Here is a 230,686-nt window from a genome sequence, read left to right as displayed (position 1 = left end):
CAACTTTATATGTTAAGATTACTTACTATAGTATTGTTTTTTAGCTGTTCCTTTTTTATAAACGGACAAAAGAAAAAAGTTGATTTTAATACTCAAATAGATAGCATTTTAGTAGCAAAACCTATTACTTATAAAAGCATTAATTCTTACCTAAGACCTTTTAGAAGAGATACTATTAAATTAAAAAAGTTGGTAGTATTATTTGAAGAAAAAAACTATTTAGATGGTAAAACTTATGTAGAAAATCTTTTAGGTATTCAATACAGAAACTACTCTTTATATCAAAAAGCAATTGCAACTCATAAAAATGCTTTAGAAACTGCAAAAAGAGCCAATAGCATAGAGTTTAGAGTATTTAGTTTAAATATGTTGGGTGTAGATTACAGGAAAATTGATGCCAATAGAACTGCTTTAGATTACAACCATGAAGCACTAACACTGGCAGAAACAGTAGAAAACCCAAGTTTAGGTTTGCGAAGAAGTATTGCTGTTTCTTTAAACAGTATGGGTAATATTTATTTGTTATTAAAACAGTATGATTTAGCTATAGAACGCTTTAAAGAATCTCAAGAAATAGAAAGAAGTATAAATAACGAATTAGGTTTAGCTATTAATTATCAAAATATTGGATATGCAAAAGAAGCTCAAGGTAAAAGAGATGAGGCTTTAAACTATTTTCAAAAATCTTTAGACATAAACAATAAAATTAATAATGTTTTTGGTAAAATTATATGCAATAGTAGTATTGCCAGTATTTATATAAAACAAGATAAACCTAAAAAAGCAATAGCGCTTATTAAAGTAAATATAGTCGCTGCTAAAAAACTAGGAAACAAAAAATATTTATCTAACGAGTATCTAAATTTAGGCTGGGCACAATCTAAATTAGGATTATTTACAGAAGCAGAAAAAAACTTAACCCAAGGATTTGAAATCGCAAAAAAATACAACCTTTCTTCATCATTATCTTATGCATATAGTCACTTATCAGAATTATATCAAAATAAAAAAGATTATAAAAAAGCTTTAGAATATTATAAACTTTCTGATGAGTTTGAAAGTAAAATTTCTAGCGAAAGAACCATACAATATGTTAATGATTTAATTATTAAATATGATAGCGAACGCCAAAACAACCAAATAAAAAGTTTGGCTAAACAAAATGAAATTGCACAATTACAATTAGTAGAAAGTAGAAATATTTGGATTATTGTTCTGGTTAGTTTAATGCTTTTGTTAGCAGTTTTATATTTTTTGTATAGACAACGTTTGCTAGAAAACCAAAAAAGAATTTTAACATTAGAACAAGATGTTTTAAGAACTCAAATGAATCCTCATTTTATTTTTAATGCACTAAATTCTATAAAACACTATATTATAAATAACGAGCAGAAAAACGCGGTTCATTACCTAAATAAATTTTCTAAACTGGTCCGTAAAATTTTAGAATCTTCTGCTGTAAAAGAAGTAACCTTAGCAGAAGAATTAGAAACGATGAATTTGTATATGAATATAGAAAATATTCGTTTTTCTAACGAAATTAATTACGAGTTTAAGGTTGATGATCTTTTGGATTTATCATCTATAAAAGTGCCTCCATTAGTATTGCAACCTTTTTTAGAAAACGCACTTTGGCATGGGTTATCCTCTAAAAAAGGAGATAAAAAAATTGTGGTTTCTGTGTTTAAACCTTCTAAAGATTTTATTCAAATAGATATTACAGATAATGGAATTGGTAGGAAAGCCTCCGCAAAAATAAAGTCTGGAAAACTAATTAATAGAAAATCTATTGGTATAGAATTAACCAAGGAACGACTACAAAACTTTATAAAAGACTTTAAAAATCCTTTTAGCCTTAATTTTAATGATTTAGAAGACGAAAACCAAAATTCTATAGGTACCAAAGTTGCCTTAAAAATACCTACAACTTAAAAACATGCAACTATTCTTTGAAGATTTTCCTACGCATTTACAAGGAATGCTTGCTATTTTAATAGTGTATCATTGTAGTGTTTATTTTTTTACAAAAGATAAAAGTTTTGCAATTTATGCTGGGTATTTATTTTTAGTCTTGGTTTACTTTATCCCCAAAACACCTAACGTATTTTCTAATTATTTAAGTAATCAATTTCAAGGTTTTTTTAATGCTGCAAATTGGATTATTCAGGTGTATTATTGGTTATTATATACGTGGTTTTCTATCTATTTTTTAAATTTAAAACAGAAAAGTAAACGTTTAGAAAAGAAGATAAAAAGCTACATACTTATAACTTTTATAGTTTGCACAATTATTTATTTTATTGATTTATTATTTTTTAAAGGGGCTTATTTTTCTTATTTCTTTATGTATGTTTACATGCCTGTTTCTTTGGTAGTGGTTAGCTTTTTCTTATACATCATATATAATTTTAAAGACAAGCTAAATACTTTTTTTGTCTTTGGCTTAATTTTCTTTTTAGGATTTTCTCTGATTTCTCTCTATTTTTCTGTTAAAGAAATTTATCTTTTTGGGTATTTAAGACCCATCAATAATTTTATGATGGGAGTTTGCTTAGAAGCGTTTGTAATTTCTATTGGTTTAGGATATAAATATCACATATACAGACAAGAAAGAGATGATTACAATAAACTGTTGATATCTGAATATCAAAAAAACGAAAAGTTAAAAGATCAACTAAATGAGCAACTCTCAGAAAAAGTAGAAGATTATAAACTTGCAGAAATTGAGGCGAAGTACGAAAATCAAATCAACGAATTAAAACTGACCAGTTTGTTAAGTCAAATGAATCCTCATTTTATTTTTAATGCCTTAAACTCAATTAAACTTTACATTATAAATAACGAACCCAAAAACGCTGCTCATTATTTAAACAAGTTTTCTAAATTAATTAGAAAAATTTTAGAAGCCTCTAACTCTAGAGAAGTAAGTTTACAAGAAGAATTGGAAACAATGGATTTGTATATGACCATAGAAAATATTCGTTTTTCTAATGAAATAGATTTTACTATAAAAGTTGATGAAAACATGAGTCTGAATGCCATAAAAGTGCCTCCATTAGTGTTGCAACCCTTTTTAGAAAATGCACTTTGGCATGGACTCTCTTCTAAGAAAAAAGACAAAAAAATACTTCTTTTTATACAGCAAAAAAACAAAAACTTTGTAGAAATTTCTATAGAAGATAATGGTATTGGTAGAGTAGCTTCTGCTAAAATAAAATCAGAAAAATCTATCAGCAGAAAATCTATTGGTATCAATTTAACCAAAGACAGGCTTTCTAATTTTGTAAAAAACCTAAAAAATGATTTTGAAATTATTTATGAAGATTTACAAAACGAAAAACAAAAGTCTTTAGGTACAAAAGTAATTTTAAAAATACCTTTGTTCTAAAAACCTCTGTTTTTTCATTTTTTTTTATTCAATCGTAAAACTCTCTCGAATTGACAGAAATTTTATCAAAATACACAGCAGTCTATTTTAGTTTACAATTAGTTTTTTCTGTACTATTTTATTATCAATTACTGCTTTTACAATATACATACCAGATGATAATTTAGAAATATCTATAGTGTTTTTGGTAGAATTCAATTTTTCCTCTACAACTTTTTTACCAATAGTATTGTAAATTTCTACAGATGAAATTGGCAAATTATTGGTAGCTATTTCTACAGATGTTGATGCTGGATTAGGATATAATTTTAAAATGCTACTTGTTGTTTCTACATTTTCTGCAGACAACACACTGGTTTCGCTTGCTGTTAAAGTAAATGTACCTGAAGCTGTGTTTGTAGTACTGTTTTTGTTAGAGGTAGCTTCCATCCAAACTTTTAAGTAATAAACAGTGCCTGGTGTTTGGTTTGTTAAGGAAAGGTTTAAACCACAACTAATTGCTGATGCACTTGTACAAGACTCGTAAATAGCAAATTTTAAAAGCCCTCCAAAACCAGAACCTTCTATACTAAATTCTCCTGTTTCTGGTACTGTTATAGAAAACCAAACATCTGCAATAATTGTACTTGCTACACAATCTGTTGCATTGGTAAAGTTACCACTATTAATGTCTCCAGGTGTTTCTTGCCCAATTACTAAAGGTATTGCAAAAGAACAATCATCGTTTGCTGGTGCACAATCTCCAGAAAAAGTGGCTGTTGCATCTTTTTCTGTCCAATTGGTTTCACTAAAACTTACATTATCTACTTCTATACACGTTAAATTTGGGTTACCTGTTGCACTAAATGTTATAAAGTTTGAATTGTTTGTGTTTTTAACAGTTAAACTTTTTAAATCATTGTCATCTACATCTAACCAGATTAAATTGGAGTTTGCTCTAATATCTACAATTTGCAATTGATTTTCATTTGCTACAAATGATTTTAATTTTTTGTTAGATAGCAAATTTATTGTTGATATCTGGTTTTTATAACATTGTAAAGATTCTAATTCTGTTAAAAAATAAACATCAATAGTATTAATTTGATTATTTCCAATATTTATGTTTTTTAGTTTAAAATTCTTTGAAAAATCGACATTTGATAACTTATTATTCTCTAAATTAATAGTTTCTAAAAGCACGTTTTTACTTATGTCTAATTGATTGATACTATTATTTTTTGCATTCAAATTTATTAATGCAGAAAAATCTTGAATTCCTGTAATGTCTGCAATATTTTTAGATGCTATATCTAAATCTGTAATGCTTTGTATTAGTTCTGTTAACACTAAACCATCTCCTACAACTCCATTTCCAACGTTTATAGACTCTAAATATGCCTCAAAATTTGCATCTGGTATTGCTGTGGTTGAGGGACAATTGGTATAAAATTTAGTTTGTGTATCTACAGTTACATTTGTTATGCCATTGGTAAAATGCGAAACATTATCAACTTCTACACAAGTTAAATTTGGATTTCCAGTAACACTAAATACTGTTACAATACTGTTATTGCCATTTTTTAAATTTACGGTAGATAAATTATTATCATCAATATCTAAAAATACTAATGCAGTATTTTTACTTAAATCTAGACTTGTTATTTTATTATTATAGCCATAAAGAGCATTTAACTTTGTATTGTTTTCTAAGTTTAAAGCTGTAATTTGGTTCTCATTAAATGTAAATCCTTCCAGTTCTGCTAAAGTACTTACATCTATAGTAGTAAACTGATTACCACTAATATTAATACTTTTTAGTTTTGTGTTGTTAGATAGGTTTATTGTGGTTAATTGATTGCCTTCTATAAACAATTCTTTTAATAAAAGGTTATTACTTAAATCTATTTGCGTAAGTGTATTGTTTCTTGCTAATAGTTTTTTAAGGTCTCTAAAAGCTTCAATTCCTGAAAGATTTGCAATGCTTTTGTTACTTACATCAATGGTTTCTATAGTTTCTACATCTGTAGTTAATACTTTTCCATCTAAAATTCCTTCAGAATCTATATTATTATCTATTAGATATTGTTCAAAATTTTGGTCTGGGATTGTTGTGTAAGGATTATTATTATCATTTGGAACAGGAAATTGTAACTTTTGAATATAATGTCTTCCATTTAAAGAATTTAAAATAGTTGAGCCTGATGTTGGATCCAAATCTGTGGTTTGCCCAGTAAATTCTCCTGCTGAATATACGCCACCATTAGTATCTATTGAAATAGACTCTCCAAAATCTCTTCCAAAATTACCTACTTGTGTTGCACTAAAAAAATTACCATTAACATCTAACTGTACTACAAAAATATCATCTCCTCCATTAGACGTTAATTCCTCTCCAGTTTGATTTGAGTCGAGATCTATAGTGCTATTAAAAAAACCTGTAAGATAAATACCTTGTTGATTTACTGCAATTCCATATGCTCTATCTCTTCCATTTCCTCCAATTTGATTGGCCCAAACAAAATTCCCATCAGAGTCATATTTATAAGTAACTACATCATCATCTCCTCTAGAAGTAATACTAGAAACCCCAGTATCACTAGTATCAAAATCAAATGAGCCTCCAAAATTATTTATAATATAGGTATTACCCTGCGCATCAGTTTTGGCATATTCATAATCTCCATTTTCTGTAAGTTCTAAATTTTTTGCCCAATCAAAATCTCCATTAGGCTTGTATTTCATAATATAAGCGTTTGTAATACTTGCTCTTAATAAAGTAGTATTTGAGCTATGATCAAAGTCTATATTTCCTTTAAAATTACCTAATACATATACGTTGTTATTTGCATCTGTATTTACTATATGTCCATCACAATTTTCGTTTGTTTTGCCTATGGTTCTTACCCATTGATAATTACCCAAATTATCTAATTTTACGATATACATATCTCTTCTATGTAATCCCCCTTTTGCAGTTATAAGTTCTTCTCCTGCTCCAGGATTAAAATCAACAACATCTTCAAAGTAACCTGTTAGCAACACATTACTATTACTATCAATTGCAAGAGAATTTGCTTCTACGTCTCTAGAAGATGTAATTGAACCTATTGATTTTGCCCAAACATAATCTCCATTAGCATTTAACTTTACTATAAAAGTATTATTCTTACCTGTAGGTGCAGGTAAATAGTTTTCATTTGCACTAGGATTTAAATCAACAGAACCACCTGAATAATAACCTGCTAAATATATATTTCCATCAGCATCAACATCAATGTCTTTTAAAGATAAATATCCATCTGTAGTATTATTTCTTACAAAATTTTTGAACCAAACAAGGTCTCCATTTGTGGCATATTTGGCTAAAAAAACTAAGTTATTAATTTTTGTAGCATAAAATGTATTTCCATTATTATCTGTTGCTAAATATGGTTGATTTGCATTATCTATTTGCTTAACCCAACCAAAAGTAGCATTTTGAGCACTTAAATTTGCTACAACAATAATAAAAGTAACTATTAAAAGTATTCTTGTTTTCATAATTTTTATTTTTTAAAATCCCATTTTTTTATACTCTGATGTATTAATGTTTACATTTTTATCAGATACTTTTTTTACTTGAATTACCCAATTCTGACCATCGTGTTTAGAGTTTAATTCTAAAACAAAACCTTGTAAATAAGGGTTGTTTAATTTCATACCCAATAAAGGCATTTCAATATTTTGTATTGGAAATTCTTTAGAAACCCAAAAACTTGCAGAGCCTTTTGCATTGGTGTAATTATAATCTACTTTGTATTCTTCGCAGTTATATCCTAAAATGGTTTTTGTTTTTCCTGTTTTTTTGTATTCAAAATCTGCTCCATCAAGTAATTTATCATTCATATTATATTGATTTCCCATTTGCTTTAAAGAAGTACTTCTCTTCACTTTCATACCTGCAACATCCATAAAAGCCGTTGATGATTTTGGTGTCATTACCATTGTAACATTTCCTTGACCTTGCATTTCTTTAGAAGCTACAGATATTCCATAAATATCTGGATAGTTACCTAGAAGAAATTCCATGGGGTATTTTTCTCCTCTGTTATCTGTAATTTCTACCTCAATACTTTTGTTAAAAGAAAAAGAACTTGGTATGTTTACGGTTGGTGATAATTTCTTTTTCAAGAAATTTTTATCACTTTCTGTTATAGCTGTATTGTTTTGAGATTTCTTTTTATCTCTTACAGTTTTAGTTATTAAAAACTCTGGTTCTATAGTTGTAAAATTTCCTAAAACCATTGTGTTTGCTTTGGTTTTGGTATAACTCCCATCTTGGTTTTCTACAACAGCTGTAACTATTTCTGCTTCTCCATTAAAACTAAAATCAACTTTTTTGTTTTTTTGAATGTTAATAGTTACCTCTCCTTTGGTTAGCGAATATGTTTGATAATCTTTAGTTACTGCTCTTACAAAACCATTTTTAGATTTTACTTTGTTAGGTAATAAAGGGTCATAACTTAGTTTTAAAGTAGCTTCAGAAGGAATTAAAAATGTTCCTTTTTTGTTAATTTCTTCTACACTTATTCCGTTTTTTAAAACCAATACGTATCCATCATGAATATCTGCACTGTGAGACCACCAAGAACCAGATATTTGAAAACTATTTCCTTCTTTACTAATTTTTGTTCTTCCTAATTCATCTATAGAAACACTACCAAATTTAGTGGTGTGAGAAATTGAAAAATCTCCATAATCCTTCTTTCTATCTACCTTTTTAGGTATGGATTTTTCTTTTTTCTTGCCATTTAAAGTGCTGTCAATTACTTTATCAGCTTCTTTGTCTATTTTATTTTCGCCTTTTTGTTGCACTTTTTTCTTTAGCTTTTTCCAAAATTGAGCATTAGAAGTATTCGTAAAACATATTGATAAAACAAGAAATGCTAAGAATGTTTTGTGGTTAGTTTTTAGAGACATCTTTAAAGTATTTTTTCTTTAATGATTCTAAAACCAAAAGGTTAACGTTTTTTTATTTATTTTTAATTTTTGTTAACCTTTTACTATTAAAAACATTAATGAGCGAACAACAACTTATCTTACTTTTAAAAAAATCTGATAGAGAAGCGCTTAAAATGGTTTACATAGAAAATAGAGATTCTTTTATCAACTTTGCTCGGAAGTTTAAAGTTTCAGAAAATGATATTGTTGATGCTTATCAAGATGCAATTATAGCTTTATCAGAAAAAGCTACGAAAGGAGAAATAGACTGCTTAAACTGTTCTGTTAAAACCTATTTGTTTGGCATTGGCAAATATATCTTGTTTGAAAAAGCAAGAAAAAACCATAAAAAAGTTGCAGATTTTCCCTTAGAAAAAGAAGATTATAATTACAAAAGTATTGCAGAAGGTTTTTTTGAAGAAAAGCCTAATAGGTTAGAGCTTTTGCTTCAAAAAGGTTTTGCTTCTCTTGGTAAAAAGTGTAAAGAAGTTTTAAGGCTATTTTACTACAGAGGTTTTACCATTGATGAAATTTCTGATAAATTAAATTACAAAGATAAAAATGTGGTAAAAAGTCAGAAATCGAGGTGTATTAAACAATTAAAAGAAAAGATTAACAACTAACTCATGGAAGATAAAGAGTTTGATAAACATCTAAAAAAGGCAATTACAGCTGAAGAAAGAAAGCATCAGAAAGCATATTTACGTGCTATAGAAAAGTCTTTGAATACTTCTAAAAAGAAATTTAATTGGCGAATTGCAGCTGCTATAATAACCATAATTGGTTTGTCTGGGTATTTTATTTTTGGCAACCAATCTCTTTCTAATGACGAGTTATACAGTAAATACTATGCTCCTTACGAAAATGTCATAGAACCTATTGTTAGAGATCAAATAAACTTAAGTAAAAAAGCAAAAGTTTTTAGTTTTTATGAGCAAGGAGCATATAAAAAAGCTATTGAAGGTTTTAATCAATTAACAGCTTTAGATACTATTGATGTTGAAACAATCACTTTTTACAAAGCAAATTCGTACTTACAATTAAAAGAGTTTAAAAAAGCAAAAACCTTATTTTCTCAAGTTACTAAAAACGAACAATGGCAAACAGAAAGCCTTTGGTATTTGGCTTTGATATCTATAAAATTAAATGATACTGATGCTGCATTAAAATACTTGCAGCAGCTTAAAAATAAAAGAACCTTTAAAAATTCAGCAGTTAATGAGCTAATCAAATCATTGAATTAGTCTTTTTTTCTTTGACGTAAATAAAAATGAAATGAACTTAAAATCAAAAATACTTTTCTGTTTTCTATTCATTCATTTAGTGTTCAATTCTATCTCATTGTCATTTGCTCAGTCAGAAAAATCAAATAACATCATTAAACAATTAGAAAATCTCTATCATTTAAAAAAAATAGATAGCGTTATTTCTTTATCTGAGAAAACATTAGAGTATTTACAAGCAAAAAACGCCAAAGATAGTTTGCTTTTTGCTAAACTATATCTATATAAATATAGAGCTTTACATAAAAAAAAGAAGAATATTAAAAATTTATCTTCATTAAATAAAGGAATAGCATACTGTCCAAATACACAAACTGGAGATAGTCTAAAAGCTGCACTATATAACACAAAAGCATATTTAGAAAGTGAACTAGGAGCTGTTATGAAAAGCTATAAAAGCATTTTAAAATCGCTTAAATTATTAGAAAAACTACCCAATCCAAACCCTGGTGGATTAATGGGAGCTTATCTTTTATTATCTACAGAAAACGCTTATTATGGTAATTTTGAAAAAGCCAGACATTATATACGTTTAGCAGAGGATGTTTACGCAAAAAATAAAATCGAAATCGATAAAAACACTTGGAAACTTAATGGAAATAACCACAGAATGGGGGTTATTTTAAAGTACAGAAAAATATACATGCTTTGGAATTTATCTAAAAAATCTAATGATAGTTTATCGATGATAAATACAATGAATGATTTAGAGAAAATGCATCAAAAACCAGATTTTCATAAAGAAGAACGTATTTATTATAGCACAGCATTAAATCATGTTGGAGATTGGTTTGTTTCTTACAAACACGATTCTTTAACAACAAAAAAAGACATACAATTAGGTTTAAAATATTTATTGAAATCTCATAATTTAGTCCAAAACAAAAAATACCCAGGTACACTTTGGGCTATTAAATACAACATTGCAAAAGCCTATACAAAAGGTAATTTATTAGAAAAAGCCGATAGCACTATGACCAATTTGTTTCATGGTATTTCTAAAACAGATGGTAGGCTCCCTTTTTTTTATGCCCAAAAAGCGTTGATAAAAGCAAAGAAAAACCAAAAGGATAGTGCTTTATTCTATTTTGATAAATCGATTCAAAAAATTCATCAAGGAAAAGATACTTTACATACCAATTATCGTAATTTTAAACCCAGCAAAAGCTACAACCATTCACAGTTGTTGCTAAGAATAAATGAAGAGCTGCATAATTATTATCCTAAAGATACTATTGTTCAAAAACAAATAGGTAAGCTTTATTATTTGGCATTACAGCAATTTGAAAATAGTTATCTAAACATCAATTTTAACAAAAAACAAAACCAACAACTTCGTAAAATTATTAAAGGCATTTTAAATTCGAGAAAAACGGGTTATATAGATCGTTCTTTTCCACAAAAAACAATTTTAAATAAGTTCGAAATTTTTAAAAATCAATTGGCTTGGAAAAAATTTTACGAAAGTCGTTATACCAATATATTACCAAAATTAGATTCTGTTAAAGCACGAAATATAACTTTGGCTGCTCTTTTAAGTAAAGCAAAAATTACAAACAACGTATCAAAAAAAGACTCTATTCAAAGACTTATTCAAATACACGAATCTTATAAGAAAAAACAATTTCCTCAATTAGAATTACTAAGTAATTTTGAATTTTCTATAGAAAAACTACAAAAAGAGTTGACTTATAAAGATGAAATTTTAAAGTACATTTTATTAGAAGATGAAATTGCTATTTATCAAATTTCTAAAACTAGTTTTAAAACTCATTTAATTCCATGGTCTTATAAAGAAAAACAAAAATTAAGTGAATTTATCTACAAAACAGAAAAAAGAAAAGCCAATTCTAATATAGGAACTGAATTAGGAAACCTTTTAATACCAGAATTAAATCCGAAAACAACACATTTAATTATAAATCCAGATGGAGTTTTATTTAAACTTCCTTTTGAAATTTTACAGGTCAAAGGAAAATTTGCCACAGAACTTTATGATTTTAGCTACACCTCTAATTTAGGATTTGTAAACTACAAACCTAATAAATATAAAGCGTCAGAAAATATTCATATTTATTCACCTCGTTATTCTAATATAATAAATGAGTCTAATGTAAGAAATAAACCATCTTTACTAAAAGGCGCAAGTAATGAGGCTAAAAGTATTAGCAAACTATTTCCTTCTAAGCTTTTTAATGACGAAAGTTTAACAAAATCAGAATTTATTAAAACTGCTACGAAAGGTAAAATTTTACATTTGGCAATGCACGCAGAAGTAAATAAAGATTACCCAGAACTGAGTCGCTTATTATTTAGCACTAACTTAGAAAACGAAGAAGATCATTTGTATTTAGAAGAATTATATGGGTTAAGTTTGCATGCAGAATTAGCTATTTTAAGTGCTTGTAATACTGGAACTGGTAAAGAAAAAAATGGTAGTTTAGAATCTTTTCAAAGAGCTTTTACGTTTGCTGGAGTTCCTGCAACAGTGGTTAGTTTGTGGCAAGTTCCAGATGCTTCTACAGAAGAAATTATGGTTCTTTTTTATAAAAACCTAAAAGCAGGACAAACAAAATCAGCAGCTTTAAAAAATGCTAAACTAACTTTTAGAAACAAAAATATTGATAATAAACTTTCTGCACCCTATTTCTGGGCTGGTTTTGTAGTTTATGGAAGTAATACACCAGTAGTTACTAGTAATACTTCTGTATATTTATATGTGTTAGCAGCTACAGTCTTTCTCATTTTTTTAGGTTGGTTTTTTAAAAGAAAAAAAGCCTAAAAAAATCAACCCAAGTGCTTTTCTGCCACTTTTTCTAGCTCTACATACCAATCTTCTCCAAACTTTCTAATTAACGCTTGTTTTACAAACTTGTAAATAGGTACTTGTAATTCTTTTCCAAGAGAACAAGCATCATCACAAATTTCCCATTTATGATAATTTACAGCAGCAAACTCTCTATAATCTTTTACTCTTACTGGATATAAATGACAAGAAACTGGTTTTTTCCAATCTATTGCTCCAGAATTATAAGCTTCTTCTATACCACAAAGAGCTGTGTTTTTTTCGTCAAAAATTACGTAAGCACAATCTTTTCCGTTAATTAAAGGTGTTTCCAATTCGTCCCACTCACTTGTTACCCAAGTGCCTTCTTTTTCTATAACTTCAATTCCTTCTTTGCGTAAAAAAGGTTTTACCTTCGGATAAATTTCTTCTAATATTTTTGTTTCTTCTTTGTCTAATGGTGCACCAGCCTCACCATCTACACAGCAAGCACCTTTACAAGCAGACAAATTGCAAACAAAATCTTTTTCGATTATATCTTCTGATACAATGGTTTTTCCTAGTTGAAACATATCGCAAAAATAAGCGAATATTTTTCATTTTTTTTCTGTTTTCATAAAATTAGTTAACTAATTTTGCAAAAAATTAAATGTACTATGAATTTTATTTTTAAAGAAATTTTTACTGCTTTTATGGTGTTATTTGCAGTAATAGATATTATTGGAAACATCCCTATTATTATAGATTTAAGAAAAAAAGCAGGTCATATACAATCTGGAAAAGCATCTATAATTGCTGGTTTTATTATGATTCTTTTTCTTTTTTTAGGACAAAGTTTGTTAAGTTTAATTGGTATAGATGTAAATTCTTTTGCTGTTGCTGGTTCTTTTATTTTGTTTTTTATTGCTTTAGAAATGATTCTTGGCATTACACTTTATAAAGACGATGGAGATATAAATGCAATTACTGCTTCTGTTTTTCCATTAGCTTTTCCTTTAATTGCAGGTCCTGGAAGTTTAACAACTTTACTTTCTTTACGAGCAGAGTTTCATATAGAAAATATTATAATAGCTGTTATTTTAAATGTAATTTTTCTTTACATTGTTTTAAAAACATCTTCTAAAATAGAACGTATTTTAGGACCTAATGGAATACAAATTATTAGAAAAGTTTTTGGTGTTATACTATTAGCAATTTCTGTAAAGTTATTTGCTACAAATATCAAAGAGCTATTTGTTTAATATGAATTTCGATTGTCTAATTATTGGTGGTGGCGTTTCTGGTATGCAGTGTGCCTTAGTTTTAGGTTCTGCTTTAATCAAACCTTTTGCCTCAAATAAAAAGGTTGGAGTAATTATGCATCAAAGAACCTCTCATTTACAAAATGCATTATTTAATAATGTATTGGGTTTATCGCCAAAAACACTTGGCAAAGATATTTTAACTGATGGAAAAAAACAGTTGACATCTTTATATCCTGAAGTACATCAAATAGAAAATGAAAAAGTACTTTCTGTAACTAATGGTACAAACGGTTTTAAAGTTGTTACCAATAAAAATGAATACTTTTCTAAAATTGTAATTCTAGCATTAAATTATTCGAAGCCTTTTACTATAAGAGGCTTGGAAGATTTTTTAGAGCCACATCAAAAAGCCAATCCTGATAAAGATAGAGTTCAGCTTAAAAATAACAATTATCTTATAAAAGAAGGGTTGTATTGTTGTGGAACCATTGCTGGTTTGCGAAGTCAATTTGCTATTGCTGCTGGCAGTGGAGCAAGTGTAGCAACAGATATACTAACACTTTGGAACAATAATAACCATACCAAAGTGCATGATAAAGTATGATGAAAATCATATTTTAATTCTCATTTACTTACTACTTTTATATCAAGAAATAAACTTGATGAGAGCCCTTATTTCTCTTCATTTTATTTTATGACTATCTATTGATAGCCAATTTTTATGAACTTAAAAGGGTTAGAAGATGGAAACTAAAAAATATCCGAGATTACAGTTAGAAAATTACAGTAAAATTTTTATGCAAATAGGGTTGGCACTCTCTTTGTTTGTTATATATATGTTAATAGAACATAAAACTTTTGAAAAAAATGATTTAAAAGGTTTAGGACAAGTTAATATGACAGATGATATGAAAGAAGATATTCCTATTATTCAAATTGAAGAAATAAAACCACCTCCACAAAAAACGCCTCCTCCTATTGTAGAAAAAATAAAGGTAGTAGAAGACGATTTAAAGGTTGAAGAAACATTAATAGAATCTACAGAAACCGATGAAAATGAAGGTGTAGTAGTAGATACTAATGATATTGTTGAAATTGAAGAGGTAGAAGAAGTCGTAGAAGATATTCCTTTTATTTTAATAGAAAACGTTCCTGTATATCCAGGATGTACAGGAGATAACAACAAATTAAAGGCATGTTTTACAAAAAAAGTTACCGAATTTTTTGGTAAAAAATTTGATATTGGCTTGGCTGAAAAGTTAGGTTTAAATCCTGGTAAAAAAAGATTATATGTTGTTTTTACTATTAATAATAAAGGAAAAGTGGTAAATGTTAAAACAAGAGGACCTCACCCAGTTTTAGAAAAAGAAGTAAGCAATATTATTAGTGCTTTGCCAAAAATGACACCTGGTAAACAAAGAGGAATGGCTGTTGGTGTAAGTTATAGCATACCTATTACTTTTGAGGTTAGATAACTATTAACAAAAAATCCCGCCAAAAGCGGGATTTTTTGTTATAAATATTTTTTTAAAATAGCTTCTTTTTGTTTTGGAATAGCTGTAATTTCTTTTTCTAAAACAGCAATTTTACTTTCTATTTTTTCTATTTCTGAAACTATTTTTTCTTGTTCTTTTATTGTTGGGAGTGATAATTTAATTCCTTGTATTTTACCAATTGAAGCTCTTTTAGTTCTCGAAAACTCTTGTTTAAAACCTTCTTTTCTTAAAAAATAAGTTATAAAACGTTCATTTACTTTGGTGTTATCTTTTATTCTTAAAACACCACAATGATCTGTTGGGTAAAAAGGTACATTTTCTTTTATATAATTTACCATCCAATCTCCATCAATACCCCAAAGAATTGATGGTTTAGAAAAATCTTTTATCAGATATTTATTTACATACCCAAAAGGTTCAAATACATTGGCACTAAAAACTTGTACTTCTCCTTCTTCTAAAATTTCTCTTTTTAACAATCTTTTTCCAATAGAAACTTCAAAAATATCTGAATTGCTTAATCTTAAAATCTCATTATTATCTGGTAAAGAGTTTTCAAACAAATAAATTATTTCACTTTTTAAAGTTTCAATTTTTTGAATACTAAAATTTTCTATTCCTTCTAAATCTTCTATTTCAGAAACTATTTTTTCTTGAATTTCTTTTGGTGGTAGTGGAATTTTTAAATTTCTTAAGATAGTTAAAGAAACAAACTTTCGATTACTTCCTTTGCTCTCATAATCGACTTGACTTTTAACGATATGAAATTTTAAAACTTCTTTTAAATATGTATTATTTAATCGACCTGTTTTATCAAACTTAAATAATGCAACATTCTTTATTGCAAATTTATCATCTGTTGTAACTATTGTAGGAAAGCCAATTGTCCCAATCATAGCATATAAAATGTCTCCTTTTTCAACAAGAGACCGTCTATTTATATCATCAAAATCTTTTTTAGAAATCTTATTTACATTAGAAAAATCAATAGATCCATTAATTAAATTCTTTGAAGTAATAAGAGGAAATCCTTCTGTAACATATTGTGGACTTTCATGTGTTCCATCACGTACATCACAAATATCCCCCAGTTTTAAAAGCTTCCATTTACTTTTGACTTTTTTTTTAACAGAAAGCGAAATACTTTTATCAAAATCTGCTCTATCGAAAGTTAATAAATCATTTAAGTTTTGATAAGAAATATTTTTTTGTAAGCTTTCTGGTATTTCTAAATTAAAGTTGTTTTCTGTAAATGCTTTTTTAATATAATAATTTGCTTTTTCTGGGTTGTCTTTATTTGCAAATAAACGTGTGCAATCGTCTATACTTTTACCTCTTTGTATGGGGTGCATGCCTTCAGAACCTCTTCTATTAGAAAACTCATAACCTAAAAATTGTTTTTCCTCTTTTTTATTGCCTGTTTTTACTAAAACTACTTTTTGGTTAAAACCTAGTATAAAATAAAAGCATTTTTCTTTTTCTAATTGTAAAATTTTATTGCTTTTATCGGTTTCGTTTTTACTTTTTATTTTCTTTTGGTATTCTTTATAAATAACGTGTTGTTTTATAGCCTCGTTTGGCTCATTTTTTAAAAGCGTTTTATAATCTTCAAAAGAAATATTTTCCCAAGTATGGTTTATATATTTTGTAATTGGAGTTTCTACACTGTTTACAGTAACATCTTTAGCATTTAAAAAAGCTGTATTTACTTTCTCTTTAATATCTGTAGCAAAAGAAGTTTTTCTTCGTTTTAAAAATAATACTACTGTATTTGTACCTGTTGCCATGAACGTACCAGAACCTAACTCTGTAATAGCTACAATATTAAAATCTTTTAAAATAATTTCTCTAGCTTTTGCATAAATACCTGAATTACTTAAAATAGAGCTTGGCAACACTAAACTTGCAAGACCTCCTTCTTTTAAAAGTTGTTTAGTACGTTCTATAAACAAACATTCTATTTCTGAGCTTCTATCAGTTAAGTATTTGTACAGTTCAAAATCATTCTCAGCATTGGTGTTTTTTAAATCTGCTTTAAAAGAAGACACAGAATAAGGTGGATTTGAAATTACAAAAGAAAATTTTCCATTATCTGGTTTATTTTCTTTTTGTTTTAATAAACCTCTGTAGTTTTTTGATGTTGCAAAATTGTCTAAACCATCTCCGTGAATTATTTGTGCTAAACCATCTCCATAAAAATAACAACCAACTTTGGCTACTTTTACCAATCTGTAATCTTTATCTACACCATAAACATATTTAGATGCCCAATTGTATTTGTCTTCAACCCAAGTTTTAACTTTTTTTACAACTTCTGGATAAAAATCTTTTGTTTCTAAACTATCTATAACTGTTTGATATTCTTCTAACATTTCTGTTATAAAATGCCCACTACCAACTGCGTAATCAATTACTGCTGGTAATTCTGCTATGGGATTGTCTAATGCTTTTTTTATTTCTTTTTCAACTGGTAAAGATTTTATAATAAACTTTGTAATGGGTGGAGGTGTAAAATATTGCCCAACTTCTTGTTTTAAACCTGTGGTTAACAAACGCTCAAAAAAATCGCTTAAATGTTGTTGTCTTCTTGGATATCTTATTTGATATTTATGTAAAAGCTCTACAACTTCTTTTAAAACTCTTTGATTATCATCAAAAGATTCATTGTCTATAACTTCTTTAATTGCAAAGACGTTGTTAAACATTAACCATTTTTTCTTTTGAGCTGCTATTTTTTCTGGTGGAAAAAACTGAAAATCATCATCATTAATTCCTGCAACTTCTTTTTCTAAAAAGGCTTTCATACCTTCTTTATAAAGGTTTATCAATCTAATCTGAAAATCAACAGCTGTATCGGTTTTTTCTCTCCATTGAAAATCTAATTCATCATTAGGTCTTTTCTTCTCATCATAAATTTTTGCTAAAAATAAATTGAAAATTTTATTAAACGCGTTCGGTTTATCAGAAACGGAATGTTTTCTTAGAATGGATAAAAATTCGTGAAAAATAAAACCACTGTCTTCTTGATTTAATGGTTTTAGTTCATTTTTTGTTAATAATTTATTTTGAAAGTGATAAGGTTCTACCCAGTTTTCAAAAATTCCATTTTGGTGGGTAACTTTATTCCACCTAACAAAAACATCTTCAACATTACCAGCAGTTCTATAATTATCTTCAATTTTTATAATCTCATTTTTAAAAATAATTTTAGCTTCTAATAAAGTTGATGTGTATAAAACTAAATATTCTGCATTTGTATCGTTTTGAAAATAAGCAAAAAGCTGTCCTCCTTTTTTATGAATATTTAGAAGTTCTTTCTTATACTCTTTGCCAAAGGTTTTACATTCAATCATTAAAAAAGCTTTTCTTTCTTTTTTAACTAAAATATCTAAACGTCCAGAATGTCCACGACCTGAAGGGTATACCTTTTCTAAAACAATATCTTTTGGTTTATACCCTTTTTCTAAAAGTCTATCTATACATTCTAAAACAACCCAGTCTTCTGGTTTAACAATATTTTGTATTGTTTTGTTAGAATCTCCAAAAGTTATTTTACCACCAAAATTAAATTGATTTTTCTCAAAATCTATTTCAATAGGATATTCATTATATTTTTTATAAAATATTTTCGAAGTATTTTCTTTGGGAAGAAAGCCTAATTTTTTTATAAAATTTTTGATATCCAAAACAAATTTTTTAATCCTCTAAATTACAAAAAAAGTAAACAAAAAAACGACTTTTTAATAGACTTATTAAGAAAAATACTAACAAAAAATCCCGCTTTTGGCGGGATTTTAATTTTATTCTTGAATATCTAATTTCAAGCTCAATTCTTTTAATTGTTCATCATCTATAAACGCTGGAGCATCAATCATAACATCTCTACCAGCATTGTTTTTTGGAAACGCAATAAAATCACGAATGGTTTCTTGACCTCCTAAAATGGCTACTAATCTATCCAAACCAAAAGCCAAACCTCCATGAGGTGGTGCTCCATACTCAAAAGCATCCATTAAGAAACCAAATTGTGCTTTGGCATCTTCTTCAGAAAAACCTAAATGCTTTAACATAGTTGCTTGCATTTGTTTATCATGAATTCTTATAGAACCTCCACCAATTTCATTTCCGTTTAAAACCAAATCATACGCATTTGCTTTTACAGCTCCTGGGTTGGTGTCTAACAATTCCATTTGCCCAGGTTTTGGTGATGTAAAAGGATGATGCATTGCATGATAATGCCCAGTTTCTTCATCTAATTCTAACAATGGAAAATCTATTACCCAAAGAGGTGCAAATTCATTTGGTTTACGTAAACCTAACTCTTCTGCTAAGTGCATACGTAAAGCAGACAATTGCGCTCTTACTTTATTTGTTTCTCCTGATAAAATACAAACTAAATCTCCAGGTTTTGCGCCTGTAACTTCTGCCCATTTTGCCAAATCTTCTTGGTCGTAAAATTTATCTACAGAAGATTTGAATGTTCCATCTTCGTTTACACGACAATAAATCATTCCTAAAGCACCTACTTGTGGCCTTTTTACCCATTTAATGATATTGTCTATCTCTTTTCTTGTGTATGAGTTTCCTCCAGGAACTGCAATTCCAACCACTAATTCTGCATTGTTAAAAACCCCAAAATCTTTGTGTTGTGTTACTTCATTTAATTCTGCAAATTCCATCCCAAAACGAATATCTGGTTTGTCATTTCCATACAAACGCATGGCATCATCATACAACATTCTTGGAAATTTCTCTACCTCAACATTATTTACTTCTTTTAGTAAATGACGTGTCAATCCTTCGAAAATATTTAAAATATCTTCCTGTTCTACAAACGCCATTTCACAGTCAATTTGCGTAAATTCTGGTTGTCTGTCTGCACGTAAATCTTCGTCTCTAAAACATTTTACAATCTGAAAATATTTGTCCATTCCACCAACCATCAACAATTGTTTGAATGTTTGTGGCGATTGTGGTAAGGCATAAAACTGACCTTCATTCATTCTACTTGGTACCACAAAATCTCTTGCGCCTTCTGGAGTAGATTTAATTAAATACGGAGTTTCAACTTCTATAAATTCTTGGTCAGACAAGTATTTTCTGACTTCCATCGAAACTTTATGACGAAAAATTAAACTGTCTTTTACAGGATTTCTACGAATGTCCAAGTATCTGTACTTCATTCTGATGTCTTCTCCACCATCAGTTTCATCTTCAATAGTAAAAGGTGGAGTAACAGAAGCATTCAAAATTTCTAATTTCGAAACCAAAACTTCTATATTTCCTGTTGGCATTTTACTGTTTTTCGACTCACGTTCAATGACAGTTCCTGTAACTTGTATCACAAATTCTCTACCTAAAGATTTTGCTTTTTCCATCATTTCTTTTGGTGTACGCTCTTCATCAAACATTAATTGCGTAATTCCATATCTGTCTCGCAAATCTACCCAAATCATAAATCCTTTATCACGCGATTTCTGAACCCAACCAGCTAAGGTTACTTCTGTATTGATGTGTGATGCTCTTAACTCACCACAAGAATGACTTCTGTACATATAAATTTTAAATTTATTATGCTGAACATGTTTCAGCATCTACTTTTAAAGTGCTGCAAAATTAATCAAATTAAAAGAATTATGAATAGTTTTATAAATTGAATTATAACTAGAATTTCTTCGTAAATTTGAGGTATGAGCGTAATTAATATTCAAGAAAAATTTGATTTGTTTCAAGACCATTGGTCACCTAAAAAAATTGGTGAGTTAAATGGACAACAAATTCTATTGGCAAAGATTAAAGGAGAATTTGTTTTTCATAAACACGATAATGAAGACGAACTTTTTATGGTTAAAAAAGGTGTTTTAGAAATGCATTTGCATGATGAAATCATTACCATAAATGAAGGTGAATTTTACATTGTACCAAAAGGAGTTGAGCACAAACCAGTTGCCAAAGAAGAAGTTCATATTTTGTTGTTTGAGCCACTTACTACAAAACATACAGGTGATGTAAAAGCAGATATTACTGTAGAAGAATATGAGTCTATTTAAAAAAGTAACGAAAACTTCTCACATTAAAAAATTATGAGCAAGCTATATTTAGTTCCAACTCCAATAGGTAATTTAGAAGACATGACTTTTAGAGCGATTAGAATTCTAAAAGAAGTCGATTTTATTTTAGCAGAAGACACACGTACCAGTGGAAAACTCTTAAAACATTTTGAAATTGCTACACAAATGCACAGTCATCACATGCATAATGAGCATAAGTCTGTTGAAGGAATTGTAAACAGAATTAAAAGTGGAGAAACGTGTGCTGTAATTTCTGATGCTGGAACTCCTGCAATTTCAGACCCTGGTTTTTTGCTCACAAGAGCTTGTGTAGAACATAATATAAAAGTAGATTGTTTACCAGGAGCAACTGCTTTTGTACCTGCTTTGGTAAATTCTGGTTTACCCAATGACAAATTTGTTTTTGAAGGGTTTCTTCCAGTTAAAAAAGGAAGACAAACTCGTTTTTTGTTGTTAGCAGAAGAAACAAGAACAATGATTTTTTACGAATCTCCTCATAAATTGGTAAAAACGTTAGGTCATTTTGTAGAATATTTTGGCGCAGAAAGAAGAGTTTCCGTTTCCAGAGAACTCACAAAAATGTTTGAAGAAACCATTAGAGGAACTGCCACAGAAGTATTGACTCACTACACTGCAAAACCACCAAAAGGAGAAATTGTTGTTATTGTTGAAGGGAAGAAATGATTAATGTAATAATTGATTAATTTTAAAATGTAACAATGTCTGTTCGAGCGCAGTCGAGAACTTTATAAAACCCTCCTGAACCTGAAAATAAATCGTAGCCATTTTACGTTTCATCAATTTTATTTTTCCAAAGGGTGAAAATTGAAAAGTTTGATTTAGATTTCCCTTCATATTTACCAATTGATTCTATTTTAGAATCATCTAATTTTTCAAGTTTTGAAATTCTCTTATTTTTTGCTATTACATCTATTATTTTATAAACAATTGTTACCACACCAAAAATTAAATATTTATATCTAGTCTCCATATTTTCTAATTTTATTTTGCTAAAGTATTTTCTTAAATTTTAGGACATGGGGAATTTTAAGCAATTATTATTATAACAAAGGTTCTAAATAACTTTGTTTTAAAATAGGATAGAAATAACAACTGCTTTTAGCTAAACTATTAAACGTTTATTTATTATTTAAAATTTATGGTAATATTTGGAAATGTTTTTTTAAAAAATCAAAATGTCATTTCGAAATGAGCTTTTTTGCGATTGAGAAATCTCGAAATCAAATTAGGATAATGTTTTAAGATTCCTCCTCATACTTCGTTCGGAATAACAAAAAGACTATTTTTGCGTTAATCAAGTTTCATCATTTATAAAAGGTTCATGATAATTCAAGAATTCAAAACCAAACTAAATTCAAACCCAACAACAATTACATTTGCAGAAACAATGCAAGTAATTGAAGACCTTTATAACTTTACACCAACTTCTTTTACAAACGGAAAACTTAAAAACAAAGCTGGAGAAAACTCAGGTTCTTGCAAACTATTTGCGTTTGCTAAACTGCTAAACTTAACAAAGTCAGCAACTTTATTTTGTTTTGGCGAACATTATACATCTGTTTTAGAAGATGAGAATGGAACTTCTCATCAAAATATAAGGAACTTTATGAAAACTGGTTTTGATGGTTTGGTTTTTGAAAGTGAACCTTTAAAATTGAAGTAACATTTACTTAATCTTTTAAATACTTGTCAAGCTTTTTTCTAATAATATCTGTAGAGGGTTTGCTAGTTCTTCTTTCTAAAATTCGTCCTTTTTTGTCTAGCAATATAAAAGTAGGAATGGTTGAAATTCCGAAAGATTTTATAAATTTTGAATCAAAAGAATTGTCTGCAAATAATTGAATTCCTTTTAACTCTTTTTCTTTTACCATTAACTGCCACTTTTTAAAATCTTTTTTTCTATCAACAGAAATACTCACAAAAACAACATCTTTATCTTTATAATCGTGCTCCAATTTTTTTAGAGCAGGAATTTGTGTAATACAAGGCCCACACCAAGTTGCCCAAACATCTATATATACCAATTTCCCTTTTAAATCTTTTAATTTTACCTCTTTTCCATTGCTATCTTTGTACTCAAAAGATGGAGATTTACTACCTTTTTTGGTTTTAGAAACAGCTTTAAATTGTTTTTTGGCTAAGTTTAAAAGTTTTGCATTGCTGGTGTTATTTCTAATTAAATCATAGTACAATTCTGCCTTTTCTTCATTTTTAGAAATACTGTATAAAAAACTAATAAAGACTTCATTTTGTAAACTTTGACTTTTAATTTTATAAAAAGTTGTGTTCATCTCTACATAAGAGTCAAGATTGTCTATATCTTTTTTCCATTTAGATTGCGCTAAATATCTGTAATATGGATATCTTTCATATAAATCTACATCATTAAAATCTATATTTCTAGTCATATTTAAAAAGGTATTAGAAGGTGATACTTCTCTTTCGAAATAAAAACTCTGAAAATGTTTAAAGTTATAAATTGATAGTAAAAAGCTGTAATCTAAATTTTTAGATTCGTCTTTTGTAAAAAACTCATCAAAATTTCCTTCAGATAAGTTAATTCGATGTTCTTTCATTAAATCTTGAACATTCTTTAAATAAACAGTTTCATTTTCATCATAAAAATTATCGATATTTTCCTTTCTTTTAATATTTAACCTTAATTTATTTATTAGAAAATTGTTTCTTTTAGCACCTTTTCCAGAGAATTTTAGTGTGTTTGTAAAATCATTTAAATTTGCAGTTACGACAATATTATCATCTGGAATTAAATAAATACTTGTGCTATTATTGCCTATGACTAATGTATAATAGCCTCTATTTAACTCTGTAGTTATAGAAAACTCTCCTGCATTAATTTTACTTGTAGCAGCAACTTTATTCTCAAAATTTTTAATATAAATATTCCTTGCATTGCAGTTTTCAAGATTTCCTTGAATAGTAATATTTTGTGAAAAAATACTGTTTGTAAAAAGTATAACAATAAAGACTAATTTTTTCATTTTTTTCTTTTTAACAAAGATAAAGTTATCTTGCAATATGCAAAATTTACTTTTAGAAATAAAAAAATGTACTGTATGCGAACCTCATTTAGATTTGGGAGCAAACCCAGTGGTTACAGGTCATAAAAATTCTAAAATTGTAATTATTGGACAAGCTCCAGGAACAAAAGTGCATGCATCTGGGATTCCTTGGGATGATGCCAGTGGAAAACAACTGAGAAAATGGTTAAATGTATCTAATGATGATTTTTATGATGTAAAAAAGTTTGCTATTATGCCTATGGGATTTTGTTATCCTGGAAAAGGGAAAAGTGGTGACAAACCACCAAGAAAAGAATGTGCTCCAAAATGGCACCAACAATTATTTGATAAAATGCCAAATTTAAAGTTGATTATCTTAATAGGAATGTATGCACAAAATTACTATTTAAAAGAAAAAGCAAAAAGAACATTAACAGAGACTGTAGATAATTATCCTGAGTATTTGCCTACCTATTTTACACTTCCACATCCATCACCAAGAAATCGTTTTTGGCTAACAAAAAATCCTTGGTTTGAGCAAAATGTGATTCCTGAATTGCAGATAAGGGTTGCAGAAATTATTAATAAAAATTAGCCTAGTTCTATTTGTTTTTTTAATAGATGAATTCTTTCATAAAGAGAATTAAAAAAAATTGTTCTTTCTATTTCTGCATTCCCAGATAATTGTTTAGAAAACTGTAATTGTTTTAAAAAATACTTTTCAATAGTTATACAAGTATCTTCATCAGAAATCTTAAAATAAGAAAGTGTTGTAAAAGGAATAAATAATTTTTTTTGATTTTCTGCTCTAAAAAAAACAGTGTTATTTAAGTTTAAAAGTTCGTTATTAAATAACTCATATTTTTTGTTTCCTTTTCCTCTTTTTTCAGTAACACATTGTTTTTCAACATTTTTAACTACTTTTTTTAAATCGTCACAGATTTCTAAAGCATTTGTTTTGTTTACTAATTTAATTTTAAAAAAATATAAAATCTGATTTATAGAACTGGTTAGTGTATTTTCGCTCCAAATTTCTGTTGTAGTTATACTTTCATACTCATTTTCTAATTTCTGAATTTTTTTAACTAAGATGTTTTCTTTATCAAAATATTTAAAAGGTAGTTTTTCGAACTTAAATTGATCTGCTAAAACATTTAAAAATGTATACATTTTAAATTTTCTAAACAAGCCAGAAGAATAATAAAAAGGTAAATCTTTAGCAGCAAAAATTAAATCTGAATTTTTAATTTTAGAAATTGCTTTCAATTCGTTTATAGCATAATCAAAATAATTTTTTAACTCTTCTATAGAATTTACTTGATCTGTTTTAGTTACACTTATAATTTCTTTGTTATTGTAGAATACATCAGAAATAACAAAGTTGTAATGACAAGTAAGTTTTAAGGCTTCTGATAAAGTTACTGGTGTTTTTCCTTTTACTCTTCTGTAGGCTGCATCATAACTAAGGTCAAGAACATCTGCTATTTCTTCTATAAAAGAAATATTTTTTGGAAGTTTTTGTTTGATATAATCAAATAATTTTTCTTCATTTTTTTTCATTAGTCTCCTTTTTTTCATACTTAAATTTCACAAAAACAAAAAAATAGTTTTGCAAATTTCGCAAGAGTAAAACTTATTAGTTTTACTACTTTTGATTATTAAATTTGAAAAGGTTGGGGGACCTTAAAAATTTTATTTTAAAGTCTTTTCAGTTTTCTGAAAAGACTTTTTTTATTTATCTTATAAAAATAGTCTATTATGTTTAAAAAAACTACTTATGTTTTCCAACTTCGAAACCATGTTTTCCTAGATACTGGTTTCCACTCTCAATTGCATCTTCTTCTAGGGTTGTTCCCATAGAATCGTTCCATCTGTTTAAATAACCAAAAAGAGAAATCACACCTAACATTTCTACAATTTCTCCTTCATCCCAATATTTATATAACTCTTCTTTAATTTTTTCATCTACTGCATTAGGTACCATAGAAGCAGCTAAAGAGAAGTCTAAAGCTGCTCTTTCTGCATCAGAAAAAGCCTTATGTGTTTTATATTCCCAGATATTATCTAATTGCTCTTGTTCTGCTCCATAACGTTCTGCTGCTCTAATTGCATGTGCTTGGCAATACCTACATCCTGTTGCATTACTAGAAACCCAGGCAATCATTCTTTTTAGGGCAGATGTTACTCTGCCTTCATTTGCCATAACTGCTTTGTTTAAGTTTATAAAAGCTTTTGATATTGCTGGTCTACGCTGCATTGTTAAAACAGAATTTGGACAAAACCCCAAGGTTTCATTAAAAAACTCTGCTAATTTTTTGGTTTCTAAATCGTGTTCTGCTTCTAAAGGTGTTACTAATGCCATATTTTTTTATTTTCTTATTAAACTAAAATTTCCTGTTTTTTCTATATTTCTGTTGTTTTTGTCTGTTAAAATAGCTTTAAACCAATAGGTATTGGAAGGTAAATTTTTTCCTTGAAATTTTCCATCCCAACCCATATCATTTGGTTTTACTTTATAAAGCATAATTCCAAATCTATTGTAAATATAAATATCTGAATTAATATAAGAATTACTATTAAAACCACTAATTTTCCAAAAGTCATTTTTTCCATCTCCATTTGGAGTAAAGTATTTTGGATAGGCTAAAATAGAAAATTCGTACTTTTCTATACCACAACCATTTTTATCTTTGATAAATAAAGTATGTACACCTACTGGAATTTTATCAAAAAAACCTTCCTCTTTATAAACACCAAACTCATTATCTAAAGCATATTCATATTTACCTATTCCAAGATTATTATTTATTACTCTAATTGAGTTATTAATAGAGTCATCAATAATTACAACATCATTATTTGTTAGAGTTGCTTTGCCAGATTCTAATACTACCACTGTTTTTTCTAAAGATTCACAACCTGCTAAAGAAAATGCTTTAACTGTATAAATGCCTTTTTTATCCGTTTTTAAAGAAGCTGTTTCATCTGTAAGATTCGCACCATCTTTTGTCCAAACATATCTGTAATTTCCTAAAGCATTTTTGGTTTTTAAAGTAACTGTTCCTAAATTATCGCAAAGAAAATAACTGTCAGATTCTAAATCAAATTCTGGTGTTGTATTGTCTACAATTGCTCTTATTTTTGTTCTCTCTTTAGATATGCAATTGGCATTATTTGCCTCAACATAATATTCTTTTGTACTATTTAAATTTTGAGTACGATATGCATCACCTATAAATAGAGGAGTTGTACTTGTTAAAGAATCATACCAATACACACTTCCTTGAGAGGCTGTTGCAGTTAAAATTGCACTTCCAGAACATATTAAATCTTCTGTAAAATTTGTTATTGTTGGTTTTTTTGTCACATTAACTTCTACAGCTATTCTTTTATTTGTTAAACAACCTCCAACAGAAACTGTTGCATAATATTTTGCATTGTTTGTTAAAACTGGAGTTGTAAAACTATTACCAGAAGCTAAAAGTTTACCACTTATTTGATCATCATACCATAAAATAGTTCCTTCATTTGAAGTCGCAGAAATAGTTGCAGTACCAGATTCACAAATTGTAGCAGCAGTTGTAGTTATTATTTGTGGTATGTAAATACTTGTACTTGCTGCAATATTTAATACTGGGTCTCCAGGAGCACCATATTCTACTATATATCCTTTTGGAACATATAAATTAGTACCCCCTTCATTGGGTAAATCATTCCAAGCTCCTTGCATACCAATTGAAGGGTCTGTAATATGGGCATAATCTTCTCCTACAGGATTATTTCCTTTAAAATCGTTGGGTTCTCCATTATTCCAAAAAGCAAAATTAGGTGTTGTACCACTAACTTGTCCTCTCCAAAAAACAGTCCCAGCTTCTGGTCCAGTAACCCATTTCCATTCTCCTTCTTTTTCTTGATCGCTGGCTCCAATCCAACCTGCACCAGTTGCTTGTTTTCCAGCAAAATCAGCTTCATCTTTGCTTATTAATGTGGCTAAATATCCTTTTCTACCATAAAAAGTTTTATTTTCTGCAGCAATTTTTGCAGCTGTCCAAGTAATTCTTGGTGCAGAAACAAACTCATAAAAATGATCTGTAGAGGGTAAATAATTTGTGTTATCTATAGTAAGCGAAAAGGTTTTTTCAGGTATTATATTTATGGTGTTTGTTTTAAAAACTACATCTTTTACAGCATTTTCTAAATCTGTTAAAAGCATTTCAGAACCAGTGATTGAAGAAGTTAATGTCAATTTTCCTTCAGAATTATTCCATTGAGAACGTATATTTGGGTGATTTCCTGTAAGCTCTAATACATCAAAATTTACTTGATAACCAGAAGAAATTTGGATAAAAAAAGAACCAATTGTAGTATCATTTATATCTGTAATTGAAAAATCTGTAACTATATTTATAGGTTTTTCAGGACAAAAAGCCTGTTTACCTGCTGCTGTAACTATTGGTGCAGTGTCTACTTGCGCACAAAAGCTATAATGAAACAAAATAAATGAAATTGAAAAAAAAATATTTTTAAGCAGAATAGATTTATTCATTTAAATAACTTACTTATTTGTGTTTTCTTATTTTTGTAATAGGGTACAAGTTAAGGTATCAATTTTAAAAAAAATATAAATTATGGTTAAAAATATAGTTACAACTACTTGGTCAGAAAAATCGCAGTTTGAAACCGACAATCCTAGTGGACATAAATTGATAATGTTTGATAAGTCTCAAGATAATGGAGACGTTGTTGGTTTTGCACCAAAAGCACTAATGCTATCTTCTTTGGCAGGTTGTTCTGGTTTAGATGTTGTTTCTCTTTTAGAAAAAATGCGTGCAGAAGTTGCCGATTTTAAAATTGAAGTAACTGCAGAACTAACAGATGAACACCCAAAATTTTACAATAAAGTAAAAGTAGATTATCATTTTACAGATAGCGAATTACAGCCAGAAAAAATTCAAAAAGCAGTGAATTTATCTGTGACTAAATATTGTGGAGTTATGGAAATGTTTAGACAATTTGCAGAAGTAGAAACAGAAATTTTCTTGCACGAATTATAAAATTCAAGCTGCTTTTTTGTACCTTCCTTAAAAATAAAAAAGCTATGAGATGGACTCTAAAACCTACACCAGAAAAAGTACATAAATTAGCCAAAGAACTTCAAGTAGATAAAACTATTGCACAAATTCTTTGTCAGCGAAATATAGAAACTTTTGAAGCTGCTAAAAAATACTTTCGTCCAAGTTTAAATGATATTCATAATCCTTTTTTAATGAAGGATATGGATCTTGCAGTAGAGAGAATTGAAAAAGCAATTGCTAATAACGAAAATATTTTAATTTTTGGCGATTATGATGTAGATGGTACAACTGCTGTATCTCTAGTTTCTTCTTATTTAAAAACAATTCATCCTAATATTGCTACTTATATTCCTGATAGATATCAAGAAGGTTATGGTGTTTCTTATCTAGGAATCAATTTTGCCCAAGACAACGATTTTTCTCTGATTATTGCTTTAGATTGTGGTATAAAAGCCATTGAAAAAGTAATGTATGCCAAAGAAAAAAATATCGATTTTATCATTTGTGATCATCATAAACCTGGTGATAAAATTCCAGATGCAGTTGCTGTTTTAAACCCTAAAAGAACCGATTGTAATTATCCTTTTGATGAACTTTGTGGTTGTGGAGTTGGATTTAAATTGATACAGGCTTTAGGAGTTTCCAGAAACCAAAACATAGAACATTTTATGCCTTATTTAGATTTAGTGGCCACTGCAATTGCTGCAGATATTGTTCCTATGAATGGCGAAAATAGAACTTTAGCTTATTTTGGTTTGCAAGTGATTAATGAAAAACCAAGAAACGGAATCAAAGCCATTATTCATCAAATAAAAAAAAAGGAACTTACCATTACTGATGTAGTTTTTATAATTTCACCTAGAATAAATGCTGCTGGACGAATGAAGCATGGAAATTACGCTGTAGAACTCTTAACAGAAATGGATTTTGAATCAGCAATAGATTTTGCAGCTGCTATCGAAATTTTTAATGCTGACAGAAAAGATTTAGACAAAAAAATAACCAACGAAGCTTTAATTCAAATTATTGATAATAAAGAAGAAGAACGTTTTACTTCTGTTGTTTTTCAAGAAAATTGGCATAAAGGAGTAATTGGTATTGTGGCTTCTAGATTGATAGAAAAATACTACAGGCCTACTTTAGTATTTACAAAAAGTGGTGATAAATTAGCTGCTTCTGCACGTTCTGTAAAAGGTTTTGATGTGTATAATGCGTTGTTAGCATGTGAGGAATTTATAGAGCAATTTGGTGGACATAAATATGCTGCTGGGCTAACATTGTTACCAGAAAATTACGAGAATTTTAAAAATAAGTTTGAAGAAGTGGTTGCTAAAACCATTGATAAAGAATTATTAACGCCAGAAATTTCGATTGATGCTGAGATTGATTTATCAGAAATTACACCTAAGTTTTTTAGAATCATTCAGCAAATGGCACCTTTTGGACCACAGAATATGAGGCCAGTTTTTAAAACTTCTTGTGTAAGAGATAATGGTTATGGGAAAAAAGTTGGAGCAGATAAAACGCATTTAAAACTTAGTGTTTTTCAAGGAGATAATAAAAAAACTTACAATGCCATTGGTTTTAATTTGGGTGATAAAATGGAATTTGTGCAAGATGAATTTGATATTGCCTATACTTTAGATGAAAACGAATGGAATGGTTATAAGTCTGTACAGTTGGTTTTAAAGGATTTGAAGTAATAGAGTTTTTATATAAAATTTCTAATTGAATATTATTCCTAACAAAGAATGAGGAGGAATCTATTTTATAGATTTCTCAATCGCTTAAAAAGCTCATTTCGAAATGACATTCTAGCTTTTGATATTCCTTTGTGGAAATTAATTACTTTTAAAAATGTTTAAAAATTATTTTGTATAGATAATTACTAATGAAAAGAAAACGGTCTTATATATTGGAGTAACCAACAACATCCAGAAAAGATTATCTCAACATTATTTTGATAGCCAGAATGCTAAAAAATCGTTTGCTGGAAAATATAATTGCTATCACCTATTGTATCATCAGAGTTTTGAAGACATCAATCAAGCAATTTTAAGAGAAAAAGAGTTAAAAGGTTGGAGAAGAGAAAAGAAAAACAAACTCATATCAGATTTTAATCCAAATTGGGACTTCTTAAATAATGATGTTTTATAAACGATTGTCATTCCGAAAAGAGTGAAGAATGAACGATGAGGAATCTAAATAAAACGAGAGATTTCTCAATCACTTAAAAAAGCTCATTTCGAAATGACAAATAGAACTTAAACATGCTGATCCAATAAAATCGTATTTCCATCTGGATCAAAAAACACAACACTTGCTGGCCCAGAAGTAGCTTCATCTGCTTCTCTTTCTAATTTCAGGTGATTTGCTTTTAAATGTTTTTGTATATCTCTCACATCATCAAATTCTTCTAATTTATTGGCAGATTCATCCCAGCCAGGATTAAAAGTAAGAATATTATTTTCAAACATTCCTTGAAATAAACCCACTAGCGCATTTCCGTTTTTTAGAATCAAATAATTCTTTTCTATTTGACCCGCAAAAACAGAAAAGCCCAAGGTTTCATAAAATGCTTTTGATTTATGAATGTCTTTTACAGCTAAACTAATGGACATGGCACCTAATTTCATATTCTTTGGTTTTGATTGATGTTTTAAAGTTATGAAATTATTTTATTTTCTAATAATATTTTTAAAAAATAAAAAAACCCACTCCTAAAATTAGAAGTGGGAAAATTGCTATGAAAAAGAAATGATAAGAAGTCTCTTATCATTTTTTATTAGACGTTTGTTTTTATAAATCTTACAAAAAATATAATTTAATTTTCCATAGAAAGCAAAACCATTCTTAACTCCATAAAAGTAAAACTTTTATCTACTTTTTCTTTGAGTTCTGTAAGGTTTTTAAACTCTGTTTCTTCTATAGCTTTAATGATTTTTTTGTATTTTTTAATATCAATCAATTCCAAAATATCTACATCTCCAGAAGGAATATAACTTGCTAAATGACTCTCAATTGTGCCAGAGGTTAAACTGCGTTCTTTAGCAATTTCTTTGATAGATAATCCCGATTTAAACAACTCGAATGTAATTTGTTTAGTTGGTTTTTTGTCTTCTTTTTTTTGCTCATTAAATTTATTAATCCCATTTTCTGTGCAATAGGTATTAATTACTTCGAGAATTTCATCACCATATTTAGAAACTCTTGTTTTTCCCATTCCTTTTACTTTTAACAGTTCTTGTGGGGTTCTTGGTAAGGCATCGCACATTGCATATAAAGTTTCTTGGGTAAAAATTTGAAAAGCAGGTATATTTTCTGCAATTCGAATTTCGTCTCGTAATTCTCTTAATTTTAAAGCCAATAAAGGATCTTTTCTAGTAGATAATTTTTTCTTCTTTTTAGATGCTGTTTTTTGTAAAACTGCATTTGCTCTTACTTTTAAATATTCTTGAACCTTAAAACCTTCTGTCATTTTTTTAAGCGCATATACTTTTTCTGACAATTTTTCTTGAAGATTATCAAACTGTTTAGAAAAGTCTTTTTTCACAGTTTTATTATCTGTAGAAAACTCAATTTTAGACAAAGGTTGCACAATTTTATTGATGGTTTCTGATAAAAAATAATCTACTCCTTTTGTAAAACGTTCTTGAATTTGTGAGCTATTTTCTGGCAAAACCATGTCTTGTGATAATGTATTTAACTGATTTTTAAATCCGTTTGAAACCTTCATCAAATTAACAACACCATCATTTTTTATGGTTTGTAAATACTCTATGACATCCCCTTTTATACTTGTTTGGTTTTTATAAAAAATGTCAATTAAACGAGTTGTTGGATATAAAAACGACTGATAATCAAACAATTCTGAAATTAAATTGAGTTGAAACTCTTTTTCAGATTCGTTTAAAACACGTTCATCTGGGTGATTTTCTTCTACACTTTCATTAAAAATACTAACTGTTTTATCGTTAATAATTGCACTGCTTGTAATTGGTGTTTTTAAAACCAAACCTTCTAAAGAAGTGCATCTACTCAAAGCTACATAGGTTTGTCCATGAGCAAAAGAGGCTTCTGCATCAATTATGGCTTTTTCAAAAGTTAAACCTTGACTTTTATGAATGGTAATTGCCCAAGCCAAACGCAAAGGAATTTGAGAAAAAGAGCCTACCAAATCTTCTTTAATTTCTTTTGTTTCCTCGTTAATTGAATAATTAATATTGTTCCATTCTTCTCTTTCTGTAACAATCTCATCAATTTCATGGGCACATTGTACAGTTACATTTTCTCTTGAAATGTCTGTAACAATTCCTATTTTGCCGTTAAAATATCTTTTTTCTGGAGAAGAATCATTTTTAATAAACATAACCTGAGCACCTACTTTTAATTCTAACTTTTCGTCATTTGGGAATGAGTTTTCATTGAATTTACCAGAAACTTCAGCTTCAAAAAAATAGCTTTTATTTTTGATTTTATTCAGTTCTGAATTGTTGATTAAATTGGCTCTCTTGTTATGTGTTGTTAAGGTGATATAGCCTTCTTCTTTACTTGGAGAAAATGTTGGATTGTAACGTTCGTTTAAAATTTTTGCAGATGCTTCTGATAAATTATCATTCCGTATTTCATTTAAAATGGTGATAAAATCTTCGTTTTTCTGACGATAAATATGTTTCAATTCTATAGAAACCATATTTGCTTCTTGAAACGCTTTAGAACTAAAAAAGTACATGGTTTCATAATAACTTCTAAGCAAACTCCATTCGTTAGGTTTTACAACTGGCGCTAATTGTTGTAAATCTCCAATCATTAAAACTTGTGTACCACCAAACACTTTATTTCTATTTTTATAACGTCTCATTACTTGGTCTATACCATCTAACAAATCTGCTCTAACCATAGAAATTTCATCAATAATTACTAAATCTAAAGATTTGATGATGTCTATTTTTGTCTTAGAAAATTTACGCTGTTGATTGGTATTTGCTATCTGATTAGGTAAAATAGGACCAAAAGGCATTTGAAAAAATGAATGAATGGTAACTCCTTTTGCATTAATGGCAGCAACACCAGTTGGAGCTACAATAACCATTCTTTTTAAAGATTTGTTTTTAATTTGATGTAAAAAAGTAGTTTTTCCTGTACCCGCTTTTCCAGTAATAAACAGATTTCTATCTGTTTTATTAATAAAATTAAAGGCAAGTTCTAGTTCAGGGTTATTGAGCATTTTAGCTTTTTTTGATGCAAGGTAAATAATTAAGTAATTTCAAAAACAAAAAACTATCTATTTTTCCAAATATTAGGATTTCTCTTTGTGTGTAATATTGCTAATATCTCGATAATATTATTGTTTTTAATTCTATAATGGATACCAAAAGGAAAATTTTTAATATATCTTACACGAGTATCTCTGTATTTTAATTGAAAAGATTTGGGTTTTATTTTTAGAAATTCTTAAAAAATGCAAGTTATCTAAAAATCTATCAGTTATAAGTTTTGATGTTTTAGTGTCATAATAATCAACTATTTCTTAAATATCATTATGAGCTAAAGCTCTTATTTGAAGTTGAAACATTACTTTCTTTTAATACTAGATTTTAAATCTTTTAAAGAAATATAATTTTCAGGATTTTCATTTGCTTCTAAAATACGTTTATCTAAAATTTCTTTGTGAGCATCATTCAAATTAGATTTTTGAAGTTTTTCAACAATGTACAACTGAAAATCTTCCAAGTTTTGAAATGACTTTTAGAAATATTAATAGGTTCATCAAAAGAAATTGTATTCATAACTTTTTGTTTTCTATCAAATATAAGAAATTTATTAAGTACGTAAAATCTTTTCCATTTTTCTACCTTTTGCTAATTCATCAATGAGTTTTTCCATTTGCCTGCATTGTTTATACACTACAAATTCATCAGCTATTTCTTCAATTCTGTATCCGCAAACAACTCCTTTAATCATGTGTGCATTTGGGTTTATATTTGCTTGCTCAAAAAAGGTTCTAAACGTTACTTTTTCTTTGATAAGAGTTTTTAATTTATCTTCATCAAAACCTGTAAACCATTCTAATACTTGATGATACTCTTCTTTTGTTCTACCATTTTTTTCCAATCTATTCCAATAAAGAGGGTAAATAGATGCAAAAATCATATTAGCGACTTTTTCATTTTTTTCGGCAGTAACTTTCATTTTATAGGTGTTTGTGTAGCAATTTACAAAATTCTTTTAAATAAAAAATCCCAAGCAAAAACTTGGGATTTTAATATTTCTTTTTTTCTAATTACTCTACTGTAACAGACTTTGCCAAATTTCTTGGTTGGTCTACATTCTTATCTAACATAACTGCAATATGATAAGATAATAGTTGAAAAGGGATTGTTGTTAAAAGAGGTGTTAAAGCTTCTTCTGTTTCTGGTATTTCAATTACATGATCTGCAATCTCTTTAACCTGAATATCTCCTTCTGTAACTATTGCTATAATTTTTCCTGCTCTAGATTTAATTTCTTGAATGTTACTAACCACTTTCTCATAATGTCCTTTATTTGTTGCAATTACAAAAATTGGCATGTTTTCATCAATCAAAGCAATAGGACCATGCTTCATTTCTGCTGCAGGATATCCTTCTGCATGGATATAAGAAATTTCTTTTAATTTTAAAGCTCCTTCTAAAGCTACAGGAAAATTAAAACCTCTACCTAAATATAGACAGTTTTTTGCATCTTTGTAAACAGCTGCAATTTCTTTAACTTTCTCATCTATTTTTAAAAGATCTTCTACTTTACTAGGTATTGATTGCATTTTCTGCAAGTACATTCTTAATGCAGACTTAGATAATGTTCCTTTTTTAGAAGCTAATTTTAAAGCAATTAAAGTTAAAACAGTTATTTGTGTTGTAAATGCTTTTGTAGATGCTACACCTATTTCTGGTCCTGCATGTGTATAAGCACCTGCATCTGTTTCTCTAGCTATAGATGAACCAACAACATTACAAATACCAAAAACAAAAGCCCCTTTAGATTTTGCTAATTTAATTGCTGCTAATGTATCTGCAGTTTCTCCAGATTGAGAAATTGCAATTACTATATCTTTTGGAGTAATAATTGGGTTTCTATACCTAAACTCTGATGCGTATTCTACTTCTACTGGTATTCGAACCATGTCTTCTATTAAATACTCTCCTACCAAACCTGCATGCCAAGAAGTACCACAGGCTACAATTATAATTCTTTCTGCATTCATGAACTTGTTCATGTGTTCATCTATACCAGACATTTTTATAATACCTTCATCTGCCAACATTCTACCTCTGTAAGTATCTATAATTGCCTTTGGTTGCTCGTGAATTTCTTTTAGCATAAAATGCTCATAACCTCCTTTTTCAATTTGGTCTAAGCTCATTTGTAGCTCTTGAATATTTGCATCTACTAATGCATCATCATTAATTCTTCTAACTTTTATACCTTTTCCTAATTTAATAATTGCCATTTCTTCATCTTCCAAATAAATAGCATCCTTTGTGTACTCGATAAATGGAGAGGCATCTGAGGCAATAAAAAACTCAGCATTATCTTTACCAACACCAATAGCAATAGGACTTCCTAAACGAGCTACTACAATTTCGTTTGGTTTTGTTTTATCAAATACTGATATTGCATAAGCACCAATCACATTATTTAACGCTAATTGTACAGCTTGTCCTAATTTACAGCCTTCTTGTTTTTTTACTTCTTCTATTAAATTTACTAATACCTCTGTATCTGTATCACTTTTAAAATCATAACCTCTAGAAATTAATTCTTTCTTTAACGTGTCATAATTTTCTATAATTCCATTGTGTACAATTACTAAGTTTCCAGATTTTGAAAAATGTGGATGAGAGTTGGTATCATTAGGAACTCCATGTGTAGCCCAACGTGTATGACCCATTCCAATAGTTCCATTTTTTCTTTCTTCTTCTTTATTTGTAATAACTTCTAAATCTGAAACTTTTCCTTTGGTTTTAGATAATTGTATTTCCTTACCATCATACATCATTATTCCTGCACTATCATAACCCCTATATTCTAATCTTTTAAGACCATTTATAACGATTGGGTAAGCGTCTCTATACCCTATGTAACCTGTAATACCACACATAACAAAAATTTTAGTTGATTATTTTTTTTCTGTATAAGAAATTTTTAGTTGAGCTTTTCGTGTTCCTTTAATTGTTCCATTAGAAGGAAATTGATTAAATATTGTTACTGCTCTTGGATTCCAATTATAAGTTTTAACAATAGTATCTAAAACATTATTAACAACTGGATTGTCTGTTTCATTATAAGCTTTTAAAACTAAATCACTGTTCTCTAGTGATTTTGGCCCTAAAACATCAGAGATATAATCTGTAATTTTAAAACTATAAAGATTATTCTTAATTCCGTCTTTTTGTAACGCCCCAGAAAAAACAGAAAACCCTTCTGAATGTGCGTCTTTAATCTGAATAGATTTTCCTTGTGCTTCTTTATACAAAAATAGTCTTTTTGGTATTGCAGTTGTATCTCTTGTTTGATCTATATAAAAGGTAACAGTAGCATCGTTAATAAGCCAATTTTTCTTTTTTAAGTCTTGAAGTTGAGATCCTTGTAATATTTTAACAGTTGCCATTTTACCAGCAGTTCCTTGTATAACAACTTGGTTACTGTTTACGCCAACAGATTCTGGTGTCATTTTGTAAGTTCTGTTTTGTATACCAGACAAGTTTACAGAAACCGTTTTTCTTAAAGTATCTGTAACTTTATTAGTAGCAATATCTTCTACAGTACCTGTGTAATTAATTTCTAAAGTAGGATTTAAAAAAGCTTGTTGTGGGTTTGAAAAACGAAAAGGAACTAACGCGTTTTCGTTACCTGTAGCTTCTATAATAAGACCTCTAAAATAATTGTTTAGTGCTTCTTGAGAAGTAAGTTCTGTATCATTTAATTTATCAAAAAAGAGCGACTGCAACTTTGCTTTGTCTAAAGGAATTACCAAAAAAGGATTTGCATTTGTTAATTTTAAAGTGTCTTTATAAGAAGAACCATCTTTTAAAAATCGATCATAAATATAAAGCGTGTCATTAGGATTAGGAATAAATTTAAAATTTGCATCTGCATTTAGTAAATCTCCTTTTTCATAAACGAAATCTGTATTATAAACGTTTGGTTTAGATGGATCTGCTAAGTTTAAAGAACTTAAAAATGTATTATTTTGATACACTTTTAAATCTACACCAGAAGTGCTTGATCCTAATACGTTGTCTAAAGTATAAGTTGGTACAGCAAATGTGCTGTCCTTACCATTAATTTTTATGGTAACTTTTTTATTCTTTCCTTTAGTGGCTAAGTAAGGAAATTTTAAAAAAGCATTATCAAAAGTGTTGGTTACTTTTGTAACATTAGCTTTTTCTCCATCTGTTAAAGTTACACTTTTAAAAGCGGCTAACTGACTTACAAGAGAAGCTTCTATTTTTTCGTATTGTTTTTTATCGTTTTGATAAACACCTAACCAATACTCTCCAATAGAACCTGTTGCAATATTATCGCCTCTAATTGCATCTATATCTCTTTGGGTTACTAAAACCTCTAAAATAATTTCCTTGGTATCAAACTTTGTGTTACTTACTATACTAGAACCAATATCTGTAAAGTCTTTTTCGCATGATATAACTCCTACTAATGTTAAGATTAAACAACCTATAACTATACTTCTTCTAAAAAAATTTCTCACTATATAACAATTATTTAGCCTCTAACAATTGGGCATAAAAATTTAAATAACTTTCCTTTAAGTTCTCTTCTTGATGTTCTAATACTGGCAACTCTTTTTCAATAATAAAAGCCTCTAACTCTTCAGAAATTGTTTCACTTCCGTGAATAATTGCATCAGAATTTTCGATGGCACTTTTTAATATGTTTGTATAGTTTGGTGTTTTAATTGTTGTTAATTTATCATCATTTCCTAAATCAAATTTTACTTTATCTACCAATTCAGAATTTAAATCACCTTCAAAACCACTGTTATAAAGAGAGGTAACTATTTTACTTTCCGTAAATAAAGGCTCTTCTTTATAAAATTCTTTAATATATAAAGGTAGTAAAGAGGCCATCCATCCATGAACATGAATTATATCTGGAGCCCAATTTAATTTTTTTACAGTTTCTACAACTCCTTTTGCAAAGAAAATGGCACGTTCGTCATTATCTTCAAATAAATTATCGTCTTCATCTGTAAAAACGGCTTTCCTTTTAAAATATTCTTCATTATCAATAAAATAAACCTGCATTCTTTCTTTTGGAATAGAGGCCACTTTTATAATTAATGGCATGTCCATATCGTTTACAACTAAGTTCATTCCAGATAAACGGATTACTTCATGTAATTGATGTCTACGTTCATTAATTACACCAAACCTTGGCATGAAAATTCTTGTTTGTACCCCTTTAGAATGTGCGTTTTTTGCAGCATTAAAGGCGGTTGATGATAATTCTGTTTCAGGTAAGTAAGGTACTACTTCCGATGAAACAAATAATATTCTCTTGTCCTTCATTAAATCAAACTCTTTTTATGAGAAGCGCAAAAATACAAATTATTATGCTAATATCGTGTTAAAATGGTAAGTTTGCAGACTTTACTTAATCTTTAAGGATGAAAATTTTTACAACTAAACAAGAATTAAAATCATATTTAGCCTCCCAAAAAGAGCTACATAAAACCATAGGTTTTGTCCCAACAATGGGTGCTTTGCATCAAGGGCATTTATCTCTTATTAAAAAGGCAAAGAAAAAAAATGATGTTGTCGTGGTTAGTATTTTTGTAAACCCAACTCAGTTTGATAAAAAAGAAGATTTAGTGAATTACCCTAAAACAATTGATAATGATACAAAACTGCTAAAAAGTGTTGCTTGTGACGTTTTGTTTTTACCATCAGTTGAAGAAATTTATGCTGATAATATTTCCTCAAAAAATTTCGATTTTGATGGTTTAGAACATCAAATGGAAGGGAAATTTAGACAGGGTCATTTTGATGGTGTGGGTACAATTGTAAAAACGCTTTTTGAAATTGTAGCACCAAACAAAGCATATTTTGGTCAAAAAGACTTTCAACAATTACAAATCATTAAAAAAATGGTGAGAAAGCATCGTTTGAATGTTAAAATAAAAGGCTGTCCCATTTTTAGAGAAAAAGATGGTTTGGCTATGAGCTCTAGAAATGCAAGATTAACAGCTAACCATAGAATAGCTGCACCTTTTATTTATAAAACATTAAAAAAAGTACGTAAAAAATTTGGCACAGAAAATGTAGATGTAGTAACAGAATGGGTAGAAAATCAATTTAAAAAACATCCTTTGTTAAAATTAGAATATTTTACAATTGCAGATGAAAAATCATTAGAAACCATAAAAGACAAAGAACCTAACAAAAAATATCGTGCTTTTATTGCAGTTTTTGCAGGGAATATTAGATTGATTGATAACATTCGTTTATAAAATAATTAACCAAAAAAAACCTATTTTTGCAGCATGTTAGTACAAGTAGTAAAATCTAAAATCCATCGTGTAAAAGTTACAGGTGCAGATTTAAATTATATAGGAAGCATTACCATTGATGAAGATTTAATGGATGCTGCCAACATTATAGAAGGCGAACGCGTTCAAATTGTAAATAATAATAATGGAGAGCGTTTAGAAACCTATGCCATTCCTGGACCACGTAAAAGTGGTGAAATTACTTTAAACGGAGCTGCTGCAAGAAGAGTTGCTGTTGGCGATGTTTTAATATTAATTGTTTACGGTTTTATGGACTTTGAAGAAGCTAAAAACTTTAAACCATCATTAGTCTTTCCTAACGAAAAAGACAATACACTTACTTAATTTTGAATATTAAAAAAACTTTAAAAATTATATTACCTCTCGTTTTGGGAGGTTTTTTAGTTTGGTATTCTATCTCTAAAATATCTGTTGCTATTTTAATCGAATATTTTAAAGAAGCAAATTACGGATGGATTTTTCTAGGACTTTTTTTTGGAATTCTAAGCCATTTATCAAGAGCCTATAGATGGAAGTTTATGTTAGAACCTTTAGGCTTTAAACCTAAATTTACAAATAGTGTTTTAGCAGTTTTAGTGGGGTATTTGGTAAACTTAGCTTTGCCAAGAGCAGGAGAAGTTTCTAGAGCATTAGTACTAACTAATTATGAAAATGTACCTTTTGAAAAAGGATTTGGAACTATTGTAGCAGAACGTATTGCAGATTTAATAATGATGTTAACCATCGTTTTAATTACACTTTTTGTTCAGTTTGATTTTATTTACGAGCTTTTAACCAAAAATTTCGACCCAACTAAAATAATTATAGGTTTAGTAGCCTTAATTATTGGCTTTTTTATTTTTACCTCTTTTGTTAAAAAAGCAACATCAGGTTTTTTATTAAAAATTAAAACCTTTGTTTCTGGTTTAATTGAAGGCGTAACCAGTATTTTTAAAATGAAAAATAAATGGGCTTTTATTTTTCATACTATTTTTATTTGGGTAATGTACGTGGCTATGTTCTGGGCTACAATTCCAGCAATTAGTGGTTTACAAGTTCCTTTTGGCGGAATTTTAATTGGATTTATAGCTGGCGGATTTGCAATTGCTGCCACAAATGGTGGTATTGGTTTGTATCCTGTTGCTGTTGCTGGTGCTTTAGCTTTATTTGGGGTTGCAGAAGAACCTGCTACTGCTTTTGGTTGGATTATGTGGACAGCACAAACAGCAATGATTGTCGTTTTTGGTGGTTTGGCTTTTTTGTTATTGCCTATCTATAATAAGAACAGATAACTTCGAGTAATTTTTTAAAAAAAATTGCATCAAGAAGTTGGGCGTTCCCTAAAGGTCGCGCTTTTCACTATATCTTTTTGCAAAAAAGCAAAAAGGATGTCGTTTCAATCGCTAACGCAATTACTTGCCAACTTTTGGCAAACCTTTAATTTTATGACTCTTAAAAAATCTGTATTTTTGATACAAATCATACATTTATGACTCTAGAAGAAAAAAGAAAAGCATTAGCAAAATGGATTTTAGAAACAGATGAAAATGTTCTAAATGAAGTAGAAGCTGTTTATAATATCTCTGCAAGTAATCTTTCTAACGAGCATAAAAAAATATTAGACAAAAGATTAGACAAAAGATTAGATAATCATATCAAAAATCCTAACGATGGCAAAAATTGGAATGAACTAAAAGCAGATTTATCAAAAAAGTATGCCATTTAAACTTATTATTAAACCCGAAGCTGAAAAAGAACTTATAGAGGCTTTAGATTGGTATGATTCAAAAAAAGATATAAAGCTTTTAGAATTTTATTTACCAAAAGGTTTCAATATGGAATACATTATACCATAGAAAATAATATAATTTTCGTTCACGCAATTCTACATACGAGACAGGAAATACCAAAATAAAAGTTATTTTTACTTTGTCCTTTACAACTTGAAAAACTTTGTAACTTTACTACTTTCAAACTTCGTAACTAATTTCAAATGGCAAAAACCAAAACAACCTTTTTCTGTCAAAACTGTGGCACACAACATGCAAAGTGGGTAGGACAATGTGTTGCTTGTAAAGAGTGGAATACTATTGTAGAAGAAGTAATCCAAAAAGAAGAAAAAAGAGTTTGGAAACAAAGCACAACAGCAAAACAAACTGTAAATAAACCTTTAAAAATTGCTGATATTCAGCTAAATCCAGAAGAAAGAGTTATTACCAATAACAACGAATTAGACACTGTTTTAGGTGGTGGTCTAGTAAAAGGTTCTGTAACATTGTTGGGTGGTGAACCTGGTATTGGAAAATCAACTTTATTATTACAAGTTGCTTTAAATATCAACCAGAAAGTGTTGTATGTATCTGGTGAGGAAAGTCAATCTCAAATAAAAATGAGAGCAGAACGTTTGGACGTAGAAAACTCTAATTGCTTAATTTTAACGGAAACCAATACACAACAAATCTTCAAAAATATCGAAGAAACTGAACCAGAAGTCTTGGTAATCGATTCTATACAAACTTTACACACAAACAATATAGAGGCTTCTCCAGGAAGCATTTCTCAAATAAGAGAAACCAGTGCAGAGTTGATAAAATTTGCCAAAGAAACTGCAACTCCTGTTTTGTTGATAGGTCATATTAACAAAGAAGGAAACATTGCTGGCCCTAAAATTTTAGAGCACATGGTAGATGTTGTTTTGCAATTTGAAGGAGATAGAAATCACACATACAGAATTTTACGAAGTCAGAAAAACAGATTTGGTTCTACTTCAGAATTGGGTATTTATGAAATGTTATCAAATGGTTTGCGAGAAATATCCAATCCTTCAGAAATTTTAATTTCTAAAAAAGATGCAGATTTAAGTGGAACTGCAATTGCATCAACCTTAGAAGGTATTCGTCCTTTAATGATAGAAATACAGGCACTCGTTTCTACAGCCGTTTACGGAACTCCACAACGTTCTACAACAGGTTACAATTTAAAAAGATTGAATATGTTATTGGCGGTTTTAGAAAAAAGAGCTGGGTTTAAGTTGGGCGCAAAAGATGTTTTTTTAAATATTACTGGAGGCATCAATGTAGATGATCCAGCCATAGATTTGGCAGTAGTTACAGCCATTTTATCTTCCAATCAAGATATTGCTATCAACCCAAATGTGTGTTTTGCTGCAGAAGTGGGTTTGGCAGGAGAAATTAGACCCGTTTCTAAAATTGATCAACGAATTTTAGAAGCAGAAAAATTGGGTTACAAAACTTTTGTGGCTTCTAAATACAATAAGATTTCTTCTAAAAATCATTCTATAAAATTGGTTTTAGTAGGTAAAATAGAAGAGGCTTTTGCTACTTTGTTTGCTTAAAATTATTTGCCACGAATTCACGAATATTAATATATTTATTGTTATTCTTGTGAAAATAAGAATCTATAATTGTATTATAAAAAATTATAGTTTTTTTAAAATGAGAATGTTTTATCTGACTATCTTTTTTATTTTTTTCTAAAGCTTTGTTTGGATTCCTGTTTTCACAGGAATGACAAAAAAACTGCTACAAAACAAAAAAACCAAGCATTTCTGCTCGGTTTTTATCAATTATATGGTTTACAAGATTTCTACTTCTTGTTGGCTATTTTAATATATTTATCTAAAGCCATTGTCATAGAAGGTGTTTCTGGAGTTGGTGCAGTAATATCGCATTTTAATCCAGCCTCTGTTGCAGCTTTTACAGTAGAATTACCAAAAACAGCTATTCTAGTGTTATTTTGTTTAAAATTAGGAAAATTCTTTAATAAAGATTCTATTCCAGATGGGCTAAAGAAAACCAATACATCATAAAACACATTTTCTAAATCAGACAAATCGCTAACTACTGTTCTATATAAATCTGCTCTTTTCCAGTTTACACCCAACTTATCTAATTCAGCTGGAATTAATGGTTTTAATTTATCTGAAGATGGTAATAAAAATTTTTCTGTTTTATGTTTCTTAATTAATTTAGTTAATTCTGGAAAAGTTCTATTACCCACATAAATTTTACGTTTTCTGTATACTACGTATTTTTGTAAGTAGTAAGCCACAGCTTCAGACTGACAGAAATACTTCATATCATCTGGCACTTTAAAACGCATTTCTTCTGCAATTCTAAAAAAGTGATCTACAGCGTTTCTACTCGTTAAAATAATTGCTGTAAAATTTTTTAAATCAATTTTCTGACCTCTAACTTCTTTTACAGAAATTCCTTCTACATGTATAAAGGGTCTAAAATCAATTTTTACCTTTTGCTTGTCAGATAAATCAAAATAAGGTGATGTCTCTGCCTTAGGTTCTGGCTGCGATACTAAAATCGTTTTCACTTTCATACGCTTATGTTTATTTATTTAAAACATCAATTTAAACAAGATTAATAGCGGTGCTATTTCAAGGGCGCAAAAATACAAAATAAAATAAAACAACTTACTAAAAATCAGCTTTTTGTTATTAAATATATGTATTAAGTATCTTATTGCGAATAACGCAATAGAAAAATAAACTAAAAATAACGGTTTTATCTTGGTATATTCTGCAATTACAAGTCCAAAATACAAGAAAAAACAAATTGCATATAAATAACTAAATTTAGATACTGTGTAAAAACGAATAGGTTTTTTTATTAAAAACAATAACGTTAATACATATTCTAGTAACCATTTTACAAGAAAAAATGTAATTACAGAAGCAAAAACTATAGAAAATGTATAAAAACCTTCATTAAAATTTTTACCATATAAAGAAAGAAAATTATAAAACAATAGAGACAAAACTACAGCCGAAAACAACGAAATTATAACCTGAAAAACACTAGAATAACTTGTATTTTCTGACACTTCATCTTCTATAAAACTTTTAGAAAATAAAGAAAAAGCATACCCTTTTAATTTTTTTGCATCTAAGGCTTTTAAAAAAAACACAGCAATTATTAAGCAAACCATAACAATGGTAATCCAATAGTTATTGTTGTAAACTCTTTCTAATGCTTGCACCTTTTATAATTTGAAAAATATTAACGCAAAATTAGTAATTTATTAGTGTATATTTGTGTCCTTACCACATAGAAATTTCTTTATGTCTGATACTTTAGTAATTATTCCAACTTATAACGAAAAAGAAAACATAGAAGCTATTATTAGGGCTGTTTTCAATCAAAAAAAAGAATTCAATATTTTAGTTGTTGATGATAACTCTCCTGATGGAACTGCAGAAATCGTAGAAAAATTAATACTTGAGTTTACAAACAAACTTTTTATTGAAAAAAGAGCTGGAAAAAATGGTTTAGGTACTGCATATATTCATGGCTTTAAATGGGCTTTAGCTAGGGAATATGAATATATTATAGAAATGGATGCAGATTTTTCTCACAACCCAGAAGATTTAATAAGGCTATACAATGCATGTGCAAAAAATGAAGGAGATGTTTCTGTAGGTTCTAGATATGTAAACAACCAAGTAAATGTTGTAAATTGGGATATTAAGCGATTATTGCTTTCTTATTTTGCCTCTAAATACGTACGTTTTGTAACTAGAATCCCTGTTTTTGATACTACTGCTGGTTTTGTGTGCTGGAAACGTAAAGTTTTAGAAACTATAAATTTAGATAAAATAAAATTTGTGGGATATGCTTTTCAAATTGAAATGAAATTTAAAACGTGGAAACATAAATTTAAAATTAAAGAAGTCTCTGTTGTTTTTACTGATAGAGATTTGGGCGCATCTAAAATGAGTGGAAACATTGTTTCTGAAGCGCTATTTGGAGTGATAAAAATGAGATTAAAAGGATTGCCAAAATAAAATAAATGAGCACTTATTTAATAAAAAACGCTACAATTGTTAATGAAAACAAAACTTTTAAAGGTGATGTTTTAATTGAAAATGAAATCATTAAAGAAATTTCTACAAAAATTAATCCTCCAGAAAATTCAAAAATAATTGATGCAAAAGGTAATTATTTAATTCCTGGTTTTATAGACGACCAAGTACATTTTAGAGAACCTGGTTTAACACACAAAGCAAATATTGCAACAGAAAGTAGAGCTGCTGTAGCTGGTGGAATTACAACATTTATAGAAATGCCAAACACTGTGCCACAAGCTACTACACAAAAATTACTAGAAGATAAATTTACAATTGCTGCTAACAATTCTTACGCAAATTATTCTTTTATGTTTGGAGGCACCAATGATAATTTGAGCGAACTTTTAAAAACAGATCCTAAAAAAGTAGCAGGTATCAAATTGTTCTTAGGCTCTTCTACAGGAAATATGTTGGTTGATGATGAAGCAGTTCTTGAAAAAATTTTCTCATCAACAAATATGATTATTTCTGTGCATTGTGAAGACGAGGCAACCATTAAAAAAAATACGCAAGAGTTTAAAGCAAAATATGGAGATGATATTCCTGTAAAATACCATCCAATTATTAGAAGCGAAGAAGCTTGTTATTTATCATCTTCAAAAGCAATTGAATTGGCAAAAAAAACGGGTGCTAGATTACATATTTTTCATTTATCAACAGAAAAAGAAACACACCTTTTTAGAAACGACATACCTTTAGAAGAAAAACAAATTACAGCAGAAGTTTGTATACATCATTTATGGTTTAATGATAAAGATTATGCAGAAAAAGGAACGCATATTAAATGGAATCCTGCTGTAAAAACAGAAAAAGACAGACAGGGTTTATGGAAGGCTTTACTGGATGATAGAATAGATGTTTTAGCAACAGACCATGCACCTCATACTTTGCAAGAAAAAAATAATGTGTACACAAAAGCACCAAGTGGAGGGCCTTTGGTACAACATGCAGTAACTGCTATTTTAGAAAAAGTAAAAGAAGGCGTAATTTCTATAGAAAAAGCGGTTGAAAAAATGAGTCATAATCCTGCAAAGTTATTTCAAATTGAAAAAAGAGGTTTTATAAAAGAAGGATATTATGCAGATTTGGTTGTAATAAATCCCAATAAACCACAAACCGTTTCTAAAGAAAATATTTTATACAAATGTGGTTGGTCTCCTTTTGAAGGCACTACATTCTCATCAACCATTACACAAACATTTGTAAATGGAAATTTAATATATGATAATGGTGTTTTTAATGATAAAATTAAAGGAAAACGTTTGACTTTTAATAGATAACATGAAAAAACTGTCTTACTTATTGGCTTTCATTTTATTGGGTTCTTGTACAAGTAACACCATTTTTGAAAAACCAAAAGACTTAATTCCAAAAGACACCATGAGTCTTTTAATACAAGAATTAATGATTGCACACTCTGCAAAGTATTTGAAAAACAAAAACTTAGAAACGCAATTAAACTATATGCCTTTGGTATATAACAAATTTAAAATAGACAGTGCTCGTTTTAAAAATAGTAATTTTTACTACGCTTCTAAAATTGATGTTTATAAAGAAATTGTAGAAGATGCTAAAAACAGTATAGAGCGTAAAAAAGCAATTGCTACTAAACAAAAAACAAAACTAGACTCTATTAGAAGAGACTCTATAAAAAAAGCTAAAATTAAAACAGAGGTGCTAGACACTATTCAAGATCCAGAAGCTAACTAAGGTATTCTTTACACGTTTTTGCAATTACAGTATCTATTTTTTCGAACTCAAAATGTATTTTTTGTTCTATTTTTTCTGATGAATATTTAGAAATAGAATGTGCACTTCTTGCAGAATGTTTTGAAATGAAAGGTTCTCTTCCTGTAATTTTTGATAAAAGCCAAGAAATTCTCCAAAATAGAGCTGTTTGCCAAGGCTTAATTTTTATTGATGGTCTTTTTTTTCCAAAAGCGTCAGCCATAGAAAAGAAAATTTCTTTGAACGGTTTATTTTCGGCAACTAAAATGAAACGTTCGTTTTTAACATCAGAATTCATTAATAAAATCATAGATTTTACAACATCCTTTACACCCACAAAACCTGTAATTCCCTCTGTATAATAGTTAAATCCGTTATAAATTTGACTAAATAATTTTCCAGAACCAGAATTCCAAAAACCACTTCCTAGAATTACTCCTGGGTTTACAATAATTACCTCAACTCCTTCTTGACTTGCGCGCCAAATTTCCATTTCTGCCCCAAATTTAGTAATTGAATAGCAGTTATTATCAGCTTCTTTATTCCATTCGTTTTCTTCTGTAATTAAATTTCCATTTAAGGAATCTCCTACAGAAGCAATAGAACTTACAAAACATAATTTTTTAATTTTTGCATCAATAGCAAGGTTTACCATAATTGCAGTTCCATGAATATTTACTTTTCGCATTTCTCTATAATCATTGGGATTAAAGGAAATGAGTGCAGCACAATGATATACTTTATCAACATCAAAAAAAGCAGGAATCATAGATGGCACATCAGTAATATCAGCCTTAAACCACTCTATTTTAGAAAACAAAGAAGCATCATCTGTATAAAAAGAAAATACTTTTTTTGTTTTTTCTATCTTTTCTTCAGAACGATAAATAGCACGTACTTTTTCATCATTTTTTATCAAATGATATAACAAATGTGCGCCAACTAAACCTGTTCCTCCTGTGACTAAAATCATACTGCTAATTTATGGTTTTTTGATTGATAAGTTTATCTTTGCGTCTTTAAAAAAGGATTAGAAAACCAAGTTTTTGGTTGTCATTTCGAGTGAAGTGAAACGTAATCGAGAAATCTCTTTTCAAAATGTTGAGATTTCTCCATAAAGTCGAAATGACATTGTGCTTTTTAAAATTTTAATACAAATAATAATGAAAAACTTTATTGAGGAATTAAAATGGAGAGGAATGTTGCATGACAGCATGCCAACAACAGAAGAACATTTGTTAGAAAGTATGCGAAGTGCTTATGTGGGTTTTGACCCAACTTCAGATTCTTTACATATTGGTAATTTGGTTCCTATTATGTTATTGGCTCATTTTCAAAGATGTGGACACAAACCCATTGCATTGGTTGGTGGTGCAACTGGTATGATTGGAGATCCTTCTGGTAAATCTGCAGAACGTAATTTATTGGATGAAAAAACATTACGTCACAATCAAGAAGCTATTAAAGCACAATTAAGTCACTTTTTAGATTTTACTTCTGATGCTGATAATGCTGCTGTTTTAGTGAATAATTACGATTGGATGAAAGATTTTTCGTTCTTAGAATTTATTAGAGATGTGGGTAAACACATCACTGTAAATTATATGATGGCAAAAGATTCTGTAAAAAACAGAATTGGTTCAGAATCTAAAGAAGGAATGTCTTTTACAGAGTTTACCTATCAATTGGTACAAGGTTATGATTTCTTGCATTTGTTTCAAAATAACAACGCTTCTATTCAAATGGGAGGTTCTGATCAATGGGGAAATATTACCACTGGAACAGAATTAATTAGAAGAATTGGTGGTGGAAAAGGATATGCAATTACTTGTCCTTTAATTACAAAATCTGATGGTTCTAAATTCGGGAAATCTGAAGGTGGAAATGTTTGGTTAGATGCCAAAAGAACATCGCCTTATAAATTTTACCAATATTGGTTAAATGCTTCTGATGAGGATGCAGAGAAATATATTAAAATCTTTACATTTTTAGACAAAGAAACCATTGATGCTTTAATTGCAGAACATTTAGAAACTCCTCATCTACGTTTGTTGCAAAAGAAAATTGGTGAAGAAGTTACTGTATTAGTTCATGGAGAGGAAGCTCTTGAAAACGCCATAAAAGCTTCTAATATTTTATTCGGGAAATCTACTGCTTCTGACTTAAAATCTTTAGACGAACAAACGTTTTTAGATGTTTTTGAAGGTGTACCACAAGCCTCTGTAACCTCTGCTGATATTGAAAAAGGTTTGGATATGATTGGTGCTTTGGCTGCCAAAACCAACTTTTTAAAATCGAATGGAGAAGCAAGAAGAGCGTTAAAAGAAAATGCAATTTCTGTTAATAAAGAAAAGGTAAAAGAAGATTTTACGATTTCTGCAGCAGATTTAATTGCTAATAAATACATATTATTACAAAGAGGTAAAAAGAATTACTTTTTATTGAATGTAACCGATTAAAAATGATAACACCAATAGAAGAATTAGATTTTAGCAACCTTTTTGCAGTTGTTGTTACCATTTTTCTATTGGCATTTTTTGTTTTTATTCGCTATTTAGTTTTTTCTGGAGTTTATCATTTTTTCTTTTTCAATCTCTTTAAAAAGAAATTTCAAAGACGCTTTTTAAGCAAAAAAAAACTAAAAAGGAAACAGTTACTCAAAGAAGTTTATTGGTCTACCATTAGCGGAGTTATTTTTGCTGTGTTCATGGTTTTGTGTTATTATCTTTGGACGATTAATGCTACATTAATTTATGCAGACATTACTACATACTCACTTTGGTATGTGCCTTTAAGTATTTTTCTTTTTCTATTCTTACAAGACACTTATTATTACTGGGCTCATAGATGGATGCATCACCCAAAAGTGTATAGATATGTGCATTTAGTGCATCATAAAAGTATTCATACTTCTGTTTGGACATCGTTTTCTTTTCATCCGTTAGAAACTATTTTACAGGCGCTTTTTTTACCAATTATTATTTGTGTTTTGCCAATGCATTTTTATGCTATTATTGCTGTTTTAACGATTATGACTATTTCTGCAACCATTAATCATGCTGGAGTAGAAATTTATCCTTCAGGTAAATTTGGCAAATGGTTTCAGCGTATTTTTATTGGAGCTACGCATCATGATAAGCATCATACTAAATTTAATTATAATTACGGGTTGTATTTTACGTTTTGGGATAATGTGATGAAAACTGAGTTTGAGGAGAAATAAAAACACATCATTTTCTTCTATTTTTTCTTCTCTTGTAAATTAGAAAAATAACAGTTACCAAAATTAAAATTGGCCAAACATTTATAACTATTATTAAAGTGTTAGAAATTATTTTACTTCCGTTTTTAAAACCTTCTTTTATCTTACTTAAAAAACTTTTATTATATGTTTTTGGTACTGGTTTGTAATTAACCTCTTCATATAATTCAATTTCAATAGAACTAAAAGAAATTCTATTTTTAAAAAAGTTTAATTTTCCTTTTGTAGCGTCTATTTCTTCTTGAATAATTCTTAATTTTTCTTCAGTATTTAAAATATCATCTACAGTTTTTGCTTTTTTTCTTAAAATTTCTTCATACCTTTTTTTTACTTCTTCTTTAGTTTTTAATCTTGACGAAGCATCAAAATAATCCTTGGTAACATCTTTAGTTACTATGTTTTCAAAATCTACAAACTCGGTATAGTTATGGATTGAATCTAAAAAAACATCAAAATAATCCTTTGGAATTTTTACAGTAAAGTTATTTTCAATCCGATATAAATTGTTCTGATATGAAAGATTAGAAATATATCCACCATATTTATTTGCTAACTTTTTTATATCACTAGTAGATTTTTTTACATCCTTAACTTTATATTTTGTTTTAGCACTTTTAATAATTTTTAAATTAATTCTACTACTTTTTGATGTTGAGTTTAATGTTTTAGGTTTTACATTATTATTAGAATTGTAGTTAGATTTTTCTTCTTGTAAAGGAGAATTCTGTTGGCAAGAAATGAATAAAATTGAACAAAAAATTAGGAATAGTTTTAATTGCATTTTAGATGTTACATAAAATTTCATGATTTTTATTTTTATGGTTTATGCAACAAACTTATCTTTATGTAAAAATTATGTGTTGTATAACCTTTGTAAAACTTTTGTAAACTATATACAGCAATAAAATCAATCTAAAAATTGAATCGTCAAGAAGAAAAATTATTCAACCATTTTAAAAAACAAATTATTGCAACTTACCTTAAAAGTAATAGTGGTAATAAGGATGTGAAAAAATGGTCTGGAGATGATATTGTTTCTTTTCAAGAAGATTTGTTTTCTAAAGTAAATACTCGAGTAAGTGAAAAGTGGTTTTACAATTATTTTAAAAATAGCCCAGAAAAACTACCAAGAATAGATATGCTAAATATTTTAAGCATTTATATTGGATATAAAAGCTGGAACGATTTTAAAAAAAAATATACCAAAAACAATAATCAAAAATACTTTTGGTTGTTATCAATTCTAATTCTTGTAGTTTTATTTTTCTTGTTTAGAAAAACTACAAATACTTTTCACTTTTGTTTTTATGATGAAGATAAAAGTGAAAAAATTACCATTCCAGTAGATATTAAAATCTTAAAAAATGATGAATCTCCTCTGTTTTTTAAATCTGATGATAATGGATGTTTTACATACCTTACAAAAGATAGTTTTATTGAATTTGTAATTTCTTCATCTTATTATAAAACAGATACTATAAGAAGGCAAATAAACAGTTCTGGACAGGTTATAAATCTTGCTACTGATGACTATGCTTTAATGCTAAACTATTACACAAATAATAAATTAAAAAACTGGGAAGAACGTAAAAAAGAACTCAATAAATTAATAGATAATAAAGCAATTATTTATCAATTATTTTCAAAAAATATTGGTGTTGAGATATATAATAAAGACGAGTTTGTCAATTTATTAACGATACCCACATCAAGCTTAAAAAAGATAAAAATTGTTTCTAAAGAATTTAAAAAAGGAAAAATTATTAAACTAAAATTTATTATAAAATGAGAAAAATATTGTTTTTAATTTCCTTTATTATTTTAGTTTCTTGTGCTAAAAATAGTCCTATTTCTAATGAAAAATCAGAGATTGAAGAGACTTTTTCCGTCAAAGAATATTCTACTTCTTCTATAGTAAAAGAAAAATTCATTGAATTTTATGATTTAAAAAAACTCTTAATTAATAAACCTGAATTTAAAGAAAGTATAGAAAAAAGATTAACCAATTTTAAGTTAGATTCAAATACTATTTTAAAATTAAAAAAGGATTCTAATATAAAAAATATTAATAGTACTAAACTTTCATATAATAAAGTAAAAATAGTATTTGAAGTAAAAGAGAAAAATAAAATAAAAAAAGATTCTATTTTAGGTATAATATTAAGGGATGAAATTATTATTAATGATGAAAAAACAACATCAACAAAAATAAAATTTTCTAGGTTTCTTAATTCTAAAGATTAAATTTTTACTTCTTTTTTTGGGTAATCTTTTCCCAATTTTTATCTGCTTTTTTCTTTAACTCATCTGCACCTTCCTTTTGCCAAAGTTTTAGTGTATTTGTGCCCCAAGAATTGTAAAATAAGTACAATTTACCATCTCTAATTTCAAACGTTTTTGGGTTTACAGATACTTTTTCTCCTTTTACACCAATTGCATAGGCACAATAACCACCATAAGCTGGAATGTATTTTTTAGGCGATTTTTTAAAAGTTTCTAAATTTTCTTTGGTTGAAAACTTGAACTTTACACCATCGTAAGTTGTTGTAATTTTTTTGTCTCCTTTAACAGCTTTGTTATTAAAATAGGCAACTACATCATAACCTTCTGCAACAAATCCTTTTTTTAAATTATAGTCTTGTGCAAAAAAAGTAGTAGAAATAGTAAGTAAAAATAGTGTGATAAATGTTCTCATCGATTTAAGTTTTTTTTATAGTCGATGAAAGGTTTGGAGAATTACAAGAGAAGCCTCTTAATTTTTCTCACCTAAAACCTTTTGTAAAAAAGCATTTTGTTTCTCTAGAAGTTCGTTGGTTTTATTCATTAACTCAATATTTTTGGGTGTAACCACTTTTCCATCTTTTGGATCTTCTGCTTTTTTCTTTAAAGAATTCATCAATTTTACCACAATAAACACTGTAAATGAAATCACTAAAAAATCGACACCAGCTTCTAGTAATTTTCCATATCCAATAGCAATTTCTTCTGTGTTGGTTTTACCATCCACTAAAATTGCCTCTCTTAAAATAATTTTTCTGTTTTCCCAATTTGCGCCATCTGTCATAAAAGATAATGGAGGCATTAAAACCTCTTTTACCAACACATTTACAACTTTATTAAAAGCTGTACCAATAATAACACCAATAGCAATGTCTATCATGTTTCCTTTTACAGCAAACTCTTTAAAATCTTTTAACAATTTAAATTTCATCATTTTTCATCTATTTTCTCTATTCTTTTGCCTCTTGCCTAAACTTTACTTTTCTACAAAACCATTAAATTACAACCTCTAATATCAGAATTATCAAAACGCCCTATAATTTCAAAGGTTCCGTTTTTGTGAACTTTTCCTAAATCTTGAGTAGCAATAAATGAACACGAGTTGTAATTTGCTAAATCAATAACGTTAATTCCACCTGTTTTTCCTGATGGCAAAATGGTTAAAGCATCTTCTGTATCTCTGGTTAGAATTTTCATCCAAGGTGGAGTTTCAAAAACACCATTTCCTTTAGAATACCCTTGACTTAATAACTCTGTCATTCCATATTCTGAGTGAATTTTAGATACTCCAAATCCGTTTTGTAAAATGTAATGTAATTCTTCACGAATTATTTCTTTTCTTCTTCCTTTCATGCCACCAGTTTCCATAATTATGGTGTTTTTCAGGTTGAATTTCTGCATTTCAATCAAATCTAACAACGCAAAAGAAACTCCAATTAAAAGCACTTTTTGCCCTTTTTTATCTAATTCTACCAACTTTTTGGCTAATTCTGATAAGTTATCAAGATAAAACCCACTTTCAAGTTTTTTTGTTTTTTTAATAAAATCATCCACCATAAAAACCAAAGAAGAGCCCTTTCTTTCTAAATAATTGGGTAATAAAGCCAATACTACATAGGCTTCTAAATTTCCATAAAAATGCTCAAATCCTTTTAAATAACTTTCTTTATAAACCTTAATATCTGTTACAAAATGTTTGCTTGTAACACTAACTGTTGTTCCAGAACTCGTAAAGGTTTCTTGTATTTCATCTAAAGAAGAAAGTACTTTTCTAAGCTTAAAAAATTGTATAGGCAAAAAAGGAATTTCATCAACTTTTGTAACATCAGAAGGATGAATGTATAACAAATCACAAAAAGAGCGATAAACCTTATTATTTTGAAACTGATGTTTAAAAATCGCTAACGCTTTTGCTGTGAAATCTTGTTCATTATTTATGTCGAAAATATTATTTTGCATATCAATTTGCAAAAATAACATTATTACACGCAACCTTTTTAGAAATTTTGCATCTTATAAAAAAACGAACAAGTATGAAGCCAAACTTTAAGTATTTCTACGTTTTTTTATTTTCACTTTTTTTGATGAATTGTGAAAGTAATGATAATTCAGAAATTACGTCAATTGCTGGTAAATGGAATGTAAAACAGAAAATAGGTGGTTGTTGCCAACCTAAAAATTACGACTATGGTGCTTTTACTTGGGATTTTAACATGGATAAAAAAACGCTAACCATTGTAAATACTGCAGATATTTTTACCCATGTAAATAAACCCGATTTTGTAAATGGTAAAGGCTGGATTTATAACTTTGAAATTATAGAAGAAAATGGAAATTCTTTTTTAGTGGTTGATAATAGAAAAGGCAAAATAACTTTTGAAAACCGTATTTTAACCATAGATTATGGAGTTGCTGTAGATGATATTGGATACATTTTTATAAAATAGATGATGACTTTAAAAAAAATTATACTTTTTCTTTTTGTAATTACTTGTTTATCTGCTTGCGAAGAAAAGCTAGATACAGTTTGCAATGTAGAAAATCCGTTAGAAAATTTAGCTTTTTTAAAAGAAGCTAAAAGTGCAATAGATAGGACAGATTGTGCTGGTAAGAGTAGTATTATACAATATACTTATAATAACGAAATTGTTTTTGAAGTAAACATTTGCAGTCAAATTGCAGATGGGCAAACCCTTGTTTACAATTGCGCAGGAGAAATAATTTGTGTCTTTGGCGGAATTGCAGGTCAAAACACGTGCCCAGATTTTGATAAAAAAAGAACAAACAAAATGATACTATATGGAAATTAAAAAAATACTGTTCTTACTTTTATCTATAATTGTTATCATTTCTTGTAAAAGTAACAATGAAGTAGAAAAAACGCCTTTTAGTACAGTTAATAGAGGTGAAGAATTTGTAGCTGCTAATACTGAATTTGCTTTTGATATTTTTAATAAAATTGCAGAAGAAGAAACCAAAGAAAATTATATGATTTCTCCTGTAAGTCTTTCATTAGCTTTAGGTATGGCTTATAATGGTACAAAGAACAACACCAAAATTGCTTTTGAAAATACATTAAATTATACTTCTTTTTTACTTGAAGAAATTAATACCATTAACCAAAAAATTATTAGCAATTTAAATACCAATTCTAATAGTTCTTTATTAGAAATTGCAAATTCTATATGGATTAAAAATACCTTCTCTGTAAAAGAGAATTTTATTACTGCAAATAAAAATTACTACAATGCAGAGGTTAATAATTTAGATTTTACTAATGCAAATGCTGTAAATATTATTAATAATTGGGTTTCTGATAAAACGTATGAGAAAATTCAAAAAATTATCAATTCAATTGGCAATAACGATGTAATGTTTTTAATAAATGCGATTTATTTTAAAAGTGATTGGAAGTATAATTTTAAAGAAAATGATACTAAAGAACTTCCTTTTTATGGAGAAAATAGTACTCAAAATGTAAAAACAATGTATTTAAAAGCTGATTTAGAATACTATCAGAATCCTAATTTAACAGCAGTAAAACTACCTTACAAAAACAATAAATATGTAATGTCTATTTTATTGCCTAAAGAAGGCAAGAGTATTAAAGAAATTTCAAATTTATTAAACACAACAAATTGGCAAAATTGGAATTCAAATTTTAGCAAAACACCCATAGAGTTAGAAATACCAAAATTTAAGTTTTCTTATCAAAAAAAATTAAACAATGCCTTAACAGATTTAGGGTTAGGTAATGCATTTACAACCTCTGCAGATTTTAGCAACATAAGTAATACACCTGTAGTTATTTCATCTGTAGTGCAAAAAACATTTATAGAAGTAAATGAAAAAGGCACAGAAGCTGCTGCTGTAACAAATATTGGTTTTACAACTACGTCTGCTGGTTCCAACCTTAATAAAGTTGCTATTAACAAACCCTTTTTATTTTTAATAACTGAAAAAGAAACAAATTCAATCTGTTTTATGGGTAAGATAGGAATGCCTAATAATTAACTAAATTAAAAATATGCTAAAAATGAAACTACAAAAAATACTTACACTCTTATTTTTAGTGATTATTGGATGCTCAGAATCAAAAGAAATTAGTCTAGAACCTTGCAACCAATGTGTGCTTATAAATAATAATATGTACAAGAATACAAAAACAACAAATTATACCATAAAAAGTACTGCTATTGATGGAGATTTGCTTACCATAACTATTTCTGCAAGCGGTTGTAGTGGAAATTCTTGGACAGCAACTTTGGTAGATGCTAATGAAATTTTAGAATCGAACCCAATTCAGAGAAATATTAAAATTTTACTGGAAAATAAAGAAGCTTGTTTGGCTATTTTTGAAAAAGAGTTTACGTTTAACATAAAAAAACTAAAAGAAAACCAACCAGAAATTATCTTAAATTTACAAGGTTGGGACACTCAAATAAATTATAAATAACATGAAAAAAATAATCCTTATTTTTTTGTCCTGTTTTTGTCTTTTGGCTTGCGAAAACAATGAAGAAGTAACTATAGACAAAGATAATTTACTCCTTGGTAACTGGATAAATCCTACTTATAAAGATGAAACAACAACTTTTAAAAGAGGAGCTTCTTTACCAAAAGAAGCTTATGGAATTTCATTCAAACAAAATGGCGATTTTATAGAACGCTCTTCAGGTTTTTGTGGTACACCACCTTTGTCATTTTTTAATATAGAAGGTAATTTTAATTTAAAAAACACATTGGTTTCTATTTCTGTAAATAGTCATCCTAATAATTATGCTTTAAGAATAATATCTGTTACAGAAAATGAATTGGTGGTTAAAAGAGAATTGACAGCACAAGAAAAAGACCATCGTAAATTAATGGATTTGTATAATGAAATTTACGAATTAGCATACAATGTAACCTGCTCTAATGCTAAAGATTGGTTGTTTACTCCTTTTGGTGCAAAAGCTTGTGGAGGCCCTCAAGGTTACCTCCCTTATTCTAAAAAAATAGATACTGTTGCTTTTTTAGAAAAAGTTGAAGCTTATACAGCTGCAGAAAAAGCATACAATATAAAATGGGCAATTGTTTCTGATTGTGCTATTGTAAATCCTCCTAAAAGTATCGATTGTAAAAACGGATTTGTAATTTTAAATTATTAAAAATCATGAAAAAAATTATCTACTTTTTATTTGGTGTTCTGTTATTTTCTGCATGTTTAAATGATAATGACTTACCTAACTATAAGTTTGAATTTATTGCTATAGACGAAGCTAAAACACCTACAAATTTCATTTTTGGTAAAAGAGATACCATTACTATAAAATACACATTACCTGCAGATTGTTATTTTTTTAATAACATTTATTACGAATATCAAGACACAACTAGAATTGTAGCTGTAAATGCATACAAAGATTTAGACAAAACCTGCTCTAATGTTGCTCCTATTCAAAGAGAATATAAAATGATTATAAATGCAACCCAACAAGAAGATTACTTATTTAAATTTTACAAAGGCAAAGACACTAATGGCAAAAATATTTTTGAAGAAATAGTTGTTCCTGTAAATTAGAGGTATTAAACTTAAAGAACTCATAAAAAGGTGTTGCCAACAAGAATTGGCTGCTCAATCAGAATTATATCAATTATATGCTGATGTGTTATTTGCGCTTTGTTTAAAATATTCTAAAAATTACCAAGATGCAGAAGATACTTTGCAAGACAGCTTTTTAACCATTTTTAATAAAATAAAACAATACAACAATAAAGGTTCTTTTGAAGGTTGGATAAAGCGAATTACCATACACACAGCCCTGCAAAAATATAGAAACAGAGCTCCTTTAGAAGTTGTAAAAGAAAATACTATTACAAATGAAGTTGATGATGATAGTACTATTGAAAATACAAATTTTAGTATTGATGTTTTACTAGAGTTCATACAACAACTTCCAGATAGATACAGGCTGGTTTTTAATTTACATGTATTAGATAAATATTCTCATAAAGAAATTGCAGCTTTATTAAATATTTCTGAAGGAACATCTAAATCTAACCTGTCTAGAGCCAGAAAAATTTTGAAAGAAAAATTAGAAAACCATCCAAAAGCTGCACAAAAAAACGAATAAATGAGTGATGATAATTTAGATAAACTGTTTCAAGACAAGTTAAAAAATTTGGAGGCAACTCCAAGCAGTCTCGTTTGGAACAATATCTCTACAAAATTAACAAAGAGAAAACGCAGAATACTGCCAATTTGGTGGTTTACAAGTGGTGCTGCAGCTTTGTTACTTTTAGGTCTTATAATTTTTCCTTTTAAGGATGATAAAATACTATTAGATACCAATAAACCAGAGGTAATAATTACCAATACTCCAAAAGAACCAAAAAATTCTTTAAACAAAAAAACAGTGGCTTTAGATAGTGTCATTCAAAATAAAAAATCATTTCAAAAAACAGTAATTGCAGATAAAAAAATAAAGAAAAATTTTAATAAAAAAAATAAAAACTCAATACCAAAAACAACCTCTAAAAAGAAATTAGTTAGCCCAAAAAATGCTATGAAAAAGAATTTTATAGCTAACAATATTTCTAAAAATGATGAAAAAATTTCTAAAAAAGAAGTTGCAACCTTTAATGCTGATAACAATAAAAAAGAAATCTCTAAAAAACAAAAAAGCGTAGAAAATGCCAAAGTAAATTTAGATGATTTTTTAAAACAAAAAGATACCATTCTTATCACAAAATCTCCAAAAAATAAATGGGCAATAGCACCAATTTTTGGAGTGTTAAATTCAAATTCCTTTACAAAATCATCTCCTATTTCTAGTGATTTGTCTAACTCCACTCAAGGAAAAAACTCTGTTTCTTATGGGGTGCAAGTAGCTTATCAAATAAATAAAAAATGGACAATACAAACAGGAATCCATCAACAAGAAATTGCGTATGTTAACAAAGAAGTAATAGCGGTTTCTAATGCGAGTTCAAATGCTTCATCAATACGTTTTAATAATGGAGATGCTTTTTCTTTTAAAGAAATAGTTTCTAATGTAGGTTTTGATCAAAATTCTATTGTCAATTCATCAAATTTAAATGGCGACTTAAATCAGACCATTGGTTATTTAGAAATTCCGATAGAAATAAAATATAATTTTTTAAGTACTTCCAAAATAAATACGCAATTTGTTTTTGGTTTTAGTTCTTTGTTTTTAAATAAGAATCGTATAAATTTAAATACTGCATTCCTGTCTAAATCTGGAAAAGCAGAGAATATAAACAACATTAATTTTAGTGGTAATTTAGGCGTAGATTTTAATTATTTGGTTTCAAAAAAATGGACTTTTCATGTAAATCCAATGTTTAAAGCACAGTTAAATACATTTAGCGATAATGCCAATGGATTTTCTCCTTTCAATATTGGGCTTTACACAGGTTTTAGATATCAATTTTAGCCCTTTTACCTATTTAAAATACATATTTAACTAAGCAGAGTAAGCATTTTAACGATATTTAATGTCTTTTTAGCATTACAATCTTTATCTTTGTAATACACAAAAAAAGAAAGGAAAATGACCCTAATCAATACTACCTACAGAACTTTAAGTGGAAAAAAGGAAATCATAGAAATTCCTAATAAAAAAAGTACAGAATGGATAATTTACCAAGATGGAAAACCCAAATATTATACAGATTTTTTCGATTTAAAAATAGAATCTAATGCAATGATGAATAGTTTGGTATTGTGTACCAAAAGATCTATAGATGAGGTTTTAGATATTATTAATAAAAAGAACAATATTAATTTGTCTGTCCCTAAAATAACACGTTTAGGGTATAAAAGAAAATTAAAATCTGAAAAAATACAACTTCATTTAGAACCAATTCCTGAAGAGTGGTTAGCCTATTCTTTGTAAATTTTTACTACTAATTGCCCTTTATCATCCATAGAAGCTCTGTACATTCCTGCTGTATTAAACTCGAAAGACATGTTTCCGTTTTTGTCTAAAGCAACAACACCACCTGTTCCACCAAGTTTGGTTAATTTATTTTGAATAACATCTTGTGTAGCTTCTTTTAGTGTTTTTTGTTGATATTCCATTTGTGCAGAAATATCATAAGCAACTTGACTTCGTATAAAATACTCTCCCCAACCTGTAGAGGAAACTCCACAAGTTTTGTTATTTGCATACGTTCCAGAACCAATAATGGGTGCATCTCCAATTCTTCCCCAACGTTTGTTAGTCATTCCTCCTGTAGATGTTCCTGCTGCAATATTTCCTGCTTTATCTAAAGCCACACAACCTACAGTCCCGAATTTTGCATTTTTAATATCGGCATCGTAAAAAGCCGCTTTTTTATCATCATGATCTAGTTCTGTTTTTGCTCTATCTTTTATTCTTTGAAGCGATTTAAAACGTCTTTCTGTATAAAAATAACTTGGGTCTACAATTTCTAATCCTTTTTCCTTTGCAAAAATTGATGCTCCTTTTCCAGAAAGCATTACATGGTCAGAATCTGTCATCACCTTAATAGCTAATTCAATCGGACTTTTTACATTGGTAACCCCAGCAACTGCACCAGCATTTAGTGTTTTTCCATCCATAAAAGAAGCGTCTAATTCATTGGTCTCTTCATGTGTAAAAACAGCTCCTTTACCTGCATTAAATAAAGGAGATTCTTCCATTACTTGAATAGTTTTTAGTACAGCTTCTTGGCTTGTACCTCCATTTTTTAAAATGGTATGCCCCACTTTTATAGCTTCTTCTAATTTTGCTTTGTAAGCAGCTTCTCTTTCATCAGTCATATTTTTCTTTAAAATAGTTCCTGCTCCACCATGAATAATAATGGCAAAATCGTTTACTTTTACATCTTTATTTTCATCTACAGATGTTATTTCTGTTTGATTTTTACATCCCCAAAAAATAGAACATATAAAAATTATTAAATAGAGTTTTCTCATTGTTTTTGTTTAAAATTTAACAATAATTATTGTTTTTGTTAAAATTATGTGTTTGTAAAATTATTCGTAAATTCGTTCTTCGAATTTAAACAACTTAAACGAAACCGCAAAATGACAGATTTCGGAATTAAAGAAGCCTTGCAAGAGTTAGGTGTAAAAGAAATAAATAATGGAACATCTACTGGTTCTAAAAATTTTTCGAACGGAGAAATTATCGAATCCTTTTCTCCTGTTGATGGAAAATTAATAGGAAAAGTAAAAACAACCACAAAAGAAGATTACGAAAAAGTGATGGAAGCTGCAACCAAGGCTTTCAAGTCTTGGAGAGACATTCCTGCCCCACAAAGAGGCGAAATTGTACGTCAGTTTGGGAACAAATTAAGAGATAAAAAAGAAGCCCTTGGTAAACTGGTTTCTTATGAAATGGGTAAAAGTTACCAAGAAGGTTTAGGAGAAGTACAAGAAATGATTGATATCTGCGATTTTGCAGTAGGTTTATCTCGTCAATTAAATGGACAAACCATTCCTTCTGAAAGACCTGGACATGTAATGAGAGAACAATGGCACCCAATTGGTGTTGTTGGTATTATATCTGCATTTAATTTTCCAGTGGCAGTTTGGGCTTGGAACACAGCTTTAGCGTGGATTTGTGGAGATGTTTGTGTCTGGAAAGGTTCTGAAAAAGCACCTTTGTGTACCATAGCTTGTCAGAATATAATTGCTGAAATTTTAAAAGATAATCATTTACCAGAAGGGATTTCTTGTATTATTAATGGAGATTATAAAGTGGGAGAAATGATGACAACTGACACAAGAATTCCATTAGTTTCTGCAACAGGTTCTACAAGAATGGGAAGAATTGTAGGTGCAACTGTTGCCCAACGTTTTGGAAAATCTTTATTAGAATTGGGTGGAAATAATGCAATCATAATCACACCAACTGCCGATTTAAAAGTGGTAGTTCCTGGAGCTGTTTTTGGCGCTGTTGGAACTTGTGGACAACGTTGTACATCTACCAGAAGATTAATTATTCATGAATCTGTGTATGATAAAGTTAAAGATGCAATTGTTGGTGCTTACAAACAAATTAAAATTGGAAATCCTTTAGATGAAAACAATCATGTAGGCCCATTAATTGATAAAGATGCTGTAAATACCTATTTATCTGCCATAGAAAAAGCAAAAGCAGAAGGTGGAAATGTATTGGTTGAAGGTGGTGTTTTAGAAGGAAAAGGATATGAATCTGGTTGTTACGTAAAACCAGCAATTATTGAAGCTGAAAATCATTATGAAATTGTACAACATGAAACTTTTGCTCCTATTTTATATTTGATGAAATATGCTGGAGATGTAGAAAATGCCATCGAAAAACAAAACGGAGTTGCACAAGGTTTATCTTCTGCAATTATGACGAATGAAATGAAAGAAGCAGAAAAATTCTTGTCTTATGCAGGGTCTGATTGTGGAATTGCAAACGTAAATATTGGGACTTCTGGTGCAGAAATTGGTGGTGCTTTTGGTGGCGAAAAAGAAACTGGTGGTGGACGTGAATCTGGTTCTGATGCTTGGAAAGTATATATGAGAAGACAAACAAACACTATTAATTATTCTGATGAATTACCTTTAGCGCAAGGTATTAAGTTTGACCTCTAAGAGATTTTAATTTTATAAACATTTATAAAGAGGCTGTCTTAAAAGTTAATTTAGCTGTCATTTTGAGCCTTTCGTCTTCTCTTAATGCAGGCTTTGTCGAAAATCTATGTAATTGATTTTGAGTAAATAAGATTTCTCCATTACAGTCGAAATGACAAATTTTAATACTTTTAAGACAATCTCTTTTAGTTATTTAATGTTTAAAATTCCGTTTCTTAATTCTATAGCAATATTTCCCTCGTTAATGTTGCCTTCTTTTACTTTTTTCTCTAAAATTTTATCTAATTTTTTATCTTTAGAAACACCAAAAGTTGTTTTGATTTTATTCATGTTTAAAGCAGTATTGTGTCCAAATACATTCATAGAATAATTTGCGTCTTTAATATTGAATAAATACATTTTAGAATAATCGCCTTTGTATTTGAATTGATTAAAATTTTTGCTAAAATTGTAGAGAAAGATTTTACTATTAAAATCTGTGAAGTTTACTTTTTCTCCAATTTCACCAATTTCGATTTTTGATGTTTCTGTAGCAAATTCTGCATTCGAAACTTCCCCAATTACAACCTTACTCATATCTAAAAACTCAATTCTTGTATTTGCAACTTTTTCTGCTTGAAAAATACCATTTGATGATGTAATTTTATTATTAGATGACTTTATTTTTTTAAATTTTAGATGTCCTTTAAAACTATTTATTACAATAGGTCTTGTTATGTTATAGTAAAAAATTAATTCAGATTGAATCGATTTTACTCTTAGTCTTACATATTTAGGCAATCTAATAGTAAACTTTTGAATAATAACCTTTTTATTTTTTATTGATTTATATTTTTTACTTTTCAAATGATCTTCTAGATTACTTCCTTCACTAAATTTTATTTTCCTTAATAAAGAATCTTTTGATATATAAGTATATTTCTTCTTACGTTCTTTTCTCAAAAATTCTTTTATTGAAAGAAAAACAGAATCTGTTTTGTAATTCGGAGTGAAAGCTGGTAAATAAGATACATCTACACCTAGAAACTCAGAGTTTCTTATTTTTAAACTAACCAAACCATTCTTTTTAGAAAGTTCATGTTTAACTTGTTTAGAAATAATTTCTCTTTTTCTTTTTGAATACCTTCCAAAAACAATGTAATAGTCAAAATGAATTTTATTGTCAGTAGATTCTTCAAAATTAATAACAACATTGTCCAAATCAAGGCTTAGAATAGTATTCTCATCAACACTATAAGATTTTTTTAAAACATTTACTTTTGTTTGAGAAACTGTAATTTGTATTGATATAAAAAATAATATGCTATAAATATATGGTTTCATTACTTATGTTTTTTTGGTTTAACTCTTTTATGTGTTCTTGAATGCCTTTTAACAACTCCAAACGTCTTTGTAAGTTTTCTATAAGCGATTCTAAAACAAGAATATTATTAGGGTTTTTCTTTATATTTTCTGTGATACTATTATAATCCAAACTCAATTGATTTAATTTTTCTTCATATTTGTTTATCAAAATAGCATCGTTTGTAATTTTTATAAAATTCTCCCACTCTTTATCGATTTCTTCTACATAAACTTTTTCTATACTTTCAATTTGAACCAAAATAGATTTTTGTTTTTCTTTAGGTTCATCAGTATGCATTGTAAAATAAAAAAACGCACCAAAAACAATCAAAATAGAAGCTATTTTATAGATAAAATATGTGTTCTTCTTCTCTTTTCTTGGTGAAGATGTTTTCAGTTTATTCAGAAAATCTTCTCTGTGAAATGCTGGTAATTCTTTCTTTTCAAAATCGGAATTCTCAAACATTTTTTTGATATTATGTTCCATAATTTCTGGGTTCTAATTGTTTTTTTAAAGCCATCTTTCCTCTTCTTAATTGTGTTCTAGATGTTTTTACAGGAATTTTTAATATTTCTGAGATTTCTTCATGGTCATAACCTTCTATCAAATACAGTTTTACTACTAATTGATATTTAATCGACAACATTTCAATGGCTTCCAGAATTTCTTGTTTACTAATTTTTATATGAAAATTCCAATCATCATCATCCAAAACCTCTAAAGAATAATTTTCTATAGAAACAGTTTCTAAATGCTTCTTTTTAAGTTGATCTATACATGTGTTAATTACAATTCTTTTTAACCAAGAACCAAAGCTTGTATCGTCTGTATATTTCTCTAAGTTTACAAATGCTTTTAAGAATGCATCTTGCATGGCTTCTTTAGCTTCTTCATCATTTTTAAGGTATCTACAAGAAATAAAAAACATGGCTTCACAAAAAAGATCATATATTTTCATTTGAGCTTTTTGATTGCCTTTTTTGCTATTTAGAATTAAAATTTTTAGTTCTTTAGACATTAATAGGTTGGTTCTATATTTAAAAACGATAAAAATTTAAAAGGGTTTCAAACAATGATAAATTAATTTTTAATAAGTCTAAAAACTCTTGTGCTTTTCAGTACATGTAACAAAATTATATCAGCACCTATGTAAATGACGCAAAATTGAGGCATTTAAAAGTCAATTTTACTACATTAGCAATTCTATTTTGCTTTTTTATGAAAAAATACCTCCTAATTTTATTGTGTGTCATTGCTTTTATCAATTGTAAAAATAAATTGAAAGATAATTTAGACTCTAGCTCTAAAAAGAAAGAAATTTACACCATTTCTAACAATTCTTTAACGGTTTCTATAAAATCTTTTGGAGCAGAATTAACAAGCATTAAAAAAGACACTACAGAATATCTTTGGCAAGGAAGTCCTAAATTTTGGAAACATCAATCTCCATTATTGTTCCCAATTGTTGGGCGATTAAAAGACCATAATTACAATTTTAAGGGCAAAAATTATAAAATGAATTTTCATGGTTTTGCAGGGAAAAATAATTTTAAAGTGATAAAAAAAACGAAAACAAAGCTTGTTTTTGAACTGTTATCTTCAGAAAATACCAAAAAACAATATCCTTTCGATTTTAAACTACAGGTGTTATATAGTTTGCAAAGAAATCGTTTGGTTGTAAATTATTTTGTAGAAAACACAGCTGAAAAAGAAGATTTGTATTTTTCTATTGGGGCACATCCTGCTTTTAATATTCCTATTCAAAAAAATCAAAAAAGAAATGAATACCAACTGATTTTTGATACTGCTGCAATGCCAACATCTAGAGATAAAGAAAGTGGCTTGTTTGTAGATTCTTACACCCAATATTTTAAAAAACCTGGCATTTTACAAATTAAAGATACTACTTTTACAAGAGGTGCTTTGGTTTTTAATCCTAATCCTTTTTCTAAAGCGACTTTAGTACATCAACCTACTCAAAAAAAGTTTTTTACTATACATTTTAAAGGGTTTCCTTATTTAGGAATTTGGTCTCAAAAAGACCCAAAAACACCTTTTGTTGCAGTAGAACCTTGGTTTGGGCTTGCAGATAATATCCATCATAATAAAGAATTTACTCAAAAAGAAGGCATCCAAACTTTAAAGGCTAAAAATAAATTTCATGCGGAATATTCTGTAGAGATTTATTAGGTTTTATAATCTTGAGTTTTTTTTAAAAAAATAACTTTGTTTAATTTTTTGATTTAAAAAATTGAAACGTTCCATATCACTATTGTTGCTAGTGATTTAAAGTACCTCGTTAAAATTGATTAGATGAATAATAAACTAAAATTTTTTGTAACATTAACTAGAAATTCTACACTAATTGTTTAATGGTTAAAAACATAATATTTCAAATTAAATACACTTTTTCTCAAATAAAATTCAATAGAAAAAAAGAGCTAAACCAAAGGTTAAAAGAATCATTTGGAAAACTGAAAGATGATTCCTTTGACTTTGAAAGTATTGAAAATTACTTTAGAAAGAAAGACAATTCAAAAGCATATCAAGTATTATCAGACAAAACTTGTAACGACTTGGATTTTGATGACTTGTTTATGTTTCTAGACAGAACTAGTTCAAAAGTTGGTCAGCAATACTTTTACAATCATCTTCGCACAATAAAATTAAACAAAAAACAAACCAAGCAAAACGAAGAAATAATAAAAGAATTATCAAAAAATGCAGCATTAAGAGTTTCAGTTCAAAAAAAGCTTGAAAAACTAAAACATAAAGATGCGTATTACATATCATCTTTATTTCAAGAAGAACATCTTAAACCACCAAAATGGTTTTTTACTATAAAATTATTGTCGTTTGCTAGTTTAGCATCACTTGTTTTAGGCTTTTTCAATCCTATATTTTTCATAGTTTTATTAGGTGTTTTCTGTGTAAATTTTGTGCTTCATTATTGGAATAAAAATAATTTGGTTCAATATGTAAGTTCAATTCCACAACTTTTAAGACTTAATAATGTTGCTTCTGTTTTATTTGCTAATTCTTTATTTAAAAAAATAAACCCTGACTTGCCAAAGTCTATCAAACTAATAAATGAAGTTAAAAACAGAATGTCTTTTTTCTCGCTCGAAGCCAAACTTCAAGGAGAATTTGAAATCATTGCCTGGTTTGTATTTGAGATTTTTAAAACACTATTTTTACTTGAGCCTCTATTGCTTTTTGGTGTTTTAAAAAGACTTAATACGAAAAGAGAAGAAATAGAAAGCGTTTTTAAGTTTGTTGGGCATATTGATATGTTAACTTCTATAGCATCTTTAAGAAATGGACTTGAAACATATTGTTTACCAACTATTAATTCTGGAGATAAAATTATTATTAAAGATATAAGTCACCCATTAATTTTTAATTGTGCAACGAATAGCATTGAAATAGCTGAAAAATCGATACTTCTTACAGGTTCAAATATGTCTGGAAAAACTTCTTTTATTCGTGCTATTGGGCTAAATATAATAACTGGATTAACAATTAATACTTGTTTTGCAAAATCAATGACTTTTCCTTTGTTAAAAGTGTTTTCGGCTATTAGAATAAGTGATGATTTAATGAACGATAAAAGTTACTATTTTGAAGAAGTATTAACCATTAAAGAAATGCTGAGAGAAAGTAAAAACGGAAATAAAAACCTCTTTCTTTTAGATGAAATATTTAAAGGAACAAATACAGTGGAGCGTATTTCTGCTGGAAAATCCGTTTTATCTGCTTTAACAAAGAATAACAATAAAATATTGGTTTCAACTCACGACATAGAATTAACAGATATGCTTGCGAAAGAATATGAATTATATCATTTTAGTGAAACTGTAAACGACAAAAACGTAGGGTTTGATTACAAACTAAAAGGTGGAAAACTAAAAAATAGAAACGCACTTAGAATACTTGAAATTAATGGATATCCAAAAGAAGTTGTAAAAGAAGCAATTGAAATAGCAAAAGAATTAGATAAAACATATTAACCATACTTCACTTTTCTAATTACACGCATTGCTTCTTTATACTTGATATACGTTGTTTTGTCTTCTAAGTTTTTAATATAAATTTTTGCTTTTTTAAGCTGATCTACTATATCTAAAAACCCGTGTAAGAAACAGATTAAAGAATTTGTAGGTAACTTTAAAGCGGCTATCTGTTCTGCTTTTAAAAGCGGAATGTTTTTTTCTATTTTAGCAATAATAGCATTGTTACTCTCATAAATTTTTTGAATGATTTCGTGATTAAACTTTGGGGGTTCAAACAAAAATTCTTTTACAATATCATGTTTGCCATTTTCTTTAAAATGAATAATGGTTTTCTCTAAAGTATAATGTTTTTCCTGTTTTTCTAAACCTAAAAAAATAAATTCTGTTACAATAAAAGATTGATGATTGTATGCAATTTGTACATCATCTAGAGCAGAAAAAAACAGTTGTACTTGCTCATTAATTAACTCTATGTCTACTCTCGAAAAAAATTCTTCTCCGTTAATTTGCTTTTTTTCTCCTGCCCAACACAATACAAATTGCTCGTTAAAAACCTTGTATTTAGGGTTGTGTGCTGGTTTATGATTGTTTATAAAATTAAAAACGCCATCTAGAGTTAGTTTAATGTTGTTTCTCGCATTTATTTCTATAGCTTCAACAATTTTCTCGTTTGTGTTTTTTAATTCGAAGTTTTCAGAGGCTGGCATAGAGTTACTCCCACTTCTGTAAAAAGCAGTTCCTTTTTTATATTTCCAAGCATTTTTTTTAAGAACTGTAATTTTATTTATAGGATAAATGGTAACCAAGCCTACTACTTTATGACGAGGCAATCTAGGAAAAGATACGTTCTCATATTCAATTTTTGGTGGATTTGCTAAGTACGCATTCACCAGATTTTGAATTTTAGAATCATCAAAAAAATCGACTCCGATAATTTTATTTTCTTCGTCTTCAACACCAATTACAATGTAAGAATTATTGAAAGGATTTGAGTTAGAAAGTGCGCAAATATGCTTTAAAAACTTTGCTTTTCCGTCTTTAGAACTTAATGATAATTTTTGCTTTTTATCATAAAAACTATTCTCATCATTATGTGAGAGTAAGTTTTTAATTAAGAGTCTTTTATTAATCATTTTATGGCATTTCTTCTCCTTGACTTGCTTCTAAAAGTAAAAACCAATCTTCTAAGTCTAAATTAATTTCTATTGCTTTGTTGGCGTTTAAAATTCGTTCTTTATTTGTAGTTCCTATTACTGGACAAATTTTTGAAGGATGTTTTAAAATCCAAGCTAATAAAAGAACATCGTTTGAAACTTCATATTTTTCTGATAACCTTTTCAAAACCTCTTTTATCCTTTTTGATTGCTCGTTTTCTTCCCTAAAAACACTTCCTAAAGGGCTCCAACACATAGGTTGAATCTCTTTTTGTAACATTTGGTCTAAAGTGCCATTTTGCATTGCATGATGTTGGGTTAGAGAAAATTCTATTTGATTTACAGAAACTGGAATTTTATCGGCAATTAAATCTACTTGAGAAGGTGTAAAATTAGATACTCCAAAATTGATGATTTTTCCAGTTTCTTGTAATTTAGTAACTGCTTCTGCAATTTCATTGGGTTGCATTAAAGGGCTGGGTCTATGCAGTAAAAAAGTGTCTAAATAATCTGTTTTTAAGTTTTTTAATGATTGTTCTGCACTACTAATAATATATTCTTTAGTATAATTGTAATGTTTGACTTTATTTGTTCTTACGTCGCTAATTAATTGAATGCCACATTTAGATATAAGTTTAACTTTATCTCTTTCTATTTTACTTTCTAAAAACGCTTTTCCAAAATCAGCTTCAGTAGTATAATCTCCATAAATATCTGCATGATCAAAGGTTGAGTTTCCGTTTTCTACACAAAATCGAATCATATCAACCTGTTCTTTGGTAGAAAGCTGTTTGCCCCATTTGCCCCAAGACATGCATCCAATTATTATTTTTGATGTTGGCATTTTATTTTTTGTTTATAATTGTAGCACTTGCTTGTGCTGTTGGATAGACTACCAAATCTTCAATATTAACATGATAAGGTCTTGTTACTACAAAATAAATAATATCTGCAATATCTTCTGCTTGTAAAGCTTTATAGCCAGTGTAAACCTTTTTTGCTCTTTCTGAATCTCCTTTAAAGCGAACATTAGAAAACTCGGTTTCTACCAAACCTGGATGAATACCAGCAACTCTTATATTATATTCGTTTAAATCTAAACGCATAGACTTGTTTATGGCGTTTACAGCAAACTTTGAGGCACAATATACATTTCCATTCCTGTAGACTTCTTTACCTGCTGTAGAACCAATATTTACAATAAAACCAGTATTATTTTTAATCATTTGCGGAATAATTGCTTTTGAAACATACAATAGCCCTTTTACATTAATGTCTAACATTGCATCCCAATCTTCTATGTTTCCATCTTGTAAGGTTGCCAATCCATGAGCGTTTCCTGCGTTATTTACTAAAATATCGATTTTTTTAAAATTATCTGGAATAGCTGCTATTGCTGCTGCAACCTCTTCTTTTTTGGAAACATCAAATTGTAATGTAGTTACTTCTGTTTGCGTAGAAAGTTGTTTTTTTAGGGCTTCTAAACGCTCTTTTCTTCGTCCACAGAGAATTAATCTCATGTTATTTTTTGCGAAAATTTCTGCAGTTGCTTTTCCTATTCCTGAAGTTGCTCCTGTAATAAATGCGGTTTTTTTCATTGTAATTAATTGATGTCTTCTGGTTGAGCGCAGCAAAAATCAATTAAAAATTCTAATATGTAAAAAAGGCTTTTAGTCTGCGCTCAAATTGACAATTAATATTTAAAAATAGGGAAACAAATTAACTTTATTTAAATTCTAAAAATCAACTTTTCATATAATTATAAACAAGAAAAAACCGTCCTCCTCAGGACGGTTTCCCTTTCAATTGGTTATTAAGCAATAACCAACCAAAAATCAACTAACCAAACTTTATTTTAAATTTCTTCTATTCTTTATTTGTCTTTTTATTTTAGTACGTTTTCTTCCTTCATTCCTTACACTATTTTTTGCTTCTTTTTTTGTTTTTCCGCTTTTTAAATATTGTACAAATCCTCTTCCTGTAAAATCGTATGTTGTTTCTGAGTTTACGTTATAAAGACGTATTCTACCATCATTAATAACGCTTAATTCGAACTCTTCTATATCTCCTCCATCATAATTCAATGTTAAAATTTTAAGGTCTTCAAAACCTGTAACATCAAAGATTTCATATCCACCAACATAACTCCAATTAATAGAATCAATTTGCGTGCCAAAATCATCTTGAGAACTGTAAAATGTTGTTATATTTTCTGGTGTAAATGCTAGGTGATTTTCATCATCAAAAGCATTAGGAACGCCTCCTTGTGTATCTACTTTAGACCAAGCTGTATATTCTTGTAAAAAGTATTCTATGTTTTCATAAAACAGCTTGTCATAATCGAACTCATTTACTTGATAACCTATTAAATAATAACTTACATTTTGTCTGTGGTTGTATAATTTTATCTCATTATTTGACAAAATAGTAACTTCAAAATCATTAATACCATCTATATCGTGATTGGTTTCTAAAAGTCCGTTAAATGTATTATAGCTTCCTACATCAATTCCTAAACCATTTCCAGTTCTACCAATATCTACAATGTTATTGTTTGCATATAAAATACCATTTATAAAAGATAATGTAAACGCTTTTGATACGTATGGAATATCTCCATTACCTGTTGTTCTGTGATAATCTACATACCATAAATCGTACCCAGAAACCACTTCTTCTAAAGAGATGTTGTTTTCAACAAAATCATCTTCGATAAAAACTGTACATGCACTAAAAAGTACTCCAGTTATAATAATTGTGAAAAGTAATTTTATAGATTTCATAAGCTTCTGTTTTAAGGTTATGCTTATAATTATTCAAATTACGTGCCAAAAATAAAAAACCACTCTTAATGAGTGGTTTGTATATTGATTTTCAATGATTTAATTAAATCTATTTATTTGCTGTTTTATTTCTTTTATATCTTTTATTTTGTAATAATGTAACTTGTTATTGATTGTATAACTTATTACAGCTTCATCATTTTTTAATATAGAAGAAAACTTGTTTTGTTTTGGAACTTGGTTATTTAGTTCTTTTTTAGAATCGATATCTAAAATTACATCTCTTTTTATGGTTGATGTATTAAAATGACCAATTAACAGGGTTTTACCATCAACAGATTTCGTTTCTAACTTAGTTTCCATATCTCTAAAAAATAATTTCTCAAAAGTAGGCTCTGTTATTTCTATTAATGTTATTTCTACTCTTGTTCCTTTAACTCCTGCTTGGCCTCCCACCCAATTTGTATAAGAAGCTGTATTTATTTTAAATGGCGGACTTTTATCAAATTTTGAACTTCCACATTGTGAAAAACCAAATATAATTGCTAAGATGGATAAAATTTTCATTGCTTTCATTTTATGTGTTTTGTTAAAAGTGATTCAAACTGTGTGCCAAGATATAAAAAAAGAGCTTATCAAAAATTTGATAAGCTCTTCTTATGTTTTTATTTTCTTGCTTTTGCAAAAAATATAATAATTGTTTCTAGTTATTCGAAGCTTCTGCTCCTTTTAATAACTTGGCTACGCCTAATTATTAAGTGCCTCAGCTCTTTTGAATATTTAACTTCGCTACGCTACGTTTAATTATTCGAAGCTTCTACTTCTTTTAATAATCTGGCTACGCCTAATTATTAAGTGCCTCAGCTCCCCCAACAATTTCTAAAATTTCATTAGTAATTGCAGCTTGACGTGCTTTGTTATAAGTTAACAACAATTCGTCTCTTAATTCTTGTGCGTTGTCTGTTGCTTTGTGCATTGCTGTCATACGTGCTCCATGCTCTGAAGCGAAACTATCTCTAATTCCTTTATATAATTGCGTTTTTAAAGACTTTGGTATTAAAGCTTCAACAATTTCTAATTTTGATGGCTCAAAAATATAATCAGAGTTTACTGCAGATGCATCTCCACCCTCAATAGGTTTAATTGGCAAAAATTGTTCTACTTGTGGTAATTGAGTTGCTGCATTTTTAAATTGATTGTAAACTAACTCAACTTTATCATACGTACCTTCTGCATACAAACTCATTAATTTTTCTGCAATGGCTGCAACATTATCAAACGTTAAGTCATCAAAAATATCATTTCTTGTTGCAATAACATTAAATTGTTTAGCTAATGCGTCTGCACCTTTTTTACCTATCGAAAAAATATCTACTGCTACATTACTGTATTTCTCTTCTACAGTTTTAATAACTTCTTTGGCAATTGATGAATTAAATCCACCACATAAACCTCTGTTAGAAGTTACTACCACTAATAAAACTTTAGAAACTTCTCTTTGTGTAGAATATACTCCACCAACATCACTATCTAAAGTTGCGCTTAAATTTTGCAACAATTCAGTTAGTTTAGATGAATACGGTCTCATTGCCGTAATTGCATCTTGAGCTTTTTTCAACTTTGCAGCAGAAACCATTTTCATGGCAGATGTAATCTGCATTGTTGATTTAATAGAAGTAATTCTATTACGTATTTCTTTTAAGTTTGCCATTTCTTAGTTTTTAGTTATTAGTTTTTAGTTGTTAGTTTAACCACTAACCTCTAAAACCTAAAGTCTAATTAAGCAAAATGCTTAGTTATCTCTGCTGCAGCTGCTTCTAAAACAGAAGTAGCTTCATCAGTTAATTTACCTGATTTTAATACGTCTAAAGTATCTCTATGTTTTGCGTTTAAGTAATCTATATAATCTTTCTCAAACTTCTTTACTTGATTTACAGGAACATCTTTTAATAAGTTTTTAGAACCTGCATAGATAATTGCTACCTGATCTTCTACTGCGAAAGGATCGTTTTGAGCTTGTTTTAAAATTTCAACATTACGTTGTCCTTTAGAAATTACACTCATAGTAGCTGCGTCTAAATCTGAACCAAACTTAGCAAATGCTTCTAATTCTCTAAACTGAGCTTGATCTAATTTTAAAGTACCAGATACTTTTTTCATAGATTTAATCTGAGCGTTTCCTCCAACACGAGATACAGAAATACCTACGTTAATTGCTGGACGAACACCAGAGTTAAATAAATCTCCATCTAAGAAAATTTGTCCATCTGTAATCGAAATTACGTTTGTTGGAATATATGCTGATACGTCTCCTGCTTGTGTTTCGATAATTGGTAATGCTGTTAAAGAACCTCCACCTTTTACGATATTTTTTAAAGAATCTGGTAAATCGTTCATTTCGCTAGCAATCTTATCATCATTAATCACTTTTGCAGCACGCTCTAATAATCTTGAGTGTAAGTAAAATACATCACCAGGATAAGCCTCACGTCCTGGAGGTCTTCTTAATAATAAAGAAATTTCACGGTAAGCAACAGCTTGTTTAGATAAATCATCATAAATAATTAAAGCTGGTCTACCTGTGTCTCTAAAATATTCTCCAATTGCAGCCCCTGCAAATGGTGCATAAACCTGCATTGCTGCTGGGTCTGATGCATTTGCTGCTACAATTGTTGTATATGCTAAAGCACCTCTTTCTTCTAACATATTTGCAATTGCTGCAACTGTAGATGCTTTTTGTCCTACTGCAACATAAATACAATATACTGGAGCACCTGCATCGTAAAATTCTTTTTGATTTAAGATGGTATCAATAGCAACTGTAGATTTACCTGTTTGACGGTCTCCAATAATTAACTCACGTTGACCTCTACCAACAGGAATCATTGCATCAATAGATTTGATACCTGTTTGTAATGGTTCTGTTACTGGCTCTCTATAAATAACTCCAGGAGCTCTACGCTCTAAAGGCATTTCATAAGTTTTACCAGAAATTGGTCCTTTACCATCTATAGGGCTTCCTAATGTATCTACAACTCTTCCTACAATTCCTTCACCTGCTCTTAAAGAAGCAATTCTTTCTGTACGTTTTACAGTAGATCCTTCTTTAATAGAAGTAGAAGCTCCTAATAATACAACACCTGCATTATCTTCTTCTAAGTTTAATACAATACCTTCTAGTCCTGTTTCGAATTCTACTAATTCTCCATATTGAACGTTAGAAAGACCGTAAACACGAGCAATTCCATCTCCTACTTGTAACACAGTTCCTACTTCGTTTAAAGTAGCTTTTGCTTCAAAATTTGTTAACTGTTGCTTTAAAATTGCTGATACTTCAGCTGGTTTAATACTTGCCATCTTTTATAATTTGATGTATTATTAAATTTTTGGAATGTAATGACTGTTGTCAAATTCCTTTTTCAATTCGTTTAAATAATTAGAGATACTTGCATCATACTGCACGTCTCCAACACGTAAAATAAATCCGCCTAAAATATCTGGATTAATTACGTTTTCTAAATTTGCTTTTTCTCCTGTAAGAGAAATTATTTTATCTAAAACTTGCTTTTCTACTTCTTTTGTTAAAGGCACTGCAGTAGTAACTCTTGCAACTTGTGTATGTTTTAAGTGATCAAAAACAATTGCGTATTGTTTTGAAACACTATGCAACATTGCTATTCTTTTATTGTCTTCTAATAAATGGAATAAGCCAAGTGTAATATTATTTACTTTACCATCAAATAATGCGTTTAACACATTCATTTTATCTGATGATTTAACAATAGGACTTTTTAACATTACTTCTAACTCACTATTTTCTGAAATAGTTGAAGCAATTAAAGACATATCGTTATTTACTGCAGATTCTGATTTAGAATCTGTTGCAAGATTTAAGATTGCTTTTGCGTAACGTAATGCTGCTCTTGCGTCTTTCATTTTATCTTAGTTTAAAGTAACTTCTTTTAAGATTCCCTCAACTAATTCTAATTGATCTTTCTTATTAGATAATTCTTTCTTAATTACAGACTCTGCAATACCTATAGATAATTCTGCAACATTCTTTTTAATCTCTGCTAAAGCTGCTTGCTTTTCTTGAACTATAGAAGCTTGTGCATTTTCAATTAACTTAGTTGTTACTTCTTTTGCATCTTCTTTAGCCTCTGCAATCATTTTATCTCTAATGTCTCTAGCTTCTTTCATCATTGCATCTCTTTCTGCTCTAGCTTCTTTTACTAATTTTGCATTATCTGCTTGTAAATTTTGCATTTCTTTACGTGCATTTTCTGCTGCTGCTAAAGCGTCTTCAATACCTGATTCTCTTTCTTCTAAAGAGTTTAAAATTGGTTTCCAAGCAAATTTTACCATTAAAGCAATTAATGCTAACAATAAGATTGTTGAAACTACAAATAACCCTGGTGAAAAATCGTTTAATAAAGTTTCCATTCTATAAACTAATTATATATTTTCTCTTGTTTTTGTTTAATTTAAAATAGGTTCTGTAACCAACCGTTACAGAACGCTATTTTTTGTTTCTGTTTGGATTATTTTCCTAAGAATAATGCTCCAAATGCTAAACCTTCTAATAATGCAGCGATAATAATCATTGCTGTTTGAATTTTTCCAGTTGCTTCTGGTTGTCTAGCAATACCTTCCATTGCTTTTCCACCAATTTGACCTAAACCAATTCCTGCTCCGATTACGATTAATCCTGCTCCAATTAAATTGTACATAATAAATGTATTTATATTAAATTAAACAAACTTGTATTAATGATGTTCGTGTTCTGCTACAGCCATACCAATAAACAAAGCTGATAGCATTGTAAAGATATAAGCCTGTAAAAAAGCCACTAAAACCTCAATTAATGTTATAAAAAATGATAATACTAAAGACAACCCTGTTGCACCTACAACCCCTAAAGATTGTTTTAGTGTAAACATAATTGCTATTAAGCTCATTACCACAATATGACCTGCTGATATGTTTGCGAACAAACGAACTAATAATGAAAATGGTTTAATTAATAACGCTCCAGCTAATTCTATAATTGCTAATACTGGACGAATTAAAACAGGAACTCCTGGCATCCAAATCATGTGCATCCAGTAATCTTTGTTTCCACTTACAGTATATATTATTAATGTAAAAATTGCCAAACACCCTGTTACTGCTAACTGGCCTGTAACATTAAAACCTAATGGTGTTAAACCTGCAAGGTTTAATACCCAAATAAAGAAAAATACCGTTAGTAAATATCCTGTAAATCTTCTGTAATGTTTTTTGCCAATATTTGGTTTTGCAATTTCATCACGAACATATAATACTAAAGGCTCTAAAACTCTTGCAAAACCTGTTGGAATTTGCTTTGTCTTGTATTGTTTTGCCAATCTTGAGAACCAAAACAATAATAAGAAACCAATTAATAAAATACCTACAACACTTTTAGTGATTGAGAAATCTAAAACTTTATGTGCATTGGTTGCATGATGTGCTTCATCAAAAGAAACTGTTGTAGCACCTTTATCTAATTCATAAATTTTTGAGTGAATTTTTGCGAACTTTAATCCTTTTTTTTCTACAATTACATGACCATCATCATTATGATGAAATTCTGAAGACATAAAAGTAACCAAACCTTCACTTGTCCATAAAATTACTGGTAATGGAAAACCTGCATGAATTCTTTCACCCTCATCATTTGTGTAAGAATAGAAAGAAAAATCATGAGAATCTTTAATGTGATGTAGAATGTAAGCTTCTACTTCTTCTTTCGTATTTACACGACCACCATCGTTTTGGTTATCTTGTTTTTTATCAGATTCTGATGCAAAACCAACCGAAGTAAAGAAGGTTACTGCTGCTATTAAAAGAAACTTGATTGTTTTTTGTGCAATCTTCATTGTTAAAATACGCTTTCTAAATTCGGCGCAAAGATATGCAATAATTCAAAATGACAAACCTTTTTTTAAGCTATTTTTTTTTATTGTTTTTTATTTAAAATTTTAGCTATAAAAACAGCTTCTGTTAATAAAAAAATAATCATTGGTACAAATAGAGATATTCTTGCAATAAGAGATAAATCTGCTTCTGTAAATATTGATTTATAAAAGATTACAGAAAAAAGAATGAGTTTTAAAACAATTGTACCTAAATATATAAAACCTAGTTGATCAAAAATTTTATCAACAGTTGATAAGAGCAAAAAATTGGTACATATTAATAGCGAAAAACTAAGGTGAAATAGGTATACTTTTTTAAGTGAAAAAGGCAAGATTAATTCTTGATTTTCTAAATAAAGTTGATGAAGAGAAAAGCTAACTAAAAAAAGAAAAAAGAAAACTACAGTATAAACAAGAATGCTTTTAATCATTAATTTTATTGGCTTGTTTAATTAATGCATACATTGCTAAAAAAATAGATAATAAGGTTATGGTTTCTTTTAAAAAGTTGGTTTCAAAAGTTTTATCTAACCATTTTCCTAATAAAAAACCTAAATAGATGGTTAACCCCATTTGCAAACCTGCACCAGAAAGTGCAATGGCTTTATGAAGCGGTTTTTTCTGAGGTTCTTTTTTCATTTGTTTGGTTGAGTTCTTTTACAGCTCCTTTCATAGCACAAGTTGCATTAAAAGACGCTCCAGGTTCTATAGATAATTTACCTATAATTACATCTCCAGAAATATCTGCTGTTGTTTTTATTGTTAGGGTGTTAGATACAAAAAGCTCTCCAGAAAATTTACCTTCTACATCTGCATTGGTTGCCTCTACTTTTCCTTTAATAAAGCCATCTACACCAATAATTACTCTACCATTTGTAGTTAAAGTTCCTTCTAAAGTACCATCAATTCTAAAATCTCCATCAGATTTTATATCACCAACAATTGCTGTGTTTTTTGCAACAACATTTCTTTCCATAGTTTTTTGTTTTTGAGGTTTTTCTTTATTTTTTTCTTTGCTACTAAACATTACTTCTTTGTTAATTGTTTTAAAATTTGTTTTGCTTTTTTCCCTTCTTCTGTATTTCCATAATTCACAGCAACAAACTCTAAGGCTTTTTTATACGTTTCCTTATTTCTGTATTTACCTACTGCATAAGCTTTTAAGAGTTCAAATTTAGGAATTAATTTTGAATTCTGAATATTAGGTAAAATTTCGTCTATTTTAGAAACTGTTTCTATATACTTACTTTTTTTATAGAGATAATACGTTTCTTTATATGTTTTTTCTAGTTCGCTAATTTTAACCTCGTCTTTTAAAACTGTGTTTGGGTTTTTTATAATCTGTGCAAACTTTGTTTCTGGATATTCTGTTAAAATTATATTTTTATATTTTGAGGTTTTAGAGGTGTTTCCTAATCCATTATAAATTTGATATAAATGCCAGTTAATTGGTAAAATTAATTCTTTTTTAGGGTTTAGTGTTTCTACTCTTTCTAATCTACTTATAGCCAAAGCTGTATCTTTGAATTGCTCTTTATAAATTAATCCTAGCTCATACAAAGCTTGGTTTCTGTCTAATTTTAAAGTGTCTATTACTTTTTTGTCTGTTGGAATGGTTTTTAGATAACTTGCCAAATCGTATCGTGAACTTTGTTTATTTACTTGTGTAGAATCTTTTGTGTTGTCTATATTTATTTTTGAAGACCACCTCCAATCGTCTGCTAATTTTCTATCACCCCAAATTCTTTTAAACTCTGTGGTTCCAAAATTTAAAGACTGCGTATTGTAAAAATACCATTTGCCTTTGTTGTTTGATTGTAATCCAGAACCTCCAAAAGATCCTCCAAATGCTTGTTGATTTAAACGTAATTGAGCTAACTCTTCGTCTTTCTTTTTAATACTGTCTATATAATTTTGAAAATACGTTTCTTGAGCAACTTTAGGCATCGAAGCAATTTTAATAATACTATCATTAGTGGCAACCAAGTTCTCATATTTTATTAAAGAAACTAAGTTTTTAGATTTTCTTTTAATTCTTCTGTATTTTAAATTTAATGTGTCTGAAGATACATTTAAAACACTATCATAGTAAGAATTTGCAACTATATATTTTGAGTTTTTAAAATATAAATTACCTAGTTTTTCATAGGTAAATGTTTTTTGAGTTGCACTACCATTGTTAGCTCTTAAAGATTTATTATAATATTTTATAGCTAGATTAATACTATCATTATCTTCATGTAAAACACCTGTTTGATAATACAATTTGTCTAAATATTTTCTGTTTTCTATGTTTTTAATTAAATCATCCATTTTTTCGATTAAAGCGACTTTAGATGAATCTTTGGTAGTGTTTTTAGCAATTTCTATATGTGCATGAATCTTGTATTTATAAGGTGCTCTTTTAAAATTTAGCAATCTTTTAAAAACCATTACAGCAGAATCTTTTTTGTTTTCTGCACTATACATTTGCCCAATAACAAACAAATTTCTGGCAGCTTGTTCTTTTAAATGTAAAGTTCTTGTTGCGTTTAGTAAACTTTGTTTAGCTTTTTGAAGACTGTCTGACTTTACATAAGCCATTGCCAAAGCTGTATAGGCTTGTTCTTTTGTTTCTTCTGGTAAATTAGTTTCTAAAGTATCTCTTACTACAAGTAAAAGTTTCATAGATTCTATGGCAAATTCTTCATTATCTAATCTTATATTAGATTTTGCTCTCCAAATTTTTGTTTCTGCAATTAAATTGGCATCAGGATAATTGGCAATTACATAATTAAAAGCTTCTACTGCAGGTATAAAACGTTGCGAATAATACCTGGATTTACCTAATAATAAATAAGCATCATCTATTTGCCTGTTTCTTTCTATGCCATTAATATTCATTCCGTGTTTTTGAATGGCTTTTACAGCTTTTTCTTCTGCTTTATCAAAAGGGGTTTCTGCTTTTTTGGTTTCTTTCTTTTCATCACCAAAACCTGCACCAATACTATTGTTAGATTTCGGAATTTCTATTTTATCTTCTTCAAACTCTATAGGTTCTATAGGTAATCTTTTAAACCAATCTTCTTTGTAACCATTATTTATGGCTTCCATTCCTTTTTTAAAGGCTTCTTTACCATTAAATAATACATTGTATTTTGTATTTAGCGCATGCCAATTTCTACTAATAATCGTGTCTTTTTTTGTGCTACAAGCATATAGCACTGTAAAAACAGAAAGAATAAGAATTGTTTTTTTGGTGTATTTCACAAAAATAATATTGATTAAACAATGAGTTACCAATCGCTAAGAAAGTAAAAAACTCTTATTTACAACTACTTTCTTTAGAAAATAGTATAAATAAGAGTGTAAAAATAGTAATAAAATAAGAATAGCCTACTTACACAGCAAAATAGCTTTCTAATTCTTTTAGGGTTTCTGATGATGTCTCAATATCTTTTACCACATTTCCTTTATCTAAAACCACAATTCTTTCACAAACTTCTGTTACGTGTGTTAAATCGTGACTAGAAACTAAAACTGTAATTTCTCTATTTTCTGTAAGGGTTTTGATAATTTTTTTCAATCTAATTTGAGTTGTTGGGTCTAAATTTGCAAAAGGCTCATCTAAAACTACCACTTGCGGATTTCCCATCATTGCAGCTACAATTCCTGCTTTTTTCTGATTTCCTTTGCTTAAATCTCTTAAATATTTTTTCTTACCAATTATTTCATCATTAAAAAACTCATCAAACTGTGTTAAAAATTTTGCAACATCTGCTTTATTCATGCCTCTTAAATCGCCAATAAAATCGAAATATTCTTCTGGTGTTAAATAGCCTATTAAAAAAGACTCATCAATAAAAGAACCTGTAAAATTTTTCCATTCTTCGCTTTGATTTACCACAATATTATGGTTGGTAATTGCACCTGTTGTTGGTCTAATTAAATCTAGTAAAATGTTGAATAATGTTGTTTTTCCTGCACCATTATTTCCTACCAAACCAAAACTCTGACCAGTTGGAATTTCTATTGATTGTACATTTAAAACTTCTGCTTTTCCGTATTTTTTTGAAACTGTATCTATTGTAATCATTGTGTCTTATTATTTAGTTATGCTTCTTTTCCAAAAGCGTTAATCATAGCATATTTGTCTTGTATATATTTTTTCTCGATAAAATTCATCACATAATTTTTACATAGCAAACTTATAATTCCTATAGCTGCTACAACTATATAACCAGAACTGCCACCTACAAACTTATTAAAAACCCAAAATAACAACATTGGTAATAGCATTAATGGAATGATAATGATAAACTGTGTTGCGCTTGTACCTTGTGTATTGCCAAAACCACCTTTTGTTAAATCTATTCTTTTTCTGTTAAAAGAGCCTGTATACAATAAAAAAAGCGAATTAAAACCAATATTAAAAATAGCTCCAGCTGTTATCATTAAGAAAATCTCTATCCCAAAATACAAATAAGGGAAACTTAGAAAATATAAAACTGATGTCATTACCACCATTAAAATCCATTTAGATTCTAAAAATTTACGATACCTAAAACTCTGACTCATTAACATCTTATAATGAGCACTATCCCAAGCAGGAATAAACTGACCATAATTTAATGCGAAACCACCTGTTATAAATAAAGAGGCAAACATTAGCATTGCTGGCATTTCTCTGTATGTTTTTTGTGTAAAAAATATCAATCCATAAAAAAGAAACAAGAAAGACATTAAAAAAACAGTTTTTGTTCTTTTATTTCTCCAAATTAAACGAATGTCGTTTTTAATAAAAGGTGCTACATCTCCCAACTTATTTACCCAAGATAAATCTGCTGTTTTTGCTTCTTCTACTTTTGTTTTTACTGCCTCATCTAAATATACTTGATTGAGTAATTGTTTGTAATTTAGTTGATATAAAGCTGCTAAAACTGCAACTCCAATTAAAGAATAAATTGGGTTTGTGTAAATAAAATCAAATATTTTACCTCCAGCAGTAACTACATCATATATATCAAATTTTTGCAACCCAATTAAAGTAATTAAAAGTGTTGCAATAACAATTAATGCTTTGTTGTTTTTGTTGATTAAAAAATTTAAAAAGTTTGCAGATTGAATTATTAAAAACATTGTTAACAACCAACCTAAAACACCTGTTGTATTATAGCCTTCTTTAATTAATACAACAGAAAAAGGAATGTAAAAAAATAGCCCTAAAATATTAAATGCAGAAAAGGCAGATTTGCCTAAAACATAATGCACCAACTTGCTTTTTTTTATGGGTAGAATAAGCAATGGTTTTATGTTCATTACTGGGAGTTTTTGCATTAAATACCTAAAAATTAAGTCTCCCAGAATTGCAAAAAGTAAATATGAGTTTACAATTTGTAAAGGGTCTGAATCTGGAAATTCTTTCTTTAAAAGATAATAGCCTCCTATACCTATTGATAAAAAGATAACTAAAAAATACAAAACAAAAAAGCCCATTATTATTTTAAGGGCGATTCCTTTTTGCCAATGAGAAGAACGAAAATATTGTTTCCATTCTAATTTTAAAAATTGTGAAATCATATTTAGTAATTAGTTTGATTTGGTGATTAGTTGTTTAAAAAATGGTTTTGTTACAGATTTTTTACAATTTTATATTCTGGGTAGGTTTCTATTAGTAATTCTTCTGCTTTTTCTGGAAGAATTATATTAATAATATAAGAAATAATAATGCATAATGTTAATAATAGCGCCCAAAATAACATCCAAAATAGAGACAATTTATTAAACTCTATATCTGCTATATTGATAAAGTTTAATGCGTTGATTAATGTGAGTGTTGTAAAACCTGCACTGGTTTGTTTTATCATAGCTTCTAGCAGAAAAACTTTTTTTTCTTTTTGTTCTTTCTTTTGTTTTTTTCTTTTCCAAACCAAATACATTTCATAAGAAGCAACAAGCAGTAAAGTTGTAAATACAATTGCTTTTGAAATATGGGATTGCATAATTGTAAAGAAAATTATAAAAATAGCTGCTGTACTTATAATTTTTGGTAAACGAAACCATTCTTTAATAAACCTAAAAAGTATTTTAGCATACTTTTTACTCATCTGTTTTTGTTTAGCTTCTATAACATCCATAAAACCAAAAATGCCAAATTTTTTGAATGATTTATCTCTAGCCTCTTCAAAAGAAAGCTTTGGGGTTTGTTGCCAAATATCTTCAATATCATTGGCTAAATGATCTACCAACTCTGTTTGTACATCATAGTGTTCTACATAATGTTTTCTGGTGAATTTGTAGAGTTGTTCTATTTGTGAGTTTGTTAGTTTCATAACTAAAAAATTAAGAAATTAACTGATTATAAATTTTTTGAGCTTTTTTAAATTCTTCATTTAAATAGCTAATTCCAATTACAGTAAAAGGCACCACAATTATTATTATCCAAGATATTTTATCAATACCAATATTATAATCAAAGAATACCTTTGGGATATAAATTAACAAATTAAAAATTGCTATAGGAAAGGATGTAAAGATTAATGATGATGATAATCTTGCTGAATTCATTACCTTATGTTTAATGGCAAACCTTAACATAAAAACAATATAAAGCCCAAACATTATTAAAAATAAACTTTTTAATAATGTTTTATTTCCCTGAAAAACAAAAACAATTATTGTTAATGATAATACACCCAAAATAAATTTAAAATTTGAAATGGTCTTTATCATATATTTAATGAACTTTTTGTTTTGATTCTTGTTGTACAATTTTAATCTCTTTTTTAACATATATTCAAAACCAACTCCATTAAAATTCTCTTTCCAACCTAAAGCAGCAAATGATTCTGTAACCATTTCATTAAATTCATTTTTGGTGTTTTTGGATTTTAATTTTTTCTCAACATCAGTAACCACATGGTCTAACATTTCTATGCGAATGTCCCAGTATTTTATTCCTTCGTTTTCTAAACGATGTTCTATATATTGTATTTGCTCTTTTGTTAATTCCATAGCATTAGTTTAACAAGTGTTTGTATTTCTCTAAGATTTGTTTTCTTTGATTTCTTAAAATAATAAAGGTCGCTATTGCATAAATTATTATAAATGAAGCATAAATTGTAAATAAATAAGTGTTTGATAAAATAAAATCTCCAATATCTTCTTGAGTTAATAGTTGAACCAATAAAAACGGAAGCCAAATTTCTGCACCCAAATATTTTACTTCGTCTAATTTTCTTAATTTCTTTTTATTTATCATTCCAAAAACAGAGCATGAAATCAGAATAACTGACTGTAATATTCCTAAAGTGATGAATGAAAACTTATTACTGAAGTTATCTGCTAAAAAGAAGAAAAATACAATTATTAGTATTGTGTATGGAATCAATTTAAAATCAATAAAAAAACTAAAGAATTTTTGCCAAGTTAATTTACTATATGTTTTTTTTACTTTGCCAACTCCGTTAAAAACAAATCTCCTAATAAAATCCAATTCGTTAGATAAATACTGAGATAAATTTACGTTTTCTGTAGTTGCTTCAAAATCAGAAATTAAATGATCTATCAACTCAATTTTAGTTTCATTAGAAATATTTGGGTATTTTCTTTGTAAATAATCCTCCAAAAAGTCCAATTGGTTTTCTGTTATTTCGTAGTTCTTTTTCATCTTACTCCAAACTAAATTTAGGGTTTACCAAATGTTGCATCGTTTTTAAAAACTCTTGCATTTCTTGTAGTTTGTTGGCAGTTTCTTTAGTGCCACTTTCTGTGAGTTTGTAATATTTTCTGAGTCTATTACCCACTTTTGCAACCTCTACATCTAACAATCCATCTGCTTCTAATTTATGCAAAGCTGGGTACAAAGCACCTTCTGTAATTTTTAGCTCGCCTTTGGTAAGTTCTTTAACATGTTGTGTAATTTCATAGCCATACATTTTATCGTTACTTTCTAATAGCTTTAAAATGATGGTTTGTAAAGATCCTTTGTATAATTTCTGATTTCCCATTTTTGATGTGTAATCGTTTTTATTTCTTACTTCTATTGTCACTTCGAGTTATTTTCTAAAGAATGAAGAAAATTGTATCGAGAAGTTAATCTGTTCTCGATACAATTTTAAAATTCCGTTTTCACTTCATTTTAAAACCACTTGAACTGACAATAAATTTTGTCTTTGTTGCTCACATCAAATATACATAATTTTATTATGCATAAAAATCTTAGGTATAAAAATTTAAATAAAAAAAATCCCAAAAAAGTAGTTTTGGGATTTAATAATGAGTTCTCGACTGCGCTCGAACTGACAATATCCTTATTTAGTAACCTTTAATACATCTGCAATAATTCGTTCTAAATCTGCCTTTGGTAAAGCACCATTTGCCATTTGTGGTTCACCTTCTGCAGGACAAAACAACATAGATGGTATGCTTCTAATACCAAATGCAGCAGATAATTCTTGTTCTGCTTCTGTATCTATTTTATAAATGTCTATTTTACCTTCATATTCTTTAGACAACTGTTCTAAAACTGGTGCCAACATTTTACAAGGGCCACACCAATCTGCATAAAAATCTATTAATGCAGGTTTATCACCTTCAAACTTCCATTCTTTGTTTTCTTCAAAATTAAATACTTTTTCTAAAAAAGTTGCTTTTGTTAAATTCTCTGTCATATTTTAAATATTTCTTTTCGACAAAGTCGAAATTTCTTATTAAATGTATTCCCTTGAAAAAAGGGAAACTATTTTTTCTTCAATCTTTATTGAAGAATTCATTTTTATTATTCTGTAAAAATAGTCGTTTTTAAATACTATAAATTACAAAACATCATCAATATGGAATCGCAAACGTTAAAAACTGTTAAATAACTGATAATATGTTAAATAACTTCTAATTTTGAGACATTATCTAATCAACAATAAATATGAAAACTAAATTTATAGCCCCACTTTTAATAGCAAGCATTATTTTAGTGTCTTGTAAAGAAGAAATGAAACAAAGAAATATAGAAGTGAATTACCCAGAAACCACAAAAAAACCAGTTGTAGACACCTTGTTTGGAACTGCTGTTATAGACAATTACAGATGGTTAGAAGATGATCGAAGCAAAGAAACTGAAGCTTGGGTAAAAGCAGAAAACGAGGTTACTTTTAATTATTTAAGTAAAATTCCTTATAGAGAACAATTAAAATCTCGTTTATCAGAATTATGGAATTACGAAAAAGTAGGACGTCCTTTTATAGAGGGAGATTACACGTATTTTTATAAAAATGATGGTTTGCAAAATCAATATGTAGTCTATCGTAAAAAAGGAGATGGAGATGCAGAAGTATTTTTAGACCCAAATACATTTTCTGAAGACGGAACAACTTCTTTAGGTTCCTTAAGTTTTTCTGAAGATGGAAAAACTGCTGCTTATGCAATTTCTGAAGGTGGTTCTGACTGGAGAAAAATTATTGTAATGGATGCAGAAGCAAAAACCATAAAAGAAGATACTTTGGTTGATGTAAAGTTCTCTGGAATTTCTTGGTACAAAAATGAAGGCTTTTACTATTCTTCTTACGACAAACCTAAAGGAAGTGAGTTATCTGCAAAAACAGATCAGCATAAATTATATTATCACAAATTAGGTACATCACAAGAAAATGATCCTGTTATTTTTGGCGGAATCCCGTCAGAAAAACACAGGTATGTTGGTGGTTATTTAACAGAAGACAATCGTTATTTGGTAATTACTGCATCTGTTTCTACTTCTGGTAACAAATTGTTTATCAAAGATTTATCAAAACCCAATAGTAAGTTAATTACAGTTTTAGATGATGTGAAAAGCGATTCTTACGTTATTGATAATAGAGGCAGCAAATTGTATTTACAAACCAATTTAAATGCTCCAAACCAAAAAGTAGTTACTGTAGATGCAAGCAATCCATCACCAGAAAATTGGGTAGATTTTATTCCAGAAACAGAAAATGTACTAAGTCCATCTTCTGGAGCTGGTTATTTCTTTGCAACATATATGGTAGATGCAGTTTCTAAAGTATTACAATATGATTTTGACGGAAAGTTAATTAGAGAAGTAAAATTACCAGGAGTTGGCTCTGCAGGTGGTTTTGGAGGAAAAAAAGATGCAAAAGAAATGTATTTTTCATTTACAAATTACAGCACACCAGGTTCTTTATATAAATTCGATCCAAAAAGCGGTAAATATGAATCGTATTGGAAACCAGCTATCGACTTTAATTCTGATAATTTTACAAGCAAACAGGTTTTTTACACCTCTAAAGATGGTACAAAAGTGCCAATGATTATTACGCATAAAAAAGGAATAGCACTAAATGGAAAAAATCCAACAATTTTATATGGTTATGGAGGTTTCAACATCAGTTTAACACCATCTTTTAGTATTCCAAACGCTGTTTGGATGGAACAAGGAGGCGTTTATGCAGTACCCAATTTAAGAGGTGGAGGAGAATATGGAAAAAAATGGCATGATGCAGGTACTCAAATGAAAAAGCAAAATGTGTTTGATGATTTTATTGCTGCTGCAGAATATTTGATTGAAAATAAATACACATCATCAAATTTTTTAGCAATTCGTGGAGGTTCTAATGGTGGTTTATTAGTGGGTGCAACTATGACACAAAGACCAGAATTGATGAAAGTAGCTTTACCTGCTGTTGGAGTTTTAGATATGTTACGTTATCATACATTTACAGCTGGTGCTGGTTGGGCTTATGATTATGGTACTGCAAACGACAGTAAAGAAATGTTTGAATATTTAAAAGGATATTCGCCAGTACATAATGTAAAAGAAGGCGTTTCTTACCCAGCAACAATGGTTACTACAGGAGATCATGATGATAGAGTTGTACCTGCACACAGTTTTAAATTTGCAGCAGAATTGCAAGAAAAACAAACAGGAAACAACCCAACTTTAATTAGAATTGAGGTAAATGCTGGTCATGGAGCAGGAAAACCAATTTCAAAAGTTATAGAAGAAACAGCAGATATTTTTGGTTTTACGTTATTCAATATGGGGTTTGACGATTTACCAAATCCACCAAAAGAGAAAATAAAAAGTTAAAAAGTGTAACAAATCAAATTAAAATCAACTAATAACCAATTAATTAAATTAAATTTTTAAACATGAAAATTATAAAAAAAGTATTTTTTACTACTGCACTAGCTTCTTTAGCTCTTGTAGCCTGTAAAGATGATAAAAAAGAGGATGAAAAAGTTGCAGGAATTGTCTTAAAGAACATGGATAAAACCGTAAAACCACAAGATGATTTTTTTAGACACGTAAACGGTTCGTGGTTAGACAATACAGAAATTCCAGACGATCAAACTTCTTGGGGTGGTTTTAATCAACTTAGAAAAAAAACAGATGCAGATGTTTTGGTAATTTTAAATAAAGCTATTGATGAAAGAGATTTTCCGAAAGTAAAAGATGCAAAAGGAAACGAAATAGACTCTGACCAAGAAAAAGCAGTAAACTATTATGAAAGTATTATGGATACTGTTACCAGAAACAAACAAGGTAAAGCTCCAGTAATGCCTTACTTATCTAAAGTAAATGAAATTGTTACTAAAAAAGACGTAGAAACCTATATTACTAATATGGCTCCTTATGGAGGTGGAGGCTTCTATGGTTTTGGCGTTTTTAATGATTTAAAAAATAGTAGCATGAATGCTGGTTACATTTTTCCTGGAGGATTAGGATTATCTAGAGATTACTACGTAGATGCTAAAGTAAAAGACAAACTAGAAAAATATGAAGCTTTTGTGGCTAAAATGTTACAAGAGTTTGGTGATGATGAAGCTACTGCAAAAAAGAATGCTGCTACAATTGTTGCTTTCGAGGCTAGTTTAGCAGAACCAATGATGACGAAAGAAGAAAGTAGAGATGCCAGAAAAATGTACAACCCAATGACAGTTGCAGAACTACAAGAATTAGCTCCTGTAATAGATTGGAATGCGCATTTAAAAGGAATAGGTGTAACAGATTTAGACAAAGTGATTGTAACAGATCCTGGCTATTTTAAGGCAATGAACACTATTTTTAAGAATCGTTCTGTAAACGATATTAAATTATTATTACGTTGGAACACTATTAACAATTCTCTTGGCTTATTATCTACAGACTTAGAAACTGCAAATTGGGAGTTCTACAGTAAAGAAATGCGTGGATCTAAAAAACAACGTCCAAGAGATGAGCGTGCTTTGGCAAATGTAAATGGCGCTATTGGTGAAGCTTTAGGTAAATTATATGTAGATGCTAAATTTCCACCAGAAGCGAAACAGAAAGCTAGAGAAATGATAGATAATGTAATGCTAGGTTTTGAAAAACGTATTGCTCAATTACCTTGGATGAGCGAAGACACCAAGAAAAAAGCATTAGAAAAACTTAATAAACTTACTATTAAAATTGCCTATCCAGACAAATGGAAAGATTACTCTGAATTACAAGTAAAATCTTTAAAAGAAGGAGGTACCTATTTTGAAAATGCGATTAACGTAACCAAATGGAACTACGATAAAAACATGGCAAAATTAGGTAAAGAAGTAGATAGAACAGAGTGGGGTATGTCTCCTCAAACCGTAAACGCTTACTTTAGTCCATTAAATAATGAGATTGTTTTTCCAGCAGCAATTTTACAACCTCCTTTTTATAATTACAAAGCAGACGAAGCTGTAAATTATGGTGGAATTGGAGCCGTAATTGGTCATGAAATTTCTCATAGTTTCGATGATTCTGGAGCTCGTTTTGATGGAGATGGAAACTTAAACAACTGGTGGACAGAAGAAGATTCTAAAAAATTTGCAGAAGCTGGTAAAAGGTTAGTTAAACAATATTCAGACATTGTTGCCATAGACAGCATGCACTTAAATGGCGAATATACTTTAGGAGAAAATATAGGAGATTTAGGAGGTGTACAAGCAGCTTACGAAGGTTTACAAATTTTCTTAAACAAAAATGGAAGACCAGGAAAAATAGATGGTTATACACCAGAACAACGTTTTTTCCTTTCTTGGGGTACCATTTGGAGAACCAAAATGCGTGATGAAGCTCTTAAAAACTTAATCATGACCAACACACATGCACCAGGAATGTACAGAGCATATATGCCTCTTAAAAATGTAGATGCTTTCTACGAAGCTTTTAATGTAAAAGAAGGAGATAAAATGTATTTAAAACCAGAAGAAAGAGTAAGAATCTGGTAAGGTCGCAGACCTTTTTTGTATAATTCTCTTTTTGGAGAGTTATGGAAGTAATTTAAAATTCAAAAGCCGATACTTTTTAGTGTCGGTTTTTTCTTTTTTAAAATAAGAATTTGGGCGTTTCCTTTCAGGTCGCGCTTTACGCTGTATCTTTTTGTGAAAAACAAAAAGGATGTCGCTTCAATCGCTAACGCGTGCTTACTTAGTTACAAATATCTATTTTAAAAATTGAATATTAATTTACATGCTTTTATAGATTTCTGTCTATACAGAAACGACAAAGAAACCCTATTTTTGTAACATGCTAAAAGTAGAAAATATTTCTTTCAGTTACACTAAAAACAAAACCATTTTAAATAATTTCACCTTCACTTTAAAAAAAGGAGAGCATTTATGTGTGATGGGCGAAAGTGGTTGTGGTAAATCTACCCTTTTAAAAGCTATTTATGGACTGTTAGATTTAAATAAGGGTGAAATCTTCTGGAATAACGAGCAAATTACTGGGCCAAAAGATAATTTGGTGCCTGGTTTTGAAAAATTCAAGTACGTAGCCCAAGATTTCGATTTGATGCCTTACATTTCTGTATCAGAAAACATTAAAAAATTTCTCTCTCGCTTTTACCCCAAAGAAAGCGAAGCTAGAACCCAAGAATTATTAGAAGTCATACAAATGAAAGCTTTTGAGAACACTAAAGTCAAAAACTTAAGTGGTGGCCAAAAACAAAGAGTTGCTATTGCAAGAGCACTTGCAAAAGAACCTGAATTATTATTGTTAGACGAACCTTTTAGCCAAATAGACAACTTTAAGAAAAATGCCTTAAGAAGAAATTTATTTAGGTATTTAAAAGAAAAAAATATTGCTTGTATTGTAGCTACGCATGATAGAAATGATGCACTTTCTTTTGCAGACCAACTATTAATTATTCGTGCAAACACAATTTTGGTACACGATTCTCCTAGCGTAATTTACAACAACCCAAAAGAAAAATATGTTGCTGCTCTGTTTGACGATGTAAACGAAATGACAATAAATAATAAAACTGTTTTATTATATCCACATCAAATACAAGTTACAGAAAAATCTAAATACAAAGCAACCGTTTTAAAATCTTATTTTAAAGGCTCTTATTGGTTAGTTGAGGCAGAGTTTGAAAATACTACTATTTACTTTAATAGTGTAAAATCTTTTGACGACAAAAAAGAAGTAGCATTGCATTTTATAGATAAATCGTAAATGGTTTAAAAAAAATTAGTTTGATTCTAATCCTTTTTTTAAGTACCTTTCGCTAACTTCGTATATAACGAACCTGTGCTGAACTAGATTCAGTATTAAAACTCGGCCATATACGAAAGCACGTTGTGCATAATACCGCGAAAAATGAAATTTTGGATTTACCTTGAAAAAGATTTTATTGACCTGAAACCTGAATTTGAAAAAATATTTAGAGTTAATAATCTGTATCGCGATTACGAAAATGTTTGGGAATGGATTGAGTCTAGCGACAGGAAATCAAATCTCTATTTGAATATTAGCAGACCACACCATTGGGAAAAAGGAGAATATGAAAAACCGATAATGATAAAAGTAGAATCCAATAATGGAACTGAATTAAATGAATCAGAAATAGCTTTAATAATAAAGAAAAAATTTAACTGTGATGTTTTTGCGGGAGAAATATATGCTGACCAAAATGATAATCCAATAATTGGAGAAAAAAGAAAATATTAAGTGGGATATACATTAAAAGCATTTATTGGAAAGAAAGAAAATCTGATTTTTATTCTTGAAAGATATAGTGAAGCAAAAAAAAGTTGACTTGAACAATGGCATTTCAATAATCCCAATGACAGATGAACTGTTTGATGAAATTAATGAAATGAATCAATCAAAAGGAATCTCTACATTCGAGTTTCTGACAGAGAATATTGAACGGAAAATAATTCAACTTATTGAAAATAGAGAAGTTGCATATGTTGAATCAGAATTTTTTGGTGGACAAGGTGGACATATTGGAATTTTATGGAGAAACGCAAAACAGAGTATATTGACGGAATTTGACCAAAATTCAATGAATAAAATTCTAAAAGAATTAGGAGTAAATCGAACTTTGTTAAAAGACGAGTTTGAACTCATTAGGCTTGGAAAAAATCGACACACAGAAGATTGGATTGAATGAAAGTACCATGCATAACAATGTGTATATATCATTACTAATCAGTTACTTAACAAAAGTTTAGACGTATTTGGAAAGTCGCCAAATTTTTAAATTTGACGATTTCCAATAAAAAAGGTAAATAGTAAAATTTAAAAATCTGGCTTGTGGTTCAACCGAAAAATAATTGCTAATTTGCACGCAACGAGCCATACACAAACACGTTAGCGAAAACCTTAAAAAACCTCTTCAATTTTAATGTAATTCCCATTAAAAACAACTACATCATTTTCTTGTTTTCCTAGTAATAATTTTCCAATAGGAGAAGAAATAGAAACTGCAAAAAAATCTTTACCAGCAACTGTTAATTTTCCAGCAGAAATACTTAGAAAATAGTTGCCATTTTTAGTAATAATAATACTTCCTAAATGAGCCATTTTAGAGGTTTTAGAAACATTTATCTTAGCCAAAGTTTCTTGCATTTGTTTAACTCCTAAAAGTTGCTGACCTGCTTTTTCCATTTCTAACTGTAACATAGCTCTTCCTGTTTCGTGTTTGTCGCCAGCAGAACTTTTTGTTTCCGATTGCAATGCTTTTTGATTGGAAAAAATTACTGTTTCAATATTATGTAAACGCTTGTTTACAAAAGCTTCACATAAATTATAAAGTTGCTCTTTCAAATTCATTCTCTAAAGTAAATACAAAAGCTCCGTAATTTCCATGATGCGAAATGGAGCAAGATTTTGTGAGTTTTTTTTCTTTGTAATAAAAGTTGGGAACACCAATAATCGACTTTCTTTTTTCTATTTCTTTAAATGGAATTCTCGTTTTTTGAGCAAGTTTTATTTTAAAATCATTATCAATATTTTTTAATGAACCAATACTTGAAAATATTTCTATTTTTTCTTGATGATTTGTTGCAATTGTATGGGTATAAAATGTATTAAAAGCAGTCGTTGTATAAAATTTTACATCTTCAAACACTACAATTCCTTCTTCTTTAGAAGTTAAAGAACATTCAAGTTTTTTTGGTGCAAAAAAACGTTTTTCAATCTTTTGGGTATAGCATTTATACGCAGCTTCTTTCATAGACCAAAATTGCCAAACTTGCAAAAAAGAATTATTGGCGTTTAAAATAATTTCTTGTTCATTTTTAGTGAATTGCTTCTCTAAAAATCCTTTTCTTTCCCAATTGCTTTGGGTTTTAGCCAACTTTAAATCAACAATATCATTACCAATATTAAGCATTCATTTTTTCTTGTATAATTGCTACAGTTGCTTTTACAGATAACATTTTTTCCATAGCATCATTATCAATTTCGATGTCAAATTCATCTTCTACATCTAAAATAATGTCTACTAAATTGGCAGAATTTATTTCTAAATCGTTGATAAAATCTGTTTCTTCAGATATGTTTTTAAAACCTTCTTCATTTTGAACATAAGGCTTTACAATCGTGGTTAGTTTTTTTATGATTTCTTGTTTTGTCATTTTATGTTGTAATTTGTTTTCAGACCTCAAAGGTTTTAAAAACCTGTGAGGTCTTTTTCTCAAAATTCTGAATATTTCTTAAAGATAACACAAGCATTTACATCACCAAAACCAAAACTTGCTTTTGCTAGAATGTTTATGTTTTTCTCAATCATTTTTATTGGAATTTTAGCTTCAGAAATCAACTCTAAAATCTCTAGATGAACATCTTCACAATTGATATTTGGAAAAACAAACCCTTCTTTAATTTGTAAAACAGCAGCTACAGATTCTACTGCACCAGAAGCTGCTAAACAGTGTCCAACCATCGATTTTAATGAATTTATAAGTGGAAAATCAGCTCCTTTTCTTTGTAAAGCTTTCGTCCAATTTTTAATTTCTGAAGCATCTTTAGAAGTGGCTGTTAAATGGCCATTTATTACATCAATTTCATTCGCAGAAATATTTGCATCTGCAATAGCATCTGTAATACATTTCTGAACAGCTGCTGCATTTGGCGCAGTTAAAGTTCCGCCATTTCTTTGTCCACCAGAATTGATGTTTCCTCCTAAAACCTCTGCATAAATTGTTGCGTTTCTTTTTAAAGCAGATTCTAAAGATTCTAAAACCAAAGCACCTCCTCCACTTCCTGGAACAAATCCTGAAGCTGTTGCACTCATTGGTCTTGAGCCTTTTTCTGGACTATCATTGTGTTTGTAAGTCATTACTCTCATCGCATCAAAACCTCCCCAAGTATACAAACTGCTGTCACTTGAACTGCCCACCAACATTCGTTTTGCTTTTCTGTTTTTAATGCGTTCAAAACCCATTAAAAGTGCTTCTGTTCCTGTTGTACAAGCAGATGAATTTGTGGTTACTTGGTTCCCTAAACCTAAAATTCCACCTAAATAAGCAGAAATTCCACTTGCCATGGTTTGCACTACTGATGTGCTTCCTAATCGTCTTACATTTTGGTCGTCAATTTTATAAATGGCTTCTCTAAATTTCTCAATTCCAGAGGTTCCTGTTCCAAAAATAATTCCTGAATCGTAATCTATTTTTGAGTTTTCATCAACCGAAAAACCAGCGTCTTTCCAAGCATCAATCCCAGCCATAACTCCATATAAAATAGAGGTAGAATTGAAACCTCGTAGTTGTAAAGGTGATAAATATTCGCTTATTTTTTCTTCAGAGATTGTTGGAATACCACCAATGCAACAAGAAAATCCTTTGTTTTTTAAATTTTGATGAAAGGTAATTCCTGATTTACCAGTTTTTATGGCTTTTGTAAAATCGGTCAATCCTACTCCATTTGGTGCTACAACTCCTAAACCTGTTATGACGACTCTGTTTTTCAATTTTGATATATTTTTGACACGGATTTCACGGATTTTCACAAATATTTAAATTAAAACGAAATTTTCAGACCTTACTGATTTTAAAAACCTGTGAGGTCTTTTTCCGAATATGAAAGAAACTATTTAGCGATTATCATCCCAGAAATGGTTCCTCTACAAATGAGTTCATTTTTGGAATTCATCATTTTTACAGAACATTTTAGTTTGTTAAATCGAAAATATTCTTTTGTGGAAATTACGTTTATTTTTTCATTTGGTAAAACTGGTAAAAAGAAATCTACATTATTTGATGTTAAGGCAATTTGTGGTTTTTTATTTGATAAGATTTCATCTTTCAGTAAAAAAATACCCAAACAAACCACACCAATTTGTGCCATTGTTTCTGTAAGAATTACACCTGGTGTTATTGGGTTGTCTTTAAAATGACCTTTATAAAAAAAATCGTTTTGTTGAAATGTGTAGTTTCCTGTAACTCCGTTTTCTGAAATATCAGTAATTTCATCAACAAACAAAAAAGGTTTTTGATAAGGTAAAAGGTTTATAATTTCTGATGATTTCATTCATCTAATTTACGATAAATCGACCAAAACTTCCTTGAATTTTTAGGATATAAATTCCTTTTGAAAGTCCATCAATATTTAGCTGACTTTTCTGTGATTTGAAATGCTGTTTCAATAATTGTTTTCCTGTCATATCAAAAACTTCCACCAAGCCAATCGTAGTATTTTCTGATTTTATATTGATAAATCCACTATTTGTTGGAACTGGAAAAACACTAATTCCTTTTGTAAAAAATGAGTTATCAATGCGTAAAGAAGGGCAGGTTTCTTCTCCAAAAATTTGTACTTCTTCATAACTATTCCAGCCACTTCCTTCTGAGTTTCCAAACCCTAAAATTCTTACAAATTTGGTTGTTGTATTGGTTGGTAAATTGAAGTTTTCGAAACCAACAGTATTTCCAGAACTTGTTAAAAGATTAGTAACTTCCGTAAAATTAGTTCCATCATCTGAAACTGCAATTTTAAATGAAGATGTTCTTACATCACCTTTATGAAAATAAATTTTTACGCTCGTAACTGTTCTTTTACAACCTAAATTATAAGTTAAATAAGCAGCACCAGTAGTTGAATTTGCAGACCATCTTGTATTAAAATTATCATCTAAAGTATTTTCTGGAATATTTGGACTTTGTGTACCAACTCCAGTAACTGTAATTCCAAAAATAGCCACTGCATTGTTGGGGTTGAAATCTGCCATAGATTGTGTAACCGTAATTGTTTCCGATAAATTTCCACCAGTTTCTGATACTGTAATTGTTGCTGTTCTATCTTTACCAGAAGTATTTTTTAAAACTGTTGCAGTAATTATTGCAGAATTATTACCACTTATTGGATTCAAAGTTAACCAAGTTGCATTGTCTGAAATTGTCCAGTTAATATTCGAATTAACATCAAAATTTACACTTCCTGCATCAATATTAAAGTTGATGGTATTTGTAGAAACCGATAATCTAGAAGCCGAAGAAAGAAACCCAACTTTTACACCAACATCTGCAACTTTGTAAGGTAAATTAGTTCCATTTGCGCCAAATTCTTCTGCTCCAGCATCAAAATTTCCAGATCTTGTTCCACCTAAAATATCGTCTTTTAAAAAAGAATAAGAACCAATTGAGGCGTCTTTTGCAGGACTTGAATTAGAAATTCTATAAAAATTTGTTCCACTTTCTAATAAATTGGCAGCAACTGATTGGTTGTTATTTTGTCCGTTTGTTAAATCCCAATTTCCATTCTGGGTAATATTTCCTTCATATTTAGAAGATCCAATAGCATTTGTTTGAATATCAAAAGCATTTTTAGACGTATTTAGCATGATATTATTCGCTAAAATAACGTTTTGTGGTGCCAAAGTTAAATCGGACTTTACCTTTGTTCCAACTCTAAAACCATAATCGCAATCTACAAAAGTGTTGTTTACAACTGTTAGGTTTTTAACTTGGTAATAGCCATTTAATTCAGAGTTTGGTCTTCCATTAGAAATGTTAATTGCACCTGTGGTACTTGTTCTACTTCCATTTGGTTTCAATGCATTTACGCCAGAAATGTAATTATTATATATTTTATGATTCTCGCCAATTACTCTAATTCCGCCAGAAAGTGTTCTATTATTTGCTAAAAAATAGTTGTTAAAAACTTCACAGCCATTTCCATGTCTTAACGTTAATGTGCCTGAATAATCTCTAAAAGTGTTATTATAATATTTATTTTTTCCACTTTTATTGGAGATAATTTCTACTTCTCCTTCCCAATCATAAAAAAAGTTATCGTAAATTTCTGTAAAAGAATCTGACAAGGAAGTTGTGCTTACACCAATTCTAATCGCATCTTGGTCGTTTAAATCGTTTACATTTCCAACCGCTTTTCTGGATGCAAAATAATTATGATGAATTTTATGATAATCTGCCAAATTATCGCTTCTATTATCGTTTATAATACTTCCAATTCCGTTTTTGCCAATAAAAGAACTATGGCTAATTTCGTTGTAACTTCCGTATAAAAGTATCCATTTAAAAACAGCTTCGTTTTGGGCAGTTGTTCCATTATAATTATCTATTTTTATGTTGGTTACAGTACAATTATTACAGTTATTTCCATTGGCTCTAAAAGTGATTAAAGATTCAATTCTATTGTTAGAAACCACTAAGTTAGCAGCGTTTCGAAATACAAAACCATCAAAAATTAGATAACTTCCACCTAACTGAATGTTAGATTTTCCTTCAATAAAAACCTGATTGGGAGTTTGCGCTTTTATGGTAATTGGGTTTGAAGAAGTTCCGTTTTTGTTGATATTTAATTGTAGATTATTCCAAGTTCCGTTTGCTAAAATAATAGTAGACCCTGCATTTGCACTTGTAATTGCTGTATTTAATTGTGCTTGATTATTTACAGTCGTTTGCGAAAAACTATTTTCTGATTTGTATAAAAAAGCAAAAACAACAATAAGTAAATAACAAAAATCCTTCATATTTCTCTATTTGAAAATTGGTTAACCAATTTTGAGTTGTAAATATAGTGGAGAAATTGATAGAAATTAGAAAAATGTGTAAAATTTAGACGATTTAAGTACAGTTTAGGATTTATGGATTCTGATAAGATTCTGAAACAAGTTCAGAATGACAATAAATTGTCACCACTCCAACAAAATTCTTTGCGCAGAAAACCCAGGGCCAAAACTTAACATAATTCCACGTTCTTCTTTTGCAGGATTTCTATCCATAAAACGTTCTAAAACATACAAAACTGTGGCACTAGACATGTTTCCATACAAACGTAAAACTTCTTTTGTATCGTCTATATTTTTTCCTAAAATACCAAATAAATCTTCTACAGTTTGCACAATTTTCTTTCCTCCAGGATGAAAAATCAAATGATCAATATCATCAATCGTTAACTTATTTTTTTCTAAAAATGGATGAATAATCGCTGGAAAATGGTCGGAAATTTTTTGTGGAACTTCTTTGTCTAAAATCATTTGTAAACCCGTATTTACTAATTTAAAACCCATCATATTTGTGGCATCATAAAAATGATACATGGCTTCGTCTACAATTGTTGGGCCTTTATCATCTTTATAAGAAGACAAAATTACTGCAGAAGCACCATCACCAAAAATGGCTGCAGAAACAATATTGGTCATTGAATAATCGTCTAATTGAAAAGTTGCTGTTGGTGCTTCTACAGCAATTACTGCTGCTCTTTTATTTGGGTTCGCTTTTAAGAAATTCTTTGCATAAATAATACCAGAAACGCCTGCTGCACAACCCATTTCTGTGACTGGCAAACGCACTATATCTTGTTTCATTCCCAAAGAATTTATCAAATAAGCATCTACAGAAGGAATCATAATGCCTGTGCAACTTACTGTAATTATATAATCGATATCTGTAGGTTTTAAGCTCGCTTTTTCTAAAGATTTTTTGAGTGATTTTTCTGCTAATTGAATGACTTCTCTTGCATAAATATCATTTTTTTCTTCAAAAGAAGTAGCCGTAAACACTTCTTCAGGGTCCATAATGGAATAGCGTTTGTCTACAGCTGCTCCTTCAAAAAGTTTTACTACTTTTCTTTGAAAACGCTCGTCTTGATTTTGCATCCACAATTTTACAAACGGAATAATATCTTTCGTTTCTCTATAATATTTTGGGAGTTGTTTGGCTACTGATGTTATTTTTACTTTCATAGTTTGTTATTTCACAGAGATTCTCGGAGATTTTTTTAGACACTAATTTCTCTAATTTAAAACTTTGCAATTAACTTTAATTTTCACTAACCACAACTTTAAATTTTAAACTCAAAACTTTGAACTTTCGAGCGTCCATAAATATCGAAAAGCCCATTTCCATTGAATACTATAACTTAATTTGTTAGACTGAGCTTGTCGAAGTCTTTTTGATATTCTTTCTAAATCTTTACGTTTAAACCCTCTTAAAACTGATGTTAAACCATCTTCAATAATCATTTTATTAGAAATGAAAATTGATAACAACATAAACAAATAATAGGCTAATTTATGCCTGTGTAAATCATTTACAACAATACCAATTTTAGTTTGTTTTAAGGTGTTTTCTAAAAAAGAAACCAATTGGGGTTCTTTAAAATGATGAAAAAACAACGTTGCTAAAACCACATCAAAGGTTCTATTTTTAAAATCATCAGAAAAAATATCTTGGGTTTCAAAACTCAATTCTGGATAATTTACAGATAATTCGTTAGCATATTCAATGGCTGTTGGGTTTGCATCAACACCAATTAATTTGAATTTATAATGATGTTTTCTTCCAAATTTTGCCACATCTCTTAAAATATCTCCATGACCACAACCTACATCTACAATTGTAATTTCTTTGTCTTTTGGATGATTTTTTAAAATAGATTTTAAGCCATTTAGGGTGACTTTATTTCCTCCCAACCATCTATTTATTTTTTCTAATTTATCTAATGTATCTCGTAACAAATCGCCACCAATAGAAAAATCGTCCATCAATTCTTCTTTATCTGTTCTTTGTTTTGTGCTGATGAAAAAATCCATTAATAATTTTTAAATTTTGATTGATTTTCCATGCGTTTGTTTGATAATAATTGGAAACAAAAAAGGCATTTTTTTTAAAACAGTTAATAAAAACGATGCAATTCTGTCTTTTCTGAACAACATCGCTATAAAATGTCCTGCTTTTAAACGCCACTTAAATTGTTTATTCCACTGTCTAATATAAAGCTTTTCAAGTTCGTTTTTAGATGCTATTTTACCTTTCGAGTAATTTAGAATCAGTTTAGATGCAATTTGTGCAGATTGGATTGCCATACTCATTCCATTTCCACACAATGGGTGAATCATTCCTGCAGCATCTCCACACATTAATACATGATTTTCGACTGGTTTTTTGGTTTCAAAAGAAATTTGACTAATTGATAATGGTTGCTCCCAAATTGGTGTTGAGTTTTGAAATATCTCTTGTAAAAACTTGTTCTTAAAAACTACATTTTCTTGAAAATCGTCTATATTTTTATACTTTTTAAATGCTGAAAAACTGGTGATGTAACACAAATTAATGACATTATTTTCAACTTTAGAAACCCCACAATAACCGCCTATAAAATTATGAAGCGCGACTAAATTTGCTGGAAAATCTCCTTTTACATGAATTTTAACACCTAAATAAGGAGATTTTTTTTGGATAAATTCACGTTCCATTTTTACGTCTAATAAAGAACGTTTTCCAAAAGTACCAATACAAATTTTAGATTTAAAAAAATCGTTTTCTTTTGTTTTTACTGTAAATTCATCATCTTTAAAATCAACATTTAAAACGGAATCATGTAAAATTACAACGCCATTTTCTTTTGCTTTTTTTGATAAAACAAAATCGAATTGGTAGCGTGAAATTCCAAATCCGCCTAAAGGTAATTTTGCTGATATTAGGTTGTTTTTTGTGGTTGATAATTGAAAATGCTCAATTTTTACGGCACCAAAATCAAAAGGATTTATGCCTAAAAATTCTAAATAGGGCAACACTTCATTGGAAATATATTCGCCACAAACTTTGTGTTTTGGGTATTCGTTTTTTTCAATTAATAAAACTTTCTTTCCAAATTTTGATAAATGAATGGCATTGCACAATCCTGCTAAACCTCCACCAATTATTATAATATCGTATTTTAAATCTCCTATATTCATTATTCCTATGTCACCTTGAGCGCAGTCGAAAGGTCTTTATCAATCTGTCAATTCTGCTAATTCCTTACCAACCAAACTACCAATAGCAACACCCATTCCACCTAAACGAACTCCGCAAAAAACGTTTTTTGAAATTTGTTTTACAATTGCCTTCTTTTGGTTTCCAACACCCATAATTCCACTCCATTTATGTTCTATTTCAAAATTTGTGTTTGGTAAAATCGTTTCTTTTAAGATTTTTTCTAATTGATTTTGAATGATTTCTGTCTTACCAAATTCAGTAGTTTCTTCGGTTTTAAAATCGAGGTTTCTACCTCCACCAAACAGAATTCTTTTATCTATATTTCTAAAATAATAATAGCCTTTGTTTAAATGAAAAATGCCTTTGATGTGTAAATTTTTAATCGGTTTTGTAATCAGCACTTGTGCTCTTGCTGGTTGTACTTTTTCCTTTAAAAGCTGATTTGAAAATCCATTTGTAGCAATACATAGTTTATTGGTTTTAAAAGTAATTTTATTGGTTTTTACTTCTACTTGATTTCCACTTTCAGTAAAACTTTCTACAGCAATTGTATTCAAAATTTTAACTCCTAATTTTTGAACTTTATTCAACAACTCAAAAGCCATTTTACCTGTATCTATTTGCCCTTCAAAATTATTGGTAATGTATTTGTTGTGTACTTTTTGAAAACCAAAAGTGTTTTCTGATTCTGAAAAAACATCCGCATTAAAAATAGGTTTTAAAAGTTGATTAATTTCCTCTTTTCTGGAAATACATTCTTCAAAAAAGGTTTCATTTTCACACAATTCAAAACCTTTATTCTGCTGAAAATCGATATTTTTATCACCTAAATTTTGTCTTAATAGTTGTAGTCCTTTCCAGCGTTTATCAACCAAGTTATAAACTTCTTGTTCTGAATGCGAATTTAAATCATCTATGAGTTCAGATAAACTTCCAAAACAAGCAAAACCAGCATTTTTAGTACTTGCTCCTTGAGGTAACATTCCTTTTTCAAGAATTAAAATGTTGGCTTTGGGATGCTTTTTCTTCAACTCTAAAGCACAATTTAAACCCACAATTCCACTACCAACAATTGTAAAATTGATGTTTGTAAACCATTCTTTTAATTCCCAATAACTATAATTCATCAACGTTTTTTTATTTTCAAACCTCACAGATTTTTAAATCCTGTGAGGTCTTTTGTATGACTTTATAATTCTTTCTCAAAACAAATACTGTTTTCCATACCTATATATTGTCCGTAATTTTCAATGACTTTATAACCGCATTTCTCATAAAATTTAACAGCTGCTTTTTGTCTTTTTCCGGTTTCTAAAACACATTTTTCGTAACCTAATGCTTTTGCCCAAACTTCTAATTCTAAAAGTATTTTTTGAGCAATTCCCTTGCCTCTTTCATCATTAGAAACATACATTCTTTTTATTTCCATAGCAATATCATCAAACTTTTTAATTGCACCACAACCCACAGGAACTTGTGCTAAACTTGTTTCAGTATTTTTATAAACTACAACCACATGTTTTAAAACATCAATATTATTAAACTGATTGTAAAAATCATGTTCATCTCCATCTGTAATTTTTAAATAGGCATCCAACTTTTTTACCAAGTTGATAAAATCTTTATTTTCGGAATTGGTTCTGATAATTTTCATTTTCATGGTTTTCAGACCTCACAGGTTTTAAAAACCTGTGAGGTCTTTTTTAGTTTTTACGTTAAAATTCAAATTTTAACTGAACCCAAACAGGATCTTTTTTTGTGGTGTTTAAGTTACTAAAAGATATGCCTAAAAGCCTTACTGAATTCTTTAATTTTTCTTGATGCAATAATTCTTTTACTATTGGAAAAAAGTCTCTTTTTAAAAAAATAAAATGATTTACTGTTTTGCTTCTTGTTTGTTGTGTAAAGTCTGAATATTTAATTTTTAACGTTATTGTTTTGCCTTTTGTTTTACTTTTTAGCATTCTTTTTTCAATTTCATCAGCAATATTTTCTAGTTTTTGAAGCATAAAGATTTCTGAAGAAATGTTTTCAAAAAACGTTCTTTCTGCACCTACAGATTTTCTAATTCTATTTGGTTTTACTGGGCTATTGTGAATTCCGCGAACAATATTATAGTAATGTGTGCCAGATTTTCCGAATAAAGTTACCAATTCTTCTAGCGATTTTTTCTTTAAATCATTACCCACAAAAATGCCCAAATTGTACATTTTTGCAGCTGTTACTTTACCAACTCCATAAAATTTATTTACAGGTAATTTTTCTAAAAAATCGATAACCTCTTCTGGATGCACCGTTTTTTGTCCATTTGGTTTATTAATATCTGAAGCTACTTTTGCAATAAACTTATTGATAGAAATACCTGCAGAGGCTCGTAAACCTGTATGATTGTAAATTTTTTGACGGATTTCTCTAGCAATTTCATTTGCAGACGGGTTTCCCTTTTTGTTTTCGGTAACATCTAGATAGGCTTCATCTAAAGAGAGTGGTTCAACCAAATCTGTGTATTCGTAAAAAATTTCTCTTATTTGAGCAGAAAGTTCTTTGTAACGTGCAAAATCTGATTTTACAAAAATTAAATGTGGGCATTTTTTTTTAGCCAACACATTACTCATCGCAGATTTTACGCCAAATTTTCTTGCTTCGTAACTTGCTGCAGAAACCACACCTCTATCTCCTCCTCCTCCAACAGCAATGGCTTTTCCCCTTAACTCAGGATTGTCTAATTGTGCAACAGATGCGTAATATGCATCCATATCTACATGAATAATTTTTCTGAAAGGAGGTTGTAATTCCATCTTTCGAAATTACGAAATTTGAAAATGAAATTATCTTAAAAAGTCAACACAAATTTTAGTAACAGCTTCTAATTCTTTAGACATTTTATCTTTTTTCCAAGGATGAGAAACATTAAAAACATGGTCTGCATTTTTAATAATTTTTAGAGTACTTTTGGGGTTCCAAGAATGTATCTTTTTACCTTCTTCTACAGAAATTGAACTATCTGCATCTCCATGAATTATTAAGTGTGGGACATCAATATTTTTTGCTGATTTTTCTATATGTAATCGTGCTTCATTTTCTTTAAAATTGGTATAAAATTGATAAAAATGAGGCATTTTTTGCTTTGTTCTACCATTTTCTACATATTTTACGCCTGTTTTTTTCCAGTTTTCTAAATCGCCAATTGTAGAGCTTCTTGAACCAAAATCACAAACTGCAGCTAAAGAAATTAGGTTTTTTACGCGTGAATCTTCAGCAGTTTTTATGGTAACGATTCCTCCTCCTCTACTGTGCCCAATTATTGAAATATCATCGACATTTGCTTCTTTTTTAAAATCGGTATTTGTAGAAATCCAATCTAAAATACTTTCTAAATCGTCTAATTCTTTTATGTAATTGTTGTTGCCAAAAGCTTCTAAATCTGGAAAATCTATAGGCTGTTCTACAGTACCTCCATTGTAAGAAAAATTGAATTTTATAAAGAAAAAATCTTTTTCTGCAAATGCTTCTGCCATTAAATTCCAAGCACCCCAATCTTTAAAACCTTTGTATCCGTGACAAAAAACAACAATTTTTTTTTGGGTGTTTGTTTCTTTATAAAAAACATCTGTTACAATAGGTTTTTGATGTTTTCCATTAACAACACTATTTTTAATAACTATCATTAGTAATGGTGTTTATACCACAAATTTAAGCAAAGTAAACAAACCAAAACCTGCAGTAATAAAACACAATATTAAATTGATATTGTTGGTTAAGTTTCCTGTTTTTTGTTGAATTTTATGAGCGAATTTTCCATATAAATAAAGTATGAAATAGGCTCCTATTACAGCTCCAAACACAAAAAATAAAGTAGAATTTGTTTCAAAATTCATTAAATTAAAAGACATTAATAATGCTATAATTCCGCAAAAGAAAGGAATTGCAAACATATTTAACGTAGATAAAATTACTCCTGTAAAGAAAAAATTACTGTTTTTTTTCTTAATCTCTATTTGTTTTTTTTCTTTTTTATTTTGAATATAGAAATAAATTGATAGTACAAATAAAACCACAACCCCTGTTTTTTCTAGCATTATTAAAAAATTAGGATGACCAGTGATATACTCTGTTAAATAAATTGATAAATAAACTTGAATAAAAATAATAAAAATTGCACCAAAAGTAAACTGAGAAAATTCTTTATGATTTTCTTTTAATCTAATTTTTAGTGCAGTCATATTTAAAACACTTGGAGTAGTGTATCCTAAAAATGAGAAAAAAAAACCTAATAAAAAAACAGAAATCATACTTATTAATTTTCTAATAACTGAGTCGTACTTACTTTTAGAAAATTACTGTTTATTGAAAAAAAAGTAAATTAAATAAATAACTTTATCAATGTAAAAACAGCCACTAATCCTGTTAAAATTGATAATACTAGGTTGATATCTTTGGTAATTTTCCCTGTCTTTTGTTGAATCTTTACAGCAAATTTTCCATATAAATGTAAAATATAAAAGGTTCCTAACACAGAGCCAATTGTAAAAAATAAAATAGAAGAAAAATCAAAATTAAATAAATTAAGACTGTCTAATAAAACTGCTGTTCCACAGAAAAAAGGAATGGCAAACATGTTTAAAACAGACAGAGTAATTCCTGCAAAAAAAGGATTTTCTTTCTTAGTTTTTATTCCTTCTACCTGAATTTTACTTTTCTTAGATTCTCTATAAAAATAGAAAGACAACAAGATAAAAATTACAATGCCTACTTTGTCTAAAGTTTCTAATATTTTAGGGTTTTCTGTTATGTATTTTGTTAAAACAAACGCAATGTATATTTGCGGAATAACCACTAAAGAAACACCTAAAGCGTATTTATTGGCAGCTTTTGTTCCTTTTTCTAAACTAACTTTTAAGGCAGTCATATTTAGCATACTTGGTGTTATAGAACCTGCAAAAGAGAAGAAAAATCCGAAGAAAAAAAGTAAAAAGAAATCCAAATATTAATTATTAAGATACTAAATAAAATAGGTTTGCTAAACCTACAAAACCTGTTAAACAACCTAAAATAAAGTCCATTTTCTTAGCAATATACGTTAATTTATGTTCAATTTTTTTAGCAACGATTGCGTATAAAGAATATAAGGTAAAAGAACCGACTGTAGAACCAATTGAAAAGAAAAAAGCGTTTAATAATGAGTATTCAAAATACTCTAAACCAATTAAAAAAGAAATAGTGGTAAAATAAAAAGGAATTGCAATGGTGTTTAAAGAAGACATGATTACCCCATGTAAATAAGCTTTAGATTTTGGAATTTCTTCTTTTATTTTTCTTTCTTTTTTTGAATAATGAATTCTAAAAAAGTTAATAGATAGCAAAAAAAGAAGTCCTGTTCCTATTTTTTGAATCAAAGTAATATATTCTGAATTTTTCATTAAAATACTAGATAAATAAGCACCAATATTTGCCTGAAAAAATAAGATTGTTGCATAACCGCCAATTAAATAAAAAGCGGCTTTTTTACCATTTCTTAAGCTGAATTTTACAACTGTTAGGTTTAAAAAACTGGGAGTTATACTACCTAAAGAAGCAATAATGAATCCAAAAAAAACAAAAGTTAAAAAATTCATAGAATAATATTAGGTAGCAAATAAACAAAAAAACGCACCAATACATTGATGCGTTTCCTATTTATAATAACTTAAAAGAATATTCTTACACTATACCTTGTGCTAGCATTGCATCTGCTACTTTTACAAAACCAGCAATATTTGCACCTCTAATATAATCTATAGTTCCATCATCATTTTTACCATATTCTACACAAGAATCATGAATATCTTCCATAATATCTTTTAATCTAGAATCTACTTCTTCTCTAGACCATGAAATTCTTAACGAATTCTGGCTCATTTCTAATCCAGAAGTTGCAACACCACCTGCGTTTGATGCTTTTCCTGGAGCAAATAAGATTTTTGCATTTTGAAATTCGTGAATTGCTTCTGGTGTAGAAGGCATATTTGCACCTTCAGACACACACATACAACCATTTTTAATTAGTTGTTTTGCTTCATCTCCATTCAGTTCGTTTTGTGTTGCACAAGGCAAAGCAATATCACAATTTACAGACCAAGGTCTTTCTCCTTTTACAAATTTTGCATTCGGATATTTTTCTGTGTATTCGCTAATTCTACCACGCTTTTCATTTTTAATATACATTACGTGTTTTAACTTTTCTTTGTTAATGCCTTCTTCATCTAAAATATATCCTCCAGAATCTGATAAGGTTAAAACTGTTGCACCTAATTCAATTGCTTTTTCAGCAGCATATTGTGCTACGTTTCCAGAACCAGAAATTACTACTTTTTTCCCATCAAAAGAATCATTTTTTCTTTGCAACATATTTTGTGCAAAATATACGTTTCCATAACCTGTAGCTTCTGGTCTAATTAAAGATCCACCCCAAGATTGTCCTTTACCAGTTAAAACTCCAGTAAACTCGTTCTTTAGTTTTTTGTACATTCCAAACATAAAACCAATTTCACGTCCACCAACTCCAATATCTCCAGCAGGAACATCTGTATTTGGACCAATATGCCTGAATAATTCACTCATAAAAGCGTGGCAAAAACGCATAATTTCATTATCAGATTTTCCTTTTGGATCAAAATCAGAACCTCCTTTTCCTCCACCCATAGGTAAAGTTGTTAAAGAGTTTTTAAATACTTGTTCAAAAGCTAAAAACTTTAAAATACTTGCATTTACTGTTGGATGAAAACGCAAACCACCTTTGTAAGGTCCAATTGCAGAATTCATTTGTATTCTATATCCTCTATTTACTTGAATTTCTCCATCATCATCCACCCAAGAAACTCTAAAAGATATTAAACGCTCTGGTTCTACCATCCTTAATAAGATATTTTTTCCGTGATAAATATCATTATTAATGATATATGGAATTACAGTTTCTGCAACTTCTTGTACAGCTTGTAAAAATTCTGGCTCATGGTTATTTCTTGTTTTAACCAACTCCATGAATCCATCAATTTTAGATTTGATATTTTTATCCATGCTTTTTTGTGATATTAATAAAAATTTAACGCTGCAAAGATACGTAATTTTCAATATCACAAAATTAAATTCATCAAAATATTTTTAGTAAAACCCCTTATTTCAATCGATTTCGTTTACAGTTACTGTTTTCTTAAAAAATACAATCTAAAACTCTTTAAAAAAGATTAAATTTGCAGACTAATTATCCTTGAAAATGTTAGATAAAGTAAAAGAACTGATTGGTGATGTAAAGGCCTTTAAAGCAACTACAAAAGAAGAAGTAGAAGCTTTTAGAATTAAGTATTTAGGAAGCAAAGGTTTGTTAAAAGACTTGTTTGCAGAGTTTAAAAATGTTGATGTAGAATTGCGTAAAGATTTTGGTCAGGCACTAAATAATTTAAAAAAATCTGCAGAAGGCAAAGTTGCTGAGCTAAATAATACTTTAGATAATTCTTATACTGAAAAGTCTTTTTATGGTGATTTAACAAGACCTGCAGAACCCATTAATTTAGGTTCTCGTCATCCAATTTCATTGGTAAAAAACCAAATTATTGATGTTTTTAACAGAATTGGTTTTACAGTTTCTGAAGGACCAGAAATTGAAGATGATTGGCACAATTTTACTGCGTTGAATTTACCAGAATATCACCCTGCAAGAGATATGCAAGACACGTTCTTTATTGAGCAAAATCCAGATATTTTATTGCGTACACATACTTCTTCTGTACAGGTTCGTTATATGGAAGAAAACGAACCTCCAATAAGAACTATTTCTCCAGGAAGAGTTTTTAGAAACGAAGATATTTCTGCGAGAGCACACTGTATTTTTCATCAAGTAGAAGGTTTGTATATAGATACTGATGTTTCTTTTGCAGATTTAAAACAAACGCTTTTATACTTTACAAAAGAGATGTTTGGGAAATCTAAAATCCGTTTGCGTCCTTCTTATTTCCCTTTTACAGAGCCAAGTGCAGAAGTAGATATTTATTGGGGATTGGAAACAGAAACCGATTATAGAATTACAAAAGGTACTGGTTGGCTAGAAATTATGGGTTGTGGAATGGTAGATCCTAACGTACTTAAAAATGCAAATATAGACCCAACAAAATACTCTGGTTACGCCTTTGGAATGGGAATTGAGCGAATTGCAATGTTGTTGTATCAGATACCAGATATTAGAATGTTTTATGAAAATGATAAACGTTTCTTGGAGCAGTTTAAAAGTGTGATATAAAAAAGCCCCATTCTAACTTTTCCATAGGGGAAGGAATTCTAATTTTTGTAGAAAAACGATTATAAATAAAAGAGTTTTTGTCATTTTGAGCGAAATGAAATGGAGTCGAAAAATCTTAATGATTTATTTAAATTTCTCGTTAATGGTTAAAATGACAAAAATTCGTAAACCATCAAAAAGCATTATTAAGAAAATAATTTACAAAATAATATTTCCCTTTGGGAGAAAGTGGGCTTTATGAAAAAAGACATTCAAATACCAGAAGTTACTAACGTAGAAATGGCTATTGTTTATGAGTTTAACGACTTTTACAATACCAATGATTGGAATGTGTACCTTATCAACAATAAAAATGTTGATTTAGAAATGGTGGTAATTGTTTCTCAAGGTTTTTCAGCCAAAAAAACGACTTCTTTGTTGCGTAAAAAAGTGGATAAACTCCCAGCAAATTCTTTTGCAAAAATTGAATTTATGCAACCAGAATTATTTAAACTAAACAATCGTTTTCAAGTAACTTTTTTTGAAGGAAATACCTTGTTTGAAAAAACCTTTTTATTCAAAGAAAATACAATTAAAGAAGGTGCTTTAAGAGAAATTCCTGAATTGAAAAAACGTGGGGTTTTGGTTAAGTAAATTAATCAAAATCAGCCTCAAGTTTAATCAAATTTGCAATATCTTTATTTAAGTATTTAATACTTACTTTTGGTGGAATTGAAATCTCAATACAGGTTTCAGAAAAAACCAAACTTTCTGAAGATAGTTTAGATTGAAAATCATTAGACATTAACAACGATTTTAATATCAACTTAAACATTTTTTTATCTTTATATTCTTTATAAAGGGCATCAATTTCTGATGAATCTATTTCTTTGAACCTACTAAAATGAATTTCTACAGAAGGAGGAATTGATACACCTACAATCAACCTGTTTGTTCTAAAACCTGCTTTTTCTAACAAAGACAGCACATTAAAAACTTCTTTTACATAATCAATAAACTTGTTTTTTGTATTCGTTCCTAAATCTGCAATTTTAGAAAAACCGTTTTTCAGTTGTTCTAAAACTTGGTCTGCACTATCAGTAATTGTCTTTGTGGTTTTTTTAAGTATATTTTTTTCTTTCATATATTTAATTTTAAAAGATTCTGAAACAAGTTCAGAATGACATCACATTAAATAACCAATAATCAAATACAAAACAACAGTAATTGCACCACCAACTAAAGCATAAGGCAACTGTGTTTTTACATGATCTATATGGTCGCTGGCAGAAGCCATGGACGAAATTATAGAAGTATCTGAAATTGGCGAACAATGATCTCCGAAAATGCCTCCTCCTAAAGTGGCTGCAACAACAATAGTTACATCTGCTCCATGAATATTCGCCATTGGTACAGCAATCGCCAACATAATTGCAAAGGTTCCCCAAGAAGTTCCTGTAGAAAATGCAATAAACGAACTGATTACAAAAACAACGGCTGGTAATAATTCTGGCGATAACCATTCCTTGGTTGCATTTGCTACATAAACCCCAGTTTCTAGCTCTTTACAAGCATTACCAATTGCGAATGCTAATAACATTAATAAAGCCAATGGCATAAGCTCACTAATTCCTTTTAAGGTTAAGTTTACAGCTTCTTTGGGTTTTAAAAAACCTTGAATCATATACATTGCAATCGCTACTAAAAGTGCTGTAATTACTGCGTATAAAACGGACGAAGAACCAGAACCTGCTCCAATTGCTTGTTTAATATGATCGAAAGTAGATGAGAATTCTTTAACTTCATTCCAACCTGTGTATATTAAGTTGATTGGCATCATAAAAACCATAGTTGCTAATGGCACAACCATATTATAGGCTCTTGCAGGAATTCCTTCTTTTGGCGGAAATGAAGTAACCTCATCTGAAACCATTGGTTTTGAGCCTTCATTCATTAATAAACCTGTTTCTTTTGTTCTTATTTCGGCTTTTTTCATTGAACCAAAATCTTTTCTTGATAAAATGATAAAAAACAAAATTCCAATTGCCAAAATTGGATAAAAATTGTATAAGATGGATGACATCATAACAGGAAATGGCTTATCTATTCCTTGTGTGATTAACAAACCCATAATAAAAGCACCCCAAGCATTAAAAGGAATTAAAATGGATGATGGTGCAGAACTAGAATCTGCAATATAGGCGAGTTTTTCACGCGGAATTCCTAATTTGTCAAAAATGGGTCTGTATAAAGTACCTACTGTTAAAGAAGAAATACTTGTTTCTACAAACAATAAAAGGCCTGTAAAAGTTGCCAAAATTTGAACCATTACTCTACTGTAACCCGATTTCTTATTTTCATATTTTACTAATTTTTTGTTGATAATATTGATAAAACCTTCTACACCTCTCGAAAATTGAATAAAAATTAACAATGCACCCACCAAAGCACTAAATATGATGGTTCTTGTGCTTCCTTTGTCTTGGAAAACGTCAACCATTCCTTCAATCATGGCTAAAGTTCCATTTAATGGATTCCATCCTTCTATAATCAACCAAGAAAACCAAATCCCCAATAACAAAGCGATATACACTTGTTTTGTTTTTAATGCTAAAATAATGGCTACAATTGGGGGTATTACTGAAAGAAATCCGTATTCCATAAAAAAGATTTTTATTTGGGTTAAAGGTAAGAAATTTATAAGGTCATATTTTGTAAATTGTGAACCTTAAATTGATATTAAAAATGGCTAAATTCTATACAAAACTTACTTCTAGAGTTCAAAAATTTATAGAGGCTCAAAAAATGTTTTTCGTGGCAACTGCTCCAAAAGAAGGAAGAATAAATCTATCTCCAAAAGGAATGGATTCTGTTAGAGTAGTAAACGAAAACCGAATTCTTTGGTTAAACGTAACAGGAAGTGGAAACGAAACTGCTGCACATCTTCTAGAAAACAATAAAATTACAATGATGTTTTGCGCTTTTGAAGGCAATCCTAACATTCTTAGAATTTACGGAAAAGGAAAAGCAATTCACCCAAAAGATGCAGAATGGAAAGATGCAATCTCATTATTTCCAGATATTCCTGGAGCAAGACAAATTTTTGATATTACAGTTGAAAGTGCGCAAGATTCTTGTGGAATGTCTGTTCCTTTTTACGAGTATAAAGGAGAAAGAAATCAATTAAATGATTGGGCAGCAGAACAAGGACAAGAAAAAATTGAACAATATTGGGAAGACAGAAATCAAACTAGTATAGATGGTTTACCAACAAAAATTTTAGAATAGAAATATCATTTGTCATTTCGAACGAAACAAAGTGAAGTTGAGAAATCTTATAAATAATAAGATTTCTCCACAAGGTCGAAATGACAAATTAAATTATGTAAAATCACAATAATGAATCCATTTTCATATTTCAACAGAGAAAAAATTACCAAAAAGTTACAAGCCACAGAGTTTGATTTGCTAATAATTGGTGGTGGAATTACAGGTGCAGGAATTGCTTTGGATGCTGCATCAAGAGGAATGAAAGTCGCTTTAATCGAAAAAAACGATTTTGCTTCTGGAACTTCCAGTAAATCTACAAAACTTATTCACGGAGGTTTGCGATACTTAAAACAATTCGATTTTTGGTTGGTAAAAGAAGTAGGTACAGAACGTGCAATTGTGCATAAATTAGCACCTCATTTAGTAGTTCCAGAAAAAATGATTCTCCCATTAATTGAAGGTGGAACCTATGGTTCTTGGTTAACATCAATTGGTTTAAAAGTGTACGATATTTTGGCTTCTGTAGAAGGTGAAGACAAAAGAAAAATGTTGGAAAAAAAAGAGGCTTTAGAAAAAGAACCTTTGTTGCCAGAAAAAATTTTAAACGGTGCTGGTTACTATGCAGAATATAGAACAGATGATGCAAGACTAACAATAGAAGTTTTAAAAACAGCGTTAAATTACGATACAACAATTATAAATTACGTAGAAGCTTGTAACTTTATTTATGAAGAAAATAGAGTTGTTGGTGCCACTGTAAAAGAGACTTTATCAAACACAAGTTTTGATATTAAAGCAAAATATGTAGTAAACGCAACTGGCCCTTGGGTAGATGATTTAAGACAGACAAATCACTCAAAAATTGGCAAACGTTTACACCTTACAAAAGGGGTTCATTTGGTAGTTGATCATGAAAAATTACCAGTAAAACAATCGGTTTATTTTGATATTCCTGATGGAAGAATGATGTTTGCAATTCCTCGTGGAAAAATAACTTATTTTGGAACTACAGACACCAATTACCAAAAAGATAAAAATGATGTAAACACCAATTTAGTAGATGCAACTTATTTAATATCTGCCGTAAATAACATGTTTCCAGACATTCATTTAACCTTAGATGATGTCTCTTCTTCTTGGGCAGGTTTGCGTCCTTTAATTCACGAAGAAGGAAAATCTGCATCAGAATTATCAAGAAAAGATGAAATTTTTGTTTCTGATACAGAACTCATTTCTATTGCTGGAGGAAAATTAACAGGGTATCGTAAAATGGCAGAACGTATTGTAGATTTGGTGTCTAAAAAACACAAACGTAGATTTAATAATGTTTTTAATGAAATTAAAACCAAAGAAATTGTACTTTCTGGCGGAACTTTTAAGAATTATGAGGAAGTAAAAAGTTATACAGATGCCATTCAAAATAGAATTGCAGAGGTAGATTTTGATAGAAAAGATGCAGAATATTTAGTACATAATTATGGAAAGCAAACAGACATTATTTTACAAAAATTTGATGATTTGATGCATGAAAATATGCAAGAAAAAATGATCAAAGCAGAAGTTTGGTTTGCAATAAACTATGAAATGGCTTGTACTCCAACAGACTTTTTTATGCGAAGAACAGGCAGACTTTTTTTTAATATACAAAGCGTAGTTTTATATAAAGAACTTGTAGTAAATTTATTTAAAACATCTTTTTCTTGGGATGAAAATACTACACTAAAACATCAACAAGATTTAGAAAAAGAACTCGATAAAGCAACATCTTTTAAATAATACTTATGATTGGTTTTATTGGAGGTTTACTAATTTTATACATTATTTTTAAAGTTTTTTATAATCATTACTTTAAAAAATAATAACTACACCCCTTCTCTTAGTAAACTTTTATATGTTTTTCTTAATTTTTGAGGAGCAAAACCCAACTTATATTTTAAGAAAACATATCCATTAATCAAATTAACTTTTAACCAAGAATTGTTATCGTATTTCCTAGCACTAGCTGTAGCTTTTGATTGAATTATTGTGTACTTAATTTTATGTTTTCGAATTCTGTCTATCATTTCAAAATCTTCCATAATACAATAGTTTTCATTGTAACCATTTAGTTTTTGAAAAACTTCTTTTAAAAAAAACTGACATTGATCTCCACCACCAGCAAAAAATCCATCTTTAGTGGTAAATCTACTATTAATGTTAAGTAAAAAGGTATTTTTATCAAACTGATAAGCAAAAAATCCTGCTTTATTTCCTTTAGAAATAGCTGTTGTAATTTGATTGTAAAAATCTTCTGGTAACTGAATATCTGCATGTAAAAAAAGTAAAATATTGCCCTTTGCTTTTTTAGCACCAAAATTCATTTGTGCAGCTCTTCCTTTTTTATCTGATTGATAATAGGTAACTTTATCAAAATTTTTACAAATTTCTGGACTTTCATCAGATGTTTCTGGAGAGTTAGAAACAATAATTTCTATCGGAAATTTGTTAGCTTGTTTGCATAAGAACGACAACCTTTTTAACAGGTTTTCTTGTTCATTATAAACAGGAATTATAACACTAATTATCATGCTTAAACATACGAAAATTTATATGAAACAGTTTTTTTTTATTGCACTTTTTTTAACAAATTCTTTCCTTTTTTCTCAAGACAAAATAAACTACGAAAAGGTATCACAACAATTATTACAAGATATTATCGATAAAAAACCTGTTGATAAATATGTGAAAATTTTAGAGAAAAGTACTTTAAATGAATTGGTTAATCAACTTAAAACAGACAAACAAAAAATAGCTTTTTGGGTTAATATTTACAATGCATTTATACAAATTTCATTAACAGAAAACCCAAAAGAATATGAAGATAGAGGTGCTTTTTTTGGAAAAGAACGCGTAAAAATTGCTGGTGAAATTTTGTCTTTTGATGATATTGAACATGATATTATTAGAAAATCTCGTATAAAATGGAGTTTAGGGTATTTAAGAAAATGGTTTCGACCAAAATGGGAACGCAAATTACGTATTGATGGGGATATTGACTGGCGCATTCATTTTGTGTTAAATTGTGGCGCAAAAAGCTGTCCTCCAGTTGCTATTTATACTTCAGAGAATTTAGATGCTGAATTCGATTTTATGACTACAGAGTACTTAAAAGAACAAACCACTTATGATGCAGCAACAAAAACTGCAACATCTGTAGCTTTAATGTCTTGGTTTCGTGGAGATTTTGGCGGAAAATGTGGTGCCAGAAAAATACTTTTTAATTATAAAATTACCCCAGAAAAACCGAAATGTTTAGAATTTAAATCTTATGATTGGACAATGAGCTTAGGTAATTTTAGAAAGATTCCTAAATAGGTTTTACCACAAATTCACAGGTTAAGTTATTGAAAATAATTTCAAATAAAACTATTATGAAAGGTCACTCCAGTTTTTAAAAACCTGAAGTGACTTTTTTAAATATATTTTTATACTTTCGCATAAAATTTTTAAAAAAAATATGAAATCGTTATTTACTGCTTTACTCTTAATTCTATTTATTACAAACGCTTTTTCTCAAGAAAAAGATGATTTTAGAGGTTTTGAAAAAAACGACTTTTATTTAAGTGGTCAATTAAATTACGCAAAAAGAGATTCTGGTAATTCATCTCAATCTAATTTTAATTTTGAACCAACAGTTGGTTATTTTATAAGTGAATCTAATGCGTTAGAATTAGGTTTAATTGTAGGTTCTAGCGAAGTAAACCAATCTGAAATTAATTCTTTTGGAGTTAAAGCTGGTTTAATTCATTTTTTTAATACAAAAAATAAGTTTTCATTTACATTGGGTGGTGGTGTTTCATACGTTTCTACTAAATTTGAAAACGGTTTTCAAGGAGATTATAAATCAAATGTGTTTCAAATTGTTGTATTCCCAGGTATAAACTATTTTATTTCTGAGAAATTTTCATTAAGAGCTAGTATTGGAGCTTTGTCATATATTACTGAAAAACCAGATTTTCAAGGAGCTGAAACTATAAATTCTTTTATTACAAATTTAAATTTATCAAACGTTAATTTTGGGTTTTTATATAAATTTTAAATTTATTTTTTCTCATTTTCCTCAATCTCTTTAGTTAAATCTAATTCTCTTAAAATTGGGTTTACTACTGCTGTTACACCCACTGTTAAAAGTGTCATTGTACCACCAAAAACAACTGCTGCAACTGGCCCAATTAATTTGGCTGCTAAACCACTTTCAAAAGCGCCTAACTCATTAGAAGACCCTACAAACATAGAGTTTACTGATGATACTCTACCTCGCATTTCATCTGGCGTTTTTAATTGTAAAATGGTTTGTCTTATTACCATAGATATTCCATCTGCAGCACCACTTATAAATAATGCTAAAACACTTACCCAAAACAATGATGATAGCCCAAAAGCAATAATACTTAATCCAAAAATAAATACAGAAATCAACATTTTCTTACCTGTATTTTTATTGATAGGAATATAGGTTGTTAAAAACATCGTTACAATACTTCCAATAGAAATAGAAGCATTTAAAACTCCAAAACCTTCTGGACCCACTTTTAAAACATCTTGTGCAAAAACTGATAAAATAGCCACTGTTCCACCAAATAAAACTGCAATCATATCTAGAGTTAAAACACCTAAAATTTCTTTGGTTTTAAATACAAATTGAATTCCAGCTTTTAAACTTTCTTTCATTGGTTCTCCAATTTTAGTGTTTAAAATTGGTTTCTTTTTGATTAAAAAAGTAAAAATCAAAGACAACATCACTACTATAAAAACGAGTAAAAGAGTATTATCAACATCTATCCAACCAATTAAAAAACCTCCAAAAAGTGCTCCAGAAACAGACGCTGTTTTCCAAGTACTGGTACTCCAAGTTGCAGCATTATGATATATTTTTTTAGGCACTAATAATGCCACTAAAGAAAAAATTGTGGGTCCAAAAAAACTACGTAAAAATCCACCGAAAAAAACCAATGCATAAATTCCGTACAAAATAGAGTTTGTAGACCAGCTTGCTAAAACGATTTCTGTTGTTAAAAAATACAACCCTAAACTAATTAGAGAAAATGCAGCTGTACATTTAGCAAGTAAATTTCTTTTTTCACTTTTATCTACAATATGTCCTGCAAATAACGCCATAGAAAATGCTGGTATTATTTCCATTAAACCAATTATCCCTAGAGAAATAGGGTCTTTTGTTATAGAATACACTTGCCATTCAATGACTATAAATTGCATAGACCAGCCAAAAACGAGTAAAAATCTTACAAATAAAAAAATATTGAATTCTTTTATTCTTAGTGCTGCATAAGGGTCTTGTTTTGACATTAGTTTTCTGTAGAGTAACTTTTTATTATAATGTAATAATACCTACAAGGTTTTAAAAACCTTGCAAGATAAAACTATAATTTGTTTAGCTTAGTTTCATATCCATTAAAATGGCAAAAGTTTGGTTAATGTCTTCTTCTTTTACAACAATTGTCATTTCGTTGGTTGTAGAAATAATTTCTTGTAAAGGAATGTCTGCCCAAGCCAATTGTTTTAAAATAAAATAATAAATACCAGATTGTTCTAAATTTTCTTGTGGTAATTTTATAGTGATAGAAGCCAAATCTAACATACTATGTGTTAGCATTTCTTCTTCAAAAATTTCTTCTACATAAGGACGTAAATTTTTACTGGTAACAATATTTGTTTCAAATATACCTTGAGAAACAGTTAAGAAATAATCAGAATTTTCTGCAGACTTGGTTAGTATTTTAGCAATTTCTTTTAATAATGAAGGCGTGTTTTTAAAAGTAAAATCACACAAATCAGAACGTACAATAACGTCACCTAGATCTAAGGCAAGCTTTTTAATGTTTTTTCTAATACGAAGTTCACTTGCTGGAGAAAGTCTGTTAATAGCCATCATTACAGCACCAACCTTAACTTCTTTTTTTAATATTGTTGAAACTTCTGGTAAAATAATTCTTGCTAAAGAAGAAACATTAATCAGTTTTTCGTTTAAAGCTTCTTCAATAAAAGGGGTTTTTCTAATAGTGCTTTCTACAACTTCTTGTATTGTTTTCATAATAATTGTTTAATACATTACAATAATGTTCAAATTTAAACAATTAATCTAACTTATCTGTTAACTTTTTAAATTCTTTTTTAGGGTTTTTATGCTCGTATAAAACATTGTAAACAGTATCTATAATTGGAGTTTTTGCTCCATTTTCTTCTTTCATTTTAAAGGCACTTTTGGTTGCATAATAGCCTTCTGCAATCATACTCATTTCTATTTGAGCAGATTTTACAGTGTATCCTTTCCCTATCATATTTCCAAATTGTCTGTTTCTGCTAAAAAGAGAGTATCCTGTCACTAACAAATCGCCTAAATAAGCAGAGTTGTTAATGTTTCGTTTCATTTTATGCACTTTTTTTATGAATCTTTTCATCTCACGAATAGCATTACTCATTAAAACTGACTGAAAATTATCACCATAACCTAAACCATGTGCAATTCCTGCTGCAACAGCATAAATGTTTTTTAACATTGCAGCATATTCAGTACCAATAATGTCGTCAGAAATTTTGGTTTTGATGTACCAACTTTGTAAAGATTTACTTACAAACTTTGCTTTTGCTTCATCTTGGCAGGCAATTGTTAGGTAAGATAAACGTTCCATTGCAACCTCTTCTGCATGACAAGGCCCAGTAATTACGCCAATATTTTCTAATGGAATATGATGGATTTGATTAAAATGTTCCCCAATAATCAAACCAGTTTCTGGAACAATTCCTTTAATTGCAGAAAAAATTATTTTATTTTTTAATGAAGTCGTCAATTTTTCTAATTCTTTCATCAAAAAAGCAGACGGAATTGCAAAAATTAAAACATCATATTTAGCAGCAGTTGCATTAATATCTGAAGATAAATCTAATTGAGCAGCGTTTAACTCTGCAGAACGTAAATAATTTGGGTTGTGTTCGTTTTCTTTAATATGTTCTATGGCCTGCTCATTTCGCATGTACCAACCAACTTCTTCTAAATTTTCTGAAAGCATTTTTACAATTGCTGTTGCCCAACTTCCACCACCAAAAACTGCTATACTTTTCATTTCACTCATAAATCATTCCTATTTAGAGGGTAAAAATAATAAAACTATTATCTTTTGATGAATGCTTATGCGAATTATTATATTTGTAAAGCTTATAAGAGTAAATTATGAAAAAACGAAGCTTTATTTTATTTTCACTTTTAATGTTGATGATTTCTTGCCAAGAAAAATCTGCAAAAAAAGAAAATAACCAACCAAAAGTTGAGGAAAGAAAATCTACCAAAGCTGCCAATGTTTCTATTCTTAAAAAAGAATTTATTATAGATGGTTTAAATGAAATTTCTCATAAAGTTTGGTTGTACTTACCACCAAACTATGCATCATCAAAAGAAAATTACCCAGTAATTTATATGCATGATGCACAAAATTTATTTGATGATAAAACTTCTTTTGTTGGTGAGTGGGCTGTAGATGAAACCTTAAATAAACTTTTTAAAAAAACAGGTAAAAGCTTTATTGTAGTTGGTGTAGAAAATGGTGGCGAAAAAAGAATTGAAGAATATACACCTTGGAAACATAAAAAATATGGAGGAGGAAAAGGAGCTATTTATGTAAATTTTTTAGCAAATACTTTAAAACCATATATTGATGCTAATTACAGAACAAAACCGGCTGCAGAAAATACTGCAATTATAGGAAGTTCTTTAGGCGGATTGATTTCTTTTTATGGAGGTTTAAAATACCCAGATACATTTGGTAAAATTGGCGCACTTTCTACATCTTTTTGGTTTTCTGATAAAGTAAATGATTTTGCAAAAGAAAATGGTAATCAAAAAAATACAAAACTGTATTTATTAGTTGGTGGAAAAGAAGGAGATTCTATGGTTCCTGACACAAAAAATATGGCTAAATTATTGGTAAATGAAGGATTTCCTCAAGAAAATATACAAACAAAAATAGTTCCTGAAGGAAAACATACAGAAGCTTTTTGGAAAGCAGAATTTTTAGAAACTATTACTTTTTTATTCAATTTATAAATGAACGTACAAATAATTAACAAATCGAAACACGCAACACCTAATTATGAAACAGAAGGAGCTGCAGGAATGGATTTAAGAGCTGAACTTAATGAACCTGTGGTTCTAAAACCTTTAGAAAGAGCTATTGTAAAAACAGGTTTATTTATTGCTTTACCTGTTGGCTTTGAGGCACAAGTAAGACCAAGAAGTGGTTTGGCAGCTAAAAAAGGGATTACTGTTTTAAATGCTCCAGGAACTGTAGATGCAGATTATCGTGGAGAAATTGGGGTAATATTAGTCAATCTTTCTAATGAAGATTTTGTGGTAAATGATGGCGAAAGAATTGCACAATTGGTTATTGCGAAACACGAGCGAGTAAGTTGGGAAGAAGTAGAAATTTTGTCTGAAACCAAACGTGGAGCAGGTGGTTTTGGAAGTACAGGAGTATAGAAATACTTAATTAGTTCTTGATACAATTTCGATGAAAATTCGAAATCACTCAAACTGACATTTTTGAAAAAATTAATAAGTTTAAAATAAAAAAATATGATTTTAGGAGTATGTGAATGGTTGAGTACCAAAACAAATTTTACAGCACAAAATTTAAGAATTTTATTCGTTTTACTAGTTTTATTAGCTGGTTTTGGTATTGGTGCTTATTTAATTCTTTGGTTGGTAAAAATACTATCTAAAGAGTAAAGTTTTATAATTGTTTACAAAGTTGACTCATTTTTCTAACTTCATCTAACATATTTTTGAAAGGAAGAAAAGTATGAGAATGATATTTGTAGCCTTGTTTTTTATAAAACTGAAATGCTTGTGGTTGTGCATCCATAGCATCTAACCAAATAATTTTGTAGTCTTTTTCTGTAGCTTTTTGTGCTAGCCAAAAAAGTAATTTTTTACCCAAACCTTTTCCTTGTGTTTTTGGGTGTAAGTAAATACGATGTAATTTTACTTGTTTTTCTTCTAATAAACCTTCTAGTTTTTCATCCCAAACAACTCTAAAGTTTCCCACAATTTCATCATTAAGAAGTATAAAATAGTAGTCTGTATTTTTTTGAGAAAGTTCTTTTAAAATGTTTTCTTTAGAGTATTGAGTTTTTACATACCAATCTCCACCATCTATCCAAAAATGTTTGTAAGCTGGTGGATAAATTTCTTGCATCAGCTTAAATAATACTTCTGTGTCTTTAGAAGTTATTCTTCTTAATTGTAGGTTTGGAGAGATATTAATCATCAATAAAAATAAAAAAAACTGCTATAGATTAATTACTATCCATAGCAGTTTATAAAATTAGTTAGAACTTCTAAGGTTTATTCTTGATTTTCAATAGCATCTTTTATTTTAGCTTCTAATTCTTCTGCTAAATCAGGGTTTTCTGCAATTAAACCTTTTACAGCATCTCTTCCTTGCCCTAGTTTAGTTTCTCCATAACTAAACCAAGAACCGCTTTTTTTAACGATTCCTAATTCTACACCAATATCTAAAATTTCGCCAACTTTAGAAATTCCTTTACCATACATAATATCAAACTCTGCAATTTGAAAAGGAGGTGCCACTTTATTTTTTACAATTTTAACTTTAGTACTGTTACCAATTACTCTATCTCCATCTTTAATTTGGGTTCTTCTTCTAATATCTAATCTTACAGAAGCATAAAATTTTAATGCATTTCCACCAGTTGTAGTTTCTGGATTTCCAAACATTACTCCAATTTTTTCTCTTAATTGGTTGATAAAAATAACAGTACAATTGGTTTTAGAAATGGTTCCTGTTAATTTACGTAAGGCTTGAGACATTAAACGAGCATGTAAACCCATTTTAGAATCACCCATTTCTCCTTCAATTTCAGATTTTGGGGTAAGAGCTGCCACAGAATCTATCACTACAATATCTATTGCTCCAGATCTAATTAAATTGTCTGCAATTTCTAAAGCTTGCTCACCATGATCAGGTTGTGATATGATTAAATTATCGATATCAACCCCTAAATTTTCTGCATAAAATTTATCAAAAGCATGTTCTGCATCAATAAAAGCAGCAATTCCTCCTGCTTTTTGTGCTTCTGCAATTGCATGAATGGTTAGTGTTGTTTTACCAGAAGATTCTGGTCCGTAAATTTCAATTACTCTACCTCTTGGATAACCACCTACTCCTAAGGCTAAATCTAATCCTAAAGAACCTGAAGAAATAGCATCTATATCTTCTGTAACAACGTCTCCTAATTTCATTACAGAACCTTTACCATACGTCTTGTCTAATTTATCTAATGTAAGTTGTAATGCCTTTAATTTTGCTTGTTTTTCCTTATCTGCTGCTGCCATAAAATCTGCTAATATTATTAATTTAAAAAGTATAGCAAGTTACAAAAAGAGTTTCTTTTTTATGCATCTTTTTTTTGTATTTTTATAAAAACAATTCATTATGAAAAAAGAAATTATAAAGAATTTGGCAGAAAATTTTGAAGATCATTCGCAAACAACTATTTCTGATGTTGAATTTTGGTTTGCTAGAGATTTACAACAACTTTTAGGGTATGCAGAATGGAGAAATTTCCAAAGAGTTATAATTAAAGCCAAAACAGCATGTGAAATAACAAACAACCTTATTTCAGACCATTTTGTTGACGTCAACAAAATGGTCTCTTTAGGTTCTGGAAGTGAAAGAGAAATAGAAGATATAATGCTAACAAGATATGCTTGTTATCTAATTGCTCAAAATGGCGACCCAAGAAAAGAAAATATTGCTTTTGCTCAAAACTACTTTGCAATGCAAACTAGAAAATTTGAGTTAATTGAACAAAGAATAAAAGATTGGGAAAGATTACAAGCTAGACAAAAATTAACACTATCAGAAAAAGATTTATCAGAGTTAATTTACGAAAAAACTGGGAATGATAGAAATTTTGGTTTAATTAGAAGTAAGGGAGATCAAGCTTTATTTGGTAAATCTACTCAGCAAATGAAAACCAAATTAGGTATTCCAAAAAATAGAGCACTGGCAGATTATTTACCAACTATTACTATAAAAGCCAAAGATTTTGCTACAGAAATAACCGTTTTCAATACAAAAGAAAAAGATTTAAAAAGCGAGAGAAGTATTTCTGCGGAACATATTACAAACAATCGTTCTGTTAGAAAAATATTACTTGACAGAGGAATAAAACCAGAAAATTTACCAGCAGAAGAGGATATTAAAAAGTTGGAAAGAAGGGTAAATTCTGAATCAAAAAAACTAGGAAAAAACCCTGATAGATTAAAATAATAAAACTTAAATGAGAAATATAATTTCTTTAATTTCTGATGATAAAAAATCAGTTGTTAAAATTGAAAAAGGAGAATTAATTTCTTTTATTGTTGATAATAAGGAATATATCCACCAAAAAGGAAGCAAAGGTTGGCGAAAATCGGATGATGAAATGTTTCCTATAATTGGACCAATTTCTAAAAATAATTTTAGAGTACACACCAAAAAAGGAGATGCCATACAAGACCAACATGGTTTGTTACGAGAGTTGGATTACTCTTTGATTTCTTCGGATGAAAAGACTGCAAAATTCAATAAAAAATATATCAAAAACACAAAAGTCATCAACAGTAAATATCCTAAAAAATCTACTGAAGAACAACTTTTTTGGCCTTTCGATTTTATCTTCGAAAAGCATTTTTCTTTAAAAAATAACACTTTAAAAATCGATTTTATAATTGTTGCAGAAGCTGGAATGCCTTTTATGTTGGGCTATCATCCTGCTTTTTTATTATCTAATACTGGAAAAGATACTTTGGTTGCCAATGATAAAAAAATAACTTTAAAAGAAATTTACGAGGTTGGACACAATGCATTTCCTGTTTTAAATACTGATAAAATTATTTTAGAAAATTCAGATAAAAATCATCTTAAAATTACCACAAAAAACTTTAACAACTTTATGTTGTGGACAGAGGTTGATAATATGTTGTGCATAGAACCAATCACACAATATACTTCTTATACAGACGAAAAATTTTCTGAAGAAAATATGCGTATTTCTTCTGGTAAAGAGGAATTTTCTATAACTATTAAAGTGTTGTAAATTGATAAAAAAACACCATCATTTTATCATTCATAAACCTTGGGGAATGATTTCTCAGTTTGTAAATCCTGCAAAAAGAAAGAAGAAATTATTGGGAGATTTACATGATTTTCCTAAAGGAACCATGGCAATTGGACGTTTAGATGTACCTTCTGAAGGTTTGTTATTATTAACAACAGATGGTAAAGTTTCTGCAGAAATTAGATCTAATAAATACGAAAAAGAATATTATGTTCAAGTTGATGGGCAAATAACGCAAGAAGCTATAGAACAATTAAAAAATGGCGTAGAAATTGGTTTTAACGGAAAAAAATACATTACAAAACCTGGAAAAGCTTCTATAATTAAAGATCCTAAATTTCCATTAAGAAGTCAAAAAATTAGAGACGAAAGACATGGTCCAACAAGTTGGATTTCTATTACTATTAAAGAAGGAAAATTTAGACAAGTAAGAAAAATGACAGCTGCTGTAGGTTATCCAACTTTACGTTTAATTCGGGTTAGAATTGGGAGTATTAAATTGGGTGATTTAGATGTTGGTAGAGTTATTGAAGTTAATAATTTTTAAATTATTTGCTGTTTAAAACTCTAAAGAATAATATTATACCAAGAACAAAAAAAATAAAACCAAAATAAAATAAGTATTGAAATAAATTTACTTTTGTAGTATATCCAATACCAAAACTTATCCAACTAAAAAATATTAATATAAGTGATAAAAGTATTTTATGATTTCTTTTTAAACCCATTTAATTTCTATCCATTCTAATATGAGGGATACCATCTTCTAAGTACTCCTCACCTACTTTTAAAAATCCATGAGATTCGTAGAACTTTTTTAAATACACTTGTGCAGAAATTGTAATTTTTGAAGTATTAAAATGATCTTCTATAGCTTTTATAGAAGCTTTCATTAAATCTTGACCAAAACCATATTTACGTTCATTGGCAGCTACTACTACTCTACCAATACTAGCATTTTTAAAATAATCTCCAGCTTTAAAAATTCTTGTATACGCAATTATTTTATCATTTTTAATACCATAAACATGAAGCGATTTAAAATCTTTTCCATCTACATCTTGGTACACACAATCTTGCTCCACCACAAAAACTGCTGATCGTAATTGTAAGATTTGATACAATTCATTAATAGTTAATTCTTGGAAATTTTTTGTAATGAAGTTCATTATTTATAAAGATTTCTCGATACAAATTTTCTCATACTTCGAAAATTCACTCGAAATGACAAACTAAAAGATTTACCCAGCACAAGAAATTTTATCTACTCTATTTTGGTGTCTTCCACCTTCAAATTCTGTAGAAAGAAAAACATCTACAAAACCAATTGCTTGTTGTAAAGACACAAAACGTGCAGGAATTGTTAAAATGTTTGCATTATTATGTTGTCTTGTTAACTCGACTAACTCTTTATTCCAACACAAAGCAGCTCTAATTCCTTGATGTTTGTTGGCTGTCATTTGTGCACCATTTCCAGAACCACATAAAATTACTCCTAACTCAGCTTTACCAGATTCTACTGCATCTGCAGTTGGATGAATAGCATCAGGATAATCCATAGAATTATTAGAATCGGTTCCAAAATTTAATACTTTATGTCCTTTTTCTTCTAAATGTTTTATAATTTCGAACTTATATTCTGTTCCTGCGTGATCGTTACCAATGGCAATTGTCATAATTTAATTTTTATATATGGTCATTATAATATGTAAGAATCAAGAAGAAATCTTTTTTTAATTAACAGATTGCTTCATTACATTCGCAATGACATAGTTACATCAACAAAAATATAGAAAATAGCGGTTATGAACAGTTATAAACAATCAAAATTTATCTTTTTTTAATAACTACTTATTTTTAAAGCATTTACCTATTTTAAGGAATTGTTAAGAAGTTGTATTGAAAAACTTGTAAGTTTTTTTGGTGATTTTAATTATTATTATAATACAAGCTATGTTATGACATACACAACTTTTTTTATTGATTTTTGATAAAAGTTTATCAACATAAAATTTACAATTTATTTACATAGAATAGGTTGTTAGTTATTCATAAAATTACGTTGATAGCTGTTTATAAGTTTTGTTAATAAGTGGTTTTTAAGTTTGATTTTTAAGCTTTTAAATAATTCATAAAATGTAAGTATTTTTTAATAAGTGAAACTTAAAAATAAAAAGTACTTATTTTATAGTAACTATTCACACACTATTATAAACATCATAGATTTTTAAAAATTTTTAAAAGAAAAAGTATTTTAATATAGAATGTTGATAAGTGTGAAAACTTCAAAAATTTAATTTTATTGCATTTTAGAAAAAACGTAAGTTTCTTCTTCTAAAATAAACTTACTTAAAATAATTATATGATAGATTATAAGAAAACGTAAAACAAGTTTAGTAGTAATTAAACCGTCTTTTTCTCAGCATTTAAAAGATAAAGTGTGTCTTTTTGAGTTTCTACAGTTTGTTTGGTATTTGTATCAACTTTATTTAAAGAAGTATTTATTGTCATTACAGTAACTACAATCCCTGTAAGGAATATAACTGCAAATAAAACAATAATTTTACGTAGATTTTTCATCTTAAATAGATAACTTCTTTCTATAAAGACGTTCAATTTAAGAAAACGTTACATTTTTTTTAAGATTTTTTTAACTTATTAGGTTTCTAGTTTTAAAATTAAGTAGAAATTTATAAAATTAATAAGTTGAATTAATACGATAAAAAACGTAATTTTTAAAATAAATAAAAATTAGTTTACAACAAATTGAATCGCTTTTTCTATAATTTTAACTGCAACTTTTCCAGTTCCAACCAATTCTCCATCTGCTTGTATAAAAGGTTTTGAATGTTGTGGAATTATGGTAATTTGTTTGGTTTTATAAGTTTCCACCTTTTTATGATGTACAATTTTTCCTGAATATAATTTTGGAAGATTCAATACCAAATCAAAAAAAGTGAGGTTTTTAGCAATGGTAATATCTAAAAATCCATCAGCAGAATTTACATCTTTAGTAAATTGCATGCCACCACCAGAAAATTTACAAATCCCAAAAATGGTCATTAAACATTTAGTTTCTATTACTTTATCATCAAAAATAATTTTAAATTTTGATTTTTTATAAAACAACAATCCATAAATACCTGCTAATACATAAGAAATAGAACCTAATTTTTTTAAAGATTTTAGTTTATTTATAATATAACCATCATACCCTAAACCTGCCACATTATTAAAATAGATAGATGTATCATTATCAGTTTTTAAAACACCAATATCTTGTAAAATTGTCTTTTTTTTATGGATGATTTCTATTGATTTTTTAATAGAATTGGGTATGTTATATGTTTTTATCCAATCGTTTCCAGTACCTAATGGAATCACACCAATAGTTAGTTCCGAACTTTTTACATATCTTTGCAACATTATTCCGTTAACTACATGATGTAGTGTTCCATCTCCGCCAACGGAAATAATATTTCTAAAACCTTGTTGAAGAGCATTAGCAACCAATTCGATTTCGTGTTTAGAAAATTGTGTAAAAGCAAAAGAATAGTCTATATTTTTATGGTTTAAAATTTGCTGAATTTCCTTCCACTTTTTAGAAAAGTTACAATTTCCAGAAGTAGGATTTGCAATAATAAACCAAGAATTTTTAACACTGAGCTCTACGAAGTGAGACATAAAGTAAAATTAATAATCAACCAAAATACAATAAACATTTGATAACTGTTTTTTAATATAAAACATCATAAATAATTGTACTTTGGTAACAAATAAAAGAAGTAAGAATTAATGACAAGAAAGAAAAAAAAGATATTTAAAAAGAAAGGAAAAGTTATCAAAGATTTAACTAGAAATATCTTTAAAATTTTAAATGAAGACAGTGAGAAGTTTTATAATTATAAACAAATAGCTGCAAAATTAGGTATTTCTGATACCGATGGTAAAACTCAAATTTTAAAAAAATTAGCAGAATTAACTGCCACAAAAAAAATAAAAGAAATAGATAGAGGAAAGTTTCAAATTAATGAAGATAGAAAATATGCTATAGGTACTATAGATACTACATCTAATGGAAATGGATACTTTATATCTGATGATTATGAAAATGATATTTTTGTACCCAATGTAAACCTAGGTAAAACTTTACATAATGATAAAGTAAAAGTGTATGTGTACAAAAAAAGAAGGTCTAACAAGTTAGAAGCAGATGTTGTAGAAGTTTTAGAACGTGCAAAAACTGAATTTGTTGGAGTTTTACAAAAGAATAAAAATTTTGGATTTGTCATACCAGACAATAATAAAATGTATGCAGATATTTTTATTTCTCAAAATAAAATGAATGGTGCAGAAGATGGAGATAAAGTACAAGTAAAAATTACAGATTGGCCACAAAACTCTAAAAATCCGTTTGGTAAAATTACCAAGGTTTTAGGAAAACCTGGAGATCATAATACAGAAATGCATTCTATTTTATTAGAATACGATTTGCCTTATGAGTTTGAACCAGAAGTAGAAAAAGAAGCGCAAAATTTACCCATAGAAATTACAGATGAAGAAATTTCTAAACGTAGAGATATGCGTAAAGATTTAACGTTTACAATAGACCCAAAAGATGCTAAAGATTTTGATGATGCTTTATCATTTACAAAATTGGAAAACGGAAATTTTGAAGTAGGAATTCATATTGCAGATGTATCTCATTATTTACAACCAAAAACCATTTTAGATGATGAAGCTTATGACAGAGCAACATCTGTTTATTTAGTAGATAGAGTAGTGCCAATGTTGCCAGAAATGTTAAGTAATGGTGTTTGTTCCTTAAGACCAAATGAAGAAAAATTAACTTTTTCTGCTGTGTTTGAAATCAATAAAAAAGCACAAATTGTAAAAGAATGGTTTGGTAGAACAGTAACCTATTCAGACCAGCGTTTTGCGTATGAAGAAGCACAATATTTAATAGAAGCGAATAGAGAAAAGAAAAAAGAGGAAAGAGGAAATACACAAAATAACTTAGAGACTGTCATTTCGAGTGAATTTTCGAAGAATGAGAAAATTAGTATCGAGAAATCTCAAGATTTAATATGTACAATTCCTAAAAATATTTCTATAACTGATAGTGAATATGAAGTTAAACCAGAAATTGTAAAAGCCACTTTAAAATTAGACGAACTAGCAAAAATTCTTCGTAAAAAAAGAATGAAACAAGGTGCAATTTCTTTTGATAGAGTAGAAGTAAAATTTAATTTAGATGAAGACGCAAACCCAGTTGGAGTTTATTTTAAAGAAGCAAAAGACGCCAATAAATTAATTGAAGAATTTATGTTGTTAGCCAACAGAAAAGTGGCTGAATTTATTGGAAAAGCAAAAGGAGGAAAACCATCTGGAAAAACGTTTATATATAGAGTTCATGATGAGCCAGATGTAGAAAAACTAGTCTCTTTACAAAACATTATTAGTAAGTTTGGGTATAAAATTAATACTGAAACTAAAGAAACCACATCAGCATCTTTAAACCAGCTTTTAAACGATGTACATGGTAAAGCAGAATCTAATATGATTGAGACTTTAGCAATTCGTTCGATGTCTAAAGCTGTTTATACTACAGATAATATTGGTCATTATGGATTGGCTTTTGATTATTACAGCCATTTTACATCACCAATTAGACGTTATCCAGATGTAATGACACATAGGTTGCTTCAACATTATTTAGATGGCGGAAATACACCAAAAGCAGATATTTATGAAGAAAAATGTAAACATTCTTCTAAAAGAGAAGAATTGGCATCAAAAGCAGAAAGATCTTCTATTAAATACATGCAAGTAAAATATATGCAAGATCATAAAGATGAAATTTTTGAAGGAGTTATAACTGGTGTTACAGAATGGGGAATTTATGTTGAAATTACCAAAAATAAATGTGAAGGAATGGTTAGAATTAGAGATATAAAAAGTGATTATTATATTTTTGAAGAAGAGCAATATGCCATTGTTGGACAATCTACCAAACACTTGTATCAATTAGGAGATGATGTAAAAGTACAAGTAAAGAAAACAGATTTAGAACGTAAACATTTAGATTTTAATTTAATTGAAGATTAGATAGTTTGTCATTTCGACCTTGTGGAGAAATCTAAACTTCAATTTTACTTAAAAAATAGATTAAATTTGTTTAATAATAATAAGATATTTTTTTAACTACACTTTTTACTTTGTAAGCTACTTTAAATCAAAATATATTTTGATTTCAGTAATGCTTAAAATATCATCAAAATAAAATAAAATAATGATTTTAACAACAACCCACAACATAGAAAATTTTAAAATAGTAGATTACTTAGGTATTGTAACAGGAACAGCTTATGATTCTAGCTATTCTTCTAATGGAAAAAAAATGTCTTTTACAGACATGTTTAGCATGTCTAAATATAGAGAAATGTATACTTTAGGGTTAGAAACCATTAAAGAAAAAGCATTTCAAAATTTAAAAGAGAATGCAACAAAATTAGGAGCAAATGCAGTAGTTGGTATTCAAATAGATGTAGAACCACTTTCAAACTCATCTACTTTATTAGTTTCTATTACAGGAACAGCTGTAAAAGCAGAATAAAATTTTAACTACTTAATAATTAGAAAAATACGTCATCTGACGTATTTTTTTTGCTTTCTATTTGATTGAACTTTGTAAAAAAAAACAATCATCATGAAAACAATATTACTTTTATTACTATTTATACCAATTGTTGGTTTTAGTCAAACTCAGTTAGGAAACCAAATTAATAATCCAGATGAAAACAATATTAAACCGAGTAAATTCGGTACAGGAGTAGCAGTTTCTGATGATGGATCTATCATTGCTGTAGGTGCACCTGGTAATAATGAAGATAGTTTTGTTAGAGTTTTTAAATATGTAAATAATAATTGGCAACAATTAGGAACTGATATTGTAAACGAATCTATTTTAGAAAAAGTAGGTCATGGAGTTTCTTTATCTTCCGATGGAAAAATATTAGCAATAGGCGCTCCTGAAGGAGGTAATTTAGACGAAGGACACATCAGAATTTATGAATTTAAAAACAATACTTGGGAAAAAACTGCTGAAATTGTTGGTGATGGAACACAGTTTTATTTAGGATATAAAGTGGTACTAAGCCCAGATGCAAAATTTTTAGCAGCAACAGCTTTCAGAACTAATAGTACTTCAATTAAAGGTTCTGTAAAAGTGTATGAAAATATTTCTGGCACTTGGACTCAAAGAGGCACAAATTTAGAAGGCGAGTTTAATGCTGATGCTTTTGGTTTTAGTCTAGACATGTCTGATGATGGAAATATTATAGCAATTGCTAATAAAGGAAGACAAAAAGTAAAAGTTTTTAAATTTAATAATAATGATTGGACACAAATAGGTGATGATTTTACAGGTTTAAAAACTACAACAAGAGAGTTTATAAATGTTTCTTTATCTTCTAATGGAAATAGAGTTGCAATTGGCTCTAGTACAGGAGTTTCAATTTATCAAAACAATAATTCTTCTTGGAATTTAGTAGGTAGTAAAATTAGTTTTGGAAGCGTAAATTCTTTATCATCTGATGGTACAAAAATAGCTATAAGTTCTCCTTACAATTACACTGTAAAAAATTATAGTTTTAATAATAATACTTGGACACAAAGAGGTATAGATGTATCTACTTGGAGAAGTAGTAATTTTGGTGAGTCGTTAGCATTATCTTCAGATGGAGATACTTTTATAGCTGCAAGTAATAAGGCTTTTCCAAGAGTATATTCTTTTTCTAATACATTGCTATCATTAGAAAAAAATAGTATTGTAAAAACAATTTCTATTTATCCAAATCCAGTTAGAAATAGTTTTAAAATAAATGTTTCTAATAATATTGTAATAGAAAAAGTAACTCTTTTTAATCTTTTAGGAAAAGAAGTATTTAAAACTAATAGTTCCAATATTAATATTTCTATGTTTCCTAAAGGAATTTATTTTGCAAAAATTTATACCAATAGAGGTTTTATCACTAAAAAAATAATTAAAAAATAAGAGTTATAATTCGTTAAATTTTTCATCTTTGTCACAATAAAAGGCAAAAAAAGTCTTTATACTGGTATGCTTATTGATTTAGGTATGCTAATCAAACCTTAAGATGATGAAAAAAATAGTTTTTATATGTGCTTTGATATTTTCTTTTACACTAGTAGCACAAACTAAAATAACAAAGAATTTAGGAGATTTTTCTGAGCTAAAAGTTTACAATGGTATTGAGCTAGAATTGATAAAATCTACAGATTTAAAACTAGAAATTACAGGAGAAAAATCTGAAAAAGTTAAAATAAAAAATGTAAATAATACCTTAAAACTCTCTTTACCTTTTTCTTTAACTCCATCAGATAATGCTGCAGAAGGTAAAATATTAATAAAACTATATTATAATAAAGAAATAGCTATAATAGATGCTAATGAAGGATCTACTATTACTGGTAAAGACTTTAACCAAGATAAATTAGAAGTAAACGCACAAGAAAGAGCATTTATAAATTTAACTACAAAAGTAAAGTTTTTAAAAGTTAGAACTTCTTCTGGTGGTATTGTAAAATTAACAGGTACAGCAAATAACCAAGAAGTAGATGTAGATTTATATGGTATTTACAATGGCTTTAAAATGAATGTTTCTGGCAACTCTAATGTAAAAGCAGGAACAGGAGCTAAAGCAGAAGTTTTAGCTGGAGAAACGTTAAGTGCTAAAGTAAGTTTTGGAGGGTCTATTTTTTATAAAGGAAACCCAGAAGTAACTAAAGACAAAAAAGTAATTGGAGGTATTATACAGAAAAGAAATTAGTCTTTGTAAATAAGCATACTGTAATATCCTTTTTTGTATCTTTGTTATATTAAATTAAATTAAAATGAACAGTTTAGCTATATATTTTGGAATGATTGGTGGCCCACAAATAATAATAATTGTTGTGGTTATTCTTTTATTATTTGGAGGAAGAAAAATTCCTGAATTAATGAGAGGTCTAGGAAGTGGTATTAAAGAATTTAAAAATGCTGCTAAAGAAGATTCTGATGAAAAAATAGAAGAAAAAAAGTAATTTTAAAATTATTTTTTAGGTATTAAAAAAGCTCAACTTATTTAAAAGTTGAGCTTTTATATTTAAATTAAAAAAATCCCCCAAAATTTTTAATTCAATATTTCTTAAATACAAATTTAAGTTTGTTTTATCAAATTTTAAAAAATATGTTACAAATAGGAAAGTTTTATTAATATTTGGGACAAATAGGAAGGTTTATTTAATTAAACTCAATAAATATTTTTTACTAAAACTTCTAGAAACAGGTATTAAAAAAGGAATTATTTTAGATTTTAATAAATACCCTCTTGCATTTCCTGTAATGTCTTCTATATAATTAGTATTTACAATATACGATTTGTGGCAACGTACAATAAATGTATAATCTGTTAAATTATCTTCTATTTTAGATAATGTAACTCTAAGTATTTTTTCTTTTAATACATTATTATTCTCCTTTTTTAGAAAAAAACTAGCATAATTTCCTTGAGAAGAAATATAAACGAGTTCTTTAATAGAGAATTCTATGTGTTCTTTTTTATTGTCGGAATAAATTTTAATTTCTGAATCAACTTTTTTTAATAATTGTAGTGTTTTTTGTTCTTTATAGGCCTTAATATCTCTAATTCTTTGTTGTCTTTTTAGTCTTATATTTTTTTCATCATTAAATAAAAAAAAGAGAACAGGTAAAATAGTTACTAAAAAAGTATAGGATAAATATTCTAATAAAGATAATTTTATAAGATTGTAAGGAGCTTTATACATCTCTCCAAAATACCATAAAAAAGAGCCTATAATAAGTATTCCTATAAAAATTAAAAATAGATTTTTTCCTACTGTCCAATTATCTTCATTAAAATAATCTTTAAATATAAAAGGAGGTATATACAACAGAAAAAAGGTTCCTAAAAAAGCAATGATTCCTATACCAATAGTATACTCTACAATAATTACATCAAAAAGACTTAAATAAAAAGGTCTGAAAATATATAAGAAAAGAAAAACAAACAAACCAAAAGTAAAACTAACTTTTAATTTATAAAATACAGAAGGATTAAAATAATAGGGCTTAGATAACCACGCTTTAATTTTTTGCATATAAGATGTTAATAAACTAACTTATTAAGATTTTCTTTTGGAAAATTTCTAGAAATAGGGATTTGTTTTTTTAATAAATTAGATTCTAAAAAGTATCCTCTTGCATTTCCAGAAATATTATCCATAAATTTCGAATTTACAATATAAGATTTATGGCAGCGAATAATATTTGAATATTGTGTAAGCTCATTTTCTACATGAGACAATGTATTTCTTAGTACTTTTTCTTCTATGCCAGAATCTGTTTTTAAGAAAAAACTAATATAGTTTCTTTGAGAAAAGATATAAATTAAATGGTTAGCATCAAAAGAAATACATTCCTTTTTATTATCTCCAAAAATGCTGATGTAATTACTTTTTTTAATTACTTCTTTTAAAGGCTTTAATTGCATAATCTCTTTTGCCTTCTTTACTCTATTTTTATTATATATATATTCACTTGTATAAGTAAATATTACAATTGGAAAAATAGCTATAGAAAAAGTATATACAAAGAAGTCTTTTAATGATAGTAATGCTATGTTTTCTGTGTTTTGTACAATAGAATTAAAGCAAAAATTAGAAATAGCTATGGTAAAAACTAATAAAAAAAGAAAACCTATATTTTTACCAACAGTCCAATTTGTATCATTAAAAAAACGTTTAAAAATGGTTGGTAAAACAAGAAAGAAAATAAGCATTACTAAAAAAGTTACCAAACCAAAACCACCTGTATACAATAGTTTATTATTTGATGAACTTGTGATGCCAAATGGTTGGAAAAGATAAAGAAACAGAAAAATAAAGAAACCAACTTCTATACAAATTAAAAAATTCTGCTTTGCAGAATCTATAAAAAAGTAAGGTTTTTTTATCCAGTTTATTAGATACATTTTTTAAAGTTTCACAGCAGTTCCAGAAGCAGTTACCATTAACATACCACTATTTGGACCAACAGTTTCGTAATCTAAATCTACAGCAATTACAGCATCTGCACCTAAAGATAGTGCATTTTCTTCCATTTCTTTTAAAGCAGCATTTTTAGCTTCTCTTAAAACTTTTTCATAAGAACCAGATCTACCTCCAACAATATCTCTAATTCCAGCAAAGAAATCTTTAATAATATTAGCGCCAATAATGGTTTCTCCAGTAACAATTCCTAAATATTGTGTTACAGGCTTTTTTTCTACAGTAGGTGTTGTTGTTACAATCATTTTTTTATTTTTTCTGATGATGTTTTTCCTTGCGGAATAACTAAATTGATTTTAAAATCTGGTAGAACTTGGCTTATAGCTGGGTTAGACAATTGCTTGGCTTCAATAAAATTCCAAACGTTTTTTTCGCATCTCTTAATGTTTCTTCTTTTGTTTGAGAACTTAAATTGAAACAAAAGAAGAAAACAAAAAGTATTGATAAAAATTATTCATTTTTCTTTTTAGGTTTTGCATTTTTCATAGCCTCACCAATTTGGTTACTTGCAGTAAAACTTGCAACCATATCGTTTAACATTTGGCTACCAGCTTGTGGTGAGTTTGGCAACAAAATTAAGTTACTATTGGTTTCTTGTCCAATAGATTGTAATGTATCATAATGTTGGGTAACCACTATTAAAGCAGATGCTTCTTGAGAGTTGATACCCACTTTGTTTAAAACCTCTACACTTTCTTCTAAACCACGAGCAATTTCGCGTCTTTGGTCTGCAATACCTTGTCCTTGTAAACGCTTGCTTTCTGCTTCTGCTTTGGCACGTTCTACAATTAAAATACGTTGTGCATCTCCTTCAAATTGTGCAGCAATTTTTTCACGTTCAGATGCATTAATTCTATTCATTGCTTCTTTTACTTGCGCATCTGGGTCTATATCTGTAACCAATGTTTTAATAATATCAAAACCATAATCTAACATGGCATCATTTAATTCAGATTTTACAGCAATTGCAATGTCATCTTTTTTTACAAAAACATCATCTAATTTCATTTTTGGTACTTCTGCACGTACTACATCAAAAACATAAGAGGTAATTTGATCATGAGGATAATCTAACTTGTAAAAAGCATCATAAACCTTATCTCTAATAACCTTGTATTGTACAGAAACTTTTAATTTCACAAAAACATCATCCAACGTTTTTGTTTCTATTATTACATCTAATTGCTGAATTTTTAAACTCATTCTACCTGCAACTCTATCTACCAAAGGAATTTTAAGTTGTAAACCAGAATGACGAATACTCTGAAATTTACCAAAACGTTCTATAATTGCAGCAGACTGTTGTTTTACCATAAAAAAGGAAGCAAAAAGAATAATTCCTAATAAAACAATTGTAATAATCATTGGTGGCGTTAACATAACATAAATTTTTAGTAGTTAATAATTTGTTTCTTGTAAAGATACTTAAAAGATTAAGTACTTATAAGTAGCAATTTAATAAAAAATGTTACACTTATTTTGCAAGAATTTCTTTCGCAAAGCTATTACATAGCTTTAAAGTGTCTTTTACGTCTTCTAAAGATGTTTTTGCATTTATCAAACACATTCTAAGCACAATTTGTCCACTTAAAACTGTTGTAACTAGCAAAGCTTCTCTAGAGGCTAAAACACGTTTAGATATTTCTTGATTTAATGCATCCAATTCTTTTTCAGACAAATTTAAATCTATTGGGTTGTATCTAAAGTTAATTACGGCTAAAGTAGCAGGAGAAATTATTTCCCATTTTTTACTTTTTCTTAGCATTTTTTCAACCCTTTCTGCTAACTCTATATTGTAAGAAATAGCATTTCTAAAAGTTTCTAAACCATAGGTTTTAATAGACATATAAAACTTTAAAGCTCTAAACCTTCTGGTTAATTGAATCCCATAATCGTAAAAATTTATTTCAGATTCGTTTCCTTCAATATCTCTTAAATATTCTGGTTTTTCGCTAAAAGTATTGCTTAACCAAGAAGCGTCTTTTACCAATAAACAACCAATTTCGTAAGGCTGATAAAACCATTTATGAGGGTCTACAGTTAAAGAATCTGCTCTGTCTATTCCGTTTAAAACTCTTTTTCCTTTTTTTGATAAAATTGCTGCTCCTCCATAAGCCCCATCTATATGAAACCACAAGTTTTCTTCTTCGCAAATGTCTGCAATTTCATTTAAAGGATCTACAGTACCAGTATTTGTAGTACCAGCAGAAGCAATAAAACAAAATGGTTGTAAGCCTAATAAACGGTCTTTAGCAATTTCGTTTTTAAGTTTGTTAAGACTTAATTTAAAGTCGATATCTGTAGGTAAAATTCTAATTTGCTCTTTTTTAAAGCCTAGTACTCTTATGGCTTTTATGTTTGATGAGTGTGCTTGGTCAGATAAATAAATAATTGCTTTGCTAAAATCATCTCCACATTTTATACGTCTAGCAGTAACTATGGCTGTTAAATTTGCCATAGAACCACCACTTGTAAAAATTCCACCACCTTTTTTAATAGGAAAATCAAATATCTTTAGCAACCAATTCATGGTTACAATTTCTAGTTCTGCAGCTGCAGGAGACACCATCCATCCACCAGAAAAAATATTAAAACCAGTTGCAATAGAGTCTGACATGGCACTAATAAAATTACTTGGCCCAGGAACAAAAGAATACGATTTTGGGTGTGTAGTAATGTTAGAGTAAGGTATAACATTGTCTAAAACAAAATCTAAAACTTCTTCTGCATTAGATGATTTTTCTGGTGCTTCTGTTAAAAAAGCAGCGTCCATTTCTTCTCTAGTTGCAGATGTTATCGGTTTTTTTTCTTCTAAAGTTGTGTAATGGTTTACAATAGCATCTACTATTTTATAACCATAAGATTTCATTTCTTTTTCTGATAAATCGAAAGCAGATTTCATAAAAATTTATATTTTTTCGATTGCGTTTGTTATCCTTTTTATGGTTTCTTCTTTACCAATCATAGCCATAATATCAAACAAATGAGGGCCAGCTAATTTACCTACCAAACTTAAACGTAGAGGTTGCATTACTTTACCAAAACCAATTTCTTTAGCAGTAATCCATGCTTTTATTTCTTTTTCTGTATTTTCTGATGAAAAATCTTCAATATTAGAAATAATACCTATTAATTCTTGCATTAATTCTGGTGTTCCTTCTTTCCAGTTTTTTTTAGATGCTTTGGCTTCGTATTCTGTTGGAGTTTCAAAAAAGAAAGATGCTAAATCCCAAAAATCTGTAACAAAAACAGCTCTTTCTTTTATTGATGAAACAACTTTTTCTACGAATGTCTGGTTGAGCGCAGTCGAAACCTTATTTTTTAAAATAGGAATAAACAAATCTGTTAATTCTTCATTACTTTTAGTTTGCATATATTGTTGTTGAAACCATTTTGCTTTGTCTGGACTAAATTTTGCCCCAGATTTAGACACACGTTTCAAATCAAAAGTTTCCACTAATTCTTCTAAAGAAAAAATTTCTTGTTCTGTTCCTGGATTCCACCCTAAAAATGCCAACATATTTATAAATGCATCAGCAAAATATCCATCTTCTTTATATCCACGAGAAACATCACCTGTAACCTCATTTGTATATTCTAAAGGAAACACTGGGAAACCTAACTTATCTCCATCTCTTTTGCTTAATTTTCCTTTTCCAACAGGTTTTAAAATTAACGGTAAATGTGCAAATTTTGGAGAATTCCAACCAAAAGCTCTGTATAAAAGAGAATGAAGTGGGAGAGAAGGTAACCACTCTTCTCCACGAATTACGTGGCTAATTTCCATTAAATGATCGTCTACAATATTTGCTAAATGATAGGTTGGCATTCCATCACTTTTAAACAATATTTTATCATCTAAAATATTGGTATCAATTTTAATGGTTCCACGAATTTCATCCTCTAAAATTAAGGTTTCGTCTTGAGGAGTTTTAAAACGAATCACAAATTTATCACCAGAATCAATTCTGTTTTGTACCTCATCATCAGACAAAACTAAAGAGTTTACCAAACGTCCTTTTTCGCGATTGTGCCAGTTATAAATAAACGTTTTTCCATCAAATTCGTGTTGTTTTCTGTGTGCGTCTAATTGTTCTGAAGTATCAAAAGCATAGTAAGCCCAACCTGTTTCTATTAATTGGTCTGCATATTTTTTATACAATTCTTTACGTTCTGATTGTCTGTAAGGTCCATACTTTTCGTTTTTGGAGCCTGCACTGAGCGTAGTCGAATGTGGCCCTTCATCAAAAGGAATATTACACCATTCTAAAGCATCAATAATATATTGTTCTGCATTAGCAACATAACGTGTTTGATCTGTGTCTTCTATTCTTAAAATAAAAGTTCCGTTATTTTTTTTTGCGAATAAGTAATTATATAAAGCAGTTCTTACACCTCCAATATGCAATGGTCCTGTTGGACTTGGTGCAAAACGAACACGAACATTAGATTCCATTTTTTTAAAATTTTAATGGCACAAAGATAGTTTTTATTAAAGAGAAGAGAAATTAGAGGGTAAGAAAAAAGACTTTGTTTTTAAAGGTTTTTAGTATTTTTAGCTGATGAAAATGAAAAGACATTGTGATTTATGTGACCATCAAAGATTTAGTTTGGAAAAAGGAAGTATATGTGGAGTAACAAACAAAAAACCTGATTTTAACAGAACTTGTGTAAAAATTAAGTTTTATAAAAATTTAAGAGCACAATTAGAAGAACTACACATAAACCTAGCTGATCAAATTAACATGAAAAAAGCACTTGCTTCAAGCTTAATTTTGAATCCTATTTTTGGTGTTATTATTGCTGCATTAGGATATTTTTATGGAAACACATACTTAATAAAGGGTTTGTTGCAATTATGCCTGCTAGTATTATTGCAATAGGTTTATACATAATAAGAAAACCATTTACTCAAAAACAGCAAATTAAAAATGAAATTTCGAATATAGAACATGAAATTATTGAAATTAAAAATGTTCTAAAACTGTATCTAGTTTCCTATAAATCTGAAGTTGAATTTACTAAAGAAGTTCATGGTCTTCAAAAAGGGAAAGTGAAAATTAAGATTTTAAAGTAACCTAAAACTTATGATAAACCCCAAAGTTTAAAGCCACTTTTTTAGCTACATTATTTCCAAAAAAAGCACCACCAAAACCAGCAGTTATTCCAAAATTATCAGAAAACTCTCCAATTCCTTTTAAACCATAAGCACCATATTCTTGATCGTTTACATACAAACCTGTAAAAGTATTCTCAGTTGGTATGGCAATATTACCGTTTTTAAAAGATTTAGAAATGTCTAAAAAACCAACCAACCAAATACTATTGGTAATTTTATGACCAACTTCTCCACCAATTTTAAAGTTAGAACTATAATCATTAGTTCTAATATTAGCACCTATAAAACTTTGCAAATAGGTTTTGCCAAAACTTTTTCCTGCTAAAAAAAGAGGTGTAAAAGACCAAGCATCATAACCTGTTCTAATTCCTGATGAAGCTTCATAAGAACTTGTATTTGCTTCTACAGAAAGTTGTCCAGACAACAACCAATCTTTGTTGTAAAAATTATGTTTTATCCCTACTTCTAAATTGCCTAAAGAAGATTTATTTCCTTCTGAAGTTATTGGCATAACTAAAGAATTTGGATCTGTCAATTCTCCTGAATTGATAAGTTTTAATGGTAAATTAACAACTAAAGTAGTTTTATCTGTAAAACCATATTCTCCATAAAACTGTAAAGTGTTATCTGTTATTTTTCTTTGTGTATCATAATCAGGATTACCAAATAAAGTGTTGTAATTAGCAATTGAGGTAAAAGAAAGTTGTGTGTAAAATTTGCCTTCTTTTTGTGTCCAAGGACTTTGAGAAAATACAGCAACAGAAATTAGTAAAAAGAAAAGTTTTGTTAGATGTTTCATATTATAAATTTTATGGGTGTTTAGTAGAATGAAAAATAAAATACTTACAAATTAGTGTTTTTTGTTTTCTAAATATAGATGTAAGTTACTCAAAATAGTGTCTTTCTTTGTTTTAACAATTATTTGATGCTTAATTTATTCTAAAAATAGTATTTTTATTTGTTATTTATGAGCGGATTTACAAACATAGAGAAAAAACTACATCAGTTTTCACAGAAATATTACACAAGTGAGTTGATTAAAGGTGTTATTTTATTCCTTTCTTTAGGAGTATTATACTTCTTTTTTACCTTGTTTTTAGAATATTTTTTATGGTTGAAACCAACTGCAAGAACCCTATTATTTTGGTTGTTTATTGTTGTTGAAGTTTTTTTATTGATACGCTTTATAGCTTTTCCTATTTTTAAATTGATAGGATTACAAAAAGGAATTTCTTACGAAGAATCTTCTAAAATTATTGGTAGCCATTTTCCTGAAGTGCAAGACAAATTATTAAATGTTTTACAGTTAAAGCAACACTCAAATCAATCGGATTTATTATTGGCAAGTATCAATCAAAAATCGGATGAATTGCAACCTATTCCGTTTGTAAAAGCTGTCGATTTTAAGAAAAACAAAAAATATTTAAAATATGCTGTTGTACCTGTTTTAATTTGGTTAATTATCTTATTATCAGGTAATAATGCTGTTTTTACAGAAAGTTTAGAACGTGTTGTAAATCATAGAACTGTGTACACACCTCCAGCTCCATTTTCTTTTTTTTTAGCAAATAAAAACTTACAAGTAATACAAGGAAAACCAATTACAATTCAAGTGCAAACTAAAGGAGAAGTAATGCCAAATGAAGCAAAAATATTGTTTGATAACCAGCAATACTATCTTCAAAATAATGGTGATGGAACATTTTCATACACTTTTTCTGATGTTCTAAAACCAATCGATTTTTATTTAGAAGCCAATGGGATTCAGTCTAAAGATTATCAAATTAAAGTAATCCCTACACCAACTATAAACAACATTTCTCTAAGTTTACAATATCCTTTTTATGTAGGTAAAAAGAATCAAACAATCCAAAACACAGGAAATTTAACTGTACCAGAAGGAACAAAAATAATATGGAATGTTTCTGCCAATCAAACAGATTCTGTTGCGTTTATCAATAATAACAAAAGAGCATATTTTAATTTGGTTTCAGAAAATACATTTACATTTTCCAAAAGAATAAGAGAAGCAATCAATTATCAAATAACATCTTCTAATAAAAACTTAAAAGATTTTGAGAATTTACAGTTCTCTGTAGCTATTGTAAAAGATGAAAGCCCATCTATTGCAGTTCAATCTAATATTGACAGTATTTCACGTGGAACAGCACAATTTGCAGGCCAAGTTTCTGATGATTATGGATTAAATAAACTACAAATTGTTTATTATAATGATGAGACTCCTAGCAATCAAAAAACGATTGATTTACCAATAACTAAAGAAAATGTCCAAACTTTTTTCTATCAATTTCCTGATGGATTAGAGTTACAAAAAGGAGTTAATTACGAGTTGTTTTTTCAAGTTTTTGATAATGACGCCGTAAACGGAAATAAAAAAGCGAAAAGTAAAGTTTTTAATTACAGGCAAAAAACGACACAGGAAGTAGAAGAGGAGTTATTCCAAGAGCAAAAAAATACGATAAACAATATAGAAAATTCTATAACCAAACAACAAAAACAACAAAAGGAATTAGAAGACGTTCAAAAAGATTTACAAGGCAAAAAGAAAATGAATTGGAACGATAAAAAAAAGATTCAAAAATTCATAGAACGTCAAAATCAATATAATAAAATGATGCAACGTCAAACAGATAAGTTGCAAGAAAATTTAGAAGAGAAAAAAGATGAGAATGAGAATATTCAAAATAAAAAAGAAGAATTAAAAGAGCGCATTCAAGAATTAAAAAAATTACAAAGGCAACAGAAATTATTGGATGAAATCCAGAAAATGGCTGAGAAATTGAATAAAGACGATTTGGTAAAAAAATCTAAAGAATTAGCACAACAAAACAAACAACAAGAACGAAGTTTAGAGCGCATTTTAGAACTTACCAAACGATTTTATGTAGAACAAAAAACAATGCAAATTGCTACCAAAATAGAAGAATTAGCAAAAAAACAAGAAGATTTATCAAAAAAAGATAGCACTAATTTAAATGATCAAAAAGAAATAAAAAAAGAGTTTGATGCCATTAAGGAAGAGTTAAAAGAACTTGATAAAGACAATAAAAAATTAAAAGAACCTATGGAGCTTCCTGATGTAGATGATGAAAAGGAAGATATTGATAAAGAACTAAATAATTCTGAAAAAAACTTACAAGAAAATAAATCTGCAGACGCAAAAAAGAGTCAAAAGAATTCTTCTAAAAAGATGAAAGAAATGAGTGCTAAAATGCAGAAACAGATGATGGAAATGGAAGGAGAATCTATAGAGGAAAATATGAATGATTTGCGTAAAATTTTAGAGAATTTAGTCATTTTCTCTTTTCAACAAGAAAATTTAATGAATAAGTTTGGCGAAACTTCTACTTCTCATCCAGATTTTGGTAAAGATTTAAAAAAGCAAAACCAACTTAAAACCTATTTTGAACATATAGATGATAGTTTGTATGTATTGTCTATGCGTTTGCCAAAGATTTCTGCAAAAATCAAAGACGATTTATCTACAACACATTATAACTTAGACCAATCTTTAGAAAATTTTTCTGAAAACCGATTCACAAATGGAGTCTCTAACCAAAGGTATGTAATGACATCTGTAAATAATTTAGCAGATTATTTAAGCAACATTTTAAATAGCATGAAAAATTCGATGTCTATGAAAATGGGTAAAGGAAAAAAGGGTAAAGGAAGTGGTTTTAGTTTGCCAGATTTAATAAAAAAACAAGAAGGTTTGTCAAAAAAAATGCAAAAAGGGATGCAAAAAGGGAAAAAACCAGGTGAAAAAAAAGGAGATGGAAAAGATGGAAAAAAAGGTGAAGATGGAAAAAAACCAGGTGATAAAGGAAATAAAGGACAAAAAGGTAAAGGAGAAAAACCAGGTGAAAATGGTAAAGGCAATGGAAATGGAGAAGGAGATAGTAATGATGATTTAGATGGCCAGATTTACGAAATCTACAAGCAACAAAGTTTGCTTAGACAAGAGTTACAAAATCAAATAGAAAAATCTGAAACAGGAGGAAATGGAGTAAATGGAGAAGCAAGAAAAGCTTTAAAGAAAATGGAAGATTTAGAAAACGAAATTTTAGAAAAAGGTTTTAATGCAGGTACACTTCAAAAAATGCAAAATTTAAATTACGAGTTATTAAAATTAGACAAAGCATCACTAGAACAGGGTAAAGATAAAAAGCGTAAATCTAATACCAACCTAAAAGAGTTTGATAAAAGAAATATCAAAGCTTTGCAATTTAAAAAGCAGTTTTATAATCAAACAGAGATATTAAATAGACAATCATTACCTTTGCAGCAAAATTTTAAAAAGAAAGTTAGAGAATATTTCTCTGACAAACAGAAAGAGTAGGTATGGTTACTTTCAACTACGAAACATCATTTAAACTTAAAAATGAAGAATTTTTAGAGCAACGAATTACACAATTTCTTAAATGGAAGTTGTTTAGTGTTGGTGAAATTAATTACATTTTTTGTGATGATGCATATCTTTACAAACTAAATGTAGAGTTTTTACAACATGATACACTAACAGATATTATTAGTTTTGATAATACTTTAGGTAAACAAATTGGAGGAGATATTTTTATATCTGTAGAAAGAGTAGAAGAAAATGCACAAGATTTTAATGTTTCTTTTGATGAAGAATTACATAGAGTAATGATGCATGGAATTTTACATTTTATGGGTTTTAAAGATAAATCTAAATTAGAAAAAGAAGAGATGAGAAATGCAGAAAACAAAGCTTTAGAGTTTTTAAATAATTGATAATCAATATCTTAAATATAAAGTTTCACGTGGAACTATAAAAAAATGAGCTTATTTACAACAAATTATGATGTAATTGTAGTAGGTGGAGGACATGCAGGAAGTGAGGCAGCTGCAGCAGCTGCAAACATGGGTGCACATACTTTATTAATTACAATGAATCTTCAAAACATTGCACAAATGAGTTGCAACCCAGCAATGGGAGGTATTGCAAAAGGGCAAATTGTTAGAGAAATTGATGCATTAGGAGGTTATAGTGGAGTTGTTACAGACAATACAGCAATTCAGTTTAAAATGCTGAATAAATCTAAAGGACCTGCTATGTGGAGTCCAAGAGCGCAATCTGATAGAATGCAGTTTGCAGAATGCTGGAGAACAATGTTAGAACAAACCAAGAACTTAGATTTTTATCAAGATTCTGTTAATGGATTGTTGTTTGATGAAAATAAAATAATTGGTGTAAAAACAGCTTTGGGATTAGAGATAAAAGCAAAGACTGTAATAATTACTGCAGGAACTTTTTTAAACGGATTAATTCATATTGGAGATAAAAGTTTTGGAGGAGGTAGAGCAGGTGAAGGTGCCTCTACAGGAATTACAGAAGATTTAGTTGCAAAAGGTTTTGAGTCTGGAAGAATGAAAACAGGAACACCACCAAGAGTGGATGGTCGTTCTTTAGATTACGCTAAAATGATTGAGCAACCTGGAGATGAAGTTACAGAAAAGTTTTCGTATTTACCAACTACAAATCAACTTACAAAACAACGTTCTTGTTGGTTAACATATACCAATTTAAAAGTTCATGATTTGTTGCGAGAGGGTTTTGATAGATCTCCAATGTTTAATGGAAGAATTAAATCTACAGGTCCTAGATATTGTCCTTCTGTTGAAGATAAAATTGATCGTTTTGCAACAAAAGAAAGGCACCAAATTTTTGTAGAACCTGAGGGTTGGACAACTTGTGAGATGTATGTAAATGGTTTTTCAACATCACTACCAGAAGATATTCAAGACAAGGCAATTCGTGCAATTGAAGGTTTTGAAAATGTAAAATTTTTAAGGTATGGTTATGCAATAGAGTATGATTATTTTCCACCAACACAATTAACACATTCTTTAGAAACAAAGCTCATAGAAAACTTATTCTTTGCAGGTCAAATTAACGGAACAACAGGTTATGAAGAAGCAGCTGCCCAAGGTTTAATGGCAGGAGTAAATGCTGCATTAAAGGTGCAAGGAAAACCGTCTTTTATCTTAAAAAGAAATGAAGCTTATATTGGTGTTTTAATTGATGATTTAATTACAAAAGGCACAGAAGAGCCTTATAGGATGTTTACTTCTAGAGCAGAATATAGAACTTTGTTAAGGCAAGATAATGCAGATTTAAGATTAACTCCAATTGGTTTTAAGTTAGGCTTGGCTTCTAAAGAAAGATTAGATCGAGTATTAGAAAAACAAGATAAAACAGATTTGTTAATCAAATTTTTGCAAGAAACAACTGTAACCGAAGTTGAGATAAATCCTATTTTAGAAGCAAAAAATTTATCATTAATTAACCAATCTATGAAACTTTATAAAATTGCAGCAAGACCGCAATTAGAGTTTTCAGATTTTAAAGACTTAAGTAAATTAAACTCTTTTTTAGAAGAAAATTTAATTGATAAAGAAGTAATAGAGCAAGCAGTTATTCATTTAAAATATGCTGGATATATTGCTAAAGAAAAAAACAATGCAGATAAATTAAATAGATTAGAAAATATAACTATTCCTTCTCAGTTTAATTATCAAAAAGTAAAATCGCTTTCTTTTGAAGCAAGAGAAAAACTAAGTAAAATACAACCAACATCTATATCACAAGCCAGTAGAATTAGTGGAGTTTCCCCCAGTGATATTTCTGTGTTGTTAGTTTATATGGGCAGGTAAATTAAAAAAGAAAATGCAGATGTTCCTCGTGGAACATTTAAAAGAAAAAGTAAAATATGGGGAGAAAAAGAGAACTGCAAAAAGGGTTAAAACCTTTTTTAAATTGTAAAGACCACACAGTTTCTGGAGAAACTTATGAAGTAATGTTTAATCCAGAATACGATCTTTTGGTAACATCACCAATTCCTGTTGATTTAGAAAATTATTACAAAAGTGACGATTATATTTCTCATACAGATAGTAAAAAATCTGTTTTAGACAAAGTGTATCAATCTGCAAAAAACATTACTTTAAAAAGAAAGTTATCTTTAATAAATTCTTTTAAAACCAAGACAAAAAATATTTTAGATGTTGGTGCTGGAACTGGAGATTTTTTAAAAGTATGTGCTTCTAACCATTGGAATATATTTGGAATAGAACCTAATGAAAATGCGAGGAAAATAGCCAAAGAAAAAGAGGTTGTTTTAGGCGAGGATTTGTTTAAAATTATCGATAAAAAATTTGATGTAATTACACTTTGGCATGTTTTAGAACATGTAGAAAAGTTGTCTGATTACATTACAAAACTAAAAGAATTACTTTCTAAAAACGGAAAGCTAATAATTGCAGTACCTAATTTTAAAAGCTACGACGCAAAACATTATAAAGAGTTTTGGGCTGCTTTTGATGTACCAAGACATTTATGGCATTTTTCTCAATGTTCTATTCATAAGATTTTTTCTGAAGAAGATATGATTGTAGAGCAAACTCTACCAATGAAGTTTGATGCTTATTATGTTTCTTTATTAAGCGAAAAATACAAAACAGGTAAGATGAATCCTGTAAAAGCATTTTATAGAGGGTTTGTCTCAAATATGAAAGCAAGTAGAAGCACTGAATACTCTTCTTTAATTTATGTGCTTAGAAAGTAAAAAAAACGTTTTTAAACTATGTATAAACACTTTTATGATTAAAAACTACTGTATCTGTTTAATAAAAATAAAAAACCTCTTAAAACGCAATTTTTAAGAGGTTTTTCAATAGCTATTAATTATGCAAAGTTAAAAAACTATCAATTTTAATTATTTAACAAATAAACACCCCAAAGTGTAATTATAAAATAGACTGCTAAAGACATTGCACCTGCATAATCTTTTGCCAAACGTTGCCCAATTAATAAAAAAATTAAAGTGATAGCAGAAAGCTCTACACCTAATAAAGCGATTTCTTTTGCTCCTGAACTATAAATTTGATAGACTCCAAAAATCATGAAACCACCTGCAACTATTTCTATGATTAAAATAACAGCTAGTAATAACGGAACACTATTTTTAAGGGGAGAATTTTTAAAATGAGCTGTAATAAAATCAACATTTCCCTTCCAATCTAACAATTTATCAATACCAGATTGAACAAAAGTAACAATTAAAAAAAGTAATATTAATACCTCTGTTGGGTAGTTAGATAAAAATTTCATAAAATTATTTTTTGGTAAACTTCTTAAAAAAATCTTGTACTTTTTTAGATGCTTCTTTAATATCTTCTTTTGCTTCTTCTGCAAAATCTGCAATATGTTCTGCAGCATCACTTGCAATTTCAGAACCCTTTTCTGTAATTATATCAAAAGCCTCTTTAGCATCTTCAGAAAACTCAGATGCTTTTTCTTTTGCAGAGGTTTTTAGTTCGTCTGCTTTGTGTTTTACTTTATCAATATTTTCATCACTAAAAGTTTCATTAAATTTTTCTTTAGAAGAATCAAAAATATCTTTTGCAGCTTCTTTAATTTTAGAAATATTATCTTTTTGTTCTATTTCTTCTTTATTTACATAAGTTTCTTTCTTATATAAAAGACTTTTTTTGTAAAGCATAACTATCTGTTTTTTAGTGTTTTAATTTATTTAAAAGCTTGGTCTATAGGTTCCCAAAGCTCAATTTTATTTCCTTCGTTGTCTAAAATCCATCCAAATTTTCCATAATCAAATTCTTGCATTTCTCCGACAATAGTAACACCTTCTTTTTTGAGTTCTTCTAATAATTCTACCAAATTTTCCACTCTATAATTAAACATAAAATCTTTTTTGGAAGGCTTAAAATAAGAAGTATCTTTTGCAAACGGACTCCACTGTGTAGAGCATTCTTTTCCATCTTTATCTTTCCACCAAAAAGTACAACCCCAATCATCTGTATTAAAACCTAAATGTTTTTTGTACCATTCTTTAGCGGCTTTTGTATCATCACTTTTAAAAAACAAACCACCAATTCCTGTAACTCTGTTCTTCATATTTTATTTCTTTTTGATGTTTGTTTCATACACGTTAATCCATTGTTCAACAGTTATTTTTTTGCATAATTCTGCAATTAAATCAAAAGGAATTTCCTCCATTTTTTTAAAACGGATACAACTTTTTCCCATATCTAATTTTCGTTTACAGTGCTTTGGATATTCATTTACAAACCAATCGTGAATTTCTGGAATGGCATAAATACCACTATGATATAAATTTACAGAAGCTTTTTGGGATGCAAAACTCATAAAAGGCAAAGGTTCTCTTGGGTTGCAGTGATAACCATCTGGATAAGTTGAATGTGGTACATAATACCCAATCATTCCGTATTGAATGCCTTCTTCAAAACCTTCAGGTAAATTATTTTTTATGATTTTTCTTAATTTACTTAAAGTTTCTTGACGTTCTTCAGGAACTTGATTGATATAATCTTCGGGTGAATTTGCTTTGTATTTCATAATTTAATTTTTAAAATAAATATCATTTCCAAATGAGCTTTTTTAAGCGATTGAGAAATCTTCTCTGAAATTAAAAAACATATTAAAAATTAGATTCCTCTTCATTCTTCAATTGGAATGACAAAAGTGCTACAATTTAGCAAATTTTTTCTGAGTCTATAATTTTTAGTGAAACAAATTGAAGTTTATAAACCGAAAAAAGAGCATGATTTCTATACAAGTTTTAAAAAATGACAAATATTTTAAGTTAGCAAAATTTTGCTTTAATTTTATCTACAATGGTTTGTGCTAATTTTTCTTTACTTTCAATTGTCCAACCAGCAACATGTGGAGACAATATTACATTTTCGGCATCAATTAAATATTGGAAAGCATCAGGCATTTTATCATCAGAAAATAAATTTTCGAAAGACGATTTTTCGTACTCTAAAACATCTAAACCAGCACCTAAAATTTTTCCTGATTTTAATGCAGCAACTAAATCTTTGGTAACTACAGCTGTTCCACGTGCAGTATTTATCAACCAGAAATTCTTTTGAAAACCATTGATGAAATCTGCATTTACCATTTGTTTTGTAAGCGCTGTTTGTGGTGTATGTAAACTTAAAACATCTGCTTTTTCTTGGATTTCTTTTAAAGAAACTTGGGTACAATTTTCATCGCCAACATTGGGTTTTATATCATAACATAGAACATCAACATCAAAACCGCGTAATTTTTTTGCAAATGATTTTCCCATATTTCCATAACCAATTAAGCCCACTATTTTTCCATCGAGTTCAATTCCGCGATTTTCTTCACGTAGCCATTTTCCGTTTCTAACTTCTTTATCGGCTTTATTTAGTTTGTTAAAAAGCGAAAGTAACATGGCTAAAGAATGCTCGCCAACTGCATTTCTATTGCCTTCTGGAGCTGCAATTAATTCGATGTTTTTGGATGTAGCATAATTACAATCGATGTTTTCTAAACCAGCACCAACTCTACCAATAAACTTTAGATTTGTGGCTTTGTCTAAAAAGTCTTTATCAATAGAAAAACGACTTCTAATGATAAAACCATCATATAAATGAATTTTTGCCTCAATTGCTAATTTTGTTGAAGTATAATCTTCATCATTTGTAAAACCCAACTCATTTAATTGATTTATTAAAAGTGGGTGATTTGTATCTAGGTGTAATATTTTCATTGATAAATATTTTGACCACATAGTAACATAGTCATCATAATTAGTTTTAAGAATTCCTTCCCTTTGGGAAGGTTAGGATGGGCTTTTAATACTGCTCCTTTTCATTTGGAAAATCGCCAGTTTTTACATCAGAAATGTAGGTTTTAAAAGCGCCAGTCATATCTTTATATAAATCTAAATAACGTCTTAAAAAACGCGGATGAAATTCGTGTGTCATACCAATCATATCATGGGTTACTAAAACTTGTCCATCTACATCATTCCCAGCTCCAATTCCAATTACAGGAATAGAAATTGCATCTGCAACTCTTTTAGCTAGTTTTGCAGGCACTTTTTCTAAAACAAGAGCAAAACAACCCAACCTTTCTAACAATAAGGCATCTTCAACTAATTGCTCTGCTTCTTCTTCTTCTTTAGCTCTAACTGTATAAGTTCCAAACTTATAAATAGATTGTGGTGTTAAACCCAAATGCCCCATTACAGGAATTCCAGCATTTAAAATACGTTTTATAGACTCTTTAATTTCTTTCCCTCCTTCTAATTTTATAGAATGAGCACCACTTTCTTTCATAATTCTTATGGCAGATCTTAATGCTTCTTTTGGATCTGATTGGTAACTTCCAAAAGGGAGATCTACCACAACCAAACACCTATTAATAGCTCTAATTACAGAGCTTGCATGATAAATCATTTGATCTAAAGTTATAGGTAAAGTTGTTTCATGACCAGCCATAACATTAGATGCAGAATCTCCAACAAGAAGCACATCAATGCCTGCATCATCTAAAATTTTTGCCATGGTAAAATCATAAGCAGTTAACATAGAGATTTTCTCTCCATTTTTTTTCATATCTACTAGAGATTTTACAGTAACTTTTTTGTATTCTTTCTTTGCTGTGGACATTCTTATGGTATTTTTTGAATGTTGTAAATGTAAGAAAAAGCAGAAGATATAAAACAAGTTAATATTTAGTTAATCTTAATCAATTAAAAAAAGAGGGTTAAATTTTTATTTATTTTTAGCGCATTTAAAACTAATCTTTTATGACAAGAATTATCATTTTTTTAGTTGCTTTAGCTTTTTCAACATCAATTTCTGCACAACAAAACAAAGAAGAAAAAGCTATAAAAAAAGTAATTGAAACTTTTTTTGAAGGCTTGCATAAGGGAGATAGTGCAATTTTAAAAAGCACCCTTCATAAAGATATTAAAATTCAAACCACGTATACAAATAAGGAAGCAAGGAAGGTATTGAGAACGCAATCTAAAGAAAACTTGCTAAAAGGAGTTTCAAATAAAAAACTAGAAGACGTTTATTTAGAAAAATTACTTTCATATACCATTAAAATTGATGAAAATTTAGCCTCAGTTTGGACACCTTATGAGTTTTATTTAAACGGAACATTTAGCCATTGTGGAGCCAACTCTTTTCAGTTATTTAACAATAATGGAAAATGGGAAATAATTTATTTGGTAGACATGAGAAGAAGAGCAAGCTGTAAGGCTATAAATCAAAAAAAATAACATTATATTTGAGCTTTAATTCTCTAATGACGCAAGAAAAAGTTACTTTAAACACAGACAAGTGGATAGATAAATATGCAGATTACATGTATAATTATGCTATTGTGCGTGTAAATAATAGCGATTTAGCAAAAGATTTAGTGCAAGATACTTTCTTTGCAGGATTAAAATCAGCCAAAAATTTTCAAGGAAAATCTACAGAAAGAACTTGGTTGGTTTCTATTTTAAAAAGAAAGATAATTGATCATTACAGAAAAATAAATTCTAAGAAAGGGCAAGCAGAAGTTAGAATGAATTTTTATGACGATGGAGAAAATGAAGGTAATTGGTTAGAGGAAAGAGTACCACAAAGTTGGGATAACCAAGCAGAAAAATCTATCGAGAACGAAGAATTAAAGAACCAATTAGAAAACTGTATAAGTGCTTTACCAGAAAAATACGCAATGGTTTTTAGGATGAAAACCATTCAAGAATTTGAAACTGAAGAAATTTGTAAGGAGTTAGGTATAACTGCGTCAAATTTATGGGTTATTATTCACAGAGCTAGAACACAGCTCAGAAAATGTATGGAAGATAACTGGTTTAATATTTAAAAAAATGTTTAAAAGTTTAAAATTAACTTGCGATGAAGCAACTGCTATATGTGATAAAAATCAATATGGTGAAGCAACTCTATTAGAAAAACTAAAGTTAAATATCCATTTTATACGATGTAAATTTTGCTTTAAATACACCAAACAAAATATGACGCTCACAAAAATTTATAAAGGGCATGCAAATACTTGTAAAAGTTTAAAACATTGTATGAGTGATGCTGATAAAGCTTTGTTAAAACAAGAGTTAGAAAAGTTTAAAGAATAAAAGAAATTTTCGTGATTTTTAGAAAATCACATTTTTGATTTTTTGTTAGATTGAAACGGGATTTATAGAAATATAAATTCCGTTTTTTTGTATTTTTGAAACTATAAAAAATGTCCTCTTGAGTGCAGTCTAGAGGTTAATTTTTAAGAATTTAATTTAGGTCTCGACTGCGCTCGACCAGAAAAAGAATGGACTTTTTACCAGAAAACATAGATAATTATGTTGTAGCACACTCACAACAAGAACCACAAATCTTACAAGAATTAAGCAGAGAAACTTGGCAGAAAATTTTAAACCCAAGAATGTTAAGTGGTGCTTTTCAAGGAAGAGTATTATCTATGATTTCAAAATTAATTCAACCTAAAAAAGTTTTAGAAATAGGCACTTATACAGGATATTCTGCACTTTGTTTGGCAGAAGGTTTACATTGTAATGGAAAAATAATAACTATTGATAAAAACGAAGAATTAGAAACATTACAAAACAAATACTTTAAAAAATCTGGATACAGAAATCAAATAGAACAGTTGGTTGGAGATGCCAAAAAAATAATTCCGAAGCTTAATGAAAAATTTGATTTGGTTTTTATTGATGCAGACAAATCTAACTACATCAATTATTTTCATTTAATTATTGATAAAATGAATTCTGGAGCTATTATTTTGTCTGATAATGTGTTGTGGAGTGGTAAAGTTGTAGAAGCATTAGACCCAAAAGACAAAGACACAAAAGTACTTTTAGAATATAATAAATTACTGAATGAAGATGCCAGAATTGAAACCGTTTTATTACCAATTAGAGATGGTTTAACAATAAGTAGGGTAAAATAACCTTTTTTCTTCCTGCCAAAGTAAGAATCCTAGCAAAAAATTAATCTTTAAAAACTTCTAAAGCAGGTGTTGCTTTTAAGTTAAAATCAAACAACGCTTGGTTTTCCCAAGGAGATCCAGTTGTAGTTGCATCTGGTCCTTCAAAAGCCACCCATTCTGCACCCCAATATCCTAAACCAACACCTTTTTTTAAAGATTTTACAATGGTTTTTATTTCTTTTAAATAGGCTTTTTGTCCTTCTAAAGTTGCAGGAAATTGAGGGTAAATAATTTGAGAGTTGTCACCAATATTGTTGTTTGTTTTATCATTCCATTGCAAAGTAAAAGGATAAGAAGTTTCTGCTAAAAAAATATCTTGAGAAAAATTAGTGTCTAAAATTTCTAATTGATTTTTAAGAGCACTTAAACTTTTTCCATGCCATCTTGGGTAATAAGAAACCCCAATAAAATCGTAATCTAAGGGTTTTACAAGGGTAAAAAACCACTTTGCATCTTTAGAATCTGCTTTATGAATCATAATTTTAGTTTTTAAATTATGGTTTCTAACTGCAGTAATTCCTTTCTTTAAAAGGTCTAAAAATTGTTGTCTATTATTGCCAATATCTCCTATAGGTAATAAAATTCCAGAATCAATTTCATTTCCAATCTGAATAATATCTGGTTCAATTTTACTCATAATTTTAGAAGTATAATTGTAAACACTGTCTTTTAAAACAGAAAAAGAGGCATTCTCCCAAGCTTTTGGTATTTTTTGATTTGCAGGATCTGCCCAAGTATCTGAATAATGAACCGTTAACCAAACCTTAAATCCTAAATTTTTTAGTTCTTTAGAAAACTTTTCAACTTCTTTAAAACTTGCGTGTTCGTCTTTAGGAGTATGCCACAAACGCAAACGAATGGTATTTACATTATTTCCTTTTAAAATTTGTAAAAAAGCTCTTTTTGCACCATTTCTATTGTAAAAAGAAAGGCTTTTTTTTTGAATGGACGGATAATAAGAAATATCTACAGCGTTATAAAAAGTTGCAGAAACTGGTGTTTTAATTTCTTCTTCTTCAGAGATAAGAACTGTATCGTTTTTGCAAGAAAGAAAAAGAAAACATAAAATAAAAAACGAATATTTTAAATGTTTTTTCAAGATTATAAATTTCTTTTTATTGGACCAGTAATATCGTCAATATCTTTTTTAACTCTTTGAAACTCTTCACTAATACCTTTGGTGGTTTCTTTTGCAGTATCTGAAACAGCATCTGTAGTAATTTTTTGATTTTCAGAGCTTTCTTTAATTTCTTTTTTAATATCGTTAGTAGCATCTTTTACTTGACGCATTCCTTTACCCAAACCTCTAGCAATTTCAGGTATTTTATCTGCACCAAAAACCATCACTACAATTAACATGATAACCATAATTTCTGGACCGCTTATAAAAAGAAAAACTATATTCATATTACAAAGATAATTACTTTTTTGTCAACATTAACTTAATCTTATTCAATTTAACTTTACAAAAAATAATTTTTGTCTCCCTGAAAACAGTAAATTTTCTCACCATTTTCAGTGAGATAAAAATTTCACCATTTTCAGGGATTGACAGATATTGTTTAAGTCTGTAGCTTTATACAATAATTAATTGCTAAAAAGTTATGGTAAAAGAAAAGAAGACTTACCCTCTTATGACAAAAATATGTGAAAGCTAAAAAAGACGTTAAAAATAATTAGACGAGTATAACTTCTGAAAATCGAAAGAGTAGGATTCTAAATTAATGAAAATGAAATATATAAAATTAATAAAAATTTTAAAAACAGGAATTCTATGCTTAGGAATTTCTTTATTGCTATTAAGTTGCGAAAAAGAGGAAACAGTCTTAGAACAAAAAAACTCAATCATTACCCATCAAAACCAAGAACTTAACAATTTAAAATCTTGGTTTAAAAGAAACCATAGTTCTTTATTAGAAGAAAACAGATACTATTTATACAATTTAGATTGGGATAATACTATAATTAATAATAAAAAAATCTATGTACCTTTTAAAGAAAAGCAAACTCTTAATTTTAAAAGTAAAAAAAGTAAAACTAAAAAAGTACTAAAAGCGATTACGTATTTATTATTTGAGAAAAAAGGAAATAATTATGATGAGTTTCTAAAAGTATTTCTTGATAAAGAAAATAAAACAATATACGCTGAAGGAGAAATATTTAATTTACCCTATATTCTTAATAACAAACAAAATGTATTTGTAGAAAGCCCATATTCTAAAAATAAAGATAAACTATCTTATAGAAGTGATTGTGTAGAATGGGGTATGTATATAGAAACTACCTATCCAAATGGAGATGTAGAATATAGCTTATTATATACTTATGATGTTTGTAATGAAGACACAATAGAAGATGAACTTATGGGAGGTGGAGATAGTGGTGATGGTGATTCTAGTGAACAGATTATAAATGAATTAAAAGATAAGCCTCTTTGTGTATACAACAAATTATTATCAAGTGGTATAGCTAATTTTCATAATATGATTACAGATTTATTTATAGAATTTGGTAATAATAATTTTGGAGGACGAAATTTAACATTTAAATTATCAGGTGATTTACCAAGTAATAGAGGTGGTAAAACAATACCTGATGATAATGGTAACTATACTATACTTATAAATGAGAATTTAGCCAACACTTTATCATCTATAGAAGTTGCAGCAATACTTATTCATGAAATTTCTCATGCATTTCTTGCAAAACATTATAACGATTCTAATTCAAGTTTTAAAGAATTATATGAAAGTTATTTAGAAGATAATGGGTATTCAGGTTCAATACATCATGACATTATGCAAGACAAATTTATTAGTAGAATGGCAGTAGTACTTCAAAACTATAATTCTTCATTATTTTCAAACTTTGATAACTATAAATTATTAGCTTTACAATGGGGGTTTGAAATGACACATTCTCAAAAAGAGGAATTAAAAAATACACAAAACATAGCTAGAAGTAATGATACTGACTGTAATTAAAAAATATAAATACTCAACATTAATTTTAACAATAGTACTTATCATATCTATTTCACTATTTTTAATAGAAAAGAAAGATAAAATTTATATCCTGTATAAAAACAAACCAAATAATTGTTATAAAGTAACTAATTTTGATATTGAAAAATATTATACTTTTTGCAGTAAAAATAAAAGTCTATTTTTTTTAAAAGATGGAAAAGGGAAAATGATAAACTCTTCTAACATTAATTTGATTTCTGAAGAAAGATTATTTGAGAAATTTGAAGAGTTTGGTTCTGGTAATAATGTGCAATTTTTTATTGTTATAAAGCAAAAAAACAGTGAAAAAGTAATGGTTTATCCTACAAAAAAAATTGAATTTTGGTATTGAATTAAAAATTTTTAAAACTAAGTTTTCTACTAACATTATTTTTTATGAATTGTTCAACAAATCATAAAATAATTAATAATAAATCATTTTCGATAAAAAAATTAAAAACTAAAAGTGGTTTTACTAAATTATTAATATATCCATTTGATGAATATAAAAAATAGGTACCAGCCATTTTTAAAATTAATAATATTTTATTTCAAACAAAAAAGAATAAAAACAAACTTACTCAAATAGAGGTCTTAGTTAACCCCAATAGTAAACTTAACATTGAAATTCTGAGTATTATGAAACATACAATAAAAGTTAGAGAATTTGTTATAAGAAAAGGAGATTCAATAATAATAAAAGCATATTTAAAAGAGGATATACCACCTACAAATCACTAACATATAAAACAGATAATAGTATAACCTTTTTGATTTGTGATTTTTAATTCTTAACAACATTCGCTTAACTTAATTATGGTTTAAAATGTATTTAGTTATGAAAAAATATTTGTTTGTTCTAATTATACTCATTATAGGAATAATATTCTTTTATAAAGATGTTTTAAATATTCCAGATAAGGTATATATTGTATATCAAAAAAATCAAGATTTTTATAAAAATAAGTATAAAGATATTTTTTATTACAAAAAATCAAAAAATATATTACAATTAGCAAGTCTTAAAAATGTAAAAAAAACTCAAAAAAAATTAATAATTTAAATATAATTACAATTGATAGTTTAAGTAAATTACTGCCTTTTTCTCTTTATCAAACACATCTAAAAAGCAAAAAAAATCAGATAATTTAAGAATATTTTTAATCGAGATTGATTCCACAAAAAACAAATTAAACATTCAAGAAGTTTATCAATCTTTTATTGAATATGATTAGTTCGTTTTCTTTGAATAAAATAAACTTTTAAGAAATAAAATTGTAACATATGAATAAATATAAAATAATAACTGTTGTATCATTTTTTTATTTTTTCAAGTAGCAATAACAGAAAAAATGAAGAGTCTTATCAAAAAATAAACTTACTGATAAGAGACTTTAAAATAAAAACATTAAAACCTTGTAATTAAAATGAAAAAAATTAGATATATTATCATCATCTTTTTTTTAATTTCTTGTTCTATTGATAAAGACCAGAAAAATATAGAAATTAATGATTTTACTAAAATCAGAAAAGATACTTTAATCCCACAAAAAAACAAATCATATTACACATCTTTTATTAAAATTAGAGGATATGTCAATGATACAATTTTAATTAATGGTTTTTATGATGTTAAGCTTACTGGTAAAATAGATACAGTTATTAGAAAGGATTATTATGGTAATCATAAAGTTATAATTATATTTAATCCATATTTAGCTAGAGAAGGTTATTTAGAACTTAAATATTCATTATAATAATAAAAGAATTTTAGGGCTAATATAAAATCTTAAAGTATTTTTGTTTTTATAAATAATTCTTTAGGAAGATATTCTTAATTTTAGAATTAAGAATTTAAAAAAAGCATATCAAGAAAAAAAGAATATAAAAGTAGAATTGTTTTTTCTAATAACAACGCTATTAATTATAGCAATAACCTTCTATTTTTTGAGTGTAGATGATTATTAATTGTTAAAGAAAACAGCTTCATAAAAACCTTTTATGAAGCTGTTTTTAAATCATTTATAACCTTTAAAAGATAACTTTGCTTGCCTATCATACATAACAATACTTCCAGCTACAGAAACGTTTAAACTTAAATCCGATTTAAATTTTACTAAATAATGCGACTTTTCTATTGCAATTTTAGGCAAACCATGATCTTCTGCACCAAGTAGATACACACAACGTTTAGGATGCACAAAAGTTTCTAATTGCACAGCTTTTTCATCTAACTCTACACCCACTAACAGAGCGCCTTTTGGCAAGTTTTTATAGAAATCATCAAAAGTTTCATAATGGAAATAAGGCATAGCACCAGTGGCTTTATGTGTATCACAAGCTTGTTTTGCATATCTGTTGCCTATGGTAAAAATAAAACTAGCGCCCATATTTTGTGCAGACCTCCAAAGTACACCTAGATTTTCGGGTGTTTTACCATTCTGAATTCCAATTCCGAAAAAACCTTGTTCTAAATTATTAATCATTACTTTTTGTTGTATGAACAATAAAAATTCATTTTTTCATTTCGCATGAAACGAAGTGGAATTGAGAAATCTCTACACTTACTCATTTTAGGTTTCTCCACAAGTTCGAAATGAAAGTATATTACTTCTTCACCAACATTCGCTTAATTTCGTTCAATTTCATTAACGCTTCAATTGGCGTTAGCGTATCAATATTTGTTGATAAAATTTCATCGCGAATATTTTCTAACAAAGGATCGTCTAATTGAAAAAAGCTCAACTGCATTTCTTCATGTTGCGTTTGTTTTAAAACATCTTTAACTTCTGCATTTTTGTTGTTTTTTTCTAACTGCGCCAATATTTTATTCGCTCTGTGGATGACCATATTTGGCATTCCAGCTAATTTTGCTACATGAATACCAAAACTGTGGTTAGAACCCCCAGAAACGAGCTTACGCAAGAAAATAATAGTGTCTTCCAATTCTTTCACAGACACATTAAAGTTTTTAATGCGTTCGAAAGTGGAAGTCATTTCGTTTAATTCGTGATAATGCGTAGCAAATAATGTTTTTGCTCTAGAAGGATGCTCGTGCAGAAATTCAGAAATTGCCCAAGCAATCGAAATTCCATCATAAGTAGAAGTTCCTCGTCCAATTTCATCTAATAAAATTAAACTTCGCTCAGAAACATTATTTAGAATAGAAGCAGTCTCATTCATTTCTACCATAAAAGTAGATTCTCCCATAGAAATATTATCACTGGCACCAACTCGTGTAAAAATCTTGTCTACAATTCCAATTTTTGCATTTTGTGCAGGCACATAACTTCCCATTTGAGCGAGTAAAACAATTAATGCAGTTTGCCTTAAAATGGCAGATTTACCAGACATATTTGGTCCAGTAATCATAATTATTTGTTGCTGATTTCTGTTAAGAACAACATCATTTGCAATATACGTTTGATCTATTGGTAACTGCTTTTCAATAACAGGATGCCTTCCATTTTTGATGTCTAAATCTGTGCTTTCGTCCATAATCGGACGTACATAATTGTTATCAATAGCTAAAACAGAAAAACCTAATAAACAGTCTATTTTTGCAATAATTTGCGCATTTTCCTGCACTTTTTGAACAAAACCGATAATATATTGCAATAATTTAGAAAAAATTTCTTGTTCTAAAACTTGAATTTTTTCTTCTGCACCTAAAATTTTTGTTTCGTATTCTTTTAGCTCTTCAGTAATGTACCTTTCTGCAGAAACTAAGGTTTGTTTACGAATCCATTCTCCAGGAACTTTGTCTTTATGTGTATTTCTAACTTCAATATAATAACCAAAAACGTTATTAAAAGCAATTTTTAAACTCGTAATTCCTGTGGCTTCAGTTTCACGAGCCAACATATCATCTAAATATTGTTTTCCTGAAGACGAAATAGCGCGTAAATCGTCTAATTCTTGATGAACTCCATTTGCAATTGCATTTCCTTTATTGATGTTTACAGGAGCATCATCAAACAAGGTTTCCGTAATTTTTTCAATTAAAACATTACAAGAATGTAACTGTTTTCCTAAGTTTTGTACTGCATTATTTTTACTTTTTTCAGATGCTAATTTTATAGGTAAAATTGCTTTTAAAGAATCTTTTAACAAAACAATTTCTCTAGGAGATGCTTTGCCAGTGGCAACTTTAGAAATTAATCTTTCTAAATCGGAAATTTGCTTTAGTTGATAGGTTACAGTTTTAGAAAAATCATCAGAATCTATAAAAAACTTTACCAATTCCTGACGATTTTTAATTTCGTCAAGATTCTTTAAAGGCAATGCCAACCAACGTTTTAACAAACGTCCACCCATAGGTGAAATGGTTTTATCAATAACATCTAAAAGTGTTACTGCATTTACAGAATTCGGATTGTAAAGTTCTAAGTTTCTAACTGTAAACCTATCCATCCAAACATAATTGTCTTCTGTAATTCTACTGATATTTTGAATGTGTTTTAGTTGATTGTGCTGTGTTTCTGATAAATAATACAACACTGCTCCAGCAGCTACAATTCCGTTTTTTACATCCTGAATTCCAAAGCCTTTTAAGCTCTTTACCTCAAAATGGTTTTGCAAAGTTTCGTTGGCATACTCTTTTTGAAAAACCCAATCATCTAAATAAAACGTATAATACCTGTTTTCAAAAAGCTCTAAAAACTGTTGTTTGTGTTGTTTTTGAACCAAAACTTCACTAGGAGAGAAATTCTGTAGTAACTTATCTATGTATTCAGCATTTCCTTGTGCCACTAAATATTCACCTGTAGAAACATCTAAAAATGAAATTCCTAGTTGTTTTTTTGTTGCTGAGCGTGACGAAGTATCAAAATGAACAGCAGCTAAAAAGTTGTTTTTTTTGGTTTGTAAAACTTCGTCATTTAAAGAAACCCCAGGAGTAACCAATTCTGTAACACCACGTTTTACAATGGTTTTGGTCATTTTTGGGTCTTCTAATTGATCGCAAATTGCCACACGCATTCCTGCTTTTACCAACTTTGGTAAATAGGTGTTTAAAGAATGATGTGGGAAACCTGCCAACGCAGTTTCAGAATCGCTTCCTGCACCTCTTTTTGTAAGCGTAATTCCTAAAACACCAGCTGCTTTTATAGCGTCATCACCAAACGTTTCGTAAAAATCTCCAACACGAAAAAGCAACATAGCATCAGGATATTTATTCTTGATGGTATTGTACTGTTTCATTAAAGGAGTTACCTTTTTTACTTTGGATTTTGCCAAGGTTTTGGAAATTTTCAATTAGTTTTGCGAAGTTACAAAAAGTAGGCAGTATTCAGTATTCAGTATTCAGTTTTTTACTGTTGACTGCTACTACTAACTGAAAACTGAATTATGAGAAAACTTAAAAATAATGAGTTAGGTAGGATTTCTGTAGATGAATTTAAATCTACTCCAAAAACACCATTAATTGTTGTTTTAGATAATGTTAGAAGTTTAAATAATATTGGCTCCGTTTTTAGAACTAGTGATGCTTTTTTGATTGAAAAAATTTATCTGTGTGGCATTTCTGCAACACCTCCCAACAAAGACATTCATAAAACTGCTTTAGGAGCAACAGATTCTGTAGCTTGGGAATATGCAGAAAGCACGCTTTCTGTAGTTAAAAGTTTAAAAGATTTAAAAATCAAAGTTTTGGCTATAGAGCAAGCAGAAAACTCTACAAAACTAAATACTTTTTATCCTAAAAAGGGAGAAAAATATGCAATTGTTATGGGAAATGAAGTAAAAGGTGTGCAACAAGAAGTTGTAAATGCATCTGATTTATGTATTGAAATTCCGCAGTTAGGCACAAAACACTCTTTAAATATATCTGTAACAACTGGTGTAGTTTTATGGGATTTATTTCAAAAAATGCAATAAAACAATTGGTTTTTAAATCTAAAACTATATTTTTAGAGGGTTAATATAAAAAAAGAGAAAAATGAATGAAAAAAAAAACGTAGACGTATGGTCTTTAAAGTTAAATCCAGGTGGTGATGGAGAAACTGGAACTGATACAGGAGGATCTGGTTCTGGTAATACAGGAGGTGAAGGAGAAACAACGAATACTTAAAATTTGAAGCATCTTTTTAGGTGCTTTTTTATGTAATGAAAAAACAAATAACCCTACTTTATTGTTTTACAGTACTTGTAACTTTTTCACAAGAAAAACAAGACTCTATCTCTTTTTATATAAAAAATGCTAAAGGTAAAAACAGGCATTCTTACTTAAAAAAAGCGGTTTTAATTTCTAACGAATTAAAGATAGATTCTCTTATAAAAAAAACAAATATCGCTTTCGGTATTCAATGTTATTTTGATAAAGACACAATTGGTTTAGAAGAATCTAAAGAAAATTTATTAAACCATTTTTTAAAAACTAAAGACTCTTTGTCTCTTGCAAAAGTGTATCATTTTAAAGCATTAATTCATAGAATTAAGTTTAACATAGACAGTTCTTTTTACTATTATCACAAATCTAAAAACATATCTATAATGTTAAAAGATTCTCTAGAAACTGGTAGAAGATTACTTTCTATGGCCAATATGCAGCGTTATGAATTAGACTATTTAGGAAGTGAAATTACAACCATAGAAGGGATAAAATATTTAGAGCCAATAAAAAATTATGTTTATTTAAACCCTCTGTATATTAATTTAGGAATAGTTTTATCTCAGTTAAAAAGATATGAAGAATCTAGAGCATATTTTACTAAGGCTAAAAACAACTTAAAACTTAACCCTAACAAAAGTAGAAGAATGCAAGACTCTTTGCATATTGTTGCTAACTATGGTAGAACATTTTTTTTTGAAGAAAAATATAAAAAAGCAAATTTATGGTTTACAGAAAGTTTAAAACAAGATAGTTTAGCAATTAAATACCCTTATCAATATATATTACTTTTAGAAAATTTAGCAGTTGTATATTATGGACAAAAAAAGTATTTAGAATCTATTGAAATACACAAAAAGATTTTAAAAAGTAGAGAAAAGAATAATGATATCCTAAACCAAAGTGTGACACATACTTTATTATCAGACACTTATCTTAAAATAAAAAATTATTCATTAGCAAAATATCATGCAGAAAGAGGTTTGGTTTTGGCCAAGAAGTCTAGAAATACACCTAGAGTTTTAAGTTGTTTAATTAATTTATCTAAACTTACAAAACCAGATAGAGCAAAAAAGTATTTAACGGAGTATATAGATCTAAAAGATAGTTTAGTTACAAGAGAACGAAATTTAAAAAATCAGTTTGCAAAAGTAAGGTATGAAACAGAGAAAAAGGAAAAAGAAAACACTACTTTAAAAAAGGAAAAAGAAAAACAACAATTAGAATTAGAGAGCGAAGAACAACAAAAGTTAATTGGTTGGTTACTAGCAGGAGTAAGTATTTTGTTTCTAGCCTTTGGTTTTACAATTGCAGCTAACAGAAGAAAAAAATTGTTATTCGAATCTAAGTTACAACAAGTAGCAGCAAGAGAAAAAGAAAGACAACAAATTGCAAAATCTTTGCATGATGAAGTAGCTGGAGATATAAGAATGCTGCATTTAAAACTGGCAAAAACAAATCAATTAGAAGAGGCTAAAAGTCTTGAGAGTATCAAAGAAAACGTAAGAAATTTATCACATCAATTAAGTAGTGAGAGTTTTGATAAAGTGTCTTTTAAAGATCAAATCATCAATCTGATTTCTGATTATTTTGAGCCAAATTTTAGAATTAAAGTAAACGAAATAGATGTTATTAACTGGAAAGAAATTAACAACTCTATAAAAAGAACGTTATTTTTATCAATAAGAGAAACGATTCAAAATGCAAAAAAACATGCAAAGGCTTCTGAAGTTATTTTAAGTTTTAAAGAAACTAAAAAAGCAATAACTTTGGTTATTACAGATAATGGACAAGGTTTTAATGTAAATACAAAGAAAAAAGGTATTGGTTTAAAAAACCTAAAAGAAAGAATAGAAGAAATTAATGGTGTTTTTACAATAGAGAGCGAAATTAACAAAGGAACAACAACTAAAATTGAAACCCCTAAAAATGGAAAATAAAACAAAAATATTAATTGTAGACGATCATCAATTGGTAATACAGGGTATTTTATGTTCCTTAAAAGAAGTTGGTAATTTTGATATAGTAACTGCAAATACTTGTGATAAAGCTTTTCAGTTGATAAAAACGCACCAAAAAACAAATCCTTTTCATTTATTATTTACTGATTTGAGTTTTGATAATACTACAGAAGACTCTCTTTTAGATGGAGGAGAAGAGTTGATAAAAGCCATTAGAAATAACGATTTTGATATTAAAACAGCTGTAATAACAGGTCATACAGAAACAAATAGAGTGTATAATGTAATTAGTAATTTAAACCCCAATGCGTATTTACTTAAAAGCAAATGCGATGCTACAGAAATTGGCTTTGCTGTTCAAAAAATGTTAACGAACGATTATTATTATACACACGAAATTCATCAAAAAATAATGCGTAGAAATATCATTCAAATCCAAATGGATGATGTTGCCATTCAAATTTTAAAAGAATTACCCAATCATCCAAAGATTTCTAATTTAGAAGGTATCATAAAAAAAAGTGATGGTTCTGATTTAAAACTTCGTTCAATAGAAACCAAATTAGGTAATTTACGCGCAGATTTAAACGCAAACAATAACACAGATTTGGTTTTAAAAGCCAAAGAACTGGGTATTATTGATTAGTTTTTTTCTTCTTGCGGAAATCCACATTTTAAACTACGGACTTTTACATGCTTACCTTTTTAATCTAATGTACTTTTGTAGTGTAGCTGTTTAACCAAACAAATACAAAATTAAAGAGGGGTTAATTGCAAATATGAGGTTAGGGGCTCATATTTAAAATTAAAAAGAAAAAGGTAAAGTCTTTCTGCGCTATCAGAAAGACTTTTTTATATACCTAAAATAAGTTTGGCAATTAAGAAATAGATTAAAATTCCAAAAATATCATTAGAAGTAGTAATAAAGGGACCAGTTGCAATTGCTGGATCTATGCCCCTTTTGTTTAAAAATAATGGGACAAATGTGCCAATTAAACCAGCTACAATAATTACAATTATTAAAGATACAGAAATAGCTAAAGCTAGATCTATTTTACCTTCGTAAACCCAAACAAAAAGAAATAAAAATATCGCTAAGACAGCACCATTTAAAGCAGCTAAGAGCATTTCTTTAAAAAGACGGCTATTAATACTCCCTTTTACATCATCATTGGCTAAACCTTGTACAATAATTGCAGAAGATTGTACACCAACATTTCCAGCCATTGCTGCAATTAATGGAGTAAAAAAGAAAAGAGCTGCATATTTTGCAAAAACACCTTGAAAACCTTCCATAATTATAAAAGCGCCAACACCACCTAACAAACCTAAAAATAGCCAAGGCAAACGTGCTTTGGTTAATTGTAAAATACTATCATCAGAGTCTACATCTTGTGTTAAACCTGCTGCCATTTGATAATCTTTTTCTGCTTCTTCTTTTAAAACATCTACAATATCATCAATGGTAATTCTTCCTACTAAAGTGTTGTTATCATCTACAACTGGTATGGCTTCTAAATCGTATTTTGCCATAATTTTAGCAACCTCTTCATCATCTTCATTTACATTTACCCAATCTACTTTTGGTTTAGAAATATCTGCAATTTTTTGGTCTGATTTTGCAATAATTAAATCTTTTAAAGACAATCTTCCCACCAATTTGTCTTCTTTATCTACCACATAAATAGAGTGTACTCTAGTAACTTCTTTGGCTTGCCCTCTAATTCTTCTCATACAGCCAGCAACTGTCCAAGTTTCATAAACTTTTACCAGTTCTTTTGCCATTAAAGCACCAGCAGTATTATCATCATAAGAAAGTAGTTCTTTAATATCTGCAGCTAGTTCATCATCATCTAAAGCATCTATAACACGTTCTTGTCGCTCTTCAGAAAGTTCTCCAATAATATCTGCAGCATCATCAGAGTCCATTTCACCAACTTCTTCTGCAATTTCTTTTGCAGATAAGTTTTCAAGAATTTTCTCACGAGTATCATCATCTAATTCTGTAAGAATTTCTGATGTTTTTTCGCTGTCTAAAAGTTTAATAATATAAACTGCTTCATCAAAATTAACTTCATCTAAAACATCTGCAATATCTGCAAAGTGAACTTCAGAAAACAGGGCAGTTATTGTTTTATCATCATTAGAAATGATAAGTTCAGATAAGTTGTCTAGAAATTCATCAGTAATCTCAAATGCCATTTTCTGCGAGTTTTTGCGTGAGTGAAATAAATTCTGAAACAGATAATTGTTCAGGACGTCTCGCAAATATAGGCTCTTCTTTTAAAGAATCCGAAAGTTTGAAAGATTTTAAACTAGAACGCAACATTTTTCTACGCTGATTAAACGCAGTTTTAACCACCCTAAAAAACAATTTTTCATCCACAGGAAGTGTATAATTTTCTTTTCTAACCAATCTAATCACTCCAGAATCTACTTTTGGAGGTGGATTAAAAACAGTTGGAGGTACTGTAAATAAATATTCTGCATCGTAAAAAGCTTGGGTTAAAACAGATAAAATTCCGTAAACTTTAGAGCCTTCTTTTTCAGCAATTCTTAGAGCTACTTCTTTTTGAAACATGCCTGAAAATTCAGGAACAAATTCTCTATTTTCTATAGCTTTAAAAACAATTTGTGTAGAGATATTATAAGGAAAATTACCAATGATGGCAACTTGTTTTTTATTGAAAATTTCTTGTAGGTTTTTCTTTAAAAAATCACCTTCTATAATTTCGAAATTTTCTTTAGATGTACTTAAGTTGAGGTGTTCTATTGGAAAAGTTTCATTTAAATAAGCCACAGATTCTCTGTCTAACTCCATTACAGTAACCTTTGGTTTTTTTTGTAATAAATACTTGGTTAAAACCCCCATTCCTGGGCCTATTTCTAAGACATTATCATAACCATTTCCTGTTAAAGAGTCTGCAATTTTTTTTGCAATGCTTTCATCTGTTAAAAAATGCTGACCTAAATGTTTCTTTGCTTTTACAGACATAACTTTAGTGTTTCTTATACTAAAAAAGTTTAGCATAAGTAACAAAGATACAGTTAAAATCGGCATAATTATTGGTGATGTTAGAAATTTAAAATCAACCAAAATGCTAAAAAAATTATTGTTCCTCGTTTTTACTTTTTTTGCCATCTCTTTTCATACTTTTTCTCAAGAAGGAAAGCTAAAAGAAGGAAAAGAAAGTCTAAAAAGCACCTCTTCATCGTCAACCACTACTACATCTACTTCAAAGAAAAGTTCAATAAGATCAAATAATAGTAATGATGATTTTTCTTTTGGTTCTTTTTTTGCAGAAATTTTTATCAAACTTTTTGCATATACTGCTTATGGTGTAGCCATAGAATCTCCTTTTGAAAATGAGGGCAGAATGCACGATGCAGAAATTGCACATTTTCCTTATGAATCTCCTGCTCATGGAAACTTTATTTATACAGATTCAATAAATTACAATGTTACAAGGTTTGATATTTACAATCGTTTTTTAGTAGAAAACAAGCATTTATATGGTACTAATTTTGGTGTAGATTTTCGCTTTTTAAAACGGTTTTCTTTAGAAGCAGATTATTTGATTTTTACTGAAAAAATAAAAGGAAAAAGAGATTCTTTTACCATGTTTTCTGCACTTTTAAAATATCATAGAATTAGAACACAACGTTTTGATGCTTGGTTTGGATTGGGTTTAACGCATCTTGGAAGTGATGTAGATGAGACCAAATTTTTAATGGGTTTTGGAGGCGAAATTTTTATAAAAAAACCAATTAGTTTGGCAATTTCTCACAAATGGGCAACTGTAAATTCAGAATCTGTGAACAACACAAAATTGCTTTTAAAATATCATATTAAAAATTATAGAATAGCAACTGGTTATGAACATTACAAAATAGGTGTTTCTAAAATTAATACTTTTTCTTTAGGTGTTGAAGTTAGTTTTTAGTTTATTGTTTACCAATCCAAGGTTTTAGTTCCTTTCTTAACTCTTTTTCCAGATTAGTTATAACAAATTGAAGTACTTCTTTATTTTCTTTAAAATCGTTAATATCTTTTAAAACGAAATATGTCACTGAAATCTTAGAGCCTTGTAAAACAGTATTTTCTTTTAGTTTTAGGCCATAAGTAGATTTCTTAAAATCATGAATACAATGTTCTTTAATTCTTGAAAAGAGTTTTTCACTTTTTCCTAAATAGAAGTTATATTCACTACCAAAATCAAATTTAACACAATTACCTTTTATAATGCTTGGTCGTTTTAAACCACTTTTTTTAGGTTTCCAAAGGTGTTTAAATTTTGTAAGTTTAAAATCTCTGTTTGGTGTAATTTTGAATAAGTAAACACCAAATGTATTAGGTATTTTATCAAAGTTTAGATTTGAAAAATCTAAATCAATTTTATTCTTAATAAAATCTAATTTAGTTTGATTAACTAAACTTTTTAATATTCCATCCCAATTTTCTGTTAGAGTTTTAAGAAAACTATTTATATCCATTAATTTCCTACACTTGTTGGGTAAAACTCTTTGATTAATCTTAACTCAGTTCTAAAAGCTAGCATTTTATCTCCAAATTTTTTCAATCCTTCTAATCGTAAATTATTAGCATCTTCTCTATAATAATCTTCTAAATCTTCTCTTGTGTTTGCAGTGTATTGCACAGAATAGGTTTTCCCTCCCATTTCTTCATCTACCAAAACTTCTGTTAGTTTTGCAGAGATAAATTTACCTGTGTTTAGTACTTCTAAAATGTGAGTTTCCATCCAAGTTAGCCATTCGTTATGAAGGCTTTCATCAATATTTATAGTTACGTTGTATATGTACATAGTTGGTTTTTAGTTAATAGTTTTTTGGCAGTTGGTTTAAGTTGCTATTTTAAAACTCAGACTAAAAACAAACAACTAAAAACCACAAATTAAATTGTATCTCCTCTTATCTTGCGATATTTTTTTCTGGCATCTACTAAATAAATACTAGAAGAATAGTCAAAAATAATCTTTTGGTAGTATTCAGAAGCTTTTTCTTTATTATTTAAATGATTATTATATAGTTCTGCAATGGTATAATATACATCATCAGCCAAAACACCTTGATTATCTGCAGCAACAATTTTTTCTAAGCTAGCAATAGCCTTTATATATTTTGTTTGTTTGATAAACGTTTTTGCTTGTAAAAAAAGGGCATCATCATAAACAACATCTCCAGGTCTTAACGTAACATTTTCTAGTTGTATCCCTTTAATAAATAACTCTTTTTTGATGTTTTTTTTATCTAAAAATAAATTGTTTAAGATTGCTAATGCATCTTCATCTTTATTTTGATAGGATAATAACTCTGCTTTTGCCAAATGTGTTAACCCAGAAGGAATAGAATCTACAGGTTCATTATCGGTAATTTTTAAAAATAATTCTACTGCATCATTGGCAATTAATTGTGTAGTAGAGCCTTTTAATACTTTTAGCTGTGCTTTTGCCCATGTAAAATCGCCTTTAAAATAGCTGGTTTGCGCTACTTTAAAACGTGCTTGTTGTGCCAATTCAGAACCTTTTAATTGTGTCTGAATTTGCGAGAAATAAATTAACGCCTTGTTATATTTTCCTGTAAAAACTAAAATATCGCCCAATTTTAATTTTATTCTTGCTTTGTCAAATTTAGAACGCGAAAAAGTCAATGCTTTTTCTAGTACTTGTTTTGCCTCTTCTGGTTTATTTTGCTGAAAAGTTAAAAAATCTGCGTATTCAATTTGTAATTTTATGGTAATTGTATTTTTACCAAACTCTTTAAATAAAGATTGAAAAAGCTGCTCTGTCTCTGGGTTTTTTGTTGCAACTGCAATTTTTGTTATATACAAATGGGCACTAATTTTTTCTTCTTTTAAGGTTGAATTTTGAGTAATAAATTCAAACGAAGATTTTGCAGCATCATAATCTTTATTTTCAAAAGCAATTTTACCCAAATTAAAGATAGCAGCTAAATCTTCTGGTTTTCTTTTGTAGAGTGCTTTTTCTTGAATTAGCGCTTTTCCATAATCTTTTTGTTGAGTAAATAACCAGCTTAATAGTACATTCCAAACATCTTTTGGTTTGCTTGCAGATTTTTTTAAGAGTGTTTTTCTAAATAAAATATTCGCTTCGTTTTCTGCATCATCTGTAATGTATCTGCTTGCATATCTTTGTACTAAACTGTAGTAGTTTATGTTTTTATCAACCAAATTAATGTAAGATTCAAACATTTTTTTGAATTCTCCTTTTTCTCCGTAAATCTGTGCAATTTGAAAGCTATAATTGACGTTTTCATTCAACTCCATGGCTTTTTCATAAGTTAAAATAGCTTTATCTAGCAAATTGTAGTCTTTAAAAACACGACCAATTATGCCCCCATAAGCTCCTTTTTTACCAATGTTTTTTATGGCTAAATTATAGTTGATTTGTGCTAGCTCATTTTGTTTTTGACGCTCATAATTGTACCCTAAATAAACATATAAATAACCCAAATTTGGATTTTGTTTTATTTTAGATTTTACCAGCGTTTCTACTTCTGTAAATTTTTCTATTTCTTGATAGCAAGAAATTAATCGCCCTAAATAAGTAGTATTAAAAGTGCTTTTTGTGTAGAGTTTTTTAAATATTTGAATTGCTTTTTCATACTCTCCTTCTCTGTAATAATTTTCTGCTAACAAATAATCACTTTGAGAGAAGCTAGTACTGCTAATGATTAAAAAAAAGAGGAAGATAATTTTTTTCATTGAGCTCAAAGATAATCAACATAAATGTTAAAATTTTACTAAACCAATAGTTTTTGAGTGCTTCTTTTGTAACGTTTTGGCACGAAAGTTGTCTATACTGTAAATAACCAATCAAATTTTATAGTTATGAATACATTTTCAAGACAATACGAAATCGCAAAAAACAACTCAATAGAGTTTATGAAAAATGGTCAAATAAGTGCTTATTTAAATGCGCTTTTAGAAATGAATAAGTACAAAAGACTAATGGTTGCAGTTGTAGCAAATTAGTTTTTTGTTGATGGTTTTTAGTTAAAAAAGATTGACTAAAAAAGAACAACAATAGACTATGACCCAATAAAATCAAATCCAGTATAAGGAATCAAGACTTCCGGAACTTGAATTCCATTTTCGGTTTGATAATTCTCTAAAATTCCAGCCAAGACACGAGGTAAAGCCAAAGAGCTTCCATTAAGTGTGTGTGCCAATTCACTTTTTCCTTCCTTGTTTTTAAAACGTAGTTTTAATCTATTTGCTTGAAAAGTCTCAAAATTTGATGCAGAACTAATTTCTAGCCACCTATCTTGAGCTGTAGAAAACACTTCAAAATCGAAAGTTAAAGCAGCTGTAAAACCTGTATCTCCCCCACACAAACGTAAAATTCTATAAGGTAATTTTAATTCTCTTAAAATATCTTTAATGTGCTCAACCATTCCATTTAAAGCATTATAAGAGTTATTTGGATGCTCAATTCTAACAATTTCTACTTTATCAAATTGATGCAATCTGTTTAGACCACGAACATGTGCACCATAACTTCCAGCTTCGCGTCTAAAGCAAGGTGTGTAGCCTGTAGCAGTAATTGGAAAATCTGATTCTTGCATTAAATTATCACGAAACATATTGGTAATAGGTACTTCTGCAGTAGGTATTAAAAATAAATCATCTTCTGTTGCATGATACATTTGTCCGTCTTTATCTGGCAATTGCCCAGTTGCAGTTGCAGAAGCAGTATTTACCAAATGCGGAACTTGATATTCTTTGTAACCAGCCTCAACATTTTTATCTATAAAATAATTGATTAAAGCTCTTTGTAATCTTGCTCCTTTTCCTTTATAAACTGGAAAACCAGCACCCGTAATTTTGTTTCCTAACTCAAAATCGATGATGTCGTATTTCTTAGCTAACTCCCAATGAGGTAAAGCATTTTCACCTAAAACAGGAATGGTACCTTCGCTAAAAATAATCTCATTATCTTCTTCAGAAGTTCCAGCTTTTACAGAAGCATGAGGAATATTTGGAATTTGATATAACAAGTTTTGCAAGTCATCAGCAAAAGTATTTAAACTTTCTGCCAACTCTTTAGATTGTGTTTTTAACTGACCTGTTTTTTCTTTTAAAAGGTTTGCTTTTTGTATGTCTCCAGATTTGTAAAGGCCTCCAATTTCTTTAGATATTTTATTAGATTCAGCCAACACATTATCTAACTCAACTTGAGTTTTTCTTCTATTTTCATCAGCAGTTAAAACTTCCTCAATAATTGTTTCAGCATCCGCAAAATTACGTTTTGCTAAACCTTCTAAAACAATTTGCTTGTTGTCTCTAATAAATTGTACTTGTAACATTTTCTATGCTTTTAAAGCAGCAAAGATACAGTAAGCTTAAGACTTAAACAACGCAGATTTAGAGATTGTTTTTTATATAATCTCTTGCAGTTTTTTCGTCTTTTTTTATCTGATGAATTAACGCATCTATTGAGTCAAATTTTTGTTCATCACGTAAAAAATAGAGGAGTTCAATAGTTAAGTTTTTTCCATACAAATCTTGATTAAAATCAAAAAAATGGACTTCTATGGTTTGGTAACTCCCATCTACAGTGGGTCTGTTCCCAATATTCATAACACCAAAAATTATGTTTTTATCAATTGTAGATTTTACTAAATAAACACCAGTTTTAGGAATAAGCTTGTAAGACTCTTTAATATCAATATTTGCTGTTGGATATCCAATTTTACCACCTAATTTTTTACCATTTACAACTTTGCCATTCAATGTAAAATTATAACCTAAATATTTATTTGCAGTTTTTAAATTTCCAGAATGCAAAGCATGTCTAATTTTTGTAGAACTTACAGAAACATCGTCAATATCTTGTGCAGGAATTTCTTCGACATTAAAATCATATAAATGACTATATTCAGTTAATTGCACAATGTTTCCTTCTCTATTTTTACCAAAGTGATGGTCATAACCAATAATTAGTTTAGAAATGTTTAGTTGATTTACCAATATATTTCGAACAAACTCTAAAGCAGACATCCTTGAAAAATCTTTGCTAAAAGGATGAATAATTAAGAAATCTAACCCTGTTTTTTTTAACAGTAATTTTTTCTCTTCAATGGTGTTAATCAACTCAATATTGCTGCCTTTTTGTAAGACCATTCTTGGATGAGGAAAAAAAGTTAATAAAACCGATTTTTTATGTTCCTTTTTAGCTTCTATAACCAACTTTTCTATTATTTTCTGATGGCCAAAATGTACGCCATCAAAAGTACCAATAGTAACAAATGTTTTTTCTTTGGATGAAAAGTTAGAAATATCTTGAATTGTTTTCAACAAAAAGTAATTTTAAACCGCAAATGTACAATATCTAAATTGTTTAAAAAGACATAAACAGAATCGATTAAACAAATCTAATACGATATAAAAAAGTCTTTTATTTTATTAAAAACATAAATTTTATAGGATAATAATATCAAATTCAAAAAAAATTGTATTTTGCATCTTAGTTAACAAATAATTCAAATTATGATAAAAAAGATTTTACTTTTAGCATTTATAGCTTTTGGTAGTGTAACAATGGTAGCTCAAACCACTGTAACAGGTACAGTTAAAGATGCAAAAACAGGAGAAACACTTCCTGGTGCAAACATTAAAATTTCTAGAAAAGCTGTTGGAACAACAACAGATTTTGATGGAAAATTTGTTTTAAACGTGTCAGACAACCCACCTTTTACACTAGAAATTTCTATGTTAGGTTTTCAAACAGAAAAAATAGAAATAACAAAAAACAATCAAAAAGTAGAAGTTAGCCTAAAAGAAAATGAAACTTCTTTAGATGAGATTGTAGTTTCTGCTTCTAGAACTCCAGAACGTATTATGGAGTCTCCTGTAACTATAGAAAGGATGGATAGTAGAGCTATTAAAAATACTTCTGCACCTTCATTTTATGATGGTTTAGAAAATTTAAAAGGAGTAGATATTAATACCAACAGTTTAACCTTTAAATCTGTAAATACACGTGGATTTGCAACATTTGCAAATACAAGATTTATGCAACTGGTAGATGGTATGGATAACTCATCACCAGCTTTAAACTTTGCAATTGGTAACTTGTTAGGAATGTCTGAATTAGATGTAAAAACAGTAGAGTTACTTCCTGGTGCTTCTTCTGCATTATATGGAGCAAATGCCTTTAATGGTATTATGTTTATGACTAGTAAAAATCCTTTTGATGATCAAGGAATAAGCGTTTCTTTAAAAGGTGGAGTTACTTCTCAAGAAGCTGCTGGTACAAATGAATATTACGATCTTAATATTAGAATGGCGTATGCTTTTTCTGATAAGTTTGCAGCAAAAGCAACACTATCTTATTTAGATGGTACAGAGTGGTTTGCAACTGACTATAGAAATACTAGAAATAGAGAGTTTATTGCTGGAGACAGACAATCTGATAAAAATTATGATGGTTTAAATGTTTATGGAGATGAGGTTTCTACCAATTTAGGAGGAGCTATTGGAAACGTAAGTAGAACAGGTTATGAAGAAAGAGATTTAATGAACTACGAAGCTAAAAGCGTAAAGTTTGGTGGGTCTTTAAACTATAGACCTTTTGGAGATGATCGTTTAGAAGTAATTTGGAACTCTAAGTTTGGTGTAGGAAATACTATTTACCAAGGTACCAATAGATATAATATTCAAGACTTTTTGTTAGAACAACACAAGTTAGAGTTTAGAGGTAAAAACTTTTTTGTAAGAGGATATGTAACTAGCGAAGATGCAGGTAATTCTTACGATACTCGTTTTGCAGCCATTAATATTAACAGACAATGGAAAAGCGATACCCAATGGTTTACAGAATATGCAGGAACTTTCTTTGCAACAGGTTCTCATGCAACTGCAAGAGCTATAGCAGACACAGGAAGATTTCTTCCAGGAACACCAGAGTTTAAAGCTGCTTTTGATAAAGTAACTTCAGATCCAGATTTGGTAACAGGATCTAAATTTCAAGACAATACAAAATTGTATCATGCAGATGCAAACTATAATTTTCAAGACGTTATAGATTGGGCAGAATTTCAAATAGGAGGTTCTTATAGATTGTATTCTTTAAATTCTCAAGGAAGTATTTTTACAGATAATGATGGACCTATAGATTATGATGAATTTGGAGTTTACACTCAAATGCAGAAAAAGTTTTTAGAAGATGATCGTTTAAAGTTAACTGCTTCTATACGTTATGATAAAGCACAAAATTTTGACGGGAACTATTCTCCAAGAGTATCATTTGCGTATGCAGCAGGAGAAAATAAAAACCAAAACTTTAGAGCTTCTTTTCAAACAGGATTTAGAAATCCAACTACACAAGATCAATACATTGGTTTAAATGCAGGTAGAGGTTTCTTAGTGGGTTCTGCTCCAGACAATTTAGACAGGTATAATACACAACCTTTATTAGTTAGTACTATTGGTCAAAACTTTACAGGTGGTGCTTCAACAATATCTGTATCTGGAAGGTCTGCTTATGAAAACGCATTTTCTCAAGCTTCTGTTGTAGCTTTTGCAGCAGATAATACAAAGTTACCAACAAGTGCAGATGTAGCTTTAGTAAAACCAGAAAGAGTAACTGCTTATGAAGTAGGATATAGAGGTTTAGTAGCAGCAGGAGAATCTAATGTAACTATAGATTTAAGTGTTTATTACAATCAATATGAAGATTTTATTGCGAACAAAAATGTTGTTGTTCCATTTTATGGAGATGTTGCCTTAACACAAACAGCTCCTGTTGGGCCAGGAGGTGCTCAAGTACCATTAGCTTTGGTTGCTTTAGGAAATAACGATTTTACAGCGTTTCAAACTTATACAAACTCAGCAGCAGACATCAGTTCTTATGGTGCTACAATTGGTATAAATACAAAAATCTTAAATGGATTTAACTTGGGAGCAAACTATACGTATGCAAAATTTGATTTTGACCAAGCAAGTGATCCAGATTTTCAAGCAGGATTTAATACACCAGAACACAAAGTAAAATTACAATTCGGAAACCCAAATCTATTTGAAAATTTTGGCTTTAACATTAATGCAAGATGGCAAGATAAATACAGATGGGAAGCTACTTTTCACGAGTCTACTGTAACTGCTAGAACAGTTTTAGATGCACAAATTAATTATACAGTACCAAGCTTAAAATCTGTATTTAAATTAGGAGGAGCAAACTTAACAGGTAATGAATATGTTAGTGCTCCAGGTGTTGGTGCTATTGGTTCTCAATACTACTTATCTTGGACAATTAATAACTAAAAAAACAAATCATTTATGAAAAATTATAAATATATAGGCTTATTTCTTTTATCTATTGGCTTTGCCTCTTGTGAAGAAAGTAGTGACTTTGACCCAATTTTAGAAAAAGAGGCTGAAGTAGTACAATTAAATAAAGGCGATTTAGACTTTTCCAAATATGTAGCTGTTGGTGCTTCTTTTACTGCAGGTTTCACAGATGGAGGATTGTTTATTGCTGCTCAAGAAAACTCTTTTCCAAACATTTTAGCAAGTAAATTTGCAATGGCTGGTGGAGGAGAATTTAAACAACCTTTAATGAATGATAATATTGGAGGTCTGTTATTTTTAGGAAATGTAATTCAAGGCCCACGATTAGTTTTTAAAGGAGCAGGACCAGCACCTTTAAGTGCAGTACCAACTACAGAAGTTACTTCTTCTGTTAGTGGTAATTTAAACAACTTTGGTATTCCAGGCGCAAAAAGCTTTCATATAATTGCTCCAAATTATGGAAATCCAGCAGGAGTTCCAGTAGGAGCTGCCAACCCATATTATGCAAGAATGGCATCAAGCCCAGCAGCTACAGTATTAGGAGATGCAATGGCTCAAAGCCCAACTTTTTTTACGTTAAGTGAAATGGGAGGTAATGATGTTTTAAGTTATGCTACTTCTGGAGGTTCTGGTGTAGACCAATCTCCATCAGCTACAAACCCTACAGGAAATTTAGATCCAAGAACTTATGGGTCTAATGATATTACAAACCCACTTGTATTTAAACAAGCATTTTCAGGTATGGTTGCTACCTTAACTTCTGGAGGAGCAAAAGGCGTTGTAGCTAATGTACCATACATTACTTCTTTGGCACATTTTACAACTGTACCTTATAATCCGATTCCTATGAGTGATGCTCTTGCAACACAAGTAAATGGAGCTTACGCTGCTTATAATGCAGGTATTAAACAAGCTTTTGCAGGTTTAGTTCAATTAAAAGTAGTAACACAAGCACAAGCAGATGCAGAAATAGCTAAAAGAACAATTAGTTTTTCTGCAGGACAAAATGCTGTTGTTATTGTAGATGAAGATTTAACAGATTTAGAAGCATTAAATCCAGCTTTTGCAGGTTTAAAACAGTTTAGACAAGCAACAAAAGATGATTTATTTGTGTTACCAGCTTCTTCTTTTATTGGTACTTTAGCAGATCCTAACAACCCTTTAAGTGTAAATGGTGTAGGTGTAGCTTTAGCAGATAAATGGGTATTAACTCCACAAGAGCAAGCAAAAATTAAAAAAGCTACAGACGCTTATAACACTGCTATTGATGAAGTAGTGGCTGCGAATCAAAATATTGCTTTGGTAGACTTTAAAAATATTTTAATTGAAGCATCTTCAGGAATTATGTTTGGAGAGTATGTAATGAACACAAGTTTAGTTAGAGGAGGTTTAATAAGTTTAGATGGTGTACACCTAACAGCTAGAGGTTATGCATTATTGGCAAATAAGATGTTAGAAGCAATCGATAAAAAATTCGGCTCTAATTTTACTGCTGCTACAAATGGCTTAGCAAAAGCAGATGATTATTCTACAAACTACTCTGCATCTTTAAGATAATAGATTTTTAATTAAATTTAGTACTAAAAAGAGGCTGTCTGAAAAGTCAAAAAATTAACTACTTGTCATATTGAGCCTGTCTTGAGCGAAGACGAAAGGCTCAGTTTGACATACTTAACTACTTTTCAGACAGCCTCTTTTTGTTTTATTTAGATTTTAAAAAGAATTAAGAAAGCATCATTACTGCTCTTTTAACACCTTTTACTAAAACATCTATTTCTTCTTTGGTGTTGTAAAATGAAAACGAAGCTCTAATTGTTCCAGGAATTTTATAGAAATCCATAATGGGTTGTGCACAATGATGTCCAGTTCTTACTGCAATGCCTAATTTGTCTAAAATAGAACCAATGTCATAAGGATGAATTTCATCAACATTAAAAGAAATTACAGCTGTTTTTTTTGCAGTTGTTCCGTAAATTTTTAAGCCTTCTATTTTTAATAATTCTTGGGTTGCATATTGTAAAAGTGTGTCTTCATACTTTGCAATTTCATTAAAACCAATTGTATTCATATAATCTATTGCTGCTCCAAAAGCGATTCCACCACAGATGTTTGGTGTTCCAGCTTCAAATTTATGAGGCAAACCAGCATAAGTTGTTTTTTCAAAAGAAACGGTTTCTATCATTTCTCCTCCTCCTTGATATGGAGGTAATTTCTGCAACCATTCTTCTTTACCATATAAGATTCCAACTCCTGTTGGTCCACACAATTTATGAGCAGAAGCCACATAAAAATCTACATTTAAAGCTTGTACATCTGGTTTTATATGTGGTGTTGCTTGGGCACCATCTATTAAAACAGCAGCACCAAAATTATGAGCAATCTCAATGATTTTTTCAATAGGATTTATGGTTCCTAAAGCATTAGAAACATGATTGCAAAAAACTAATTTTGTTTTTTTATTTACTAATTTATGATAGATTTCCATGTCTAAAGAACCATCCAATTTCATTGGAATAACCTTTAAAACTGCACCAGTTTTTTCGCACAACATTTGCCAAGGCACAATGTTAGAATGATGTTCTAAAGCAGAAACAATAATTTCATCACCTTCTTTTAAAAGAGCAGCAAAACCAGAAGCAACCATATTAATACTATGAGTTGTACCAGATGTTAAAATAATTTCGTAAGCTTTTTTTGCATTAAAATGTTGTTGAATTTTAATACGAGCTTCTTCATATTTATCTGTAGCTTCTTGGCTTAAAGTATGTACACCTCTATGAATATTTGCATTATAATTACTATAATAATCTACAATAGTATCTATAACCACTTGAGGTGTTTGTGAGGTTGCAGCATTATCAAAATACACCAAAGGTTTTCCGTGAACTGTTCTTTTTAGAATAGGAAAGTCTTTTCTAATTTTATCAACATGAATCATACAAATCATTTTAAAACACAAAGATAAACCTTGATTTTTTAAACTTATAGAAATGATGATAAGATTTTGTTATTACACTACTTTCGAAACTAATTTTACTAAAAACCCAACTCCATTTTTAATGTTAGAGATAGAATTTGCTTTTTCGTTATTAGACAATGCAGCATTATTAATTTCTTTTAAAACCGATAAAGCGTCTTTATTACTAATATTACTTTCAGAAATAAACGTATCAATTTCAGAGGTTTTTAAGCTTGTTAAACCAGCTAATTGGGTTTTAAATTCGGCATCTGTTTGAGAAGCTGCTTTTTCTGCTAAAGCATTCCAATCGATATCACTCATCGTTTTTATTTTATAATTTGTTCGACTTTTAATAATTTTCCCATTCCTAAACCTGTTTTGTTTAGTAAACTATCCATTTTGCTTTCTATTTGTTTAAAATTCAATTTATTTCCTGTTAGTTGATTGATAGCAGATAAAGCATTCTCTTCTGCATCTTTTACTTTTACAGCAGAATTAATAATGTTTTGTAACGAAGAAGTTGCTTTAGCATAAGTAATAAAATTTGTGTTTAAACTTGAAACTATTTTTTGCTGTTGATTCAATAATAAATCTTGTAAAGAGTCTCTTTTTCTATTGATAACAGGAATAATCGCTTCAATAATATTTGGCAACTCCTTTTTATAATCTACATCTGCAGGTAATAAATTTTGATATTTTTTAATAACAGCAGGTGTGTATTTGGTGGTGATAAAATTGTTTAAACGCGCTCTTCTTTCTGTAAATAATTGATTGACCAAAGAGATGTTTAATTGATGCATTGCATCACCCTCATCAATCACACTTTTAGAGAGTTTTGCTGTAGAGTTGGGCAAACCTGCACAAGACAAGAAAAAAACTGTTATAAACAATAAAATTAGGTTTTTATACATTAGTTGGATGGATTAGAAATTAGAAAAATATTTTTAATTCTGTTGATGATTCCTTGTAAAATACTAAAAATTGCATCCGAAGAAAAACCACCCACTAAAGCCAAAACACTTTTATTAAACAAATTAATTTTTTGAGGATCTGTAGTATAAAAAGCAATAATTTCTGACATAATTAAACCTGCAATAATCCCTAAAATGATTTGAGATAAGTAAGAAATTGCATTCTCTGGTATTAAAGAACCATTTTTTAAGGAGGTACTTACATCTTTTAGCAAATAAAATAATACTCCCAAGCCAGCAATAGAACTTAAATAAACAATGTTTAATAAAAGTGGAATCCCACTATTTTCCATTATTCCTTTGTCTAAAGAATCGTTATTCACCTCTGTTGTCATTCCTGTTGCGATGTATGCAACTAAAAAAAATAATGCCAATAAAATTAAATTTCTAAGTAAGGGAAGCTTGTTAAAAATGGACTTTTCATTACTTTCTTGATTGAGTTGTTTTGTAAAACGAATAGATTTTGGAGTAGCAGGCGCAACATTTTTACACAACAAATTGTGTGCGTTAATCAAATCATCAACATTACTGTTTTGAATTAAAGCATTTACATCAGTATTCACTGTAATTCCGTTATAAACCGCAAACGAAAGCATGCTATTAATTTCTTTGCTTAGTTCTGTAATAACCTCTTCAGAAATTCCAGGAATCAACTTTTTTGTAGCAGTTTTTTTAGTTGTTGTTGCGTTTGTTGTTGATTTTGAGTTGGGAGATGTTGTTGCCATAATTTTTAGTTGATTAAAAACGATTTATAAAACTATTAAAATCAGAGGTTTATGATTAGAGAAGAAAACCGTGATTTTAGAATCAAGTAATTTTACGTACTTAAAAAGAATGATATTTAAATTGATTATTTTTACTGAACTAAATATGTTTCTATGAAAATTTTTAAACGAATTTTACTGTTATTATTGGTTCTAATTATTGTAGTAGTAGCTTACAATTATCCAAAACTGAATATTTTATCAGGCTATTCTGCAAAAAACACTGCATCTTCTGTATTTGTTGCAGGGAGAACTTTAGAATTTACAGATACCACAGATAATAATTTTTCTCCTGTTAACTTGGCTTCAGATGAAGTAGATTTAAAAAAGAAAATAGCAACATCATCAGCTTTTGGTTTACTTACCAGAAAAGCAGTTTTTAGAAAAGGTTTGGGCAGTGTTTTAACCTTAACAGACGAAGATGAAACTGCTAATTATTTAGTTCCTAAAAGATTAAAGCCAGATAATTCTACACCTTTTCCTTATGGAAATGGCCCTCAAAAAGATACTGTTTTTGCAAATATCAATTATAATCAACTAAAAACGGCTATAGATACTTTGTTTCGAAAAAGAAACAAATCAAGAGCAGTTGTTGTTATTTACAAGGATCAAATTATTGCAGAAAAATATGCTGATGGTTTTCATAAAGAATCTAAAATATTAGGTTGGTCCATGACCAAAAGCATTTTAAGTACCGTTTTTGGAGTTTTACAACATCAAGGAAAATTAAATGTAAATAACAAAGCTCCCATTGAATCTTGGCAAAATGATGAACGAAAAAACATCACCATTAATAATTTATTGCAAATGAATTCTGGTTTAGAATGGGATGAAAATTATGACGAAATTTCTGATGCTACAAAAATGCTCTTTTTAGAAAGAGATATGACCAAAATGCAAGAAAATAAACCTTTGGTTGGCAAGCCTAATGAAACTTTTAATTACTCTTCAGGAACCACAAATTTATTATCAGGAATTTTAAGAAAACAGTTTACAACACACCAAGAATACTTAGATTTTTGGTATACTAATTTTATTGATAAAATAGGAATGAACTCTATGGTCTTAGAAGCCGATTTAAGCGGAAATTACGTAGGTTCTTCCTACTCTTGGGCAACAGCAAGAGATTGGGCAAAATTTGGGCTTTTATACCTACATAATGGAAATTGGAATGGAACACAACTTTTTACAAAAGATTGGGTAGATTATGTAACTACTCCAACACCAACTTCTAATGGAACTTATGGAGCGCAATTTTGGTTAAATGCAGAACAACAGTTTAAAGATGTACCTAAAAGCATGTATTTTGCAGATGGCTATCAAGGACAAAGAGTTTATATTTTACCAGACCAAGAAATGGTTATTGTACGTTTTGGTTTGTCTTGGTTTAAAGAAAATGAGTTTTTAAGAGCGGCTATTGCTGCTGTTGAGTAAAGTTTTTTTACGTTGTTGTATAAGAAAAGTAGCAGATAAAAAATGCTTTTATTTTTAGTGAGGGAAAAAATGTCCATTCTAAAGAAAAAAAATAATGGACACAAAAAAACCTCTCAAAAAGAGAGGTTTTAAAATAGTAGTTTTTTGTCTATTAACTTTTTCCTTTCACTAAGCCTAAAGCTAAAGCAACAACACCTATTGCAATAGTAATATAAGAATTTGTGTTGTCTTGTGCTTTTACCAAATCTACATCTCCAATAGAAACTTGTGCTTCTGGTTGAATCATAGTGTAAATTCCGTAAATTATTAATACAATTCCTGCAATTAATAATACTGTTTTGATAGTTTTGTTCATAATGTTAGTTTTTATAAAGTTAGTGATTTTTAACAAAACTAAAAAAATGAGACAATTTGCTTTAACTCTTATCACAAAAGAGTTAACTTATTTACCTACAAATCAAACCCAATATTTACACCTAATTTATTGGCAATAATTTTTGCAATTCTTTGTTTTACTTCTGGTATTTTAACACTTTCTAAAACCGTATTTGCAAAAGCAAACATTAATAGTGCTTTTCCTTCTTTTTCTGGAATTCCACGTTGTTGCATGTAAAATAATGCATCATCATCTAATTGACCAATGGTACAACCATGAGAACATTTTACATCATCAGCAAAAATTTCTAGTTGAGGCTTTGCATTAATGGTAGCTTTATCACTAATTAAAACATTGTTGTTTTGTTGATATGCATTTGTTTTCTGTGCCTCTTTTTCTACAATAACTTTACCATTAAAAACTCCTGTAGAACGTGCATCGTAAATACCTTTATAATCTTGATGAGACTCACAATTTGGAGTAATATGATGCACTAAAGTATGATGGTCTACATGCTGTTTACCCTCAATAATGGTAATTCCTTTTAAGATAGAATCTATGTATTCTCCTTTCTGATAAAAGTTTAAATTATTTCTGGTGATATTTCCTCCAAAAGAAAAAGTATGTACAGAAACAACACTGTTAGATTGTTGTTCTATATAAGAATTATCTACTAAAGATGCATTAATATCATCATTCTGAATTTTATAATAATCTACAAAAGCTCTTTTATCTGCAAAGATTTCTGTAACAGCATTTGTTAGCACAGGATTGTTATTTAAACTTTGATGACGCTCTATAATTTGCACATGAGAATTCTCATCAACAACAACTAAACTTCTAGGTTGCAACATGGTTGCAGTTTCAGAACCTGTTGTAAAATGAAGAATTTGAATTGGCTTTTCTACTTCAGTATTTTTAGGAATATGAATGTAAGCTCCTTCTGATGCAAATGCCGTGTTTAAGGATGTTAAATTATCTTGATTTGCAATTTTATTGAAGTAATTGTCAATTACAGCTTTGTATTTAGATTTTGTTAAAGCAGAAGACATTAAACAAACATCTATTTTATCATGCGTAGTTTCAGATAAAAAAGAACTGTATTTACCATCTATAAAAACAATTTTATAGGTATCTATATCATGAATAAAATACTTTTTTACATCTGCTAATTCTATAGCATTTTCTTTATTTGGAAAAATACTATAATCTTGCTTTAAAACTGAGTTTAAAGAAGTGTATTTCCAAGCTTCTAATTTTTTGGTAGGAAAACCTAACTCCTCGAAGTTTTGAAGTGCTTTTGAACGAATTTCATGAATATCTGAATTTGTATCTACACGATTTTCAAAAGCTACATAAGAGGATACTAATTTATCTTTTAATTCCATTTTTTTTTTAGTCTTCAGTACTCAGTCTTCAGTTGGCAGTCATTAGCATTATGCTTGTATAACTTATAAGGAAAGAATACTTTTTAAAATTTGAGTTATTTAATCTTGAGTGAGCTACTGCCTACTGTAGACTGAATACTGCCTACTATTTTAAACAAGCTCTTGCTTAATCCAATCATACCCTTTTGCTTCTAACTCTAAAGCTAAAGAAGCATCACCAGATTTTACAATTTTACCATCATGTAAAACGTGCACAAAATCTGGAACGATATAATCTAATAAACGTTGATAATGTGTAATTACAATAACTGCATTATCTTTCGATTTTAGTTTGTTTACTCCGTTTGCAACAATTCTTAAAGCATCTATATCTAAACCAGAATCAGTTTCATCTAAAATGGCTAATTTTGGCTCTAACATTGCCATTTGAAAGATTTCGTTACGCTTTTTTTCTCCACCTGAAAAACCTTCGTTTAAAGAACGCGATAAAAATTTACGGTCTATTTCTAGTAATTCTGATTTTTCACGAATTTTCTTTAACATATCCTTAGCAGGCATATCTTCTAAACCTTTTGCTTTACGAGTTTCGTTAATGGCAGTTTTTATAAAGTTGGTTACAGAAACTCCAGGGATTTCTACAGGATACTGGAAAGATAAGAAAACTCCATTATGTGCTCTTTCTTCTGGAGCTAACTCACTAATATCTTCACCATTTAATTCTATAATTCCGTCAGTAACCTCATACTCTTCTTTACCAGCAATAATGTTAGCAAGTGTGCTTTTTCCTGCTCCATTAGGCCCCATAATTGCATGAACTTCTCCAGCATTTACTTCTATATTCAATCCTTTTAAGATTGCTTTCCCGTCAATTTCTGCGTTTAAATTTTCTATTTTTAACATTGTTTTTAAGCTATTTGCTTTAAGCTTTATGCTATAAGCTATTTAGTAATTTCTTTAATTTTTCGTAATCTTTTGGAGAATGTTGTATGATAACTTCTGCATTTTTTTCTTTGGCAAAAGCCTCAAACTTATCCATACTTTCTAAGGTTTGTTTTACATCATAATTGAAAGAAGGAACTCCTTTATTTGTTCTGTTTTCTTCAAAGTGATATAAATCTCCTGTTAATAAAATTGGTTTTTCTAAACCAGAAACTTCAACATATAAAACTTGATGACCAATGGTATGACCTGGCATGTATTTGATAACTACTGTTCCATCATCAAAAACATCATAATCTCCATTTATTTTTTTTACATTTTTTAACTCAGCAACTGCAGGATTTTTAGTTTTTAAAGTGTCTCCTAAAACCGAATTGTATTCGTTTTCTTGCACAATCCAAGTTGCATTTTTCATGTAATTTGCATGTCCTGTATGATCAAAATGCGAATGAGACATTGCAAAATATTTAAAATCTTCAATTTTAAAACCAATCGATTTTAATTGATTTGCCAAAGAATCTGGTCTTTGAATTCTAAAAACGCCACTTGGCTCATCAAAAGGTTCTGGTACTACCAATTGTTCTGGTAAACCTGCATCCCACATTAAGTTTCCTTTTGGATGAGAAATTACATAGTATGCATCTGTAAATTGCTTTGTTTGTCCTGTATAAGTAGTGTCTTGAGAAAAAACTTCTAATTTTTTTACAAAAATTGAACCTCCCACTAATTGGTGTAATTTTACTTTTGGTTTCGAAGTTTCTTCAACCTTTTTTTCTGTTTTTTTACAGCTTACAATGCTAATTGCAAGGAATAAGAAGAATATTTTTTTCATTTACTTTACTTTATTCCTGCAAGGTCTTTTTTTTGACCTTGTAGGTATTTCATTTCTTTTTTTACCTACAAGGTTTTTAAAACCTTGCAGAAAGATTTTTTATCCTACAGAACCTTCTAAAGAAATTTCCAATAATTTTTGAGCTTCAACAGCAAATTCCATTGGTAATTTATTTAGTACTTCTTTGCTAAAACCATTTACAATTAAAGCGATTGCTTTTTCGGTATCAATTCCACGTTGATTACAGTAAAATAATTGGTCTTCACCAATTTTACTGGTAGTTGCTTCGTGTTCTATTTGAGCCGATTTATTTTTTACTTCGATATATGGAAACGTGTGTGCTCCACATGCATTTCCCATCAACAAAGAATCGCATTGAGAGAAATTACGCGCATTTTCTGCTCTCGAATTAATCTGAACCAAACCTCTGTAAGAATTTTGAGATTGACCTGCAGAAATTCCTTTAGAAATAATGGTTGACTTGGTGTTTTTACCCAAATGAATCATTTTAGTTCCAGTATCTGCTTGTTGATGATTATTAGTTACTGCAATCGAGTAAAATTCGCCCACAGAATTGTTTCCTTTTAACACACAAGAAGGATACTTCCAAGTTACAGCAGAACCAGTTTCTACTTGTGTCCAAGAAATTTTTGCATTGTTTTCGCACAAACCTCTTTTGGTCACAAAATTATAAACACCACCTTTTCCTTCTTTATTTCCAGGATACCAGTTTTGTACAGTTGAGTATTTAATTTCTGCATCGTCCATTGCAATCAATTCTACAACAGCTGCATGTAATTGATTTTCGTCTCTACTTGGTGCTGTACAACCTTCTAAATAAGAAACATAACTGCCTTTATCTGCAACTACTAAAGTTCTTTCAAATTGTCCTGTTCCACCTTCGTTAATTCTAAAATAAGTAGATAATTCCATTGGACATTTTACGCCTTTTGGAATGTAACAGAAAGATCCGTCAGAAAAAACTGCCGAATTTAACGCTGCATAAAAATTGTCTGTAGTTGGAACTACTGTTCCTAAATACTTTCTCACCAATTCTGGGTGTTCTTGAATTGCTTCCGAAATTGGCATAAAAATAATACCTTTTTCGCCTAATGTTTTCTTAAAAGTTGTAGCAACAGAAACAGAATCCATTACAATATCTACAGCAACATTGGCTAGTTTTTTTTGTTCGTCAATAGAAATTCCTAAACGCTTAAAAGTGTCTAGTAATTCTGGATCTACCTCATCTAAAGAGTTTAATTTAGGTTTCTTTTTAGGAGCAGAATAGTAAGCAATATCTTGGAAATTAGGTTTTTCATAATTCACATTTGCCCAATCTGGTTCTTCCATTTGCTCCCAAACTCTGTAAGCTTCTAAACGCCATTCAGTCATCCATTCTGGTTCGTTTTTCTTTTTAGAAATTGCGCGAACAACATCTTCATTTAAACCAACAGGAAATGTATCACTTTCTATATCTGTATAAAACCCATATTTATATTCTTGGGTTTTTAATTCTTCTTCTAATTGTTCTTCAGTATATTTACTCATAAGTTTTTTTCTTTTTTGCTTTTTCCTTTGGGAATGTTGGGATACAATTTAGAGTGAAAATGATTCTCCACAACCACATGTTCTATTAGCATTTGGGTTGTTAAAAACAAATCCTTTTCCGTTTAAACCACCAGAATATTCTAAAGTAGTTCCTACTAAATATAAAAAGCTCTTTTTATCTACGATGATTTTTACATCATTTTCTTCAAAAACTTTATCATTTTCTTCTTTCTTGTTATCAAAAGTCAAATCATAAGATAAGCCTGAACAACCACCACTTTTAACGCCAACTCTTACAAAATCTTTTGTAACGTCAAAACCGTCATCAGACATTAATTCTGTGACTTTCTTTTTTGCTGTGTCTGAAACTTTTATCATAATTTTAAATAGATTAAATCTAAATTGTGTGCAAATATACGACATAAGTCGAAGATAAACAGTAAACTTTCATTATGAAACCTAATAAAACAATTGGTTTTATCGATTATTCTTGAAAAGTAGGATTGTTAACAAAATCGAAATCTGAAAGAGATAATAAAAAGGCTTTTAAATCGGCTTTGTCTTTTGCAGATAGTTTTATTCCTCCCTGATTTACTTTCTTCATTAAAGGGTCTATTGTTGAGGATGATTTTAGCCCTTCTGAATAATGATTGATAACCTCTTCTATAGTTGCAAAACGACCATCATGCATATAGGGTGCTGTAAAAGCTAAATTTCTAATTGATGGCGACTTGAATTTTCCATTATCATTTGGGTCTCCAGTAATTTTTCCTAAACCGAGGTCTGTAAAAGTGGCATCTAAACCATTGTTATGAAACTTATTATCTGTCCAAAGTGGATTGTTGTCACTACCATGACAATGGAAACAATCGCCTTTTGCTTCGTCCATAAAAACGTTGAATCCGTTTTCTTCTTCTTGGGTTAAAGTTGCTTTTCCTAAAAGGAATTTATCAAATTTAGAATTGCCAGATATTAATGTTCTTTCAAATTGAGCAATTGCTTTTGTTACGAGTGTAGAGTCTATTTTTTGGGTTCCAAAAGCTTGCATAAAAAGTGTTGGATATTCTGGATGGTTTTGTAGTTTTTTCTCAACATCAACCCATTTAGAATGCATTTCAATTGGATTTGAAACTGGTTCAAACGCTTGTTTTTCTAAACTAAAATCTTTTCCATCCCAAGTAAAACGTTCATCGAAATTCCAAGTTAAGTTGAATAAAGGCATTGCATTTCTTGTTCCAAAATTACCATTAATACCATCACTAAATTGCTGACTATCTGTAAATGCATTTTTAGGATTGTGACAAGTTGCACAAGATTGAGTTCCATTTCCAGAAAGAATTTTATCAAAAAATAGTTTTTTTCCGAGTGCAACACCTTCAACTGTTAATGGATTGTTGGTTGGAATTAATGGTGCAATTAATTTATCAGCAAAAAGTTGTGGAATTTCTATATTATATGGAATTGGTTTATAGACTTCCTCTTCTTTTGATGCACAATTCATCAGAAGGATAAAAGAGAGAAGAAAGATTGATATTTGCTTCATATTTAAGATTTCTCCATAAAGTCGAAATAACAAATTAGCTTACTGATTTATTTCACCCAAAGAAAAAACCGATTTACCATTTGCATTCATCATTTTTTGAGCTTCAAAATTTGGCATTAAAACTGTATTTAATTTATTTAAATCCCAAGTATTTGGGTTTTTAAACCATTCTGCAATATTTACTTTAACTGTAATTTCTGCACTGTTAATAATACCTAAAGTGCCTAAATCAACTTCAAAAGAAGTGTCTTGAAATTTTAAGTTATTAGGATTAGAATTGTCTACAGCTCTAATTGCATGGTAATTAAAATTTGCATCTTGGTTGTTTGTATTTTTGTATTTTCCATCAAATTGCATATAATGATAACCACCACCTAACATTCCAGGAACTCCAAAATTTGCAGTATTTAAATCTTGATAAATTCCATCTTGGTTATCTACATTCGTAAAACCAAATGTAAATTTTAATTGATAACTGCCAGCTGTAATTTTTGCTGGTAAATCTAAAGTTAACCCTTTTTCTTCTCCAATATTAATGAGGTTATAATCAGTAAAAGTAAAAACTTCATCACCATTTACAAGCATGATATTAGAGAGTACATACCTTAAACGAACGATGCTTATTGTTTCTCCATTTAGATTGGTAAACTTAAAATTATTAAAGTCTGAGGATGATATAGGAACTTTGTCCCAATGATGTGTAAATTTTAATTTTATCTGAATATTTTTATCTATCTCTGTACCATCGTTACAAGAAAGAAAAGAGATTAAAACAATAAGGATATAGATATATTTTTTCATTTTTCTTTCAATTTTATAATTAAGGCATCTGTAAAACCTTTGTTTTCTTGTATATCTTTATCTGCACTGCTACTCTCTCCTACTGTTATTATTGAGTTGTTTGTTATTTCTGCAATGCTGTATAGAAAATCAATTTGAGAGCCTCCAATGGTTTTTTGCCATAATAATTTTCCATTGGCATCAATTTTTAAAATTAAGGCGTCATTTTGTCCTTTGCTATTAAAACCATTATCTAAACTTCTAGAACTACCTGCAATTAAAAAGCTATTGTCTTGTGTTTTGGTAATAGCTCTTGCCACATCAAAACTTGCTCCACCATACGTTTTTTCCCAAATAACATCTCCATTTGGACTTATTTTTACAACCCAAACATCTGCAGCACCAAAATTTAATGCAATGTCTTTATCTGAGCTTCTAGTGTCTCCAACCACAATAAAATTACCATCATTTGTTGTGGTTATTGCTCTTGCTTCATCAATTTCTGAACCACCAAAGTTTTTTTCCCAAACCAAACTACCATTAGCAGCAATTTTTATCAGCCAAAAATCATACGTGCCTTTATTGTTTTTTATATTAAAATCTTTACTGTCTGATGAACCTGCAATTATAAATTTGTTTGTTGATGTTTCTACTATTCCCAAAGGTGTGTCTGTAAATGAACCCCCAAAATATTTACTCCATTCTAAATTACCTTTATGATCTGTTTTAATTGCCCAATAATCGCCTCCTGCGTGTTTTGTAGCTGTAGTTTTTGCATTTCCTTGTCCACCAGAAGCAGAAACATCTAAGACACCAGTTAAGAGAAATCCACCATTTTTAGTTTCTATTAAAGATGTACCATAATCTAATCCAGAAAAACCAAAAGTTTTCTCCCAAATAAGATTACCATTTGTATCAATTTTTATCAACCAAAAATCTTGAGAACCTGCATTTAAAGAAACGTCTAAATCGTTGCTTGTTGTATGACCTAATATCGCATAATTGCCATCATTGGTTTGTATAATAGCATTGGCTTTATCGTCTTTAGAACCTCCATACGTTTTTTGCCATTCTAAAGTGTTTTCCGAAGAAAATTTTGCCACCCAAAAATCGAAAGAAACATTTGTTTTAGTTACAATATCTCCATCATTGCTTTGTGTAAAACCAGCTGTGATATAACCTCCATCTTTAGTTTTTATTACACTGTTAAAAGCATCGTTTTTAGAACCTCCAAGTGTTTTAATAGATGTTGTTAATTTGACATCATCCATGTTTAAAAGAGGGATATTTAAGGTGTTTTCTTTGCTACAGTTTATGAAAAAAAATAGCCCAAAAAGAAGCCCATAATTTTTCATACAGATGTTAAGATTTGCTTTTTCTTATTACAAAAAAACCATTGTTAATATCACTAATAATGATATTTCCACTTGGAAAATATGGATATACATTCCAAGCACCATTAAAAGCTGTATTGTCATTTTTTGGATAAGTATCAAAAAAACCAACTTCTGTAAATTGTTTATTTTCTATGTTAGAAATATCAATAATTTTTACACCTGCTGTGTAATTTGCTTGGTAAAATAAGTTGCCTTTTACATAGCCATTATGATCTATAGCAGCTGTATTTCCTTCATAATCAAAATGATGAACTGGGTTGTCTAGGTCTGTAAAATCGAAAATGATGGTTCTTGTATTTACACCTTTGTCTCTTTCATCTAGCTCATCACCTAAAATAAAGTATTTAAAATCTTCAGTAAACCAACCTTGATGTGTATAACCAATATTGGTGTAAGAAATTGAAGATATTTTTTTGGGGTTATCTTTATCAGTTACATCTACAATAACAACTTCATTTTCGTTACTACCTATTAGAATTTCTTTATCTACATAATCTGTGTCTGGCCCTTTATAAGTTACTACTTGTGCATCGTGTGAATAAGCGCTCTCTGCATAACCACCAGCTTCTTTAGGTTTAAAAGGTGTATTTATGTCTACAAAATGAGGGCCACCAGAAAAGGTTTTTGTACCTACTACATAGGCAAAACCACTTTCTTCGTTAATTACAATATTGTGTGCGCTACCAAAACCTATATATTCTCTGTCAGAAACAAATTCTACAGGCGGGTTATTTACTTCTCTTAATTTAACCAGATTAAATAGCTGCATTCCATGACCATCAGCCTCACTAACTATATATGCAATTGAGTTGTGCACTTTTACATCTCTCCATGAACTGTTTACAGTTCTTGTTTTTAGTGTGCCTAAAATAACAGCTTCCTTTGGGTTGGTAATATCTATAAAAGTTACACCTTGGTTAGTACCCATTAAAGCATATTCTTTTTTTGTTATTGGATCTACCCAACCCCAGCAATCATTACCTCTAGTATCTGCGTTGCCAATTTCTTCTAAAGAAAAATGCGTTAGTAAATCATAATCTTTACAAGGGTATTCTCCTGCAAAACCGTTTTCACATTTTGCAATTGGATCTATAATTATTTGATTACCAGTATCAAAAACGTCGTTTTTAGAACAGCTAACCATTATTAAAACCAATAAAAAAAGACTCTTTTTAAACATAGAATTCTATTTTAAACTTACAGAAGTTACTTGTATAACGAATTTATTGATTTTTATTATGAGAACTACTTTATCAAAAATACTATTTTAATCGTAAAATAAATAAATATCTGTGTTAAAGTAATTCTGTATTTTTTTAGAATGTACCTATCTTTGCCAAATGTTAGAAGATAAAAATCAACAAAAAACGTCGTTGGCTGAACTTGGTGAGTTCGGTTTGATTAACCATATTACTCAATATTTTAAATTAAATCATACCAGTTCTATAAAAGGAGTTGGAGATGATGCAGCAGTTATAGATGCATCAGAAAAACAGACTTTAGTTACTACAGATTTGCTTATAGAAGGTGTGCATTTTGATTTAAGTTACATGCCACTAAAACATTTAGGTTACAAAGCTGTGATGGTAAATTTATCTGATGTGTATGCCATGAATGGAACAGCAGAACAAATTACAGTTTCTATTGCAGTTTCTAATCGTTTTCCTTTGGAAGCTATTGAAGAATTGTATGCAGGAATTCAGTTAGCTTGCAATACTTATAAAGTTGATTTAATTGGTGGAGATACAACCTCTTCTACAAAAGGAATGTTAATTTCTGTAACTGCAATTGGTAAAGCAGATAAAGCAGATGTTGTTTATAGAAATGGCGCAAAAGAAACCGATTTAATTGTAGTTTCTGGAGATTTAGGAGCTGCATATTTAGGTTTACAAGTTTTAGAAAGAGAGAAACAAGTTTTTAAAGTAGACCCAAATAATCAGCCAGATTTAGACAATTACACCTATTTAATTGAACGTCAATTAAAGCCTGAAGCTCGTAAAGATGTTGCTGGCATTTTAAAAGAATTAGAAGTGAAACCCACTGCTATGATTGATATTTCTGATGGACTTTCTTCAGAACTTTTTCATATTTGTACACAAAGCAAAGTAGGTTGTAAAATTTACGAAGATAAATTGCCTTTAGACCCACAAGTAATATCTACTTGTGAAGAATTTGAACTAGATTCTACTATGGTTGCTTTAAGTGGAGGTGAAGATTATGAGCTTTTATTTACAGTGCCAATTGCAGATTTTGACAAAGTAAAAGACAATCCTAATTTTTCTATTGTAGGGCATATAACTGCTGAAAATCAAGGATTAAATTTAGTAACTAGAGCTAACCAAGAAATTGAGTTGAAAGCTCAGGGTTGGAATAGTTTGAAAGAAGATTAACAGAAATATATAAACTTATAAGAAGAGGCTGTCTGAAAAGTCAAAAAATTAACTATTTGTCATGTTAAGATTATCAGTTTGACATACTTACCTACTTTTCAGACGGCCTCTTTATTTTTTAGAATGGTTCATTTAATGTTTAAAATCAAAAGTTAAGAGAAGTTAGCTTTTTTACAGAAAGTCAAGTACAACAACTCTTCAAAAAACTTTTTAAAGCTAAAATCAACTCCTCTTTATTTTCAATATGGCTCATGTGTCCTTGAGAAAGTAAGGCATAACTTATATTGTTATTTTTAGCGTAAGAAATCATTTTATCAGCATTAACAATCCAATCTTTTTTGCCAAGAATTATCATCTTTTTAAAAGTAGCTTTTGTAAAAAATGACTCATAATTATCACGAAGAATCATGCCTTCATTTGCTGCTATATAGCCTTGAACAGGTGTTTTTAATGCTTCTTTTATAGCTATTTCAATTTCATCTTTAAAAAGGGTGTTACTTTCTTTACTAAATAAATTTATAAAAGACATTCTTACCAAATTTTGGTAATTATTTTGCGCCATTTTGTTGGCTCTTTTACGCAGTTGTTTTCGCTCATTATCATCTTGCTCAAAAGTTGAATTTAATAAACACAACCCTTTAATATTTTTGGTAAAAAGTTTCGCAAAAGCCAAGGCAACATAACCACCCATAGAATGACCAATTAAGCAGTATTTTCTTAAACGTAAGCTTCTCAAAACAAAGTAAACCATTTCTGCTTGCTCTTTCATTGTATGAGTGTAACCCAAACAATCCGTTTTTCCATGACCTAATAAATCAATAGAAATTATTCTGTTTCTTTTAGAAATTTCTGGTATGATGTCTTTCCACATTGTAGCGTTTTCTAAAAAACCGTGAATTAAAACCACAGCAGTTCCTTTTCCAACATCAGAAAAAGAAATATTTGCATTTTTAAAAGTGATTGATTTTTGCATCGCACAAAAATATGTATATTTCAAGAATAAAAATCAACCAATTAATGAACAAAACAAAAGAAATTTGGATTGCAGGTTTTGCACTCTTTTCACTCTTTTTTGGAGCAGGAAATCTAATTTTACCACCAAGTTTAGGTGCAAAAGCAGGGTTAGATTGGTGGATTGTAGTGTTGGGTTTTGTAACCACAGCAGTAACCATACCTATTTTGGCAATTTTTGCGCATGCTAAATTACAAGGAACTTTATACGATTTTGGTAAAAAAGTATCACCGCTTTTTAGTACAGTTTATTGTTTGTTAATTTATGTAATTGCTATAGCCATTCCATCACCTAGAACAGCAGCAGTAACTCATGAAATGACTGTGCAACCTTTCTTTGACACAGAACCAATAATAACCAGCATTATTTACTTTGTGTTGGTCTTTCTGTTCGCCATAAACAGGTCTAGAGTAATTGGTTTAATAGGTAAGTTTTTAACACCAATTATTGTGTTAATTTTATTGATAATTATAGGAATTGCAACGTTTACTTCATCTGGTACTATAACTCCATCAACTTTTGCAACTCCTTTTGTAGATGGTATTTTAGAAGGCTATCAAACGTTTGATGCTATTGGAGGTGTTGTAGTTGGTGCTGTAATTATCATTTCATTAAATTATAGCAGCCACACCACTTTTGATGCCAAGAGAAACCTAATTCGAAAAGCAGGATTAATTGCAGGAACAGGTTTGTTATTAATTTATGGAGGATTAATTTTAAGTGGATCATTATTAGCATCCACATTTACAGAAGAAGCCTCAAGAACAGAAATTCTAACAAGTTTAAGTACACAAACTTTAGGTAATTTAGGAACCTCTTTTTTAAGTGTTTTAGTAGCTTTAGCGTGTTTTACAACTGCAGTTGGTATTGTAACAGGAACCGCAGATTATATTAAAGGAGTTTGTAAAGAATCACAAAAAGCATACATTATTACTGCAGCAATAGCATCTATTATTGGAATTATTGTAGGAAGTTATCAAGTAGATTTTATCATTACACTAGCAGTACCAGCTTTAATGTTTTTGTACCCAATAACTATTGTGTTGATTTTGTTAAATATTGTACCTGAAAAATATGCATCAAAAACGGTTTTTAGAACAGTGGTTTTGGTCACTTTTGTATTTAGCATTCCAGATTTTTTAGGCTTTATTATTCCTAGAGAAAACTTGACAGGAATTAAAAATATAATTCCATTGGCTAATTCTAGTTTAGGTTGGGTTTTACCTGCATTATTAACTTTTTTACTTGCTAATGCTAACGTTTTTTCTAATAAAAAACATCAGTAAATTAATTTAAAAGCCTTAAAATAAAAAAAGCGCAAGTAAACACTTACGCTTTTCTGCATAATTAATATGCTAGTATTGGGGGGTCATAAATTTTTAAAAGGGAGAATTTTAATTTAATTACAAACTTAAATTATTATCCACGAAAAAAAATTGATGTATGGTAAGAAATCTATTCTATAGAGGTGGTTTTGCGAATTCTACTCAAACTTTCTGTAGTAATTCCTAAATAAGAAGCAATGTGGTAGTTTTTAATACATTTTTCTATTTCTGGATAACTTGTTACAAATTTTATATATCTTTCTTTTGCAGGTTGGGATAAATAATCGAGAATTCTTTTTTGAAAACTAGCAAATGCTCTTTCCATTTTCTTTTTAAAAAAGGTTTCTATTTTTGGTATAGCTTCACAAAGGTAATCTGTATCTTTTTTAGAAAGTTTATATACAATTGCATCTTGAAGGCATTCAATACTCATTACAGATTTTTGGAAAGTGAAGAAAGAAATATAATCGCAAATCCACCAATCTTTAATAGCAAATTGGGTTGTATGGTCTTTGCCTAAATCGTTTACAAAAAACGATCTTAAACAACCACTATGCACATAATATTGATGATCAGCAAAAACTCCAGGAACCAAAATAACGTCTCCTTTTTTTAGTGACACTTTTTCAAACTTACTATTAATAAGTTGAATCTCTTTTTCTGAAAAAGAAATGTCTTTAAAAATTTCAGCTGCTATAGATGTTTCAGTATTCATTGTAAACTATCTAACATGATAACCACATTAGTTATTTGCTTTAAAGATAATCAAAAAGAAATGAAACCTTTTTGTAAGTTAATTTATAGGCTTGTAATTTCTGTTTTTTGGGGTTAGAATTTGATTTATAATAAAGTATTACAAATCTAAAATCCCAAAAGTCTCTGTGAAAGGTATAATTCTAATTATTTCGAATTTCTATGTCTCCTATTTTTTCCAAAATTCAAAGATGCAATTTATTTAATTTTGAAAAATATCATTTCTTTAATACATTAAAGGTTTTATTTATTTTTACGACCAACAAAGAAAAACCACACACAATTTGGCAGTCCAAGACATTACAAAATATTCTTTTAAAGACACTTTTTCAGTAAGTACAGTTCAGTTTGATAAAGCCTGTACCATAGATCATTCTGTGCAACAAAATGCGTACTCTATTTATTGGATTCAAGAAGGAAAAGGAACTTATAATATTGATTTTGAGCAATATAATTTTGAAGACAATGTGCTTTTTTTTCTATCTCCAGGACAAGTGTTTACAGTAGATTCTGAACAGATTAAAACTGCTTATAAACTTACTTTTGTAAGAGATTTTTACTGCATACAAACGCATGATAAAGAAGTGGCTTGTAATGGAATTCTCTTTAATAATATTTACGAAACGCCATTTGTAAAACCTTGCAAAAAAGACACTCAAAAACTACAATTTATTTTAGAGAGTTTAATTGAAGAATTTCAACAAAACGAAACAGCACAATATGATATGTTGCAGTCTTATTTAAAGCAATTTATTATTAATTCTGTTCGTGTTAAAAAGGAAAATCACGTTGTAAAAGAAGACACAGAAACCCGTCTTTTTAAAGATTTTAGTTTGTTGGTAGAGCAAAATTTTAAAACGCTACATGCAGTCACAGATTACGCAAATAGGCTAGGAGTATCACCAAAATCGATTACCAAACATTTTCAAAAAATGGGTACAAAAACACCTTCAGATTTTATTAAAAACCGTATTTTATTAGAAGCAAAACGCTTATTGATTTATACTGATAAAACAGTAAAAGAAATTGCTTTTGAACTCGGTTTTAACGATCCTGCATATTTTACGCGCTTTTTTACCAAAGCTATTTCAAAATCTCCATTGCAGTTTAAAAAAGAGTATTAAGCAACCATTTGCCAATGCTAAGCGTCTTTTAGGTTAGTACTAACCTTTAAAACCAACGAATCATGATTTTAATTAAAAAAATAAGCAAAATAAGTGGTTTTTTATTACTGTTTGTTTTTGTTTCTGGAGTAGCTATTTTTCAATTTTTACAAGGACCTTTTCTTTTTTCAGATAACTTTCTGACCTTAGCTTCAGAAAATTCAACTAGTATCATTTCTTCTACTATACTTGGAGTTTTTAACGGAATAGCCACAATAATAATAGCAGTAATTTTATTTCCTATTTTTAAAAAACAGCACGTTAATTTGGCTTATTTGTATCTCGCTTTTTGCTTGGTAAACTTTATTATGATGATGATTGATAATGTAAGTGTTTTATCTATGCTAGACATTAGTAAAGAGTATGTGAAAAATAAAGTTGCAGCCTCTAGTTACTTAAAAGTGATGGGAGTTTTAGCTTCTCAAAAACATTGGTGGACACATTATTTTTACCTTCTCATCTCTTGTTTTCCAGTTTTTGTGCTTTATGTTACTTTATATGTTTCAAAGTTAATTCCAAGAATTATATCAGGTTTTGGAATTTTTGCAGTTCTTTTGATGTTTGTACAGGTAATGTCTTCAATTTTTGGACATAGCATTAGTATAGATTTGCTATTACCTATGGGCTTAATTCAATTAACACTTCCTATTTGGTTATTGGTTAAAGGTTTAAAAACACCTAAGTCAGTGCTAGTTTAATTAATAATACTTTTTTATTAAAATTTATAAGAGGCTGTCTAAAAAGTAGTTAAGTGTGTCAAACTGAGCTTTTCGTCTTCGCTCAAGACAGGCTCAATATGACAAGTAATTAATTTCTTGACTTTTCAGACAGCCTCTTTTGTTTTCTATATTTTTTAAAACACCTAACAATATATCCTGTCCAAACAGTAGGAACTTTTGTCCATTTTTAAAGGTTGATGTTGGTTGCATCTTTGCAGTATCAAAAAAAAACAATAACGCTTTTACAGCATTAAAACAATAAAAAATGGAAACACAATTAGAACAAATAGATATAAAAAACATTATTGAAAACAACAATAATGTAATGTTAGATTTTTATGCAGATTGGTGTGGCCCTTGCCAAACTTTATTGCCAACTATTAACAAATTGGCAGATGAATTAAAAGAGGAGGTTATCATCAAAAAAGTAAATGTTGATGATTATCAAGAACTGGCTGCAGAATTTAGCATTAGAAATATACCAACACTTATTTTCTTTAAAGACGGAAAAGCAGTAGATAGACACACAGGATTACTATCAGAAAGAAATCTAAGACAAAAAATAGATAGATTAAAGTAAGTTTTTACACTGTCCAAACCAAAGGAACTTTTGTCCATTTTTAAAGGTCAAAGTCGGTTGCATCTTTGCAGAGTCAAACAGAATAAGTTATTTAATCAAAATATAAAATAAGAATTATGAAAACAATAGCAGAAACACAATGTCCAAACTGTTGGGGTTACCAAACTTATGATGAGCAAAACCCAGAACAACAAATTTGCACTTGTAAAAATTAGAAGTTATATAAAAAGAAAATGTAATTATCATTTTGAGCGCAGTCGAGAAATCTCAACTTCTTAAAACGATGATTCAAAAAAAGAAAATAAGTAAACAATAGTTAATAATAAGATGCTGAAAACAAGTTCAGCACAATTAAAAAAGTCCTGTTTGCAGCAGGCATTACAATTATGAGCACATTTAATGTACCAACAAAAAACGAAGTATCAGAAAACAATCAAGCAATTTTTAACCAACTAGAAAAAGGATTAGGTTTTGTACCTAATTTATATGCATCTTTTGCGCATAGCGAAACTGCATTGGGTAATTTTTTAGCTTTTGGAAACGCAAAAACAAGCTTTTCAGCAAAAGAAAAAGAAGTAATTAATTTAGCAGTAAGTCAAGTAAACGAATGCGTATACTGTTTGTCTGCACACACTGCAATTGGTAAAATGAATGGTTTTACAGAAGATCAAATTTTAGAATTAAGAACAGGAAATGCTTCTTTCGATTCAAAGTTAGACGCTTTAGCAAAATTTGCAAGAAGTGTTGCAGTAAATAGAGGAGCAGCAACACCAGAAACTGTTGAAAATTTTTATGCAGCTGGTTATACCAAAGGAAGCTTAGCAGATGCTATTTTATTAATTGGCGAAATTACCATTACCAATTATTTTCATAGAACAACAGAAGTACCTGTAGATTTTCCTGTAGCAAAAGTTGTAGAAGTAGCAACAGTATAAAAAGGTTTCTCGACTGCGCTCGAAATAACAAATTAATATATAAACATAAAACAATAGAAATAATGAAAAAAGTAATCGCAATTTTAGTAGTAGTAATGGGTTTTGCATTTAACGCAAATGCACAAGATAAAATGATGAAAAAAGAAAATGTAAAAACAGTTTCTTTAGAACAAACAAAAGGTGAGTTTACGCAGAAGCAAATCACTTTATCTGAAGGAACATACATTTTTGAAGTATCTAACAACAATGCTGCTCCAGAAGTAGGTTTGGTTTTAATAAAAGAAGGAAAAGACGGAGCCAATCCTAAAAACCATATAAAAAACGCTTATGTTTCTAAAATGGTAAAACATGGTAAAAAAGAATCTTCTAAAGAAGTAACACTAAAAAAAGGAACTTATAAATACTTTTGTCCTTTTAACAAAACACCAGAATATACTTTAATTGTAGAGTAGTTTTTAAATTTAGTTAGTTGTTAAAAAAGACGAACAGAATTGTTCGTCTTTTTTTATGCTTTTATTTCTCACAAAAGGCTTTGTCAAGTTCAATTTCTTCCAAGGTTTTCCAAATTTTATAATTCATGTTTTTTGGAGATAAACGAAAAACAATAACGTTTTTTTGCTTTTTTTTACAAAAGAACTGATCCCCTTTTATATGTACAGTAATTACTTTTCCTGTATGAAAACCGTCAAAAAAAGTCATTTCTCCTGTAAAGTTAGTTTTTGAGATTTTTTTAAATTTTACTTTTGGATCTGGAAAATCTTTAGCCCAATGATTTGGTTTCATTAAACCATTAAAATAATTTTTAATATTATTTTGTGTTTCTTTTATGTTAAATATAGATGTTGCATTTATTTTCCAAGCCATTACTAAAGACCAAAACTCATCACTTTTAGCATCTGACCATTTTGGAGAAAAACGAAGTTCTTCAAAACCTGTAACCTTTAAATCTGGAGCCCAATCTATGGGAAATTTAATAATTTCTTTTTTCCAGTTTTTGGTATTTTTTAGAATTGAAAGTTCTTTGGGTTCTTGAGATAAAATAATTGATGAAAAGAAACAAAAGATTATTAAATAGATACTTTTCATGCTCTTAATTTTTACAAAATTTATTTACCAATTCAATTTTATTTAAAGTTTTCCAAGTTTTATGATTGAATTCTTTTGGAGAAAAGGTAAACAATAAAACTGTTTTTTGTGATTTTTTACAATAATTACTTTCAATTTTCACATTTAAAACCAGCATTTTCTGAGTTGCAAAACGATCGAAAATAGTTGCTTTTCCTTCAAAAAAAGTGGTTGATTTTCTTGTTTTAATTTTCTTAACGAATGCTAATGATTTTTTAGGATTGCTAGAATCATTCATATCAATCTTATTTAAGCTATTAAAATATTTTATTAAATTAATAGACAATTCGTCTGCTTTTATTTTTCTATTTACATTTATGCTCCAAGCATATGTATAAGACCAAAAATTAGGATGCTCTGGTTTGATCCATCCTTTTGGCGGAAACCTTACTTCTCCTACACCAAGATAATCCATATTTCTGGCAGGAAAACGCAGCACTTCTTGCCCCCAAGTGGAATCTAGTTTTATTAAATTAAATTCATTTTTTTGTCCAAAAGAAATATTAGACCAAATTGTGAAGAGTATAATTAGGATATTCTTTTTCATCATTTTATAATTTTATTGAAACTTCAAAACCAATAGCATCAGAAATTGCACCGTCTTTAAACTTACTTTCATAATTAACATTCCATTTTTTTCTATCAATTTTAAAACGTGTTTTCATTTCTTTTTCTTTATAATCAAACTTTGCTTGAAAGTTAATTGATTTTGTAATTCCTTTCATCGTTAAATCTGCCTCTAATCTTGCACTTGTTTTATTATGATATTCAACTTTTGTTATTTTTAAAGTTGACAAAGGAAATTTCTGAACATCAAAAAAATCTTCTTTCTTTAAATGGTCTACTAAATTATCTTTACCTACTTTTTCTTCAATATCTGTATTTGTAATCGAATTCATGTCGATAATAAATTCCCCACCAGTAATTACGTTATTTTCTTTGATAAAATAACCTTTTTTAAAATTGATAAATCCATCATGTCCACCAAAATAAAAGGTGTATTCTCCAATCCATTTTATACTACTTTTTTGAATGTTGATTGGTAATTTTTCTTGGGAAAAAGAAACGTTGATAGATAGAATTGTGATTGCAATTAATATTTTTTTCATTTTTTTTAGTTTTAATGATTATTGAGTAAAACTATTTTTAGTGCTTGAAAAAAGTGTCAAAAAAATGTAAAAGAAGTGTCAACGCTTGTAAAAATTGATGAAATTGGTCGTTATTTGTATCAATATGAATAAAAAGAAAGTTTTTACAGGATTAGTTTTTATGATTTTGGTATTTGTTTTCTGGAGTTTTTATCCTCAGGAAATTGATAAAAATGACTTTTCAGAAAAAATAAAAATCACATTAAGACAAGTTGGAAATCAATTGTTATTAAGTGGTAAAGATGCTACTTCATTAATTTTACCTGTTAAAGAAATTGAAGAGAAGAAATATCAAATTTCATTTGAAAAACAGTTAAGTTTTGAACCCAATGTATTGGTTAAAATTATAAAATCTAATATTAAAAAATCTGAAATACGTGAAAATTACAGAGTAGAAGTTTTACAATGTTCAGACAATGAAGTAGCTTATAGTTATGAAATAAATGAATTAAAAGAAAAGACAATTATTCCTTGTGCAGGTAGAGTTTTGCCAAAAAGGTGTTATACAATTCAAGTAAAATTTTTAAATTCAAAATCATCAAATAATTGGTTCTATTACCTATTTATTCCGATAATTTTAGGAATTTGTTATAGACTATTTATACATGAAAACAAAGAAAAAACTAGTAATGAGAAAGTCATAGAAGAACATTCTAAATTCGGAAGCTTTCGGTTTTACCCAAATCAGAATAAATTAATTAAAGAAGCTAAAGAGATTACCTTATCTAAAAAAGAGTGTGAGTTGTTAGCAATTTTTGTATCAAACCCAAATCAGATTATTAAGAGAGAAGAATTAACCAAAAAAGTTTGGGAAGATAATGGTGTTTTTGTGGGCAGGAGTTTAGATACCTATATTTCTAAACTTAGAAAAATTTTAAAAGAAGACAACTCTATAAAATTGATAAATGTGCATGGAGTTGGTTATAAATTGGAAATTAAAAATTGACTGTAATTGGTAATTTTATGCTTAAAATTAAAAGCCTTATTTTTGATGATTAATCTTAATAAAATCATTTGCTAAATTATTATTCATATTCTCATACAACTTCTAAAGAATGGGTAACTTTTGTGCATGGAGCAGGAGGAAGCAGCTCTATTTGGTACAAACAAGTGCGTGATTTTAAGAAGCATTTTAATGTTTTGATTTTAGATTTAAGAGGTCATGGAAATAGCAAACCAACTTTAAAAGACACCTTTAACCCTAAATACACTTTTGATTCGATTACCAATGATATTGTAGAGGTTATTGAGCATTTAAAAATTAAACAATCGCATTTTATTGGTATCTCTTTAGGAACTATTCTTATTAGAAATTTAGCTGAAAAAAGACCAGAATTGGTACAAAGTATGATTATGGGTGGTGCCATTATTAAGTTGAATTTTCGTTCGCAAATTTTGATGAAGTTAGGCGTTATTTTTAAATCTGTGGTGCCTTATATGTTATTATATAAGTTCTTTGCATTTATTATTATGCCAAAGAAAAACCATAAAAAATCTAGATTATTGTTTGTTAATGAAGCAAAGAAATTATATCAGAAAGAGTTTATACGTTGGTTTAAGTTAACGTCAGAAATTAATCCTTTATTGCGTTTTTTTAGAACTAAAGACATAAAAATTCCTACTTTATATGTGATGGGTGCAGAAGATCATTTGTTTTTGCCTTCTATTAAAAATATTGTTGCTAAACACATTTCTTCTTCATTGCATATAATTGATAATTGTGGGCATGTAGTTAATGTAGAGCAGCCAGAGAATTTTAATAACAAAACTATAGGTTTTATTAATTCGCTAGCTTAAAATGCCATTAAAAGGTTTTTAAATGTTATAGACTAAGTCGTTTTTAAAATAGAAAAAGCCAGTGAAATTTTCACTGGCTTTTTTATGCTATTTGCCATTTACTGGCAATATAATTTTTATTACTCTACAATTAATGTAAAAGGAATACTATATTTTACACCTACTGGTTTTCCTCTTTGTCTTCCAGGTTTCATTTTAGGTAATTTTTTCATTACGCTAATTACTTCGCTTTTAATTTTTGGGTGAGGTGCTCTAGCATTTACATCAACAATATTTCCGTTTTTATCAATTTTAAAACCAATAAAAACTCTTTTTTTACCTGGATCTAAACCTAACTGATTTGGTAAATCTGTATCAAATTTTCTAGAAAAATGCTTTTGAACCATCTTACTAAAACAAGCTTTTAGCTCATTTTTATTTCCTTTACAACCAGGAAAAACAGGTACATCTTCAATAATCATAAAACTTACATCTTCTACAACTTCTTCTACCTCTTGTATTTCTACGATTTCCTCAACTTCTACAGCTTCAGTTTCATCAGTTTCTGTAGACTCTATAACAGTTTCTTCAACCTCTTTTTCATCTTCTACAACTTCAATTTTTTCTGGAGTTGGTGGTGGTGGTGTTTTTGGTTGAACAGGCTCTATTCTTTCTGTAATAGGAATTTCTTCTTCCATTTCAGCATTCATATTTACAACACCTAAATCTCCGATATTTCTATCGTAAGTCTTTTTTTCGATTGCAGCGTACGTTACAAAAAGAGCCAAAACAAGACCAATTTGCATAAAGATTTTGCTGTAATTCTCTAAGTTTGACTTTGGGTTTTTCTTAATTTCCATTGTTAAAGAGTTTTAATAGTTCGCTAATTTAATTAAATTATTGGTTTATTCGCAAGTATTCGTATCAATTAACGCTAATTTTTTTTAAAAAAAGGTTAAAAACGAGTAATCCTAACAAAATACCAACAGTATTTGCAATGACATCTTTATAATCTCCTGTTCTATATACAGTTAAGATGCTTTGAAGTATCTCAATAACTATGCCATAAATAATACAACCAATAACTATAAAGTATTTTGCTTTGGGTCTTTTATAAAAGCTAAATAACCAACAAAGTGCTAATGTAAAATAAGCGAATGTATGATATATTTTATCTGTATTTTTAAAACCAATATTTGTTTTTGGCATTTGCATAAGGCTTAAATATGCAATTGCAAAAGTTATACATACTGCAATAATAAAGAGATTATCCTTGAATAAGTTCTTTATAAGCTTCTGCATCTATAAGTTGTTCTATTTGAGATTCATCTGCAATAGTTAGTTTTATCATCCAGCCTTTTCCATAAGGGTCTGAGTTTACCAATTCTGGTTCGTCTTCTAATGCTTCGTTAAATTCAATTACTTCTCCAGTTAATGGCATAAATAAGTCAGATACTGTTTTTACAGCTTCTACAGAGCCAAAAACTTCTCCTTCTTCTACAGTATCGTCTAAAGTATCTACGTCTACATATACAATATCTCCTAATTCGCCTTGCGCAAAATCTGTAATACCTACTGTTGCTGTTGTGCCTTCAATTTTAATCCACTCGTGGTCTTTTGTGTACTTTAATTCTGATGGAATGTTCATTTTAATTTAATTTTTTAATTACCTCCTAAGTTATAAATGATATTAAATCCGCCATTAATAGCCTGTCTTGGGAACGTTGTAGAAATTGCGTATTTAGAATTTTGATGATTATAGTAAAAAGAAGCTGTTAAACTATTACTTAATCTATAATCGGCTGTAAATTTAATAGAAAAAATGTTTTGACCACCACTTATTTGATTATTATCTTCATCTACAGCTCTAATTTGTGTTAAATTATCTCTTAAAGAAACATCTGCTCTTAAATTTATATCACCTTTTAAGGTTTGTTTTTTACCTGTAAAACGTGTGCTAAACTTTACATCTTTAAATACATAGCCTAAACCAAAGATATATTCTGTACCATTAATGTCTGTTAAAGTGCTATTATTAAAGTTCATAGTTAATGTTCTGTCTCTTTTAACCTCACCTCTTAAAGAAAACGAATTTTTCATTTTCATATCTACTTTTATCAATGGCGAAAATTCATCAACCAATGTAACTGCAGACACTAATAATTGAGGTTCAAAATTACCAGCTACATTTTTAGCTCCAGTTGTATTTCCATCAAATAATAAATTATTGGTAAAACTAGAAACAGTGTAAGAAGATTTATAACCGTGAGAAACTACAAAGTTGCTAAAATTCTTTTTAAAGAATTTGTATTTCATAAACCCATTGTAACGTAAAGTCCAATTAGGTATTGGAATGTTTCTAAACAATCCTGTATTAACTGTATTGGCACTTTTACCAGAATATGCTGCCATAAAAGAAGGTAATAAAACTTGTTGACTTTCGCCTCCAAAACCTTCTACAGTTCCATCTGGGTTAAAAACTGTTGCAGGGTCATTTAAATCGATACCATTTTGAGAAGCGATTCTTCTTGATACAGCAACTCTATTGTTTCTTAAGTTTTGAAATAAAACATCGCCATTTGTAAAAGCTGTAGCAATCATAGAATGACTTGTGCTAAAGTTACCAGTTTCAAAAGTACTTATAGAAGTATCTAAAGCCCCAAATTCTGAACCATCATTAATAACATCTAATTGTTGAGAAATATCTCTTGTTTGTATTTTATTACCTCTTACATCTATATTTAAATCTTTAAAAGGTTTTAAAGTAAAGGTGTAATCTAATTTGTTGTAATGTGTTTTGCTATAGGTTTTGTTATAGTATTCGCTATTAGCTGGATCTCTTGGGTTTACTAACCAACCATTAATTAACGCTTTGTTTCTAATGTCTACTTGGCTACCAAAAGCAAAAGAGGTTGTTGGCCCACCTAAAAAACCAAAATCTTCTGTAAAACCTGGTAATAATTGTCCGTTATTTTCTGTATAACTAATTTTTGCTTGTTTTACAGAGGTCAATACATCAAAAGTACCTTTTATGATTTTTTTACCTAAAGATAATTTTTTCTTTTGGTTAATTCTTCCTGGTGCAGGAGGTAATCCACTTCCTTTTAATCCTTTAGAGTTTTTACGTTGTGATTTTGAAAGTAACAACCTTTCAAAACCTAAACCTTTGTAAAAACGATCTAAATTAAAAGTGGTATTTAAGTTGTGTGTATTTGCATTCTGAATTACGTTTCCAATAAGATTTACAGAAGGTACTTGAGCACCATTAACATCTATAGAACCTTGAGGTGCAGCTTGCCAATTAAAATCTGCTGTGTAGGCATAATCTGCTTTTATAAATTTTAAAAATGGAATTTTATCTATAGGAAGATTGTAAGTAGCATTTAATTTTTGACTGTATTGGTTGGGTCTTCCTGTGTTAAAGAAATCATCAAAAATTTCTAATTCTTCTCCACTACCAAATGCATCGTAAATGTAACTATTGGTTGCATTAAAGTTTAATTGAAGCGATTTTGTTAAGTCGAAACCAACTGTATAATCCCAATCAAACAAAAAGCGACGTTGTTTTAATTCTGGTTGAGGAGATAATCCTGCAACTAAATTTCTAGATTGTTGCTCACTATAATTTCTATTTACGCTAGAGTTTATAGCTAACGTTTTTGGGATTGGATTAAAGTTAATGTCTTTAATTAATTGTAAATATTTACTTTTAAATAAGCTCGAGTTTTTAAAAGGCTCTATAGGTTTAGAAGTAAAAGTGTGGTTGTAAGAAGCAGAAGCTCTTACGTTTTCATTAATGTATTTTTGAATGTTATAATCTCTATGAAACTCTTTATTGTGTGCATAAGAAACTGCTAAATTTTCTACATCATAAAATTTAGGTTTTTTAGTAGAATTTGGGTTTCTATTCTTTTTTACATTGGTAAAACTAATGCTTGTTCTTTTGGTATAATCTCTAGAAAACTCACTATTTGGATTTTGTTCTAATGCGTCTTTTAAAGTTACATCTTGATATTGAGGATCAAATTTTGGGTCTATAAATTTTTCTCCAACACTATAAGTCATTGGCAATTGAATACCCCATTTTTTAGGCGTTAATACTTTACCTAAATTAACGGTTGTAGCAATATCATACTCTTTGGTTTCATCTAAAGAACGTTGGTTTACTCTATCTTCTACATTACCAAAACCTATGGTAGACACACTACCAGCTAAAGAAACATTGGCAACATCTGCAAAATTAGCGTCTGCATTTACAACAGCAGCCCAACCACCTTTGTTATCAAAACCTGCAGCACGTAATTCGTTAAACCAAATTTCTCCACTTTTTGATGTAAGTGCTGTGTTTTTTATACCCAACATGATGGTTCTTAATTTGGCTAAAGTTGGGTTTCCTTTTACACTTAATGTATAAGGTAAACTTGGGTCTTGTTGTGTAGAGGTGTAGATTTGGTTAGGTAAAACACCCATTCCATCTCTTTCTAATTTTACTTTACCAAATTCTTCTAAAAATGCATCTAAATTATTTGCTTCTGGCCAAATATCTAGAGCTGTAGAAAAGGAAGTACTTACTTTTAAAGGAATTTCTATTTGATAAAAGTTTTCGTTTAAATCGGTTCCTAAACGAATTATACCCAACATTTCATCATTATTTAAATCATCTGTAGGATTATTTTTCTGCAGATGCATAAACATTTTTAAATTTTTAAAACGACGTAGGTCTACACTTATGTTTTTATAAATAGCTCTAACTGCATTAGAAGGAATGTTATTTACTTTTAATGATACAGATTGTTCGTTTTGCAATTGTACTGTAGTGCTACCTTGCAAACGCTCACGTTCTATTCCTGGTGGCTGAATGTATGTACCTTCATTTTGTTCTATACTTACAACTCCAACTTCAAAATCGTTTAATTCGTTTTGTGTTAATTCTCTATCAGGATCTATAGTTGGGTCTAACGTTCTTACATAACGTCTCCAATCTCCACGAACCAAATCTAACTCACCAAAACGTACAACAACAGGCATTTTAAAGTTGGTTAAATACATTCTAATAAAACGAATACTGTTAAAATCTTGAATATCATTAATAGCAGTTCCACTTCTTACAGGCACTCTAAACTGATACCATGTTGTTTTTTGTGTAGATCCGTTTTCTAAAGTTACAGTAGTTACTTTTTCATCAACAATAAAATTTCTTCCTTTTACCAAATCATTTTTATTCATAGAGATTTTATATTCAAAATAACTCTCTATAGAATTCATAGTTTGGTCTCTATTGATATCTTCTACATCTGGATAGGTTGTAGAAGAAGTAGGAAAAGGTTCTGGAGATTGATTTAGCGTTGGTGAGTTGCCTTGTGTGTTATTAAAATCTTTATATCTTGACAGGAGAGAAGCATTTGCAGCATCTAATTGACTTCCTCTAAAAAACTGAAAGTTATCTGCAGCAGGATCTGCTAAATTTGCGTAGTTACCAATTCCTGGCAACAATTTTTCATCAGCATCATTAATACCATCAAAACCAACATCTTGGTTAGTTCTTGCTGCGTCAGTTTCATTAAATGCATAAATAATAGATGGGTTTGTTGGCACTCTACCCCAAACTGTAGCATTGGTATTTACATCTGTATCTTCTTCTGGCAAACCGTTTTCATACATTTTTCGATTGTCCTTTAAAATATCTTCAGATACGTTACCTAAGTTAATATATAAATCTCCTACTTGGTTATTTGCATCTGCAGGATTTACACCTTGAGGCAAACCTTCTTCATTGGTAATAGAATAATTTTCGTAAGGATCCATGATCCAGAATTGCATGTATTCTACATTGGCAACATCAAAATTATTGGTATTTAAGGCACGCATAATTCCACCCCAATTTGCTTGCGGATTTAATAAAGTAACTCTATTGTCTGGAACATCTATATTTACTTCATTAGGGTTTTGGTTGTAGTTGTAAGACCCTCTTTCTGAAGGAAAGTAAGCTAAATCTAGAGTTCTTATTTGTGCATTTTGAGTGATGTCTAGTTGTTGATTTGGAAAAAGTTCGCTAAAATTAATTTGTCTTGTTTCTGCTCTAGATAACTCGTCTGCATCTATACTTGCTGGGGTTTCTCCAAATCCGTAAAAAATTTGATCTACACTGTACCAAGCCAATTTTGCTCTTTTGTCATTGTATTTTAATTCTTCTCCAGCCATAGGTTTAGCATTAAACATAGGAAAAGTTGGTGTGTCTGGAGTACTAGCTTCATACCAATCTAAAGGCGAAATTAAACTAATTGGTATTTGAGAAGCTTCAAAATCATCTATATAAGAAGTTGCAGCACCAGCTACATCAATTCCACTTGGTGTTCCAGGCAATAAATAAGCCATATCTCCTCGAATTGAAAAATTAGATGGTACTTCTGTTTCTACAAAAGGTAATTTGTTAATTAATTTGGTAAAATAGGGTACTTCTGTAGAGTAGTCAAAATTTAGACCAAACATGGTATTGTTTATAGGGTCTGAACCAAAGTTAACCTTAGGAGTTAAGGGTCTTTCTACCACATTTAAAACGGTACCACCCAATGTAAATTTATCAGAAAATTTATGCTCAACATCTATTCCCATAAAGGTTTTTCTTTGTTGATTAAAAACAGCATTATTTTCTGTAGATACACTAATTGGAACCCCAGATGCCTTTAAACCTGGATCTATAATTTGCACTCTACCTAAAGGATAATCTACCACAAAATCTACACCTTCTACCAATTGTCTTCCACCAGCAGTTACTCTTACAGAACCTCTTGGAACATTGAATGCGCCTATAGGAATTCCGCCAGAACTTTCTGATCTAAAATACCCTCTTAAAAAGTATTTATCTTTATTTTGGAAGTTATTTTGGATGTTTATTTTGGTATTTAAATACAATTCTTTAAAAAGGAAGTTTCCATCTACACTCTCATCCAAACCAAAATTATCACTTGGGCCATTTTTTACTAAATCATTTCCAAAAGGTTCTGGTTCTGGGAAAAAGATATATCCGTTTTGAGAGTTTACAGTTACACCTTCTACATAATCAAAAAAACCATCAGGAGTTCTAAACTGTGTTTGGTCTAATTGGTCTAATCTTAAAACTTGAATTAAAGGTGTTGTAGAAATACCTGCTGTTTGGGCATTTTGTAGAGTGTTAGAAGGGATTCCTGTTTGGTCATCTCTGTACTGAATTTCAAAACGAAAACCTTTTCTAGTTAAAGGAAAAGCGCCTAAAGCATAAACGTTTTTCATCATTAACCTCCAAGTTGGGAAAGCTTCTTCACCACCATTTCCATCTGGTCTTTTGGTTTGTAGAATTTCGCTACGTAATAATTTTACAGCCAAATTATTTGGAGCTTGCACACCATCATTAGAAAACTCTCCTACTTTATAAGATTTTTGCGAAACCCCATTTACAGAACCTGCAACTGTATACTCGTAAGCTACTGCTAAAACCTCACCATCATTTAATCTTCTATTTAAAGAAATAAACCCCAATTGCGGATTTAAAGTAAACTCATTAGCATCTAATTTTCTTGCATTTTCTAGCATAGAATAGTCAGTACCAGGTTCCATACCAAACGTATTTCTTAAGGAGGTTTCTGTTGTAGAAACATCTCTAATACCAGCCAAAACACTAGGTTGATAAATGTTATTAGCTTCGTTAAATGTTAAATTACCTCCTGTAACCACTGCTTGAGGTCTAGCAGGGTTTAGTACACCACCCATATCATCTACCACATTTTTTTGGATAGATTCTCCTAAATCTGCAAAGGCTACAATGCTCCTAAAATCTTCTGTACTTGCATTTCTGTTGGTAATCCAAACTTCGATTCTAGTAATATTTACTTGACTGTTTATTAGCGGATAATTTTTTAAAGAATTGGCATAATTATCTATAAAATATTGTGATAAGAAAAAGTGACGATCATTGTCATAATCTGTAGCTCTTAACTCAAAAGGCTCTATAGAAGCACCAGCTTCTGCAACAACAGTTTTACTTTCTGAGTTTTGCTGAGAAAATACGGCTGTAACCTTGGTATTACCAAATTGTAATTGTGTTTTTACACCAAACAAACTCTGGGCACCATTTATTAAAGAATTTTTAATTGGCATAGAAATATTACCAGCTTCTATACCTTGTAAAATATCGTCTTCTGTAGGCGTGTAATCTATTTTTACCAAATTTTGAAAATCGAAAGTAGATTGTGTATCATAATTTGCAGTAAACTCTAATCGTTCTCCAACTTTAGCTCTTAAACTGGCATTTATTTGTTGATCAAAATCAAAGGTAAAACTACTTCTGTTTTCTTCTGATAATTGTGGATTGTCTGTATTTTGATAAATAAAACCAAGCTTTAAATTTAAACTACCAGTTGGTGTTACTTTTATAGTGTTTCCTCCAAAAATAGTTTCGAAAAAGTCTGAATTTACATAATACGTAGGTAGTAAATCTTTTTGTGCAGCTTTTGCCCCTTTTTTCTTGCTGTTGGTTGCGCTTACCTTGTCTTTAAAATACTGTAACATGTCTCTTTTTAAAACATATTGTTGGTATTCTTTTCTAGTTAAATAAATGGGTGTTCTTGTATAGTATTCGCCAATTTTTTCTATAATTACATACTTGTTTAATGCTTTGTCAAAAACAACGGTTTTTTTTGCCAAATCATCTAGAAAAAGACCTCCTTTTTGAGTTCTTTTAAAGTTGTATCTTAACTTAACTGTATCTTTTTTAACTTGGGCAGTACTATCTTTTTGGGTAGTTTTTTGTGAAAATGAAACAACATTTACAAATACTGTAAACGTTGTTAGTAAGAATATTTTTTTAAAAAAAGGATTCAATGTGTTATAAACTTTTTAAGGCTAATTTTATCAGTTTTTCTACGCTTGCATCAGGATTTTCTTTTAAAATAGCTGAAACAATTTTATCAGATTGTTTTTTATTAAAACCTAAAACATCTAAAGCAGATAACGCTTCTTCTTTGTTTGTATTGCTTGTGGTTACAGAAACTTCATCAATATTAAAAGTCTTTAAGATTTTATCTTTTAAATCTACAATAACTCTTTGTGCTGTTTTGGCTCCAATTCCTTTTACAGATTGTATCAAAGCAACATTTTCACTTGCAATTGCATTTTGAATTTCTTCTGCAGTCATAGAAGAACACATGGTTCTTGCAATACTTGGCCCAACTCCAGAAACGGATATTAATAACTTAAAAACTTCTCTTTCTGTTTTGTTTATAAAACCAAAAAGCGTGTGTGCATCTTCTCTAATAGATAAATATGTATATAAAACAACAGCTTCATCTTCTGGTAAATTAGAAAAAGTATTTAAAGAAATATGCAGTAAATACCCAACACCATTGCAATCTACAACAACTTCTGTCGGATTTTTTTCTACAAGTCTTCCTCTAATTTGAGTAATCATAGGTTTATTTTTCTGGCTTCTAAAGTAACACTTTTATTTGTTGTTGCACTAAGATTTTAAATTTTGATAAATTCTACTAAGAAACTGTTTTAAAAATTGAAGATAAAAACCATAAAAGAATACCAATTCATTCTTTTATGGATTATTTTTTATGCTACTATCTGTAAAATTAAAAAGACTTTTATTTTTGACTTCTTTTTTCTTTTTCTTGTGCATCTACTACAGCTAATGCAGCCATATTTACCATTTCGTCTACACTAGAACCCAATTGTAAAATATGTACAGGTTTACTTAACCCTAAAATTACAGGTCCAATAGATTCTGCTTCATCTACTTGTTTTAATAATTTGTAAGTGATATTTGCAGACTCTAAATTTGGGAAAATTAACACATTCACTTTTTTTCCATTCAATTTAGAAAAAGGAAATTCTTTAGCCAACATATCTGGGTTTAGTGCAAAATCTGCTTGTAATTCTCCATCTACCACTGTTTCTGGAAAATGACGATGCAAGTAAGAAACAGCTTGGCTTATTTTTTTTGAGGTTTCTGTATTAGAAGATCCAAAGTTTGAAAAAGAAATCATGGCCATGTTTGGTTTCATACCAAACATTTTTACAAAATTAGCTGTCATTTGTGTAATTTTAACCAAATCTTTTGCAGATGGGTTTACATTTATAGTTGTATCTGCTAAAAATAAAGGGCCTTGTTTGGTTAACATTAAATTACTTGCAGCAATTTTTGTAACACCTTTGTCTTTTTCTATCAACTCTAAAATTGGTTTTACAACAGTTGGGTAAGGTCTAGAATATCCTGTAATTAAAGCATCTGCTTCGCCTTCATTCACCATCATTGCAGCAAAATAGTTGCGTTCTCGCATTAATTTTTTTGCTTCAGATAGGGTTCTTCCTTTGCGTTGTCTATTTTTCCAATAAGATGTTCCAAAACGATTTCTACGTTCTGTTTCTTCGTCTGTTTTTGGGTCTAAAATAGGTACATTTGCATCAAAACCAATTTCTTCCATTAAAGCTAGAATTACTTCTTTTCTTCCTAATAAAATAGGTTTGCCTAACTTTTCTTCATGTACTCTTTGTGCTGCTTTTAGTACATCTAAATGGTCTGCTTCTGCAAAAACAATGCGTTTTGGATTGCTTCTGGCTCTATTGTGTAAAATTCTAATTTCTTTACTTCCAGACCCAGAACGTTCCATAAGCTGCTCTCTGTAACCATTCCAATCTTCTATAGGTTCTAAAGCTACTCCAGAATCCATTGCTGCTTTTGCAATTGCAGGTGGAATTTCATAAATTAATCTTGGGTCAAAAGGTTTTGGTATAATGTATTCTCTACCAAAAGATAGGCTTACTTCATCATACACAATATTTACTTGTTCTGGAACGGTTTTTTTAGCCAACTCTGCTAACGCTAAAACTGCTGCCATTTTCATTTCTTCATTTATTTTGGTGGCTCTAACATCTAAAGCACCTCTAAAAATAAAAGGAAAACCAAGTACATTATTTACTTGATTAGGATGGTCTGATCTACCAGTAGCCATAATAATGTCTTTTCTGGTAGCTATGGCTAAATCGTAATTAATTTCTGGAACAGGGTTTGCCATTGCAAATACAATAGGGTCTTTTGCCATAGAAAGCAACATTGCTGGTGTTACTATATCTCCCATAGATAAACCTATAAAAACATCTGCATTTTGCATAGCTTCATCAAGTGTACTTATATCTGTATCTGTAGCGAATTCTGCTTTTTGAGAACTAAGGTTTTCTCTGTCTTTTCTGATGACTCCTTTACTGTCACACATGACCACATTTTCTCTTTTTACCCCTAATTTAAGGTATAATCTTGTACAAGAAATTGCGGCTGCTCCAGCACCATTTACGACTACTTTTACTTTACTGATGTCTTTTTCTGTAATTTCGATGGCATTTTTTAAAGCAGCTGCAGAAATAATCGCAGTTCCATGTTGGTCATCATGCATTACAGGAATGTCTAACTCCTCTTTTAAACGTCTTTCTATTTCAAAAGCTTCAGGGGCTTTAATATCTTCTAGATTAATACCTCCAAAAGTGGGTGCAATTGCTTTTACAGTTGCTATAAAATGATCTACATCTGTAGCATCTACTTCAATATCAAAAACATCTATATCTGCAAATATTTTAAAAAGCAAACCTTTACCTTCCATTACTGGTTTAGAGGCTTCAGGACCAATATCACCCAAACCTAAAACTGCAGTTCCGTTAGAAATTACTGCTACTAAATTACCTTTTGCAGTGTATTTATAAGCGTTATTTTTATCTTTTGCAATTTCTAAACAAGGCTCTGCAACTCCTGGTGAATAAGCCAAAGCCAAATCATGTTGAGTGGCATATTTTTTTGTAGGAACTACTGCAATTTTACCTGGTTTTGGCTTTGCATGATATACCAAAGCTTCGTGTCTTTTTCTGGAATTACTCATAAAAATCTACTATTTGTTTTGAGCCTACAAATATAGAACTTTAAGATGAAGCGTTTTACAAAGATGGTCATCTTTTATATTGGATGTTTATATTATCTTAACAAAAAAATAAAGACTTTAGATAATTAAAAAACGCATATAAAAAGGAGTAAAAAAGAATTCTTTATAATCTTTCGTGCATTTATTGCACTTTAAAAATTAAGAAACTATTATAGCTTGTTTAACAAAATTTAAAGATTTGCTAGTAACATATCCACTATGTTTGCGTCTATTAACAAATCCAACTTATGAAAAAAATTACTTTTTTATCCCTACTTTTTTTATCAACCCTAATCACAGCTCAAGTAAAAGGTAAAATTACAGACACTAAAGGAGAAGCACTTTCTTTTGTAAGTGTGTATTTAGATAAAACAGTTACAGGAACTACTTCTAATGATAGTGGTATTTATGTTTTAAATTTAAAAAAGAAAGGAAAATATACCATTGTTTTTCAAATTTTAGGATACGAAACCTTAAAAAAAGAAGTGAGTATTAGTTCTTTTCCTTATAATTTAGATGTTGTTTTAAAAGAAGAGAAAGTACAGTTAAATGAAATTTCAATCTCTACAAAAGACAATCCTGCTAATAGAATTATTAGAAATGTAATTGCAAACAAAGACAAGAATACAGATAAATATTCTAACTACACTGCTAAATTCTATTCTAGAGGATTGACAAGAATTAAAGATGCACCAGAAAAATTTTTCGGACAAAGTACTGGCGATTTTGGAGGTGGTTTAGACTCTACAAGAACAGGAATAATCTATTTATCTGAAACGTTTTCTAACATTTCTTATCAAAAAAAGCCAAAACGATTTAAAGAAGTAATTTCTGCTTCTAAAGTTTCTGGGCAAGATAATGGGGTTAGTTTTAATAGAGCAGAAGAGTCTACTTTAGACTTATATGAAAATAGTTTGGCGGTTTTTAACGATTTGGTTTCGCCAATTTCTACCAATGCTTTTAGTTATTATAATTATAAGTTGGTAGGAACTTTCTATGATAAAAACGGAAAACTCATCAACAAAATAAAATTAATCCCAAAACGTAAAAATGATCGTGTTTTTGATGGTTTTATTTATATTGTAGAAGATGATTGGGCATTGTATGGAGTAGATGTTACCACAACAGGAGCTCAAGTAAACATACCTATTGTAAATTCTTTGGGCTTAAAGCAAGGTTATAATTATTCTGAAGAAATACAAGGCTGGGTTTTAATAAGTCAAGTTATAGATTTTGATATTTCTATTTTTGGTTTTAAACCAAGTGGAACTTTCTCATACGCATATTCAGATTACAATTTTAATCCAAAATTTTCAGAAGATACTTTTACAAACGAAGTACTTTCTTTTGAAGAAGGGGCTACAAAAAAAGATACTGTTTTTTGGAACAAACTAAGACCAGTACCACTAACAAAAGAAGAGGTAACAGATTATAAAGTAAAAGATAGTATTAAAGTTATTAGAAAATCTAAAAAATATTTAGATTCTATAGATGCTAAAGGCAATAAATTTGGTTGGTCAGATCCTTTATTGGGTTATTCTCACAGAAATTCTTACGAAAACAAATCTTTTTCTTACAATGGACCTCTATTAAGAACAGGTTTTAATACTGTGCAAGGCGTTTATACTTCTGCTGGTTTTAGTTATTTTAAACAATTGAATAAAAAAGGAAAATGGTGGAATGCTGGAGTTAATTTTAATTATGGTTTTTCTGATAAACGTTTAAGACCTACGTTTTATTTTTCTAAAAAATGGAACAATATTTCTAGACCAAGAATGTATATTTCTGGAGGTACTGTTACACCTCAATTTAATGGTAGAAACCCTATTTTTAAATTAAATAATACCATTACTTCTCTTTTTTACAGAGATAATTACATGAAAATCTACGAAAAAACATTTGGTAGAATTGGCTATTCTGAAGAAATTAGAAATGGTATTTATTTTTCTTCATCCTTAGAGTATGCCAACAGAAAACCCTTATTTAATACTACAAATTATTCTTTTGCAAAACAAAGTACAAATGGGTATACTTCTAACAACCCTTTAGACCCAACAGACTTTACAAATGGCGCTTTTAAAGAACATAGTATTGCAACTTTAAACTTAGGAGCTACTTTTGTTTTTGGTCAAAAATATGCTTCATATCCAGACAGAAAAGAGAACCAAGGCAATGATAAATATCCAACATTAAGACTTAATTATATAAAACGATTTGGAGCAAGTAATTCTGAATTAAATTCTGATGTTTTTATTGCAAATGTGCAGCAAGACGTAAATATTGGTAATTACGGAAATTTTGAATATCAATTAAGAGGAGGTGCTTTTTTAAAGAAAAAAAACATTGCTTTTATGGATAATTTACAAGTAAATGGTAATAAACTTTTGTTTCCAATAGACAGAGATTTAAATAGTTTTAACCTGCTAGATTATTATCAATATTACACTAACGATAAATATGCAGAGGTTCATGTAGAACATAATTTTAAAGGATTTTTACTAGGTAAAGTTCCGTTGATAAACAAACTGAACTTCCATTTAATTGCAGGAGGAAAAGCAATGTTTATGGCAGATAAAAACCCATATACAGAATATTCTGTTGGATTGGCAAATTTAGGATATGGTAAATGGCGTTTTTTAAGAGTAGAATATGTAAGTGCTAGATATGGAAACATAAAAGAAAACGGATTTGTCTTTAGGATGAGTTTATTTTAATAGTTTTGTTTTATGAAAATTGAAGTTTTATTTTTTGGGATTACTACAGATTTAGTAGCAACAAATAGCATAGATTTAGATGTTTCTAAAAATACATCTTTAGAAAATTTTAAATCGTTGTTGATGAAAACGTATCCGCAGTTAAAAAATTTAAATTCGTATGCAATTGCTGTTAACGAAAGTTACGCAACAGGTGATTTAATTTTAAAAGAAAATGATATAGTAGCAATCATTCCACCAGTTAGTGGAGGCTAGCATTTAATGGTTAAGCCTGTTTGAAAAGTATTTGAGTATGTCAAACTGAGCTTATTAAATATTTTTAACACATTGATTTTTAGTTAAATAGACTCAATATTACAAATAATTATTTTTTGATTTTTTAAGACAACCTCCTCACTTCAAAAAGGTTAAATAAATAGAAGTTATGTTTTCTATATTAGCTATATGGTTAACTTTTTATCGTAAATACTTCTTATCAATATAAAAAGTACCAAAAGGCAAAATAGAAGCTAATAAAATAATACCTAACGTTTTATTGTCCCAATTCATTTCTTTTTTTAGCATTACAGCTAAGATAATATATAGCATAAAAAGAATTCCATGAGGCATTCCCAACATTTTCACATAAGATTCATCACCCTGAAAATATTTTATAGGAACAGCTATAAAAAGTAAGAGTAGGTAAGAAATCCCTTCTAAAAAGCTAATAATTCTAAAGATGTTTTTCATTTATTTTTTGAGTAATGTCTGTTCGAGTAATTTCGATTTTTTTCATCGAAATTATATCGAGAACTTTTGGTTTTAAACTTTGATGCAAAAATACAATTTTGTTTTCCTATTTTTGCCCAAGTATTGAACTTGTTTCAATATCTAATAAAATGAAAAGAACTTCCATAAAAATATTATCCCAAAAATTAAATTTACAAGAGTGTTACAATTTTGTAGAAGATGATTCTTGTGGAGGAATTGCTGCCTTTGTTGGTACTGTAAGAAATGATACACAAGGAAAAGAAGTTACTCAGTTAGATTTTTCTACATACAAACCCATGGCTATTAAAGAAATGCAAAAAATTGCAGATTTGGCATTAGAAAAATTTGCAATAAAAAAAATGGCCATACATCATGCAGAAGGGATGTTACAAATTGGAGCAGTTCCTGTAATAATTACAGCATCTGCAAAACATAGAAAAGCAGCTTTTGAGGCTTGTGAGTTTGCTATAGATACACTAAAAGAAACAGTGCCAATTTGGAAAAAAGAACATTTTAAAGATGGAGAAGTTTGGGTAAATGCACATCCGTGATTTTTTAGTTGGCAGTTTTTTAATCTTCAGTTTGCAGTCAGTTTTTTATTATTTAGTTTCAAAGTTTGTCATTTCGAGTGATTTGGGTTTTTCATCGAAATTGTATCTATAAACATCTGTGGAACAATTGATTACTGCTTACTTTAGTGATGACTGCCTACTCAAAAGTCTTTCTGCTTTGAAGCCACAAATAAAACTGCAATCCAAATAAAATCGCGCCAGATAATAAATGTGTGGCTTGTGTACCTAAAGGAAACTCTGCATAATACATTAAAATACCAGTAATGGTTTCTAAAAAGATTAAAAATACAATCCAATTGACCAATTTATACCCTAAACCTTTTGCTTGATTTAAATAAAACAAAGCTAAGTTTACCAAAACAATGGCAATGGTAAATGATCTATGAAAGTAAAATTTAAAATTAGGTTCCATTAAACTATAATTCTTGTTTTCAAAACCTAATAGTTTTACTTGTTCATCAATAAATTGTCTTACTTGTGTGCCCATTGCAATTTGTATCAGTGAAAATAGCACAGAAACAATTAATAGTTTATTAAAAAGCGAATTATATTGATACGTTTTGTTATCTGAAACAATAAATTTTAACCATAATAAAAGTGCTATAATTATTAAACCAACCACCATGTGAATGGTAATAATAGTTGGTGTAAGGTTAGAGTCTACCACTGTTTTTCCTAACCATGCTTCAAACATCATTAAAAAGAAAGCACCAAAAGCTAGATATGGAATTCGTTTATCTGTTTTCCAAAATTTTGTTGCTCCATAAATTAAAAATAAGAACACAAAACCTGCTAAAACAGAAACCAATCTATTTATATATTCTGTCCAAGTATGGTATTTGTTGAATTTATTATAATCGTGTTTGGTGTATTTAGACCAGTTTTTAATATTAAATTCTGATGCAGTTTTAAGATCTTTTTCTGCAACAAATAAAACTTCATCTTTAATAATGATAAATCCTTTTTTAAACTCGGTATTTGGTTTCCAAGTAATTTGGTCTTCAGAAGTTGGCGGAATTAAATATCCAAAACATTTGGGCCAATCAGGACAACCCATTCCAGAACCTGTCATTCTAACTACAGCCCCAGCTAAAAAAATTAAATACACAGAAATAATTGAAATCTGAACAATTTTTGGAAATCTGCTTTTCATCAAAAAAAATATTTTTACAAAAATACGCCAAAAAAAAGTTGCTTAAAATTAATTATGCAACTAGTTCTTATGTAAAAAAAATCTAAATAAGAATTTTAACAAAAACGCATAAAAAAACCCGATAATTCAAAAATTAACGGGTTTGTAAAAAATTTAAGAATATAATTAGATAACTCTAACGTCTACTGCGTTTAAACCTTTTCTACCTTCTTTCAAGTCAAATTCTACTGCATCACCTTCTCTAATTTCGTCAATTAAACCTGATACGTGTACAAAATACTCTGTTTTTGAATCGTCTTCTACTACAAATCCAAATCCTTTAGATTCGTTGAAGAATTTTACTGTTCCGTTTTTCACTTTGATAAATAATAAATGTTAATAATATTACAAAGATAATATTATAAGTGGTTGGTTTTACAAAAGTTATGGTTTTAACAAATTTGTTTGATTTTTCTGATGATTTAAAAATGAAAAAATAATTTATCAATTAGAAAAAATGATGAAAATTTTTTCAAAAAACATTTTTTTAAGAATGTCAATAAAAATGGTAGTTGTAGCGATTTTTAAAATTTAAATAATTGATAATGAAATTGTTAAAAAATAATTGATAAGCGGTTAAAAACAGATAAATTTATTCATTTGTTAAAAACTTCAAGGGTTTTGTGAATAAGTATGACTTTCTTTTTGGAACAAAAAAAGCAATCTTTGTAAGGGTCAATATCCGACTAAAATTAACATTAACTTAATATTCGAATCTCGTGGAAATTACGCACATCATAAAAAGAGACTATCAAACAACTCCTTTTGAGTTAGACAAAATTACAAGAGCCATAGAAAAAGCGATGGATTCTGTTAATAATGGAACAAGAAGTGATGCTGTTGCCATTTCAAATATTGTAAACGGAGCTCTTTTAGAAAGAAAGTTAAACGAGCCACATTATACACCAACTGTAGAGCAAGTACAAGATTTGGTTGAGATTAAGTTAATGGATAGTCCTTTTAGAGACGTTGCCAAAGCATATATTTTATATAGAGATGAGCAAGCTAGAAGCAGACAAACCAATATTTTCGAAAAAAGATTAAATCTTAAACCTTATGAGTATCCTAATTTGTACGAATATGTAGATGCAATTAGACACTCTTACTGGATTCATACAGAATTTAATTTTACAAGTGATATACAAGATTTTAAAACCCATCTTTCTGAAGTAGAAAGAAGTTCTATAAAAAATACAATGTTGGCAATTTCTCAAATAGAAGTTGCTGTAAAATCTTTCTGGGGAGATATTTACAAAAGAATGCCAAAACCAGAAATTGGTTCTGTTGGAGCTACTTTTGCAGAAAGTGAAGTAAGACATCATGATGCATATTCACATTTATTAGAAATTCTAGGTTTAAACAACGAATTCGAATCGTTAAAAAAGAACCCAGTAATGATGCGTCGTGTAAATTATTTAGAAACTGCTTTAAAAAGCGCAGGTAGTGATGATGATAAAGAATATGCAGAATCTATTTTACTGTTTTCATTATTTATAGAGCACGTTTCATTATTCTCTCAGTTCTTAATCATTATGGCATTTAACAAATTTAAGAATGCCTTAAAAGGGATTTCTAATGTTGTAGAAGCAACTTCTAAAGAAGAGCAAATTCATGGAGATTTTGGTATTGATATCATCAAAATTATAAAAAATGAAAACCCAGAGTGGTTTAATGAAGAGCATACATTAATGGTACAAGAAATGTGTAGAGAAGCCTTTTACGCAGAAAGCAAAATTGTGGATTGGATTTTTGAGAAAGGAGAATTAGACTTCTTACCCAAAAATGTAATCAATGAATTTATCAAAAACAGATTTAATAAATCTTTAGAAAGTATAGATGTACCTCAGGTTTTTGATATTGATGAAGAATTACTATCTCAAACAGAATGGTTTGATGATGAAATTATAGGAACAAAACACGGAGATTTCTTTGTAAAAAGATCTATCAACTACAGTAAAAGAACAAAAAGTATAACAAGCGACGATTTATTTTAAACTATGAACCAAACAGAACAAACAGCAAAGTCAACCTTAGTATCAGACCACGAAAAACTAATTGAAGCAAGAAATTCTTCTAGAAAAGAAATTCTTGAAAAAATGAAAACACCAGAAATTAAATGGTTAACAGAAAATAGTCGTAAATTTTTAGAATCGGGTTATTTAACAGAAGGTGTAACACCAGAAGCAAGAATAAGAGCTATTGCAGAAAATGCAGAAAAGATTTTAAAGAAGCCAGGTTTTGCAGATAAGTTTGAAAATTATATGGCAGAAGGGTTTTACTCTTTAGCCTCTCCTGTTTGGTCTAACTTTGGTAAAAGAAGAGGTTTGCCAATTAGCTGTTTTGGTAGTCATGTAGCAGATGATATGGGAGATATTTTGTTCTCTCAATCAGAAGTAGGTATGATGTCTAAATTAGGAGGTGGTACTTCTGGTTATTTTGGAAAATTGCGTGCAAGAGGAGCAGAAGTAAAAAATAATGGTTCATCTTCTGGTTCTGTACACATTATGCAGTTGTTCGAAAAAATGGTAGATGTTGTAAGTCAAGGTTCTGTTAGAAGAGGTCGTTTTTCACCATATTTACCAATAGATCATCCAGATATTAAAGAGTTTTTAGAAATTGGTACAGAAGGTAATCCAATTCAAGAATTAACGCATGGAGTTACAGTAAGTAACCAATGGATGCAAGAAATGATAGATGGCGATAATGACAAAAGAAGTATTTGGGCAAAAGTTTTACAATGTAGAGGAGAAATAGGATATCCTTATATCTTATTTAGAGACAACGCAAATAATGGTACAGTAGATGTTTATAAAGACAAAAATTTAGAGATTTACGCAAGTAATTTATGTACAGAAATCATGCTACCTTCTAATGATGAATGGTCTTTTGTATGTTGCTTATCATCTATAAACCTATTGCACTATGACAAGTGGAAAGATACAGATGCTGTAGAAACACTTACGTATTTCTTAGATGCAGTAATGCAAGAGTTTATCACAAAATTAGAAGTGTATAGAGATTCTCCAAAAAGAGACGATCAATTTACATTTCGATTCATGGAAAAAGCCTATAATTTTGCAAAAGACAATAGAGCTTTAGGTTTAGGAGCTTTAGGATGGCACTCATTATTACAATCTAAAATGCTACCTTTTGATAGTGCAGAAGCGTATTCTTTAAACAGTGAGATTTTTAAGTTGATTAAAGAAAAATCTTACAAAGCATCAGAAGATATGGCTAAAGAATATGGAGAACCAGCAATTTTAAAAGGTTATGGACGTAGAAATACAACTTTAAATGCAATTGCGCCAACAACATCATCTGCATTTATTTTAGGACAAGTTTCTCAAGGAATTGAACCAATTTGGTCTAACGTGTATGTAAAAGACATTGCAAAAATTAAAACAACGATTAAAAACCCAATTTTAGAAGCTGTTTTAGAAGAAAAAGGAAAAAATACACCAGAAGTTTGGAGAAGTATAAGAGATAATGATGGTTCTGTACAACATTTAGATTTCTTATCTGACCACGAAAAAGACGTGTTTAAAACCTATTCAGAAATTGACCAAAATGTAATTGTATATCAAGCTGCAAACCGTCAAAATCATATAGACCAAGGACAATCTATTAATATTATGGTACATCCAGATATGCCAATTAAAGACGTAAACAAAGTATATGTAAATGCTTGGCAATTGGGAGTAAAATCTATGTACTACCAACACAGTATGAATGCTGCACAAAAATTCAAACAAAAGAAAGAATGCGCTTCTTGTGAAGGGTAATTCATTATTATTCCGAAGATGTCACCTTGAGCGCAGTTGAAAGGTTGCATCAGAGTTTATTTAATTAAAAGTTAAGAAAAAGGGAAACAGTAATGTTTCTCTTTTTTTTTGTCATTTCGAGCGGAGTCGAGAAATCTATTTTGTAGATTTACAAAACATTAATATTATTGCAAATGAACTGGGAACAACTCCTTTCTTTAAAACGCTTTGGCGATATTGAAAAACGCGAAAGAATAGCACAAGACGAAACACGGTTGGGTTTTGATGTAGATTTTGATAGAATTATATTTTCATCCGCATTTAGAAGTTTACAAGACAAAACACAAGTAATTCCACTATCA

General features: G+C 29.2%; 230 protein-coding genes (1 of these 230 running past the window's edge). 98 read left to right on the top strand and 132 right to left on the bottom strand.

Annotated elements, in window-relative coordinates; translation table 11 throughout:
* Positions 1-9: 9 nt before the first annotated feature.
* Together ACY2RW_RS01360 and ACY2RW_RS01355 are read left to right on the top strand one after the other, a co-directional pair.
* A complete protein-coding gene (locus tag ACY2RW_RS01360; RefSeq protein WP_490120889.1) occupies positions 10-1,932 on the top strand; it encodes a tetratricopeptide repeat protein in 1,923 nt (640 codons plus the stop codon).
* A 4-nt stretch (positions 1,933-1,936) separates the two neighbouring features.
* Positions 1,937-3,388, top strand: coding sequence for a sensor histidine kinase (locus tag ACY2RW_RS01355; protein ID WP_490120888.1), 1,452 nt, complete (start codon positions 1,937-1,939; stop codon positions 3,386-3,388).
* An 87-nt stretch (positions 3,389-3,475) separates the two neighbouring features.
* Here ACY2RW_RS01355 and ACY2RW_RS01350 read toward each other — a convergent pair whose 3' ends face one another.
* Both ACY2RW_RS01350 and ACY2RW_RS01345 read right to left on the bottom strand, forming a co-directional pair.
* Positions 3,476-6,910 (bottom strand): T9SS type A sorting domain-containing protein, encoded by a 3,435-nt coding sequence (locus ACY2RW_RS01350; protein WP_490120887.1) that lies wholly within the window; start codon positions 6,908-6,910, stop codon positions 3,476-3,478.
* Positions 6,911-6,922: 12 nt separating this feature from the next.
* Entirely contained in the window at positions 6,923-8,329 is a 1,407-nt protein-coding gene (locus ACY2RW_RS01345) for a hypothetical protein (protein WP_490120886.1), read from the bottom strand.
* A gap of 98 nt (positions 8,330-8,427) precedes the next feature.
* On the opposite strand from ACY2RW_RS01345, the gene ACY2RW_RS01340 reads away from it, so the two are divergent.
* The 3 genes from ACY2RW_RS01340 to ACY2RW_RS01330 are packed head-to-tail and all read left to right on the top strand — an operon-like array spanning position 8,428 to position 12,415.
* Positions 8,428-8,973 carry an RNA polymerase sigma factor gene (locus tag ACY2RW_RS01340; RefSeq protein ID WP_490120885.1) on the top strand — a complete coding sequence of 182 codons (546 nt, stop codon included), beginning with the start codon at positions 8,428-8,430 and terminating at the stop codon, positions 8,971-8,973.
* 3 nt (positions 8,974-8,976) lie between these two features.
* Complete coding sequence (locus ACY2RW_RS01335; RefSeq protein WP_490120884.1) at positions 8,977-9,594, top strand: tetratricopeptide repeat protein; 618 nt, start codon at positions 8,977-8,979, stop codon at positions 9,592-9,594.
* A 31-nt stretch (positions 9,595-9,625) separates the two neighbouring features.
* Positions 9,626-12,415, top strand: coding sequence for a CHAT domain-containing protein (locus ACY2RW_RS01330; protein WP_490120883.1), 2,790 nt, complete (start codon positions 9,626-9,628; stop codon positions 12,413-12,415).
* A gap of 5 nt (positions 12,416-12,420) precedes the next feature.
* Here the strand turns inward: ACY2RW_RS01330 and ACY2RW_RS01325 are convergent, their stop codons facing one another.
* Positions 12,421-12,990 carry a DUF3109 family protein gene (locus ACY2RW_RS01325; protein ID WP_490120882.1) on the bottom strand — a complete coding sequence of 190 codons (570 nt, stop codon included), beginning with the start codon at positions 12,988-12,990 and terminating at the stop codon, positions 12,421-12,423.
* An 84-nt stretch (positions 12,991-13,074) separates the two neighbouring features.
* Here ACY2RW_RS01325 and ACY2RW_RS01320 point away from each other — a divergent pair, with 84 nt between their 5' ends.
* The 3 genes from ACY2RW_RS01320 (at position 13,075) to ACY2RW_RS01310 (ending at position 15,137) form a co-directional block, all read left to right on the top strand.
* The gene (locus ACY2RW_RS01320) at positions 13,075-13,659 is read left to right on the top strand and encodes a MarC family protein (RefSeq protein ID WP_490120881.1); all 585 of its coding nucleotides are present in this window, start codon (positions 13,075-13,077) and stop codon (positions 13,657-13,659) included.
* A 1-nt stretch (position 13,660) separates the two neighbouring features.
* A complete protein-coding gene (locus ACY2RW_RS01315; RefSeq protein ID WP_490120880.1) occupies positions 13,661-14,266 on the top strand; it encodes an NAD(P)/FAD-dependent oxidoreductase in 606 nt (201 codons plus the stop codon).
* Between the two features lie 139 nt (positions 14,267-14,405).
* Positions 14,406-15,137, top strand: coding sequence for an energy transducer TonB (locus ACY2RW_RS01310; protein ID WP_490120879.1), 732 nt, complete (start codon positions 14,406-14,408; stop codon positions 15,135-15,137).
* A 38-nt stretch (positions 15,138-15,175) separates the two neighbouring features.
* Here ACY2RW_RS01310 and ACY2RW_RS01305 read toward each other — a convergent pair whose 3' ends face one another.
* Both ACY2RW_RS01305 and aspS read right to left on the bottom strand, forming a co-directional pair.
* Positions 15,176-18,844 carry an N-6 DNA methylase gene (locus ACY2RW_RS01305; protein WP_490120878.1) on the bottom strand — a complete coding sequence of 1,223 codons (3,669 nt, stop codon included), beginning with the start codon at positions 18,842-18,844 and terminating at the stop codon, positions 15,176-15,178.
* A 114-nt stretch (positions 18,845-18,958) separates the two neighbouring features.
* Positions 18,959-20,713, bottom strand: a complete 1,755-nt coding sequence (gene aspS, locus ACY2RW_RS01300; protein ID WP_490120956.1) for an aspartate--tRNA ligase — start codon at positions 20,711-20,713, stop codon at positions 18,959-18,961.
* Between the two features lie 135 nt (positions 20,714-20,848).
* On the opposite strand from aspS, the gene ACY2RW_RS01295 reads away from it, so the two are divergent.
* A complete protein-coding gene (locus tag ACY2RW_RS01295; protein WP_490120877.1) occupies positions 20,849-21,208 on the top strand; it encodes a cupin domain-containing protein in 360 nt (119 codons plus the stop codon).
* 33 nt (positions 21,209-21,241) lie between these two features.
* Positions 21,242-21,913, top strand: coding sequence for a 16S rRNA (cytidine(1402)-2'-O)-methyltransferase (rsmI, locus tag ACY2RW_RS01290; RefSeq protein ID WP_490120876.1), 672 nt, complete (start codon positions 21,242-21,244; stop codon positions 21,911-21,913).
* Positions 21,914-22,016: 103 nt separating this feature from the next.
* Here the strand turns inward: rsmI and ACY2RW_RS01285 are convergent, their stop codons facing one another.
* The gene (locus ACY2RW_RS01285; RefSeq protein ID WP_490120875.1) at positions 22,017-22,220 is read right to left on the bottom strand and encodes a hypothetical protein; all 204 of its coding nucleotides are present in this window, start codon (positions 22,218-22,220) and stop codon (positions 22,017-22,019) included.
* Positions 22,221-22,571: 351 nt separating this feature from the next.
* Here ACY2RW_RS01285 and ACY2RW_RS01280 point away from each other — a divergent pair, with 351 nt between their 5' ends.
* Complete coding sequence (locus tag ACY2RW_RS01280; protein WP_490120874.1) at positions 22,572-22,913, top strand: HopJ type III effector protein; 342 nt, start codon at positions 22,572-22,574, stop codon at positions 22,911-22,913.
* 7 nt (positions 22,914-22,920) lie between these two features.
* Here the strand turns inward: ACY2RW_RS01280 and ACY2RW_RS01275 are convergent, their stop codons facing one another.
* Complete coding sequence (locus ACY2RW_RS01275; RefSeq protein WP_490120873.1) at positions 22,921-24,252, bottom strand: TlpA family protein disulfide reductase; 1,332 nt, start codon at positions 24,250-24,252, stop codon at positions 22,921-22,923.
* 37 nt (positions 24,253-24,289) lie between these two features.
* On the opposite strand from ACY2RW_RS01275, the gene ACY2RW_RS01270 reads away from it, so the two are divergent.
* A complete protein-coding gene (locus ACY2RW_RS01270) occupies positions 24,290-24,868 on the top strand; it encodes a uracil-DNA glycosylase family protein (RefSeq protein ID WP_490120872.1) in 579 nt (192 codons plus the stop codon).
* On the opposite strand, the gene ACY2RW_RS01265 is transcribed toward ACY2RW_RS01270, so the two are convergent.
* The 3 genes from ACY2RW_RS01265 to ACY2RW_RS01255 all read right to left on the bottom strand — a co-directional run bounded on the left by ACY2RW_RS01265 (position 24,865) and on the right by ACY2RW_RS01255 (position 28,819).
* On the bottom strand, positions 24,865-25,833 hold the full coding sequence (locus ACY2RW_RS01265; RefSeq protein WP_490120871.1) for a hypothetical protein: 969 nt from the start codon (positions 25,831-25,833) through the stop codon (positions 24,865-24,867). The two genes, ACY2RW_RS01270 and ACY2RW_RS01265, sit on opposite strands and share 4 nt — an antisense overlap.
* Positions 25,834-26,044: 211 nt before the next feature.
* A complete protein-coding gene (locus ACY2RW_RS01260) occupies positions 26,045-26,635 on the bottom strand; it encodes a carboxymuconolactone decarboxylase family protein (RefSeq protein WP_490120870.1) in 591 nt (196 codons plus the stop codon).
* A gap of 6 nt (positions 26,636-26,641) precedes the next feature.
* The gene (locus ACY2RW_RS01255; protein ID WP_490120869.1) at positions 26,642-28,819 is read right to left on the bottom strand and encodes an Ig-like domain-containing protein; all 2,178 of its coding nucleotides are present in this window, start codon (positions 28,817-28,819) and stop codon (positions 26,642-26,644) included.
* An 82-nt stretch (positions 28,820-28,901) separates the two neighbouring features.
* Here ACY2RW_RS01255 and ACY2RW_RS01250 point away from each other — a divergent pair, with 82 nt between their 5' ends.
* The 3 genes from ACY2RW_RS01250 (at position 28,902) to ACY2RW_RS01240 (ending at position 31,505) form a co-directional block, all read left to right on the top strand.
* Positions 28,902-29,327, top strand: a complete 426-nt coding sequence (locus ACY2RW_RS01250) for an OsmC family protein (protein ID WP_490120868.1) — start codon at positions 28,902-28,904, stop codon at positions 29,325-29,327.
* Between the two features lie 44 nt (positions 29,328-29,371).
* A complete protein-coding gene (gene recJ, locus ACY2RW_RS01245) occupies positions 29,372-31,051 on the top strand; it encodes a single-stranded-DNA-specific exonuclease RecJ (protein ID WP_490120867.1) in 1,680 nt (559 codons plus the stop codon).
* Positions 31,052-31,229: 178 nt separating this feature from the next.
* The gene (locus tag ACY2RW_RS01240; protein WP_490120955.1) at positions 31,230-31,505 is read left to right on the top strand and encodes a GIY-YIG nuclease family protein; all 276 of its coding nucleotides are present in this window, start codon (positions 31,230-31,232) and stop codon (positions 31,503-31,505) included.
* 107 nt (positions 31,506-31,612) lie between these two features.
* Here the strand turns inward: ACY2RW_RS01240 and ACY2RW_RS01235 are convergent, their stop codons facing one another.
* The 8 genes from ACY2RW_RS01235 to ACY2RW_RS01200 all read right to left on the bottom strand — a co-directional run bounded on the left by ACY2RW_RS01235 (position 31,613) and on the right by ACY2RW_RS01200 (position 39,919).
* Positions 31,613-31,984 (bottom strand): VOC family protein, encoded by a 372-nt coding sequence (locus tag ACY2RW_RS01235; protein ID WP_490120866.1) that lies wholly within the window; start codon positions 31,982-31,984, stop codon positions 31,613-31,615.
* Positions 31,985-32,172: 188 nt separating this feature from the next.
* Positions 32,173-34,575 carry a helix-turn-helix domain-containing protein gene (locus ACY2RW_RS01230; RefSeq protein WP_490120865.1) on the bottom strand — a complete coding sequence of 801 codons (2,403 nt, stop codon included), beginning with the start codon at positions 34,573-34,575 and terminating at the stop codon, positions 32,173-32,175.
* A 53-nt stretch (positions 34,576-34,628) separates the two neighbouring features.
* On the bottom strand, positions 34,629-34,790 hold the full coding sequence (locus ACY2RW_RS01225) for a type II toxin-antitoxin system RelE/ParE family toxin (protein ID WP_490120954.1): 162 nt from the start codon (positions 34,788-34,790) through the stop codon (positions 34,629-34,631).
* Positions 34,791-34,922: 132 nt separating this feature from the next.
* Positions 34,923-35,081 carry a hypothetical protein gene (locus tag ACY2RW_RS01220; RefSeq protein WP_490120864.1) on the bottom strand — a complete coding sequence of 53 codons (159 nt, stop codon included), beginning with the start codon at positions 35,079-35,081 and terminating at the stop codon, positions 34,923-34,925.
* Positions 35,082-35,171: 90 nt separating this feature from the next.
* The gene (locus ACY2RW_RS01215) at positions 35,172-35,540 is read right to left on the bottom strand and encodes a DUF2200 domain-containing protein (RefSeq protein ID WP_490120863.1); all 369 of its coding nucleotides are present in this window, start codon (positions 35,538-35,540) and stop codon (positions 35,172-35,174) included.
* A gap of 91 nt (positions 35,541-35,631) precedes the next feature.
* On the bottom strand, positions 35,632-37,488 hold the full coding sequence (gene glmS, locus ACY2RW_RS01210) for a glutamine--fructose-6-phosphate transaminase (isomerizing) (protein WP_490120862.1): 1,857 nt from the start codon (positions 37,486-37,488) through the stop codon (positions 35,632-35,634).
* Positions 37,489-37,506: 18 nt separating this feature from the next.
* Positions 37,507-39,099: a DUF4270 family protein gene (locus ACY2RW_RS01205; protein ID WP_490120861.1), complete on the bottom strand. Its 1,593-nt coding sequence runs from the start codon at positions 39,097-39,099 to the stop codon at positions 37,507-37,509.
* Positions 39,100-39,109: 10 nt separating this feature from the next.
* Entirely contained in the window at positions 39,110-39,919 is an 810-nt protein-coding gene (locus ACY2RW_RS01200) for a glycogen/starch synthase (RefSeq protein ID WP_490120860.1), read from the bottom strand.
* A gap of 98 nt (positions 39,920-40,017) precedes the next feature.
* On the opposite strand from ACY2RW_RS01200, the gene panC reads away from it, so the two are divergent.
* The 6 genes from panC (at position 40,018) to radA (ending at position 44,254) form a co-directional block, all read left to right on the top strand.
* Positions 40,018-40,860, top strand: a complete 843-nt coding sequence (panC, locus tag ACY2RW_RS01195) for a pantoate--beta-alanine ligase (protein ID WP_490120859.1) — start codon at positions 40,018-40,020, stop codon at positions 40,858-40,860.
* A 33-nt stretch (positions 40,861-40,893) separates the two neighbouring features.
* Positions 40,894-41,244, top strand: a complete 351-nt coding sequence (gene panD, locus ACY2RW_RS01190; protein WP_490120858.1) for an aspartate 1-decarboxylase — start codon at positions 40,894-40,896, stop codon at positions 41,242-41,244.
* A gap of 2 nt (positions 41,245-41,246) precedes the next feature.
* Complete coding sequence (locus tag ACY2RW_RS01185; protein WP_490120857.1) at positions 41,247-42,191, top strand: lysylphosphatidylglycerol synthase transmembrane domain-containing protein; 945 nt, start codon at positions 41,247-41,249, stop codon at positions 42,189-42,191.
* A 197-nt stretch (positions 42,192-42,388) separates the two neighbouring features.
* A complete protein-coding gene (locus tag ACY2RW_RS01180) occupies positions 42,389-42,625 on the top strand; it encodes a hypothetical protein (RefSeq protein WP_490120856.1) in 237 nt (78 codons plus the stop codon).
* Positions 42,615-42,755 (top strand): hypothetical protein, encoded by a 141-nt coding sequence (locus ACY2RW_RS01175; protein WP_490120855.1) that lies wholly within the window; start codon positions 42,615-42,617, stop codon positions 42,753-42,755. Before ACY2RW_RS01180 ends, ACY2RW_RS01175 begins: the two co-directional genes overlap by 11 nt.
* 137 nt (positions 42,756-42,892) lie before the next feature.
* The gene (gene radA / locus ACY2RW_RS01170; protein WP_490120854.1) at positions 42,893-44,254 is read left to right on the top strand and encodes a DNA repair protein RadA; all 1,362 of its coding nucleotides are present in this window, start codon (positions 42,893-42,895) and stop codon (positions 44,252-44,254) included.
* Between the two features lie 251 nt (positions 44,255-44,505).
* Here radA and ACY2RW_RS01165 read toward each other — a convergent pair whose 3' ends face one another.
* Both ACY2RW_RS01165 and ACY2RW_RS01160 read right to left on the bottom strand, forming a co-directional pair.
* Entirely contained in the window at positions 44,506-45,252 is a 747-nt protein-coding gene (locus ACY2RW_RS01165) for a uroporphyrinogen-III synthase (RefSeq protein WP_490120853.1), read from the bottom strand.
* Positions 45,253-45,270: 18 nt separating this feature from the next.
* Entirely contained in the window at positions 45,271-45,912 is a 642-nt protein-coding gene (locus ACY2RW_RS01160) for a DUF4271 domain-containing protein (protein WP_490120852.1), read from the bottom strand.
* 82 nt (positions 45,913-45,994) lie between these two features.
* Here ACY2RW_RS01160 and ACY2RW_RS01155 point away from each other — a divergent pair, with 82 nt between their 5' ends.
* The 3 genes from ACY2RW_RS01155 to ACY2RW_RS01145 are packed head-to-tail and all read left to right on the top strand — an operon-like array spanning position 45,995 to position 48,490.
* On the top strand, positions 45,995-46,717 hold the full coding sequence (locus ACY2RW_RS01155; RefSeq protein WP_490120851.1) for a polyprenol monophosphomannose synthase: 723 nt from the start codon (positions 45,995-45,997) through the stop codon (positions 46,715-46,717).
* 5 nt (positions 46,718-46,722) lie between these two features.
* Positions 46,723-48,060 carry a dihydroorotase gene (locus tag ACY2RW_RS01150; protein ID WP_490120850.1) on the top strand — a complete coding sequence of 446 codons (1,338 nt, stop codon included), beginning with the start codon at positions 46,723-46,725 and terminating at the stop codon, positions 48,058-48,060.
* 1 nt (position 48,061) lies between these two features.
* Positions 48,062-48,490, top strand: a complete 429-nt coding sequence (locus ACY2RW_RS01145; RefSeq protein WP_490120849.1) for a DUF4296 domain-containing protein — start codon at positions 48,062-48,064, stop codon at positions 48,488-48,490.
* Here the strand turns inward: ACY2RW_RS01145 and ACY2RW_RS01140 are convergent.
* Entirely contained in the window at positions 48,483-49,481 is a 999-nt protein-coding gene (locus ACY2RW_RS01140) for an NAD-dependent epimerase/dehydratase family protein (RefSeq protein ID WP_490120848.1), read from the bottom strand. The two genes, ACY2RW_RS01145 and ACY2RW_RS01140, sit on opposite strands and share 8 nt — an antisense overlap.
* Before the next feature lie 190 nt (positions 49,482-49,671).
* Here ACY2RW_RS01140 and tyrS point away from each other — a divergent pair, with 190 nt between their 5' ends.
* Together tyrS and ACY2RW_RS01130 are read left to right on the top strand one after the other, a co-directional pair.
* Positions 49,672-50,967, top strand: a complete 1,296-nt coding sequence (tyrS, locus tag ACY2RW_RS01135; RefSeq protein WP_490120847.1) for a tyrosine--tRNA ligase — start codon at positions 49,672-49,674, stop codon at positions 50,965-50,967.
* Positions 50,968-50,969: 2 nt separating this feature from the next.
* On the top strand, positions 50,970-51,731 hold the full coding sequence (locus ACY2RW_RS01130) for a sterol desaturase family protein (RefSeq protein WP_490120846.1): 762 nt from the start codon (positions 50,970-50,972) through the stop codon (positions 51,729-51,731).
* Between the two features lie 7 nt (positions 51,732-51,738).
* On the opposite strand, the gene ACY2RW_RS01125 is transcribed toward ACY2RW_RS01130, so the two are convergent.
* A complete protein-coding gene (locus tag ACY2RW_RS01125; protein ID WP_490120845.1) occupies positions 51,739-52,575 on the bottom strand; it encodes a DUF4349 domain-containing protein in 837 nt (278 codons plus the stop codon).
* A gap of 114 nt (positions 52,576-52,689) precedes the next feature.
* Here ACY2RW_RS01125 and ACY2RW_RS01120 point away from each other — a divergent pair, with 114 nt between their 5' ends.
* Positions 52,690-53,559, top strand: a complete 870-nt coding sequence (locus ACY2RW_RS01120) for a hypothetical protein (RefSeq protein ID WP_490120844.1) — start codon at positions 52,690-52,692, stop codon at positions 53,557-53,559.
* The gene (locus ACY2RW_RS01115) at positions 53,556-54,014 is read left to right on the top strand and encodes a hypothetical protein (RefSeq protein WP_490120843.1); all 459 of its coding nucleotides are present in this window, start codon (positions 53,556-53,558) and stop codon (positions 54,012-54,014) included. The genes ACY2RW_RS01120 and ACY2RW_RS01115 overlap by 4 nt, the downstream gene beginning before the upstream one ends.
* Before the next feature lie 4 nt (positions 54,015-54,018).
* Here ACY2RW_RS01115 and ACY2RW_RS01110 read toward each other — a convergent pair whose 3' ends face one another.
* The 3 genes from ACY2RW_RS01110 to ACY2RW_RS01100 are packed head-to-tail and all read right to left on the bottom strand — an operon-like array spanning position 54,019 to position 56,009.
* A complete protein-coding gene (locus ACY2RW_RS01110) occupies positions 54,019-54,465 on the bottom strand; it encodes a YHS domain-containing (seleno)protein (RefSeq protein WP_490120842.1) in 447 nt (148 codons plus the stop codon).
* A gap of 57 nt (positions 54,466-54,522) precedes the next feature.
* Positions 54,523-54,981: a large conductance mechanosensitive channel protein MscL gene (gene mscL / locus ACY2RW_RS01105; RefSeq protein WP_490120953.1), complete on the bottom strand. Its 459-nt coding sequence runs from the start codon at positions 54,979-54,981 to the stop codon at positions 54,523-54,525.
* 53 nt (positions 54,982-55,034) lie between these two features.
* Entirely contained in the window at positions 55,035-56,009 is a 975-nt protein-coding gene (locus ACY2RW_RS01100) for a LuxE/PaaK family acyltransferase (protein ID WP_490120841.1), read from the bottom strand.
* 74 nt (positions 56,010-56,083) lie between these two features.
* On the opposite strand from ACY2RW_RS01100, the gene ACY2RW_RS01095 reads away from it, so the two are divergent.
* The 9 genes from ACY2RW_RS01095 to ACY2RW_RS01055 all read left to right on the top strand — a co-directional run bounded on the left by ACY2RW_RS01095 (position 56,084) and on the right by ACY2RW_RS01055 (position 61,951).
* Complete coding sequence (locus tag ACY2RW_RS01095; RefSeq protein WP_490120840.1) at positions 56,084-56,497, top strand: hypothetical protein; 414 nt, start codon at positions 56,084-56,086, stop codon at positions 56,495-56,497.
* Positions 56,498-56,860, top strand: coding sequence for a DUF6970 domain-containing protein (locus ACY2RW_RS01090; protein WP_490120839.1), 363 nt, complete (start codon positions 56,498-56,500; stop codon positions 56,858-56,860).
* Entirely contained in the window at positions 56,850-58,064 is a 1,215-nt protein-coding gene (locus ACY2RW_RS01085) for a serpin family protein (RefSeq protein WP_490120838.1), read from the top strand. The genes ACY2RW_RS01090 and ACY2RW_RS01085 overlap by 11 nt, the downstream gene beginning before the upstream one ends.
* Before the next feature lie 22 nt (positions 58,065-58,086).
* The gene (locus tag ACY2RW_RS01080) at positions 58,087-58,506 is read left to right on the top strand and encodes a hypothetical protein (RefSeq protein ID WP_490120837.1); all 420 of its coding nucleotides are present in this window, start codon (positions 58,087-58,089) and stop codon (positions 58,504-58,506) included.
* 43 nt (positions 58,507-58,549) lie between these two features.
* Entirely contained in the window at positions 58,550-59,200 is a 651-nt protein-coding gene (locus tag ACY2RW_RS01075; protein WP_490120836.1) for a hypothetical protein, read from the top strand.
* A 5-nt stretch (positions 59,201-59,205) separates the two neighbouring features.
* The gene (locus tag ACY2RW_RS01070) at positions 59,206-59,613 is read left to right on the top strand and encodes a hypothetical protein (RefSeq protein ID WP_490120835.1); all 408 of its coding nucleotides are present in this window, start codon (positions 59,206-59,208) and stop codon (positions 59,611-59,613) included.
* A 4-nt stretch (positions 59,614-59,617) separates the two neighbouring features.
* Positions 59,618-60,166 (top strand): RNA polymerase sigma factor, encoded by a 549-nt coding sequence (locus tag ACY2RW_RS01065; RefSeq protein ID WP_490120952.1) that lies wholly within the window; start codon positions 59,618-59,620, stop codon positions 60,164-60,166.
* On the top strand, positions 60,167-61,489 hold the full coding sequence (locus ACY2RW_RS01060) for a porin family protein (protein WP_490120834.1): 1,323 nt from the start codon (positions 60,167-60,169) through the stop codon (positions 61,487-61,489). It begins immediately after the preceding gene.
* 117 nt (positions 61,490-61,606) lie between these two features.
* A complete protein-coding gene (locus ACY2RW_RS01055; RefSeq protein ID WP_490120833.1) occupies positions 61,607-61,951 on the top strand; it encodes a hypothetical protein in 345 nt (114 codons plus the stop codon).
* Here ACY2RW_RS01055 and ACY2RW_RS01050 read toward each other — a convergent pair.
* Positions 61,939-62,997, bottom strand: a complete 1,059-nt coding sequence (locus ACY2RW_RS01050) for an isoaspartyl peptidase/L-asparaginase family protein (protein ID WP_490120832.1) — start codon at positions 62,995-62,997, stop codon at positions 61,939-61,941. The two genes, ACY2RW_RS01055 and ACY2RW_RS01050, sit on opposite strands and share 13 nt — an antisense overlap.
* 111 nt (positions 62,998-63,108) lie before the next feature.
* Here ACY2RW_RS01050 and amaB point away from each other — a divergent pair, with 111 nt between their 5' ends.
* Complete coding sequence (gene amaB / locus ACY2RW_RS01045; RefSeq protein ID WP_490120831.1) at positions 63,109-64,650, top strand: L-piperidine-6-carboxylate dehydrogenase; 1,542 nt, start codon at positions 63,109-63,111, stop codon at positions 64,648-64,650.
* Between the two features lie 189 nt (positions 64,651-64,839).
* On the opposite strand, the gene ACY2RW_RS01040 is transcribed toward amaB, so the two are convergent.
* Genes ACY2RW_RS01040 through ACY2RW_RS01030 form a run of 3 tightly spaced genes read right to left on the bottom strand, consistent with a single transcriptional unit; the run spans position 64,840 to position 67,013 of the window.
* Complete coding sequence (locus ACY2RW_RS01040) at positions 64,840-65,973, bottom strand: hypothetical protein (protein ID WP_490120830.1); 1,134 nt, start codon at positions 65,971-65,973, stop codon at positions 64,840-64,842.
* Entirely contained in the window at positions 65,954-66,481 is a 528-nt protein-coding gene (locus ACY2RW_RS01035; RefSeq protein WP_490120829.1) for a hypothetical protein, read from the bottom strand. Before ACY2RW_RS01035 ends, ACY2RW_RS01040 begins: the two co-directional genes overlap by 20 nt.
* Complete coding sequence (locus tag ACY2RW_RS01030; RefSeq protein ID WP_490120828.1) at positions 66,471-67,013, bottom strand: RNA polymerase sigma factor; 543 nt, start codon at positions 67,011-67,013, stop codon at positions 66,471-66,473. Before ACY2RW_RS01030 ends, ACY2RW_RS01035 begins: the two co-directional genes overlap by 11 nt.
* 200 nt (positions 67,014-67,213) lie before the next feature.
* Here ACY2RW_RS01030 and ACY2RW_RS01025 point away from each other — a divergent pair, with 200 nt between their 5' ends.
* Both ACY2RW_RS01025 and ACY2RW_RS01020 read left to right on the top strand, forming a co-directional pair.
* The gene (locus ACY2RW_RS01025) at positions 67,214-68,185 is read left to right on the top strand and encodes an aldose 1-epimerase family protein (protein WP_490120827.1); all 972 of its coding nucleotides are present in this window, start codon (positions 67,214-67,216) and stop codon (positions 68,183-68,185) included.
* A 182-nt stretch (positions 68,186-68,367) separates the two neighbouring features.
* Positions 68,368-70,005 carry a MutS-related protein gene (locus tag ACY2RW_RS01020; RefSeq protein ID WP_490120826.1) on the top strand — a complete coding sequence of 546 codons (1,638 nt, stop codon included), beginning with the start codon at positions 68,368-68,370 and terminating at the stop codon, positions 70,003-70,005.
* Here ACY2RW_RS01020 and ACY2RW_RS01015 read toward each other — a convergent pair.
* From ACY2RW_RS01015 to trxA (ACY2RW_RS00910), 22 genes are all read right to left on the bottom strand, one after another.
* Positions 70,002-71,141 (bottom strand): ATP-binding protein, encoded by a 1,140-nt coding sequence (locus ACY2RW_RS01015; protein WP_490120825.1) that lies wholly within the window; start codon positions 71,139-71,141, stop codon positions 70,002-70,004. The genes ACY2RW_RS01020 and ACY2RW_RS01015 overlap by 4 nt on opposite strands.
* A 1-nt stretch (position 71,142) precedes the next feature.
* On the bottom strand, positions 71,143-72,006 hold the full coding sequence (locus ACY2RW_RS01010; RefSeq protein ID WP_490120824.1) for an aldo/keto reductase: 864 nt from the start codon (positions 72,004-72,006) through the stop codon (positions 71,143-71,145).
* Between the two features lies 1 nt (position 72,007).
* Positions 72,008-72,760 carry an SDR family NAD(P)-dependent oxidoreductase gene (locus tag ACY2RW_RS01005; protein ID WP_490120823.1) on the bottom strand — a complete coding sequence of 251 codons (753 nt, stop codon included), beginning with the start codon at positions 72,758-72,760 and terminating at the stop codon, positions 72,008-72,010.
* Positions 72,761-73,012: 252 nt separating this feature from the next.
* Positions 73,013-73,945: a hypothetical protein gene (locus ACY2RW_RS01000; protein ID WP_490120822.1), complete on the bottom strand. Its 933-nt coding sequence runs from the start codon at positions 73,943-73,945 to the stop codon at positions 73,013-73,015.
* Between the two features lie 99 nt (positions 73,946-74,044).
* A complete protein-coding gene (locus ACY2RW_RS00995; RefSeq protein WP_490120821.1) occupies positions 74,045-74,521 on the bottom strand; it encodes a hypothetical protein in 477 nt (158 codons plus the stop codon).
* Positions 74,522-74,789: 268 nt separating this feature from the next.
* Complete coding sequence (gene atpG / locus ACY2RW_RS00990; protein WP_490120820.1) at positions 74,790-75,656, bottom strand: ATP synthase F1 subunit gamma; 867 nt, start codon at positions 75,654-75,656, stop codon at positions 74,790-74,792.
* Positions 75,657-75,724: 68 nt separating this feature from the next.
* Positions 75,725-77,302 (bottom strand): F0F1 ATP synthase subunit alpha, encoded by a 1,578-nt coding sequence (atpA, locus tag ACY2RW_RS00985; protein WP_490120819.1) that lies wholly within the window; start codon positions 77,300-77,302, stop codon positions 75,725-75,727.
* Between the two features lie 21 nt (positions 77,303-77,323).
* Positions 77,324-77,881, bottom strand: coding sequence for an ATP synthase F1 subunit delta (gene atpH, locus ACY2RW_RS00980; RefSeq protein WP_490120818.1), 558 nt, complete (start codon positions 77,879-77,881; stop codon positions 77,324-77,326).
* A 6-nt stretch (positions 77,882-77,887) separates the two neighbouring features.
* Entirely contained in the window at positions 77,888-78,388 is a 501-nt protein-coding gene (locus ACY2RW_RS00975; RefSeq protein ID WP_490120817.1) for a F0F1 ATP synthase subunit B, read from the bottom strand.
* Positions 78,389-78,486: 98 nt separating this feature from the next.
* Positions 78,487-78,675, bottom strand: a complete 189-nt coding sequence (gene atpE, locus ACY2RW_RS00970; protein WP_013993139.1) for an ATP synthase F0 subunit C — start codon at positions 78,673-78,675, stop codon at positions 78,487-78,489.
* A gap of 36 nt (positions 78,676-78,711) precedes the next feature.
* Complete coding sequence (atpB, locus tag ACY2RW_RS00965) at positions 78,712-79,845, bottom strand: F0F1 ATP synthase subunit A (protein ID WP_490120816.1); 1,134 nt, start codon at positions 79,843-79,845, stop codon at positions 78,712-78,714.
* Between the two features lie 80 nt (positions 79,846-79,925).
* Positions 79,926-80,315: a DUF6168 family protein gene (locus ACY2RW_RS00960; RefSeq protein ID WP_490120815.1), complete on the bottom strand. Its 390-nt coding sequence runs from the start codon at positions 80,313-80,315 to the stop codon at positions 79,926-79,928.
* On the bottom strand, positions 80,308-80,523 hold the full coding sequence (locus ACY2RW_RS00955) for an AtpZ/AtpI family protein (RefSeq protein ID WP_490120814.1): 216 nt from the start codon (positions 80,521-80,523) through the stop codon (positions 80,308-80,310). Before ACY2RW_RS00955 ends, ACY2RW_RS00960 begins: the two co-directional genes overlap by 8 nt.
* On the bottom strand, positions 80,489-80,911 hold the full coding sequence (locus tag ACY2RW_RS00950; protein WP_490120813.1) for a bactofilin family protein: 423 nt from the start codon (positions 80,909-80,911) through the stop codon (positions 80,489-80,491). Before ACY2RW_RS00950 ends, ACY2RW_RS00955 begins: the two co-directional genes overlap by 35 nt.
* Positions 80,911-83,133 carry a type IX secretion system periplasmic lipoprotein PorW/SprE gene (porW, locus tag ACY2RW_RS00945; protein WP_490120812.1) on the bottom strand — a complete coding sequence of 741 codons (2,223 nt, stop codon included), beginning with the start codon at positions 83,131-83,133 and terminating at the stop codon, positions 80,911-80,913. The genes ACY2RW_RS00950 and porW overlap by 1 nt, the downstream gene beginning before the upstream one ends.
* A gap of 130 nt (positions 83,134-83,263) precedes the next feature.
* Positions 83,264-83,959, bottom strand: coding sequence for an ABC transporter ATP-binding protein (locus ACY2RW_RS00940; RefSeq protein WP_490120811.1), 696 nt, complete (start codon positions 83,957-83,959; stop codon positions 83,264-83,266).
* Between the two features lie 17 nt (positions 83,960-83,976).
* Positions 83,977-85,443: a DUF5687 family protein gene (locus ACY2RW_RS00935; RefSeq protein ID WP_490120810.1), complete on the bottom strand. Its 1,467-nt coding sequence runs from the start codon at positions 85,441-85,443 to the stop codon at positions 83,977-83,979.
* A gap of 50 nt (positions 85,444-85,493) precedes the next feature.
* Complete coding sequence (locus ACY2RW_RS00930; RefSeq protein WP_490120809.1) at positions 85,494-86,195, bottom strand: hypothetical protein; 702 nt, start codon at positions 86,193-86,195, stop codon at positions 85,494-85,496.
* A 10-nt stretch (positions 86,196-86,205) separates the two neighbouring features.
* Positions 86,206-86,877 (bottom strand): hypothetical protein, encoded by a 672-nt coding sequence (locus ACY2RW_RS00925; protein WP_490120808.1) that lies wholly within the window; start codon positions 86,875-86,877, stop codon positions 86,206-86,208.
* Positions 86,878-86,881: 4 nt separating this feature from the next.
* Positions 86,882-87,532 carry a hypothetical protein gene (locus ACY2RW_RS00920; RefSeq protein WP_490120807.1) on the bottom strand — a complete coding sequence of 217 codons (651 nt, stop codon included), beginning with the start codon at positions 87,530-87,532 and terminating at the stop codon, positions 86,882-86,884.
* Between the two features lies 1 nt (position 87,533).
* Entirely contained in the window at positions 87,534-87,872 is a 339-nt protein-coding gene (locus tag ACY2RW_RS00915) for a PadR family transcriptional regulator (RefSeq protein WP_490120951.1), read from the bottom strand.
* 303 nt (positions 87,873-88,175) lie between these two features.
* Positions 88,176-88,535, bottom strand: a complete 360-nt coding sequence (trxA, locus tag ACY2RW_RS00910) for a thioredoxin (RefSeq protein WP_490120806.1) — start codon at positions 88,533-88,535, stop codon at positions 88,176-88,178.
* 251 nt (positions 88,536-88,786) lie between these two features.
* On the opposite strand from trxA (ACY2RW_RS00910), the gene ACY2RW_RS00905 reads away from it, so the two are divergent.
* The 5 genes from ACY2RW_RS00905 to ACY2RW_RS00885 all read left to right on the top strand — a co-directional run bounded on the left by ACY2RW_RS00905 (position 88,787) and on the right by ACY2RW_RS00885 (position 95,261).
* Positions 88,787-90,946: a prolyl oligopeptidase family serine peptidase gene (locus ACY2RW_RS00905; RefSeq protein WP_490120805.1), complete on the top strand. Its 2,160-nt coding sequence runs from the start codon at positions 88,787-88,789 to the stop codon at positions 90,944-90,946.
* 62 nt (positions 90,947-91,008) lie between these two features.
* A complete protein-coding gene (locus ACY2RW_RS00900; RefSeq protein WP_490120804.1) occupies positions 91,009-93,087 on the top strand; it encodes a M13 family metallopeptidase in 2,079 nt (692 codons plus the stop codon).
* Positions 93,088-93,385: 298 nt separating this feature from the next.
* Complete coding sequence (locus ACY2RW_RS00895) at positions 93,386-94,318, top strand: ABC transporter ATP-binding protein (protein ID WP_490120803.1); 933 nt, start codon at positions 93,386-93,388, stop codon at positions 94,316-94,318.
* A 144-nt stretch (positions 94,319-94,462) separates the two neighbouring features.
* Positions 94,463-94,813: a hypothetical protein gene (locus ACY2RW_RS00890; protein ID WP_490120802.1), complete on the top strand. Its 351-nt coding sequence runs from the start codon at positions 94,463-94,465 to the stop codon at positions 94,811-94,813.
* A 55-nt stretch (positions 94,814-94,868) separates the two neighbouring features.
* On the top strand, positions 94,869-95,261 hold the full coding sequence (locus tag ACY2RW_RS00885) for a hypothetical protein (RefSeq protein ID WP_490120801.1): 393 nt from the start codon (positions 94,869-94,871) through the stop codon (positions 95,259-95,261).
* Positions 95,262-95,473: 212 nt separating this feature from the next.
* Here ACY2RW_RS00885 and ACY2RW_RS00880 read toward each other — a convergent pair whose 3' ends face one another.
* The 17 genes from ACY2RW_RS00880 to gdhA form a co-directional block, all read right to left on the bottom strand.
* Positions 95,474-95,923, bottom strand: a complete 450-nt coding sequence (locus ACY2RW_RS00880) for a 3-oxoacyl-ACP synthase (RefSeq protein ID WP_490120800.1) — start codon at positions 95,921-95,923, stop codon at positions 95,474-95,476.
* Positions 95,898-96,485 (bottom strand): 4'-phosphopantetheinyl transferase family protein, encoded by a 588-nt coding sequence (locus ACY2RW_RS00875; protein ID WP_490120799.1) that lies wholly within the window; start codon positions 96,483-96,485, stop codon positions 95,898-95,900. The genes ACY2RW_RS00880 and ACY2RW_RS00875 overlap by 26 nt, the downstream gene beginning before the upstream one ends.
* Positions 96,478-96,729 carry an acyl carrier protein gene (locus tag ACY2RW_RS00870; protein WP_490120798.1) on the bottom strand — a complete coding sequence of 84 codons (252 nt, stop codon included), beginning with the start codon at positions 96,727-96,729 and terminating at the stop codon, positions 96,478-96,480. The genes ACY2RW_RS00875 and ACY2RW_RS00870 overlap by 8 nt, the downstream gene beginning before the upstream one ends.
* 59 nt (positions 96,730-96,788) lie before the next feature.
* Positions 96,789-98,066, bottom strand: coding sequence for a beta-ketoacyl-[acyl-carrier-protein] synthase family protein (locus tag ACY2RW_RS00865; RefSeq protein WP_490120797.1), 1,278 nt, complete (start codon positions 98,064-98,066; stop codon positions 96,789-96,791).
* 119 nt (positions 98,067-98,185) lie between these two features.
* Positions 98,186-98,626: a 3-hydroxyacyl-ACP dehydratase FabZ family protein gene (locus ACY2RW_RS00860; protein ID WP_490120796.1), complete on the bottom strand. Its 441-nt coding sequence runs from the start codon at positions 98,624-98,626 to the stop codon at positions 98,186-98,188.
* A gap of 4 nt (positions 98,627-98,630) precedes the next feature.
* The gene (locus tag ACY2RW_RS00855; RefSeq protein ID WP_490120795.1) at positions 98,631-101,087 is read right to left on the bottom strand and encodes a chondroitinase-B domain-containing protein; all 2,457 of its coding nucleotides are present in this window, start codon (positions 101,085-101,087) and stop codon (positions 98,631-98,633) included.
* 162 nt (positions 101,088-101,249) lie between these two features.
* Positions 101,250-102,302 (bottom strand): type III polyketide synthase, encoded by a 1,053-nt coding sequence (locus ACY2RW_RS00850; RefSeq protein ID WP_490120794.1) that lies wholly within the window; start codon positions 102,300-102,302, stop codon positions 101,250-101,252.
* A 111-nt stretch (positions 102,303-102,413) separates the two neighbouring features.
* Complete coding sequence (locus ACY2RW_RS00845; protein ID WP_490120793.1) at positions 102,414-103,151, bottom strand: methyltransferase domain-containing protein; 738 nt, start codon at positions 103,149-103,151, stop codon at positions 102,414-102,416.
* A gap of 9 nt (positions 103,152-103,160) precedes the next feature.
* The gene (locus ACY2RW_RS00840) at positions 103,161-104,297 is read right to left on the bottom strand and encodes an NAD(P)/FAD-dependent oxidoreductase (RefSeq protein ID WP_490120792.1); all 1,137 of its coding nucleotides are present in this window, start codon (positions 104,295-104,297) and stop codon (positions 103,161-103,163) included.
* A 39-nt stretch (positions 104,298-104,336) separates the two neighbouring features.
* Complete coding sequence (locus ACY2RW_RS00835; RefSeq protein ID WP_490120791.1) at positions 104,337-105,446, bottom strand: NAD(P)/FAD-dependent oxidoreductase; 1,110 nt, start codon at positions 105,444-105,446, stop codon at positions 104,337-104,339.
* 62 nt (positions 105,447-105,508) lie between these two features.
* Positions 105,509-105,973: a GNAT family N-acetyltransferase gene (locus tag ACY2RW_RS00830; RefSeq protein WP_490120790.1), complete on the bottom strand. Its 465-nt coding sequence runs from the start codon at positions 105,971-105,973 to the stop codon at positions 105,509-105,511.
* 61 nt (positions 105,974-106,034) lie between these two features.
* Positions 106,035-107,117 carry a DNA polymerase IV gene (dinB, locus tag ACY2RW_RS00825; protein WP_490120789.1) on the bottom strand — a complete coding sequence of 361 codons (1,083 nt, stop codon included), beginning with the start codon at positions 107,115-107,117 and terminating at the stop codon, positions 106,035-106,037.
* A 30-nt stretch (positions 107,118-107,147) separates the two neighbouring features.
* Positions 107,148-107,987: an alpha/beta hydrolase family protein gene (locus tag ACY2RW_RS00820; RefSeq protein WP_490120788.1), complete on the bottom strand. Its 840-nt coding sequence runs from the start codon at positions 107,985-107,987 to the stop codon at positions 107,148-107,150.
* A gap of 12 nt (positions 107,988-107,999) precedes the next feature.
* A complete protein-coding gene (locus ACY2RW_RS00815) occupies positions 108,000-108,611 on the bottom strand; it encodes a LysE family transporter (RefSeq protein WP_490120787.1) in 612 nt (203 codons plus the stop codon).
* A 71-nt stretch (positions 108,612-108,682) separates the two neighbouring features.
* Positions 108,683-109,303 carry a LysE family transporter gene (locus ACY2RW_RS00810; RefSeq protein WP_490120786.1) on the bottom strand — a complete coding sequence of 207 codons (621 nt, stop codon included), beginning with the start codon at positions 109,301-109,303 and terminating at the stop codon, positions 108,683-108,685.
* A 10-nt stretch (positions 109,304-109,313) separates the two neighbouring features.
* Positions 109,314-109,934, bottom strand: a complete 621-nt coding sequence (locus tag ACY2RW_RS00805) for a LysE family transporter (RefSeq protein ID WP_490120785.1) — start codon at positions 109,932-109,934, stop codon at positions 109,314-109,316.
* 85 nt (positions 109,935-110,019) lie between these two features.
* Entirely contained in the window at positions 110,020-111,375 is a 1,356-nt protein-coding gene (gene gdhA / locus ACY2RW_RS00800; protein ID WP_490120784.1) for an NADP-specific glutamate dehydrogenase, read from the bottom strand.
* 196 nt (positions 111,376-111,571) lie between these two features.
* Between gdhA and pheS the strand changes: the two genes are divergently transcribed.
* Both pheS and ACY2RW_RS00790 read left to right on the top strand, forming a co-directional pair.
* Positions 111,572-112,591 carry a phenylalanine--tRNA ligase subunit alpha gene (gene pheS, locus ACY2RW_RS00795; protein ID WP_490120783.1) on the top strand — a complete coding sequence of 340 codons (1,020 nt, stop codon included), beginning with the start codon at positions 111,572-111,574 and terminating at the stop codon, positions 112,589-112,591.
* Positions 112,592-112,828: 237 nt separating this feature from the next.
* The gene (locus tag ACY2RW_RS00790; RefSeq protein ID WP_490120782.1) at positions 112,829-113,224 is read left to right on the top strand and encodes a hypothetical protein; all 396 of its coding nucleotides are present in this window, start codon (positions 112,829-112,831) and stop codon (positions 113,222-113,224) included.
* A gap of 1 nt (position 113,225) precedes the next feature.
* Here ACY2RW_RS00790 and ACY2RW_RS00785 read toward each other — a convergent pair whose 3' ends face one another.
* Together ACY2RW_RS00785 and ACY2RW_RS00780 are read right to left on the bottom strand one after the other, a co-directional pair.
* Positions 113,226-113,714 carry a hypothetical protein gene (locus tag ACY2RW_RS00785; protein ID WP_490120781.1) on the bottom strand — a complete coding sequence of 163 codons (489 nt, stop codon included), beginning with the start codon at positions 113,712-113,714 and terminating at the stop codon, positions 113,226-113,228.
* 42 nt (positions 113,715-113,756) lie between these two features.
* Entirely contained in the window at positions 113,757-115,232 is a 1,476-nt protein-coding gene (locus ACY2RW_RS00780) for a Na+/H+ antiporter NhaC family protein (RefSeq protein WP_490120780.1), read from the bottom strand.
* An 83-nt stretch (positions 115,233-115,315) separates the two neighbouring features.
* Between ACY2RW_RS00780 and ACY2RW_RS00775 the strand changes: the two genes are divergently transcribed.
* Both ACY2RW_RS00775 and ACY2RW_RS00770 read left to right on the top strand, forming a co-directional pair.
* Positions 115,316-115,858: a pyridoxamine 5'-phosphate oxidase family protein gene (locus ACY2RW_RS00775; protein WP_490120779.1), complete on the top strand. Its 543-nt coding sequence runs from the start codon at positions 115,316-115,318 to the stop codon at positions 115,856-115,858.
* A 111-nt stretch (positions 115,859-115,969) separates the two neighbouring features.
* Positions 115,970-117,616 (top strand): glycerol-3-phosphate dehydrogenase/oxidase, encoded by a 1,647-nt coding sequence (locus tag ACY2RW_RS00770; RefSeq protein WP_490120778.1) that lies wholly within the window; start codon positions 115,970-115,972, stop codon positions 117,614-117,616.
* 86 nt (positions 117,617-117,702) lie between these two features.
* Here the strand turns inward: ACY2RW_RS00770 and ACY2RW_RS00765 are convergent, their stop codons facing one another.
* On the bottom strand, positions 117,703-118,407 hold the full coding sequence (locus ACY2RW_RS00765; protein ID WP_490120777.1) for a TIGR04283 family arsenosugar biosynthesis glycosyltransferase: 705 nt from the start codon (positions 118,405-118,407) through the stop codon (positions 117,703-117,705).
* A 22-nt stretch (positions 118,408-118,429) separates the two neighbouring features.
* On the opposite strand from ACY2RW_RS00765, the gene ACY2RW_RS00760 reads away from it, so the two are divergent.
* Positions 118,430-119,194: a DUF547 domain-containing protein gene (locus tag ACY2RW_RS00760; RefSeq protein ID WP_490120776.1), complete on the top strand. Its 765-nt coding sequence runs from the start codon at positions 118,430-118,432 to the stop codon at positions 119,192-119,194.
* A 142-nt stretch (positions 119,195-119,336) separates the two neighbouring features.
* Complete coding sequence (locus ACY2RW_RS00755) at positions 119,337-119,918, top strand: hypothetical protein (protein WP_490120775.1); 582 nt, start codon at positions 119,337-119,339, stop codon at positions 119,916-119,918.
* A 2-nt stretch (positions 119,919-119,920) separates the two neighbouring features.
* On the opposite strand, the gene ACY2RW_RS00750 is transcribed toward ACY2RW_RS00755, so the two are convergent.
* The 3 genes from ACY2RW_RS00750 to ACY2RW_RS00740 form a co-directional block, all read right to left on the bottom strand.
* Complete coding sequence (locus ACY2RW_RS00750) at positions 119,921-121,186, bottom strand: MFS transporter (RefSeq protein ID WP_490120774.1); 1,266 nt, start codon at positions 121,184-121,186, stop codon at positions 119,921-119,923.
* Positions 121,187-121,271: 85 nt separating this feature from the next.
* Complete coding sequence (locus ACY2RW_RS00745) at positions 121,272-121,931, bottom strand: hypothetical protein (RefSeq protein WP_490120773.1); 660 nt, start codon at positions 121,929-121,931, stop codon at positions 121,272-121,274.
* A 43-nt stretch (positions 121,932-121,974) separates the two neighbouring features.
* Complete coding sequence (locus tag ACY2RW_RS00740; RefSeq protein WP_490120772.1) at positions 121,975-122,970, bottom strand: NAD(P)H-dependent glycerol-3-phosphate dehydrogenase; 996 nt, start codon at positions 122,968-122,970, stop codon at positions 121,975-121,977.
* A 98-nt stretch (positions 122,971-123,068) separates the two neighbouring features.
* On the opposite strand from ACY2RW_RS00740, the gene ACY2RW_RS00735 reads away from it, so the two are divergent.
* The 3 genes from ACY2RW_RS00735 (at position 123,069) to ACY2RW_RS00725 (ending at position 124,619) form a co-directional block, all read left to right on the top strand.
* A complete protein-coding gene (locus tag ACY2RW_RS00735) occupies positions 123,069-123,938 on the top strand; it encodes an alpha/beta hydrolase (RefSeq protein ID WP_490120771.1) in 870 nt (289 codons plus the stop codon).
* A complete protein-coding gene (dut, locus tag ACY2RW_RS00730; protein ID WP_490120770.1) occupies positions 123,939-124,370 on the top strand; it encodes a dUTP diphosphatase in 432 nt (143 codons plus the stop codon).
* 96 nt (positions 124,371-124,466) lie between these two features.
* On the top strand, positions 124,467-124,619 hold the full coding sequence (locus tag ACY2RW_RS00725; protein ID WP_490120769.1) for a PspC domain-containing protein: 153 nt from the start codon (positions 124,467-124,469) through the stop codon (positions 124,617-124,619).
* Between the two features lie 4 nt (positions 124,620-124,623).
* Here the strand turns inward: ACY2RW_RS00725 and ACY2RW_RS00720 are convergent, their stop codons facing one another.
* The gene (locus ACY2RW_RS00720; RefSeq protein WP_490120768.1) at positions 124,624-125,160 is read right to left on the bottom strand and encodes a GNAT family N-acetyltransferase; all 537 of its coding nucleotides are present in this window, start codon (positions 125,158-125,160) and stop codon (positions 124,624-124,626) included.
* 77 nt (positions 125,161-125,237) lie between these two features.
* Complete coding sequence (recA, locus tag ACY2RW_RS00715) at positions 125,238-126,248, bottom strand: recombinase RecA (RefSeq protein ID WP_490120767.1); 1,011 nt, start codon at positions 126,246-126,248, stop codon at positions 125,238-125,240.
* Between the two features lie 100 nt (positions 126,249-126,348).
* Between recA and dinD the strand changes: the two genes are divergently transcribed.
* From dinD to ACY2RW_RS00700, 3 genes are read left to right on the top strand one after another with little or no spacing between them, the layout of a single operon-like run.
* A complete protein-coding gene (dinD, locus tag ACY2RW_RS00710) occupies positions 126,349-127,188 on the top strand; it encodes a DNA damage-inducible protein D (RefSeq protein WP_490120766.1) in 840 nt (279 codons plus the stop codon).
* A gap of 10 nt (positions 127,189-127,198) precedes the next feature.
* Entirely contained in the window at positions 127,199-127,996 is a 798-nt protein-coding gene (locus ACY2RW_RS00705) for an aldose 1-epimerase (RefSeq protein WP_490120765.1), read from the top strand.
* A gap of 4 nt (positions 127,997-128,000) precedes the next feature.
* Positions 128,001-128,564: a pseudouridine synthase gene (locus tag ACY2RW_RS00700; protein ID WP_490120950.1), complete on the top strand. Its 564-nt coding sequence runs from the start codon at positions 128,001-128,003 to the stop codon at positions 128,562-128,564.
* Between the two features lie 181 nt (positions 128,565-128,745).
* Here ACY2RW_RS00700 and ACY2RW_RS00695 read toward each other — a convergent pair whose 3' ends face one another.
* The 4 genes from ACY2RW_RS00695 to ACY2RW_RS00680 form a co-directional block, all read right to left on the bottom strand.
* Complete coding sequence (locus ACY2RW_RS00695) at positions 128,746-129,186, bottom strand: GNAT family N-acetyltransferase (RefSeq protein WP_490120764.1); 441 nt, start codon at positions 129,184-129,186, stop codon at positions 128,746-128,748.
* 72 nt (positions 129,187-129,258) lie between these two features.
* Complete coding sequence (gene rpiB, locus ACY2RW_RS00690) at positions 129,259-129,693, bottom strand: ribose 5-phosphate isomerase B (protein ID WP_490120763.1); 435 nt, start codon at positions 129,691-129,693, stop codon at positions 129,259-129,261.
* A gap of 727 nt (positions 129,694-130,420) precedes the next feature.
* A complete protein-coding gene (locus ACY2RW_RS00685) occupies positions 130,421-130,597 on the bottom strand; it encodes a hypothetical protein (RefSeq protein ID WP_490120762.1) in 177 nt (58 codons plus the stop codon).
* A 171-nt stretch (positions 130,598-130,768) separates the two neighbouring features.
* Positions 130,769-131,701: a diacylglycerol/lipid kinase family protein gene (locus ACY2RW_RS00680; protein ID WP_490120761.1), complete on the bottom strand. Its 933-nt coding sequence runs from the start codon at positions 131,699-131,701 to the stop codon at positions 130,769-130,771.
* Between the two features lie 111 nt (positions 131,702-131,812).
* Between ACY2RW_RS00680 and ACY2RW_RS00675 the strand changes: the two genes are divergently transcribed.
* From ACY2RW_RS00675 to tatA, 5 genes are all read left to right on the top strand, one after another.
* Positions 131,813-134,125, top strand: a complete 2,313-nt coding sequence (locus ACY2RW_RS00675; RefSeq protein ID WP_490120760.1) for a ribonuclease R family protein — start codon at positions 131,813-131,815, stop codon at positions 134,123-134,125.
* A 184-nt stretch (positions 134,126-134,309) separates the two neighbouring features.
* Positions 134,310-134,633, top strand: a complete 324-nt coding sequence (locus ACY2RW_RS00670) for a YbjQ family protein (RefSeq protein WP_490120759.1) — start codon at positions 134,310-134,312, stop codon at positions 134,631-134,633.
* Positions 134,634-134,726: 93 nt separating this feature from the next.
* Entirely contained in the window at positions 134,727-136,073 is a 1,347-nt protein-coding gene (locus tag ACY2RW_RS00665) for a T9SS type A sorting domain-containing protein (RefSeq protein ID WP_490120758.1), read from the top strand.
* A 103-nt stretch (positions 136,074-136,176) separates the two neighbouring features.
* Positions 136,177-136,869 carry a head GIN domain-containing protein gene (locus ACY2RW_RS00660; protein ID WP_490120757.1) on the top strand — a complete coding sequence of 231 codons (693 nt, stop codon included), beginning with the start codon at positions 136,177-136,179 and terminating at the stop codon, positions 136,867-136,869.
* A gap of 64 nt (positions 136,870-136,933) precedes the next feature.
* On the top strand, positions 136,934-137,122 hold the full coding sequence (tatA, locus tag ACY2RW_RS00655; protein WP_490120756.1) for a twin-arginine translocase TatA/TatE family subunit: 189 nt from the start codon (positions 136,934-136,936) through the stop codon (positions 137,120-137,122).
* A 195-nt stretch (positions 137,123-137,317) separates the two neighbouring features.
* Here tatA and ACY2RW_RS00650 read toward each other — a convergent pair whose 3' ends face one another.
* From ACY2RW_RS00650 to gltX, 6 genes are all read right to left on the bottom strand, one after another.
* Positions 137,318-138,199 (bottom strand): LytR/AlgR family response regulator transcription factor, encoded by an 882-nt coding sequence (locus tag ACY2RW_RS00650; RefSeq protein ID WP_490120755.1) that lies wholly within the window; start codon positions 138,197-138,199, stop codon positions 137,318-137,320.
* 8 nt (positions 138,200-138,207) lie between these two features.
* Positions 138,208-139,071, bottom strand: coding sequence for a LytTR family transcriptional regulator DNA-binding domain-containing protein (locus ACY2RW_RS00645; protein WP_490120754.1), 864 nt, complete (start codon positions 139,069-139,071; stop codon positions 138,208-138,210).
* Positions 139,072-139,074: 3 nt separating this feature from the next.
* Entirely contained in the window at positions 139,075-139,392 is a 318-nt protein-coding gene (locus ACY2RW_RS00640; RefSeq protein WP_490120753.1) for a heavy metal-binding domain-containing protein, read from the bottom strand.
* 205 nt (positions 139,393-139,597) lie between these two features.
* On the bottom strand, positions 139,598-140,527 hold the full coding sequence (locus ACY2RW_RS00635) for an SPFH domain-containing protein (protein WP_490120752.1): 930 nt from the start codon (positions 140,525-140,527) through the stop codon (positions 139,598-139,600).
* 94 nt (positions 140,528-140,621) lie between these two features.
* Positions 140,622-142,049 carry a pyridoxal phosphate-dependent decarboxylase family protein gene (locus tag ACY2RW_RS00630; protein ID WP_490120751.1) on the bottom strand — a complete coding sequence of 476 codons (1,428 nt, stop codon included), beginning with the start codon at positions 142,047-142,049 and terminating at the stop codon, positions 140,622-140,624.
* 6 nt (positions 142,050-142,055) lie between these two features.
* A complete protein-coding gene (gltX, locus tag ACY2RW_RS00625) occupies positions 142,056-143,603 on the bottom strand; it encodes a glutamate--tRNA ligase (protein ID WP_490120750.1) in 1,548 nt (515 codons plus the stop codon).
* A gap of 112 nt (positions 143,604-143,715) precedes the next feature.
* Here gltX and ACY2RW_RS00620 point away from each other — a divergent pair, with 112 nt between their 5' ends.
* Positions 143,716-144,030, top strand: coding sequence for a hypothetical protein (locus ACY2RW_RS00620; protein WP_490120749.1), 315 nt, complete (start codon positions 143,716-143,718; stop codon positions 144,028-144,030).
* A 195-nt stretch (positions 144,031-144,225) separates the two neighbouring features.
* Here the strand turns inward: ACY2RW_RS00620 and ACY2RW_RS00615 are convergent, their stop codons facing one another.
* Complete coding sequence (locus ACY2RW_RS00615) at positions 144,226-145,065, bottom strand: hypothetical protein (protein WP_490120748.1); 840 nt, start codon at positions 145,063-145,065, stop codon at positions 144,226-144,228.
* A gap of 168 nt (positions 145,066-145,233) precedes the next feature.
* Between ACY2RW_RS00615 and ACY2RW_RS00610 the strand changes: the two genes are divergently transcribed.
* Genes ACY2RW_RS00610 through ACY2RW_RS00595 form a run of 4 tightly spaced genes read left to right on the top strand, consistent with a single transcriptional unit; the run spans position 145,234 to position 151,876 of the window.
* Positions 145,234-148,626, top strand: a complete 3,393-nt coding sequence (locus ACY2RW_RS00610) for a DUF4175 family protein (protein WP_490120747.1) — start codon at positions 145,234-145,236, stop codon at positions 148,624-148,626.
* Between the two features lie 2 nt (positions 148,627-148,628).
* The gene (ybeY, locus tag ACY2RW_RS00605; RefSeq protein ID WP_490120746.1) at positions 148,629-149,042 is read left to right on the top strand and encodes an rRNA maturation RNase YbeY; all 414 of its coding nucleotides are present in this window, start codon (positions 148,629-148,631) and stop codon (positions 149,040-149,042) included.
* Between the two features lie 45 nt (positions 149,043-149,087).
* Positions 149,088-150,965 carry a tRNA uridine-5-carboxymethylaminomethyl(34) synthesis enzyme MnmG gene (mnmG, locus tag ACY2RW_RS00600; protein ID WP_490120745.1) on the top strand — a complete coding sequence of 626 codons (1,878 nt, stop codon included), beginning with the start codon at positions 149,088-149,090 and terminating at the stop codon, positions 150,963-150,965.
* 56 nt (positions 150,966-151,021) lie between these two features.
* Positions 151,022-151,876: a class I SAM-dependent methyltransferase gene (locus ACY2RW_RS00595; protein WP_490120744.1), complete on the top strand. Its 855-nt coding sequence runs from the start codon at positions 151,022-151,024 to the stop codon at positions 151,874-151,876.
* 146 nt (positions 151,877-152,022) lie between these two features.
* Here ACY2RW_RS00595 and ACY2RW_RS00590 read toward each other — a convergent pair whose 3' ends face one another.
* The 6 genes from ACY2RW_RS00590 to panB all read right to left on the bottom strand — a co-directional run bounded on the left by ACY2RW_RS00590 (position 152,023) and on the right by panB (position 155,777).
* Positions 152,023-152,421, bottom strand: a complete 399-nt coding sequence (locus tag ACY2RW_RS00590) for a DoxX family membrane protein (RefSeq protein ID WP_490120743.1) — start codon at positions 152,419-152,421, stop codon at positions 152,023-152,025.
* A gap of 4 nt (positions 152,422-152,425) precedes the next feature.
* Positions 152,426-152,812 (bottom strand): hypothetical protein, encoded by a 387-nt coding sequence (locus ACY2RW_RS00585; protein WP_490120742.1) that lies wholly within the window; start codon positions 152,810-152,812, stop codon positions 152,426-152,428.
* Between the two features lie 26 nt (positions 152,813-152,838).
* Entirely contained in the window at positions 152,839-153,225 is a 387-nt protein-coding gene (locus ACY2RW_RS00580) for a VOC family protein (protein ID WP_490120741.1), read from the bottom strand.
* A 3-nt stretch (positions 153,226-153,228) separates the two neighbouring features.
* Positions 153,229-153,687 (bottom strand): DUF1801 domain-containing protein, encoded by a 459-nt coding sequence (locus ACY2RW_RS00575; RefSeq protein WP_490120740.1) that lies wholly within the window; start codon positions 153,685-153,687, stop codon positions 153,229-153,231.
* Positions 153,688-153,934: 247 nt separating this feature from the next.
* Complete coding sequence (locus ACY2RW_RS00570; RefSeq protein ID WP_490120739.1) at positions 153,935-154,873, bottom strand: 2-hydroxyacid dehydrogenase; 939 nt, start codon at positions 154,871-154,873, stop codon at positions 153,935-153,937.
* An 85-nt stretch (positions 154,874-154,958) separates the two neighbouring features.
* Positions 154,959-155,777, bottom strand: a complete 819-nt coding sequence (gene panB, locus ACY2RW_RS00565) for a 3-methyl-2-oxobutanoate hydroxymethyltransferase (RefSeq protein ID WP_490120738.1) — start codon at positions 155,775-155,777, stop codon at positions 154,959-154,961.
* 140 nt (positions 155,778-155,917) lie between these two features.
* Here panB and ACY2RW_RS00560 point away from each other — a divergent pair, with 140 nt between their 5' ends.
* The 4 genes from ACY2RW_RS00560 (at position 155,918) to ACY2RW_RS00545 (ending at position 158,088) form a co-directional block, all read left to right on the top strand.
* The gene (locus ACY2RW_RS00560; RefSeq protein ID WP_490120737.1) at positions 155,918-156,397 is read left to right on the top strand and encodes a nuclear transport factor 2 family protein; all 480 of its coding nucleotides are present in this window, start codon (positions 155,918-155,920) and stop codon (positions 156,395-156,397) included.
* Positions 156,398-156,423: 26 nt separating this feature from the next.
* Positions 156,424-156,990, top strand: coding sequence for a sigma-70 family RNA polymerase sigma factor (locus ACY2RW_RS00555; RefSeq protein ID WP_490120736.1), 567 nt, complete (start codon positions 156,424-156,426; stop codon positions 156,988-156,990).
* A 4-nt stretch (positions 156,991-156,994) separates the two neighbouring features.
* Positions 156,995-157,258 carry a hypothetical protein gene (locus tag ACY2RW_RS00550; RefSeq protein ID WP_490120735.1) on the top strand — a complete coding sequence of 88 codons (264 nt, stop codon included), beginning with the start codon at positions 156,995-156,997 and terminating at the stop codon, positions 157,256-157,258.
* Between the two features lie 188 nt (positions 157,259-157,446).
* The gene (locus tag ACY2RW_RS00545; RefSeq protein WP_490120734.1) at positions 157,447-158,088 is read left to right on the top strand and encodes an O-methyltransferase; all 642 of its coding nucleotides are present in this window, start codon (positions 157,447-157,449) and stop codon (positions 158,086-158,088) included.
* Positions 158,089-158,128: 40 nt separating this feature from the next.
* On the opposite strand, the gene ACY2RW_RS00540 is transcribed toward ACY2RW_RS00545, so the two are convergent.
* Positions 158,129-159,226, bottom strand: a complete 1,098-nt coding sequence (locus ACY2RW_RS00540) for a glycoside hydrolase family 53 protein (protein ID WP_490120733.1) — start codon at positions 159,224-159,226, stop codon at positions 158,129-158,131.
* Between the two features lie 2 nt (positions 159,227-159,228).
* Positions 159,229-159,534: a Sec-independent protein translocase subunit TatA/TatB gene (locus ACY2RW_RS00535; RefSeq protein WP_490120732.1), complete on the bottom strand. Its 306-nt coding sequence runs from the start codon at positions 159,532-159,534 to the stop codon at positions 159,229-159,231.
* A 323-nt stretch (positions 159,535-159,857) separates the two neighbouring features.
* On the opposite strand from ACY2RW_RS00535, the gene ACY2RW_RS00530 reads away from it, so the two are divergent.
* The 3 genes from ACY2RW_RS00530 to ACY2RW_RS00520 all read left to right on the top strand — a co-directional run bounded on the left by ACY2RW_RS00530 (position 159,858) and on the right by ACY2RW_RS00520 (position 162,889).
* The gene (locus ACY2RW_RS00530; protein ID WP_490120731.1) at positions 159,858-161,111 is read left to right on the top strand and encodes a hypothetical protein; all 1,254 of its coding nucleotides are present in this window, start codon (positions 159,858-159,860) and stop codon (positions 161,109-161,111) included.
* Positions 161,092-161,484, top strand: coding sequence for a hypothetical protein (locus ACY2RW_RS00525; protein ID WP_490120730.1), 393 nt, complete (start codon positions 161,092-161,094; stop codon positions 161,482-161,484). Before ACY2RW_RS00530 ends, ACY2RW_RS00525 begins: the two co-directional genes overlap by 20 nt.
* A 1,075-nt stretch (positions 161,485-162,559) precedes the next feature.
* Positions 162,560-162,889 (top strand): hypothetical protein, encoded by a 330-nt coding sequence (locus ACY2RW_RS00520; RefSeq protein WP_490120729.1) that lies wholly within the window; start codon positions 162,560-162,562, stop codon positions 162,887-162,889.
* Between the two features lie 261 nt (positions 162,890-163,150).
* Here ACY2RW_RS00520 and ACY2RW_RS00515 read toward each other — a convergent pair whose 3' ends face one another.
* Both ACY2RW_RS00515 and mutS read right to left on the bottom strand, forming a co-directional pair.
* On the bottom strand, positions 163,151-163,618 hold the full coding sequence (locus tag ACY2RW_RS00515) for an RNA methyltransferase (protein ID WP_490120728.1): 468 nt from the start codon (positions 163,616-163,618) through the stop codon (positions 163,151-163,153).
* 121 nt (positions 163,619-163,739) lie between these two features.
* On the bottom strand, positions 163,740-166,334 hold the full coding sequence (gene mutS / locus ACY2RW_RS00510; protein ID WP_490120949.1) for a DNA mismatch repair protein MutS: 2,595 nt from the start codon (positions 166,332-166,334) through the stop codon (positions 163,740-163,742).
* Between the two features lie 147 nt (positions 166,335-166,481).
* Between mutS and ACY2RW_RS00505 the strand changes: the two genes are divergently transcribed.
* The 4 genes from ACY2RW_RS00505 (at position 166,482) to ACY2RW_RS00490 (ending at position 169,848) form a co-directional block, all read left to right on the top strand.
* Positions 166,482-167,009, top strand: a complete 528-nt coding sequence (locus ACY2RW_RS00505; protein WP_490120727.1) for an RNA methyltransferase — start codon at positions 166,482-166,484, stop codon at positions 167,007-167,009.
* Positions 167,010-167,070: 61 nt separating this feature from the next.
* Positions 167,071-167,202 carry a hypothetical protein gene (locus ACY2RW_RS00500; protein WP_490120726.1) on the top strand — a complete coding sequence of 44 codons (132 nt, stop codon included), beginning with the start codon at positions 167,071-167,073 and terminating at the stop codon, positions 167,200-167,202.
* A 35-nt stretch (positions 167,203-167,237) separates the two neighbouring features.
* Positions 167,238-169,181 carry a tetratricopeptide repeat-containing sensor histidine kinase gene (locus ACY2RW_RS00495; RefSeq protein WP_490120725.1) on the top strand — a complete coding sequence of 648 codons (1,944 nt, stop codon included), beginning with the start codon at positions 167,238-167,240 and terminating at the stop codon, positions 169,179-169,181.
* On the top strand, positions 169,171-169,848 hold the full coding sequence (locus ACY2RW_RS00490) for a response regulator transcription factor (RefSeq protein WP_490120724.1): 678 nt from the start codon (positions 169,171-169,173) through the stop codon (positions 169,846-169,848). Before ACY2RW_RS00495 ends, ACY2RW_RS00490 begins: the two co-directional genes overlap by 11 nt.
* 206 nt (positions 169,849-170,054) lie before the next feature.
* On the opposite strand, the gene mgtE is transcribed toward ACY2RW_RS00490, so the two are convergent.
* Together mgtE and rsmA are read right to left on the bottom strand one after the other, a co-directional pair.
* The gene (gene mgtE, locus ACY2RW_RS00485; RefSeq protein ID WP_490120723.1) at positions 170,055-171,404 is read right to left on the bottom strand and encodes a magnesium transporter; all 1,350 of its coding nucleotides are present in this window, start codon (positions 171,402-171,404) and stop codon (positions 170,055-170,057) included.
* Complete coding sequence (gene rsmA / locus ACY2RW_RS00480) at positions 171,394-172,197, bottom strand: 16S rRNA (adenine(1518)-N(6)/adenine(1519)-N(6))-dimethyltransferase RsmA (protein WP_490120948.1); 804 nt, start codon at positions 172,195-172,197, stop codon at positions 171,394-171,396. The genes mgtE and rsmA overlap by 11 nt, the downstream gene beginning before the upstream one ends.
* A 103-nt stretch (positions 172,198-172,300) precedes the next feature.
* Here rsmA and ACY2RW_RS00475 point away from each other — a divergent pair, with 103 nt between their 5' ends.
* Positions 172,301-173,146 (top strand): hypothetical protein, encoded by an 846-nt coding sequence (locus tag ACY2RW_RS00475; RefSeq protein ID WP_490120722.1) that lies wholly within the window; start codon positions 172,301-172,303, stop codon positions 173,144-173,146.
* Position 173,147: 1 nt separating this feature from the next.
* On the opposite strand, the gene ACY2RW_RS00470 is transcribed toward ACY2RW_RS00475, so the two are convergent.
* The 3 genes from ACY2RW_RS00470 to ACY2RW_RS00460 form a co-directional block, all read right to left on the bottom strand.
* Positions 173,148-173,696 carry a hypothetical protein gene (locus tag ACY2RW_RS00470; protein WP_490120721.1) on the bottom strand — a complete coding sequence of 183 codons (549 nt, stop codon included), beginning with the start codon at positions 173,694-173,696 and terminating at the stop codon, positions 173,148-173,150.
* Entirely contained in the window at positions 173,696-174,025 is a 330-nt protein-coding gene (locus ACY2RW_RS00465; protein ID WP_490120720.1) for a DUF4286 family protein, read from the bottom strand. Before ACY2RW_RS00465 ends, ACY2RW_RS00470 begins: the two co-directional genes overlap by 1 nt.
* Positions 174,026-174,114: 89 nt before the next feature.
* Positions 174,115-175,944, bottom strand: a complete 1,830-nt coding sequence (locus tag ACY2RW_RS00460; RefSeq protein WP_490120719.1) for a tetratricopeptide repeat protein — start codon at positions 175,942-175,944, stop codon at positions 174,115-174,117.
* Between the two features lie 126 nt (positions 175,945-176,070).
* Between ACY2RW_RS00460 and ACY2RW_RS00455 the strand changes: the two genes are divergently transcribed.
* Positions 176,071-176,214 (top strand): hypothetical protein, encoded by a 144-nt coding sequence (locus ACY2RW_RS00455; protein ID WP_490120718.1) that lies wholly within the window; start codon positions 176,071-176,073, stop codon positions 176,212-176,214.
* Between the two features lie 56 nt (positions 176,215-176,270).
* On the opposite strand, the gene serS is transcribed toward ACY2RW_RS00455, so the two are convergent.
* Together serS and ACY2RW_RS00445 are read right to left on the bottom strand one after the other, a co-directional pair.
* Positions 176,271-177,548 carry a serine--tRNA ligase gene (gene serS / locus ACY2RW_RS00450; RefSeq protein ID WP_490120717.1) on the bottom strand — a complete coding sequence of 426 codons (1,278 nt, stop codon included), beginning with the start codon at positions 177,546-177,548 and terminating at the stop codon, positions 176,271-176,273.
* A 58-nt stretch (positions 177,549-177,606) separates the two neighbouring features.
* Positions 177,607-178,539, bottom strand: a complete 933-nt coding sequence (locus ACY2RW_RS00445; RefSeq protein ID WP_490120716.1) for a bifunctional riboflavin kinase/FAD synthetase — start codon at positions 178,537-178,539, stop codon at positions 177,607-177,609.
* A 192-nt stretch (positions 178,540-178,731) separates the two neighbouring features.
* Between ACY2RW_RS00445 and ACY2RW_RS00440 the strand changes: the two genes are divergently transcribed.
* On the top strand, positions 178,732-181,506 hold the full coding sequence (locus ACY2RW_RS00440) for a TonB-dependent receptor (RefSeq protein WP_490120715.1): 2,775 nt from the start codon (positions 178,732-178,734) through the stop codon (positions 181,504-181,506).
* 15 nt (positions 181,507-181,521) lie between these two features.
* On the top strand, positions 181,522-183,090 hold the full coding sequence (locus tag ACY2RW_RS00435; protein ID WP_490120714.1) for an SGNH/GDSL hydrolase family protein: 1,569 nt from the start codon (positions 181,522-181,524) through the stop codon (positions 183,088-183,090).
* A 166-nt stretch (positions 183,091-183,256) separates the two neighbouring features.
* Here the strand turns inward: ACY2RW_RS00435 and ACY2RW_RS00430 are convergent, their stop codons facing one another.
* From ACY2RW_RS00430 to ACY2RW_RS00415, 4 genes are all read right to left on the bottom strand, one after another.
* Positions 183,257-184,471: an aminotransferase class V-fold PLP-dependent enzyme gene (locus ACY2RW_RS00430; RefSeq protein WP_490120713.1), complete on the bottom strand. Its 1,215-nt coding sequence runs from the start codon at positions 184,469-184,471 to the stop codon at positions 183,257-183,259.
* 72 nt (positions 184,472-184,543) lie between these two features.
* Complete coding sequence (locus ACY2RW_RS00425) at positions 184,544-184,813, bottom strand: hypothetical protein (protein WP_490120712.1); 270 nt, start codon at positions 184,811-184,813, stop codon at positions 184,544-184,546.
* 5 nt (positions 184,814-184,818) lie between these two features.
* Positions 184,819-185,403, bottom strand: a complete 585-nt coding sequence (locus tag ACY2RW_RS00420; protein ID WP_490120711.1) for a hypothetical protein — start codon at positions 185,401-185,403, stop codon at positions 184,819-184,821.
* The gene (locus ACY2RW_RS00415; RefSeq protein ID WP_490120710.1) at positions 185,403-186,188 is read right to left on the bottom strand and encodes a hypothetical protein; all 786 of its coding nucleotides are present in this window, start codon (positions 186,186-186,188) and stop codon (positions 185,403-185,405) included. Before ACY2RW_RS00415 ends, ACY2RW_RS00420 begins: the two co-directional genes overlap by 1 nt.
* 153 nt (positions 186,189-186,341) lie before the next feature.
* Here ACY2RW_RS00415 and ACY2RW_RS00410 point away from each other — a divergent pair, with 153 nt between their 5' ends.
* Positions 186,342-187,661 (top strand): serine hydrolase domain-containing protein, encoded by a 1,320-nt coding sequence (locus ACY2RW_RS00410; protein WP_490120709.1) that lies wholly within the window; start codon positions 186,342-186,344, stop codon positions 187,659-187,661.
* Between the two features lie 151 nt (positions 187,662-187,812).
* Here ACY2RW_RS00410 and ACY2RW_RS00405 read toward each other — a convergent pair whose 3' ends face one another.
* From ACY2RW_RS00405 to ACY2RW_RS00360, 10 genes are all read right to left on the bottom strand, one after another.
* Positions 187,813-188,016 (bottom strand): hypothetical protein, encoded by a 204-nt coding sequence (locus tag ACY2RW_RS00405; RefSeq protein ID WP_490120708.1) that lies wholly within the window; start codon positions 188,014-188,016, stop codon positions 187,813-187,815.
* Between the two features lie 95 nt (positions 188,017-188,111).
* Positions 188,112-189,425, bottom strand: a complete 1,314-nt coding sequence (sufD, locus tag ACY2RW_RS00400; protein ID WP_490120707.1) for a Fe-S cluster assembly protein SufD — start codon at positions 189,423-189,425, stop codon at positions 188,112-188,114.
* Between the two features lie 150 nt (positions 189,426-189,575).
* A complete protein-coding gene (gene sufC / locus ACY2RW_RS00395; RefSeq protein WP_490120706.1) occupies positions 189,576-190,325 on the bottom strand; it encodes a Fe-S cluster assembly ATPase SufC in 750 nt (249 codons plus the stop codon).
* A 31-nt stretch (positions 190,326-190,356) separates the two neighbouring features.
* Complete coding sequence (locus ACY2RW_RS00390) at positions 190,357-191,196, bottom strand: N-acyl homoserine lactonase family protein (RefSeq protein WP_490120705.1); 840 nt, start codon at positions 191,194-191,196, stop codon at positions 190,357-190,359.
* Positions 191,197-191,295: 99 nt separating this feature from the next.
* A complete protein-coding gene (sufB, locus tag ACY2RW_RS00385) occupies positions 191,296-192,744 on the bottom strand; it encodes a Fe-S cluster assembly protein SufB (protein ID WP_490120704.1) in 1,449 nt (482 codons plus the stop codon).
* 48 nt (positions 192,745-192,792) lie between these two features.
* A complete protein-coding gene (locus ACY2RW_RS00380) occupies positions 192,793-193,122 on the bottom strand; it encodes a HesB/IscA family protein (protein WP_490120703.1) in 330 nt (109 codons plus the stop codon).
* A gap of 106 nt (positions 193,123-193,228) precedes the next feature.
* A complete protein-coding gene (locus ACY2RW_RS00375) occupies positions 193,229-194,245 on the bottom strand; it encodes a cytochrome-c peroxidase (protein ID WP_490120702.1) in 1,017 nt (338 codons plus the stop codon).
* 81 nt (positions 194,246-194,326) lie between these two features.
* On the bottom strand, positions 194,327-195,088 hold the full coding sequence (locus ACY2RW_RS00370; protein ID WP_490120701.1) for an MbnP family protein: 762 nt from the start codon (positions 195,086-195,088) through the stop codon (positions 194,327-194,329).
* Positions 195,085-196,422 carry a hypothetical protein gene (locus tag ACY2RW_RS00365; RefSeq protein WP_490120700.1) on the bottom strand — a complete coding sequence of 446 codons (1,338 nt, stop codon included), beginning with the start codon at positions 196,420-196,422 and terminating at the stop codon, positions 195,085-195,087. The genes ACY2RW_RS00370 and ACY2RW_RS00365 overlap by 4 nt, the downstream gene beginning before the upstream one ends.
* Positions 196,423-196,429: 7 nt before the next feature.
* Positions 196,430-197,644, bottom strand: a complete 1,215-nt coding sequence (locus ACY2RW_RS00360; protein WP_490120699.1) for a choice-of-anchor B family protein — start codon at positions 197,642-197,644, stop codon at positions 196,430-196,432.
* A gap of 160 nt (positions 197,645-197,804) precedes the next feature.
* Here ACY2RW_RS00360 and thiL point away from each other — a divergent pair, with 160 nt between their 5' ends.
* Positions 197,805-198,854 (top strand): thiamine-phosphate kinase, encoded by a 1,050-nt coding sequence (gene thiL / locus ACY2RW_RS00355; protein WP_490120698.1) that lies wholly within the window; start codon positions 197,805-197,807, stop codon positions 198,852-198,854.
* A 181-nt stretch (positions 198,855-199,035) separates the two neighbouring features.
* Here the strand turns inward: thiL and ACY2RW_RS00350 are convergent, their stop codons facing one another.
* Complete coding sequence (locus ACY2RW_RS00350; RefSeq protein ID WP_490120697.1) at positions 199,036-199,827, bottom strand: alpha/beta fold hydrolase; 792 nt, start codon at positions 199,825-199,827, stop codon at positions 199,036-199,038.
* A gap of 44 nt (positions 199,828-199,871) precedes the next feature.
* Here ACY2RW_RS00350 and brnQ point away from each other — a divergent pair, with 44 nt between their 5' ends.
* The gene (brnQ, locus tag ACY2RW_RS00345; RefSeq protein WP_490120696.1) at positions 199,872-201,152 is read left to right on the top strand and encodes a branched-chain amino acid transport system II carrier protein; all 1,281 of its coding nucleotides are present in this window, start codon (positions 199,872-199,874) and stop codon (positions 201,150-201,152) included.
* 169 nt (positions 201,153-201,321) lie between these two features.
* Here the strand turns inward: brnQ and ACY2RW_RS00340 are convergent, their stop codons facing one another.
* The gene (locus ACY2RW_RS00340; protein WP_490120695.1) at positions 201,322-201,906 is read right to left on the bottom strand and encodes a Crp/Fnr family transcriptional regulator; all 585 of its coding nucleotides are present in this window, start codon (positions 201,904-201,906) and stop codon (positions 201,322-201,324) included.
* 322 nt (positions 201,907-202,228) lie between these two features.
* Here ACY2RW_RS00340 and ACY2RW_RS00335 point away from each other — a divergent pair, with 322 nt between their 5' ends.
* The 5 genes from ACY2RW_RS00335 to ACY2RW_RS00315 all read left to right on the top strand — a co-directional run bounded on the left by ACY2RW_RS00335 (position 202,229) and on the right by ACY2RW_RS00315 (position 205,793).
* Complete coding sequence (locus ACY2RW_RS00335; RefSeq protein WP_490120694.1) at positions 202,229-203,068, top strand: helix-turn-helix domain-containing protein; 840 nt, start codon at positions 202,229-202,231, stop codon at positions 203,066-203,068.
* Positions 203,069-203,130: 62 nt separating this feature from the next.
* A complete protein-coding gene (locus ACY2RW_RS00330) occupies positions 203,131-203,805 on the top strand; it encodes a DUF4386 domain-containing protein (protein ID WP_490120693.1) in 675 nt (224 codons plus the stop codon).
* Between the two features lie 286 nt (positions 203,806-204,091).
* Positions 204,092-204,406 (top strand): thioredoxin, encoded by a 315-nt coding sequence (gene trxA / locus ACY2RW_RS00325; RefSeq protein ID WP_490120692.1) that lies wholly within the window; start codon positions 204,092-204,094, stop codon positions 204,404-204,406.
* A gap of 386 nt (positions 204,407-204,792) precedes the next feature.
* Positions 204,793-205,341, top strand: a complete 549-nt coding sequence (locus tag ACY2RW_RS00320; RefSeq protein ID WP_490120691.1) for a carboxymuconolactone decarboxylase family protein — start codon at positions 204,793-204,795, stop codon at positions 205,339-205,341.
* 62 nt (positions 205,342-205,403) lie between these two features.
* On the top strand, positions 205,404-205,793 hold the full coding sequence (locus tag ACY2RW_RS00315; RefSeq protein ID WP_490120690.1) for a cupredoxin domain-containing protein: 390 nt from the start codon (positions 205,404-205,406) through the stop codon (positions 205,791-205,793).
* 61 nt (positions 205,794-205,854) lie between these two features.
* Here ACY2RW_RS00315 and ACY2RW_RS00310 read toward each other — a convergent pair whose 3' ends face one another.
* The 3 genes from ACY2RW_RS00310 to ACY2RW_RS00300 are packed head-to-tail and all read right to left on the bottom strand — an operon-like array spanning position 205,855 to position 207,575.
* Positions 205,855-206,427, bottom strand: a complete 573-nt coding sequence (locus ACY2RW_RS00310; RefSeq protein WP_490120689.1) for a hypothetical protein — start codon at positions 206,425-206,427, stop codon at positions 205,855-205,857.
* 4 nt (positions 206,428-206,431) lie between these two features.
* Positions 206,432-207,016, bottom strand: a complete 585-nt coding sequence (locus ACY2RW_RS00305) for a hypothetical protein (protein WP_490120688.1) — start codon at positions 207,014-207,016, stop codon at positions 206,432-206,434.
* A gap of 1 nt (position 207,017) precedes the next feature.
* On the bottom strand, positions 207,018-207,575 hold the full coding sequence (locus ACY2RW_RS00300; RefSeq protein ID WP_490120687.1) for a YceI family protein: 558 nt from the start codon (positions 207,573-207,575) through the stop codon (positions 207,018-207,020).
* A 124-nt stretch (positions 207,576-207,699) separates the two neighbouring features.
* On the opposite strand from ACY2RW_RS00300, the gene ACY2RW_RS00295 reads away from it, so the two are divergent.
* Together ACY2RW_RS00295 and ACY2RW_RS00290 are read left to right on the top strand one after the other, a co-directional pair.
* Positions 207,700-208,560, top strand: coding sequence for a winged helix-turn-helix domain-containing protein (locus ACY2RW_RS00295; RefSeq protein WP_490120686.1), 861 nt, complete (start codon positions 207,700-207,702; stop codon positions 208,558-208,560).
* A gap of 68 nt (positions 208,561-208,628) precedes the next feature.
* Positions 208,629-209,411 carry an alpha/beta fold hydrolase gene (locus ACY2RW_RS00290; protein ID WP_490120685.1) on the top strand — a complete coding sequence of 261 codons (783 nt, stop codon included), beginning with the start codon at positions 208,629-208,631 and terminating at the stop codon, positions 209,409-209,411.
* 119 nt (positions 209,412-209,530) lie between these two features.
* On the opposite strand, the gene ACY2RW_RS00285 is transcribed toward ACY2RW_RS00290, so the two are convergent.
* The 6 genes from ACY2RW_RS00285 to ACY2RW_RS00260 form a co-directional block, all read right to left on the bottom strand.
* A complete protein-coding gene (locus ACY2RW_RS00285) occupies positions 209,531-210,250 on the bottom strand; it encodes an energy transducer TonB (RefSeq protein ID WP_490120684.1) in 720 nt (239 codons plus the stop codon).
* 64 nt (positions 210,251-210,314) lie between these two features.
* Positions 210,315-210,599 carry a VanZ family protein gene (locus tag ACY2RW_RS00280; protein ID WP_490120683.1) on the bottom strand — a complete coding sequence of 95 codons (285 nt, stop codon included), beginning with the start codon at positions 210,597-210,599 and terminating at the stop codon, positions 210,315-210,317.
* Positions 210,600-210,657: 58 nt separating this feature from the next.
* Entirely contained in the window at positions 210,658-211,038 is a 381-nt protein-coding gene (gene gcvH / locus ACY2RW_RS00275; protein ID WP_490120682.1) for a glycine cleavage system protein GcvH, read from the bottom strand.
* Between the two features lie 14 nt (positions 211,039-211,052).
* The gene (gene sov, locus ACY2RW_RS00270; protein WP_490120681.1) at positions 211,053-218,246 is read right to left on the bottom strand and encodes a T9SS outer membrane translocon Sov/SprA; all 7,194 of its coding nucleotides are present in this window, start codon (positions 218,244-218,246) and stop codon (positions 211,053-211,055) included.
* 4 nt (positions 218,247-218,250) lie between these two features.
* On the bottom strand, positions 218,251-218,832 hold the full coding sequence (gene ruvA, locus ACY2RW_RS00265; protein WP_490120680.1) for a Holliday junction branch migration protein RuvA: 582 nt from the start codon (positions 218,830-218,832) through the stop codon (positions 218,251-218,253).
* A 181-nt stretch (positions 218,833-219,013) separates the two neighbouring features.
* Positions 219,014-221,296, bottom strand: a complete 2,283-nt coding sequence (locus ACY2RW_RS00260) for an NADP-dependent malic enzyme (protein ID WP_490120679.1) — start codon at positions 221,294-221,296, stop codon at positions 219,014-219,016.
* A gap of 287 nt (positions 221,297-221,583) precedes the next feature.
* On the opposite strand from ACY2RW_RS00260, the gene ACY2RW_RS00255 reads away from it, so the two are divergent.
* On the top strand, positions 221,584-224,049 hold the full coding sequence (locus ACY2RW_RS00255; protein WP_490120678.1) for a DUF5686 and carboxypeptidase regulatory-like domain-containing protein: 2,466 nt from the start codon (positions 221,584-221,586) through the stop codon (positions 224,047-224,049).
* Positions 224,050-224,061: 12 nt separating this feature from the next.
* A complete protein-coding gene (locus ACY2RW_RS00250) occupies positions 224,062-224,304 on the top strand; it encodes a MoaD/ThiS family protein (protein ID WP_490120677.1) in 243 nt (80 codons plus the stop codon).
* A 201-nt stretch (positions 224,305-224,505) separates the two neighbouring features.
* On the opposite strand, the gene ACY2RW_RS00245 is transcribed toward ACY2RW_RS00250, so the two are convergent.
* Positions 224,506-224,778, bottom strand: a complete 273-nt coding sequence (locus ACY2RW_RS00245) for a DUF3817 domain-containing protein (protein ID WP_490120676.1) — start codon at positions 224,776-224,778, stop codon at positions 224,506-224,508.
* A 149-nt stretch (positions 224,779-224,927) separates the two neighbouring features.
* Between ACY2RW_RS00245 and ACY2RW_RS00240 the strand changes: the two genes are divergently transcribed.
* A complete protein-coding gene (locus tag ACY2RW_RS00240) occupies positions 224,928-225,350 on the top strand; it encodes a molybdenum cofactor biosynthesis protein MoaE (RefSeq protein WP_490120675.1) in 423 nt (140 codons plus the stop codon).
* Positions 225,351-225,507: 157 nt separating this feature from the next.
* On the opposite strand, the gene ACY2RW_RS00235 is transcribed toward ACY2RW_RS00240, so the two are convergent.
* A complete protein-coding gene (locus ACY2RW_RS00235; protein WP_490120674.1) occupies positions 225,508-226,524 on the bottom strand; it encodes a COX15/CtaA family protein in 1,017 nt (338 codons plus the stop codon).
* Between the two features lie 165 nt (positions 226,525-226,689).
* The gene (locus ACY2RW_RS00230) at positions 226,690-226,881 is read right to left on the bottom strand and encodes a cold-shock protein (protein ID WP_249980345.1); all 192 of its coding nucleotides are present in this window, start codon (positions 226,879-226,881) and stop codon (positions 226,690-226,692) included.
* A gap of 401 nt (positions 226,882-227,282) precedes the next feature.
* On the opposite strand from ACY2RW_RS00230, the gene ACY2RW_RS00225 reads away from it, so the two are divergent.
* The 3 genes from ACY2RW_RS00225 to ACY2RW_RS00215 form a co-directional block, all read left to right on the top strand.
* A complete protein-coding gene (locus tag ACY2RW_RS00225; protein ID WP_490120673.1) occupies positions 227,283-228,557 on the top strand; it encodes a ribonucleotide-diphosphate reductase subunit beta in 1,275 nt (424 codons plus the stop codon).
* A gap of 3 nt (positions 228,558-228,560) precedes the next feature.
* Positions 228,561-230,345, top strand: coding sequence for a ribonucleoside-diphosphate reductase subunit alpha (locus ACY2RW_RS00220; protein WP_490120672.1), 1,785 nt, complete (start codon positions 228,561-228,563; stop codon positions 230,343-230,345).
* 173 nt (positions 230,346-230,518) lie between these two features.
* Positions 230,519-230,686 carry the start of a deoxyguanosinetriphosphate triphosphohydrolase gene (locus ACY2RW_RS00215; protein WP_490120671.1) on the top strand. Its footprint extends 1,167 nt past the window's final position, so 168 of the gene's 1,335 nt are visible here — the first part of the coding sequence; the start codon lies at positions 230,519-230,521; the stop codon falls past the right edge of the window.

Source organism: Polaribacter sp. 2305UL8-11, assembly GCF_058147165.1.
The sequence above is the reverse complement of the archived record's forward strand: the minus strand, read 5'-3'. Positions and strand labels throughout refer to the sequence as shown.

Excerpts from the sequence above, each read along its gene's own strand:
- ACY2RW_RS00245 (WP_490120676.1), bottom strand. The coding sequence starts at position 224,778 with ATGAAAAACATCTTTAGAATTATTAGCTTTTTAGAAGGGATTTCTTAC.
- ACY2RW_RS00685 (WP_490120762.1), bottom strand. The coding sequence starts at position 130,597 with ATGAAAAATCTACGTAAAATTATTGTTTTATTTGCAGTTATATTCCTT.
- ACY2RW_RS01080 (WP_490120837.1), top strand. The coding sequence starts at position 58,087 with ATGAAACTACAAAAAATACTTACACTCTTATTTTTAGTGATTATTGGA.
- gcvH (WP_490120682.1), bottom strand. The coding sequence starts at position 211,038 with ATGAACATTCCATCAGAATTAAAGTACACAAAAGACCACGAGTGGATT.
- mutS (WP_490120949.1), bottom strand. The coding sequence starts at position 166,334 with ATGAAACAGTACAATACCATCAAGAATAAATATCCTGATGCTATGTTG.
- ACY2RW_RS01175 (WP_490120855.1), top strand. The coding sequence starts at position 42,615 with ATGCCATTTAAACTTATTATTAAACCCGAAGCTGAAAAAGAACTTATA.
- ACY2RW_RS00675 (WP_490120760.1), top strand. The coding sequence starts at position 131,813 with ATGACAAGAAAGAAAAAAAAGATATTTAAAAAGAAAGGAAAAGTTATC.
- ACY2RW_RS00365 (WP_490120700.1), bottom strand. The coding sequence starts at position 196,422 with ATGAAAAATTATGGGCTTCTTTTTGGGCTATTTTTTTTCATAAACTGT.
- ACY2RW_RS00425 (WP_490120712.1), bottom strand. The coding sequence starts at position 184,813 with ATGAGTGATATCGATTGGAATGCTTTAGCAGAAAAAGCAGCTTCTCAA.
- ACY2RW_RS00430 (WP_490120713.1), bottom strand. The coding sequence starts at position 184,471 with ATGATTCATGTTGATAAAATTAGAAAAGACTTTCCTATTCTAAAAAGA.
- ACY2RW_RS01295 (WP_490120877.1), top strand. The coding sequence starts at position 20,849 with ATGAGCGTAATTAATATTCAAGAAAAATTTGATTTGTTTCAAGACCAT.
- ACY2RW_RS00765 (WP_490120777.1), bottom strand. The coding sequence starts at position 118,407 with ATGATAATTAGTGTTATAATTCCTGTTTATAATGAACAAGAAAACCTG.
- ACY2RW_RS01255 (WP_490120869.1), bottom strand. The coding sequence starts at position 28,819 with ATGAATAAATCTATTCTGCTTAAAAATATTTTTTTTTCAATTTCATTT.
- tatA (WP_490120756.1), top strand. The coding sequence starts at position 136,934 with ATGAACAGTTTAGCTATATATTTTGGAATGATTGGTGGCCCACAAATA.
- sufB (WP_490120704.1), bottom strand. The coding sequence starts at position 192,744 with ATGAGTAAATATACTGAAGAACAATTAGAAGAAGAATTAAAAACCCAA.
- sufC (WP_490120706.1), bottom strand. The coding sequence starts at position 190,325 with ATGTTAAAAATAGAAAATTTAAACGCAGAAATTGACGGGAAAGCAATC.
- ACY2RW_RS01230 (WP_490120865.1), bottom strand. The coding sequence starts at position 34,575 with ATGCTCAATAACCCTGAACTAGAACTTGCCTTTAATTTTATTAATAAA.
- ACY2RW_RS00820 (WP_490120788.1), bottom strand. The coding sequence starts at position 107,987 with ATGATAGTTATTAAAAATAGTGTTGTTAATGGAAAACATCAAAAACCT.
- glmS (WP_490120862.1), bottom strand. The coding sequence starts at position 37,488 with ATGTGTGGTATTACAGGTTACATAGGGTATAGAGACGCTTACCCAATC.
- ACY2RW_RS00785 (WP_490120781.1), bottom strand. The coding sequence starts at position 113,714 with ATGAAAGAAAAAAATATACTTAAAAAAACCACAAAGACAATTACTGAT.
- ACY2RW_RS01055 (WP_490120833.1), top strand. The coding sequence starts at position 61,607 with ATGACCCTAATCAATACTACCTACAGAACTTTAAGTGGAAAAAAGGAA.
- ACY2RW_RS00955 (WP_490120814.1), bottom strand. The coding sequence starts at position 80,523 with ATGAAAAAAGAACCTCAGAAAAAACCGCTTCATAAAGCCATTGCACTT.
- ACY2RW_RS00750 (WP_490120774.1), bottom strand. The coding sequence starts at position 121,186 with ATGTCAAAACAAGACCCTTATGCAGCACTAAGAATAAAAGAATTCAAT.
- ACY2RW_RS00535 (WP_490120732.1), bottom strand. The coding sequence starts at position 159,534 with ATGAATATAGTTTTTCTTTTTATAAGCGGTCCAGAAATTATGGTTATC.
- ACY2RW_RS01145 (WP_490120849.1), top strand. The coding sequence starts at position 48,062 with ATGAAAAAACTGTCTTACTTATTGGCTTTCATTTTATTGGGTTCTTGT.
- ACY2RW_RS01050 (WP_490120832.1), bottom strand. The coding sequence starts at position 62,997 with ATGAGAAAACTCTATTTAATAATTTTTATATGTTCTATTTTTTGGGGA.
- ACY2RW_RS00950 (WP_490120813.1), bottom strand. The coding sequence starts at position 80,911 with ATGTTTAGTAGCAAAGAAAAAAATAAAGAAAAACCTCAAAAACAAAAA.
- panB (WP_490120738.1), bottom strand. The coding sequence starts at position 155,777 with ATGTCCACAGCAAAGAAAGAATACAAAAAAGTTACTGTAAAATCTCTA.
- ACY2RW_RS00550 (WP_490120735.1), top strand. The coding sequence starts at position 156,995 with ATGTTTAAAAGTTTAAAATTAACTTGCGATGAAGCAACTGCTATATGT.
- ACY2RW_RS00465 (WP_490120720.1), bottom strand. The coding sequence starts at position 174,025 with ATGTACATATACAACGTAACTATAAATATTGATGAAAGCCTTCATAAC.
- ACY2RW_RS00390 (WP_490120705.1), bottom strand. The coding sequence starts at position 191,196 with ATGAAAAAAATATTCTTCTTATTCCTTGCAATTAGCATTGTAAGCTGT.
- ACY2RW_RS01140 (WP_490120848.1), bottom strand. The coding sequence starts at position 49,481 with ATGATTTTAGTCACAGGAGGAACAGGTTTAGTTGGCGCACATTTGTTA.
- sufD (WP_490120707.1), bottom strand. The coding sequence starts at position 189,425 with ATGGAATTAAAAGATAAATTAGTATCCTCTTATGTAGCTTTTGAAAAT.
- ACY2RW_RS00250 (WP_490120677.1), top strand. The coding sequence starts at position 224,062 with ATGAAAATTGAAGTTTTATTTTTTGGGATTACTACAGATTTAGTAGCA.
- ACY2RW_RS00590 (WP_490120743.1), bottom strand. The coding sequence starts at position 152,421 with ATGAAATTTTTATCTAACTACCCAACAGAGGTATTAATATTACTTTTT.
- ACY2RW_RS00940 (WP_490120811.1), bottom strand. The coding sequence starts at position 83,959 with ATGATTACAATAGATACAGTTTCAAAAAAATACGGAAAAGCAGAAGTT.
- ACY2RW_RS01250 (WP_490120868.1), top strand. The coding sequence starts at position 28,902 with ATGGTTAAAAATATAGTTACAACTACTTGGTCAGAAAAATCGCAGTTT.
- rpiB (WP_490120763.1), bottom strand. The coding sequence starts at position 129,693 with ATGACAATTGCCATTGGTAACGATCACGCAGGAACAGAATATAAGTTC.
- ACY2RW_RS01110 (WP_490120842.1), bottom strand. The coding sequence starts at position 54,465 with ATGAGAACATTTATCACACTATTTTTACTTACTATTTCTACTACTTTT.
- ACY2RW_RS01095 (WP_490120840.1), top strand. The coding sequence starts at position 56,084 with ATGAAGCCAAACTTTAAGTATTTCTACGTTTTTTTATTTTCACTTTTT.
- ACY2RW_RS01025 (WP_490120827.1), top strand. The coding sequence starts at position 67,214 with ATGAAAAAATACCTCCTAATTTTATTGTGTGTCATTGCTTTTATCAAT.
- ACY2RW_RS00585 (WP_490120742.1), bottom strand. The coding sequence starts at position 152,812 with ATGCTTTACAAAAAAAGTCTTTTATATAAGAAAGAAACTTATGTAAAT.
- rsmA (WP_490120948.1), bottom strand. The coding sequence starts at position 172,197 with ATGTCTGTAAAAGCAAAGAAACATTTAGGTCAGCATTTTTTAACAGAT.
- atpE (WP_013993139.1), bottom strand. The coding sequence starts at position 78,675 with ATGTACAATTTAATTGGAGCAGGATTAATCGTAATCGGAGCAGGAATT.
- ACY2RW_RS00855 (WP_490120795.1), bottom strand. The coding sequence starts at position 101,087 with ATGAAGGATTTTTGTTATTTACTTATTGTTGTTTTTGCTTTTTTATAC.
- ACY2RW_RS00490 (WP_490120724.1), top strand. The coding sequence starts at position 169,171 with ATGGAAAATAAAACAAAAATATTAATTGTAGACGATCATCAATTGGTA.
- ACY2RW_RS00520 (WP_490120729.1), top strand. The coding sequence starts at position 162,560 with ATGAAAAAAATTAGATATATTATCATCATCTTTTTTTTAATTTCTTGT.
- ACY2RW_RS01015 (WP_490120825.1), bottom strand. The coding sequence starts at position 71,141 with ATGATTAATAAAAGACTCTTAATTAAAAACTTACTCTCACATAATGAT.
- ACY2RW_RS00905 (WP_490120805.1), top strand. The coding sequence starts at position 88,787 with ATGAAAACTAAATTTATAGCCCCACTTTTAATAGCAAGCATTATTTTA.
- ACY2RW_RS01345 (WP_490120886.1), bottom strand. The coding sequence starts at position 8,329 with ATGTCTCTAAAAACTAACCACAAAACATTCTTAGCATTTCTTGTTTTA.
- ACY2RW_RS01100 (WP_490120841.1), bottom strand. The coding sequence starts at position 56,009 with ATGCAAAATAATATTTTCGACATAAATAATGAACAAGATTTCACAGCA.
- atpB (WP_490120816.1), bottom strand. The coding sequence starts at position 79,845 with ATGAAGATTGCACAAAAAACAATCAAGTTTCTTTTAATAGCAGCAGTA.
- ACY2RW_RS00835 (WP_490120791.1), bottom strand. The coding sequence starts at position 105,446 with ATGAATTATAGTTATTGGGAATTAAAAGAATGGTTTACAAACATCAAT.
- ACY2RW_RS00975 (WP_490120817.1), bottom strand. The coding sequence starts at position 78,388 with ATGGAAACTTTATTAAACGATTTTTCACCAGGGTTATTTGTAGTTTCA.
- ACY2RW_RS00875 (WP_490120799.1), bottom strand. The coding sequence starts at position 96,485 with ATGCTTAATATTGGTAATGATATTGTTGATTTAAAGTTGGCTAAAACC.
- ACY2RW_RS01275 (WP_490120873.1), bottom strand. The coding sequence starts at position 24,252 with ATGAAAAAATTAGTCTTTATTGTTATACTTTTTACAAACAGTATTTTT.
- ACY2RW_RS01260 (WP_490120870.1), bottom strand. The coding sequence starts at position 26,635 with ATGGCATTAGTAACACCTTTAGAAGCAGAACACGATTTAGAAACCAAA.
- ACY2RW_RS00755 (WP_490120775.1), top strand. The coding sequence starts at position 119,337 with ATGAAATCGTTATTTACTGCTTTACTCTTAATTCTATTTATTACAAAC.
- ACY2RW_RS00760 (WP_490120776.1), top strand. The coding sequence starts at position 118,430 with ATGAAACAGTTTTTTTTTATTGCACTTTTTTTAACAAATTCTTTCCTT.
- ACY2RW_RS00850 (WP_490120794.1), bottom strand. The coding sequence starts at position 102,302 with ATGAAAGTAAAAATAACATCAGTAGCCAAACAACTCCCAAAATATTAT.
- ACY2RW_RS00360 (WP_490120699.1), bottom strand. The coding sequence starts at position 197,644 with ATGTTTAAAAAGAGTCTTTTTTTATTGGTTTTAATAATGGTTAGCTGT.
- ACY2RW_RS00370 (WP_490120701.1), bottom strand. The coding sequence starts at position 195,088 with ATGAAAAAATATATCTATATCCTTATTGTTTTAATCTCTTTTCTTTCT.
- ACY2RW_RS01280 (WP_490120874.1), top strand. The coding sequence starts at position 22,572 with ATGATAATTCAAGAATTCAAAACCAAACTAAATTCAAACCCAACAACA.
- ACY2RW_RS00405 (WP_490120708.1), bottom strand. The coding sequence starts at position 188,016 with ATGAACAAAACTATCAAAACAGTATTATTAATTGCAGGAATTGTATTA.
- ACY2RW_RS00915 (WP_490120951.1), bottom strand. The coding sequence starts at position 87,872 with ATGGGAAATCAGAAATTATACAAAGGATCTTTACAAACCATCATTTTA.
- ACY2RW_RS01200 (WP_490120860.1), bottom strand. The coding sequence starts at position 39,919 with ATGAAGGACAAGAGAATATTATTTGTTTCATCGGAAGTAGTACCTTAC.
- ACY2RW_RS00895 (WP_490120803.1), top strand. The coding sequence starts at position 93,386 with ATGCTAAAAGTAGAAAATATTTCTTTCAGTTACACTAAAAACAAAACC.
- ACY2RW_RS00255 (WP_490120678.1), top strand. The coding sequence starts at position 221,584 with ATGAAAAAAATTACTTTTTTATCCCTACTTTTTTTATCAACCCTAATC.
- ACY2RW_RS00650 (WP_490120755.1), bottom strand. The coding sequence starts at position 138,199 with ATGCAAAAAATTAAAGCGTGGTTATCTAAGCCCTATTATTTTAATCCT.
- ACY2RW_RS00620 (WP_490120749.1), top strand. The coding sequence starts at position 143,716 with ATGAAAAGACATTGTGATTTATGTGACCATCAAAGATTTAGTTTGGAA.
- ACY2RW_RS00735 (WP_490120771.1), top strand. The coding sequence starts at position 123,069 with ATGAAAAAACGAAGCTTTATTTTATTTTCACTTTTAATGTTGATGATT.
- ACY2RW_RS00470 (WP_490120721.1), bottom strand. The coding sequence starts at position 173,696 with ATGGATATAAATAGTTTTCTTAAAACTCTAACAGAAAATTGGGATGGA.
- ACY2RW_RS00870 (WP_490120798.1), bottom strand. The coding sequence starts at position 96,729 with ATGACAAAACAAGAAATCATAAAAAAACTAACCACGATTGTAAAGCCT.
- ACY2RW_RS00890 (WP_490120802.1), top strand. The coding sequence starts at position 94,463 with ATGAAATTTTGGATTTACCTTGAAAAAGATTTTATTGACCTGAAACCT.
- ACY2RW_RS00900 (WP_490120804.1), top strand. The coding sequence starts at position 91,009 with ATGAAAATTATAAAAAAAGTATTTTTTACTACTGCACTAGCTTCTTTA.
- ACY2RW_RS01115 (WP_490120843.1), top strand. The coding sequence starts at position 53,556 with ATGAGAAAAATATTGTTTTTAATTTCCTTTATTATTTTAGTTTCTTGT.
- ACY2RW_RS00560 (WP_490120737.1), top strand. The coding sequence starts at position 155,918 with ATGACAAGAATTATCATTTTTTTAGTTGCTTTAGCTTTTTCAACATCA.
- panC (WP_490120859.1), top strand. The coding sequence starts at position 40,018 with ATGAAAATTTTTACAACTAAACAAGAATTAAAATCATATTTAGCCTCC.
- ACY2RW_RS00330 (WP_490120693.1), top strand. The coding sequence starts at position 203,131 with ATGATTTTAATTAAAAAAATAAGCAAAATAAGTGGTTTTTTATTACTG.
- radA (WP_490120854.1), top strand. The coding sequence starts at position 42,893 with ATGGCAAAAACCAAAACAACCTTTTTCTGTCAAAACTGTGGCACACAA.
- ACY2RW_RS00310 (WP_490120689.1), bottom strand. The coding sequence starts at position 206,427 with ATGAAAAGTATCTATTTAATAATCTTTTGTTTCTTTTCATCAATTATT.
- ACY2RW_RS00775 (WP_490120779.1), top strand. The coding sequence starts at position 115,316 with ATGGCTAAATTCTATACAAAACTTACTTCTAGAGTTCAAAAATTTATA.
- rsmI (WP_490120876.1), top strand. The coding sequence starts at position 21,242 with ATGAGCAAGCTATATTTAGTTCCAACTCCAATAGGTAATTTAGAAGAC.
- ACY2RW_RS00305 (WP_490120688.1), bottom strand. The coding sequence starts at position 207,016 with ATGATGAAAAAGAATATCCTAATTATACTCTTCACAATTTGGTCTAAT.
- recA (WP_490120767.1), bottom strand. The coding sequence starts at position 126,248 with ATGGCAGCAGCAGATAAGGAAAAACAAGCAAAATTAAAGGCATTACAA.
- ACY2RW_RS01270 (WP_490120872.1), top strand. The coding sequence starts at position 24,290 with ATGCAAAATTTACTTTTAGAAATAAAAAAATGTACTGTATGCGAACCT.
- ACY2RW_RS01235 (WP_490120866.1), bottom strand. The coding sequence starts at position 31,984 with ATGAAATTAGGTGCCATGTCCATTAGTTTAGCTGTAAAAGACATTCAT.
- recJ (WP_490120867.1), top strand. The coding sequence starts at position 29,372 with ATGAGATGGACTCTAAAACCTACACCAGAAAAAGTACATAAATTAGCC.
- ACY2RW_RS01010 (WP_490120824.1), bottom strand. The coding sequence starts at position 72,006 with ATGCCAACATCAAAAATAATAATTGGATGCATGTCTTGGGGCAAATGG.
- ACY2RW_RS00845 (WP_490120793.1), bottom strand. The coding sequence starts at position 103,151 with ATGGATTTTTTCATCAGCACAAAACAAAGAACAGATAAAGAAGAATTG.
- ACY2RW_RS01090 (WP_490120839.1), top strand. The coding sequence starts at position 56,498 with ATGATGACTTTAAAAAAAATTATACTTTTTCTTTTTGTAATTACTTGT.
- ACY2RW_RS00545 (WP_490120734.1), top strand. The coding sequence starts at position 157,447 with ATGGACTTTTTACCAGAAAACATAGATAATTATGTTGTAGCACACTCA.
- ACY2RW_RS01035 (WP_490120829.1), bottom strand. The coding sequence starts at position 66,481 with ATGGAACATAATATCAAAAAAATGTTTGAGAATTCCGATTTTGAAAAG.
- ACY2RW_RS01130 (WP_490120846.1), top strand. The coding sequence starts at position 50,970 with ATGATAACACCAATAGAAGAATTAGATTTTAGCAACCTTTTTGCAGTT.
- ACY2RW_RS00665 (WP_490120758.1), top strand. The coding sequence starts at position 134,727 with ATGAAAACAATATTACTTTTATTACTATTTATACCAATTGTTGGTTTT.
- ACY2RW_RS00640 (WP_490120753.1), bottom strand. The coding sequence starts at position 139,392 with ATGATTGTAACAACAACACCTACTGTAGAAAAAAAGCCTGTAACACAA.
- ACY2RW_RS00460 (WP_490120719.1), bottom strand. The coding sequence starts at position 175,944 with ATGAAAAAAATTATCTTCCTCTTTTTTTTAATCATTAGCAGTACTAGC.
- ACY2RW_RS00220 (WP_490120672.1), top strand. The coding sequence starts at position 228,561 with ATGAACCAAACAGAACAAACAGCAAAGTCAACCTTAGTATCAGACCAC.
- dinD (WP_490120766.1), top strand. The coding sequence starts at position 126,349 with ATGAAAAAAGAAATTATAAAGAATTTGGCAGAAAATTTTGAAGATCAT.
- mgtE (WP_490120723.1), bottom strand. The coding sequence starts at position 171,404 with ATGGCATTTGAGATTACTGATGAATTTCTAGACAACTTATCTGAACTT.
- ACY2RW_RS00350 (WP_490120697.1), bottom strand. The coding sequence starts at position 199,827 with ATGCAAAAATCAATCACTTTTAAAAATGCAAATATTTCTTTTTCTGAT.
- ACY2RW_RS00595 (WP_490120744.1), top strand. The coding sequence starts at position 151,022 with ATGGGGAGAAAAAGAGAACTGCAAAAAGGGTTAAAACCTTTTTTAAAT.
- ACY2RW_RS00840 (WP_490120792.1), bottom strand. The coding sequence starts at position 104,297 with ATGAATATAGGAGATTTAAAATACGATATTATAATAATTGGTGGAGGT.
- ACY2RW_RS01005 (WP_490120823.1), bottom strand. The coding sequence starts at position 72,760 with ATGAAAAAAACCGCATTTATTACAGGAGCAACTTCAGGAATAGGAAAA.
- ACY2RW_RS01265 (WP_490120871.1), bottom strand. The coding sequence starts at position 25,833 with ATGAAAAAAAATGAAGAAAAATTATTTGATTATATCAAACAAAAACTT.
- ACY2RW_RS00375 (WP_490120702.1), bottom strand. The coding sequence starts at position 194,245 with ATGAATTGTGCATCAAAAGAAGAGGAAGTCTATAAACCAATTCCATAT.
- ACY2RW_RS01180 (WP_490120856.1), top strand. The coding sequence starts at position 42,389 with ATGACTCTAGAAGAAAAAAGAAAAGCATTAGCAAAATGGATTTTAGAA.
- ACY2RW_RS01360 (WP_490120889.1), top strand. The coding sequence starts at position 10 with ATGTTAAGATTACTTACTATAGTATTGTTTTTTAGCTGTTCCTTTTTT.
- ACY2RW_RS00440 (WP_490120715.1), top strand. The coding sequence starts at position 178,732 with ATGATAAAAAAGATTTTACTTTTAGCATTTATAGCTTTTGGTAGTGTA.
- ACY2RW_RS00380 (WP_490120703.1), bottom strand. The coding sequence starts at position 193,122 with ATGATAAAAGTTTCAGACACAGCAAAAAAGAAAGTCACAGAATTAATG.
- ACY2RW_RS01315 (WP_490120880.1), top strand. The coding sequence starts at position 13,661 with ATGAATTTCGATTGTCTAATTATTGGTGGTGGCGTTTCTGGTATGCAG.
- ACY2RW_RS01355 (WP_490120888.1), top strand. The coding sequence starts at position 1,937 with ATGCAACTATTCTTTGAAGATTTTCCTACGCATTTACAAGGAATGCTT.
- ACY2RW_RS01150 (WP_490120850.1), top strand. The coding sequence starts at position 46,723 with ATGAGCACTTATTTAATAAAAAACGCTACAATTGTTAATGAAAACAAA.
- dinB (WP_490120789.1), bottom strand. The coding sequence starts at position 107,117 with ATGGAATTACAACCTCCTTTCAGAAAAATTATTCATGTAGATATGGAT.
- ACY2RW_RS00235 (WP_490120674.1), bottom strand. The coding sequence starts at position 226,524 with ATGAAAAGCAGATTTCCAAAAATTGTTCAGATTTCAATTATTTCTGTG.
- ACY2RW_RS00240 (WP_490120675.1), top strand. The coding sequence starts at position 224,928 with ATGAAAAGAACTTCCATAAAAATATTATCCCAAAAATTAAATTTACAA.
- ACY2RW_RS00295 (WP_490120686.1), top strand. The coding sequence starts at position 207,700 with ATGAATAAAAAGAAAGTTTTTACAGGATTAGTTTTTATGATTTTGGTA.
- gltX (WP_490120750.1), bottom strand. The coding sequence starts at position 143,603 with ATGGAATCTAATGTTCGTGTTCGTTTTGCACCAAGTCCAACAGGACCA.
- ACY2RW_RS00280 (WP_490120683.1), bottom strand. The coding sequence starts at position 210,599 with ATGCCAAAAACAAATATTGGTTTTAAAAATACAGATAAAATATATCAT.
- ybeY (WP_490120746.1), top strand. The coding sequence starts at position 148,629 with ATGGTTACTTTCAACTACGAAACATCATTTAAACTTAAAAATGAAGAA.
- ACY2RW_RS00630 (WP_490120751.1), bottom strand. The coding sequence starts at position 142,049 with ATGAAATCTGCTTTCGATTTATCAGAAAAAGAAATGAAATCTTATGGT.
- ACY2RW_RS00320 (WP_490120691.1), top strand. The coding sequence starts at position 204,793 with ATGAGCACATTTAATGTACCAACAAAAAACGAAGTATCAGAAAACAAT.
- ACY2RW_RS00770 (WP_490120778.1), top strand. The coding sequence starts at position 115,970 with ATGAATCCATTTTCATATTTCAACAGAGAAAAAATTACCAAAAAGTTA.
- ACY2RW_RS00410 (WP_490120709.1), top strand. The coding sequence starts at position 186,342 with ATGAAAATTTTTAAACGAATTTTACTGTTATTATTGGTTCTAATTATT.
- ACY2RW_RS00340 (WP_490120695.1), bottom strand. The coding sequence starts at position 201,906 with ATGAATACTGAAACATCTATAGCAGCTGAAATTTTTAAAGACATTTCT.
- ACY2RW_RS00530 (WP_490120731.1), top strand. The coding sequence starts at position 159,858 with ATGAAATATATAAAATTAATAAAAATTTTAAAAACAGGAATTCTATGC.
- ruvA (WP_490120680.1), bottom strand. The coding sequence starts at position 218,832 with ATGATTACTCAAATTAGAGGAAGACTTGTAGAAAAAAATCCGACAGAA.
- ACY2RW_RS00260 (WP_490120679.1), bottom strand. The coding sequence starts at position 221,296 with ATGAGTAATTCCAGAAAAAGACACGAAGCTTTGGTATATCATGCAAAG.
- mnmG (WP_490120745.1), top strand. The coding sequence starts at position 149,088 with ATGAGCTTATTTACAACAAATTATGATGTAATTGTAGTAGGTGGAGGA.
- ACY2RW_RS00930 (WP_490120809.1), bottom strand. The coding sequence starts at position 86,195 with ATGAAACTAACAAACTCACAAATAGAACAACTCTACAAATTCACCAGA.
- ACY2RW_RS01325 (WP_490120882.1), bottom strand. The coding sequence starts at position 12,990 with ATGTTTCAACTAGGAAAAACCATTGTATCAGAAGATATAATCGAAAAA.
- serS (WP_490120717.1), bottom strand. The coding sequence starts at position 177,548 with ATGTTACAAGTACAATTTATTAGAGACAACAAGCAAATTGTTTTAGAA.
- ACY2RW_RS00680 (WP_490120761.1), bottom strand. The coding sequence starts at position 131,701 with ATGTCTCACTTCGTAGAGCTCAGTGTTAAAAATTCTTGGTTTATTATT.
- ACY2RW_RS00920 (WP_490120807.1), bottom strand. The coding sequence starts at position 87,532 with ATGAAAAAGAACTACGAAATAACAGAAAACCAATTGGACTTTTTGGAG.
- ACY2RW_RS00415 (WP_490120710.1), bottom strand. The coding sequence starts at position 186,188 with ATGGCAACAACATCTCCCAACTCAAAATCAACAACAAACGCAACAACA.
- ACY2RW_RS01330 (WP_490120883.1), top strand. The coding sequence starts at position 9,626 with ATGAACTTAAAATCAAAAATACTTTTCTGTTTTCTATTCATTCATTTA.
- thiL (WP_490120698.1), top strand. The coding sequence starts at position 197,805 with ATGTTAGAAGATAAAAATCAACAAAAAACGTCGTTGGCTGAACTTGGT.
- gdhA (WP_490120784.1), bottom strand. The coding sequence starts at position 111,375 with ATGGATAAAAATATCAAATCTAAAATTGATGGATTCATGGAGTTGGTT.
- ACY2RW_RS01030 (WP_490120828.1), bottom strand. The coding sequence starts at position 67,013 with ATGTCTAAAGAACTAAAAATTTTAATTCTAAATAGCAAAAAAGGCAAT.
- amaB (WP_490120831.1), top strand. The coding sequence starts at position 63,109 with ATGACAGATTTCGGAATTAAAGAAGCCTTGCAAGAGTTAGGTGTAAAA.
- ACY2RW_RS01340 (WP_490120885.1), top strand. The coding sequence starts at position 8,428 with ATGAGCGAACAACAACTTATCTTACTTTTAAAAAAATCTGATAGAGAA.
- aspS (WP_490120956.1), bottom strand. The coding sequence starts at position 20,713 with ATGTACAGAAGTCATTCTTGTGGTGAGTTAAGAGCATCACACATCAAT.
- ACY2RW_RS01000 (WP_490120822.1), bottom strand. The coding sequence starts at position 73,945 with ATGAAATCTATAAAATTACTTTTCACAATTATTATAACTGGAGTACTT.
- ACY2RW_RS00420 (WP_490120711.1), bottom strand. The coding sequence starts at position 185,403 with ATGTATAAAAACCTAATTTTATTGTTTATAACAGTTTTTTTCTTGTCT.
- ACY2RW_RS01085 (WP_490120838.1), top strand. The coding sequence starts at position 56,850 with ATGGAAATTAAAAAAATACTGTTCTTACTTTTATCTATAATTGTTATC.
- atpA (WP_490120819.1), bottom strand. The coding sequence starts at position 77,302 with ATGGCAAGTATTAAACCAGCTGAAGTATCAGCAATTTTAAAGCAACAG.
- ACY2RW_RS00575 (WP_490120740.1), bottom strand. The coding sequence starts at position 153,687 with ATGAAATACAAAGCAAATTCACCCGAAGATTATATCAATCAAGTTCCT.
- ACY2RW_RS00805 (WP_490120785.1), bottom strand. The coding sequence starts at position 109,934 with ATGAATTTTTTAACTTTTGTTTTTTTTGGATTCATTATTGCTTCTTTA.
- ACY2RW_RS00960 (WP_490120815.1), bottom strand. The coding sequence starts at position 80,315 with ATGATTAAAAGCATTCTTGTTTATACTGTAGTTTTCTTTTTTCTTTTT.
- ACY2RW_RS01040 (WP_490120830.1), bottom strand. The coding sequence starts at position 65,973 with ATGAAACCATATATTTATAGCATATTATTTTTTATATCAATACAAATT.
- trxA (WP_490120692.1), top strand. The coding sequence starts at position 204,092 with ATGGAAACACAATTAGAACAAATAGATATAAAAAACATTATTGAAAAC.
- ACY2RW_RS00500 (WP_490120726.1), top strand. The coding sequence starts at position 167,071 with ATGAATGAAAAAAAAAACGTAGACGTATGGTCTTTAAAGTTAAATCCA.
- ACY2RW_RS00455 (WP_490120718.1), top strand. The coding sequence starts at position 176,071 with ATGAATACATTTTCAAGACAATACGAAATCGCAAAAAACAACTCAATA.
- mscL (WP_490120953.1), bottom strand. The coding sequence starts at position 54,981 with ATGAAATTTAAATTGTTAAAAGATTTTAAAGAGTTTGCTGTAAAAGGA.
- ACY2RW_RS00555 (WP_490120736.1), top strand. The coding sequence starts at position 156,424 with ATGACGCAAGAAAAAGTTACTTTAAACACAGACAAGTGGATAGATAAA.
- ACY2RW_RS00830 (WP_490120790.1), bottom strand. The coding sequence starts at position 105,973 with ATGAAAATTATCAGAACCAATTCCGAAAATAAAGATTTTATCAACTTG.
- ACY2RW_RS00580 (WP_490120741.1), bottom strand. The coding sequence starts at position 153,225 with ATGAAGAACAGAGTTACAGGAATTGGTGGTTTGTTTTTTAAAAGTGAT.
- ACY2RW_RS00720 (WP_490120768.1), bottom strand. The coding sequence starts at position 125,160 with ATGATTAATATCTCTCCAAACCTACAATTAAGAAGAATAACTTCTAAA.
- ACY2RW_RS01215 (WP_490120863.1), bottom strand. The coding sequence starts at position 35,540 with ATGAAAGTTACTGCCGAAAAAAATGAAAAAGTCGCTAATATGATTTTT.
- ACY2RW_RS00660 (WP_490120757.1), top strand. The coding sequence starts at position 136,177 with ATGATGAAAAAAATAGTTTTTATATGTGCTTTGATATTTTCTTTTACA.
- atpH (WP_490120818.1), bottom strand. The coding sequence starts at position 77,881 with ATGAAAGACGCAAGAGCAGCATTACGTTACGCAAAAGCAATCTTAAAT.
- ACY2RW_RS01020 (WP_490120826.1), top strand. The coding sequence starts at position 68,368 with ATGGTTAAAAACATAATATTTCAAATTAAATACACTTTTTCTCAAATA.
- tyrS (WP_490120847.1), top strand. The coding sequence starts at position 49,672 with ATGAAAAACTTTATTGAGGAATTAAAATGGAGAGGAATGTTGCATGAC.
- ACY2RW_RS01335 (WP_490120884.1), top strand. The coding sequence starts at position 8,977 with ATGGAAGATAAAGAGTTTGATAAACATCTAAAAAAGGCAATTACAGCT.
- brnQ (WP_490120696.1), top strand. The coding sequence starts at position 199,872 with ATGAACAAAACAAAAGAAATTTGGATTGCAGGTTTTGCACTCTTTTCA.
- ACY2RW_RS00285 (WP_490120684.1), bottom strand. The coding sequence starts at position 210,250 with ATGGAAATTAAGAAAAACCCAAAGTCAAACTTAGAGAATTACAGCAAA.
- ACY2RW_RS00570 (WP_490120739.1), bottom strand. The coding sequence starts at position 154,873 with ATGAAAATATTACACCTAGATACAAATCACCCACTTTTAATAAATCAA.
- ACY2RW_RS01125 (WP_490120845.1), bottom strand. The coding sequence starts at position 52,575 with ATGAAATTTTATGTAACATCTAAAATGCAATTAAAACTATTCCTAATT.
- ACY2RW_RS00705 (WP_490120765.1), top strand. The coding sequence starts at position 127,199 with ATGAGAAATATAATTTCTTTAATTTCTGATGATAAAAAATCAGTTGTT.
- ACY2RW_RS00860 (WP_490120796.1), bottom strand. The coding sequence starts at position 98,626 with ATGAAATCATCAGAAATTATAAACCTTTTACCTTATCAAAAACCTTTT.
- ACY2RW_RS00475 (WP_490120722.1), top strand. The coding sequence starts at position 172,301 with ATGCTAAAAAAATTATTGTTCCTCGTTTTTACTTTTTTTGCCATCTCT.
- ACY2RW_RS00815 (WP_490120787.1), bottom strand. The coding sequence starts at position 108,611 with ATGATTTCTGTTTTTTTATTAGGTTTTTTTTTCTCATTTTTAGGATAC.
- ACY2RW_RS00315 (WP_490120690.1), top strand. The coding sequence starts at position 205,404 with ATGAAAAAAGTAATCGCAATTTTAGTAGTAGTAATGGGTTTTGCATTT.
- ACY2RW_RS00935 (WP_490120810.1), bottom strand. The coding sequence starts at position 85,443 with ATGATTTCACAATTTTTAAAATTAGAATGGAAACAATATTTTCGTTCT.
- ACY2RW_RS01320 (WP_490120881.1), top strand. The coding sequence starts at position 13,075 with ATGAATTTTATTTTTAAAGAAATTTTTACTGCTTTTATGGTGTTATTT.
- ACY2RW_RS00495 (WP_490120725.1), top strand. The coding sequence starts at position 167,238 with ATGAAAAAACAAATAACCCTACTTTATTGTTTTACAGTACTTGTAACT.
- ACY2RW_RS00745 (WP_490120773.1), bottom strand. The coding sequence starts at position 121,931 with ATGAAAACAATACAAGAAGTTGTAGAAAGCACTATTAGAAAAACCCCT.
- ACY2RW_RS00880 (WP_490120800.1), bottom strand. The coding sequence starts at position 95,923 with ATGAATTTGAAAGAGCAACTTTATAATTTATGTGAAGCTTTTGTAAAC.
- ACY2RW_RS00635 (WP_490120752.1), bottom strand. The coding sequence starts at position 140,527 with ATGTTAACGCCACCAATGATTATTACAATTGTTTTATTAGGAATTATT.
- ACY2RW_RS00615 (WP_490120748.1), bottom strand. The coding sequence starts at position 145,065 with ATGAAACATCTAACAAAACTTTTCTTTTTACTAATTTCTGTTGCTGTA.
- ACY2RW_RS00610 (WP_490120747.1), top strand. The coding sequence starts at position 145,234 with ATGAGCGGATTTACAAACATAGAGAAAAAACTACATCAGTTTTCACAG.
- ACY2RW_RS01285 (WP_490120875.1), bottom strand. The coding sequence starts at position 22,220 with ATGGAGACTAGATATAAATATTTAATTTTTGGTGTGGTAACAATTGTT.
- ACY2RW_RS00515 (WP_490120728.1), bottom strand. The coding sequence starts at position 163,618 with ATGATTAATAATTTAGAACAAGGTTTTTTCGGAATTGGAATTCAGAAT.
- atpG (WP_490120820.1), bottom strand. The coding sequence starts at position 75,656 with ATGGCAAACTTAAAAGAAATACGTAATAGAATTACTTCTATTAAATCA.
- dut (WP_490120770.1), top strand. The coding sequence starts at position 123,939 with ATGAACGTACAAATAATTAACAAATCGAAACACGCAACACCTAATTAT.
- ACY2RW_RS00435 (WP_490120714.1), top strand. The coding sequence starts at position 181,522 with ATGAAAAATTATAAATATATAGGCTTATTTCTTTTATCTATTGGCTTT.
- trxA (WP_490120806.1), bottom strand. The coding sequence starts at position 88,535 with ATGACAGAGAATTTAACAAAAGCAACTTTTTTAGAAAAAGTATTTAAT.
- ACY2RW_RS00670 (WP_490120759.1), top strand. The coding sequence starts at position 134,310 with ATGATTTTAACAACAACCCACAACATAGAAAATTTTAAAATAGTAGAT.
- ACY2RW_RS00645 (WP_490120754.1), bottom strand. The coding sequence starts at position 139,071 with ATGTATCTAATAAACTGGATAAAAAAACCTTACTTTTTTATAGATTCT.
- ACY2RW_RS00725 (WP_490120769.1), top strand. The coding sequence starts at position 124,467 with ATGATTTTAGGAGTATGTGAATGGTTGAGTACCAAAACAAATTTTACA.
- panD (WP_490120858.1), top strand. The coding sequence starts at position 40,894 with ATGTTAGTACAAGTAGTAAAATCTAAAATCCATCGTGTAAAAGTTACA.
- ACY2RW_RS01070 (WP_490120835.1), top strand. The coding sequence starts at position 59,206 with ATGAAAAAAATTATCTACTTTTTATTTGGTGTTCTGTTATTTTCTGCA.
- ACY2RW_RS00505 (WP_490120727.1), top strand. The coding sequence starts at position 166,482 with ATGAGAAAACTTAAAAATAATGAGTTAGGTAGGATTTCTGTAGATGAA.
- ACY2RW_RS00790 (WP_490120782.1), top strand. The coding sequence starts at position 112,829 with ATGAAAAAAGACATTCAAATACCAGAAGTTACTAACGTAGAAATGGCT.
- ACY2RW_RS00300 (WP_490120687.1), bottom strand. The coding sequence starts at position 207,575 with ATGAAAAAAATATTAATTGCAATCACAATTCTATCTATCAACGTTTCT.
- ACY2RW_RS01060 (WP_490120834.1), top strand. The coding sequence starts at position 60,167 with ATGAGTGATGATAATTTAGATAAACTGTTTCAAGACAAGTTAAAAAAT.
- ACY2RW_RS00525 (WP_490120730.1), top strand. The coding sequence starts at position 161,092 with ATGATACTGACTGTAATTAAAAAATATAAATACTCAACATTAATTTTA.
- ACY2RW_RS00695 (WP_490120764.1), bottom strand. The coding sequence starts at position 129,186 with ATGAACTTCATTACAAAAAATTTCCAAGAATTAACTATTAATGAATTG.
- ACY2RW_RS00995 (WP_490120821.1), bottom strand. The coding sequence starts at position 74,521 with ATGAAAGCAATGAAAATTTTATCCATCTTAGCAATTATATTTGGTTTT.
- ACY2RW_RS01350 (WP_490120887.1), bottom strand. The coding sequence starts at position 6,910 with ATGAAAACAAGAATACTTTTAATAGTTACTTTTATTATTGTTGTAGCA.
- ACY2RW_RS00780 (WP_490120780.1), bottom strand. The coding sequence starts at position 115,232 with ATGGAATACGGATTTCTTTCAGTAATACCCCCAATTGTAGCCATTATT.
- ACY2RW_RS00740 (WP_490120772.1), bottom strand. The coding sequence starts at position 122,970 with ATGAGTGAAATGAAAAGTATAGCAGTTTTTGGTGGTGGAAGTTGGGCA.
- pheS (WP_490120783.1), top strand. The coding sequence starts at position 111,572 with ATGTTAGATAAAGTAAAAGAACTGATTGGTGATGTAAAGGCCTTTAAA.
- ACY2RW_RS01310 (WP_490120879.1), top strand. The coding sequence starts at position 14,406 with ATGGAAACTAAAAAATATCCGAGATTACAGTTAGAAAATTACAGTAAA.
- ACY2RW_RS01165 (WP_490120853.1), bottom strand. The coding sequence starts at position 45,252 with ATGAAAGTGAAAACGATTTTAGTATCGCAGCCAGAACCTAAGGCAGAG.
- ACY2RW_RS00925 (WP_490120808.1), bottom strand. The coding sequence starts at position 86,877 with ATGGAATTAACAAAAGAGCAAATACAATATATAGAACATCGTTTAGAA.
- ACY2RW_RS01155 (WP_490120851.1), top strand. The coding sequence starts at position 45,995 with ATGTCTGATACTTTAGTAATTATTCCAACTTATAACGAAAAAGAAAAC.